Consider the following 230,686-nt stretch of genomic DNA (forward strand, 5'->3'; position numbering starts at 1 on the left):
TCACAGCTCAGACTGTTGATGGTGTGACCATGTACGATCTAAGTTCTTAAGTCCCCAAAAACTCCCCGAAGCTTTCGGGGAGTTTTTCTTTTGGCCACCTTGAGGGTTATTCCAAAGACACCTACACAGTCAGGCTACGTCGGCTTTGGGGACCAATGCCTTTGCCATAGCGATAAGCGCTGGGCGGAACTGGGCGTAGCGTTTTTCGGGGTCGTCGCTGGCGGCAATGTCTTCACTGGCAGCACCAAGAATTGCCAGGATGAGTGACGTCGCAACTTCGAGGTCAACCTGCAGTGTCGCGGCGTCGTCATGCAGCTCGGCGTGGAGTTGTATGACTAGTGGAATGATTGAATCGGCCTTAATCTGCTTACGTTCGTCGAGAGACAGTATCGCCGCAGCTTGTTGCCGCAGGACTGAGTACTCTCGGTCTTTGAGCGCGGTGGTGAGGGCGGCGTCAATAGCCATGCCCACCACATCATCTGGGGGACTGTTGCGCATGTGATCCATGGACTCCGCGACAGTCGCCACGGACCGACTAGTGGCTTCTGAAAACACGGCTTTAAACAAGGAGCGTTTATCAGGAAAGTGATGGTAGACGGCACCTTTTGAGACACGAACATCCGCAGCAATTTGAGCAATTGAGGTTGCCTCATATCCCTGTTCGACCATTCGTTGCGTGGCAGCCTCGATAAGGGCGTTTCGAGTCTGTTCAGCGTACTCCTGTCGGCGGGTAGCTGCGGGCTTTGCCATTATCCCTCCATGTTTTCACCGTTTGACCAACCGTAACACAGGTGCCCGCATATGCCTCGTGCGCAGCGCTTTTAAAAAACCGTGCACACTCAGATAATTTAACATACTATTGGTCGGTGAAAGCTTATTGGTATGTAGCCGGATCAAGGTATCTCAATGAATGGAGGCATCGTGAATACACCTTCACTTACACAGCAACACAGAGGCTGGACACTACTCGTCACATCACTGAGTGTGTTCATGCTGCTGCTCGACATCAACGTGGTTAATGTCGCACTTCCAGAAATTCGCAAAGAACTGGACGCGTCATTTACGCAGCTCCAATGGGTGCTTGATACCTATGCGCTCGGACTGGCAGCAATCCTCGTCGCCGCGGGATCACTAGCGGACCGTATCGGGCGACGCCGCATCTTCACCATCGGATTCGTCATTTTCACCCTCGCGTCCCTGGCCTGCGGACTCGCCTGGAATGTGAACGTGCTCATCGTTTCGCGCTTCATCCAAGGCATCGGTGGGGCAATCCTTTTTGCCGTCGGACCAGCTCTTTTAGGGTATGTCTACACGGGGGCTGACCGCACCCGGGCTTTCGGAATCTTTGGTGGTGTGGGCGGCCTGGCCATCGCAGCCGGACCACTCGTCGGAGGGGGCCTCACCGATGGCCTTGATTGGCGCTGGATCTTTTTGATCAACATACCGCTTGGAATCATCGCGCTGATTATCACACGCATCCGAGTTACGGAATCACGTTCCGCAGTCACCCCACCGCTGGACCTTATGGGAGCAGCGTTGTTTTCTACCTTCCTGACACTGCTTGTCCTCGGGCTCCTTCGGGGTGAAGACAATGGTTGGACCAGCACATTCATCCTAGGACTTTTTGCAGCCTCAGCAATCACTCTGATTGCATTCATTGTCCTACAGGTCCGCCGGGGCGACAAGGCAATGTTTGAGGCATCCCTATTTACCAACACCACCTTCAACGGCCTCAACATCGCGACTCTCTTTCTCAACATTGCGCTATTGGCGGCAATCTTCCTCCTGATCACCTACATTCAGGTGTTGATGGGCTACAGCGCCTGGGCCAGCGGACTCCGCGCCCTACCGCTGACCTTGACGCTCGTCGTCGGGGCTTTCATCTCAGGCACCATCTCGTCACGAACCGCACCCCGCATCTCAGCCGCACTCGCCCTGGGCTGTGTTGCTATCGGCCTGCTACTTATCCGGCTCGTTGATTCCGGCGATTCATGGACCGCCGCACTACCCATGATGTTTGTTCTAGGAATAGGCATGGGTCTGTTCAACCCAATCCGTACAGAACTATCCGTCTCCACCGTTTCCCCCGAACGCGCCGGAGTTGCATCAGGCATCAACGCAACATTCCAGCAGGTAGGTGCGGCGATCGGTGTGGCAGGGTTAGGTGCATTTTTTCAAAACCGCGTCCACCACTATTTCGAAAATGATCCTGCCACCAGCATCTTGGGCCCCATGCGTACCGATGCCGCGCGAGGCGCTGCCACAGGAGGTGGTAACGCGCTCAGGGAACTATTGCCCCCTGAAATCCCGGCCATGATGCAACAACAACTCTCATCAGCTGCCGACGCCGCATTCATCAATAGCCTGCACACCACCTTCACCGTCGCAGCACTATTCCCCCTGGCAGGAATGATCATCACTTTGTTCACCATCCGCAGAAAAGACTTCTGGCACGCCGGGCAGAGCAGTGGGGTCGATAAGATCGTAGGGGTCGACGACAACTAGCAGTGCAGTGTCATGAACATAAAAAATCCCCCTTGACAGTATCTGTCAGGGGGACTTTCACGTGCCTTTATTAGCGGCGCAGACCCAGGCGACCAATCAGGTCACGGTAGCGGTCAATGTTGCGCTCGGCCAGGTACTTCAACAGGCCCTTACGGCGACCAACCAGAAGAAGCAGGCCACGACGGGAGTGGTGATCATGCTTGTGGGTCTTCAGGTGCTCGGTCAGCTGACGAATGCGCTGCGTGAGCAGGGCGATCTGTGCTTCCGGGGAACCGGTGTCGGTCTCATGAAGACCGTACTCGGCCAGGATTTCCTTCTTCTGCTCAGTGGTAAGAGCCATGAAAATTTACCTCATCAGTATTTCAGTCCACATGAAAAAACCGCTTCTTAAGCTGCGGGGCATAACTGCTGTGGACCGCAGTCATTAAAGCCAGAGGACATAGTAGCAGCCGCCAGCTGCTCTGAACAACTTTAAGAGCTGAGGATTTCCCGAGTGCGGCGCACATCCTCAGACATGGCGGTCAGCAGTTCATCAACGCTGTCGAACTTTTCCATCCAGCGCACATGTTCTACAAACTCCACGGCGCAATAGCGCCCGTAGAGATCAGCATCCTGGTCTATCACAAACGCTTCAACGCTGCGGCGCTCATCCCCAAACGTCGGGTTCGTTCCGATGGACACGGCGGTCATGTAGCGCTTGCCGGGAACCATATCGCCGTTAATCGGGGCGTCGTCAAGCACCGTGAACCAGCCACAGTACACACCGTCCGCAGGCAGAGCCACCGAATCCGGGAAGTATAGATTTGCTGTGGGATAGCCGAGCTCGCGGCCACCGCGGCCCGCACCCCGAACCACCTCCCCAGCAACGCGGTACGGGCGCCCCAACGCCCACGCAGCATGAGCAACGTCGCCCTCACGCAGTAATTGACGAATCACCGAAGAGGAAATAGTGGTGCCGTCCTCCGTCAGCAACGTCACCACGTCTACCTCTACGCCATACTTCTCCCCCAGTTCACGCAGCGTATCCGTGTTGCCAGAGGCACGGTGCCCAAACGTAAAATTCTCCCCCACCATCACAGCGCGGGCATGCAGGCGCTGCATGATCACTGAAGTAAAAAACTCCTCTGGGGTTTGCGCGGCAAGTTCAGGAGTAAAACGAACAGCTAGCATGTAATCCACACCCAGGTCCTCGGCCAAATCAGCGCGCACTGCCACCGAACCCAGCATCGGCGGCATATGATCTGGGGCAACAACCGCCAGCGGATGCGGATCAAACGTCATGAGCACGCACGGGATGCCCAGCTCACGAGCCCTATCCTTCGCTGCGCCAATCAACTTACGATGCCCTCGATGAATCCCATCAAACACACCGATCGTCACAACAGAGGCATCAAGGTTTGCTGGTACCTGCTCAAGTCCATGCCAAATCTCCACGGCCTATAGACTACGGCATACACTAGGCGCATGACTGATCGCCTCCTCGGATCCGGGCTGATAATTGTAGACAAACCCGCCGGGATGACCTCACATGACGTCATTTCCCGACTGCGCCGCATCTTTCGAACCCGTCGTGTAGGCCACGCTGGCACCCTCGACCCCATGGCCACCGGGGTACTGGTTGTTGGTATCGAACGCGGCACCCGGTTCCTCGCCCATCTGGTGACAGAAACAAAAACCTACCGCACCACCATAAGGCTCGGAGCATCCACCACCACTGACGACGCCGAAGGCGACATCACCTCACGCACCGACACTACCGATGTCACTGACACGCTTATCGACGCCGCGATTGCCCAACTCACCGGCGACATCATGCAGAAACCTGCCGCCGTGAGCGCCATCAAAATCGACGGCAAACGCGCCCACGAGCGCGTACGTGACGGTGAAACTGTTGATATTCCCGCGCGGCCGGTGACAGTGCACCGTTTCGACGTTCTGGACCAACGGTCGGTAGACGGATACATAGACCTTGACGTCGACGTATTCTGCTCATCTGGAACCTACATCCGCTCTCTCGCTCGTGATCTTGGAAACGCATTAGGGGTTGGTGGACACCTCACAGCGCTCCGGCGAACCACCGTTGGCCCGTTCGACCTCACACACGCACGGACCCTTGAGGAACTAGAAGACAACCCGCAGCTATCTCTCACACTCGACCAAGCTCTCGCGGCGTCCTTCCCCGTCCTGCGGGTTAGTGGAGAAGAAGGGCACAAACTCGCCATGGGGCAATGGCTGGAACCACGCGGATTGAAAGAAATTCACGCAGCCGTGACGCCCGATGGGCGGGCCGTGGCGCTTGTCAAAGAAAAAGGAAAACGACTAGCAACCGTGTTTGTGGCGCGACCGTCAACGTTGTGAGGAGCTACAACCTCTACGCTTGATGCACTATTTTCTCATTCACTGCGTGCCACAGACATCACATCCCTATGAAACCAAGCGCAAGCATAGGCCCCACACCAAAAGCAACGTTAACAATCCAGTGTGCGATCACCATTGGTGCTAAACGCTTCTGCTTGTAAACAATGATGCCAGCAGTGATTCCCCACGCAAAAAACATAAACCCATAGACGACCATGCCTCGAACATCAACGGCGAACATCGTGTGCTGTAGGCCAAACAGAAGTCCCTGAACAGCAATAGCAATCATCGTACCGTGACGTTGCATTAGGCCATTTTGCAGCCATCCACGGTAAATAATTTCCTCAATCGGCGCATTGGCAAGGAATACGATCGCGCTAAATATGCTCGTCACCGCTATTACCCCGCCGGGCAGCTGTGGATGTGACTTGCTGAATACCTGCTCAAAATTGTTGAACATGTCAGCACCAAACATGAAATACATTGCCCCCATCAAGGCGATGATCATCGGTATATATGTGACAATCAGCCATAGAAATCCCCACGCTATGTCTTTTCCTATCCGGCTTTTCTTAAAACCAAGATAAGCCCAGATAGACGTGTCATACTGACGAAATGTACGCCAAATGACAATGCCGCAGATAATATTAACAAATGGAAAGTAGAGCATATCAAGCGGCGGGAAATCGCTGCTCATACCGGTAGCTGCAAGAATAGAATATGTTACAATCGCCAACGCTACCATGACGACCAGGCGGACAAGTACCAAATAAAATGGTTTAGCTTGTTGTCTGGCAAGTATATCCATCACAACCTCCGCGTTGCTATGCTCCCGTTTAATCCGTCAACAAGTATTTGCACACGCTTATTTTTATCAGTATACAGCCAGTTTGGTTTCCACAGGGGATCAATAACCTGGTTTACCCTAAGCTCGAATTGTCCCCCCAGTCGGACCGTGCGCAGTAATCTCGCTGTGAGGGTCTGCCTGGCTGCCGTCACAATGGAACGCCTCACTTCATCATCAGCTGGCTCATACTCCTTCCATACAGCACTAGCATCTACATCTGCCACATCCCCTAACTCCCACGCTTCCGAGGTCGCGATGCTGCCGGTGGCGCGGTCGGTGACGGTGTGGAAAACGCGACCGTCGATACGCGAGGCAGGTCCGCGGACAGCCTGCAGGATGAAAGACACGCCTGTGAGCGGATAGTAATGCAGCACAACGGGTCCGCCAGTAAGGCGCTCGGCGTCCGCGCGCGTGATGTTCACTGCGAGCACGCTAAGCATCGGGAAATTGGGCCGCGAGCTGCGGATTGTCGGTGACGGGAGCAACCCGGGCGGCTTCAGTCATAGCATCTACAATGTCAGCAGGAACGGGGTGGGTACGCTGGGTGGCAAGCGACCCCACCACCATGGCCACAGTGGAGCTGGCTATGCCCGCCACCATGGGGTCAATGGCATCACTACCGCATAGTTTCCACAAAACAGCCGCAACAGATCCCGCAATCATGGAACACACCGCGCCCACCGCGTTGGCTTTCTTCCACCACACAGCACACACGTAACTGGGCACAAAAGCGCTGCCCAGCACAGTCGTCGCAAAAATGACCAGGCTAAACACCGCTGGGGGCTGCCAGATCGCCAAACCAATTCCTGCGACGGCAATCAGAAGCACCATTGCCCTGGAGATCAACACCATCTGCCGTTCCGTCATGGCGGGAAGGAAAAAACGGGCCATAATATCCTTCGCTGCAATTGTTGATGCCTGCAGCAACAACGCATCAGCAGTGGACATAATCGCGGCCATCACCGCCGCCATGACAATCCCCACAACAAAACTGGGAAGCACAGTCTGCGCAACCTGAAAAATGGCTTGCTCTGGGTCGTTCAGCTCAGGCAGGATCACCAGCGCAAAAGTTCCGATGAGGTATGGTGCCGGGATAAACAAGTAATTAAAGATCATGGAGTACGCGCCCGCACCGCGCGCCACCGAGGGCTGTTTCATAGCCATATGCGATACCACCACATGCGGCCAGCCCAGATAGCCGATAGAAAATATCATAAGCGCCCCCAGAATAACGCCCCATTGCCCTTGATAGTGCAGGTCCGCACCCCACATGGTGAGCAGATTCTGGTTGATCTTCCCTACTTTGCGGTTACCTTCGGCGAAACCGCCGACCGCATGCAGGGTGGCAATGAGAATCCACAGCATGCCTACCAGCATCACAATGGCTTGCACAAAGTCGGTGTACGCCACGGCGAGGTAACCGCCAAGGAACGTGTACAGCACAATCACCCCAGTGGCAATGATCAAGGACAGTTCAAAGTTCCATCCCGTCACCGATGCCAGCCCCACGCCGCCCGCAACAAATTGGGACAGCACGTACAAAAACAGGCACCCCAGCGCGATCGGTGCTGCAATGATACGCACCCACGCAGATCGGTAGCGGTGTTCCAGGTACTCAATCGACGTGAGCGATCCCAGCCGCTGCGAGAGTTTACGCATGCGACGCCCCAGGATAGACAGGTTCATGATGCCGCCGCCCAAGTCGCCCAGCGCGTACCACATGCCGAAATACCCCTGTGTGTACCCAAGCGACCCCGCACCAAGGAACATGTACCCGGACATTGAGGAGGACTGCAGGCGCAGCGCCGTCACCGCAGGCCCCAAGGACCGTCCGGCCAGCAGGTAATCCTCTGTGCTTGTCGACGACCGCCTAGTCGTCCACACCCCGATGCCCGCCATCACCACGAAATAAAGGATGAGAAACAGCAACGCAACATTCATTGATGTTGCCCCTCACTGCCAGATTCGGCTGGAATGGGCAGTTCGTCCGCGAGGTGCCAGTTACGGCTAATCACCAGAAAGACCAGGGTGTAGATAATCCAGAACCCCGCGACTGCCAGTAGGACAGCCACAGTGAACAGCGGAAGACCGAACATACACGACTCTCCTTAACGCACTCGACTGTGATGATTATTCATGAAGGCATCTCCCCCACCGCCGTCGCTGCGACGAGGAAGCCGTCCCTGATGATCCATCGCCCCGAAATAAACGGGATGGGCGTGGGGCGTATCAACAGATAGGAGACAAAACTACCATCAGGCCTGATATCTATTTCCGCTTGATCGAACCCCAGCCAACGATGTGTAAGTGGGAACCATGCCTTGTAGGTGGCTTCCTTGGCGCAGAAAAGTAACCGATCGGCACAGTCCAACCCGCCGGATCGCAGCTGATCAAGCTGCGGGAGCTCGCTGTCGCGCGCGATAGACCCCAACACCCCCTCTGGGAGTGGTTCGGCGGGTTCCGCGTCTAGCCCCATGGAATGCACCAGCAGGCGAGGTGCGGCCACAGCTGCCCGGAACCCGTCAGTATGAGTGAGAGAACCGCTGACCGATGATGGCCACAGCGGCATGCCGCGTTCACCGCGCAGGATGGGTTTGCTGCTATCCCGTCCGAGGGCTTCCAATGCTTGGTGAGCGCACCATCGGGCATCACCGAATTCGGCTTTACGTTTGTCCACCGAGTGCGTGACCAGCGCTTGTTCCAGGGGGTGAAGGCTCAAGTAGCGGGTGAGATCGGTTGGAGCACCGTGGCGGGGGACGGCAGTACGCATCCAGCAGAATTTTGCGGACGGCGGGAACAGTGAGGCATCAAGCATCGTCGATCTCCATCACTTTGTAAGGCCATTCCCAGTTTTCCCCGTAGCGGCGCCACTCTCGCGGGTAGCCGAGGGATACTTCCACGTGGGGAATGTCGTCAACAATGATGGTTGTCGGAATGTGCAGGTGCCCATAAATGACGCGCTGTGCGTTGTAGCGTTTCGCCCAGTTCCTGGTGTGCCGAGTCCCGCACCACAGGCTAAGTTCTGGCCAGGCAAGGCGTCGTAACGGTTCGCTGACCAGCGGCCAGTGGTTCACCAAAATGGTAGGGCCAGTGACCCGGCTTAAGCGTTTGATGGAATACGCGAGCCTGTCCCAGCACCAGGCACGAATATCCACAAACGGAGCGATGGCGAACTGGTCAGTAAGAACCACTTGGCGGTCATCGGCAGCCTGCAGGGCCTGTTCCACGGTGAAACCGGGCTTACGAAAAGAATAATCGTACAGGGTAAACAACGGCACAATGGTCACGCCACCGAATACCGGAAACGGATCCTCGGGCGTCAGCACATCAATGCGCCTGCAACCTTCAACAAGCTCATCGTATTTCGCGCGGCCCTGGCACGTGTCTGTACTTCGGCTAAACAACTCGTGGTTGCCCGGTACCCAAATCACGCAGGCAAATCGTTTGCGCAGTTTGGTCAACACCTTGAGAACCTTCTCGGTGCGCTCCGCCACATCACCGGCAACAATGAGCCAGTCCCCTGGGTTGGTGGGGCGAATGGAGTCAATGGCCTTGGTATTAGCCTTCACTGCTGCGTGAAGGTCTGATACCGCCCACAGGGTGCGGGTCACTGAGGCATCCTCCTAAACCGGCACCGTATGTCACTTAAGGTACCAACCAGTCTTCGTGTCTTACCTGGAACAAATGTACCAGCAACGATTACGCGCTACCACGTGCCCATTTCATGGATTGGAACCGGGACACCACAAAAGCAAGCCGGATCAGCAGAAAAGCAGCCAAACCGCACCACACACCAGTGAGCTGGGTATCCATGATCAACGCAAGCCACACTCCAGGAAGAAAACCACAGATCACAGACACCAACGTCGCTGTACGGAGGAATGCCGCATCGGCGGCACCAAGCAGCACACCATCCAAGGCAAAGACAATACCACCCACCACGATCATGCCCACCAGAATCCACCACGGGGCGGCGATAGCATCCATCACCGAGTGATCGTTGGTGAACAATCCAGGGATGGCCTTGAATCCCACCGCGAACACACACGCCAGCACAGCGGCAAACCCCGCCGAGTACGCCACCACTTTCGTACCCACGGACCGCGCCACAGAGATAGCACCAGCACCCAGCGCAGAACCCACCAACGACTGTGCGGCGATGGCCAACGCGTCCAACACCAGCGACAAAAACGACCAGAGCTGCAGCAATATCTGGTGCGCCGCCAGTGACGACGCCCCGAAACGTGCAGCCACCGACGCTGCTGATACAAACGCTACCTGGAACGACAGGGAGCGCATGATCAGGTCTCTACCCAAGACAAGTTGCTTACGCATGATGTTAAAGTGTGGCGCATACCCACCCTGGTGTGCTTTTGCCAACGCCCAGAGAAACAACAGTGCCGTAATGGACTCCCCCACCAGGTTCGCCACCGCAGATCCAACAAGCCCATACCTATGCACTAGCAGTGGCACCAACGCAGCGCTGGGAACCACCCCTGCCAGCGTGAAATAAAACGGTGTTCGGGTGTTTTGTATGCCACGCATCCAGCCGTTTCCTGCCATAGTGGCAAGGATCAACGGCACACCTATGCCCGCTATGCGCAGCCACCGCGTGGCTAGGTTCGCGACCTCTGGAGAATGCGCTAGCCAGCTCGTGAAGGTCGGAGCGCCAAGCCACACGATCGCGGCAAGGACAGCCCCAACGATCAGTGCTAGCCACGTCGCCTGCACGCCTTCACTGACGGCTTTGTCCGTGTCACCGGCACCATAGTGCCTAGCCGCACGCGCGGTAGTGCCATAGGACAGGAATGTGAGCTGTGTGGTTACCTGCGCCTGAATGGTGGTAGCAGCCGCAAGCCCCGCCAAGTAAAGACCGCCGAGGTGTCCGACCACCGCAGTATCAATGAGCAGGTACAACGGCGTTGCCGCAAGAACTCCGAGGGCAGGAAACGCCAATGCAAAAATCGTCCGCGCAGACACGGCAGAGACGTCAGAGCCGGCGTCTGTCATGTTCATATGGTGTCCAGTGTTTCTGCCAAGCTGGCTTTCACCGAATGCCAGTCCCCTTGCGTGGTATACCCGGAGGCGCACACATGCCCACCGCCGCCAAAGCGGCTGGCCACTGCTGCCACGTCCACGGTGGACGATCGCAGCGACACCGACCACACCCCTGGGGCATATTCTTTGAAGAGCGCCCCAACCTGAGCATTTTTGGGTGAACACACGAAGGTCACCATGCTTTCCACCATTGATGGATCCTCGTCAGCGATCACATCGTAGTCGGCGAAAATCGCAACGATAGTGGTCTTTTCTCCGATGATACGCTCGACTCGCTGCAGGACTTTTCCGATCAGTGCGAGGTCCTCCACGCTGCGTTCGTCCATCAAGGCAGCGGTGGTGGCGCGGGTATCCACGCCCAACCCTATGAGTTCAGCAGCCATGGTGTGCATGGCCGGACTCCCCCAGCGAAAATTCCCTGTATCTGTGACCAACCCCGCGTACAGCGCCGTGGCCAGCGGAGTATCCATGTGAATACCCATGTGCTTGAACCAGGACAACAGCACAGTGGTTGTGGATTCAGCTCTGACATCAATGAGGTTCACCGCCCCAAAGCCTGGATTAGTAGCATGATGATCCACCACCACACAGGCATCACTAAGTGCCTCGACAAGCGGCGCGTGAGTCCCGGCGCGGGTTACAGAAGCGCAATCGACGACTACCACGGCGTCGACACGCGGCGCCTCCTGGGAAGTACGCACCTCGGAGGCACCTGGAATGCTGAGCAGGCAGGACGGAAGGGGTTCAGCCTGCCCGATCATGCCCACCGCAGCGATACCACGCTGCTGAAGCGCCCGCACAACCGCGCAAACACTACCCACTGCGTCTGCATCTGGGTGCACATGCCCTACTACAGCAACTGTTGTCGCAGCATCTATCAGCGCTGTCGCCTGCTCAAATGCCTGCGTGTCGACGCTTGCCGCATCCCAGGTTTCCGCCACAGTTACGTCCCTACTCTTCGCTGACGGTGGTGTCGTCTTCGGAGGTGTCAGTGGTGCGATACGGATTCGCATCACCAGCGGGTTGTGCATTCTTGGCGAGCTCAGCCAGCTCCTCATCGCGGGCGCGAGCGCGAGCCAGCAGTTCTTCCATATGCGCCGATGCTTCCGGGACCGTATCCAGGCTAAATGAGAGCGTCGGGGTGTAGCGAACGCCCAGCTGGTCACCCATAATCTTGCGAAGCTGTCCGCGTACGCGATTTAGTGCCTCCGCAGCGCCATCCACATCAGGCTCCTCGTCGAGGGTTACGCCCCGAACCGTGTAGTAAACGGTGGCATCATGCAGATCACCAGTGACCTTGCAGTCAGTGATGGTGACATATTGGAGACGCCAATCCTTAGTCTCATGCTCAATGGCCGAGGCGATAATCGTCATGATTCGTTTAGACATGCGCGCTGCACGTGCATGATCAACCATGTGAATTCCTTAGGTTTGTTACGTTTATAAAAAATAATGATGAGCTGGAGAAATCCCGCCGCAGCATAGTCTTTATAACAAGGCTATGCTGCGGCGGGATTATCCTGTGCATTAGTCGCGGGGAACCTCAACCTCTTCGTACACCTCGATGATGTCGCCCACCTGAATATCTGGGTAGGACAGCACCATACCGCACTCGTAACCGGCGGCAACCTCGGTGACGTCGTCTTTTTCACGACGCAGCGAATCAATATTGGCCTTATCGGTGACAACGCTACCGTCACGCACCAAGCGAACCGATGCGTTGCGTCGGACCTTGCCCGACTCGACCATACAACCGGCGATGAGGCCCACAGCAGAGGCTTTGAACAGGGCGCGGATTTCCGCGCGACCCACTTCGCGTTCCTCATAGATCGGCTTGAGCATACCGCGCAGGGCTTGCTCAATCTCCTCAATGACACGGTAGATGACCGAGTAGTAGCGGATCTCCACGCCTTCGGCGTTGGCTTCCTCGGTGGCCTTGCCTTCAGAGCGCACATTGAAACCAATGATGATCGCATCTGACGCAGCAGCCAAGGTGACGTTGGTCTGGGTGACGGCACCGACACCACGGTCGATGATATTCAACGCGACCTCGTCGTCCACCTCGATCTTCAGCAACGCTTCTTCCAGGGCTTCCACGGAACCAGCATTGTCGCCCTTCAGGATCAGGTTGAGTGTGCTGGTTTCCTTCAGCACTGCATCCAGGTCTTCCAGGGAGATGCGCTTACGGCTCTTAGCTGCCAACGCGTTGCGTTTACGTGCGTTGCGGCGGTCCGCAATCTGGCGGGCAACACGGTCGTCTTCCACCACCAGCAGGTTATCGCCAGCACCGCTGACACTGTTGAGGCCTTGCACCTGCACCGGACGGGACGGGCCGGCTTCGTCAACATCGTTACCAAACTCGTCCACCATGCGGCGCACACGGCCATGGGCATCGCCCACGACAATGGAATCGCCGATGCGCAGCGTACCGCGCTGCACAATTACGGTGGCCACCGGGCCGCGACCGCGGTCAAGGTGTGCTTCAATGGCAACACCCTGGGCAGCCATGTTCGGGTTGGCCATCAATTCCAGCGTGTTATCGGCTGTCAGAAGAACGGCCTCCAACAGGTCATTAATGTGCAAGCCCTGCTTGGCAGAAATATCCACGAACATGGTGTCGCCGCCGTATTCCTCAGGGATGAGGCCGTATTCGGTCAGCTGTCCACGAATCTTGTCGGGCTGTGCGCCCTCCTTGTCGATCTTGTTGACAGCAACCACAATAGGTACGTCGGCTGCCTTCGCGTGGTTAATAGCCTCAACCGTCTGCGGCATTACACCGTCATCAGCAGCCACCACCAAGATGGCAACGTCCGTGGATTGCGCACCACGTGCACGCATAGCGGTAAATGCCTCGTGTCCCGGGGTGTCTAGGAAAGTAACGTACCGGTCTTCATCCTCATAGGTGACCTTCACCTGGTAAGCACCAATGCCCTGCGTGATGCCACCGGCCTCACCGGAACCAACATTGGTTTTACGGATCGAATCCAGCAGTCGAGTTTTACCGTGGTCAACGTGGCCCATAACGGTCACCACCGGCGGACGCTGGACCAGGGCTTCCTCGCCGCCCTCGTCTTCACCGAACTGCAGATCAAAGCTTTCCAGAAGCTCGCGGTCCTCATCTTCGGGGGACACGACCTCGACCTTGTAGTTCATTTCGTCGCCGAGCAGCACCAGTGTCTCCTCAGACACGGAGGCTGTTGCGGTGACCATCTCGCCGAGGTTGAACAGTGCCTGCACCAATGCAGCGGCGTCGGCACCGATCTTGTCGGCAAAGTCAGACAGGGACGCGCCGCGAGCGAGACGCAGCGACGCACCGCCGCCGTCCGGCAACCGAACGCCACCGATGACGTTCGGTGCTTGCATTGCCTCGTACTCATTCCGCTTCTGCCGCTTCGACTTGCGTCCCTTACGCGGAGCGCCGCCAGGACGCCCGAAAGCGCCAGCTGTGCCACCACGGCGACCACCACGGCCACCGGGACCACCGCCACGGTTGAAACCGCCGCCAGGTCCACCACCGGGACCGCCAGAGCCGCCGCGACCACCACGGCCGCCAGCAGCTGCCTTGGTGGGCATTTGCCCAGGATTCGGGTGGTTTGTGGGCATCATAGCCGGGGTGGGACGACGCCCGCCGCCCTGACGCTCCGAACCTTGGGAGCGTCCAGCAGCCTTGGTGCCGCCCTGACCGCCCTGGTTCGAACGATTGCGCTGACCCTGGCGGCCACCGCCGCCTTGGCCTTGTTGTCCTCCCTGGTTCGAGCGATTTCCACCAGGTCGCGGACCGCCGCCTGGGCGCGGTGCCGGGCGGTCACCGCCACCAGTGGAGAACGGGTTGTTGGCTACCCGCGGCGCACGAGCGCCAGGCTTCGGTCCTGGCTTGGCCATGGGGCGCGGCATAGCGCGGCCTTCAGAAGAGGCTGCGGAGCCATCACCGGAACCAGTTCCACCAGCGCTGAATGTGGGCGCACCAGGCTTCGGGGCGCCACTAGAAGCGTTACGCGCACCGGGTTTCGGGGCGCTGGGTTTAGCAGAACCAGGCTTCGCGCCGGGCTTAGCCGCGCCTGGTTTCGGAGTGGAGGCAGCCGCAGGAGCGGAACTGCCTGCCGAGCCAGACTGGCCAGGCTTAGCGGAGCCGGGTTTTGCTGCAGAACCCGATGAAGTGGCCCCAGCACCAAGGCGCCCGGGTTTCGGGGCGCTGGGTTTAGCAGAACCAGGCTTCGCGCCGGGCTTTGGCGCACCAGACGCAGATGCGCCGGGGCCGGGCTTAGCAGCGGGAGCAGCAGGCTTCGGAGTGCCTGCTTGGGTGGCGGCACCTGTCGCCGCCGAGGTCTGTGGTGCGGAGGCATTCCCCGCAGGCGCAGCATTCTGCGCATCATCGGCGCCCTCGTTCTTGGGCGCGTAGTACTGTTCCATCTTCTTCACCACCGGGGGTTCGACGGTAGAAGATGCGGTCTTCACAAACTCGCCTTGTTCCTTCAACGTGGCGAGCAGTTCTTTGCTTGTTACACCAAGCTTTTTTGCAAGCTCATGTACACGTAGCTTTCCGGGCACTTTACTCCTATGTGTTTTCCTAGGAGTCGCGGCCGGAAGGCCCACGCTCCTAGAGGTGTGCTATGACGTTCATCGCTGATGCTTCATCGTGTGCTCATCAGTGTTCGGTCCTTCTTGGTTCTCTGGGTCCTCCACGCGAACCTTCACGCAGGTGTAGGTAATCGCGCACAAGACCTGTGTCTAGTTGCCCAGACACCTTAAACGCGCGGTGAAAGGCGCGCCTTTTCTCGGCAAGGTCCAGGGATTCCAGGTTTGGTGTCAGCCACGCTCCCCTGCCGGGTTTCCGCCGCTGTGGATCCGGTGTGGCAATGTAACCGTGGTCTAGTCCAGCAGGATGCGGCTCTGCGACAATCCGCAGCAAATCCACATCTGGTTTGCGGTGACGGTGTGCGATGCACGTGCGGATACGAATGTCGGAGTGTTCATGTCCGAGCACTGAATCCATACGCTTCCTTCGACTTTGTCGCTCACAACCCTACGTTTTCCACCAACCCGAACTGGGCCGGATTACATACTACGCCACGTGGGCGGAAAATAAGTAAAAATGTCACGTGTTCCACGTTGGTACTGGCTGGCATAACGCTGTTGCGAGGCCGTGATGAGGGTGCGGTCAGCATGCAGCCAACACGCAGCAGGTGGGCTAGTCCACGTCCGAGCGGATGTCGATCTTCCAGCCGGTTAGTCGAGCGGCTAGCCGGGCGTTTTGGCCTTCTTTACCAATGGCCAGGGAAAGCTGATAGTCCGGCACCACAACCCGTGCGCGCTGTTCATCTTCATCAACAACATCTACCTTAACAACCTTGGAGGGTGCCAAAGCATTCCCGACGTACTGCGCAGGATCTTCAGAATAGTCAATAATATCGATCTTCTCGCCACCAAGTTCACGCATGATGTTGGAGACACGCTGGCCACGCGGACCAATGCAGGCACCTTTGGCGTTGAGTCCTTTCACCGTGGGGCGCACGGCCACCTTGGAGCGGTGTCCCGCCTCCCGGGCGATGCTGACAATTTCCACCGCACCGTCGGCAACTTCTGGAACTTCCAGCTCAAAAAGCCTGCGCACAAGTTCCGGGTGGGTGCGTGACAGATTGATTTGTAGGTTACGGGGACCTCGGTTGACCCCCACGACGTAGCATTTCACGCGGTCACCGTGGTTGAGTTTTTCACCAGGGATCTGTTCGGCCGGCAAAATAATACCGTCCTGACCGTCCGCCTCCGTACCGAGGTGGACGACAATGATGCCACGTTCCTTAGCGCGGGCGTCGGCCTGCACAATGCCGGAGATGACGCGCCCCTCAAAGTCGGAGTAAGCATCAAACGCGCGGGAGGTTTCGGCTTCGCGGAGCCTTCGAACAATCGCATCTCGGACTGCATGTGCGCCGATACGCCCGAAGTTATTGGGTGTGTCGTCGAATTCGTTGATCACGTTGCCGTCATCGTCTACTTGGGTGATCATGACGTTGACAGTTCCTGTCTGGGCGTCGATATCCACGCGAGCTCGGGGTTCGTCCTCGACCTCGCCACGGTGCGCGTAGTAGGCGTGGAGCAGGGCTTCGGCGATGGTGGTGAGAAGGTCATCGACACCAATCCCCTTGTCTGCCTCAATCGCTTCTAGCGCCTTGATATCGATGTTCACTTGTGTTCCTCTCGCCTTTCCGCGGCAGTGTTAAAGTCTTCGTCTGCCACGGCCTTTTCATCCGCAGGAACCGTAGCGAATTCAATTTCTACCACTGCTTGGCCTATTTCCGCCACTTTACGCACATCAACACACATGTTTTTACCCTCACGGCTGATCAGCACAACCTCGGTTTCGGCATCGTTGAGGGCTCCAATACGACTTGTGCGCTTTGTCCCACTGTCGTCCCAGGTAACCAGCCGACCTCGGTTTCGACGCCAATGCCTCGGCAGAGTCAGCGGATGATCCACACCCGGGGTTGACACCTCAAGTGTATAACCTTGTCCCCCAAAAGCAATTACCCCCGCCTCCTCAGCACCGTCAAAAGCCTCGGATATTTCCCCAGAGACCACCTCAAGCGTGTCCAGGTCGGGCCGATTATCCGAATCAAGTGCGACGGCAACAACGGTTTTCGACCCCGCGCGATTGATCTTGATCTCCTCCACATCCATGTGGTGGGACGCCGCGATGGGGTCAACAATGGTGGTTAATGTTTCAACACTGGGAAAAGCCATGTGTGTGAGCTTAGCGCGCAGGGTAAACTCAACAGCCGTGAATCGCCGTACGTTCCTTGCCTTTACTGCTGTTGCTTTTGCCACCGCCGGGTTGAGTGCCTGTTCACGCCCAGCGCCGGAGCCTAATCAGACACTTGTATCACTGGCGGAGCAGGCGCGTACCGACGCCGCAGCTCTCGCCCCGGTCCGCTCCGACCTCGCGGCCATCCGAGAACGCCACGCCACCATGCTGTCCACCGAAGTGGCGCGGGACTGCGGACATTTCGAAAACGGCAGCGTCCCCGATTCTTGCGTATCGACGACCTCCCCTTCCGCCGCCACCACAACCAGCGTCGCCGCAGCCGCGCACACAGAACCCAACGCCGTCCTGAAAGCGGCATTGGACCAGGTCAATTCGCTACTTGCCGACATCCCAGCAGATTCCGCAGTAGTGGTTGCTCGCATTCACACTGAACTCGCCATTTTGACCATGGCTGCCCCGCCCGCGTTTGACCAGAACAACAACATCACTCCTACGGCAGCGGATAGTGATCAGGTGAAAAAGGCACTGGAATGGGAATACGCCACCATCTATGGGCTTGAAGTGCACGAAGCATTCGTAGCAAACGAACTTGCTAGTACCCTCAACGATGCTCTTGACGAGCACCGCAGAATCGCCACCGCATTACGCATGGGGTTGGAGTCAGCCAACGTCAGTGACATTCCCGTCGCCGAAGCCGGCTACACCATTAACGATGTCAAAAACTCAGGATTCTTCGCTGATTCCGCATCACAGTCAGTACTCGCGTGGCATGATTACGCGTCCCACGCATCTGATGCCAGCTGGCGGGCACTGTGCATACGCATCGCCTCCACAATTGCCGTGACGGCCGTACCCGCCCTGGAATTCGCTGGCATCGAACCCTGGCGTGCCGATTTCCTGCAGCTTAATTAGAAGCGCTGCCACTCCGGCTTGTGCTCGTAGGCAAAGCGGTAGTACTTACCGAATTTCAACTTGCTGGCGGCCTCCTCATCAACGATGACCGTGACATGCGGGTGCAGCTGCAGTGCGGACCCCGGAGAGAAGGCCGACACTGGCCCCTCAACGGCTGCAGCGATGGCCTCCGCCTTGCCTTCACCGGTGGCCAGCAGCACCACGTGGCGGGCCTCGGAAATTGTGCCCAACCCCTGCGTCAGCACGTGCACCGGCACATCGTCTGGGGAGTCAAAAAAGCGGGCATTATCTTCAATTGTTTGCGGGTGCAGCGTTTTGATACGCGTCCGCGATGCCAGCGAGGACCCTGGTTCATTGAAACCAATGTGTCCGTCGGTGCCAATGCCCAGCAATTGGACATCCACTCCCCCGGCCTGCTTGATCGACTCATCGTAGGCACGAGCTGCATCACCGGGATTGTCAGCGCGACCGTCGGGGCTGTGCACCTCGTCGTCGTTGAGATCTACATGCTCGGTAAACTCCCGGCGAATGGTTCGATAGTAGCTCTGCTCATGATCACGGGGCAGTCCCACGTACTCGTCAAGGAGGAACACCGTGATACCCGCAAAGCTCAGGTCTTCTTCCTTGTGACGACGAATCAGCTCGCGGTACAGCGCCACCGGTGTTGAACCGGTGGCTAAGCCAAAGGTTGTTGGACGTGGCCCACGCACATATTCTTCAAACACGTCAGCAGCAACGTGTGCTACCTCAGCCGCATCGCGACAAATAATTACTTCCATGGAAATCACTCTCCTACTACAGGGTCAGCGGGTACGGCTTCGCCGGCCCGCACGACATGGGTTGGTTCAAAGTTGTTGTTGCACAGCAGCAAGTCAGCGCGGTTGCCTACCGCGATGCTGCCCCGGTCTGCCAGTCCAAGCGCTCGCGCTGCTGTTGTAGATGCCATTGACACGGCGTCGTCTAGCTTTCGCCCGCGCTGCACGTGCCTGCGTAATTGATCGCACATGTGCGATGTGCCGCCGGCGATCGCCCCAGTACCGCCATCCTCAGCGCTCAGTCGGGCCACTCCGCCATCAACGCTGACGGCGAGATCGCCAAGAATGTAAGCGCCGTCGCTCATTCCTGTTGCTGCCATCGCGTCAGTAACAAAGAATGAATGGGACGTGCCCACGGTGTCCCACACCACATCGACAGTGCGATCGTCAAGATGCACGCCGTCGGCGACCAGTTCAACGAAGAGGCGTTCCAACGCGGCGGCATCGATAAGGGCAGCAGCCGCGCCGGGGTTACGGTGATGCAGCTGGGGCATGGCATTGAACAGGTGGGTGGCAGTAACCGTCACCCCCATTTTGGTGGCACGGTCAATGACGGACAGGGTGGTGTCAAAGTCTGCGTCGGTGTGCCCCAACGACGCCACCACGTCGTAGGTGGCGCAGACCCGAAGCAGCCCATCCACGTTTGCGGTTTCCGGCGCAAACGTGATGGTTTTGAGCCAGCCGCGACCGGCTTTAGCCACCCGCTCGAACAGCTCGGGATCACCCGGAATGATGGCAGCTGGGTCCTGCGCGCCGCAGCGCACGCTGTTCACGAAGGGCCCCTCCATGTGCACGCCGTCAATCTCACCTTCGTCGGCGAGGTCCGCAAGCAACGCTGTTTGTTCCACCAAATGGTCACCCGGCGCGGACACCAGTGATGCCAGCAAAGTGGTGGTGCCGTGTGCCCGGTGGTGTCGGGCGGCGCGCCGACAACCGTTGAGGGTTGAGGTGGGGAATCCTTCGCCTGCACCACCGTGGTTGTGCAGGTCAATGAGCCCGGGAAGTATGTACTCGGCGGTGGTGGCGGGTCCGTTGTAATCGCCTGCGGGGCGGATGTCGCTGATGCGGTCGCGCAGGGTGACCACCAGGGCGTCGTCAAGCAGCCCACTGTTGGTGAGTACTTTTCCCCTGTAGACGGCGCTACTCACTGCTTGTCCTCGGTCGTGGCTGCGGCAGTGACTGCGGTGACGAATTGCGCGGTGACAAAGGAGACGTCGGTGATGGCTGTGCCAATTATCACAGCGTCGGCGCCAAGAGTGAGGGCTTCAGCCGCCCATTCGGGGGTATGGTAGCGCCCTTCTGCGGTGAGGAAAACGTCGGAACCGAGTGCTTGGCGGATGTCTTTCACGAGTTCCAAGTCGGGGCCGTGGGTTTTCGCGCGATGTTCGGTGTATCCAGCGAGCGTGGTGGAGATGATGTCGGCACCGTCACTGTGTGCTGCGATGGCTTCGTCGAGAGTGGCGATATCGGCCATGATGAGTTTGCCTTCTTCATGGACGGCGGCGACTTGCTCGGCAAAGGTGGAGCCGTCTTGGCGGGGGCGTTGTGTTGCATCAACAGCCACAACGTCTGCACCCGCGTGGGCAACGGCCCTCGCAGAGGCAACGGTGGGGGTGATATAGACCCCGGTGGCGCCTTCTTTAGTCAGACCAATCACGGGTACGTTGACTTTTTCAGCAACAGCGCGAATGTCTTCTAGACCGCCGTACCCACCGCAACGGATTGCTGTTGCGCCACCGGCGACGGCTGCGGCTGCAAGGTGAGCGATGGTGTGGGTGTCACGCAGTGGGTGACCGTCAGGTGCTTGCGCAGAGACGATCAACGTGCCGGTGACATGCTGTCGAAATGTTGCAAGATCCATGGGATTACTGTTCTTTCATCAAGTGGGTAGATGCCAGTATGTCTGTGTGTGCCATGTGAGCGGCGCCGACAAGAGGCGCATTGGTGCCCAGCGCTGCTTGCACAATAGGGATGTTGCACAGTGGCGCTAACAACCCATTGCGGAGTCCCTGACGGAGCGGTTCGAGGATCGGTTCGCCAAGCGTACCGACGCCACCGCCGATCACCACCGCGCTCACATCAATGGCATTGATAAACGCGGCGAGTCCTTCGCCAACGCACCGCAGGGAATCGGTAATGACGCGTCGTGCCAGGTCTTCACCCTCATGGTATCGGCGCATCACCTCACGAAGGTCTTTCGCTGGGGTGCCACTGACTGCGGTGTTATAGGAGCGGGTCAGGGACGGTCCTGAGCCAATGTTCTCAATGGTGTCGCAGCCGTTACCTGCAGGAACGGGTGCAAGCAGGTACGCGATTTCGCCACGTATGTCGTGCGGGGATTGGGGAAGCTGCCCGCCAGTAACCAGCGCCCCACCGATTCCGGTACCGATGGACACGAACAACACGTCACCTGTGTTACCTGCAGCGGCTCCATGTACGGCTTCACCAAGACCCATGACGCGCACATCATTGTGCACGGACACAGGCAGGTCAAGGGCGGCCCTCAACGTGGATGCAATGTCAGTACCAGCCCAGCCCGGCATGGTGGGTCCGGCGTAGCTGATGCATCCGGTTCGCGTATCAACGACCCCGGGGGCACCGACTCCCACACATGTTGGCACATATCCGTCGGCATTGGCATTGGCGATGATGCTGGTCGCGGCGTCGATAATCTCGCGGACAACAACCCTGGGGCCATCTGCGGCGCGGGTCGGACGGGTGGCGCGCCCATGCACTGTGGTGGGTGCAGTGGGATCAACAAAACCGGTAGCGATTTTTGTGCCGCCAATGTCTATGGCAATGGTGCAGGTCTTATTCATGGCACTGGTCATGGCTTTAGTTCAGGTCGGCCTGATCAACAATGCTGTGGATGATAGCCAGTTCCTCATCGTTCAGCGCCACGTGCGGGGGTGCCATTCGCCCTGACGTAAACACTCCAAGGTGCTGTAGGGCTGCTTTGAACCCGCCCAGTCCGGCTGAGGATCCACCCATGCGGGCACCGTCGCCGACGAACACAATCTGGAAAAGTTTGTTCAATCTTTGCTGCTCAGCGCGGGCAGCATCCCAGTCTCCTGCTGTGCATGCTGCAGCTAGGCGGACATACCCTGCAGGGTCAACATTGCCCAAGCCAGGAACAACACCATCGGCGCCGAAGAAGTAGTTGAGGTCCACGGTTGTTTCGGAGCCGGTGAGGACTTTGAAGTTGGTGAGGTTTCGGGCATTACGCTTTTCGATCAGCGCACGGGTTGCCCCATCAAGGCCGGAGGAATCCTTCAAACCAGCAATGACACCTTCTTCTGCGAGCTGCAGAATCAGGTCATCAGAGACGGTGACATGCACTGACACGGGGATTTGGTACAGGTAGAGCGGCAGCTCAGGCGCCATCTCGTGGATCAGGCGGAAGTGGTTGAGAATCTCGTTTGGGTGGGTGCGCACATAGAACGGCGCGGTGGCCACCAGGCCGGATGCTCCCAGTTCCACCGCGTCTGCCACGTGTTCGGCGACACGCAATGTGGTGGTGTCAATCACGCCCACAAGGACTGGAACTTTACCGTCGGCAGCCTTGACGATGGTCTCGATCACTGCGCGACGGTTCTCGTGGGTCAAAAACGCCACCTCAGCAGAAGAACCGAGAGCGAATAGCCCGTCGACTCCGGCGTCAATCATGCGGCGAACCTGTGTGGCCAGGGACTCGCGATCAATACTGAAATCCTCGTTGAAAGGCGTGACAACCGGCGGGATGACACCGGTATAAGCGGAAACGGACATGAGAAATAGAACCTTTCCTAAAAAGTGAATTTAATTGGCGTGAATGGTGCTGTGCTCCGCGTAATGCGCGGTGCTACACGCCTACACGTGCCCCGTCGCGGCGTCGATACGCGCCACCATGCGGGCAATCATTGATCACCGCAATATGGGGGTATCCACCGCTACAGAGCTAGGTACCCAATGACCTGTGTTGGCGTTGGAGCGACACCGCATGGCGCAACGGGGCGTAGTGCTGACGCACCGCATCCTTGAACGCCTGGGAGCTCTTCTTTCGAAGCGCTTCCACCATCGCCCAGTGCGATTCGAGAGTGCGTTTCGTGTCTTCCGCCATAGAGAGATCGAGCAGCGGGACAACCTCGGAGTTGACCTGCCAAAGGGCGTCAGACAGCTCTCGGATCAGCTGGTTTCGTGTTTGGCGCAGCAAGGTGGCGTGAAATCGCCGATCCTCCTCAGCAAAGGACTCTCCCTGCTCGACCCGCCGATACATGGCGTTGACGAGTTCATGGAGTTCATGGATGGAGTCTTCATCGTGGACTTGCGCGAGCTCATCCGCGAGGGACACCTCCAATGCTTGGCGAGTATCAACCACTTGCAGTAGGTGTTCAAAGGACTGATCGACATCTAACGTGACTCGGAGAACCATCCCCCGAATGAGGGGAGCCAATGACATCTTCGAGACAAAAGTTCCCTGCCCTTGACGCACCTCCACAATGTCCAGTGAGACCAATGTTCGCATGGCTTCCCGGAGGGACGAGCGGGAGCATCCAAGCTCGTCGCAGAGTTCCATTTCCGACGGCAAAAGGTCACCAACGTGCAGGTTATGGCGGCGAATGTAGTCTTCAATCCCTTCAACTGCAGACTGTGCAGCATTTCGATTTCTAGGTACCACGTGCCCTCTCCTCACCGTTCGCGTTTCGACCTTAAACCGTGCTTTCATCCTGCATCGAATGTCCGCTTCGTGGCCATCTCACATTTTTTCTCACCTGAATTGTAGATCACATCAGACGTCTGATGTACATTTTAATCACAGGGAGTTCTCAGCAAATTCCGTATTCAACCCCCACCGAGGGAAAGGACCACGATGAGCAAGACCTTCACACGCCGCAGCTTCCTCCGCATTGCCGGAACCCTGAGCGCTGCCGCCGGTCTTACCGCAACCATCAGTGCTTGCGCGCCAAGCAGCTCCTCCAACGGTTCCGGTTCTGGTTCCTCCAGCGCCGGACCCATCAACAAAGATGGCACTATCGACGCCGCAATCTCCTACGAACTTGGAACCAACGGCTATGATCCGATGACCACAACTGCGGCCCTCACCGTGTCGGTGAACTGGCACGTCTTCGAGGGACTGACAGAACTAGACCCCGCGACAGGCGATGTCTATGCTGCTCTCGCCTCGGAACTTCCCAAAGGTGACAGCACCTCGGTGGACATCAAACTCCGTGACGGAGCGAAGTTCCACAACGGTGATCCCATCACTGCGGACGATGTTGTCTACTCCTTCGAACGCGTGCTCAACAAGGACAATAAATCCTTGTACGCCTCCTTCATCCCCTTCGTGAAAGGCGTAACCAAGAAAGACGACACCACCGTCACCGTGGAAACCGAGTACCCCACCGGCGTATTCGCCGAACGCCTCGCTGTGGTCAAGATCGTGCCTAAGTCCGTGGTGGAAGCCGATGCCAAGGGATTCGATTCCAAGCCTGTAGGCACCGGCCCGTACAAGCTCACCGACAATGGTGGTTCCTCCAAGGTGATCAAGTTTGAGCGTTTCGATGACTACAACGGCAGCCGCCCTGCTCTGGCCGCCAAGATGAACTGGCAGATCATTCCCGATGCCTCCACCCGCATCAACTCACTCCAGTCCAAGTCCACGCAGGCCATCGACTCGGTGCCCTACCTCAACATCGAACAGCTCAAGGCCACTGGCAACGTAGAATCAGAGCAGGGCTTCGGTCTGCTCTTCGCCATGTTCAACAACGACGCTGGTAACCCCTTCTCGAACGTGAAGAACCGCCAAGCATTCCTATACGCCATCAACATGGATCGCGTCATCGAAACAGGCATGAGTGGGCAGGCCAGCGCAGTCACCTCCTTCCTGCAGGAAAGCCACCCGAACTACAACAAGGCCAGCACGGTATACACACACGACGCCGACAAGGCCAAAGAACTCTTCGGTGAAACCGGCCTCACCAGCTTCCGACTCCTGTGCACCGACCACGACTGGGTTCGCCAGTGCACACCGCTCATCCAAGAATCGCTGTCAGACATTGGCATCAAGGTGGAGTTCTCCCAGGCCAAGTCCTCCGACGTGTACAACACCATCGACGGCAAACCGGAAGCCTACGACGTTGTCATCGCCCCCGGCGACCCATCCGTATTCGGCAAAGACCCCGACCTGCTGATGCGCTGGTGGTACTCCGGTGACACCTGGACCGACACCCGCATGCACTGGAAAGGAAGTGACTCCTACAAGCAGGTTCAAGAACTCCTTGACCAGGGCATCCAAGCCGCTTCTGACACCGAAGCGCAGGAAACATGGGACAAGCTATTCGACCTCATCTCAGAGACGGTTCCGCTGTACCCGCTCTTCCACCGCAAGACACCCACCGCATGGGACGGCAGCACGCTCGTTGATTTCAAGCCGATCAGCGTCACCGGCCTTCGGTTCCTGGACGTCGGATCCACCAAGTAACAACCACATCTAGCGGGTCCGCACCGCTACTTGCCCGGCGCGGCCACACACATTTCTTGTTTGTGACTGCGCCGGGTTCAATATTTCCCTATGAAAGAAAAGTTGTCATGTCTAATCTTCTTCGGCTTATTGGTAGGCGCCTCGTCGCGTTGCCGATCATGATTCTGGGTGTCACTTTCCTGGTGTTTTTTATCATGTCGTTCAGCCCAGCTGATCCGGCACGCTTGGCACTGGGTGAAACGGCGTCCCCGGAAGCATTGGAAGCCTACCGCGAAGCAAACGGTCTTAACGATCCACTCCTGATCCGTTACGGCAATTTCCTGTGGAACATGCTCCACGGTGATCTTGGCACCACCGCCGGTAACTCAGCTGTGACGGATGTAGTGCGGAAAGCTTTCCCGATCACGTTACAATTGACGTTTATTGGTTTGTTGATTGCTGTGACAGTCGCCTTGGTGTTGGGCGTGGTTGCGGCGTTGTATCGCGACCAGTGGCCCGACCAGGTTATTCGTATTTTTTCGATCGCGGCATTGGCTACCCCCTCATTCTGGTTGGCTATTTTGCTGATCCAGTGGCTGGGCACGATTCCAGGTGGCTGGGGTATCTTCCCTGCTGTTGTCCGGTGGACACCTTTCAGTGAGGACCCTGCGGTATATCTGAATAACGTTTTCTTGCCCGCCTTGGCGTTAGCTATTCCTGTTGCCGGTTCGCTAGCCCGCGTGGTGCGTACGTCAATGGTCGAAGAGTTGGATAAGGACTATGTGCGCACCGCCATTGGTGCTGGCATTCCGAAATCAGAGGTTGTTGCCCGAAATGTGCTGCGTAACGCGCTGATCACACCGATCACGGTGTTGGGTTTGCGCGTGGGTTACTTGATGGGTGGCGCCGTCATTATTGAGATCATCTTTAACATTCAGGCGATGGGCCAGCTTATTTTGGATGGCGTCACGCGTAACGACGTATACCTTGTGCAGGGTGTGACCCTGACGGTGGCCATTGCCTTCATCATCATTAACATTGCCGTGGACATGCTCTATGTCCTGGTCAATCCGAGGATCAGGAGCATTTGATGAGAAGCAACCTGACAACCAAGCTTGAAAACAAAGCTGGTGGCCGTTTCAGTAATCTGAAGAACCTTCCAACACCGTCCAAAATCGCGGTGACCTTCCTTCTATTGGTCGTAGCTGTGGCAGTGATGGCCCCGCTGCTGACCAACTATTCCCCCTTGGCTTCAGGTCCGCCGGTGAAACCTCCAAGTGGTGATCATTGGTTTGGTACCGATGCTATTGGGCGCGATATTTTCTCCCGTGTGGCCTACGGTGCACGGTCGTCGCTGGTGATCGGCTTGTGCGCCACGGCTGCAGCGCTGGTCGCAGCCTCAGTATTGGGGTCCATTGCCGCTACAGCTGGCAAGGCAGTGTCTGAGGTGCTGATGCGTGTGCTGGACATCATCATGTCCTTCCCAGGCATCGCCTTGGCCGCCGTATTTGTTGCTGTTTTTGGCAACTCCCTTCCCGTGCTGGTCTTCGCCATCGGCTTCCTCTACGTGCCGCAGCTATCCCGTGTAGTCCGCGCCAACGTCATTGCCGCCTTCGGTGAAGACTACGTCTCCGCCTCCCGCGTGCTGGGTGCCTCTACCGCACACATCCTGCTCAAACATGTGGCCCGCAACTGCATCGCCCCGATCGCCGTGTTCGCCACGGTTCTGGTTGCCGATGCCGTGGTATTCGAAGCCTCCCTGTCCTTCATCAACGCTGGTGTGAAACCCCCGAATCCCTCGTGGGGCAACATCCTCGCCGACGGCAAACAGCTCCTGCTCACCGGTGCATGGTGGCCCACGTTCTTCCCCGGCCTGATGATTCTGCTCACAGTGCTGGCGTTGAACATCCTTGCGGAGGGGCTTACCGACGCCCTCGCAGCACCAGCGGTGAAGCCTGCCGCGGCGTCGAAACCTGATAGCGAAGTGGTCGCCGAAGCCAACACCCTCGGCCAGACCAGTGCCGAAGAAGCAGCAGCATCACTCAACGAATCCCTGTCAGCACTGGCCGAAGCCGAGAAGAACAACGACCGACGCCTTGTGTTCGACGGTGCCGACGACAACCTCATTGAGGTCCGCAACTTCTCCATCCAATTCCCCAACTCCCACGGCGACGTGAAGATTGTTGATAACGTCAACTTCACCGTTCGCGCCGGGGAAACCATGGGCCTGGTGGGCGAATCCGGGTGTGGTAAGTCTATTACCGCCATGGCCATCATGGGCCTGCTCCCCAAGACCGCGAAACTCAGCGGCGAGATCATCTACAACGGCAAGAACCTGCTGGAGCTCAGCCCGCAAGAACACAACGCACTGCGCGGCCATGAGATTGCCATGATCTACCAAGATGCACTCAGCGCCCTCAACCCGTCCATGCTGATCCGCACCCAGATGAAGCAGCTGACCAAACGTGGCGGCAAACGAACCGCCGAGGAACTGCTGGAACTGGTGGGCTTGGATCCAGAACGTACCCTGCAGTCCTACCCGCATGAGCTATCCGGCGGCCAGCGTCAACGCGTGCTCATCGCCATGGCGCTGACCCGCAATCCGCGGCTGCTCATCGCCGACGAACCCACCACTGCTCTCGACGTGACCGTGCAGCACCAAGTTGTGCAGCTGCTCAACGACCTGCGCGAGAAACTCGGTTTTGCCATGATCTTTGTGTCCCACGACTTGGCACTCGTCGGCCGCCTGGCACACAAAATCACCGTCATGTACGCGGGTCAGGTGGTGGAGCAAGGTACCACGCGTGAAATACTCACCGACCCCCGACACGAATACACCCGGGGCCTTCTCGGCTCGGTGCTCTCCATCGAGGCTGGTGTGGATCGCCTCTACCAAGTCCCTGGAACCGTGCCTTCACCGCGCGAATTTGTGGACGGCGACCGCTTTGCACCGCGCTCCAGCTATCCCACTATTGGCCTGCACGAAAAGCCACACATGCGCGCCATCCCCGGAACAACCCACTCCTACGCTGTCACTGATGAACTGCTCAGCGTACTCGGAGAATCTGGAGAACAATCATGACTGAGACCACCCCGGTGACCACCCCGGTGACCACGCCGATCATCGAAGTTGTTGACGGAAACGTCGTCCACAAAACCCGTACAGGAAAACTTTTCCGACCCGATACTGTTCACGCCAACAAAAACATCAACTTTGTTGCCCGACGTGACGAGGTTGTGGGGCTGGTGGGCGAATCCGGCTGTGGTAAATCCACCTTGGCCCGCGTCATGGTTGGCCTGCAGCCGCTCACCTCAGGGAAGATCCTGTTCAAAGGTGTTCCCCTTAAACCGCGCGGGGCGCAACGCAAGCAACTCGGGCAATCCGTGTCCGTGGTGTTCCAGGATCCAGCAACCTCACTGAACCCCCGCATGTCTGTGCATGATCAGCTGCTTGACCCGTTGAAGGTCCACGGCGTTGGGGATCATGCATCCAGGGAAAAACGAGTCCGCGAGCTGGTCAGTCTTGTGGGTTTGCCGCAATCGGCTCTTGACGTACTCCCCCGGCAAATCTCCGGCGGTCAGCGCCAGCGCGTCGCCATCGCTCGCGCATTGGCGCTGGAACCGGACCTGATCATCGCGGACGAACCAACCTCCGCGCTAGACGTGTCAGTGCGCGCACAGGTACTGAACCTGCTGCTTGACCTGAAGAAAGAGTTCGGTTTGGGCTTGGTGTTCATCTCCCACGACATCAACACCGTGCGGTACGTCTCCGACCGCATCTGCGTGATGCTCAGCGGTGAGATAATCGAACAAAACACCACCGACAACATCTTCAACCATGCCGAGCAGGAGTACACCCGTACCCTGCTGGCGGCAACACCGTCGCTGCTGTAGAAGAACCACGGCAGTCAGATTCCCTTGCGGGCCGGAAGTCTCACACTGAGGCACTCCGGCCCGCAGTTGCATGAGGGGCACGGGATACGGGGCGTCAATACGCACCCAGCAACCGCACATCACATTTGCTATCTTTAGGGGATATGGACACCCACCCCCACGAAATCCGTTTCTACAGCACCAACGACGACTACGGCTACATGTCCAACTTCGCTGCCTACAGCTTCGAACTTGACGGCACCACGTGGCCAACATCTGAACACTATTTCCAGGCCATGAAGTTCAACGACGCAACAATCCAGAAGAACATCCGACGGCTCGCCTCCCCCATGCTCGCCGCCCGCGCGGGCTGGGACCGCAAGAAACCACTGTGCAAAGACTGGGAATCGGTGAAAGAACGCATCATGTACGATGCCGTGTTGGCAAAGTTCACCCAAAACCCTGACATTGCTGCGGAACTCATCGCTACCGGAAATGCAATCCTCATCGAACACACCACCAAAGATTCCTACTGGGCAGATGGCGGCGACGGTTCTGGGAAAAATCGCCTCGGCGTGATCCTCATGCGGGTGCGCGGCGAACTGACCCACGCAGACGGCACCCGGTAGCCTCGTAAGGTATGAGCAACCAACTGCCGGACCACCTGCGGCACTCGGGATGGCTCGCGCCGTCGGTAGCTAGCTCCCTCACATCCGCTGGAGTTCCACTCCCCACGGCCGACTATCTCACCAGCGCTTTTGATGCATCTGCATGGGAAGCAGCCGCAGCTGCAACGCAGGAACTAACAGCGCTGTTTAGGGATGCCCGCTTCGCCGACACCGCCACTTTCGGACCACTGCTGGTACCCAATCCGCAGCTTTTCGACGTCCGCCCGCCCCTGCCCCGCAACATTCGCCGCGACCAGCCCGAAGTCACGCAACCAGAATTCAGTGACGAACGCATCGGAATTACACGCAATCACTGCGCTGACGGTGCGTCATGGAGCTTGTTTGTCACCATCACATCCGAAGCCGGGCTGGCGTTGGGAAGCTATGATGCCATAGTTGCCGCCTCCGTCGAGCGATTCACCGTGTGTGGATATGACACCCGCAAACTCATGACCCTGCAACTCTGGAAAGCCCTCACCTTGCAATGCGGCACTACCATGCCCGACTGTGAACTCCGCGAATCCTGGACCTTTACCCTCTTCCCTGGCGAGGAGCTTATCGACGCTGCGGTCATCTCCGGCACGGTTCTGCACGGTCAAGTACGGCAACGCCTGGGTAAAACCACCCGAGGCATAAAATCCGCGCGTGTACGTCCGGCAGTCTTTATTGCAGGGGCTGCTGACGTGGCGACCACCGCCGCTCCACACGTTTAAGTTTGACACTGGGTTCGACCGCGTACGGCTGGAAATTCATCTCCGGTATGACAAAACCCAGCTTAGAGCTTAACGACGTAAACTCGTGGGTAATCGCATCGTGAATGCACGTGTTTGCCGGATCGACATAGACGGTGACCTTATCTGCAGCGACCTGCACAACTCGATAATCCGTCACGCCATCGCAATACAATAGACAACGCTCAATCATGTCAGAGAAGACGGTGACCTGACCACCGGTCACATTAGGGAAAAGGAAGATATCATCCTCGCGCCCCTCAATACGCTCAATTACCGTTGTTGCGTTGCCACAGGTACAGGGCTTATCAGCGAGCACTAGGACATCGTTGAGCCGGTAGCGAACAATCGGCTGTGTTCTGCGCCGAAAATCCGTGAGGATCGGAACAAAACGGCAATCATCAAGAAAGTCCTTCTCAAAATACACAATGTCTTCATTCAGGTGCAGTGACCCGCGAGAGCAGGTGTAGGCCAAAAAGCCTTCCGTACACTGATACGCCTGAAAAATAATGTCGTGCCCGAAAACTTCTTTGAAACGATGCTGATCAAACACCGTGAGCACTTCCGCCACCGCAACAATTTTATCCGGCTTAAGCACAAGCTCACCCGACTCCACAGCACTGGCAAGAACATTCAACACCGAGGGTGGTGCCACCAGCACGGTTGGCTGGTAATCACGCAGCGCATCAATATGCTCCGCCATGGGTCGGTAGGTGTCAAAATACTGGAAGGTAATAAACCTAGACTTCACAGTCTCATACAAGTTGTTGTTCGCCCGCAAGAAAAAGGCGATGCGATGTCCGCGCAGCCGGCCCTTAGGCAAAAAGCGGGCCAGCACGGCACCGGCCCAGGCGTAGCGTTCCTCGTCGCTGATAGCAAAAAGCCCACGATGTCCGCTTGTTCCTGACGATAACCCCACCGATACCCCGTTATACATCGGCTGGAAGTCACGAGTTTTCTCCGACTGGATGGCAATATCCAAGGCAGTGTCTCGATCCAGATTGCGGGTATTTAATGCGTTAAACTCCGCCATCATCATCGCCTTATCCATTAGTGGGTACTGCTCCAGGTCTTCCACACTGCGGATAAGCGGACGATCACGAAAATACGGGGAATGCTGACGCAGAAAAGCGCCGTGCTTTTTCACATGGCGCGCCTGAAAGCGCTCAACAGCAGCACGCGTATGGAGCCTGTGTAACCACCGATTCTGCGCAAAAGAAACGGCTACCAGCAGTTTCTGCCGAACTCCGCTCATTACAGAATGTCTTTCACTGAGTATCGCTCGTGGCTGAAGTAGACGTCAATATTCATCTCACGCAGATGCTTCACACGACCCACCGTTCGTTTGTATTCGCCATAGTCGGCCTGGATCAACCGCGCTGGAAAGCGCATCGAATCGGTGTAATCGATCAGATCAGTCCCCCACGATGCATCAGCAGCCAGCAGCAACTGCCCAGGAAGATAAGCACCAACCTGGCCGCGTGCATGTCCGTTTAGTCCTGTAAGCAGAAGGCTCCCGTCACCAAAGAAGTCATGTCCTTCGACCCCGGTATTCGTATCAAGCAGCATACGGTGGCTATCAACAACGTGGACTTTCTCTGCAAACCAGTTGGGCAAAAAAGAAGGAAACACGAGGTCGGCAAGCTTTGGCGTGCGGAATACATCGTAACTTTCCTGCGATAGCACGAACGTGCTCTGCGGAAAGAATTTCACCCCACCGATGTGATCGGGGTGTAAATGGGACAGAATAACGTAGTTGATGCTCTCCGGCGCGATGCCATCTTTTTCCAGCTGTGCAGGCAGCTCATCTTCAGCCGTCACCGTCGCTGGATTCAGTGCCTTGTAGAGCTTACTGCGCCAACCAGCTGTGAAAATATCGCGGGAATACCCTGTATCAAACAGGATTCTCCCCTCGGTAGCATGTTCCAAGAGAAACACCCCGGCCGGAAAAATTCGTTTTTCTTTCGGGTACCCCTTGTAGATGTGTGACATCTCATTCACACAATATCCGCACTGGTAATAGCGTATCTTTGTGATGCCGTGTGGTGTGGACGCGGCGTCGTTAATTGGTGAGTGAAGCGACATAGCGCGCTATCCCTTCGTCAAGGCTCATTATCGGCTCGTAGCCTAAATCGCGTGTGGCGGCACTCACATCAAGGGTTTGTGAACACCCCAGCGTGCATACCGTGTACCGCGTAATCATGGGTTCTTTATCAATGCGCAGCACTTTGTATAGGCATTCCACAGCGGCGGCAACAGCGTACACGATCCAGAAATATCGATTCCGATAGTGCGGTGTTGTGGATAGCCCGGAAAAAAGCTGTTCAAGAATGGAGATGAGACTGCGTGGAGTTTTATTTGTAATGTTGTAGACGCCGGTAGTAATGGCGCTGGCATCCGCCTCCACCGCCAACCGTATAGCCAAGGCAACGTTTTCAACGCAGGTGAGATCCACAACATTGTGCCCGCCCCGAAATAGCGGGATTCCCATTGTCCGGTTTGCCTCCAATAATCGCGGAACAATGCTGGTATCCCCCACTCCAACAATACCGCGTGGTCGCAAAATCACTGCGCTTATACCCGATTCACTTGCTTCCCGGACTACGGCTTCGGCCATAATTTTGCTGCGAATATAGTTGGTGAGCATGTTGCGTTCATCAACATCATCTTCGCGAATACCCAGCCGGTCTTTTGGCATTGTATAAATACTCGGAGATGAAATAAACACAAGACGCGGGATACTATTTGCCTGACAAAACTGAACTACATGACGAGTACCCTCAACATTGTTGCGATAAAACCGCTGCCACGGACCCCAGATGGTGGATAATGCGGCGGCATGTACCACGGCGTCGACACGTATCGTCAGATGCGACAGCTCTTGCAGATCACCCTGCAGCGTCTGTATCCCCTGGTCATGTAGCTGCATAAGCCGCGTGGCGTTCCTGCCGTGAGCAACAACTTGGTAGCCATGCCGCAGAAACTCATCCACAACATATTTACCCAGAAAACCAGTGGCTCCCGTGATCAGTATTGTTGCCATGTCCGCTTTCTATATCCTCGCACCTAACATCACACTTTCATTCACCCTAGCAAAACCACGACCCTCCCCACAGCCTTCACGGTATAGTGCTGATCATGCACATCGCGGTGTTTACTGACTACTATCTGCCTACCTTGGGTGGGGTTCAAACCTCCATCAAGGCGCAAAAAGACACCCTTGAAAAGGCTGGGCACAAAGTCACTATTTTCTGTCCACTGCACCAGACCAGCACCGATCCGAGCATTGTGCGCCTCCCCACGAGCACACGTTTCAAACCGGACAACTATCCTTTCGCCTGGTCACCAGACGCAGTTATTGACGCGTCCATTTCCCACATACGTGAGCTAGGCGACGTGGATATTATTCACATTCACAGTGAAATGGCAGCCGCAATCGGCGGCATCCACGCTGGGCAGTCACTAAGAATTCCAATCGTACAAACCATGCATGGTCGCGTTGATGTGTACACAAAAAACGTTTTACCCTTGCCTTCAGTCAGCACATTCATTCTGGCCTCACTCCATCGACGTTCTATTGCCCTCGCTGATATTCCCCTTACACCAGCGCATTACACACGCACCCGCCTCGCTCGGCGCATGTGGCGTCTGCTAGTCAACCAGGCGAATCAGGCGCAACATGTCATCGTTCCCTCGCACCACTTTGCCCGCAAACTCCACGACCAAGGTGTGATCAAACCACTCACGGTGCTGTCCAACGGGCTGGAACCAGCGGTTCTGGACCAACTTCCACCCTCTGCACCACGCACACGCTCAGCCGGAGAACCACTGCGCGTGATGTGGTGCGCGCGGGTATCCCAAGAGAAAAGGCCACTCGCGTTCTTAGAGGCAATCTGCCAGCTTCCCCCAACAGTGATCGCCGACATGTATGGCACGGGTCCAGCACTATCATCAGTGCGACGTTTTATTCGCCGCCACGGGCTGGAGCAGCGTGTCCACTTGCATGGCAGCGTCCCACAAAACGCGGTATTGGAGGCAATGCGCAACCACCATGTGTTTGTGTCCACCTCCTTCGATTTTGATAACCAACCCATGGTGTTTTTGGAAGCTATCGCAGCAGGCACACCTATCCTCTACTGCGATCCAGATCTCAGTGAAACCGTTCCTGACGGCGGCGGGATACTCACCACCAGCCCTGACGCGCATGACATCGCAGCCACTCTACGCAACATTCTCAACCATCCCGATTGCATTTCGGAGATGAGTGAACGCATGATCGCCGCGCGAGGCACCACCATGCAACACCAGTACACCGACCAGTTACTGACGGTGTACTCCGAAGCCATAAAAGCACTCCGTAACTAACTGGGACGTCGATATCCAAACACCACAGAACTTCGCTCTTTTTGTACGCGGCGGTTCCCTCATGCACGGTATAGTGCGGTTCATGCATATAGCCGTGTTCACTGATTACTACCTGCCAACACTGGGTGGTGTTCAAACCTCAATCAAGGCGCAGAAGGACACCCTGGAAGCAGCTGGACACACGGTTACGGTTTTCTGTCCGCTTCACGAACCCAGTGATGACCCCACCGTGGTTCGCCTACCCACCAGCAGCGTCATCAAACCAGACGGGTACCCTTTCTGTTGGCCACCTCGCAAGGTCATCAACGCAGGGGTATCCAGCATCGAAAAACTCGGTGACATCGACATAATCCACGTTCATAGCGAAATGGGTGCCGCCTTCGCCGGCGTACGGGCCAGCGAAATCTTCAACATTCCGCTGGTGCAATCCATGCACACGCGTATCGACGCCTATGTGCGCGACGTCCTACCAATGCCCCACGTCTCCAGCATATGGCTGGCGTGGATGCACAAACATTTTGTGCCACGCTCGTCCATCAGCCTTGAACAAGCATCCTACACTCGCACTCGCCTCGCCCGACGCATGTGGCGCGTGATGGTCAGCCAAGCAAACCATGCCCAACATGTCATCGTCCCTTCCCACCACTTTGCGCAAAAACTCCAGGATCAGGGCGTAACCAAACCCCTGACAGTCCTGTCCAACGGCTTGGATCCTTCGCTTGTGGACAAACTTCACACCTCCTCGCCCCGGCATTACAGCCCCAGTGAAGATTTACGCATCCTGTGGTGCTCACGCATGTCCAACGAGAAACGTCCACTGGTGTTTTTGAAAGCCATGAAACAACTTCCTGACTCGGTGACCGTGGACATGTACGGCGACGGCCCGAATCTTCCTTCTGTACGCCGATACATCAAGCACCACCGTCTAGGAGACCGCGTACATCTGCACGGAGGCGTACCGCAAAGCACCGTTGTGGAAGCCATGCGCGACCACCACATTTTTGTGCTCAGCTCCTATGACTTTGACAACCAGCCCATGACGCTCCTGGAAGCCACTGCAGCTGGTACGCCAGTGGTGTACTGCGATGCCGATCTTGGTGAAGTCATCCCAGACGACGGTGGACTGCTGACAAACAAACCATCTGCCAACAACATTGCGGAGGCGATACGCTACCTGCTTGAAAATCCCAGCCAAGTTTCTGCAATGAGCTCGCACATGCTGAGCTCCCAAGCCCAGACGGTGCAGTCCCCGTTCACCGAACAGTTGCTGAGGATTTACGAAAGTCTGCGGTGAAACTGGAAACCGCCATAGGTGCGAAGTGTGCTTATGCTCAAGCACGAAAATCGGGTGTTTTTCGACTTGGAGATAAGCACACTTTACGTGCTTGTCATGTAGGTCCACTGCCAGGTACGGAATTGGCGTGTTTCCGTACCTGGCGGTAGACCTTTTTCTACGCAAAACGTTTGCACTAACGGTGTTCAAGAGCTTACTCTGCACGCACCCCAGTATTTAGAATTACCGCCGCTGACGTGGTCGTCGACTGCTGGCCATTATTCCGATAAGTCAACCTCGGAGCCTTTTCAGCCTCACCAGTGGCAGCCACCGCAACACGGAACTTAATGGGCAATGACTGTGTATGCTCGTCCGCAATGCCGACAATCACGGCGAGTGTTCAGGTGGAATATCATCTCAATAAAGTGACCATAGTCTCACCTAACCAACCAGTTAGATGCGGTAACTACAATTATCCCCGCGCCAACTCACTCACTCTGGCGACAACCTCACCGTACGGCAGTTCTTCCGTCTCGCCACCGCGAACCCGAAGCTCGACCTTGCCGTCGGCGAAGGAGCGCCCAAGTACTACCACGTAGGGCATACCCAGGAGTTCGGAGTCCTTAAACTTGACGCCAGGGCTGACTTTGGGGCGGTCGTCGAAAAGCACATCCAACCCAGCATTGGAGAGTTCCTGCGCCACCTCTTCAGCGGCGGCGGCAGCGGCAGAGTCTTTGTTGGCCACCACCACATGCACCTGGTAGGGGGCGATTTCTACCGGCCAGTTGAGCCCCTTGTCGTCGTGGCGCTGCTCCACCACAACCGCGGCGAGGCGTGATACACCGATTCCATATGACCCCATAGTGGGGATGGATCGCTTGCCGTTTTCGTCGAGAATCTGCACGTCAAAGGCATCAGTGTATTTGCGACCAAGCTGGAAAATATGCCCGATCTCAATGCCTCGTTCGAGGGTAAGGGTGCCTTGTCCATCGGGGGCGGGGTCGCCTTCGTGCACCTCGGCGGCTTCAATGTACCCGTCAGGCTCAAAATCACGACCTACCACGAGCCCAACAACATGGCGTTGGGGGGCGTCGGCACCCGTGATCCAGGGGGTGCCACGAACGACGCGGGGATCGGCGAGCATACGCACGCCGTTGGCTGCCAGACCACGCGGACCCACATAGCCTTTCACCAGGAACGGGTTAGCGGCAAAATCAGCTTCAGAGGCGAGTTCAACCACGGTTGGTTCGAGTGATGCTTCCAGGCGTTTCATGTCCACTTCGCGGTCGCCTGGAACCAGCACGCCCAGCAGTTCGGGTTCCTCACCGGGGGCGGTGACTTTCACCATCAAGCACTTGAGGGTGTCGGATGCCTGGGCCTCGCGGCCGTCAACACGCACTCCAGCCGAGCGCGCCCAATCAACCAGTGCATCAATGGTTTCTGACTTCGGCGTTTCGTGCACCTGTGCCTCAGGCAAGCCCTCAATCTCGCGTTCCACACCCGGCTGTGTGACCACGGCTTCGACGTTTGCCGCATAGTCACCGTGAGTGGCACGCACAAAGGTGTCTTCGCCGTTGGGTGACACGGCCAGGAATTCCTCAGAGGCGGAACCGCCCATGGCACCTGATGTTGCTTTGCAGATTACGTAGTCAACACCCAAGCGGTCGAAAATCTGCTGGTAGGCACGACGATGGCGTTGGTAGGATTCCTCTAACCCCTCATCGGTCATGTCAAAGGAGTAGGAATCCTTCATCACGAACTCACGACCGCGCAGAATACCGGCGCGGGGACGTTCCTCGTCGCGGTACTTCGTCTGAATCTGGAACAACGTGACGGGGAAATCCTTGTAGGAGGAATACATATCCTTGACCATTAAGGTAAACATTTCCTCATGGGTGGGTCCCAGCAGCATATCGGCATCCTTGCGGTCCTTCAGCCGGAACAACCCATCACCGTATTCCGTCCAGCGGTTAGTCACCTCGTAGGGTTCGCGTGGCAGCAGCGCAGGAAGCTCAATTTCCTGGGCACCAATGGCCTGCATTTCCTCGCGAACAACACGCTCAATGTTGCGCAGAACTTTCAAGCCCAGCGGCAGCCACGAGTACACACCTGGTGACACGCGACGGATATATCCAGCGCGGACAAGGAGCTTGTGGCTGGGAACCTCAGCGTCGGCTGGGTCCTCACGCAGGGTACGCAGAAAGAGCGTGGACATACGGGTAATCATGGAAAGTAAATATACCCGGTTATTGTTGAGTGCATGCTCATTGTCCTCCCACCAAGCGAAACCAAATCTTTCGGCGGCGACCATCCACCCCTGGACTGGGACTTGCTGAGTTTCCCTGAATTGAATCCAGTGCGGGAACAGATCGCCGCCGACCTCGTGGCCTTGGATGACCCGTTCACTGTCCTGGGCATCAGCGACAAGCTCGCCGCCGAGGTGGAGGCAAACCAGGAGCTCCTCACCTCCCCCACCACCCCGGCGATCCTCCGTTATACGGGTGTGCTCTACGACGCCCTGTCCGCCGGCATCCTTCCCAACGAGGCATTGCAGCGCCTGGCCATAGGATCGGCCCTGTTTGGTGTGGTGCGTGCCGGGGACTTGATTCCGCATTATCGCTTGTCGGGCGACACAAAGCTACCCACTCGCAGCAGCAGCACAACCCCCACACTGAAGTCCCGGTGGGGAGGGCTGATTACTGAGGTGCTGTCGTCAGCCGATGACCTGGTGGTGGATCTACGCAGCGGCACTTACCAGCAGTTGGGCCGACTGAAAACCGCCATTACGGTTCGGGTGGAGTCCGTTCAGCCAGACGGTACCCGCAAAGTGGTCAGCCACTTTAATAAGCACTACAAAGGGGAACTCGCGCGCGTACTGGCGCTGAGCGAACAGGACCCCATCAGCATCGATGAGGTAGCAGCCATCGCCCGCGCAGCCGGAATGACCGTGGAAATAACCTCACCAACAGCATTAACCCTTGTGGTATAGCACTGCGTCAGTCTAGAGGGTGCCGCAAAAGTTCCTCAGTTGTGACCAACCCGTTCCGATACGCACACAGCACGGCCTGCACACGGTCACGCGAATTGGTTTTCATGAGGATGTGCCGCACATGTGTTTTTACCGTCGCCATGGACACATACTCCGCCACCGCTATTTCTTCATTGGATAACCCCAGCGCAATAAGCCTGAGAACCTCATGTTCCCGCGGGGTGAGCTCGTCCAGTACCCCCTGGTCGGGAGGCTCCACGTGCTTATCGACGCCCTGGTTCTTCAGCATACCCAGCACCCTCGCTGTCGCTTTTGGTGCCAGCACTGCTTGCCCGGCATATACCAGCCGGATAGCGTGAAGCAGCTCCTCGGGCTGCGCGTCTTTCAGCAAAAAGCCACTGGCCCCCGCCTCAATGGCACCGCTGACAAAATCCTGATCGTCAAAGGTTGTCAGCATGATCACTTTGGTGTCTGCATCTGAACGCAGCAGTGCGCGGGTGGCTTCGATGCCGTTGACCTTGGGCATCTGCACATCCATCAGCACAATATCCGCATGGGTTTGCGTCGGAACCTCCGCACCATCACTGGCTTCCCAGCTGGTTTCCATATCATCTTGGGAATTGATGAGCATGGCAAACCCAGTACGCACCAGGGGTTGATCGTCTACAAGCCCAACGGATATTTTTGTCATCGCGGCAACTCCACCGTCACAGTAAATTCTTCATCACGGGATACTTGCATTGTGCCACCTAACGCATGAACCCGCTCCCTCATTCCGATCAGACCGAAACCCGGATCCGATTCAGAATCCCCCTGCTTATTTGCTGAGATGATGCGAATCCTGCGATCGGTCACCTCTGCGGTAAGTGTGCCATGACGATCTGGGGAATACTTCAGCATGTTCGTGAGCAATTCCTGCACAACCCGATACAACGTCGATTGCGTCAGCTGCGGCAGCCCTTCTGGGAGCTCGTCAAAACCGGTGCTGGTGACGGTGAGGCCGGTGCGGTGGGCGTCGGCAAGCAAACCTTCAACTGCAGACACACCTACTGCATTTGGATCACGGACTGCATCATCCCGCAGCACGCTTAACAACCCACGCATCTGTTTCAACGCCTCGCGCGACGTCTCCGCGATGGTGCCTAGTGTATCTGAGGCTACCTGCGGGTCTTTTGCCGCCGCGTATCGCGCACCATCTGCCAGCGCGATCACCGCCGATAAGTTATGCGCCACAATATCGTGCATTTCCCGGGCAATCCTGGTGCGCTCCACCACAGCCGACAACTCGGCGCGATCCTTTAGCGCCTGACGGTCCGCATCCTGACGGCGCCTCTGCAAGCCCAAAAGCCAGAAAAAACCAAGCCCAATCAGGCTAAAGGCAGCCATCATGGGGTACAGCTGCAGGCGCGCCATATGCCTTGGAGAGTCAGCACTGAGAATAAGATTTTCATCGATAAACGTGCGGTTCATCACGATAGCGAGACCCACACCAACAATAATCACGGGTAGCCATACCCGCCGCCATTTCGGCGGTGAATATGCACTCACAAGATAGGTGACATAAAAAACGACTGCCGTCGGCGCAAAATGTGATTCCCACGGCATAAAAACGATGATGAAAAGACTGACCGCAATAATCCCTGTGCAGATTTCTCGACGCACTGGGTGAAACAACAGAGCACACGCAATGACAAAGTTAGTAGTCATATCAGGTATGCTGTGTACTGTATGAGCAGTAAGCTCTGCGAGGAAAAACCCCGAAAATACGACGATAAGTAGCACCCGCAGGGGCGAGCCCACCCACCTTGTAGGCCACGATAACGATCTCATGGCTCCAAAACTATCCCGAGTGCATTCGCATATTCTTCATCCCACGGGCTGATCTCCGGTAGGGTCGGAACAATGTCTACCATTGGTGCCGCCGAGATTCTTATTGGCCTTCTTATGCTTGGTGTGGTGCTTTTCATCCCGGCAGTCCTGATCGCCATCCTCATTGTGCTGATCAGAATGATGAGGAAGATGTAGGTTGCATTAGCCCCGCTGTGCTGCAGCTTCGGCGGCCTTGCCCTCGCGAATATCCTCTGGCGTGAATTTCACAAATGCCACCACCAGGATGACCACCACAACGGCCAATCCTGCGCAGATGAGCAGGGAGCCGGTGTAGCCGTCACCGAGGGCGGCCCGGGCGGCGTCGTCAAGTGCAGAGCGATTCAGGGTGTCAAACGCGGACCCCAGACGGCTGCGAGTACGCATCTCTGCGTAGGCCGTGACCGCAGCAAGCCCCAGCGGGCCGCCGAGGGTCTGGCACACCAGCGAGGTCGCAGTCAGCGGGCCAACCTCCGTGGGTTTCACCCCAGCCACCACTGACAACGTGAGTGGGATCAGGACAATGCCAAGGCCAACACCAATCACCAAGATCGGAATCAGGAGGTCCGGCAGATAAGAGGCGTGCTCATCAAGCATGGAGCTAAACACAAACCCCCCAATGAGAATCACGCCGCCACCAGCAACGATCCAACGCGGGGACACCACTTCAGCTAACCGTCCAGAAATGGCAGACCCGGTAGCCAGGGCAAAGGCAAACGGGATGAACGCCAGCCCAGCCGTCAGCGGTCCGTAACCCAAAACCTCCTGAACAAAAAGCGCAACCTGAACCGTCATAGCCATGAGTAGTGCCCCCACTAGCAGTAGCGACACGAACACAAACGTGCGGCTTCGGTGCGCAAACATCCCCAACGGAAGCACCGGGTTAGCGGCCGTACGCTGCGAGAGGAAGAATCCAATGAGCAGTACGACACCCAAAACCACGGATCCAATAACGGGAGCGGTGAAGCCAACGCCGCCTTCCGTCATACCGAACACCAGAAGTGTCGACGCCCCGGTTGCCAAGACGGCGCCGCGCACATCAAGGGCCATTTTTTCGGACTGCCCTGTACTAAACAAGTACTTCACACCCAGCCCAACAATGAACACGCCGATGGGCACGTTGATGAGGAAAATCCAGCGCCAGCTGGCTTCAGTCAAAGCCCCGCCGACAACCAGCCCCAACACTGACCCCAACCCTGTCATCATGGCAAACACGGAAAAAGCCTGGTTGCGGGGTTTCCCCGGCGCGAAGGTCACCACGATCAGTGCCATGGCTGTTGGTGATGCGACGGCCGCACCGATTCCTTGTATCACGCGCGCCACCAGCAGTACTCCCGCGCCGTTGGCCAGACCGCAGGCCAGCGAGGCAAGGGTAAACATGCTCACCCCAATGAGGAATGTGCGTTTCCGCCCGAACACGTCACCCAGTCGGCCACCAAGAAGTAGCAATCCGCCGTAGGCGAGGGCGTAGGAGGTGACAATCCAGCTGCGGAGAGAGTCGGTAAGACCCAGTTCCACCTGGATGCGGGCCAGGGCAAGGTTCACCACCGTGCCGTCCAGCACCACCATGAGCTGCAACGCGGAGATGATCAGGAGTGGCAGCCCAAAGGCATTGCCAGTGACGGGGTAGGTATGTGTTGTGGTGGCTGGTCGGGTCACAGGTCGGCCACCTCGCCGATCACGTAGACGGCTGGGGGTTTGATACTTTCGTGCTCAATCACATCTGCAAGCGTACTTAACGTGCAGCGAAAAGTTCGTTCTTCTGAGGTGGTTCCTTCTTGGATCACAGCTGCGGGTGTATCACCGGAACGCCCACCTACAAGGAGCGCATTCGCGATACTGCGCGAGTTTTTCACACCCATGATCACAACAAGGGTTCCGCCGGTCTGTGCCAAAGCCTCCCAGTTGTTCAGAGACTGCGGATGCCCAGGGGGTACGTGGCCAGAGATGACGGTAAAAGAATGCACAACTCCCCGCTGTGTCACAGGGACACCCACCGCGCCGGGCACGGAAATGGCGCTGGTCACGCCAGGTACAACTGTGCAGGGAATGCCAGCTTCCTGGCATGCCTGTACCTCCTCAAAGCCCCGGCCAAACACGTAGGGGTCACCGCCTTTAAGACGCACCACGTTGCTTCCCTGACGCGCGTGTTCAACCATGAGTTCGTTGATTTTTTCCTGCGCCATCTGGCGTCCGTACGGTAATTTCGCGGCGTCGATAAGCGTCTTACCGGAGAGGTCGCAGAGCTTTTCCAGCTCAGTGGAGGGACCGAGGTGGTCGGCGAGGATGACATCGGCGTTCTGCAAGACGCGCATGCCGCGCACAGTAATCAAGTCCCAGGCACCAGGGCCGCCGCCTACAAGGGTGACGCCCGGCAAGGCTTCGGGGGGTTGGTTCATGATCATTAAGTGTAGACCGACTGCGCACCGAGACCACAGCTGGGCTAGGTCGTACCAACTGTACAATCAGCGTTATGTTTCTGGCCCTTCGCGATATTCGCGCCGCCCGTGGGCGCTTCACGCTGATCACCTTGACGGTGGCCATGCTGGCGCTGCTGGTAAGTTTCCTCTTCGGCTTGACGGGTGGTTTGCGGTATCAAAACGTTGCCGCTTTTTCCACTCTGGGTGGCAGCTACGCCTACCTGTCAAATGACAATCTCGACCGCTCCGAGCTGACCCTTGACGACACAAAGTCGCTTGTCGACGCCTCCCCTACCGCCACCGCCGTTGGCATCACCCGCGTGGTGCTCAATGAGGAACCCCTGGCGGTGCTTGCCGTGCGTCCAGGTGCATCCGGTCCGGCGGATGATGCCACCCCGCTGCCGGAGTCTGGTCATGTGTACGCATCTTCAGGCGCTGCGGAAGCCCTGGGAGTCGGCGCAGGTGACACCATCACTATAAAGGGTGAAGAACTCATTGTGGACGGCATCACTGGTGATGACTGGTACAGCCACCAAAAAGTCTTATGGACGCGCCTTCCCGACGATCAACCCGCCAATGTCGTGTTCACCGGTTCTGCCATCACCCCGGACAATCCCAAGGTGGTGCAGATAGCCACGAAGGATATGCCCCAAGCGTTAACCGCTTTCAAAGCACAATCCATGAGCCTGATGCTCATTAACATCATGTTGTTTATTGTCACTGCCCTGGTCACTGGCGCGTTTTTCACCATATGGATGATGCAACGCAAACCAGACATTGCCACGCTGAAAGCACTCGGTGCCTCATCATCGGCGCTGATCGTGGACGCGCTAGGCCAGGCAGCGATGATTCTGGGCCTGGGCATTGTGCTGGGGATCAGCATCACGCTCATCGCCGCGCACAGTATTGGCGATTCACTCCCCTTCTCTATCTCTCCTGGGAGTATCCTTCTACCGGCGGTGGCTATTTTCCTTCTCGGGCTCGGCGGCGCGGCAGCGGCGCTAAGCTTCCTCCGCTCTGCCTCCGCACTATCCGCCCTAGGGGAAAACCGATGACCACAGAACTTTCCTTCACTGACGTCACCCTCACTTTCCCCGACGGCAAAGACCGCGTCACCGCTGTGAACAATGTGTCCTTTACCTTGAAACCTGGGGAACTCATCTCCATTACTGGGCCATCTGGCTCGGGAAAATCGTCCCTGTTGGCGCTCGCCGCAACACTCATCACGCCCGACAGTGGATCCATCATGCTGGGAGACACAGAGCTTGCTCGTTTGAGTGGAAAGCAAGCCGCGGAGTGTAGGCGAAACCGCATCGGCATTGTGTTCCAGCAGTCCAACCTCATCCCCTCTCTCACCGCCCTCGAACAGCTGGAAATGATGCGGCATCTCGGGCCGCCGTGGCATCAAAAAGTACAGCGAAAGGAAGTGCGTAGCCGGGGCATGGAGCTGCTGGAGCGGCTTGATCTCGGCGACTGTGCGGACCGCCGTGTAGGTGCACTCTCCGGCGGGCAACGCCAACGCGTCAACATTGCCCGTGCCCTGATGAACTCCCCGGAGTTGCTGGTTGTCGATGAACCCACTTCAGCCCTCGACTCCCAGCGTTCCCGGATTGTCATGGAACTGCTACTCGATCTGGTCCGCTCTGAAAACGTGGGCACGCTGCTGGTCACCCACGACCGCGATGCCGCCGACCACGCCGACCGCGAGCTGACCATGTCAGACGGAAAGCTAAGCTCCGTGGTGTAACGCGTGCGGGCTAAGATGCGCTGTTTCGGGCGTCAACGCACGCCCGCACGAAACGCTCCACAGCCTGTGGCAACGACGCCGGATGGTAATGCATGTAGGACGCGTGAACGTTTCCCCGCGAAAAACCCTCACGCACCGCGCGGCCATCCCACGCGTGCCAGCCCCACGCAGAGTCCCATCCTGCCACCTCCTGGGACGTCAAGGCTGTGTGGTGGAATTCGTGGCCGGTAATCCGCTCGCCGGCACGAAACAGCACTGAATCCGTCAGAGCCACTGCGTCACGATACCCCAGAGTCAAGCGGCGCCCCATGGCCGCGTGGGTGTCAATCACACCCAGCATGGGATAGGCATCCAGACTCTCCAGCAGCCATAACAGCCCCGCGCATTCCCCGTGAACGGGTTTGCCTGCCGCCACATGGGCGCGAACCGCATCCTGAAGGTCATGGCGTGACGATAAGTTCTCCACATGCTCCTCTGGGAAACCACCCGGAATAACCAATCCATCGCAGTGTGGAAGTGGATCTTTAAGAGGGTCAAAGTGCACAACCTTTGCGCCAGCCGCCTCCAGCAGCTCTGCATGCTCCGCATACGCAAATGTAAACGCCGGGCCACCCGCCACAGCAACCACTGGATCACCAGGCACACGCTGCACCACGGCGGCGGGGTCCCACGCCGGACCTGCATAAGAACACGATGCCAACCCCCTCACCACGTCAAGATCCACATGCTTTGCCACCAGATCCGCCATGCGTTCCACAGCCTGCATCGCAGCACTCCCGTGCTCAGCGGCGGTGACCAATCCCAGATGCCTTGAAGGCACCTCCACCTTGTCCACTCGGGGTAACGCTCCCAGAACCGGAATGCCCTGCGATTCCACCGCCGAACGACACACCGCCTCATGCCGGGACGTACCCACCTTATTGAGAATCACGCCAGCCACACGTACCCCATCCGCTGCAGTGGCGAAACCCTTCACGGCCGCACCGACCGACTGGCTCATCCCCCGCACATCTACCACCAGCACCACCGGTAGGCCCAGGGTTGCGGCCACCTCAGCAGTCGAACCCGGCGCGTAATCCGTGTACACCTGGTCGGTGATGCGGCCGTCGAAAAGCCCCATCACTCCCTCGACCACCCCGATATCCGCGCCCTGACTACCATGTACATACAGCGGGCCGAGTAACGACGTCCCACACATCACCGAATCCAGGTTTCGCCCCACCCTGCCAGCGGCCAAGGCATGATAGCCCGGATCGATGTAATCCGGGCCGACTTTAAAGGGCGCAACCGTATGCGTGCGCGCCAGCGCTGCCATTAGGCCAGTGGCGATGGTGGTTTTGCCCGTGCCAGACGCGGACGCGGCAATGCACACACCTGGAGTTACCACTCGATGCCCTTCTGCCCCTTACGTCCCACATCCATCGGGTGCTTGATCTTAGTCATTTCTGTAACAAGATCAGCCACCTCAATGAGCTTCGGATCTGCATCGCGGCCCGTCATCACCACATGTTGTGTACCTGGGCGGTTCCGCAGCGTCTCCACCACATCATCTACATCAATCCAGCCCCATTTAATCGGGTAGGTGAACTCGTCCAAGATGTAAATATCGTGAGTTTCCTCGGCGAGACGGCGTTTAATCTCCTGCCATCCCTCGGCTGCGTCACGTGCGTGATCTTCCTCGGAACCGGCCTTTTTCGACCATGACCAGCCCTCTCCCATCTTGTGCCACTCCACCGGACCGCCTTCACCAGTCTCCTCGTGCAGCTGACCCAAGCGTTTAAATACTGACTCCTCGCCAACCTTCCACTTTGGGGACTTCACAAACTGGAACACCCCCACGCGCATACCCTGGTTCCAAGCGCGCATGGCCATACCAAAAGCGGCCGTTGACTTGCCCTTACCCGGACCAGTATGAACAGCCGTGATAGGAAGCATACGGCGCTGGCGCGTGGTCAAGCCGTCGTCAGGAATATTCGCGGGATCAACTTTGCCTTGGGGCATAGCGTGGTGAGCTCCTTTAGGTAGAAGTGCGTCAGATGACACTCATGATAGTAGCCGCAGTGACAGAGTCCCTACACAGCCTGAATCACGGCCGCCACGGAGGCAGCGTTGATTTCCCCCAGCTGAACGCACACGCCGCCAAGGTTGCGGGCGAGTTCGCTGGCCAGGCCGAGGCGCACGCGACCCCCTGCTTCGCAATCGATGACAATGCTTCCAGCAAGCCCGCGCTGGGCTATCATTCCCGCGGCCTGTCGAACACCTCCCATGCCTGAGGTGCTGGTCGCGCGGCCGTCGGAAAGCACCACAAGGAGGGCGCGGCGGCCTGGTTCTTTGCGATGTTCCCGGGCTATCACCTCATGGGCCATGAGCAACCCCTCGCCGAGTGGGGTGCGCCCGCCGGTGGGCAGGCCTGCGAGACGGCGTATAGCCACGTCGATTGATCCTGTGGGCGGGAGAACCAGCTCGGGAGAAGTCCCGCGCACCGTAATCACGGCGACTTTGTCACGGCGCTGGTAGGCGTCACGAAGCATGGACGTCACGGCGCCTGTCACCGCAGAGAGTCGATCCCTACCCGCCATGGACCCAGATGAGTCCACAAGGAACACAATCAGGTTGGATTCCATACCGCGCCGCAGCGATCCGCGGAGGTCATCGGGCTGAAAATCGATGAGGTCACCCACAATGCGGGCCCCCCTGTCGGCAGCGGCGAGGACGGTTCCCACCATGTTGATGCCGCGACCACCACGAACAGCACGAACTGTTGCCCCCTGCGCGCTGTAGGCTTTGGAGCGCCGCCCTGGAACGCTCTCCTCTCCTATGCCTGCACGGCGCAGCACCCTAGGAACGAAAGGGGGCACCGTTGTCGGCGCTACCTGCCTCTCCATCGGAGGTGGGTTCATTGGACTCACCGGTCGATTCCGGTGGTTCTACCTGAGGGTTTTCTTCACTCTCGGGTTCCGGGTGCTGGTCGCGCGCCTCGTCCATCGCCTCATCTAGCTGCTCTTGATCCAAACCAGGTTCATCGAAGGGGTCACGGCGCCTGCGGTGCGGCAATGCAAGCTCAGCGGCAACTCGAATATCCTCACCCTCGACGGTCTCCCGACCGCTCCACGCCGCGTGCGCCACCGCAGTCCGCGCAATAACGAGGTCTGCGCGCATGCCATCCACGTCAAAGCTGGCACACAGGTGCGCAATGCGCGCAAGGTTGGTGGGAGTCAACACAGGCGACAATGCCCGTGCAGCCGTAATTTGCGTTGCGACGCCCGCGTCTTCCTCAGCCCACCGCTCAGCAAACGCGTGCGGATCGTTTTCATAGTCGAGGCGCCGTCGCATGATTTCCGCACGAACCTCCACATCACGCGAGGCTGCGACGTCAACGGCGAGGCCAAAGCGATCAAGCAGTTGCGGGCGGAGTTCCCCCTCCTCAGGGTTCATGGTGCCCACGAGCACAAAGTTGGCGGAGCTGGTGTGGGAAATGCCGTCGCGTTCGATGGTCACGGCACCGGTCGCGGCGGCGTCGAGAAGCGCATCTACAAGGTGGTCGGCCAGAAGGTTGACTTCGTCAACGTAGAGCACACCCCCGTCCGCTTGGGCAAGCAAACCGGGTTGATATTCGGCGTGGCCTGTGGTGAGGATTTTTTCAACGTTCAGGGAGCCGACCACACGATCCTCAGTAGCGCCGATGGGGAGGTTAACCAACGGGGCATCGCCAAGAAGCGCGGAAAATGCTCGGACTGTTGTGGTTTTTGCGGTGCCTTTTTCGCCGCGCACCACAACACCCCCGATGCGGGGCGCAATGGCGGTGAGGATCAGAGCCAGCCGGAGCTGGTCCTGCCCCACCACTGCCGAAAATGGATAGCCCGGCACGGGGGTGGTGTTCACTGTGGTTAATCCTCCAGTTTGAGCGTCCTTTGAGTGCGTTCCCACACCTGTTCAAAGAGTTTCTTGTTGGTGGACAGTTTAACACCGTAAGAGGGAACCATTTCTTTGATCTTGTCGCCCCACTCCACCATCTTGTGGCCGAAGCAGCGCTCCAGAAGTTCCAGCATGGCGGCGGGAGCAATGGAGGCACCCGGGGAAGCACCGAGCAGACCTGCAATAGTGCCCTCAGAGTTGTTAATCAGCGCAGTACCGAATTCGAGGGAGCCGAACCGGGGGCCAACAATCGGTTTAATCACCTGAACGCGCTGGCCCGCAACAACGATCTCCCAGTCTTCCTTCCGCGCGGATGGCATGTACTGGCGGAGCGCTTCAACTTTGGCTGCCTCATCTTTACGGAGTTCCTGAATAAGGTACTTAGTCAGCCCCAATTCCTGGAAACCCACGGCCAGCATGGACATGAGGTTGGTAGGTCGCAGGGTTTTCGGCAGGTCCGTCCACGAGCCTTGCTTCAGGAACTTCGGCGTCCACCCAGCGTAAGGACCAAACAGCAGGCCTTTCTTGCCATCAATCACGCGGGTATCCAGGTGCGGCACAGACATGGGCGGAGCACCCACGGATGCCTGGCCGTACACCTTAGCGTTGTGCTGCTCGATAAGCTCCTCGTTGGTGCAACGCAGCCACTGTCCAGAGACGGGGAAGCCACCGAAACCACGAACCTCGGGGATGGTGGATTTTTGGAGCAGCGGCAAGGCCATGCCACCTGCACCCACAAACACGAAGTTTGCCCGCACCACTGAGATGTCGCCGGTGTGGCGGTTTTTCACCGTGACTTTCCACCGCGAACCATCAGGCTTAATGTCTTTAACCTCGTGACCATAGCGAATATCCGTGCCGTCCTTCTCTGCTGTCGCAAGGAATTGTTTAGCCAGCCCACCATAGTTGATGTCGGTGCCTTCATTCGTCCAGGAAACAGCCACTTTTTCGGCATTAAAGTCGCGCCCCTTCGCCATGAGTGGAAGGAACTGGGCAAATTCGTCAGGGTCGTCCGTGAACTTCATGTTCGGAAACAGAGGGTGGCCATTCAATGCCTCGTAGCGTTTGCGCAGATAGGCGACCTGCGTATCACCCTGACCGAAGGACACGTGTGGCACAGGGTGGATGAAGCCCTCTGGGTGAGGCAGCACTCCCTTATCAACCTGGTGAGACCAGAACTGCCGAGAGATCTGGAATTTTTCATTCACCGCAATGGCTTTCGCCGTCTGAATTTTCCCCTTCACTTCCGGGGTGTAGTTCAGCTCACACAATGCCGAATGACCAGTACCTGCGTTGTTCCATGGGGAGGAGGATTCCTCCGCTGGCCCATCCAGACGCTCGAAAATGATCTGCGACCATCCAGGTTCCAATTCCCGAAGCATGGCCCCCAACGTGGCACTCATAATTCCGGCACCAACGAGAACAACATCAGCCTCGTCGGTGCCCTTCACTGCGGAGTTCATAGAATCTGACACTATTTTAACTTCCTTCACTACGACAATCAGCCATCGGCTACACACTTTACGCTTTATCCTTTGGGGGTAAGACATTCCTTGAAAACTAGGAAGAAAAATCCACCCAGGCATACCACTTTCACCCCCATTTTGGTAACCGGTGGTAGCACTTGTCGACGCCTTGTGCAACACCAGCACCGCCCAAACGCCTAAGGTGTGCACTATGCCCCTGTACCTTCCCCCAGAGTGGTCCCCCGAGTGGTCTCAGGACATTCTCGGGCCGGACTTTCACACCGCGACAATGCCGCTCGGCGACGACCCCGACGGCGAAACCGACATCTATGCCACCGTAGTGCGCTACAGCCCCACCGATGCTCACCGTCTGCACAACAGACCGGCCATGTTGTTTGTGCACGGCATGAGTGACTACTTTTTCCATCGTCATGTGGCCGAGTTCTTTTACCAATGTGGCTGGGCCGTCTACGCCATAGATCTACGCAAATGCGGGCGTTCCTGGCGCCCCGGCCAGCGCTGGCATCACACAACTGATGTGGCCCAGTATTTCGAGGAACTGACATCGGCGTTGGCATACCTTAGCGAGATGCACAACACAGTGGTAATACAAGGGCATTCCACAGGCGGACTTGTGGTAGCACTGTGGCTGGATCATCTGCGGAACTCTGCCCCTGAATTGCATGCCCATATCGCAGGGGCCGTATTGAACAGTCCGTGGCTAGACATGATGGTGCCTAAACCCGTGTCGGAAACACTGAAACCCGTGCTCAGGTGGGCAGGGGCCCGCTGGCCAGATGTTTCCATGCCTGCGGGCAACCTCACCGCCTACGGGAAATCCGTGAGTGCAGAACATTACGGTGAATGGGTGATTGACCCCGAGATGAAGCCCCTGTCCGGTCACCAGAAGAACATTGGATGGCTCCGCGCCATCATTCGTGGTCAGGATGTTATCCATTCTGGCACTACAGATTGCGGAGTCCCGCTGCTGGTGTTGTGTTCGACAGAATCCAGGTCGGGGCGCAAATACTCACCAAAGGTGGACACCGCTGACGTTATTTTGGACGTGCGGCAGATTCAGCATTGGGCCCCTACACTCAGCAGCGATGTCACCGTATCGCCCATTCCTGACGCACGACACGATGTGTACCTTTCGCAACCGGCAGTAAGGGATGCCGCGCTCAATCGGGTGGAACAATGGCTAGCCTCAATTGGTTACAGTAACTGAGGCCCTCGCGAACACAGGGCCGCGAACATAGGGCACAGTACTTTTCTAAGGAGCGCTTTTACATGGCACAGCAGTCGGACATACAGGTGGATAAGCACTACGACATCATCATCATTGGTGCCGGTTCCGGCAACATGATCCCTAACCACCGTTTTGACAATAAGTCCATCGCCATTGTTGAAAAAGGAAGATTTGGTGGCACCTGCTTGAATGTCGGCTGCATTCCCACAAAGATGTTCGTCTACGCCGCCGATGTTGCCGACACAGTTCGCTCCTCCAGCAAGTATGGGGTGGATTCAACACTGGACTCAGTGGACTGGCCAGGAATTGTGTCCCGCGTGTTTGACAAACGTATCGATCCCATTGCCCGGGGAGGCGAGGCATATCGCCGCGGCCCAGAGACACCCAACATTGATGTGTATGACCAGCATGCACGGTTTGTGGGTGAGCGCACAATTTCCACGGGCGACGGCGATCAGAAGAGGATTATTTCCGCTGATCAGATCATCATTGCTGCGGGCGCGCGCCCACACATTCTGCCGGTGATTGAGCAGTCGGGTGTCCCGTACTACACCAACGAGAATGTACTTCGGCTACCGCAGCTGCCCCAAACCATGATCATTCTTGGCGGCGGCTTCATCGCGGTAGAGTTCGCGCACATATTCTCCGCGCTGGGTGTCGACGTGACTGTGGTGAACCGCAGCCCACGCCTTCTCAAGCACCTGGATGAGCAGGTTTCGGACCGCTTCACGAAACTGGCATCCGAACGATGGAACACACGCCTCGGCCATGAAGTGGCTGCTGCGGAGGAAAACTCCAACGGCAGCGTGACCATCACACTGGACAATGGCGAGAAACTGACCGCCGATGTTTTGGTTTCCGCCACCGGGCGCACCCCCAACGGCGACCAGATGGACCTGGACAAGGGCGGTGTTGAGATGGACGGCCAGCGCATCAAGGTCGATGAGTATGGACGCACCACCGCTCCTGGAGTGTGGGCGTTCGGCGATGTCTCCTCCCCCTTCCAACTCAAGCACGTGGCCAACGCGGAAGCTCGCGCCATCGAGCACAACGTGCTGACCCCAGACGACCTGCGCGCATTCCCGCACAAACACGTACCAGCAGCTATCTTCACCAACCCCCAGATCGGGTACGTGGGCATGACTGAGCAGCAGGCTCGCGACGCTGGACACACAGTCACGGTCAAGGTACAGGACTACGGTGACGTTGCCTACGGCTGGGCCATGGAAAACACCACGGGCTTTGCCAAGCTCATCGCCGATAAAGACACCGGGAAACTTCTTGGTGCCTTCATCATTGGGCCGCAGGCATCCACCTTGATCCAGCAGCTGGTCACTATGATGGCGTTTGATATTGATGTTCGCGCCATGGCTGCCGATCAGTACTGGATCCATCCGGCGCTTCCCGAACTCATTGAAAACGCGCTGCTGGGGCTAGAATTCTAGGAGTGCCCATAGGTAACTCCTCTGATATTTTTTCAGCGCGCTACCGCATGTCCACATGCGGTCTACTCACCGCAATCTGCGTCTGTGCGTTTGACCAGACTGCGGTGACGGCCGTCATGCCAGAGATCGCGGATCACTTGGGCGACACCAGCGCCTACTCAGCAACTTTTGTCGCGGCGCTCGCAGCCTCCATTATTGGCATGGTGTTCTCAGGCATCCTCACTGATCGCAGTGGCGCACAATTCACCATCATCAGCAGCGCAAGCCTTCTCATGGTTGGACTGCTACTGTCCATGGTGTCTAGAACCATGCCCGTATTCCTCGCTTCCCGCGTGATACAAGGGCTTGGCACTGGCGGACTGATCGTAGCCATCTACGCCGCAATTGCCCTCATCTACCCAGAAAAACTCAGACCACAGGTATTCGCCGGTTTCGCAGGTGCCTGGGTAGTGCCTTCCCTCGTCGGCCCAGGTGTCGCCGGGCTACTTGCGGTCACATTATCGTGGCACGCAGTATTCGCATTGCCGATTGTCGCGGTCATCATCGCAGTAGCGCTGCTTTACCGTGTACTCGCCGCACTACCTCAGTCCACACCAGCGCCCCAACCTGGATACGTACGCACTCTCGGTGCGGCTGTAGTGCTGGCGGGCGCGGCGTCGATAATCAACTTATCCACACACCTTAAGGTGCCCACCAACATTCTTGTGTTTGTGGGTGCCTGCGGCGTTGCGCTGCTGTGCATGCATCCGCTGGTGCCTGCTGGGACATTTCTTGCACGTGCCGGGACGCCGCGTTTGGTCCTGACTCGTGGGATTATCGACATGCTCTCCGCTGCAGAAATGTACCTTCCGTTGTTGCTCGCAGAACGCTACCAACTCGGCCCCACCCTGACCGGTTTGGGGCTCACTGTCTCGGGATTTGCGTGGTTTATTGGCTCCCACTATCAAGCACAATTCGGTGACCGCCTATCGACGCCGCGCGTCTTTCTCATCTCAACCGTACTCATCGCCGCAGGATTCGTGGTTGTCACGGTCACGGTACTGACGGGATCGCACTGGTGGATCACCATCATCGGCTGGGGTGTTACAGGTATCGGGATGGGGTTCAGTTACCCCCGGCTGTCCGCAGAAGCCTTGAGCCTGTGCGCCGAAACCGAAACAGGATTTATCGGGTCCGCATTGCAGGTCAGCGGCAGCATCGGCATAACCACCATGCTCTCTGTAGCTGGAATGATCCAGCTGGTTGGTAATGCCCTGGCTGTTGAGCTGCGGTTTGGCATCATCTTTGGCGCCATCGGCCTCATGAGCATTCCACTACTACTGCTGTGGCTGCCGCGCGCCTCAAACCGCACCCCTCACAATGAGACATATGCATAAGAAATTTCTTACATTACTGATGTGACAACATTACATAAAGAAATAACTACGCTAAATTAGCCTATCTATTTTTCCCTTCGGAACGTTACATGCAACCAAAAATGTGATAACTTCTTTACAAAAATAGAACGGTAATGAGTGCCAGCAAAAGAGCCACTACCAGCATGATTACTCGATACAGATGCGTAATACAGGGCGAAAATAGCAAACAATAACCGATTCAGAACGGATTTATTGAGAATAATCTTACAAATCTCGAAGGCGAAATACTAGGGTGATTATCGAGCCGTAAAGGGCCCATCTACTACATCACCATTTTCAGGAGGAACCATGAAAATGAGGTCGAGGATCGCCACCGCATGCATCGCTGGCGTCCTGGCTACCGGTTTGGCCACCGCACCGGCACATGCTCAAGGGGTCGAGCCCAGCGGCTCCAGCCAAGCTATTGGCGACGCCCTGGTCGGCTCAGCAGAACTACCCTTCCGGGCTATACTTCCGTTAGTACAAGGCAGCTCCCTTGAGTCCCCTGCCAAGGCAGTCGCAACACTGTCCCTCATTCCTGTTTCACTGATCGCTTCCTTGTTCAGCAAACAGTGCCACCTCGGTGACACCCGCGGCTGCGTCGCCCAGGCCCAGCGATAGATGAGGAGAACACTGTGAAGAAGACATCGCGGTTCGCCGCCGCATGTGTTGCTGGTGCTCTCGCCACAGGACTAGCAGTTGCGCCAGCATCTGCCCAGGACTTCGCACCTAGCAGCTCCAGCCAAGCTATTGGCGATGCCCTAGTCAACTCGACGGAACCACTTTTCAGGCTGGTTCCACTTTTCAATGGCACCCCACTCCAGGCGCCCGCTGACGGGGTAGCCGTGGTTCAGTAAACAGTGTAAGTTTGTTACCACAAGCAACTGCACCCGTTGATAGGAGAACGTAGTGAAAAAGACGTCACGTATTGCCACTGCATGTGTTGCAGGAGCACTGGCTACCGGGATGCTGACCGTGCCAGCATCCGCACAGTCCGCCTACATGGAACCAACCGCGTCCAGCCAAGTTGTTGGCGATGCCGTTGTTGGATCCGCAACACTTCCTTGGCGAGTGCTCACACCGCTCACCAATGGAACCCCATTGGAATATCCTGTGGATACCGCCACCTTCTTTTCAGCTATGCCATTCATGATCGCCGCATCGTTGTTCAGCAAGCAATGCCACCTCAGTGACGTTCGCGGCTGCCACCCCTGATATATGGCATAACCTTCCACACTCTTGTCCCCTGTTGGTGCTGACCTTAAGCCAACAGGGGAGTTTTTAATGCTGATAGTGCGTATCGCGGAGTAGTTGGTCAACATCCCATGCAGTTTCAATCGCATCAGCGATCATGTCAAGCTGCTGTTCGCGCTGTACCGCAAACGAGGTATCGGTGCTCAGCACAAAACCATCCTTGTTGCAGTAATCAGCAACCCAGCGCAAAAACTCGCGCCGTGCGGCATCGTTTTCCATATGTCCATGGCGATGCGTGCCACGCAGATTGTCGCGCGCACTGCCTTCATCACCAATCCACGGATCCTCGGTGGTGCGGGTCACCCGACCATGATGCACCTCGTACGCCCCACCATCATGCCTGATCAGCGTCTTATCGGGGTGGAACGTGATATCTGCGTCGAAAAGCCCAAGACCAGCTACAGGCTCGGATGAACCAGATTCAACCGGATCAACAAGAGACGCGCACATCATCTGATATCCACCACAAATGCCCACAACAGGTCCGCGACGCGCACATATGGCGTCAGCCAAACCTTGGTCTCGCAGCCAGCGCAGATCAGAGATCGTCGCCTTGGAACCCGGAATAACAACCAGATCAGCCTCGGCAACAGCATCGGGATCCACCGTCCACGTCACTGTCACCCCTGGTTCGCACGCCAGCGCTTCCACATCAGTGGCGTTAGACACCCGAGGCAGCCGAATAGCAGCCACCCGCAGCCGCTGCGTCCCCAACGCGGCGGTGGACGGACCGACCGATGCCCCCACATGGGATTGCAACGAATCCTCCGCATCAATCCACAGGCCCTCAAGATACGGCAACACCGCCACTGTAGGCACCCCGGTCATCTCCTCCAAGGACACCAAACCCGGCTCAAGAATGGACTGATCCCCGCGGAATTTATTGATCACAAAGCCCTTAATCCTGGTGCGATCAGCCGACGACACAATCTGATGCGTGCCAAACAAATGAGCCAACACTCCCCCACGGTCAATATCGCCCACCACATACACCGGCATATCGCAGGCTTCCGCAAGACCGAAGTTAGCCACATCCGTGTCGCGGAGATTAATTTCTGCAGGTGAACCGGCACCTTCACACACCACGACGTCGAAACGCGACTCCAACTCACGCAAACATGATGCTGCTACGGTACGTAGATGAGTTCGGTGCTCAATATACGAACGGGCACTGACAGAACCGACCGCATGCCCGCGCACGACCAACTGTGATGTCCGATCCGATCCGGGTTTGAGCAAAATGGGGTTAAAATCCACACTGGGTTCCAGCCCGCAGGCCGCAGCTTGCAGAGCCTGCGCACGACCAATTTCACCACCATCAGGGCATACTGCCGAATTATTAGACATGTTCTGTGCCTTAAACGGTGCGACTTTTATGCCACGACGCGCCAGCGCACGACACAATCCAGCGACAATAACAGATTTACCGGCATCGGATGTGGTGCCCGCAATAAGAAAAGCCGGCACCTATACGTCCTCGTCTGGAATGGTGAGGATCTCATTACCGTCGTCAGTGATAACAATAGTGTGCTCAAATTGGGCAGTGAACTTTCCGTCTCTATTCACCACGGTCCAGCCGTCATCCCAAATATCGTAAGGAAGTTCACCGAGGTTGATCATCGGCTCAATGGTGAGCGTCATGCCAGGTTCAAGCAGGTCAGTATACATATCGCTATCATAATGCAGCACCACCAGACCATTATGGAAGGTCGGCCCCACACCGTGCCCAGTGAAATCACGCACAACGTTATAACCAAAACGCTTAGCGTAGGACTCAATCACCCGACCAATAACATTAATTTCTCGACCAGGTTTTGCCGCCTTAATCCCACGCATTGTTGCCTCACGAGTACGCTCAACCAACAAGCGATGTTCCTCCGATACATCACCCGCGAGAAATGTCGCATTCGTATCGCCATGCACGCCATTCTTATATGCGGTGACATCGATATTCACAATGTCTCCATCTTGAATCACAGTTGTGTCAGGAATACCGTGACACACCACCTCATTCAGTGACGTACAACAGCTTTTAGTAAAACCCCGATACCCCAGTGTCGACGGGTATGCACCATGATCACACATGTACTCATGGGCGAGCCGATCGAGCTCGTCCGTGGTTACACCAGGTTCCACCGCACGACCAGCCACAACCAACGCATTCGCCGCAATTTTCGACGCCTCGCGCATCGCCTCAATCACTTCTGGCGACTGCACCACTGGCTCGCCCATGGCCTCCTGTACCGTGTCCTTCCACACGTATTCAGGGCAGTCAATCTGTTCAGGAACAGTACGAATAGGAGTGGGTTTACCAGGGATAAGACGGGCGCGGGAGTTCGACATAGCTTCTATTGTATCCGCTTTGTATTCATGTGCTGCAGCCCAGGTGACGATTTCAGGTGACGCTCCAAGCCAGTAGCTGTAGCCCCAATATTTTCACCCCCGATACCCCTTATCCAACGACGCTACGGCGTATGGGAGCCTACGCTCGGGGGCATGCCTATTAGCGAAGAAGCAATCCAATACTTCAAAGAACTTTTCCACGAGCGCAAGTCCCGTTTCCATACTCTCGACCCTGAACTCGGGGAGATCTACGTCAATTTTGCCTACGGCGAAGTAATCACAAGCTCCACAAGGATTGACACCCACACGCGGCTCATGTTGCACCTCGCAGCACTGGTGTCCAGTGGCGGCGAAGAAATGTACAAAGTCATGCTGGAAGGCGCCCTGAACGTGGGGGTCAGCGCGGTAGAAATCAAGGAAATTCTGTACCAAGCGGTGGCCTACGTGGGCATGGGGCGCATTTATGACTTCCTCCGAATCACCAACAACGAACTGATGCGCCGCGACGAAAAGCTGCCCTTACCGGCACAATCAACCACCACTCGGGAAACCCGGATGGAGGAAGGCGATAAAATCCTTCGCACCATATTCGGCGACGAGGCTATTGACGCCACAGCGACCAACACCCCCGACGATCAACAGGTCATGCTCAACTTTCTGCGCGGAAACTGCTTTGGCGACATTTACACGCGCTCTGGTATTGACATCAAAACTCGGGAACTACTCACGCTGGTGATGCTGGTGTCCATGGGTGGGTGCGAAGCGCAACTGCGTGGTCATATCAACGGCAACCTCAACGTGGGGAATGACCGCGCGCTCCTCATCGAAACAATCATCCAACTTTTGCCACTGATCGGATATCCGCGCACACTCAACGGACTCCGTGTAGTCACAGAGAACACTAACTCCTAACTACGAATAATCGGCGAATACCCTTTGGGCACGCCCGTCCAGTGTGATGTAACCACCATGCGGCACAATCCACTGGGGTCGGGTGTGCCCAAAGGGAACACCAAAACAGACCACAGCGTCGTCTGTATACCTAGCTATCTGCTCCAGGACAATGTCACGATGCTTGTCCCGTAAGCGGCGACGTTCATCAACATCGGGGCGGAATGTGAAGTCACTGACCGGTGGTCGAGCGACCATGATGCCGCGCACAATGTTAAAAAGTCCGCGTTCACCCAGAGCCCGAATGGTCATGGTAAGGTCCAGTTCAGTAGGCATTTCCTCACTGGATTCCAAGAGCACAATCGTATCCTGCAGATCCTCTAGGGCAGGCAAGCGATCAGCGAGCGCCAACTGGGTAAGCACCTGGATACAGCCACCCCAGGTACGACCACGTACCGTTTTTTCTGGCCCTATCCATGTCCACGGTTCCGCCACTTCCCGCTCGCCAAAGTTCGTCAACGCGGCTGGGTCTGCCCAATCAACGCCAAAATCCTCAGACTCACCAGGGTTAGTCAGCTCTAACTCCCCACCGGTGATCAAGGCTGCACGAAGCGAATCAGCATGAATTGCATCAACAAAGGGCCCTGGACCAAGCTGCACCTGAGTAGAGCCGCCATAAAAGCTTGTAATTCCCTGCTGTCATAACCAATTGTGCAGGTTGGTGTTGTCACTATAGCCAATGAAAATCTTAGGATTGTCATGTATCAGTTGTGCGTCCAAATGTGGAATGACCGTAATCTGATCTGTCCCACCAATGGTGGCCAGCACAGCTTTTATATCAGGGTCCGCAAAGGCACTGTTGATATCCTGCGCACGGTGCTGTGGCGAGGCGTCAATAAGCCGGGTTGTAGGAAACTCGACAGGAATCAGTCCAGTGAGATCTTTAAGTCGAAGCATCGCTTGCTCATGCACGGCCGGTGCTACAGCAGGTGCCGCAAATGACGGCGACAACACTGCGACCCGATCACCTGGTGATGCCTTAACCGGAACCCGTAATGACATGCACAGAGTATAACACCCCCGAATGGTTAGCACTTTTTCATATATACTCGTGTGCATGCCCACCGTCGTGTCCGAATACCTGGCGATATTACGCAAAAACTTCAACGAAGATGACCGCGAAAGCTTTGCCCACGTAACTGGTGCCACTGACAATGACCTGGCACGCGTGCTCGCAGTCTATCCAGATACCCCTGAGGAGTTTCAACAGCTTCTCAAGCAGGTTGATGGCACATGGGGACGCGACTACGGTAACCATGAGGTGTTGGTATACATGTTCGCCTCAGATTTGGGCGCAGAGGAAACAGAAACCGGGGATTATAACTATCCTTATTTCATGAACTCATGCGAACAAATACTCGACGAAAGAGATGACAGTTCCATTGTTGATATGTACGGTGACGACGCCATAGAAGACGGTGATGTTGACGTGGATCCCCAAATTGATCCCACAATTCCCATGTCTCAGCGTTTGCAATTTGCCAACTGCATGAATAATGGTGGAACATCCCAACTCTACATTGATTTTAACCCCACTAGCAGGGGCGTTTCAGGTCAGATTATCTGCTACGTGCACGACCCCGACGCATGTATCGTGCTTACCCCTTGCTTTTCTGACTTTTTACAAAAACACATCGATTCATCCTGTTCGTTTCTTCCCTATAATTACGAACTTGATGAATCCGACTAACAACCAACGACCAACCGAGAGGAACAGCCATAATCGTGGGATGGCGATGAAGAAGTAATCACAAGGAAGCATCCCCAAGCAACCAGCCGACCCGACACCTACACAAAAGGATAATGGCAACACTGTGAACAACTTCGTCGAACAATATACTAGGCTCGCCACTGAAGAGCAGCGTGAGAACTTCCTGGTCGGATACAACAATGATAACGAAGAACCTTTTAACGACGATGAAGTCGACATCCTCCTTCGTGACCTTCACTCCACCAGCGAACCCTTCTTCAAAGTAGCTATTATTAACTGCCTTGCGCGAAACTCTAATTCTTTCTTTATTAAAAACGCCTTGATTGCCCTTATCAGCGATATGAGCGAGGACGAACTCGTCCTGTCCCACGCCGCCCAAGATTTACGCTGGTATAGGCTTGATGCAGATGACTACCAAGTAGTGTTTGATGCACTCGTTGAATACCACGGCAAAGAGCGGTATGAAAACTGCACCTCCAGCCTCATCCGCATCCTTTACCGCAATAGGAAAAAGGGCGCTCTACCGTACTTATTGGAACTACGGTCACGCGGCTTCTACCAGGGGGTTTATTGGGTAGATAACGCTGAGTTGGAGCAGCCCCTGCTCTGATCTCACCAAAAGAAAGCATAAGGCGGTGTGCCCTCTACTGCACACCGCCTTATGCTTATGTGCCCTTCACCGGGCACATAAGCATTCTACTTACCAAAACCATTCGGATAGGGGCGAGCGTTAAGAGCTGCATCACTATCAAGAACTTTTCGGTTAGCATTTCCGTTATCAACCGCTGCGGTTCGCTCTACGCTTTTCGCGCCGGCCGCGTTAACAACCTCAAGGCGCTGATACTCGCGCGGCAGCTTCAATTCACGTTGGGTATGGTGCACAAAGTGCTGAGCAACACCCCAGTTAATAACGGATTGCGCATCGTACTCAAGAGATTGCTGGTCACCTTTTCCTAGCTGATCACGAACACTCTTGAGGAAAGTAAGCGCCTCATCATTTTTCTGCAACCGTGCGCCTTTGTTGGTGCGCTGGCCTTCAACACCAACAGGGTTCAGGGTGTGTTCCCGCACATCCGCGTGCCCCTCATCCAGCACCTTGGCGGCCTTCTCTGTTTCGGCCTTATCAACGCCGACTTTGTTCAAGTCCAGTTCTCGTGCTGCCGAGTTTCCCTCAGCCCGCAGTAGCGAGAGCATGAAACGAGCCTTCGCCCAGGACGCGGCATCGTTACTTTTCGCCTCCGCAAGCTTCATCGGCTCCACATCTCCACCCTTGGCTGCACCATTAAGCTGCCCTGTTGCTGCAAGCGCAAAGCTTTCCCGAACTTTGTACACGGCATAGGTGATGTTGAGTTCCTTGTAATATTTCTGAACATCCGGCGCTGGTGTGATAAAAAACTCATCCGTCCACACCTTTGGTGCCTGCGCAGCAGCTGGTGCGGATGCCTCTGATACAGGCGCGGCTGGCGCGCTTGGTGCCACAGATGGAGCTGGCGCAGCCGCAGCGCTACCAACAATTCCTCCCCCAGTTAACCCCAGCGAGACAACTCCAGCACATCCGATAACCGCTGTTGAGACACCGCGGAGCATTGCCGATGTTGCAACAGCGACGACACTGCGTGTCACGGCGCTTTGCGTGTGGATCATGACCACCCTCCTTGGGGAAAACCTGAACGGAAGAACAATAAGGGCTGAAGCTACGACTCTAACATACCCGATTTCGGCAGCGTCCGGCACCCTACAAGGACGGTAGTGACGCCCATGACAAGCCGAGTACCGTACAGCACGCTTTAGGTAATCTCATTATTAGTTTCTACAATTCTTGTAGATATGTCAACAAGAATCATGCACCACACTACCCACGACTCCCTGTGGCATGCTTATCGACGCCCCGACCACGTCCCCCACATCGTTTGTGCTCACTGCACGCCACCAGTAGCGCTTGTCGTTGCGGCATCAGGCTGGTCTAGGGTTTTGAAAAACTGGTCGGTAATGGAAACTGCCGATTGCGAACCTCCACCCAGCACAATCAAGGTGGCAAAGGCAATGTCGTCCCGGTATCCGGTAAACCAGGCGTGTGAACCGTTGGAGATCTCCGCCTCACCGGTTTTGCCGTGGACCTCACCGCCTGTCTGCATGCCACGCGCCGTTCCAGAGGTAACCACAGAACGCATCATTTGTTGCAGGGCGGCAATCGCCTCAGGCGAGGGTGGATCAACCTGAGTATCAACCTTGGTTTCATGCCCGCTGATCAGTACAGGTGTTGGGGTTTTCCCGGCCGCCGCAGTCGCAGCAACCAACGCCATTCCGAACGGGCTGGCTAGATCGTGCCCCTGTCCGAAACCAGCGTCCACGCGGTCCATGATGTCGTCACCTCCCGACACAGACCCAGTCAGAGTATCTAAGCCTTCGATGGTGTAGTCCACTCCAAGGCCAAATTGTTTAGCGTAGTTTTTCAGTTCACCAGGCTTCAAGCGTGAGGAAATATCAGCAAAAGACGTGTTGCACGATGCCGCAAATGCCGTTTCAAGCGGAACATTCCCACGGGAGAACTGGTTGTAGTTTGTGACAATACGATTGCCGATATCCATGGTCCCTGGACAGGGAACAATGGTGTCAGGAGTCATCTTCTCACTTTGCATACCTGCGGCAGCTGTAATGATCTTGAAGGTCGAACCTGGAGGGTACTGCCCCATCAACGCAATATTGCCATCCTCGTCAGCCGTTTCTGTCTGGGCAATAGCCAAAATGTCTCCCGTTGAGGGGCGGATGGCCACCATCATCGCTTTCATTCCCTGCCGCGTATCCACGGCCTTTTGTGCCGCTTGCTGCACCTTGTGGTCCAGGCTGATCCGCACTGCCGGGGCTGGTTTGGGCGCGTGAGTTTCCAGGGCGTCGATAAGCGCGCCATGGGTGTTGACGGCACCAATCTGCCAACCGTTAGCACCTTCAAGGTCGTCATTAACAATCTTTTCCACTCGGGAGACGATATCTGGCGCAAACGACGGATCCGTGCGCACCATCGCGGCCTCCTGGTTGAAGGTCACAGCAGGCACATCTCCCAGCTGCTGCAAAGCCGCACGGCCCGCAGCGTCGCTCAACATAGTGACCGAGTACGGCGATGTGCGTCCCTGAAGATCTTCAGTAAGCTTCTGCGCCGAGACCTGCGGCACTGAATCATCCTCAGCCCGTACCGACGCCAATGTTTGGGTTATGCGTTGCACAGTGGTGTCTAGATCATCGGTTTTCCCCGGATCAATGAGCAGACGGTATACCGTGCCTGGTTGCAGTACAGATGCCCCGTCAGCGGTCACCACATTCGCCCGCTCAGCCGGGAGCGACCGCAATTCAAGATGCTGGTTAGCCCCCAATTTCGGGTGCAATACACTAGGCTGCCAACGAACCTTCCACTCCCCCTTACTCTTGGACAGATTCATCTCGGTGGAATAAGAAAACGAGCGATCTTTCGGCAAATCCCAGGTCAACGTATACTTTGCCGTCGCCTGCTGATCACTGGCATTCACCGAATCAACGCTGACTCCAACCCCTTCCGCCTGCAAACCCGAAAATGATCCTGACAAAATCTGTTCAGCCAACTCGCTGTTATCCGACATGCCAGCCGCAGCCGCCATGTCATTGCGACTGACTGCCTCGAAAAAGTCCTGCACCACTGGATCAACATCGTCGGGTTTCGGGGTGCAGCCAGCAACCATACCTGTAACAAACGCCACAACCGTCACCAACACTGATCCACGTCTCATACGGTCGAAGATAACACCCCCACGCTGGCGATGCTCGCGCAACACGTGAACGACATAGAAATGGTGCTTCATCTTAAAACTGCGACCATGTGTAGAACACATGGCTAAAATCTTCTTTTTCCACATCATGAGGATTAACGAAGAAGTTGACGATGCCACGATCACCATAGTTAAGCACCACACCGTTATCTTCATAGCAATCCAATTGCAAAAGAAGTTCTAAAGACTCATTTTCGGGACGGGGATCCCATTGACGAAAGGTAGCCCAACCGCCACCGCAGATAAGTGTTGGTTGATCATTGAGCACATTAACAAGCTCCTCAGCGTGGTCCTCATAGAAGAAATCTGGATCCATATCGCTGGGAAATGGCAAAAAATCAAAGTCTCTATCGTCCATAGTCGGCAGCTGCTGATATGGCTTAGTGGTTACCGTGAAAAATCCGCCATGAATAACGCTATCGTCTGGATCATCAGGAAGAATCCACTGGTGAGAACACTCAGAAAACTCACTGACTGGGATATACCGAACCAACGCTTCACTCCAGGAATCATCCGTTGAGATATAAAATTGGAGCACGCCACTAGTGGGATAAGGTTCTGGCATATCACAATCAGCAAGATTCAGCTGCGCAAGATGCATCATCGGAGTTTGACGAGAGTCTACTGGCCATGGATAACCAGCAGAGACAAGCGCTGGGCCACCCACACGGCTAGCTGCTGGATCCATTGCAAGCCCAGTTCCATCTACAGTTGACACACCACATAAAATCAGCTGCAGCGTTGAACGACGATACTGTTCCAATATACCTTTAATGGCAGAAATATTCATTATTTAGTGAAACCCATATTTTCCCACCCATGTTGCGTGAATTCTGGGCTCCCATCCAGCCACTGGTTAAATAGTTCCACGACCTCATCCTTTGAATCAACATCGAGGGCGAAATGCTGGTCATAGGAACCAGCCCGGTATTCCACATGCCAGGCATCAGGTTGCTTGGCATCTTCATCAACAATGGTTTGAATGTAGTTCTGATCAGCGTCTTTTCTTTGCAGAATCACAAAATGATTTTCATCCAGCATATCTCGCACATACTCCAACAGGCTGGGCAAACCCCGACGAGAAAAACCAGGAATACTCAAATAAGCCGTTATGGTCTCAAAACTAGGATCCTCATCGCCAAAAGTAATCACCAGGTTTGAGGACGCATCAATCAGGCCCAGCGAGTTATTCACCGCCAACTCGCTTAACCAGTTTTTCGCCACTTCTGCGCTTGGGTATGTTACGGGAATGGGAAGCATACGGCCCCCTTCCAAGGCGATGTCGCTGGATAATAAAACACCGTTTTCTTCCAACTCCTGCACTTGACTATTCATGGCTTCTGCAATATCTGCCAACGGTCCCGCAGCTGATGGGTCCGGAACATCCTCCATATTGTAGCGTTCCATGAGATGCTTATTTGCAGGCAGGTAGCGTGAACCAACCGCTATGCCGTCCACATCATAGTCGGGGATGAACAGCGCAAAATCGTAACTCATTGTAGATATCTCCTTATTGAACCCACTGGCATGCATCGAATAGGTTTCAGTATAAAAGATTCTTCAGACACGCAACGGCACATAACACGAAAATATGTTCCCATACACCACCAATGTGACACTCGTCGCGGAATGGCATAAGATCGTAAACCCCATTCACCTTCTTCTCATTACACTTCATATGATGCTTCCCCCTTTGCTTTTCGACGCCCACGATAACAACCAAGACCCCACCGCGTTACTGGCACTTTTCGCCCGACGCGGCAACGAAGAATCCTGGTTTTGGCATCCTGACGACGACCTCTGTCAGTGCTTTTTCAGCCTTACACAGCTAGATTCCGAATCATTACTACGGCTGCGTACAACGCTGACATCTCTAGACTCCAAATATCAAGAACGCTTTAGTGTAGACATTGAGCGCGGCATTCGAGACATCGACTGGGTGATCATGGAAAAGCAGTTGTACAGCAACCTCATGACGCTGGGTGATGCTCCAACCGTAGAATCAGACGCTATTGTGAGCGACGACAGTTCCGAGGACGCTACCAACAGTGATTATCTTCGCGTCCTTCTTGCAGACAGGAAGTGGACCGAACTGAGCAAAATGGAAGTAAGCGAGTTTCTCGCCTATGGCGACTGGCAATCACTCACCGCAGATGCCTACAACCTGGTGGTTCTCGCATGCCTACGCCACACCATCGAAGCAGCAGAGCATGACGATGGCGAACTTCTTGACCACATCCCACATCTGCTCAGTCTTCATGGCCATGATCGAGTATCCACCGCACCAGCCAGGGTCGCTGCGGTAGTTGCAACCTTTATACAGCTCTTTAGCACCATCCCCTGGAAGCACCGAATGGAGGTGACACCAGAGTTGTTACGCTGGCCTCTTCCACGGCCAACGTAACAGGTGTTAATCGTCCGATTCCTCCGCCTCCCACTCATCAATTTCAGCAAGAAGCTCCCGCGCCTGCCGAACAGACTTATGGCTTTCCCATACAGTCCCAACCAACAAGTCAAGAGAGCGCTGAATTATCTCCCGCGCACCGTCATAATCCTCATGAAGACCTTTAGCACGAGCCGCTGAGTTCAACGCCCGAGCAGCAAGATGCGGGCGACCAATTTCCACAAACTGTTGCGCTGCGTCATCCAATAACAGCAAACCATCAAGGTAACGACGACTACGTAGGGCAGCAAGCCCTCGATCCTCGGTGTTATCGGCTCGGTAAAACTCCGCTTCACGTTTATCCGTAATCAAATACTGTTGCTGCAATTCAAGGCGCCGCGCCAGTACCGATTCAATAAACTCGTAGCCAGCGTCATCTACCAAAGTTGACTGCGTGGATCGCGACCATGCCACATCAAGCAACACATCGACAACTCTGCTCACGACCTGGGAAAGGTTTTCCTCCGCGTCAGGGTCCACAACAGCACGCGCCTGAGCCTCCAGCAGCAGGGACTCCGCGGCGTCGACAAGCCGCGTACCAGCCGCAAAGGAACGCTCGTATTCATGGTCATAGCGGAAGCCCGCCATAGCCCGAGTCAGGGCTTCAACCTTGTCACCGTTATCCTGACACAGCTCAGCCATACGTAGGGCTTCTTCAGCCGCAGCAGTATCATGATCCAACGCGTCGAGCGCCGTGATCAGCAGACGGCGTAACGCCAAAGACTCCTCTAACAACAGCGGATCATAATCAGGAGCCTGCAGCGCGGCCGCAGTTGCAGACAACGTGGTATGAGCAACCTCTGCGGCCTCCGTAAACTGTTGCTGCTTATTCAGGCACGTCACCAACAGCACAGCAGCATTCACCTGCGTAAACGGGAGCCCACATGCGGCAGCGACGTTAAGACGGTGCCTTGATGCCTCAGCCGATTCGTCATAGTAGCCAGCATTCAACGCAGTCTCTGCAAGCACCTTCAAGGCCAGAAGCCGGACCCCAATAGGCTCCTCGGTGGCGGTTCGCATAGCTGTATCGGCTGCTTGTGCTGCCTCCAAGTACTGTCCATAGACCTGGAACCGCAGGGCGTCGATAAGCAAAGCGCGAGCCGGATCGGCTTCAGCAGCAGTTTCTAGGTCAATTTCTATGGCTTTACCTAGAATCCCCGAGTAAATCGACGGCAACGATGTGTTCAGTGCAGCATGCGCTGCTTCTAGCTGTTCTGGACTATAGCTACGCCAGGGACCATTAATGTCGATGGACACGATGAGAGGTTCGTCTTCGTCGGTGTCCACCGCAGAAGCCGCTGACAATGTTTCACCAACACCTTCCAGGCGGTAATCAAAGGTGACAGGCGAAAACCTACCTGAGGCATCCTGTATGGGACCTTCGTCTGGAAGCTGCGGCACCGGAGGCATGTGGTACAAGTTATGTTCTACGCGCGCAACCATGTGGGGCTTGACCAAGCCAGGACGCTGGTCAAACATGTGCGCAATGCGCAGCGCCAGATCGGCGTACCACGCGGCAGCCTCAGCGACAGTCGGATTCACAACATCGTCAGCTTTCACCCATGGCAACGACTGCCCAGGCAACGTTACCTCGAGGTGACGGTCTTGATCCGGCTGTGCGGCCATGACCCGCGCACTAGCTGTTGCCACATCCATCAGGACAACTGGTGTTTCTGCTTCCAGCCACCAGGGCATGAAACGCACCACCATGTCTAAAGCGCGCTCCAACCGCTGGGGTCGCCCAGCTGAACCGGATAATTCAAGGTAGACGAAATGTTTGGCAATGTACTCTAAAAACGCAGGACTGTGGCTATTGCGCTGCATAGAGTGAATATGCGCCGGCCATGCTTTATCGTCTTGTCCGGTGTACAACCACGGCAGCAGCATATTGCAATACAAGGTGGACGGCTGCGATGAACAGGAATCCTGGGAATTAGCCAGGGCCTCCTCCCCTACCTCAACAGCTTTGTCCCATTCCCCACGCTGTGAGTAGTATGCCACCTCATGCTGTGGGTCGCAGGCTACACAATCGGAATGCTCGGACACGTCGGCGATTTTCCATTTCCGGTAGGCTTCATCTGCCTCTTCATCACGGCCAAGCATGGAAAATATATAGTATTCGCGCAGATAATAGGCTTTCAGCGAATCGCCGAGGCTCTGATAAAACTCCCGCATTTCCCGCAAGGCGTTAAAGCACTCATCTGCCGACGCCTGGGGAACATCCCGCAAAACGAGTATCACGTACTTGTAGTACCACGCGAAGCTGTCCTGCATATCCGCATCAAACAGGTCAGGGCGTTCCTTCCTGCGCTTATCCACCCACATAAACGGGGCAACCATTCGGGTCACCTCGCCGCCCATGGTAAAAGCTTGGGCAAGACGTAGGTAGCACCATATTTCCTCGCGTTCCAACCCTTCTACACCAGCGCGACGCGCGGCCTCAGCCCACAATGCCGAACAGGTCTTCCCATAGGGGGTATCCATGGCTAGGTCCATGAGATCCTGCACGGACTCATTTTCAAACATTCACTATTCCTTTCACACCATATATGAACTTTTCGGCAGACCGTGACAGACCAACGGTGACCTGAGGAGTTCTGCAGGTCTGGGGCCACCGTTGGCCTCTAGTCCAGTAATCACGTACGACGTTAAAACGCCAATGAAATAAGCGAGGTGTACACCTCAGATGCCCAGCTTCTCGCTTGTGGATCCATCGGATGATGCCCAGCCAGCAAAGATTGCACATACAACCCACGTAGCGCTGCAACAATCCGTGGGGAATCCACCGCAGCAAGGAGTTGGTGCACCAGCGGTGAGCTGGCGTTCACCACCAACTGCGCAGAGTCAGGCACGATAAGTGCGCCAGACGCAGCGTTGCCTCCACCCTCAGCCGCGCTATCGAGCATGTCAAGGATCCCACTGAGACCGCTCTCGCCAGGAGCATGACGGGCAGCATCCTCCACCACGCCGTGTGCCGCAGCGGACTGCGGAAGGTACAGCACCGGGATTGTTGACGGCTTAAAGTCACGGAGAATCACCGCGACTCCCTGCCCTGTTAGTGCTTGATCACATGCATGGATGAGTGGCAGAAAGCGAGCTTCCTCGCTAGCGTCAGCAAGAGAAAAGGCACCAACAATGTCATTCATGCCAATCTCGACGATGGACCGGTCAGGCTGATCAAGTCGCACCTGTTCTAGGATTTCCTCATCGAAGGCGTAGCCCGCATTGAGGACAGTCAGGCCATTAGCCGCAGCAATGGGGAGCAATGCCTTGTACTGCTGAACCGTGCGGGCAAAACGCACTGGCCCTTCACGCATGAGCTCGTCCAGCGTGCGCATACCTGAGGTTGTTTCAAACGGCACTGAGTGCACCACCAAGTTTCGGGTTTCCGCATCAGAAACTGCCAGTGCTTTCAGTCCAGTAATGTGCAGGTTGATAAAACGCTGGAAGCGTTGTGGGTCACGGTTCGCCAATCCAGCCAACCAGTCACGTACCTCCCTGCCCAGAGCATCACGTGTTTCGTTGAGCAGTGAATCCTCAAACAAGGCGTCACGGGCCGCTGTGGGGCGTAAAAAGTCAGTGTTGCCAACAACTCGAACAAAGTATGCCCAGTCCGGCAGTAGGTCAGTGACTTTTTTGCTCAGCAACATCCTGCGCAGGTATAACTGATGCCGCGCCGACCGTCCCGGGTGCGCGCCCTCGGACAGCACAAACGCAACGCCTTTGAACCCCGCAACCGGCACTTCCAGTGGGATCACATCAAAAGGGTCAAAGCCAAAATTCTCACGGCACCAGCGACGCTGCGCGCTGCTGCTTGCATCCCACACCGGGGGTTTGCCTTGGCCGTGATTACCTACAAGCTCAAGGTCAGAACTAGGACGTTCCACTGTGACAGTGACGGGCAAGAACTCACCATAACGCTCAATAATGTCCCGAATGTTGCGGTAGTCAAACGGAGGTTCACCAGGCAACGTGTGAAGCACCACCGTGGTCCCATGAGGCAGCTGAGCAAGCTCACTTGGCACAGCATGGCCTTCCTTGGCGTCCTCTACTAGGCTCACAGTCCACGTGCCACTGGAATTTCCTTGCCAGCGCACCACACTGTCACCATTGTCGCGGGCAGTTTTGGAGTAAACAACAATGTTATCCGACACCATGAAGCAGGACAATAGACCTATGCCAAATTGTCCGAGGTAGTCGCTGCGTCCCAGTCCAAACTCATCACGCTTCGACGAACCACCGATGGTCGCCAGTAGGTTGCGTGCCTCATCAATATTCAACCCCACGCCATTGTCGGTAACCCTCAGGGTGTGCCCATCAACGACAAAACGGATACGTCCACTGGTATCACTACTGTATGTACCTTCATCATCCTTGCCGGACTGTGCGTTTGCTGTAATAGCATCAACGCCATTTTGTAGCAGCTCACGCAAATACACGTCTGAACCGGAGTACAGGTTCCGGGACAGCAACTCGACAATACCGCCAAGGTCAACGCGGAATTTTTCCTCTGAAGACACCAACTACCTCTTGCTTCTACACAGTTATTGTTTGAACCGCTTCTAGGACTCTGAGGGGGACGGAAGATCAAACGTTTCACGCAGCGACATCATGTGGGTCAGCTGCGCATCAATACATGCCTCAACCCAGACTTCAATCTGATTGTCCGTTGCCCCCTTGTTAATCAGCAGTGAATGGTCAGAGAGAACCATGAAGGAATCGTCGTCAGAATCCCACATCACCTGGACGGTTCCAATGCTGCCGTCGCGGTTGCGGCTTTCAGCCCACTGTTGGAGCTCTTCGCCACGATCAGCGGTCAAAGAGTCATGGGAAGCAGCAACTGAGATGGAGAGAAAAGTGTCATCTACGATGCGCAGACCTGTGAAAAACCCATCAAAGCCAGTGAGTATGCGCTCGTCTTTGAGCTCGTAGGTCCATTCTTTCCGGTCAAAAAGCGCACCAACGCGGTTGATGGTCACGGGCATGGGAATATCCGCAGAGGATTGTCCGTCATTCTTTTTAAACCAAGCCATGTCTAGTCTTCTCCTTCTTCGACATCCCAAGTGACCAGTTCCGGGAATGCCTGCTCTAGCTCTTCAAGCACGCTAAATGTGGTACCAAAAACCGCAATAATGGTGTTGTGCAACTGCTCATCAGTCAGTCCGCCGCCTACAGGAGCGGAGTATTCGTAGCCAACACGAAGCAAGCCATCATCAAGAAAGACCATTGTGAGTTTGGGCAGGTAAATATCCGAGTTCTTGTCTTTGATGAACTCCCGCAGACGGGCAACTAGATCAGAGTCGGCAGTCTCTGCCCTCCAGTAGCCGTAAATGAACAGCAGCTCAATGTCCTCAACGATGCGGTAAAAGAAGTTGGCGTTGACAAAGCTCGCAAACACTTCGTTGTCATCATCAACGCCGTACTCCAACTCTTCATCTTTGAGTACAGCTTCAATCCGTTGTGTGGTTACCGCAGGCAATGCCATGGTATCCCCTTTCATACATCCGTTTTAATGCATCGACACTAAGGTACACGCAAATTCGCTACATGTCGAAACTTAGTTCCATTGTCCCCCCTGGACAACCATCACACAACCCCCAAAACCTAGATCTACCAGCACAGCAGCGCAACAGGAGACACTACTCAAGATAGAAAATTCACTACGCTCGGGGGTGGTTGCACTGCCGAAACCACTCAATTACCCCAAAAGCACAGCACTCCCCCAAGCACCCCACGGAGCGCGGGCGATCTAGCACGCCATCAACGCCCCGTCGCCCACCCCACGCCAACATGACACCAGCTACCTGGTCACTTTCACCTCTGGCGAACCCGTCATGGTGGTATCTTCCATAGTCTCCGCGATCTTCATGGCTTCTTCAATAAGAGTTTCCACAATCTGAGACTCAGGAACCGTCTTAATCACTTCGCCTTTGACAAAGATCTGGCCCTTGCCATTGCCGGATGCCACCCCCAGGTCCGCGTCGCGGGCCTCGCCTGGACCATTAACCACACACCCCATCACGGCCACACGGAGAGGAACTTCCATCCCTTCCAACCCTGCTGTGACTTCCTCTGCCAAGGTGTACACATCCACCTGCGCGCGCCCACAAGATGGGCAGGATACGATCTCTAGCTTGCGGGGCCGTAGATTCAGGGACTGAAGAATCTGGTCTCCAACCTTGACTTCTTCTTTCGGATCCGCCGACAGAGACACTCGAATTGTGTCGCCGATCCCCTCGGAGAGCAACGCACCAAATGCCACGGATGATTTGATCGTTCCTTGGAACGCCGGTCCAGCCTCGGTCACGCCTAAGTGCAGCGGGTAATCAGACTGCGCTGCCAGCTGCCGGTATGCCTCAACCATGACCACGGGGTCATTGTGTTTGACGGAAATTTTGATGTCACCGAACCCGTGCTCTTCAAACAGGGATGCCTCCCACAGCGCGGATTCCACTAGCGCCTCTGGGGTGGCTTTGCCATATTTCTCCATGAGGCGTTTATCCAAGGAACCAGCATTCACACCAATACGGATGGGAATTCCCGCCTCAGCGGCTGCTTTGGCCACTTCTTTCACGCGGCCGTCGAACTCCTTAATGTTGCCGGGGTTGACGCGGACGGCGGCGCACCCGGCATCGATAGCCGCGAAAATGTACTTCGGCTGGAAGTGAATATCTGCAATGACGGGGATGGGTGATTTTTTGGCAATAATGGGCAGTGCTTCCGCGTCCACTGTCTTGGGACAGGCAACGCGGACAATGTCGCACCCTGACGCCGTGAGCTGCGCGATTTGCTGCAGCGTGGCGTTAATGTCGTGGGTCTTGGTGGTGGTCATAGATTGCACTGAGATCGGGTGTTCAGACCCAACGCCAACGCTGCCGACCTGCAGTTGGCGGGTCTTGCGCCGCGGCGCAAGAGTAGGCAGCGGGGCGTCAGGAATACCAAGCCCGATAGGGGTAGCCACAGTACAAACTCCTTGGTGTATTCAAAAATTACTATAAGAAAAGTCGAGCTAATTCTATCACCCGGGTCACACCATCATCCGGATCACACCAGGAAAACTCGCCACATTCACCCACACCATACTTACCCGAACAAGCGAACAGGATTAACCACGTCGGCAATGATCACAATTGCACCGATCCCTAGCAGCACCGCACTCATGACGTACGTAATTGGCATGAGTTTGGTGTAATCGGCGGGTTGACCTGGGGCGATGCCACGAAGTCCGCGAATAAAGTCTCGGATTTTTTCGTAGATCACCACGGCAATGTGTCCGCCGTCCAGTGGAGGGAGCGGCACAAGGTTAAACAGCGCGAGGAAGAAGTTCAGGCTGGCCAACATCATGAGGAACATGGTCCATTGCGAACGCTCCACCAGTTCACCGCCCACACGGCTGGCGCCAACCACGCTCATGGGGCCTTCCTGATCACGTTCGGCGCCAAAGATGGAGGCCACGACGCCTGGAATCTTCCCTGGGAAGCTCGCTAGCCCTTGCAGGGTTGCAGACAGCATTGAGCCAGAAAACCTCACGGTCGCGCCGATTCCGTCCAACGGACCGTAGCTGCGCATCACATCCACAGGCTCAGACGTCACGCCGATTGCCCCAACGGTGACGGTTTCACCTGCCTGGTTCAGACGTGTGACGCTGGTGACCGGGACGTCGATATGCAGAACCTCAGTCCCGCGTTCAACCGTAAGGTCAGCGGTTTGCCCAGGCATCTCGTACAGTTTGGCGCGCAAGTCGACAAAGGATGCCACGGCTTCACCGTTGACGGCGGTAATGCGGTCTCCCTCCCGAATCCCGGCTTCGGCAGCGGGGCCCGCGCCGGTGCAGTCGCTGAGCGTCTGAGCATCGATTTGCGACGCCGGGACACACGCCGTTTTCGCCACAGTTGGCGTGTAATCAGCGTCAGGATCCGGCAGCCCAGCTGTAACAGCCACCGCATACAGCACAACCAGACCAACCAGAATGTTCATCAGCACCCCACCGGACAACACAAAAATGCGCTGCCACCACGGCTTATACACCATGGCGTAGGGGCGCTCATCCTCATCTATTTCATCCATGGCCGTCATACCAGCAATGTCGCAGAAGCCACCAAGTGGAACAGCTTTAAAGCCATATTCAATGCCTTTACGGTTCCACTTCACCACGGTGGGACCAAAACCCACATAAAAACGACGCACTTTCATGCCGCACGCCAAAGCGGAGCGCATATGACCCCACTCATGCAGGGCGATAGTCACCATGATGCCCAGCGCAAACAGCGCGACACCACCGAAATAACCCACCACAATCAACCTTGCTTTCTTAATGCTCTGCTGTTGAGGACCGCTAGGACATCACGTCATGTGCCTTAGCGCGGGCAGCCGCCTCAGAAGCCAACACATCCTCGACCGTTGAGGGTACACCAGCAAACCCATCTGCATGCTCCAGCACCTCCTCCACAACATCCATGATCTGCGGAAAAGCAATCCGCCCAGATAGGAACTCGGCCGCCGCTTCCTCATTTGCAGCGTTGTATATCGCAGGCCACGTCCCACCACGCGTAACGACGTCCCGCGCACACTGCACCGCCGGAAACGTTGCGTCATCCACCGGCTCGAAGTCCCAGGAAAAACTCTGCGTAAAGTCCAACGCAGGCTGTGCTTCGGGAACACGATTCGGCCAATCCAGTGCCAAACTAATAGGCAACTTCATTGACGGTGGAGACGCCTGAGCGATGGTGGCACCATCAACAAACGTCACCATCGAATGAATAATGGACTGCTTATGCACAGTCACATCAATACGTTCAGCGGGAATACTGAACAGCAAACTCGCCTCAATCAACTCAAGCCCCTTATTCACCAGCGTCGCCGAATTGAGCGTATTCATCTGCCCCATCGACCAGGTAGGATGCGCTGCAGCTTGCTCTGGCGTAACAGTCCACATCTCTTCCCTCTTCCAACCCCGAAACGGTCCACCAGATGCCGTCAAAACCAGCCGCGCAACCTCTGGGCGAGTACCAGCGAGTAAACACTGCGCCATGGCGGAATGCTCCGAATCTACTGGTACAAGCTGACCAGGCTTTGCCATATCAAGAACCAGCTGACCGCCGGCGACCAGGGATTCCTTGTTAGCCAAGGCAAGCTGCGCACCCGATGCCAGTGCGGCAAGCGTGGCGGAAAGCCCCAGCGACCCCACCAAGGCATTCAGCACCGTATCGGCTTCCACATTCTCCACTAGGCTCTTCGCTGCGTCAGGTCCTGAAATGACGGTGCCCCCTAGCACCTCTTGAATAGCAGGCGCTACCTTTCGATCTGCCACCGCGACGCGCTCGGGCGGCAGGTTCAACGCCTGAGCTTGGCGGATCAGCAGATCAGGTTGTCCCCCGCCTGCGGCAATACCCACCACCTCAAACTTTTCGAGGTTATCAGCAATAACCTCCAACGCTTGAGTGCCAATGGAACCAGTACTGCCCAGAATCAGAATGCGCTTTCTCACGATCTCCATTTCTACACCCGATCGGGGCAAAAAACACTGTCTGCGCTCCATCAAAAGGGGTAACTTTCACCCTAAATTGGCATGATACGCACATACGCGGGGTAAGCATGTCGCCCTGACACGTCAGATATGCGAAAATGTCCCCAAAGGTATCTGTAAAGGAGAACACTGTGGCTGGAAAATCCACGATCGTGCCCGAAGTCCACAACGGCGTATCCACGCTCGACGAACCCTCGGCAGCATGGGGCTGGCACGACATTGGCCGTGGCCCTATCCAGATTGCAGGCTGGATTTCCGTCCTCTTTCTACTCGCCTACAACTTTGGCAACCACAAGGGACACGTTGAAACCATCTGGCTTTTCGCCATCGCCGCCTTGATTGTCGTTGGGCTGCTTATCCAGTTGTTCCAGCCGAAACTCAACCAGGTACGCACCGTCACCGCCCGTAACAAGCCTATTGGCCACGAGGAGCCTGATTGGGCTTACCTTCAGCACACCATGGCTGGCCCTTACGCTGAGTTGACTGACTCTCAGATCCGTTCTCTAAACATCGAGCCATCTACAGTGAAAAACCGCAAGGCAGTTGAGGGCTAAAGTCTTCAAGCAACACATAAAAGCCGCCGATACACCGTGGAGGGTGCGTCGGCGGCTTTTATGTTGTTCAGAACCGTAAGCCAATCATGAGAAACCAATGCCTGTGTAAAGTTTGCCCACCTCCAAGCACAAAAACGAGGCATTTTTGGGCTTGACGATAGGCAGGCTTCGCATGGCTAGTTGGCAAAGGAGCGTACCCGCTCAAAGATCTCTGGGTAGTGCACAGTTACACGCTTGGTGGCTGCTTTGATGGCAAAGAAATACAAAATAGCAGGAAGAGCAATCGCCACGATCATTCCTACAGCAGTCAGCCAGATCGTGCCTGTGGTGTGTCCTATCAACACAAGCGCAACACCCGGCGCGCTAGGGATCCAGCCGATCAGCAACGATGCAAAACTGGAGATAAGCGCTCCAGCTGAGAAACTGCTTTTGTCTTGCCATGGGTTGGTTCCTGGTTTGGCGACTGGGAAGGGGTTATAACTGCTGAGCATGACCCCCACTGCCCCACCGCTCATAGCAAGTCCAAGGAAACAGGGGGTGAGAATAAGCGCAAGCACATGATTGTTCGCCAGAATATTCATCGCGATGAGATAGGCGATAAGGAAAAGATACCCGATTGTCATGGAAGCGAAGTGCCTGGCCGGCACTAGTGTCCGCGCTGGGACGTTGGCACTGATGTGAAGCCAGTTTGCGGGGCCGTCGTATCCAAAGTCATTTGCGGCGAGCGCACTACCCAGTAAGGCGACGACAAAGGCACCAAGGTATTCCGTGCCAGGTTGTTGAACCGCACCCATATAGAGGAAGTAAATACTGAACACGGGCATGAGCAGGAAGGAGCCAAGTAGGCGCGAGTCCCGGCGCGAGTAGACAAGGGCTCTGGAGTAGATCATGGCTCCAAGTCCATAGCGCAGTCCCGGTAGCAATAGCGGCACACCAGTGGTGGCTGCTTTTTCTTTCTTCTTGTTGTTTTTCTGAACACTTTCGAGGGGCGCTTCAAGCTGGTTGGCCACTCCGCGCAACCAGAACCAGAGGGCAATGCCAAAGGTGAGGGCTGCGATAAGCGAGCAACCTAATGCCGTCACGGCGTTTCCATCAGCGGCACCAGAGATGGCACCGCCTGCCGCACCAAAGGGAGTCCACATGATGTATCGGCCAAGTTGCCCGAGGTTCATGTTCCCACTGCTGTCACTGTTTATCATGGCCATGAAGGCGAAGTAACCAATAAAAGCTAAGAACGTGCCAATGATGGTCATTCGCTCTTTAGACGTTCGGGTGGATGTTCCACCAAGCGCGGTGGTGAGGCACAGTCCCAACACGATGGTGATCAGGAATTGCAGAATCATTGCTGGGATAATGACAGCAATAAGCCAGCCCTTTCCATCTATAATCAAGGGCACAGAGACAAACAGCGTGGTGCCGATCGTGCACATCAGGGCAGCAACGCCACGGGACTGCGCAATAGCAGCAAGGGCAAAACCGCCAATAAGTTCCTTCGCTTTTATGGGATAGATCGCGAAGGATTCGGGGCTAAGCTGCGACTCTCCTGACGGCATCATCACACTGGCGAGTAGGTACGCCAGGGTTCCGACGCCCACCGCACCGGCCACCGCTGCGTAGGCACCATCATGCATCGCGAAAGCAGTCATAGCTCCGATGCCGAGCAGCCCCATGAGTGCATAGACAAATACCAGCACAGACATGACCATTGAACTGGGGTTTTTACGCAGGGAACGCCCCCACAGCACAAACTGGAGTTTTAGTAGTGTGCGGGTCATGATTGCCCACCGCCATTGCCCTGCTGCTCGCTATGCAACCATGCTAGGGAGCCTTCATCAAGGGTGCCGCCACCCACGTAGCTGACAAAGATGTCGCTGAGGGATTGTCCCTGCCGGACCTCATCAACGTGACCGGCAACAAGGACTTTGCCGTGATCAATGATGGCCACATGGTCGCAGAGTCCCTCTACCAATTCCATGACATGCGAGGACAGCACCACGGTTCCGCCCGATGCTGCGAACGAGCGAAGAATCTGTTGGATCACGCGCCCAGAAACTGGGTCCACGGCTTCAAGGGGTTCGTCCAGCACGAGCACATCAGGACTGTGAAGCAACGCTAAGGCGAGGAGCATTTTCTTGGTCATGCCTGCAGAAAAGTCAACAACCTGTTTGGTACCGGCATCGGCTAGGCCCAGGGCGTCGAGAAGTTCGGCGCTGCGTTGCTGTACCACCGCAGGGTCCATGCCGCGTAGGGCACCAACGTAGCTGAGAAGTTCGGTGGCGCTGAGGCGGTCGAAAACCGGCAAGTCGTCGACGAGCAAACCCATAGCCGATTTAGCGGCGATCGGGTCAGCCCACATGTTGTGGCCCCAAATGTATGCATCGCCTTCAGTGGGACGAATCAGTCCTGTTGCCATTCCCAGCATGGTAGTTTTACCTGCGCCGTTGGGTCCGACAATGCCGTAGATACTACCCCGGGGAACATCTAAGTTCAGGTGATCAACCACCGCCTTGTCACCGTAGACTTTTGTAAGTCCACGGACTGCAAAGGCTGAGGCCGTGGGATCTGGCTGCATCGGCTGCATGGATAGACTCTCCTCCAAAGAAAGAAATCGGATGGATCTACCTCTATTATACTAAAAATCTATAGATCGACAGCTATGTAGCAACTTCTTTCCTATCGTTCCTCAGCAGCCAATTGCCCACAAGCGGCCGCAATCTCCTGACCACGGGTATCTCGGACCGTGCAAGGAACACCCTGTTCAGCAACGCGACGCACGAACTCGTCCTGGCGATCTTTCGGCGAGGCGTCCCATTTCGACCCCGGTGTGGGGTTCAGCGGGATAAGGTTCACATGCACTCGCGACCCCAACGCCTTGTGAAGCTTCTTACCCAGCATGTCCGCGCGCCAACCCTGGTCATTCACGTCGCGGATCAGCGCATACTCAATGGACACACGGCGGCCAGTGTTGTCTGCATAATAGCGTGCAGCATCCAGCACTTCCTGCACGGACCAGCGATTATTCACCGGAACCAACGTATCTCGGAGCTCATCATCCGGGGTGTGCAGCGACACTGCCAGCGTAACCGACAACCCCTCATCGGCCAGTTTGCGAATCGCTGGAGCCAGGCCGACGGTGGACACCGTGACATTGCGCTGCGAGATGCCGAATCCCTCCGGCGATGGTTGGGTGATCTGACGAACCGCACTCACCACACGTTTATAGTTGGCTAGGGGCTCCCCCATACCCATGAACACAACATTGGACAAGCGACCACCCTCGGACTGCATCGCGGCTGCAGCAGCACGCACCTGATCCACAATCTCACCCGTGGACAAATTACGATCTAAGCCTCCCTGTCCTGTCGCGCAAAATGGGCAGGCCATACCGCACCCAGCTTGCGAGGAAATACAGAGCGTTGCCCGATCCGGGTACCGCATCAGCACGGATTCCAGCAAGGTACCGTCATGCAGCTTCCACAAGGTCTTTTGCGTCTGCCCATCATCGCAGGAAATCTCGCGTATAGATGCCATCAACTCAGGAAACAGCGCGTCTTTGACTTTTCCGCGCGCCGATTCCGGCAGGTCAGTCATCGATAGCGGATCAGCTTCAAAACGCGTGTAATAATGACGCGCAATCTGCTGGGCGCGGAACTTAGGCAAACCAAGTTTGGTCACGGCGTCGATACGCTCTTCAGCACTCAAATCGGCAAAATGCGTTGGCGGCATTCCGCGACGTGAAGCAGTAAAAACAAGGGGAAGTGCAGTGGGTGAGGTGGAAGGCATAGTTCCACCATCATCGCACGGACATACCGGAATAGTGGAATTGTTACAAGGTCAAACTTGTCACAAACGACATAGCCACGTTGAATAGAGCATATGAACAACACTGATGGCGTGAATAATTCCGCAGAATCTGGCATGTCGGACGCCCTAGACACAGCACACGACGTACCAGAAGTATCGACGCCCACCGGGGACCTCGTACCCGTCACAACACCAGGTGAAATCGCCACCACGGAAACCGCAGAAACACAGCACAGTGAGAGCGGCAAGCAACCAGCCAAGCAGCCGAAGCAACCCAAAAAGCCTCGTCCGACCGTGCAGGGTTCTTTCGCCGGAGGAACCTGGCTCGCGTTGATCGCTGGGTGCCTCTTGTTAATTCTGCTGCTGGTGTTCATCCTGCAAAATCAGCAATCCGCTGAATTGAACTTCTTCTCCTGGCACTTCCAATTCCCGTCTGGGGTTGGATTCCTGCTCTCCGCGATAGCGGGCGCGCTCATCATGGCCCTGGTCGGCGGAGTACGCATGTTGGAGCTACGTCGCCAAGTGAAAAAGGAAAAGAAACTACTCGCTTCCCGCGACCACTAGCCCGCGAGCACTAGGAAGTTTCCTAATTGGGGTTGGAGAAACCCTCTGAGCAGGCGTTTGTCACAGGATCCACGCTTTCTGGAAGGTGTCGATCCTGTGACACACACAGCTCAAGCCTCTATGCCCAACCAGCTAGATAGCCCTGCTCAATCACATGGGCATTGTCCAGCTGAGAATGAGCCATGTGACCATGGCGGAAGGCAGCATCCCATCCAGCCGGTCCATCACACCGCCGTGGCCAGGCAAAATATTGGACATATCCTTGATTCCGAGTTCGCGCTTGAACTGCGACTCCACAAGATCCCCCAACGTGGCGCACACCACCAAACACAGCCCAAGGATTACTCCACTCCACCAATACCCGTGGATCAGAAAATGTTCGCACAACGCACCAGTGACCGCGCCAAATAGCACGGAACCCGCAAAACCCTCCCAGGATTTCTTCGGACTCACCGCAGGTGCCATGGGATTTTTACCGAACAACACGCCAGTAATGTAGCCGCCGGTGTCCGACGCGATGACGCAGAGCATAAACGTCACAATGTAGTAGCGGCCTGATACCGCCTCTCCGCTGATCTGCGACAACATGGTAGCGAAGCTCGCGAACAGGGGAATCCACGTCAATACAAAAACACCGATGGCCGCATCCCGGAGATAATTCTGCGGCGCAGAATGTCTGCCATGGTAAAACAAGCGGCCAAACATGAGCGCCAGCACACTGGTGACAAAACCGGCAATCAGCCCCTCAACCCCAAAAAACAGTGACGACCACAGCATCACCTGGCCACCGACCAGCACAGTAGGCAAGGACACCACGTAACCGTGTTCCTTCAGCCTGCTGTGCACTTCCCACGTTGCTGCTGCGGCAGCTAAGGCGACCAGCGGATACCAACCGCCTGGAATAACAAAAATAGCCAGCAGCACCACTGCGCCAAGCCCCACACCCACGCCAATAGCGGACTTGAGGTCGCGTCCGGCAGAGTTGCGGGGTTTGATGCGATGTTCGTGCGCAGTTGAGCCTTGCGTGTCGGGGCGTCGAAAAGCGGTCACTGAATGCTCGTGAGTCCCCTGTGGCGCACTGTCGCCGGCGCCATGGCCACCCTCTGGGGCGCCATAGCTGTCATCATCATGGTGCCCTTGCGCAGGTACGCTCATCAGGTTCTCCTCGTCAACCAGGTCCAGGTATGCCTAAAGGCGCTGCTCACACGCAGCGCCGCAGGACAGAACGTATTACACGTCCATGAGTTCCTTTTCCTTCTTGGCCACAAGCTCATCAACCTGAGCCACGTACTTGTGGGTGACCTTATCCAGTTCTTTTTCTGCGGCCTGGACCTCATCCTCGCCGGCCTCGCCGTCCTTCTGGATGCGTTTCAGCTCCTCCATGCCCTTCCTACGGACATTGCGGATAGCGATCTTCGCGTCCTCTCCCTTGGAGCGCGCAAGTTTAACCATGTCGCGGCGACGCTCTTCGGTGAGTTGAGGAATGGTCACGCGCAGTACCTGGCCATCGTTGGTGGGATTCACTCCAAGGTCAGAGTTGCGAATAGCATTCTCAATATCGCCCATCGCCGACATTTCGTACGGCTTGATCAGCAACATCCGCGGCTCAGGAACAGAAATGGTAGCCATCTGAGTGATCGGTGTCATCGTGCCGTAGTATTCGGCCAGCACACCATTGAACATTGCCGGGTTGGCGCGCCCAGTGCGGATGGTGGTGAGCTCCTCGCGGGCGTGCTCCACCGAGTTGGTCATACGCTCTTCACAGTCGAGCAGAGTGTCATCGATCATGGTGAAAATTCCTTGACTGGTTTCCTAAGCTAGCGTCACAAGCCCGAGAGGCTTCACGATGCAGCGTGATGATTTCTTCTATCAGCTAATTTATCAGGAACGCACGAGCGTGCCGATGTGTTCCCCTGCAACCGCCCGGGCAATATTGCCATCCGTCAGCAGATTGAACACCAAAATTGGCATGTCATTGTCCATGCACAACGAAAATGCTGTCGCGTCCGCGACCTTGAGTCCCTTCTCGATCACCTCGCGGTGACTGATTTCCGAGAACATCTCCGCATCCGCATTGACGCGAGGATCGTCGGTGAACACGCCGTCCACGCCCTTCGCCATGAGCAGCACCTCACAGTCAATCTCCAAAGCGCGCTGCGCTGCGGTGGTATCCGTAGAGAAGTACGGCATACCCATACCCGCGCCGAAAATTACTACACGCCCCTTCTCTAGGTGACGTTTCGCACGCAACGGCAGGTACGGTTCCGACACCTGCGCCATGTTGATGGCGGTCTGCACACGGCAGTCGACGCCCTGCTGTTCCAGGAAATCCTGCAACGCCAGGCAGTTCATCACCGTGCCGAGCATGCCCATGTAGTCCGAACGCGCGCGATCCATCCCACGCTGCTGCAACTGCGCACCGCGGAAGAAGTTACCGCCGCCGATGACCACACACACTTCCGTGCCGCTCTTGGCCACCTCAGCAATCTGCCGAGCCACATTCTGAACTACATCAGGATCAACGCCAACTCCCCCGCCGCCGAACATCTCACCACCCAACTTCAGCATTACTCGCTTATAAGCTCGACGCCTCTTATTGTCAGGTGCGGTCACCGTCCGGTCTCCTTGCTCTTCTGCTGTGGTCTCGGCTCTACTGCGGTCACTGTTGAGCGACGCCGTGGGTGCTGCACACAGCAATCACGCTTATCGACGCCGCGCCAATGATCGCACCCAATCCTACCGCACCCCCACCTCGGCGCATGCTAAGCGTACTATCAGACACTGTCGGGGGTAATGATAGTGTGACCACTCACCTACCCCATATCCAATTTCCCGCCGCTTTTCTTTTATCTTAATATTTTTCAACGAAGGATATGTTCTACGCGTCACATCCTCACTATGTGCCATACACAAAGTCATGGTAGAAGAAAACGGCATACTTTGTAACTATAACGCACCGATATTTACGAGACTAAAAAATTTTGAAAATTGTATATGTACGCCCTATTCCCTCACGCCAACCAGGGGAATATTATACTTTTTCGCAGGGGGAATAGATAGCGCATTGCACACAAGCTCTCCGCGCTTAAAAACACCCCTGAGCTGCTACAATAAAGGAAAAATGCGATGACATGAACCGAAGGTGAACTCTATAGATTCTACACAGACAAGGACATCGTAACTACCTATGAGAAAATGATCAAATCAGTAGGATCACAGCTAGGATTTACTCATGGCTACATAGAATTTAACGACGAGAAGAACATTTTATTTTATCGCGATTCAGCCATGCTTGATTCACATCTCGAAAACGGGTATCACCTTGACCACAATGGCGAAGGCTGCTTTGGAATCGAGAGCAAAAATATCAGCATGAATCACATAGCAAATTTACACACATTTGACACGTTAAATGATGTTGCCCCTTACGACATAAATTTGATATTTAAAGACGCGTATTATTATCTCTTCGTACTACCCGAACCGGTTGAGACATCCCCGCTTTCCGCCAGGATATTAAGATTATCCTCTTGCGTTCTGAACAACACTTTTTAAAGTAGAGTGCAAATAAACTATATTAGCCATGTAGCGAAAATAATATTCCCGCACGACGCTACACTACTCCATAAGACTCGAATCACGCACGCAACCGCCACAGAGCAAAGACTCAACGATGTTTTTACCACACATGACACCGTGTAATAACATCGATATTCTATAACTCCTTTCATCATGGTCAGGCGTACCACTACCTGCATATTCGATATCGAGAGAGTGACCGCCTTCATAGAGCGTCCCACTGCAAACATTACGGCGACCACCACCCAGCAGTTCCATTAAAAGACCACGTCAGAGCACATTTTTCTATTAAAAAAGCAATCTCCGCAGTAAAAATATCTACTTCACCTGTCTCGATACACCCCGCCAAAGTGTTACATCGACTCCGCTGGTAGCAGTAGCAATGCAGGTCAACGCGATTTCGCTACCCCCGCTTTGGTGTGAAGGTTTTATTCCCCAACAGACTTGCATAGTATGACCATTGCAGACAGCAAGTTGCATTTGTTTAGCAACTCAAGTGTCTTGCACACATATACCCAAATACAAGCTCCTTTATTGAACAACGCAGAGTAAGCCACATCATAGGCTGCGGGGACAGCACAAAGTTAGTCTGCGACATTTGCGACATACCGATTCGTTGGCGCTACCATGCCAACATCATGTGGGGAACAACCTTATCCTTTCATTGCCATTTTCACATCGAAAAGTGGAGGATTCACTTTCAAATGAACACCAAACGATCGCTCAAAAGAGCGGTGCCCAGCGCAATCATTGCGGTACTTGCTACTGGCTTCATCCTTTCGCCACAAGCCATGGCTCAATCATCATCGTCAAGTGATCTAGGCTCACTCTCCTCAAACGGATCTGCAAGCAAGCATCAAACCGATAAGACCAAGACCGGGCAGGACTCACAGACCTCAGTCAGCAGCAAGAGCATTCTCAAGCAGAATGAAACGCTTCGTGTTGGCCAGTCACTCCGCTCAGAGAACGGCAAGTTTGAAGCTCAGATGCAGGAAGACGGTAACCTGGTCATCCAGGGAGAGAATAAGACCGTCACTTGGTCGACAAACGTCAAGAAGACTGGTGACTTCAAAGAGCTAGTCATGCAGCAAGATGGCAACCTAGTTCTCTACATTGACCATCAAGCTGTATGGGCATCGCACACCGAAACCTCCAACGCAAACTGCCTTACCTTGACCAATGAGGGTGCCCTCCAGGTCAAGAAAGATGAGAGCGTTGTATGGGATTCATCAAAGTCTGGTGATAAGGCCGACACCAAGAAAGACGACAAGGCACCAAGCCAAGACGCCAAGAAGGACGACAAGTCCAAGGACGCACAGAAAACTGATGCGCCTAAGAAGGACGACAAGCCAAAGGCCGACGCTCCGAAGGACGATAAACCGAAGGCTGACCCCCCGAAAAATGATCAGCCAAAGCCCGAGGCTAATCCAGCAGAAGGTAAGTTCAAGGAATTCACCGACCAGACCATGGGCAAGCCAATTTGTAACCATGGTGCCTGCGAGTGCGTTGCACTATTCAACCACTACAACGAGCAAATTCTTGGTCATGGATTCATCCAGGTGGGAGCCGCCAAAGATCTACATGCAGCTGCTCCCGATGCAAATTGGGAGAAGCTGCCAGCCAGCGCCACGCCCCGTAAAGGAGACGTAGCAATCTGGGGCCACACCTGGCAATACAGCCCTTACGGGCATGTAGCCGTTGTCGAAAGCGATGCCGGTGATCATCTCAACGTCATTTCGCAAAACCCAGGAGCAACTAGGCAGATGCCCCTTCCCAAGACCAGTTTGGTAGGATACCTGCGCCCCAAGCTGTAGCATCTTAGCAGTATTTATCAGAGCCAAAGCTATGGAGGCTTTCTGTCCGGTCAACTGACCAGGCAAGAAAGCCTCCATAGCTTTGTATATGCCATAAAAATCCCCCGCAGCCACTCACAGCTGCGGGGGATTCTGGCTTTAGCTCAAAAGCTTAGTTGTGCTGCCCAACTTCGAAGCGCACAAAGCCGGTGAGGGTGACGCCTGCGTCATCCATGACCTGCTTGACGGTCTTCTTGCTGTCAGCGACAGATGCCTGCTCGTTGAGCACGACATCTTTGTAGAAGCCGTTCATGCGGCCTTCCACGATCTTCGGCAGAGCTGCTTCCGGCTTGCCCTCTTCGCGGGTGATCTTTTCCTGGGTGGCACGTTCTTTTTCAACGACTTCCGCAGGAACATCTTCGCGGTTGAGGTAGGTGGCTTTCATAGCAGCAACCTGCATGGCGGCACCATGAGCAGCCTCAGCGGCTGCGTCACCTTCACCGGTGTAGGTGACCAGCACGCCCACTGCCGGGGGCAGGTCGGCGGCGCGGTGGTGCAGGTAGACGGCCAGCTTGTCGCCTTCGAGGGTAGCTGCGCGGCGCAGTTCCAGCTTCTCGCCAATCTTGGCGGAAAGTTCCTGGATGGCATCGACGGCTTTCTTGCCCTCTACTTCAGCGTTGTGGAGCTCTTCAACGGTGTTGGCTTTGACGGCTGCTGCGGCGGCGGCAATCTTGGCAGCGAACTCTTTGAATTCACTGTTCTTTGCCACGAAGTCGGTTTCAGAGTTGATTTCAACAATGGTGTTACCGGACACGGCAACAAGACCTTCGGCTGCGGTGCGCTCGGCACGCTTTCCGACGTCCTTGGCACCCTTGATGCGCAGGATCTCTACGGCCTTGTCAAAGTCACCGTCGGTTTCTGCGAGAGCTTTTTTGCAGTCGAGCATGCCAGCTCCGGTGATCTCGCGGAGCTTCTTTACGTCTGCAGCGGTGTAGTTCGCCATACTGGGGCGATCCTCCTTGAATATGGGGTGTTTAATGTCGCACAGGTGAAATTATTCGGCGGCCGTGTCGGTGGCGGCGTCAGCTTCTGCGCTTGCCTCAGCGTCAGCGGCGGCGTCGACAACCTCAGCAGCTGCCTCAACCTTGGCTGCTACCTCTACCTTTTCGGCGTCGCCAGCTGCTTCTTTAGCGGCTGCGAGTTCGCGCTCGGAACGTGCCTTCTTGCCTTCAGCCACGGCGGTGGAGATGAGGCGGGAGAGCAGACCGGTGGAGCGGATGGCGTCGTCGTTGCCTGGGATCGGGTAGTCAACAACATCGGGGTCACAGTTGGTGTCCAGGATAGCCACAACGGGGATGTTCAGCTTCTGAGCCTCGGACACGGCGATGTGCTCTTTGTTGGTGTCAATGATCCAGAGAGCGGAAGGAATCTTGGACATGTCTGCGATGCCGCCGAGGACGCGCTCCAGCTTGGTGCGCTCGCGGGTCAGCATGAGGATTTCCTTCTTGGTGCGGCCTTCGTAGCCGTTTTCAGCTGCGTCCATGGCCTGCAGTTCCTTCATGCGGCTGAGGCTCTTGGACACGGTCTGGAAGTTGGTGAGCATGCCGCCCAACCAGCGGTGGTTGACGTAGGGCATGCCAACGCGCTCAGCCTCGTTTTTAACTGCTTCCTGAGCTTGCTTTTTGGTACCAACGAAGAGGATGGTGCCACCGTGTGCAACGGTTTCCTTGACAAACTCGAATGCTTTGTCGATGTAGGTCAGGGTCTGCTGCAGGTCAATGATGTAGATGCCGTTGCGGTCAGTGAAGATGAAGCGCTTCATCTTCGGATTCCAGCGGCGGGTCTGGTGGCCAAAGTGGACACCGGCATCGAGAAGCTCGCGCATGGTTACAACTGCCATGGGAATGCTCCCTCTCTTTCAGTAGTTTCGGTTTTCCAACATGTGCGGGTTTTGCCCGCACCCTAGCGGCCATCAGTCACAGCAACACCCCCAACTACCGCGTAGTCAGGGGACCTTGTTGTGCGCTAGTGCGTGACCGCGCGTAGTCAACGCGCACGTGTGCGCATTGCTCGCAACACTTTACGCCTGTTTCCAGCGACTTTCAAACCTCACCCCCGGTTTTCCACAGCGCAGTCAGCAACCCCGACACCTGATGGCCACACAGGCCACACCCTTCCCATCTTCCACAAGGCCAAAGCACGCCAACCTAGCGAGCGGCAACACTGAAAACATGAGGAAAATAGTCATCGCCGCACTCACCGCCTTAACGCTCTTAGTTTTCCCGCCTCCCGCCATAGCCTATGTGGATCCGACCACGGGTGCCCCGGGTCCAGGACGGGTGTTGCGTGCTTTTGACAAGCCGGAACATAACTGGTTACCGGGTCACCGGGGCGTCGATATGCAGCTTGAGGTGGGCGACACAGTACGCGCCGCAGACGATGGCGTAGTGGCGTTTGTTGGCATGGTGGCGGGTACGCCAGTGGTGTCCATTGATCATGCGGATGGTATTCGCACCACCTACCAGCCGGTTCACGCCCGGGTTGCGCAGGGTGAGCGGGTTCATGCGGGTCAGGAGATCGGCACGCTGGCACCTCCGACGGACGGCTGGCCGGGTTTGCATTGGGGTGCGAAGCGCGGGAAGGATTACCTCAATCCCCTGAGCCTGCTTGCCGAACCGCACATCAGGCTCAAACCGGTCGCCGCCTGAAGCACCCTAAGCACGAGGATGGGCGTTTTTGTAAGCGTCGCGAAGCCGCTGCGCACTCACATGCGTGTAAATCTGCGTGGTCTGCAGTGAGGAATGCCCCAGCATTTCCTGAACAACACGCAGGTCAGCACCACCCTCCAGCATGTGCGTGGCAGCGCTATGCCGAAGCCCATGCGGACTCGTGTCCGCCAACCCCGCCTGCGCGGCGGCGCGCTTCACCACGCGCTGTACCTGCCGGGGATTAATGCGTGCGCCCCGTTTGCCCACAAAGAGCGCCTGCTCCCCCGGCGCGGCCAGCTGCCCACGGCCGTTATTTTCCCATGCCGCGATCGCCTCCAGCGCCACAGATCCCAGCGGCACCACCCGCTCTTTGTCACCTTTGCCGCGGACCTTGGCACTGCCGCGCGACCTATCCACGCTGTTGACGTCCAGTCCGCATAGCTCGGACACTCGCAACCCCGACGCGTAGAGCACTTCTAGCATGGCAACGTCGCGCAAGAACTCCGGTTCGCTTGTTAACGCCGCGTTATCCATCAGCGTCGCCGCATCTTTCTGTTTCAGTACGTGCGGCAAGTGTTTCCCAGCCTTCGGGGTGACCAGGCGCGCGGCGACATCGCTGGCCACGTATCCTTTTTTGGCCGCCCAAGTGGAAAATCCTTTGAGCGCCGCTGTACGACGTGCCAGGGTTGTCCGTGCTTTTCCTTCAGCTGCGGCCTGTGCCAGCCACTGCCGCATAGTGAGCAGCGTGAAGTCCTCCCACGAGGGATGCTGGGCGATAAACGTGGAGATGTCAGATGTGTAGCCTTTGATTGTTGCTGGCGACTTGCCGCGCAGGAGCGCTAGTTCCTCTGCGTAGTCTTCCAGCGCTAATTGAACAGCAGAAGGCGGCACCGTGGACTTCACGTGTGCCGCCTCTGCTTCTGACTCACCCATAGTGCATAACCCTAGCGCCTAGACTCCCTGCGCTGAGAAGGGCGCGCCCTTCACCCGCTTTGCGGGGTCTCTATGGCAGTGACATCAAAGGAACCAGCCCGAACCTCTCATGTCTAACTTAGGCTTGCCTCACCAACATTAGCGCACCCTCACCAACTTTGACAACCCCCTTTTCCAACTTTTTGATGATGCCGCTGCCATCAGGTCTATGATCTGCATTTTTGCGCGTCACACTAGCCCCGCCGCCACATCACGCCCTCCCGCACGACAAGTCCGCGTTTTGCCAAATCAACAAGCACATGCACAGTCAACGGCAATGGCAACCCGCTTTCCTGAGCAACGCTTTCCGCATCTAAACCCGTCTCATCAGCGGAACTCTCAGCAGGAAGCGCGTCAAAGACCCGCATCTCCGACCGCGATAACCCCTGGATCGGCGATGCCGCAAACTGCAGTTCATACTGCTCAGCCGAATCCAACGTACCCACCGCGCCCAGCAGTGCGCGCACGTCATCAGCCGACGCCACCAGCTGAGCACGGCCATCCTTAATGCGCTCATGACAGCCGAGGGAATTGATATGTGTAATCGGCCCGGGAACCGCCATGGCCACCCGTCCAAGCCCGCTAGCCCACGTCAACGTATTCAACGCGCCCGAACGCCATCCGGCCTCCATGACCACCACACCCTGTGACAAGGCTGCCACCAGGCGATTACGCGTGAGAAACCGATGCCGCGCAGGAGCCACCCCCGGAGGATACTCGCTGACCAACGCTCCACCTAACGCCAAAATCCGGTCAAACAACCCGGCATTCCGTGCGGGGTACACGCGATCAAGCCCACATGCAGACACCACCACCGTGGCACCACCCGAGGCAATGACCTGCTCATGCGCAACAGTATCCACACCCAACGCACCACCAGACACAATCACCCAGTGGTGTTCCACCAACCCCGAGACCAGAAGCCTGGTCGCCTCCATCCCATACCGCGAGATAGCACGAGTGCCCACCACACCAACGCTATGGGCACACAAACCCGCAAGCATTCCGCCCCGCACCCACAGCGCATGCGGCTGCACCGCATCCTCCTGATAGGTCCGGGCATGTTCGCTCTTCCCCGACTGTGCGAACCCAAACGCATGATCAAACTCCGCATGCGGCCATTCCCGATCATCCGGCGTGACCAAGCGACCACCCAGCGCGCTTACGGCAGCAAGGTCTTCGGCCGAGCGTTCCCAGTCCCACCGTGATCGTGTCTGACGCAACAGCCCCTCCCCGATCCACTCCTCACGGTGTTTAATCCCCCACACAATACGTTCCACATCATGCCCAGCATTCAGAAGCGCCTGTACATGAGCATTCGGCCCCTCAACCACGCGCGACAGGTACGCCCACGCCAGCCTACGGCGATCATTCTCATTCATGCCGCCACCTCCACTGGGGCACCGTGAAGCTCAAACGCCTGCGCCACATGATCCAACCCGGGACGCGACGCCCCCGCCAGATCGGCGATGGTCCAGGCAAGCTTCAGCATCCGATCGACACCCCGCTGGCTTACATCGCCATTGCCCAGGTAGGCAGCAAGAAGGGCCATTGCGGCATCATCAGCCGGGAACTCCCGCCGCAAGACCTGCGAATCCACATCTCTGTTGGAACGTGCACGCACCCCCGCGCGCGACCAGCGCGCAACCGACCGCTCACGAGCCGCCACCACGCGCTTCCTTATCGACGCCGTGGACTCCTCACCCGCATGTCCCAGCACAGCACCCACACCCCGGGTATGCACAAAAATATCCAGGCGATCCCGCAACGGTCCGGAAATATTGGACAAGTGGCGCATCCGAACCCGCGCCAAGCATCTGCACGAACTGGGATCCTCCGCACCACACGGACAGGGATTAGCCGCCAACACCAGTTGAAACCGCGCCGGGAAATGCACGTCATGACGGGCTCGCACCAACCGGACCTCGCCCTCCTCCAAGGGAGTACGCAGACTATCCAGCACCGATGCGGGGATCTCACTGGCCTCGTCAAGAAACAGCACACCATGATGCGCCAAACTCACCGCACCGGGCCTGGGCATTCCACTGCCACCGCCGAGTAGCGCCGACCGCGACACACTGTAATGAGGAGCGACAAACGGCGGCACAAGTACAGGACCGTGAAACACCCCACCCGCGACCGAATGCACCGCCGTAGCTTGCACACATTGCCCAGCATCAAGAGGCGGCAAAAGACCAGGCAACCGCGCCGCGATCATTGACTTACCCGTACCAGGCGGACCGACCATCATCATGTGATGCCCGCCAGCGGCAGCAACTTCCGCTGCCCACCGCGCCTCAGGCTGACCACACACATCCGCCATGTCCGGGACCGCAGCACTTTCCGACGCCCCTGTGCCTTGCGCCTCCGCGACACTTACAGCACTGGGCAATTCCACGAGATCATTCACCCAACCCATAATCTGTGCGAGGCTGCGGGCAGCCAGGACAGACATCCGCGGGGTGCCCAGTTTCTGGTCCACCGGGACGTCGATAAGCGCGGCCTCCGCAGCGTTCCCCTGAGGGACGATCACGCGCCGCAACCCGGCGCGGCGTGCCGCCATCAGCACGGGAAGTACCCCAGCCACAGGCCGCAGCGAACCGTCCAGCCCGACCTCACCCAACAGCACCGTCTCGCTGAGGCGCTGGCGAACCAGCGGATCAGTAGAGCTGGCGGTGAGAATGGCCAGGCACATGGCGACGTCGAAATGCGAACCGGCTTTGGGCATGGATGCTGGCGAGAGGCTGACCACAACCTTTGTTTTTGGCCAGTGCAGTTGAGAGTTGGCCACGGCGGTTTTCATGCGGTCGCGGGATTCCGAAATAGCAGTGTCAGCGAGCCCAACGATCTGGATGCGCGGCAGTCCCGGCCCTACATTGGCCTCCACATCGACGATGGTTGCGGTGACCCCTACGATCGCTGCCGATAGCGCTCTACCAAGCGCCATCGGTGACTCCTTCGTAATGCTCGTAGTTCACATCGTCGCCGTTCATGAGCACCACAAGAACATCAAAACGAACAGGCATGTACGGCTTGCCCTGCAGCCACATCGCCGCCGCCCGACGCAGCTTAGTCAATTTTTCTGGCGTCACCGCCTCCGCGCCACCATAGTCCAGGCTGCTGCGTGTTTTGACTTCCACGAACACTACTTCCCCATCAGGGAAGCGTGCCACGACATCAAGCTCGCCGCAATGGTACCGGACGTTGCGGCCCACGATCTCCGCACCTAGATTTTCAAAATACTGTGCCGCCAGCTCCTCGCCACGGCATCCCAACAACAAGTTATGTTTGGCATACGCCATAACAAACCCCCAGGTAGTGAACTATTATCTGCCCCGATGTTCACTACCTACTATGCGTATCGACGCCCACCCCGCGCAACCACCCCGTCGTCCACCTGTGGATAGCGGTTGATTATCCACAGTGTCCCTGGGGCGCGTTTGACAGACCGCAATCACCCCGCTACTTCGGAATGATCATCTCCGGTTTGTCTAATTCTTCAATATTGACGTCCTTATATGTAATCACTCGGACGTAACGCACAAAACGCGCCGAACGGTACATATCCCACACCCACGCGTCTGACATGCGAATTTCGTAATACACCTCGCCGTGCGCACTGTGCGGAATTAACTCCACCCCATTGGCCAAATAGAAGCGGCGCTCCGTTTCCACCACGTAAGAGAATTGGCTCACCACATCCCGGTATTCACGATACAGAGACAGCTCAACCTCGGCCTCGTAGTTGTCGAGTTCCTCAGCGCTCACGCCACAACCTCCCAGCTAAACGCAACTTTGCTCCCACTCCGAATGAGCAGCAGCCACATTTGAATAACTATAGCGATGTTCTGGGCACGCACCGTGACGGCGCACCGCATCCATATGAGAAACCGTGCCGTACCCCTTATGTGCAGCAAACCCATAGGCCGGGTAGCGTGAATCTAATTCCATCATCAGATTGTCACGGGTTTGTTTTGCCAACACGCTCGCCGCAGCAATGCAACGAGCACGCGAATCGCCGCCGATGATGGGCAGTGAAGGTACTGGAAAACCTGGGATGCGCAGGGCGTCAACAAGCACGAACCCGGGCCGGGTATCCAGCGCGGCCACCGCACGCCGCATGCCGGAAACGTTGGCGTCCTGGATGCCGTGGGCATCAATGTCCTGTGCGGAGACCAGCACCACGGCCCATGACAGCGCGTGGTTCTTCACCAGCGGGAAAAGGCGCTGGCGCTGGCGTGCTGTGAGTTTTTTAGAATCGGTGAGTTCCGCCAGATCTGTGATCGGGTGATCCGGCAAGATGCATGCGGCGATAGCAATAGGACCGGCGCAGGCACCCCGACCCGCCTCATCAACCCCCGCGACCGGGCCGAGACCACTCTTGGATAGGGTGACCTCGTACGTACGGAGCTGCTTTAACGTACGCACCGTGCGGATGTTAGTGCTGAATATCTGGGTCGTCCACTAGGCCCATTCGGCCAAGCGGAAGCGCAATGGCTACAACCTTGCCCACAATGTTCTTCTCGGGGATGGTGCCCTGGTACTGGTCGGCCATGTGATAGCGGGAATCCGCAGAATTAGTGCGGTTGTCGCCCATCACAAAGACATTCCCTTCAGGCACCTTCACGGGGCCGAAGTAGGGACCACCACATGCTTCCGACCCGGTGGACTGATCCACCGGGTAGGCGGGCGGCTGCAGCGTGTAGGAAGAATCAATCACTTTGCCATTGACTTTCACGCCCGTATCCCCAGCTTGGCATTCCACTGTCTGACCACCAGTCGCAATAACGCGCTTGACCAGGTCATTCTGATCCGGCGCGACAACCCCCACCATAGACCCGAGGTTCTGCAGACCACGAATCAGAGGGTTGGAGGAGCGGCGTGAATCGTAGTTAGCATTCCACGACTCGGTGCCTGCAAACACCACCACATCCCCCGGCTTCGGGCTGCCGAAACGATACGAAATTTTCTCCACATAAATGCGGTCGCCTGTGCAACCACTACACCCGTGCAGCGTAGGTTCCATCGACTCACTCGGAATAACATACAGGCGACCAACAAACGTGTGCAGCAACCCAATGATCAGGATGGTGGTGAACACCACGACGGGGATCTCGATGTACCACGGCAGCTGCCGACGGCCATCGTCCCCCCGCTTATTCTTCTTACGACCAGCATCGCGGTCATCGTCGTGGCGATCATCAGCCCGGCTGCTGTCTACGCGAAAGTTATCGTTCGAGTCAGTCACGAAAGAAAACTCTACCAGTTACATCGGAAACCCTAAACAGACTTTTATACGTCTCACATCTACTACCCTCGCCACGCTAGCGGTGGTACACACAAAAACGCCCCGCTTCATCTCCGAAACGGGGCGTCGTGTCCATCCTGTGGATCACATCAAGAAACCAAGCACTACTGCTCGCGGTATTCCTTGATCTTGGCTGCCTTACCACGCAGATTACGCAGGTAGTACAGCTTAGCGCGGCGAACCTTACCGCGGGAGACAACCTCAATCTTGTCAATGTTGGGTGAGTGCACCGGGAAAGTACGCTCCACACCAATACCGAAAGAAATCTTACGAACCGTAAAGGTCTCACGGATGCCACCGTTCTGACGGCGGATAACAACACCCTTGAAAACCTGAATACGGGACTTGTCACCCTCAATGACCTTCACGTGAACGTTCACAGTGTCGCCGGGGCGGAATTTCGGAATATCGTCGCGCAACTGTGCGGCATCGACCTTATCCAGAATGTTCATAGAAACAATCCTTAAGTTCTGTAATAGAAAGAGGAACCTGGCGGCGCCTCCCACCGCACCATCGCGCGGTGACTAATCGGGCGCTCGGCCGGCTCGTATCCGAGACATGACGTGCCACTGCCAGGCCAAGACCAAGCAGACAACTGCGCAATTTTCGCACATGAAGCGCTGTGGCGTCAAAAATCGATGCAACAAGACGCACATACAACGCCTCCTGTTGACAGCACAACAACTCATCACTACTTTGGTGAACATGTTCACTGAACATGTTCATCCTGGCGTGTTACGCAGATAGGATCACTCATGACCGCACGACAAGAACAACGCTTGGCCACAGAAAACACCATCCTTGCCACTGCAGAACAGCACTTTGTCACGCACGGATACCAGAACGCGACCATCCGCGCCATCGCCGCAGAAGCCAATGTGAGCACTGGCTCCGTCATGTCGGTTGGCGATAAGAAAACGCTGCTCATCAGGATTTTTGACACAAAGATTGCAGCCATCCACCAATCGCGCAACGGCCACACTGGCATTGCCGACACGCCCAACCCCACCGACGCAGTGCTGGCCACCGTCTCTCCATTCCTTACGATTTTCGCCAAGCACTTGGACCTATCCCGCGAGTACTTTGCCACGCTGGTCAGCGGCTCGCACTCCTCGATCATCTTCAACGAACTCGCCGAAGCGCTTGAACGAGAATTTGCAGAACTCATCACGCACTTCTTACCCCAGCACGCTGACACCGCCGCCAGCGCTGCCCACGCACTCTACCTGGGTTTCTTAGGGGTGCTGGTGGTATGGGCGGGCAGTGTCGATGCCACTGTGGGCGACGTCCAGCTTCCCACCACTGAGCTGCGCCGCTTCGTCGATTTCTTTTTCACCTCGCAAGGGGCACACTCATGAACATCCTTGTACTCGGGGCAACGGGGAACATTGGCACACCGCTGACACAACGTCTCCATGACGACGGGCACACTGTAACCGCCTGGTCACGACGTACACATGGTGACCTCTCCACACAGCTCATTCCGTTGGACATGGTGGAAGGGACAGAACTGATCATTGACGTCACCGACGCCAAACGCCGCAGCTCCATGCTCCCCACAATGGCCACCAATGTTGTCTCCAGCGTTCACCGCGCCGCTGTCACACCCCGCATCCTCTGCCTGGGCATCCTCAACCAGGACAAGAGCACATTCTCGTATTACAAACACAAGCAACAACAACATCAGGTCTACGCATCGTCCGGTCTCCCCTACACCACCGTACGATGCACACAATTCACCACATTTCTCACCTCGCTTTTCGACGCCGCAACGCCCACCGGCCTCATCACACTACCGACAGGGGCTCGGTGGCAGCTGATTGATCCACGAGACGTCGCTACGCAGCTGGCATCCCTGCCCCAATCAGATGTGTTGACCCTCGCTGGACCAGAAACCCTGACATCACGCGAGGCTGCCGAGCGGTATCGCACAGCACACGGAAGCAAGCGCATCCTTGTTAACCTGCGCGTTCCCGGTGCGTTCGGCAAGTTTCTGCGTGAAGGGCTGAATCTGACAACTGAACCGGACGCTATGGGCACCCTCACGTACCAAGGAAGGTAATCAATGACTCTTTTTCTCGCCGTCGTCCTACTCGCCGACGTCGCCATGTCCATACGTCCCATGGCGTTCATTCGCGCGTGCCTGAGCGGGGTGAACCTGCCGGAAAACTTCTGGTGGGTGCTGCTCGTGATCAAAACCCTGGCAGCTGCGGGCCTCATCGCCGACCACTGGCTTGCCGACGCCGGATACGCGGGCGTCGGGCTGGCAGCCACCGTGGGCGTGGTGGTGTACTTCCTGTGTGCCGTCGTGGCACACATTCGGGCGCATTTCCTGGGCAGGGAATTCTGGCTAAATTGCCTGGGAATGTTGGCACTCTCTCTGGTCACGCTGGGTTTTGTCGTGCTATGACCAGTCGTACTGTGACCAGTCGATGACCACAGCGCCTTAGTTACCAAAACCTGCTTTTCGCAGTGCATCAGCCATGCTGCCGCCCGCAGTGTCGTTGCGGTCATTGCGGCGCTGGCGTTGGCTGCGTCCATTCCCACGTTGTTGACGGGGCTTCTTACCAGCTTGCGCACCCTTCGACTTCTTCGGCCCCTTTGCTCCGGGTTCATCATTCAACCGCAGCGATAGGCCGATGCGCTGACGATCTACATCCACTTCCATGACCTTCACCTTGACGACCTGGCCGGAACGCACCACCGTGTGCGGGTCATCCACAAACGTGTCCGACATAGCGGACACGTGCACCAGCCCGTCCTGATGGACACCCACATCCACGAACGCGCCGAAAGCGGCCACGTTAGTCACGGTACCTTCCAAAATCATGCCGGGCTGCAGGTCAGAGACCTTCTCCACTCCTTCTTTGAAGGTGGCTGTGGTGAATTCGGGGCGGGGATCGCGGCCAGGCTTATCCAGCTCGGCGATGATGTCGGTGACGGTGGGGACTCCGAACTCGTCGGTGGCAAAATCCGCCGGGTTCAGCCCGTGAAGCACGCGGGTATTGCCGATCAGTTCCGCCACAGTCAAGCCCGTCGCAGTGGCAATCGCCCGCACCACCGGATACGCCTCCGGGTGCACCGCTGACGCATCCAGCGGATCCTTGCCACCCTGAATACGCAGGAAGCCCGCGCACTGCTGGTACGCCTTCGGCCCCAAGCGCGGCACCTTCTTCAGCGCCGCGCGGCTAGGAAATACCCCGTTTTCATCGCGGTACGCCACAATGTTGCCCGCCAGCGTTGACGTCACACCCGCCACCCGCGTGAGCAAAGGTATCGACGCCGTGTTCACGTCCACGCCCACCGCGTTCACCGCATCTTCCACCACCGCATCCAGCGTTTTTGCCAGTGCGCTTTGGTTCACATCGTGTTGGTACTGCCCCACGCCAATGGACTTCGGATCAATCTTCACCAACTCCGCAAGCGGATCCTGCAGCCGCCGTGCAATAGACACGGCACCCCGCAACGACACATCCATATCGGGGAATTCTTTCGCAGCAACCTCAGAAGCCGAATACACCGACGCGCCCGACTCCGACACCACCACCGGCGTAGGGCGGGTACCACCAGCGGTGGCGATCATATCCGCAACCTCAGATGCCAGCTTCTCCGTCTCCCGGGATGCCGTGCCATTGCCGATAGCCAGCAAATCCACGCCATGCGTGGCACATGCCGTGGACAACACCTTCACCGCGTCGGACCAACGATTTTGCGGCTGGTGCGGGTAGACGATCATGGTCTCCAACACCTTGCCAGTTGTATCCACCACGGCACACTTCACGCCATTGCGGTACCCCGGATCCAACCCCAAGGTGGCCCGCTGACCGGCCGGAGCGGCCAGCAACACATCACGCAGGTTCTTGGCAAACACCTCCAACGCGCCTGCCTCGGCCTTCTCCTTCAACCGCATCCGCACATCCAGCCCCGAGGACACATAGAGCTTGGTGCGCCAGCCCCAGCGCACGGCGTCGTCAAGCCAGGGGTTAGTAGTATCAATACCTGCACGATCCGCGATAAGCCCCTCATAGAATGCGTCATCCCCGGCATCGAGATGCAGGTTCAGCACGCCTTCCTTTTCTCCGCGCAGCAGAGCCAGAATGCGGTGCGACGGCAGCGACTCACAAGACTCCGAAAACTCGAAATAATCCTTGAACTTAGCGCCTTCCTGTTCCTTACCTTCCGCGACGGAGGCGGTCATGTGGCCGCGACTCAGCATTTCCTCGCGAACCTCCCCCACCAGGTCAGCGTTGGTGGCACAGCGATCCACCAAGATAGCGCGAGCTCCCTCCAGTACCTTCTTCTCATCCTCGAAACCCTCACACACGTACGCGGTGGCGGCGGAGGTGGCATCGGTTGACGGGACGTCGATAAGCGCATCCACCAGCGCCTCAATCCCGGCCTCACGGGCAACATCGGCCTTGGTTTTGCGGCGCTTTTTAAAGGGCAGATACAAGTCCTCTAGACGGGCCTTCGTCTCGCAGGCGAGAATCAAGGCACGCAGATCATCGGTGAGTTTCCCCTGCTCTTCAATCGCGGCGAGGATGCTCTGCTTACGTTCCTCCAACTCCCGGAGATATGCCAAACGCTCCTCCAACTGGCGAAGCTGCGAGTCGTCCAGGCCGCCCGTGATCTCCTTGCGATACCGCGCAATAAACGGGACCGTGTTCCCCTCATCCAACAATGCAACCGTGGCTGCAACTTGGCTCTCCGACACCCCAAGCTCGCGGGCAATAGTGGAATTAATCATTTGAACAAGCATAGTCGGCTGTCGGTTCGGGTCGGGGCAGGGACACAGATGTTGTCGTGGCGGTTGTGGATAACGTGGAACTGTCCACAGGCACAGGGTGCGCTGCGCTGCTAGGGCGAGATAGTCGGTTACAGAGGAAGTATGACACCTGAACGCACCCACACCCTACTGTGCCGGCATTCACGCAGGGAACTTGACCATTTGTTTACTGAAATTGTCCACGGGGTGAGAATGCTGCGGACTGAAGGTTCAACGCATGTGGACATCATTACCCGCGCCCGCGCCCACCACCTCACAGCGCCCGAGGCTGTGATCGACAGTTGGGCCGCCGCTTCCTATGCGGGGCTTTCATATTGGACTGACACCGCGCCGGTGACGCTGCTGGTGAGGAGTGGTTTCCACAAGACGACCACCCTACGCAGACCGAATCGTCGCCGACTTGGTGCTTCCCTTGAAACATGTACGCCAGACCCTGAGTTTCCGAATCTACGCACGACCATGCTGCCCTACGCCGCCGCGCAGTGCCTTCGTGACATTATGAATAATGCACATGGTTGGTGGACGTACAATGTGCCAGGACTATCCTATGGTGAAACTAGATCTGTACAGTTCATTGACGCAATTCGGCAGCTAGATCCCCATCTCAATCTTGGAGACATACAGGCTGAAGCGAAGGGTGTCGTAAAGAAAACAATCGTGGAAAAGGCTGTGGGCTTGTCAGATCCTGGTGCCCAATCCCCACCCGAGACAGCTCTTCGCCTCATTGCCGCGCAAGTGCACCCTGGCCTTACAACACAGATCCCGATATATTGTGGTGGCCGTCTAGTTACCAGGCTTGACTGCGGTTGGCGCAAAGAAAAAGTTGGCTTGTTCTACGATGGCGAGCATCACCTCACGCGCAAACAGCATGATTATGACGCGGAAGTAACTCTGATCCCTGCATGATCTTGGTTGGGAGTCCATGCGAGTCACGAATGCATTGCTACAAAATCCAACTGCACTTCAACGACATATTGCCCAGCGAGTCATTCCTCGGGCGTTGTGATAGAGCACCACGGCTTAGTTTGGTGTCTGACTCTATCAAACTGCCAATTTATCCTGCTTTTTTGGCATTTTGATAGAGCGTGATGTTTGAGCATTGCAGCGCTCTATCAAAGTGTCAATTTTAAGGCCAAAAACGGCAGTTTGATAGATCATGAGCTGCCTCCCCAACACCACGCTCTACCAAACTCACTCCGCTATGGCCGTCCCGTACCAGAGCGTACCTTCGGGGAACGCGGAGTCAACCACTGCGCGGGTAACGTCGCGGTCGGAAAGCGTGGTCGTGCCCGTTATCTCAATGCGGTGCACGACTTCCACAACGGGAGACCGCCCGTGAAGCTGCTGATATTGGGCGACCAGCATGTTCTCGGCTTCGCAAAAGCCGGACATTTCCTCAGCTTCCAGTGATTCCACAGTGAATCCCTCCACGTCGGAGAGTAGTGCCTGGCTGCGTACCCATTCTGCCGGAGTGAGCAGGACATTTAGGGACACGCGCACCGGTCGTGCCGCCGCAATCTTGTCAAGCACACTTTCGTCGGCTGAGTTGAGGCCACCCGAAGCACGGAGAGCATCAATGAGGTCGGGGCGTCGAGAAGCGGTGCGGAGAAGGGATTGGTCGCGGCGCCAGCGATCGACGAGTGCATGGTTGCCGGAAAACAGCACGTCGGGAACGGAATGCCCTCGCCAGGTGCGGGGCTTGGTGTAGCTGGGACCTTCCAGGAGGCCATCAGAGAAACTGTCCTCCTCGTGGCTTCGCGTGTTGCCGAGCACACCGGGAATGAGGCGGACGATAGCTTCAGCGATGACCAGCACCGCTACTTCCCCACCGATGAGCACATAGTCTCCGATCGAGACCTCTTCGACTCGGTAGTTGCGGGTGGCATCGTCGATGACGCGCTGGTCAATGCCCTCGTAGCGCCCACAAGCGAACACAATGTGGTTCTCCGCAGACCAGGACCGCGCCATGTCTTGAGTAAAGGGCTTACCGGCGGGCGTCGGCACGATGAGCAAAGGTTTCTTATCGACACCCTCTTGATCACCGCCACCGTGCACGTCGGCGTCACTCGACTTAATGAGGTGGGGCTGCACCGATTCCAGCAGGGGTGCATCAGCAACACCAACGGCAACATCGTCGAGTGCAGGTCCCCAGACCTCGGGTTTCATGACCATGCCAGGTCCTCCGCCGTAGGGCGTGTCGTCGACGGATTTATGCACGTCTGTCGCCCAGTCCCGAAGGTTGTGTACGCCGACCTGAAGAATATTTTTCTCAATCGCCTTGCCTAACAGTGCATGCCGAAATGGATCGAGGTACTCAGGAAAAATGGTGATCACATCAAGCCGCATGTCACAGCTCCAAGAGTCCATCAGGCGGGGTGATGGTACAAGTACCAGCATCAAGATCCACCTCTGGCACTATGGCATGCACGAATGGGACCAGCACGTCTTTGCCGCCGCTCAATCGCACCTCCAGAATTTCCCCAGCTGGACCATGCAGCACACCCGTCACCTCGCCGATATTGGCGTCATCGTGAATCACGCGCAGGCCCTCAAGCTCGTGGTCGTAGAAGCCTTCATCGTCGTCATCGCTGTCCAGTGGCGGGGCGTAAAACACGGTTCCGCGCAGCGAGTCAGCGGCGTTACGGTCCGTGATCTCTTCAAACTTGACCAGCAACCGACGTTGATGCGCACGCGCGGCCTCAACGGTCAAGGCATGTTCCTTGGAGCCCTGACGCCCGTGAAGAACCTCCCCCACGGCGAAACGAATATCCGGTTCATCGGTAGTGATCTCAACCGTCACTTCGCCTTTAATTCCATGGGATTTCACCACGCGACCAATCTTTAGCTCCATGTCAACACAGCATAGACCACCACATCCGGCAAAACAGCGTAATCTTATCCTAAGCAAATACCCATTCCGACGTTATGAGGTTCCCATGTCTGACAGCACTTCCTCGAAACCCCTCGCCGGCCACTGGCTCCTTGCAAAGGTAGGCAAGAAAGTGCTCCGGCCGGGAGGTTTGGAAACCACCCGGTGGCTCATTGAGCAACTGCCCATCCGCGATCAGCGTGTTGTTGAATTTGCACCCGGCCTGGGTGTCACCGCGCAGGAAATCCTACAGAAGAAGCCCTCCACGTACACCGGCGTTGACGCAGACCCTCATGCAGTCGATACCACTAAACAGACCCTCGCGGGCATTGTGGAAAAGTCTCCCACATCACCTGCCAACGTGGAGATCATCAACGGAAGTGCCGCCGAGACTGGGCTGCCCGATGATTCCGCCGACATCGTAGTCGGCGAGGCAATGCTGACCATGCAGACAGACAAGCACAAGTTGGAGATCATGCAGGAGGCCACCCGCATCCTGGCACCAGGCGGATACTATGCCATCCACGAACTCGGGCTCACCCCTGATGAACTGGACTCGGAAGTCAAAACGGAGATTCAACGGGCGCTGGCCCGGGCAATCAAAGTCAACGCTAGGCCCTTGACTACCGCCGAGTGGACTGAGATCGCCGAGCAGGCCGGTTTCACCGTGGTCGGTGTGTACCACGCCCCCATGGCACTGCTGGAACCACGCCGCATGATTGCCGACGAAGGCCCCCTCCGCACCGCGAAGATCGTTTTTAATATTCTCCGCCAGCCGGACATTCGTCGCCGCATTCTCACCATGCGGAGCACGTTCCGCGAACACGCCAATCACATGAACGCTATCGGCATGGTGCTGAAACGCACATAACACTTGATTCCATGGCGCACTCATCAAAAAAAGTGCATCATGGAAGGCATGAATATTCCTGTTAATTCTCCCGATACCTTCGGCCCGGCCGACAACGAATCCGCAGCCGGAATGTCCACAGTTCGCGTGCTTGCCGACGCCCCGGCCCCCAACCCCGACCGGAACGTCCCCGCCGTGTCACGCCTGTTCCAAGGCGATCATGCCAACATCATCGCCTTCAATTTCCTTCCCGGACAACAGCTTCAAGACCACAAGGCTGCGCACCCCATTATCGTGCAAGCCCTCCGTGGAACACTTGATTTCACCTGTGGCGACGAGACTGTCCGCTTGGAACCTGGTGTTGCGGTGCACCTGCCCGCCTACGTGATTCACCGCGTGGACTGCCCCGAAGACGCCTCCACTGACGGCAACGTACTTATGCTCACCATGCTCACAGCAGAAAAGGTCTAAACACGTAAAGCAAAACCGCCAGATGCACGCGTCTGGCGGTTTTGTTGTGTTGAGTACTTTTACTCGGAAGCTTCTTCAGCAGCGATCTCTGCGTCTGCTTCAGCCTCAGCTTCTTTCTCGGCCTCAGCCTTAGCAGCGGCCTCGGTGGCCTTCTTATCCTCGCGCTCCTTGCGCTTCTTCTCGGTGATCGCCTCGGCGGTGGGAGCCTCGTTGGCTTCTGCCAGAGCAGCGTTGAACAGGTCAAGCTTGGAGGGCTTTTCTGGGGCAACTTCCAGGGTGCCTTCAGCACCAGGCAGACCCTTGAATTTCTGCCAGTCACCTGTGATCTTCAGCAGAGCCAATACCGGATCGGTCGGCTGTGCACCAACACCCAGCCAGTACTGTGCACGCTCCGAGTCAATGCGGATCACAGAGGGGTTGGCCTTGGGCTCGTAGACGCCCAGGTTCTCAATAACCTTGCCGGAACGACGGGTGCGGGCATCAGCCACAACCACGCGGTAGTGCGGGGTACGGATTTTACCCATACGCTGCAGTTTAATTTTGACAGCCATGATGGCTCCTTACATGTAGTCACTGGGCAGTACAGTCACCATTTGCATTGTGCGAACAGCCGGTTCAGCCCTTGGATTGAGCCTGCGTGTGACTACCGGTCGACCGTGGTCGGGGACGGTGTTACGCAGGGTGAAGCATGAAAAAGCTCCCCACTAGGGTGGGCAACCCCTAGAACTATACCGGCTGGCAGGCGCATCCACAAACGTCGGCTAGCTGGCTACTTTTTCTTATCCTGTTCGATACCCAACTGACTGAAGTCAATGTTCTCCATGCCTTTGGGGAGTTTTCCACCCATCTGCTGTTGCAACTTCTGAAGCTCGGCCATATCAGGCATGCCACCACCAGGCATTCCTGGCATTCCGCCACCCATGCCAGGGAAACCACCCATGGGCATCCTTGGTTGCGAAGGCCCTCTGCGGCCGCCGCCTTTGCGTTTGCCGTTTTTGCCCTTACGACCCTTGGGTTTTTTCTTGGTGGCGGAGCGTTTGCCCATGCCACCCATGCCCATCTGCCCGGCCATGGCACCCATCATCTTCTTCGCCTCAAAAAAGCGCTCCACCAGCTGGTTCACATCAGTCACGGTGACACCGGAACCGTTGGCAATGCGCTTGCGGCGCGAAGCGTTCAAAATTTTCGGGTTAATGCGCTCCTCGGGGGTCATGCCGCGAATGATGGCTTGGATGCGGTCGAGGTGCTTCTCGTCCACCATGTCGGCCATCTCGGACATCTGCTTGCCACCCGGAAGCATTTTCAGGATATTGCCCAGGGGTCCCATGCGGCGGATCATGAGCATCTGGTCTAGGAAGTCCTCAAGAGTCAACTCGCCGCTGCCCAAGCGGCTGGCTGCTTCCAGGGCTTTTTCCTCATCCATAACGGCCTCGGCCTGCTCGATGAGGGTGAGCATATCGCCCATGCCCAAGATGCGGCTGGCCATGCGCTCGGGGTGGAAAACATCGAAATCATCCTGTTTTTCACCGGTGGAGGCGTACATGATGGGCTTGCCGGTGACTTCGCGGATGGACAGTGCGGCACCGCCGCGAGCATCACCATCGAGTTTGGTGAGCACGACACCGGTGAAGTCGACGCCGTCGCGGAAGGCTTCAGCGGTAGCCACGGCGTCCTGGCCAATCATGGCGTCAATAACAAAGAGCACTTCATCCGGGTTAACGGCATCGCGAATGTTGCGAGCCTGCGTCATCAGTGTCTCGTCAATGCCCAGACGACCAGCAGTATCCACGATCACCACATCGTGCTGGGTGCGTTTTGCTTCCTCAATGCCGCGGCGCGCCACATCAACGGGATCGCCGTGGGAGGTGCCCATGTCGTGGTCGTGGGAGTCAATCGCAGTGCCAGGGTCAGGCGCAAAGCAGGACACTCCGGCGCGTTCCGCCACGATCTGCAGCTGTTGGACAGCACCTGGTCGTTGCAGGTCACAGGCCACAAGCATGGGGGTGTGCCCCTGCCCGGCAAGGTGCTTGGCTAGTTTGCCGGCAAGTGTGGTTTTACCGGCACCCTGCAAACCTGCAAGCATAATGACGGTGGGTGGGGTTTTGGCTAGTTGTAGGCGACGAGTTTCGCCACCGAGGATGTCAATAAGTTCCTCGTTGACGATTTTGACAACCTGTTGTGCAGGGTTGAGCGCCTGTGAGACTTCGGCACCTGCTGCGCGTTCTTTGATGCGTTTAATAAAGGCGCGCACAACGGGCAGGGAGACGTCGGCTTCTAGTAATGCCAGGCGAATTTCACGCGCGGTGGCGTTGATGTCTGCCTCGCTGAGTTTGCCTTTACCCCGGAGTCCCTGAAGGGCACCGGTAAGGCGGTCGGACAAAGACTCGAACACGATGTACTTCCTCAATATATTAGCTAGCTAGCCTCACCATGTTAGCCCGTTGGGTTACCCGGTTGCCAGAACTCGGGTAATGCTTCGTTCCACAGCTGCCCTATCAAATGCGCCGCAAAGGTGGAAGCGGGCGATCATGGTGGATCCAGGCAGTTCGACGGTGCACCAGGTGTAGTCGGGTATGACGTTGAGGAGCGCGCCGAGTGCGCCACGGCGGTCCACCGTCCGGACTTCGAGTACGGAACCGAACCAGTGGGTAGCGGTTGCTGCGGGTTCAAGGGTGGGGAGGGTGGAAAACACGCCGGATTTGTAACCTTGGATGAATTCTTCCTGGTTGAATCCGCCGACGTGCATGGCACGGACGTCGAATTCGGCGCGTACCATGGTGCGTTCCGCAACAATGCGGGCGGTAACAATGTTCCACCCTTTGGCCGCAATGAGAGCAAGGATGGGGATAATGTCGCTGCCGCGCCAATGCACGTGGGCAAGTTCGCCGGAGCTGGTGAGGCCGAGGTCAGTGGGCGTCGATACGTGTGGCTTATGAGGGTGGACGGCGGTGAGAGCGTTGCGCGCACAGTTGGCAAGCGTTGTTACAGCGTGGTTGAGATGCGCAGTCCATACGGCAGGGCCAGTTGCGCGAGCGTCGGCCTCCGTGAGTTCCTGAAGAAGTTCCACGGTGAGGAGGTCGTAGTGCAGCGCATCCAGCAGCGTATCGACGGCCGCGTCATCCCATGGGTCGTGGGTGGCGGCGAGGCGGGCCAGCAGGGTGTGCTCTGCAACGAGGGTTTGCACACACATGCGGTCGCGCGGGTTAAGCCCCATTCTTGCGGCCATACGCGTTATCATTTCCGCCCCTACCTGGGAATGTGGGCGATTATATCCTTTGCCAATGTCATGAAACAGGGCCGCAAGCAACAGCAGATCGGGCCGGGACACATTGACGCTGACGTGAGCGCAGTTGGCCACCGTGTTCAGGCAATGCACGTCAATAGTGTTGATGTGGCTAGGTTCGCGGGGCATGAGACCTCGAATATGCACCCATTCTGGAACAATGCGCTCCCACAGCCCGTGGGTATCCATGTCCCCCACGACACGGGCCGTGTGCTCGGAGGATCCGAGAAGGGCAAAGAAATCACCGGTCGCAGTCGCTGGCCAGGGCGTGGGAAGCGGCGGGGTGCTGGCAAGCCTGCGCCACGTAGCTGCAGAGACGGGAAGCCCTGTGCGGGCCGATGCCGCCCCAACGCGCAACACTAGGCCCGGATCATCCAGGGATTGGTTACGGCTGAGCCGCAATTCATCGCCTGCATCCACCACCCCCAAGTCCACGGGCCTGCGTCGGTAGTTACGGGGACGACGCAGAACATGCCGCGCGGTTGTGAGCGCCTGAGTGAGGGTGGCGTCAATGGTGCGGGCGGCATCGGCAAGCGCGCGCGAGAGGTCCAGGCGGTCGTCGAAACCAAGGTGAGTTGCAATATCGGTGGCACATTCGGGGTCGAGAACATCGCGTGAACGGCGCGTTTCCACATGCAGCAGAGTGCGAATATCCAGCAGCAGACGGTGCTGCTCTTCTAAAGGTGGCGCGTCGCACACATTTCCCAGTGCCAGGGCTTTGAGTAGCTCAATATCACGCAGTCCCCCGCGCCCGTGCTTCACATCAGGACGGGTCATGGCGACTACGGAACCAGACCGATTCCAGCGCGCAATGGCTGTATCCACCACAGTGTTGAACGTCTTTGGCACGCTCCGGCGCCACCGCGTGCGCACCCGCTGAATGGTCTCTTCCACAAGCTGGGCATCGCCTGCGATGGGACGCAGCTCCAAGAGCGCGAGCGCGGCCGTGGTGTCAGTGGCCACCATCTCTTCGCACTCGCGCGGGGTGCGAACCGCATAGTCGAGACGCTTTTTGGCGTCCCAAATCGGATACCACACCCCATCCGCCTGCGGGTGTTGCGTGCCATCTGGGTGAATAAGCAGTAGGTCTATATCTGAATACGGGGTCATCTCTCCGCGTGCAAAAGACCCGGTGGCGGCCAGCGCAGTGCCAGGCGGCAGCTTTAGGCTGCGCAATAGTGTACCGACCTCAGCCATGGTGGCGGCGCGGATGGCGGGGGCGTCGAGAAGCGACACGGGCTAGTTCGCGAGTGAGTTAGAGCGCGTCGTTTCCGCGCTCGCCGGTGCGTACGCGGACGAGTTCTTCCACATCCATCACCCACACCTTGCCGTCGCCGATTTTCCCGGTGCGGGCGGTGTCTACGATGGCGGCAACAACCTCGTCGAGCTGCTCGTTGCTCACCACGATTTCCACCTTCACCTTCGGCACAAAATCCACGGCGTATTCCGCGCCGCGGTACACCTCGGTGTGGCCTTTTTGCTGGCCAAAGCCCTGAATTTCCGTGACAGTCATGCCGTAGACCCCCACCTGTTCGAGGGACTGTTTGACGTCTTCGAGCGTGAAAGGCTTAATCACGGCTGTAATCAGTTTCATTACTGTTCTCCCTTATTGATCTTCCCAATCCTATAACTTTTACCCCGCGATCAGCTTCGCGCCACAAGAACACCTACGCGGCGTAGTGGCGCTGTAGTGGCGTTACGCTTGATCAATCAGGAAGGAATCTATCATGCGATAGAAATATACTCAATAAGTTCTACAGAATGTTGCGGTAATGACAAACTTTCGCCGCTTAACGACGCCCCGCATCCCCCAGCGTCCCGGCACCGTTACTGCCGCTGCGGCGGGGTGCCGCCATTGGGAGGAGTGCCGTTGGGCGGGGTACCACCGTTCCCACCTGGTCCTTCCCCACCGCCCGGCATGCCACCGCCCGGCATGCCACCGCCCATTGTCGGCGCGGATGCCTTCTGTTGGGTGGCGCTACCTGCGTAATCGTTGGTTGGGTCGCGGTAGATGGTGTGGATATGACCCCACCCTGAGGTGGACACTCCATCAATCTCTGCGCCAGCGGTATTGTCCTGGCTGGATAGCTCGATATACGCCTTCGGGCCGGAAATCTGGAAGTAGATACCTTTGCCCTGTGAGGTGTCGTAGGTGGTGGCACCGGACCAATTGATGTAGGTCTCGTCAAGAGTCGCTGAGATCGCGTCGAGTTCCTTCTGCGTGGTCTCACCGTCGGCCAGGTCTACCCAGTTGGCGATCACCTTGAGCAGAAGTTGCTTTTGCTCGTCAGTGAGGTCGGAGCCTTTGATGCCGGTACCGGTGGGATAGTCGCAGGCGTCGCCCGGCGCGCAGGTCAAGTTTTTCACCTCTTCACCCTGGTAGAGCTTGGATTTTTGCTCCTCGGTCAGGGAATTGTAGAAGGCAAAAGCGGTCTCGTACATGCCGCCCAGCGCGGATTTGGTCTGGCCGTTGTCATCAACATAGGTGGTGGGCTGGGTGCCCAGGTGGGTGGGTGCGAAGGTGATGGCACCGTTGTCGAAGGTGGCATTGATACCGACGTGGTGGCCGCCAAACTGCACCGCCCATGCGGAGGTGTTGGAGGGGTTGCCAAAGAATGCAATGTTGTATTGGGCGTTGCCGAGGTCCGTGGAACCTGCTTTGTCGTAGAGGTACTGGTCGCCCTCCATGATGCCGGTAACCTTGGCGTAGGCGTCATCGTTGAGCAGGGCTTTCAGCACTTTGAGCGCGGCTTTTTGTTGTTCTTCGTTGAGGTCGCCGAGCTTCAGACCGGAGCGCTCGACGAAGGTGACGGGGAAGTTCGACCACGACGTGGTTTTAGTGTCGTCGTTGTAGTCGTAGAGGACGTTTTCTCATGCTCGCTACTGTGCAGGGCGACGCTGGCCGTTCCCGGAAAGTCGCCTGCACGTTTCCTGCGAGTCTCGCCGGGGTTAGCCGAGGAGGGCGTCGATAAAGCTTTCGACCTCGAAGGGAGCCAAATCATCCGCGCCTTCGCCCAAGCCGACGAGCTTCACCGGAACCCCCAGTTCCTCCTGCACCTGGAAGACGATGCCGCCTTTCGCGGTGCCATCAAGCTTGGTGAGCACCACGCCGGTGATGTCTACCACGTCGCGGAAAGTGCGGGCCTGCATCAAACCGTTCTGTCCGATGGTGGCATCCAGCACCAGCAGCACCTCATCCACTTGGGCTTTCTTTTCCACCACACGCTTCACTTTGCCCAGCTGGTCCATCAGCCCCACCGAGGTGTGCAGACGGCCTGCGGTATCTACAAGCACAACATCAACCTGCGTATCGACGCCCTGCGCCACAGCGTCAAACGCCACCGATGCGGGGTCTGCGCCTTCCGCACCACGCACCGTGTCCGCACCAACGCGACGTCCCCACGTCTCCAGCTGGTCGGCCGCAGCAGCGCGGAACGTATCGGCTGCGCCCAACAGCACCTTGTGCCCCATGGACACCAAGACTCGGGCAAGCTTGCCGGTGGTGGTGGTTTTGCCCGTGCCATTCACGCCGACCAGCATAATCACAGCCGGTTTGCCTTCGTAAGGCATCGCCTTAATCGAACGATCCAACTCTGGTTTGCATGCTTCAATGAGGGTTTCACGCAACATGGCACGCGCTTCCTCCTCACTACTCACACCACGCTCGGCGATTTTCTCCCGCAGTTTTTCCACCACGTCCATGGTGATGGTGGTTCCCAGGTCCGCCATGAGCAGGGTGTCTTCGATTTCTTCCCAGGCGTCATCATCCAGGTCACCAGCGCTCAGCATGCCCAGGACACTCTGACCAAACACGTTCTGAGACTTAGACAACCGTCCACGCAGCCGGCCCAGGCGACCTGCAGCTGGAGCAATGTCTTCTTTCGGTGCCTGCTGCTGAGCCGTGGATTCTGGCTTCTGGGACTCTGCCTTCTGCGCAGGGGCCTCTGGCACCGGGGTTTCTTCCAGCGCTTGCTCCGCAGCGGCTACCTGTGTTTGAGCAGAGTCTGCAGCTTCTTTAGCCTCTTCAGCATCGTCCTTATGTTCGTCGCCAGGTTCGGATGCGTCATCCTCGGTCTCATCCTCATCCTTGGCGGCGTCCGTGGTGCCTTCGTCTGAGGTGTTTTCCTTTGAGGGTGCTTCCTCGGGTGTTTCTGCTGGGGGTGTTTCGGCGATCACCTCGCTGGCGGTGACTTCCTCAAGTTCCAGCTCATCGTCTAGTTCTTCCACCACCACAGCGTTGGCGGTGGAAACCTCAGCGGCTTCCTCGGGGGCTTCCTCTTCCTGGGAATCAGCCACATCAGTGTTGTCTTCGGCGGATTCTTTGGTGGTTTCTTCAGCAGCCTCATCCTCTACCTGGGAGGCATCCGTCTTCTCAGATGCCGGTGGCACCGTCACGGCGGACTCTGTCGCAACTGGTTCTGCCACAACTGGCTTGGAAGCAACCTGCTCAGCTGCAGCCTGTTCGGTCTCCGCTGTTGGTTCCTCTGGTTCCTTGACGGGTTCCTGCACAGCCTGTTGCTGCGCTTCTTGTTCTAGGGGTACAGGATCGAAGTGCGAAGGCTCCGCTTTGAGCTCCTGACCAGGAAGCACCGCAGGTTCTTTGTCGTCGGCTTTGGCGGGCGCAAAGTTAAACCCGCCGTGGGCTTGATAGTTGCCGGACTTTTCCTGCTGGGTGAGTTCTTTAGGTTCTTCGGTTGTGGTGAAGGATACCTTCTTGGCATCGCTGCGCCGCAACCCAACCAGGATCAACACACCAAGCATAAACAGCAGAAAAACTGCGATGAGAATAATGGCCGTCAAAGTCATAACCTCCATAGTGGCAGGTTCGCCCCAGAATCTCACCTAAGTAGACAGTCCGATAGCCATTACGGCACACCCGCAACTGCCAAAAAATGCTAGTCAACCACGCAAATGTATCGCAACGGCACCGTTAACGAAAAAATGAAAACGAACCCACTTATCCGCCAATGCCGGGGTATTTCACCGCCAAGACCATAGCCTCCGCTGAAATCAGGTCACTGGTGACAAGATCGGGCACGACATCGGCAAGAGCACTCCAGCCGGTGCGCGCCTCAGTGAGCAACTTGGACTTACCAATCAGTTCGTGCGCCCGCATACGCGCGGTCAACGCAAACACCAGGGAAATAACCGGGGCCAACGTCCAGATGTTGCTGCGGTCATCGGTGTCCACGCCGTCCAGCTTGTCAAAACGAATACGTGCCGAAGCATACAGTTGGCGGTTTGCACCACGCAAGGCGCGGAGCAGCGATACCGCCGTGGCAATCAGCGCCTGGTCGGAGAGCAGTTCATTGAGTGCCGCACGCTGTTTGAAGGTCTCAAACACTGCAAGCAGACGGGCGCTATCGTCCATGATCGGACCAGGCACGATCTCCGCCTGCGAGAACAGCATCTCAATCAGCGTGTCCTGTTGCGCGGGTTCCATGTGCGCAATGTGCACAATGGACTGGTCCACACAGGCTGTGTCCAAGGTGGCATCGCGCCCGGTGGCAAGGGCCTCCACCAGGCGTTTACCCGCCACTTGTTCCAGCTTGGACACGGTGTCGCGCAGCGCGGCGCGTCCCTCGCCGACTTCGGCCGCGGCGTACTGCGCGGGCAGCTGTCCCAACAACTGCAGAGTGCCAATCCAGGCCGTGCGGTGTATCTCTGTGACGTCTTTCGCGTCGTTGAACACGCCGTGTACCAATCCCGATGCAATGACCCGCCCGGGCTGCTTTTCCACGGGCACCAGCGATACCGACAGTCCCTTCAAGGCCGCACTGGGATACGCAGCCATGGCTTCCATGACTGCCTTCCGAGACTCCAGCGACGATGCCTCCACACTCCCCCAGCCATCAAGATAATCCCAGAGTATGGGCATGATGTCCGGGTTGGACGGCGCATCTTCGCGCTCGCCGGCAAGGAACGCGGACAGTTCCGCCAGAGCGGGGTTAGGGTCGTGATAGAAGCCCGGCTGCTCTGCGATAAAAGCATCAGCGCTGGGCACCAACGGTGGCCACAGCATGTTGAAGCTATCAGCGGAATGAAGTTGAACGATGAGCGGACCGGCGTCGAGAAGCGTCTCGGGAAGCTGGCCACGGACAGTGCGTCCGCCCACCCACGGCGCGGTTGCGGGCCACACCCAGGCGGCAATATTACGACCTGCGGCAGGTTGTTCGTACACCAGCGCGCCATCCTCGATACGGCAGCCGGTAGCGTGTGGGGCAGCCTCTACATCCGCCACGTTCACCGACACGCGCTTATCACTGCGGTGGTCCGTCCATTCAAGCTCTAGCCGCCCACTGTTGATCACGTTAATCGACGCCGCGAGCGCTGCCATGGGTGCCGTATATGTCACCCCATCCACGGTGGTCAGCTTCACTGTTCGCAGCGGTGCACCGTGGTGGTTACGTACCGTCATGGTCGGAGTGCCCAGCTCACCCGTGGCACGGATACGCACCACCCCATCTGCATCACACTGGCGGGGCGTACACACCAGGCGCGTGGTGCGCCACATCGCAGGTTCGGTGACCAACGGAACCTCGAACCGCAGACGCGGCGGAATGAACCGCAAAGGCATCTGGTCGCCCTCATCGGTAGACACCACAACGCTCGCACCGGCCTCATCTGCGGGAACCAACACCTCCTTCGGTGACACATCAAACGGCTTAACACCACTGCGCACCAGCAACGCCGCCTCGCTCAGACCGCCGCGCGCTGGAATGCGGAAGGATCGGCACGGCCCGGCGATCTCCGTGACCGCGTGCATCCCCTCCACGATGGCGAACTCATGGCGGAAGGACTCGTTACGCGGGCCGCGCAGGCGAATCAGATACTCCCCAACCCAGGGCGCGTCATAAGCATCAGGGTCGAACACATCAAACACGCCGCCCTCGGCGGGAATCTCCAGCGGCTCAGCCGGGGCAACCTCCTCCCCCGCCTGCCCGATCCCGCCAAATGAGGAGATAGACAAGTACCACGTTTCCGGTTGGCCCGAAACCGTGGGCGAAAACTCCGCCAACAGCGACTGCGCGTACACAGGCAACCCAGCGTAGGAAAACAGGTTCGGTACTGGGGCATCCGGGTCACGGAAAGTCACCCGGCGACGAGGGTCAATACACCGCACCGGCTGCACAATAGAGGGCTTCTGATCAGGTCGAACAACCTGGAGAGATGCGGCTGCGTGAGCGTCAATACGCCTGCACACCCAACCGGCCCATCCCTCAATATCGAAGGTGTCAGTGACGGGAATATCCGCACCAGCCACTACGTCCACCAGCGTCGCATCCGAGGGGCAAAGCACCAGCAGCTCTGCGTAATGCAAGGACACCTTGTCAGTGAGGTTTTGGCCTTTGGCGCTGAACACCAGCACCGGATCATCCGAATCCACCACAGGAATCACCCAGGTAGTGCCTGTGGTGGAATCCGTGACGGTCAACTCACGAACTTGGCGTTCAATCGCCACATCCAGGGACTCCGCAAACGGTCCGGTCTCGCCCCACGGTCGGCCAGTACGGTAAATCTTGGTGGTGCCGTCCAGGTTCACCCGCCAATGAATCTCTTCTGCCCCCTCTGGGAGGATCTGCTCCGGTAGGCGCAGGCACACCTTGCGGCGCGCGGCATCGATAATCAACCGTGGACGGGCCTCCCTGGTGGCGATACCCACAGCCGTTGTGCGATCTTGCGTGCCCACGGGACGTTCCCGCAACTCAGCAGCCACGGCCTCCCGAACCAAGGCCGGAAGCTCAGGTGGGTCAAGCTCCTGCCAGTTATGGGGGTGGGCGTGGGTAAAGGCTCGGAAAGCCGCAACCTTATCAACCACGGGCTTCAGCGTATCGACGCCCCATTGCGCTACCGCAGCCGTCACTGGCATGGTCTCTGCCGGGAGAGCCTCCAACGGTACTTCCACGTCGTCGCTATCCAGGCTATCCATGAGTTCCAACAGCGCCGCAACCTCAGAGCCAGTTACCCCGGCATGCAGCGCCAACACCTCAACCGTGGGCTGGGTATCCTCGGGAACCCACAGGCCAACCTGCACCAACAAATCGAGGGTTTTCTGCTGCACCGTATCCACCCACTCTGGGGTTGGGTGAAGTTCCAGACCGCCGATGTACTCGGCGAAGAAGCTTTCAGGGTCCACCATCCGCGCGGCGCGAGACACCAACGTAGTCACCGCTAAGTACGGGGTGTTATCCAGCAGTGTGTCCAGTTGAGCGCCCGCCGCCAACTGCCGGGACAAAAACGTGCCGTAGAAGCGGTCGATAAGCTCAAGCTCATCGGCGGACATATCCGACTGGGCAAACATCGTGATGTCTTTAAAGCGCTGGTTCAGCGACAGCTCCGTCTGAAGCGTCCACCCCAGTAAAGAATCGTTGGGATCGGCAATGGGAGTCGCAGCCAGTGCGTCACCACTCATAGAAAAAATACCCCTTAGTTCGTGAAAACTGTGAACATGACCTGATAGTCACACCAGTCTAGCCTGTGCGTTCACAAAGGGAAGCACGATAGCATGAATGAGTTCTAGCCCACTATGAAGGCGCGCGCCTAGCTTACGCATAGGCACTGTCGTGCTGATATGTCGTTGCCACATCCCCAAAACCCAGGTAGCGGCAACACTACTGCCCGGGTTATACAGCTCCGGCCAGGGCGAGGAATGTAGCGCCGCCGCAGCCCCATTCACCGGTTTCCCCTATTTTATTCAGTAGCGACAGCTATAATGCCTATAAATCATGCAATTCTGAGCTTTTCCCATTAGTTTTCTTACTGGAATTTATTAGTGGATATGAAAACATCATGAATGTCACGGAAAATACCATGGTGTTATCCATCACATACCCCACGTTCGTGGGCAGCAATAGTCACATGGAGCAACTAGCCGAAAGATTAACAAAAAGCCCCTGATCTGCGTCAATAAAGGGATTTGCGACAGCAACATGCGGCAAGCGATGGCCACCATCTACACGATAGCATAATAGCTATTTCCCCCGCTCAACCCGCCATGGAGAGCCGATAACAAAAAACGATTTTCATATCCATGTTTTGCGTGACGCGAGCATAGCGTACCAACTAACGGCGCTACCAATATTGTGAGAAATTCATTAAAATAGACCCTCTACCTTTTTGATGTGACTTTTTTTGTGCGTGCCAGTACAATAAAAACAAAGCAGGTGTCTGGCTTTTTACCAACCCTAGCTACGCACCGAAAAAACTTCAGAACAAAATTCCAGGACGAACTTCCAGGACACACCCTTCCCAACCTCCAGAAATTTTTTGATTGCGAGCGCTAACGAAACATCTAAAAACGGTTAAACAATCCCCTAGAGAATTGTTGACATAACTGCTTTTACCTACTTCACCCATCCTGTCGTTTAATTTCTTCGCCACACCACCATGTGGCCAGATGCTTTGAGAAACGTAGTGAGAAGACATCATGGAAACTACCCCTGTCCGCGTCCTGCTCTATAGCCATGATTCCCAAGGTCTTGGGCATGTTCGACGCAACTTGACCATCGCCCACCACATCGCTGCCGCAATCCCCGCAGCAACGGGACACCCCGTCTCCGGCCTGCTCGTCTCAGGACTCGCCCCCGCCAGCGTGTTCCCGCTGCCACAAGGATTCGACTGGCTCACCATCCCTGGGATATCCAAAGGAAAAGACGGCTACCAGCCACGCAGCCTTGGCGAGCCAACCCACAACCTCATTCGGTTGCGTTCTGAACTGCTTAAATCCACACTGCTTTCCTTCGCCCCAGACCTGGTGATCATCGACCGGCACATCTACGGCGTGTGGAAGGAACTGTTCACCCCGCTCGAACAACTACGCACGGCACACCCCCACACCTCTGTAGTGTTGGGCCTACGCGAGGTGTTGGACGAACCCGCCGTTGCAGCCGCTGAATGGGAGGCACTGGGCAACCCCGAACAACTTTGCGACATTGTTGATGAAGTCTGGGTCTACGGCGACCCTGCCGTGCATAACCCCCTCAAAACCGGCGAAATCCCCGACTTTTTCACCGACCGCCTCCGCTTCACCGGCTACCTCGCCAACGGTCGGCGCGTCGCAGATCACGACACAGCCCTGGCACCCGAACCCTTCATCCTCACCACTGCGGGCGGCGGATCTGACGGCTACCACCTCCTTAAATCGGCCACGCGTATCAACTTCCCCGCTGGCCACCGCCACATCATTGTCACCGGGCCGCAACTTGAGGAACGAGCATTCAAACACATCGCCTCGCTGGCCGGGCCGAACACCGAGGTACACCACTCCTGGCCTGGACTGAGTACCCAAATTGCGCGAGCGTCGGCAGTGATCGCCATGGGTGGTTACAACACTGTGTGCGAAATCCTCTGCACTGACACCCCAGGGCTGCTGATTCCCCGTGAACACCCCAGACGTGAACAACTCATTCGCGCCGAATCTTTGCATGAGGCCCGAGCTATTGATTACCTGCGCGTGGGCGCGGTGAGCACCGACGCCCTGAGCGCCTGGGTTGCCGATGCCGTGCACCGCACTGTTGATCGGTCAAGTTTAGCCCGGGACGGGTTGAATGTTGCAGCGCACTACGCCACAGAACTGATAAATCACACTGATCTTGTTTCCACGGAAGGCAGCACCCTCAAATGACCCGCATCGGCTATGTACTCAAAGTGTATCCCCGGTTTTCGGAAACGTTTATTGTGACCGAAATACTGGCCAGAGAGGCACACGGCGATGACTTAAGCATTTACGCCCTTCGCCCCACGACTGATGCGCGCTTCCACCCGGAACTGGCCCGAGTACAGGCGGAAGTCACATGGATACCACGCCCTGCTCTTGCTATTGGATTGTGGGCGGAATTAGTGAACATCATTAAGCATCCCACCCTGCGCGACAATTTCCTGCGTATCCTCCCGGAACTGGTGGAACTACCCGCCGACGAGGTCGCCCAAGGCGTGGCGCTGGCACAATCCGTGCACAATGACGGCATCACCCATCTGCACGCGCATTTCGCCTCCCTGCCTGGCCGAATGGCCTGGATGGCCTCTAAAATCACTGGTATCCCCTACACCCTGACCACGCATGCCAAGGATATTTTCCACAAAAGCGTGGACTCCACCTGGCTACGGCGTATCTGCCGCGACGCAGACCGGGTGATCGCCATCAGCCAGTTCAACAAAACCTACCTGGATGAAGCACTAGCCGGGACGGGTGCCACCATTTCCCTGCGCTACAACGCCCTGGAGCTGGCTCGCTTCCCCTTCCACGAGCCCCTGCCCGTTTCCAATCCGCTGAAAATTGTCGCCATAGGCCGACTTGTTCCGAAAAAAGGATTCTCCGATTTAATTAACGCCGTGGCAAAAATGCGCGACAAAGGCTATCAAATTGATTTATCCATTGGCGGCGCAGGTGAATTGTATTCTGAACTTCAAGCACAAATTCTTGAGGAAAGACTTGAAGAATCCGCACGCCTTCTCGGGCCACTGAATCAACAGGAAGTTCGGAACCTGATTAAAAATTCCCACGTGTTTGTCGCCCCCTGTGTGCCTGCCGCCGACGGCAACATTGACGGACTCCCCACCGTGGTGCTGGAAGCAATGGCCTCCGGCATTCCCGTCATCGCCACCTCCGTGACCGGTTTGCCGGAGGTGATTCGCACAGGTGAGACGGGAATTTTGCTGGAGCCCAACGACGTCGATGGACTCGCCGCCGCCCTGGAAGACGTGATCAAAGGCAACGTGGACATCACGGCATTGACCCACAACGCCCGACAGCTCATTGAGGAGCATTTTGATAGCCGCCAGCAGGCTGCGCAGCTGTCCGAGTGGCAGCAATCCACTAAGGCGGAGGGGTAGGACTCAGCCATGCATATCGCCTATGTCTGCCTCGACCCCGGCATCCCCGTCTTTGGAACGAAAGGTGCCAGCGTACACATTCAGGAAGTGGTGCGCGAGTATCGACGCCGCGGGCACGACGTCACCGTCTATGCCACCCGTCGTGGGAGCGACGTCCCTGACGACCTCGCGGAACTGCGGGTCGTGGACGTTCCCATCACCACCCGCGACGAAGAGGAGCGGGAACGCGCCCAGCAGGCAGCATCTGCATCGGTATCCGACATGGTTCGCGCTGGGGGCTACGACCTTGTGTACGAGCGGTATTCCCTGTTCAGCACCGTCATCGCCGAGTGCGGAGTGCCGGGAATCCTGGAGGTCAACGCACCGTTGATTGACGAACAGCGGACACACCGCGTGCTCGTGGATGAGCAGGCCGCTGACGCGGCATTGCAGGAGCAGGTTCAGGCGGCGCTGGCCACAATCTGCGTCTCCGACCCCGTGCGCGACTGGGTGATCGCCCGCACGGAGGGGACGCGGGTGTTTACCGTGCCGAACGGCGTGAATGTGCACCGTATTACCCCACAGCCCGAATCACCCGGCGCGCCCGTGGTGACGTTCGTGGGCACACTCAAACCGTGGCACGGGGTGGATGTTCTGCTGCGTGCGCGCGCTCAGGCGCACAAAGATTGGCAACTACGCATTATTGGCGATGGCCCCATGCGTGCCGAACTCGATGATCTAGCCCGCTCTCTGGGCATTGATGTGGATTTCCGGGGCGCCGTGGCCCCCGACGTGATTCCGCAGCACATGGCGGGGACCGCCATCGGCGTGGCTCCTTACCCCGCCATGGATACCGATTCCGATCAATATTTTTCCCCGTTGAAAGTGTATGAGTACATGGCGGCGGGCCTGCCGGTGGTGGCGTCCCGGGTGGGACAGCTACCTGAGATTATGGGCGAGTCAGCGTATTTGGTGCCGCCGTCTGACCCGGAAGCGCTGGCAGAAGCACTAGATGCCCTGGTAGCCAACCCCGCCGAGCGAGCACAGGTGGGGTCGGATAATCGCAGGCAGGCGGAGCGTGAGCACAGCTGGGCCGGTACGGTGGACCACATTCTGGCCCACGCTGGTGTGAAGGAGGATGTTCCCCATGGTTAATGCTGCCCGGCACAGGGCTGTGCCGGATACCTCGCGTGCTGAACACCCTGACAACACAAAACACGCTGAGCAAACAACGTCAATGAGACGTACCCTCCGGCTGATTCGCCAGGATGTGGCACCAGAAAAGAAACTGATCGGTGCCGGCGTGGTGGCACTGTTGTGTGAGGTGTGCTTCCGGGTGTTGGAGCCTTGGCCGCTCAAGATCGTAGTGGATGCGTTGTCCGTATCCCTGGGCGCCAAAGTAGATGAACTATCTGCCACTCCTGCACTGCTGCTGACCTGTGGGGGCGCGCTGCTGGCCATTGTGGGTGCGCGCGCCCTGTCGAATTACCTGGCAACAGTGGCCTTTTCGCTGGTGGGTTCGCGTGCCGCGACGTCGTTACGCAGCCGGGTATTTAGCCACGTGCAGCGCCTTTCCCAGCAGTTCCACTCCCGCAACCGCAGTGCCGACACGGTGCAGCGTGTGGTCAGTGACGTGGCCAGGATGCAGGAAGTGGCGGTGACAGCGGGACTTCCACTGCTGGCCAACATGATTACCCTGCTGGTGATGCTGGTGGTGATGATCGTGCTGGATCCGCTGTTGTCGACGGTGGTGGTGATCGCCATGGTGCTGTTTTTTGTCACCTCCTCGGGGACGTCAAAGAAGATTGCGGATGCCTCACGTCGCACCCGCAAAGCCGAAGGCCGCCTGGCCAACACCGCGCAGGAATCCCTGTCCTCCATCAAGGTGGTGCAGTCCTACGGGCTGGAAGACCACATTGGGGAGCGTTTCGTGGACGCCAACCGCATCTCCCTCGACACCGGCGTGACGTCCCGACGACTGGCGGCGCGGTTGGAACGCACCACCGATGTGATCGTGGGCCTGGCCTCTGCAGCCGTGATGATCGGCGGCGCCTTTCGCGTGTTGGATGGTGCCATGACCTTGGGTGATTTGGTGCTGTTTACCACCTACCTGCGCACCACCATGAAGCCCCTGCGCGACATGGCCAAATACACCGGCCGCATCGCCCGCGCTAGTGCGTCTGGGGAACGCGTGGCAGACCTCATGGACATCCAATCTGACATTGTGAGTCCGCGACGTCCCGCCCGCCTGCATAAAGTCTTAGGTGAAGTCCGATTCATTGACGTCAACACCGCGTACGACGGCCACCCGGTGCTGCGTAACTTCAATCTGGACGTTGACCCGGGTGAGAACATCGCCATTGTGGGGCCGTCCGGTGCTGGTAAATCCACGCTGGTGTCCCTACTGGTGCGCGCCATTGACCCCACCTCCGGCACCGTCACCCTTGATGGACGGGCGCTGCCCACGCTGAATTTGGAGAAACTACGCTCCAACGTGTCCATCCTGCACCAGGAAGCCGTGTTGTTCGCGGGCACGATCCGGGAGAATATCCGCTTCGGGCGTTTCGACGCCACTGACGAGGAGATCGAGCAAGCAGCCCGAGCGGCGCACGCCCACAACTTCATCATGGAACTACCCGACGGGTACGACACCATCGTCGGCGAACGCGGCGGCACCGTCTCTGGCGGACAGCGCCAGCGCATCGCCATTGCTCGCGCACTCCTGCGTAACTCACCCGTTGTGGTGCTGGATGAGGCCACTACCGGCCTCGACCCCGAATCCGCCTCGCTGGTCATGGACGCCATCGAACAACTCGTTGCCGGCCGAACCACCCTTGCCGTCACCCACGACGCCGACGTGGCACTCCGCGCCGACCGCGTTGTGTGGGTGCAAGACGGCCAGGTGCTTCTCGACGGCTCGCCCGCCGAACTGCTTGCCACCAGCCAGGAATTCCGCGACTGGGTGGATGCCAGCAACCGCGCCACCATGGACATCAGGATTGAGGACTGACCATGCAGCAGTCCCCATCCCTTACCCGCGTCGCATTAGACACTGTGCTTGATCGCACCCGGCTGAGCGCTATGTGTGGCATGCCCGTTCGCGCCAGCCGCCTGCGTATCAAACCCGACACCTCCATTGTCATGGCATTGGTCAGTGTGGACGCAGGCACTCCCGTCGGGTGGGCGCGTCTCCTCTGGCCAGATAGCCGAGGCAAAGCCGACAAAGCAGAACACTGGGCTGGCCGACACGCACTGCGCCTTAGCTCAACGGAGACCGACAACGGGCTGATATTCCAACACGGAGAACTACTCACCGACGCCAAACTCGGGGCGTACCTCGTTGGCGACAGCGCCGCTATCACCAAGGCCCAACACGACGATGCCATCCTTCGCTACAATCCAGCCCGCAGGCTGGTCTACCGCAGCGACGAAGACACAACTGTGACCCGCATCGCTACTCAGGCAGACCCGATGGACATGAGCATTCACAAAGCCATCGCTGATATTGTTGCCACCCCCACCCGACTGGACGACGGCCGCAACCTGCACCGCAGCGTCCACACCCTTGTTGGCGATGGGGACCTCACCGTGTTCGGTGACATCAGCTCCACCTACGACGCGGGTGAGATGCTGGCGGAGCTGCACCGGGGCGTCGATACGCTGCCGCCACTTGTAGCCGCAGAGCTGCAGCAGCGCGGGAATGTTTTTGCGCAGACCGAACCAGGTGCCACACATGCACGTGTTCTCGACTACCTGTCACCCGATCTGGCTGCGGGCGTTCGGGACGTTGCGGGGAAAATCACGGACGATCGTGCTGCGCACTGCAGCACACCCCGACACACCGCACTTCTCCACGGCGACGCCTCGCCCGACCAGGTACTATTCCGACACAACGATGGTGCCCTCTGGCTCACCGACTTCGACCGGACGCACCTCGGCGACCCCGTAACCGACCTGGGCACCTACCTGTCTGTGGTAGACCAGCCCATCGGGGAAGCGTTTCTTGCGGGCTATGCGGCCGCAGGCGGCGCACTCCCCTCAGAGACCGACATCCGCCGCGCCACAGCACACGCCATGCTCATGCGCCTCGCCGAACCACTCCGCGCAGCCGAACCAGACTGGGAACAACGTATCAACGAGGAACTGGATCGCATAAAGGAGGTTCTACCATGACCGCACTCAGCGCACTTGCCACGGTGCCACGCATCCGCCGAGGCTGGCCGCACGTCGATGGCACGCTCACTTTTGAACAGCACGACGACAGTGGCCGCATCCGCGCCGGACGCATCAACCCCGATGGGAGCATCCACCACGCGGACTTTGCAGTCGACCCAGCACTGCCGTCCCTCGAACCGCCTGCCTCTGGGGATCTCGTTGTCCACCGCCTGGGCCGCCGCGCTGTGATCATCAACGACACATACGTGCGTAAATGCGTCCGCGATGGCAAGGCCACTGCACTGGCACGTGTCACCACCAAAGTCGGGCGACTCTGCGCTATCGCTGGGCTGGCATCGGCGCATGTAAAGAACGTGGACAATGCCCATGTTGACTTCTCCCGCGTCAATGGATCGACCCTACACAGCCTCGGGGAAGCAGGCGCGTCCGGCTGGTTGCATTTTGCAACAACATGGCCTGAGCTGGTCACTCAAGACGCAAATGACCTGCCCGAGCACGACGCCCACGCCGAAGCCACCGTGCTCACCCGCTGGTTAGAACTCGCCGAGCTTTTCGACGCCTTGCCAGAACTGCCTCGTTTCCGCGCAGTGGTGGAAAAAACCGCGCATGACTTGGTCGCAGGGCCAGCAGACCGCCCGCTGGTGCTGCACCGCGACCTCCACGACAAGCAACTCCTGTGGGACGGCTCCACACTCGGCGTGCTCGACGTGGACACTGCAGCACGCGGCGAAGTAGCCCTAGACCTGGGAAACCTGCTCGCGCACGCCGACCTACGACTAACCCAAAACATCTTCACCCCCAGCACCAGCGACACCATCGCAGGCCATGTGAATACTGTTGCCGCAGCGCTCAACGTCAACCCGGCGCGGCTTGAGACCTACCGCCGCGCCGCGCTCCTGCGGCTGGCCTGCGTATATGCTTTCCGCCCCACCTCGAAGGACTGGCTGCCCGGTTGGGTAGACACCTGCGTAACGTTGTGACCCTGAAAGGAACCATCATGAAAATTTCCGTCATTGGATGTGGCTATCTCGGAGCCGTCCACGCCGCGTGCATGGCCTCGCTGGGGCATGACGTTGTGGGTGTGGACACCGACGCTACGAAAATCGCTGCGCTGTCTGCCGGGCATTCACCGTTCTACGAACCCGGTTTTGAAGACGTATTGCGGGACTCCCTGGCCAGCGGACGGTTGCGTTTTGTCGCAGCACCAGCAACGGATGAACTTGCTGATGTGGATGTGCATTTCATTGCGGTGGGCACCCCACAATCCGCTGACAGCGGTGCCGCTGATTTGAGCTACGTGGATTCCGCCGCGGAGGCCGTCATCGCAGCCACGGGCACTGCCGACCATAACCCCGTGGTGGTGGGCAAATCCACCGTTCCGGTGGGCACCGCGCAGAACCTTGCCGACCGGCTTGAAGCGCACGGCATCACCCTGGTGTGGAACCCCGAGTTCCTGCGGGAAGGCTTCGCCGTGGCTGACACTTTGCACCCTGACCGGATTGTCTACGGCTTGTCCAATGACCCCGATCGCGCCCAGCTGGGCGAGAATGCACTGGACCAGGTGTACGCCACGATCCTTGCGGAAGACGTGCCGAAAATAGCCACCAACTACCCCACCGCCGAACTAGTGAAAGTGGCCGCTAACTCCTTCCTGGCCACCAAGATCAGCTTTATCAACGCCATGGCTGAACTATGCGAAGCCACCGGCGGGAATGTGACCAAGCTGGCGGAAGCCTTGGGGTATGACGCACGCATTGGGCATCGTTTCCTGCGCGCTGGCGTCGGATTCGGTGGTGGCTGCCTGCCCAAAGACATTCGCGCTTTTGTCGCCCGCGCCGAAGAGCTGGGTGTGCAGGAAGCTGTGTCGTTTTTGAAGGAAGTCGACTCCATCAACCAGCGCCGCCGAGATCGCGTGGTCTCGGAAGTACTGCGCAGCCTGAGCGGCAACGTGGACGGCGCACACGTCACGGTGCTGGGCGCCGCGTTCAAACCCAACAGCGACGACATCCGCGATTCACCCGCCCTGGAGGTTGCCCAGCGCCTGCATGACCTGGGCGCGGTAGTCACGGTGACCGACCCGAAAGCCCTGGACGCGGTGGCGAAAGTTCGCCCCGACCTGCCCACCGAAGCCGACCCGATCCGCGCGCTCACCGGCGCCGATGTGGTGGTGCTAGTCACCGAATGGGAGGATTTTGTGCAGCTTGACCCCGCGGAAGTTGCTGCAGTGGTGAACCGCCCCGCCATCATCGATGGCCGCAACGCCCTCAACCCGCAGCGCTGGCGCGACGCTGGGTGGGACTACTCCGGGCTCGGACGATACAACCACCACTAGTTAGGTCTCGGCGGAGGTGGGTGCGGCCGCCACCGGACTCATGCGCTGGCTGATCACACGCGTCACACCATCGCCGCGCATGGTCACACCATAAAGCACATTGGCCACATCCATGGTGGGCTTCTGGTGCGTGATCACAATCAACTGGCTGGTCTCCCGCAGATTCTCAAACAACGCGATCAGCCGACGCAGATTCGTGTCATCCAAGGCGGCCTCTACCTCATCCATCACATAAAACGGGCTGGGCCGTGCCTTGAAAATAGCCACCAGCATGGCCAACGCCGTCAGCGACTTTTCCCCACCAGACAGCAATGACAGGCGCTTGACCTTCTTACCCGGCGGCCGCGCCTCCACTTCAATACCAGTGGTGAGCATGTCCTCCGGCTCGGTCAACACCAACCGTCCTTGCCCGCCCGGGAACAAAGTGGAAAACACCTCCGGGAACGCAGCCTCCACATCGTGCCAGGCATCGGTGAACAACTGCAGGATCTTCGCATCCACATCCTCAATCACATCGTTGAGGTCGCGCCGGGCCTGCTCCACGTCGTTGAGTTGGTTGGCCAAGAACTCGTAGCGTTCCTCCAGTGCCTTGTATTCTTCCAATGCCAAGGGATTGACTTTGCCCAGCGCTGCCAAGTCTTTTTCCGCCTGTTTCAGGCGTGCCCGCTCGGCGTCCCGATCGAAATCCTCACCAGGGGCATAGTCAGCCATCAGGTCTTCGGCGGGCATGCCCAGCTGCTGTACCACCCGTTCTTGGGCTTCCTCGATGCGCACCTGCGCCTGGCTGCGCGCAATATCGGAGGCATGAGCGCTGTCGGTAAGCTTATTCAGCTGCATCTGCGCCGCATGCACGGCGTCTTTGGCCTGCGCAAGGCGCGAGGCAATGTCGTTTTTCTGGGCGTTCACCTCGTCACGATGCCGCGCTGCCTGCTCCGTCGCCTGCTCCACCCGCGTTGCGACGTCCCGCGCTCCCAGCTCTACGGTTCGCGCCAGCTCTGCCTGCGCCCGACGCTTGGCCATGGCCTGCTCGTGCCGCGCTCTAGCCTGCCGCTCATACTCAGCCTGCCTGCGCAAACTATCACCGCGCCCGCGCCGCTGCCCGGCGCGCTCCTCGGCGGTGCGCAGTGCTAGGCGCGCCTCCACGTCCATGGCTTTCGCCTGTGCGAGTGCCGCAGCGGTGGTATCGCGGGCTTCGGTGGAGGGCTCATCATCTTGAGCGTCGTCATCAACCCGGGCAAGGCGGTCAAGAGTATCCTCAAGCTGGGTTGACGTCTCTTCCACGCGGGCTTCCGCAGTGGCGACACGCCCCATCATCTTTTGTTGGTTCGTCTCTGCGTAGCGCACTTCCCTGTCGAGCCGTGACGCTTCGGCGTCAAGGGTGCGCGATAGTCCGTCGTGGTCGCGGAGAGCGGCGGTGGTGGCTGCGGCATGGACGCGGGCGTCGTCAGCCGCCTGACGTGCACCTTCGAGGGTGCCGGACAATTCGGACAGTTTAGTTGTCAGCTCGTCAAGTTCGGTGCGGGAGGCTGCGATCTGTGCGGCGTTCTCCACGGGGCTGGGCGCACCAGTGCCCAGGCTGATCCACCCGGCCCCCACGAGGATGCCGTCGAGTGTGACGGCTCGCAGTCGGGGGTCGGTGTCCACCAGGGCACGCGCGGTTGTGAGGTTGGGTGTGAGCGCGACGTCGACAAGCAGCCGGGTGAGCGGTGCCTGCACTGAGGCATCGAGTATGAGGTGGTCGAGCAGCCAAGTGCAGCCGGTGGGGAGGGTGGCGTCGAGACGCCACGGGTCGGCGGTGGTGCCCTGGTGGATGAGTGTGGTGCGGCTGATGGTGTCCGCCGTCAGCGCTGCGGTGAGGTCGTCGGTGATGTGCCCGGCGAGTGCGGTGGCGGCCTCCTCCAACGCCGCCGTGACGGCTTGTTCCGTGCCGGATTCCACCTGCATGAGGTCGGCGATGCCGGTGAACGTCCCGAATTTTTCCACCACCTCAGCCGCATCGGCAACGGGTGCTGTGTTCTGCAGGGTGTCGATGCGGGATTCCACCCGGGAGATGGCACGCTCCAGGTCTCGCTCCTCAGCCCGCAGCTGCTCGAAACGCTGCTCAGCGGCCTGCGCTTCCTGGTCTGCGCGGTCCGATGCCTCGGCAAGCGGCTCGCGCTCATCCTTCAGCGACTGCTGCTTCGCCGCAACCTCCGCAGACTCCCCCTTCACGCGGGCCAGCGTTTCCGCCGTCTCCTCCAGTTGCTCCGATAGCTGCTCAACCTCCGTCTGCGCGGCGCTCAACTGTGCACGCAGGGATTCCTCGGCGGCCAGCAGGCGAACCACTCCCTCACGGCGGTCCGCAATGGCCCGGACCTGGGCCAAATGCTCACGGTCGGCCTCGCGGGCAGCGGCTTCCCGCTCTTCCACTTCCTCCCTGATGGCATCGAGGCGTTCGCGAGCCACCTCAACGGCCTCATCCAATTCCCGCTGCTCCTCGTCGGCGGCATCGGCCTGGCGTTCCAGGTCATCCGGGTCAGGGCCCTGGTAGGCGGGCTCGGTCCCCTGACTCGACGCGCGATCAGCAGCAATACGAATGGTGGCGCTGACGCGCTCCGCCAACGCCGACAATTCAAACCACAGCTTCTGCGCCGCCTCTGACTCAGCAGTAATGGCGGTCAACGCAGCATCTAATTCCAGCTGTGTCTCCGTGGATTCTTCCAACACCTGCGTCACCGATGTGACCTGCTCGGCCAGCATCTCGGCTTTCGACGTCGCGGAGCTCAGCGATTCCGACAAGCGCACCAACTCATCCGCCGCCAGCTTCAGGCGCGCATCCCGCAGCTCGGCCTGCACTGTCTGTGCCCGGCGCGCCGCCTCAGCCTGGCGTGCCAGTGGCTTCAACTGGCGGCCAAGTTCCGTGGTGAGGTCCGTCAGACGATCCAGGTTCGCCTGCATGCCCACCAGTTTGCGCTGCGCCTTTTCCTTACGACGGCGGTGTTTGAGCACGCCAGCCGCCTCTTCGATAAAAGCGCGGCGTTCCTCAGGGCGGGATTCCAGGATTTGCGACAGCCGCCCCTGCCCCACAATCACATGCATTTCGCGGCCAATACCGGAATCGCTCAGCAATTCCTGAATGTCCATCAGGCGAGCACGGGCGCCGTTAATTTCGTATTCGCTGGCTCCATCGCGGAACATGCGGCGCGTCACCGAAACTTCGGAATAATCAATGGGCAGAGCACCATCGGAGTTATCGATGGTCAACGTCACTTCCGCTCGTCCCAGAGGTTTGCGATCCCCCGCACCGGCGAAAATAACATCCTCCATTTTGCCGCCGCGCAGTGTTTTCGCGCCCTGCTCCCCCATCACCCACGCCAAGGCATCCACCACATTGGATTTGCCAGACCCATTCGGCCCCACCACGGCGCAAATGCCCGGCTCGAATTTCAGAGTCGTTGACGACGCAAAAGACTTAAATCCCCGCAGCGTCAAAGATTTCAAATGCACCGGTAAATACTAACATTGATGTGACTTGACACCGGGGAGGCGTGAAGAGGCTTTCACGGCTGATTGTGATCCGTCAACGAACCTCAAACCCTGACACACCGCGCGCCGTCGACCACTGGTCAATCACCGAGGTCACGTGCCCCGGCCGCCCGGTTGATGACGGGTTTTCCATCAATAATCCCAACATGGCCACACATTGCGGGCGGTCTCCCTCCACCACCACGCATACCCGGCCATCTGGGTAATTTGTGGCCGAACCGGAAAGTCCGAGTTCCAGTGCCTCGCTGCGCACCCACCAGCGGAAACCCACATGTTGCACGGTGCCGTGCACCCAGGCTGTCATTCGAAGTGTCTCCATAGTCCCAGTGTAAGCAACCTCAGCGTAGGCAAGCACCACATGAGCAACTGCAAGCCTATGATCGAAAGTGAACCCCCACGTTCCTTTTGTTGGGCACACACCAGAAAGGCCCACCCCTCATGTCACGCACTCATCTCCTTGCCACCGGCCGCGCCTTCCTCTTTGATATGGACGGCACCATCCTCGATTCCAACGCCATTGTGGAAAAACTATGGCGGGTATTTGCCAAGCGCCACAACCTCGACGCCGACGACATTCTCAGTTTTTCCCACGGGCGCCCCTCCATCACCACCATCGCACATTTCCTGCCGGACCTATCGGCGGATGAGCACCAACACCTCAGTGACGAACGCACAGCTGAGGAAATCCGCATCACCAGCGGCATCGTGGCAATTCCTGGTGCCGTGGCGTTCTTTCAACAGCTAGACCAGCTGGGCGTGCCGTACGCGGTGGTCACCAGCGCCACCGCCGACCTGGCGCGAACCCGCATCGTGGCGGCGGGGCTTCCCATCCCCGACGTGTTGGTCACCCCCGAGACGATCACCCAAGGTAAACCCAACCCCGAGGGTTACCTCACCGCAGCATCGCAGCTAGGGGTTGCCCCTAGCCAGACTGTTGTTTTCGAAGACGCCGACGCGGGCATTACCGCAGGCATTGCCGCCGGGGCTCAGGTGGTGGTTGTGGGGTCTGCCACGCGGCATGACGACCGCATGCAGGCGCATCCGCATATCCCCGACTTCCGTGGTGTTACTGTCGACGCCCTCGGCGACGGTACGTTCACCGTCGCCACCCCGTAGCGCATCTAGGCGCTGGTATCGGCCGATGTTTCCTTATCACGCCAGGTGATGGGGTCCGTGCCGTCCCAGCATTCCATGCCGTCCCAGCCCTTCAGCCCCGGAACATCATCACGATGGAATACCGGGTTGATACCCTGGGCGCGCTGCTTGGAGAAATTCCGCAGCACGGCAATGGCCACCCCGCCCAGCGGGATCAACGCGATCAAATTCACCGTTGCCATGAACCCGGAGAAGGTATCCGCCAGCGACCACACCAAAGGCACTGACCCGATGGCACCACCGAACACGCACAGCGCCACAACTGCGCGGAAAATGTTTAGGTACATGCGGTTCCTGGTCAGGAACTCAATATTCGCCTCGCCGTAGTAGTAGTTGCCGATCACGGAGGAAAACGCCAGGAACAAAATCATCACCGTGAGGAAGTGCACGCCCCAGCCGCCGACGCTGTCCGCCAGTGCGTTCTGGGTCAGTGCAATGCCGCCTTCAGAATCCGACCCGACCCGATCCGACAGCAGAATAATAAATGCTGTGACCGAGCACACCACGATCGTGTCAAAATACACGCCCAGCGTTTGGATCAGGCCCTGCTTCGCCGGGTGTGACACCGATGCCGTTGCAGCAGCATTGGGTACTGAACCCATACCGGCCTCGTTAGAGAACAGTCCGCGCTGCGCCCCCTTCAATACCACTTGGCCCAGCGCCGCGCCCGCGAATTGTTCAATGCCAAATGCATGCTCCACAATGGTCCCGATCATGCCAGGAACGTGTTGAATGTTCAGCACCACCACGATCAGCCCCACCGCAATATAACCCACGGCCATGATCGGCACGATCACCTGGGTCACGGTGGCGATGCGCTGTACACCACCGAAAATGATCAGCGCCGTGAACAGGGCCAACACCACGCCCACGATAATCTTGATGCGCATGGCGTTGGTGCCCTCAGGGTCGAAGGAATTAGCAATCGATCCCGCAATAGAGTTGGATTGCACCGCATTAAACACAAAGCCGTAGGTAACAGTGATCAGCACTGCAAACAGCACCGCCAACCAGCGCCATCCCAGCGCCTTGGTAATGTAGTAGGCCGGTCCACCTCGATAGGAATCCTTATCCCGCACCTTGTACACCTGCGCCAAGGTGGATTCCACAAAGGAGGTAGCACCACCAATGATCGCTAACGTCCACATCCAGAACACAGCACCTGGACCACCCGTCGCGATGGCCAACGCCACCCCCGCAACATTGCCAGTACCCACACGAGATGCAGCTGAAATGGTAAACGCCTTGAACGCGGAAATGCCCTTCTGGCCAGATTCCAGTTCAGACGGCGGTTCTGCGACCGCCTTGAACATGTCTGGAATATAGCGCAGCTGTACCACCACGGTGCGGACACAGAAGTACAGGCCAGCCCCCACCAGCAAGAACAGGACAAAAATCCAGTATTTTTCGTTGAACAAATCAATCTTGTCTGTCAGCGCATCCATAAAAACATACCTTAGCTGCCCCCAGTGATGAATATGCAAGATATCAATATTCTTTTTGACATGTCGGGCAGAAATGGCTGCCCCTATTCATGAACTCCTCTCGCACAATTGCGTCGCCGCACCGCGGGCATGGCTTGCCCTGCTGCCCATACGCGTTCAACGACACGTCAAAATACCCCGACTCACCATTGACGTTGACATATAAGTCATCAAAGCTTGTACCGCCTTGCAGCAACGCATGCTCCATCACCGATTGCCCTGCCTCTAACAGCGACACCAACCGCGAAGTTGCTATTTTCGACGCCCGCTGCCTTCCATGCAGCCCCGCCTGCCACAGCATCTCATCAGCATAAATATTGCCGATCCCGCTAACCACGCGTTGATCCAACAACACGCGCTTAACCTCTGTGTCCTTCTGCTTTACCGCGCGCGCCAGGTCGCTCAGGTCCAACGTCGGGTCCAGCAAATCCGGCGCAATGTGCGCAATCGACGCTGGAATGCGCTGATGAGCTGAGGGAACCGGGGCGTCGATAAGCGGCACTACCGACCAATAACCAAACGTACGCTGATCCACAAACCACAGTTGGTTGCCGTCATCAAGATGAACCCGCGCACGCAGGTGACGGTGCGTTGCCTCCTCCGGCCCCTTCATCAGCATCTGCCCGCTCATACCCAGGTGCACCAGCAGCGCCTCATCCCCCAAGACCAGCCACAGGAACTTCCCACGACGCTCCACGGCCTGCACCACCGCGCCGTCGAGACGCTTCTCGACGTCCCTCGGGGTGGTGTTATGCCGCGCGGCACGGGGATGCAAAACCTCAGGCCCCACCAACGTCCTGCCCTGAACATGCTGCTCAAGGCCGCGACGGACAACCTCAACTTCGGGAAGCTCAGGCATCCGGCAGCGTGGTCACATTATCCCGCAGGGCATGAAACGCCACACGCGCCGCCTGCTGCTCCGCCTGCTTCTTACTAGGCCCCTTCCCCGTACCCAGCTCAGCTTCATCCACGCGGGCGATCGCCGTGAACACCAAATCATGGTCCGGCCCAACCGAGGATGTCTCATATTCAGGCTGCGGCAGCCTCCGCTCTGACACCAAATTCTGCAACGCCGTCTTCCAGTCCGCATGCAATCCCTGCGCAGAGGCGTGATCAATCTTGTACTTGAACAAGCGCAAAATCACCTCGCGGGCCGTATCAAACCCATGCTCCAGGTACACCGCGCCGAAAATCGCCTCGGTGGTGTCCGCCAAAATGGAGTCTTTATCCTGACCATTCGTGGCGCGCTCCCCCTTACCCAACAAAATATGCTGACCAAGGCCAATCTCTCGGGCAATATCCGCGAGGCCATAACGGCTGACCATGCTAGCGCGCATCTTGGAAATATCGCTCTCTGGGCGATCTGGGTACTGGCGGTACAACTGGTCCGCCACCGACAAGCCCAAAATGGAATCGCCCAAAAACTCGAGGCGTTCATTGTGCGGCAGCATGCCATTCTCGTAGGCGAAAGAACGATGCGTCAGCGACAGCATGAACAAATCCTCGCGGATGCGCACGCCTAGACGCTCAAAAAGTGGCTCATGGTCAACCGACTCAAATGCCTCGCGCAGCACCTGCTGGCCATCAACGCGCCTCTTGCTGCCCTTACTCCGGCTCACTTGAACTTCTCCAAACCAGCCCAGCGGGGATCTACACGATCCTGATTTTCCTCGCCCGAAATGCCATCCGGCGACGGGACATCATTATCCTCGCACTCCTCGCCGAGAATATCCTCACACGTGGGGTTAAACGGCAACTCCAAGACCGCGGCATCAATGAAGGTCTGCAGAGTATCCAGGCGATCATTGACGATGGCGGGAACCTCGTCATCCTCAGGGTCAACAGCATCGCCCTGGATAAACGACTCCGATGCGGAAAACACCTCATTGAACTTGAAGGAACGCTCCGCACTCAAATCCCTCAAGCACCGCGAACATTGCCCCGTCAGCGGGGCGGTCACCGTCGCATCGACCATGACGCCCTCGCCCAACGGGGTTAACGTGGCATCCACCGTGACCTCGGCACCCTCATCCACGGCGATCATGGGCACGCCAACACGCACCGGCGACTGGCCCGTGTTGGACTCTTGAACAGGCAAACCAGGGCCGCGCAACAACCCGGCCACATCAAAAACAAAAGGTGAAGTCATGATTCTATGAATCGTACCCGTAATCCTCAGTCTCGTACTCATCGCGCTTGTAGTCGCTGGAGGAATACTCTTTAGACGAGTACTCGCCGGCGCCACTGTACTCACCAGAGCTGTACTCGCCCTCCTGCATGCCCCGGCCCGACACACCAGCGCCCCTGCGCAGTGCCGCGCGGTCCTTGGACACAGTGCGAAGTGCCGACGACAACAAATCCTCAAACTCGGAAAGCTTCTGGTCCACGAACGTATCGCACTCCCCGCGCAGGCGATTCGAGTCCGCATGGGCGGACGACACAATACGGTGAGCCTCCTCGTTTGCGCGGCGCACCACCTCAGCCTCGCTGACCAGGCGATGCTGCTCCGCAAGGCCCTCATCCACGCTGCGCTGATACGACTCATTACCACTGGACACCAAGCGCTCGGCCTCCGCGCTCGCGCGGTTAACCATATCCTGGGCGTCACGCTGAGCATTGTGCATCACGCGATCAGCCTCTTCCTTCGCCTTGGCCACCATCGCATGCGCGCGATTCTCCGCGTCCCCCAACATCACGTCCGCATCGTGGCGGGCACGCTCTAGCAGCTCCTGCGCATCCCCCTCGGCGCGTTCAACCAGGCCATTTGCGTGATCATGTGCTTCTTCGATGATCTGGTCCTTGTTATCCAAGACGTCCTGTGCATCGTCGATTTCGACGGGGAGGGCGTCGCGGAGGTCGTCGAGAAGCGCGAGGAATTCATTACGCGGCACCATACAGTTAGCCGTCATAGGCACGCCATACGCCTGCTGGACAGTTTGCTGAAGTTCATCGAGATTCTCAAAAACACGATACATGCTCACCAGGCTACCCCCGAAAAGGCACTCAACTGCGGAAGACACCCTGGTAGGCGTTTCGCGCAGACAAGAACATGCAAAGTTTGCTTACGTTCAGGCCCAGGAATGCCTTGTTTTCGAGCTTGAGGATAAGCATACTTTCATGCTTGTTTACACACCTGATGGTAGATCTTCTTCTACGCAAACGTGTCGAGGGCGCCGTGATCTATGAGCCGCGATCTATGAAATGTACGCTCGGTCCGCCCAACGCGTACATTTCATAGACCACACCGTTGTTCAAAGCATAAAAGAAAACCTGCCGTCCAGCGCACCGGAAGGCAGGTAATGCGAATGTCTTCTAAAGGCTAGATGACACCCTGGGCAAGCATGGCGTCGGCAACCTTCTTGAAGCCAGCGATGTTGGCACCGATCACGTAGTCACCGTCATGGCCGTATTCCTTGGCGGTTGCGGCACAGGTTTTGAAGATGTTGCTCATAATGTCGTGGAGGCGCTTGTCGGTGTAGTCGAAGCTCCAGGAGTCACGGCAGGCGTTTTGCTGCATTTCCAACGCGGAGGTAGCCACTCCACCAGCGTTGGCTGCCTTGCCGGGGCCGAAGTGGATGCCACGTTCGCGGTACACCTCAATGGCATCGGCGGTGGAAGGCATGTTGGCGCCCTCAGCAACGAACTTGCAGCCATTGTCAGCAAGGGTGCGAGCTGCGGCGCCATCGAGCTCGTTTTGGGTGGCGCAAGGCAGTGCGATGTCGCAGGGAAGCTCCCAGATGGAGCCTTCGGGGTGGTAGGTCGCGCTTTCCACCTCGTCAGCATAGGTGGAGACGCGCTCACGGCGAACTTCTTTAACGTCCTTGAGTTTTGCAACGTCAACACCGTTGGGGGTGTGCACCCAGCCGGAGGAGTCAGAGAAGGCGATAACGGTTGCGCCGAGTTCCTGGGCTTTTTCGATGGCGTAGATGGCCACGTTGCCGGAGCCGGACACAATAACCTTTGAGCCTGTGAATTCAGCGCCGTGAGCCTTCAACATTTCGTTGGTGAAGTAGGCCAAGCCGTAACCGGTGGCTTCGGTGCGCACGAGGGAGCCACCCCAGGTCAGGCCCTTACCGGTGAGCACACCGGATTCGTGCTTGTTGGCGAGGCGTCGGTACTGGCCAAACAGGTAGCCGATTTCGCGGCCACCAACGCCGATGTCACCGGCGGGCACGTCGCGGTATTCGCCGATGTGACGGTGCAGTTCAGTCATAAAGGACTGGCAGAAGCGCATGATTTCGGCATCGGACTTGCCCTTCGGGTCGAAGTCGGAGCCGCCCTTGCCGCCACCGATGGGCAGGCCGGTGAGGGAGTTTTTGAAGATCTGCTCGAAGCCCAGGAACTTGATGATGCCCAGGTTGACGCTGGGGTGGAAGCGCAGGCCGCCCTTGTAGGGGCCGAGCGCGGAGTTGAACTGGACGCGGAAGCCGCGGTTGACCTGGACATCGCCGTTGTCGTCAACCCACGGAACGCGGAAGATCAACTGGCGTTCCGGTTCGCACAGACGCTGGATGAGACCGTAGTCGGCGTAGTGCGGGTCTTTGTTCAAGACAATTTTGAGGGAGTCGAGTACTTCTGCGACGGCCTGGTGAAATTCGGGTTCGCCAGCGTTGCGCTTCAGCAGCATGTCGTAGTAGCTGGACACCTGTTCATCAACGGACATGTTATTTTTCCAATCTCCTCGCACACCCACCGGGATGTTCCTGCGTGCGGCTAGGTTTAAAAAGCTTGGTTTAAAAAGCTCGGTTCAACAGTTTGGGGCCGATTTATATTTTTCGTTTCCTTCTTGCCTCATGCAAGTCAAGCGGGCCTGCGGGAACGCACGCACCGACACGAGTTTTCTGTCATTCACTAGTTTTTCGCTGGTGGGGCGCGCGTCATGTCACCCCAGTAGCAACGCTGTTATATCTATCACATAGTAGAAATATCCACCGGAGTGGGTCTGTCCGTGCCACCCAGTAGCTTGCGCGGAGCGTCGAAAAGCATGACGTCCGGCATGGAATACCCCAGCGGGACGGGGGCACAGCGCACGCGGTCGCGGGAAACCGCACCAAGTTCTGAAAGCACCAGGTCAATCACCGTCGGGTTGTAGGTCATGAACATGTGTCCACCGTGGTTGTCAGGGCACACATCCTGCACCACAATGTTATCTACATCCGCGTTCTGACCAGCGTGAATAGCGGCGTTGTGACCCTCCGGCATCATCTCATCAAACCGCGTGGAAATGGTCACGTGCCGAACACCAGGAACCGTTTCTGCTGGGGTGTTCAAGCGCTGGTTGAATTCCGAATCCGTCATCAGCTCGTTCAACGCGGGCGAGAGCAAACCAAAGCTCCCCACCACGTCGTGCAGCCACGGAAACGTCTGGGCAAGGTGCGCCAACCCATAGAAATTCCCTCCCCGCGTGGGCGACGCCAACCCAATCCACTTGTGGGTTGCCGCAGCATGGGCGGGGTCGCTGTGCATCCAGTAGCGCGTCACCGTCGCACCTTGGGAAAACCCCACAAACACCACCGACTCCGCCCCGGAAGAACGCCGTGCCGCCGCAACGGTCTGGTCAAGCTGCTCCGCGGACTGCTCAATCGGCGCCCAGCCAAAACCCTTATCGGGTGCCGGACCAGCACCGTAATCAAACCCGTACGTACACCATCCCGCCTGAGCAATAGCGGCTCCCAACTGCGAATAATCCGCGTACATGGTGGTGTCCGTGCCATGCACCAACACGACCGCTTGCTTATGCTGTGGCGTGACCCGGCAATCCGGGTCATTCACCCCCTGCGGTACCACCGGCTGATCCTTATGCTCCACGCGATACTTATACGCCTCAGCCAGCGTGTGGAACATCGGCCCCTCCACCTGACCCTGAACGTGATGCGGCTGGGCGCGCACCAAAGGTGGCATGACCACCGCCGCCACGATCAGCACTGTCACCAGAATCCTTGCAGTCGTCGTGCGCATGAGCATTGCGGTACCCCACTTAATTCATTGCAGGAAACTAACTACACACCGTCCAGCGTATCGTCACGTATCCTGAACACAACTTTCCCCCACCCCCACGCCCGAGGACCTCCTCCATGACCACAATTGTTATCGCACCGGACGCTTTCAAAGGAACCGCTACCACCCACGACGCCGCCGCTTACCTCGCCGAAGGCATCGCCGAGGCATTGCCTGATGCCGAGCTGGTGCTGGTGCCCATGGCCGACGGTGGCGAGGGCACTGCGAGCTGTTTCGACGGTACCCCCGTCACGCTTCCTACCACCGACGCGGCGGGCCGACTCACTGAAGCCACCTACATGTTCAACGACGGCGACGTGGCGGAAGCCTACATTGACGTCGCCGCAGCCAGTGGCCTGCCCGCCGTTGCCGACCATCCCGTACCCCTCACCGGCGACACCTACGGAACCGGCGTGCTTATTGCCGACGCCGTGACACGCGGCGCACAACGCATCATTCTGGGCCTCGGAGGCACTGCCACCGTCGACGGCGGCACCGGGATACTTGTTGCACTAGGCGCAACTCCGCAGGATAAGGCCGGTCATCCGCTGCGACCAGGCGGAGGTTCACTCACCGAACTCGCGGGTTTTGACACTGCTCAACTCAACATTCCCGCCGCGGCCGTCGAATGGGTGCTACTCACCGACGTCACCAACCCCGCCACCGGCCCCGATGGCGCAGCAGCCGTGTTCGGGCCGCAAAAAGGCGCAACGCCGGAGGACATCACACTTCTCGACGCCGCGCTCACCCAGCTCTGCGACATCTGCGAAGTGGACCCCACCACCCCAGGCTTCGGTGCCGCTGGTGGGCTGCCCATCGGAATAACGTGGCTGTCCACACTTATGCATGGCAATCATTCCCACATTCATGTGCTGCCCGGCGCACGCATGGTCGCCGAATCGGTGGGCCTCCCCGAGCTGATCCACTCCGCCGACCTGGTGGTCACGGGTGAGGGAAGGTTTGATAAGCAATCCACGCGCGGCAAGGTGGTGGGTACGGTGCTCGATATGGCCGTCGCCGCCGATGTCCCAGTGGTCGTTGTGGCCGGGTCATTCCAGGAAAAAATTGCTGGTCAGGGGGTAAGTATGGTGGAACTCTCCGATAATCCAGATGCGAAAGCGCAGCTTGTTGAGGCCGGACGCCGGATCGCTGCGGCGTTGCCTCAGCAATAGACGCGGTATGGTGCGTGGGATCGGGGGCTGTCGGGGCGTCGAGAAGCGATAAGGTAGTGGGTATGTCTGACCATCTCCACGCCCGCCCCACTCCGCTTGTGACCATGGCGGACGGCACTATCAAGCAGATCAACCCGTTCAGCGGAACCGAAGTGTGGACCGTGCCTGGTCGTGGCAACCGTCCGCTCTCGGTGCCTGCGGCAACCCCCCAGCCGCTGGGGCCTGATGCGCACACCGCGACCTGCGCGTTCTGTTCGGCAAACAAGCTGTCCACCCCGCCGGAGAAATCCCGCATGGTGCAGGACGCGCGCGGGACGTGGAGTATTCAACGCGGGCTGCTACCGGCTGAGTTAGACAACAGCGTCGCGGAATTTCGGCGCGTACCCAACCTGTTTGAAATCGTCTCCTACGACTACTGGCAGGCCAACTATGGTTTTGAGATGCACCCCGATGTGGCGGAGTTCATGGAGAAATACCTGAGCGATCCACAAGGCCGCGAACATGTGCTCACCATTGTGCGCACCAAACTCGCTGCTGCCGGTAAAGACAGTAGTGAACTCAGCGACAAGGAACTGCTGGACCAGGCGGGTGGTTTTTTCGCGGGTGGACACGATGTGATCATCGGTCGTAGGCACTACGTGGACGGCGCGGAATACGACAACCAACTGGCTTCCTCCGGGACACTCACCCCCGAGGAACATGAACAGTTCATCCGCTTTACCCTCGACTCGTTGGAAGACCTCTACGCCAAAAACCGCTATGTTCCGTACGTGGCGGTGTTCCAAAACTGGCTGAAACCCGCCGGCGCATCCTTCGACCACCTGCACAAACAACTCGTCTCTATTGACGAACGCAGTGTCCAAGCCGACTTTGAAATCGAACGCCTTCGCGCTAACCCCAACATGTTCAACGAATGGGCCGTAGATTACGCCGGGTATCACAACCTCATCATCGCCGAAAACGACCATGCTGTTTGCTTCGCCGGGTTCGGGCACCGCTACCCCACCCTGGAGGTCTACTCCAAGTCCGCCGCAGCCGAACCGTGGCTGCACACGGCCGAGGAAATTCGCGCCATGAGCGATCTCATCCACGCCTGCCACGCCGCCGCTGGACCCGACGTACCCTGCAATGAGGAATGGCACCACAAGCCCATCGACCTGGACATTCCCATGCCCTGGCGCGTCATGATTAAATGGCGCGTTTCGACGCTCGCTGGATTTGAGGGAGGTACGAAAATCTACCTGAACACCGTCTCCCCCTTTGACATTCGCGACCGCATGGTCAGCCAGTTCTACGCGCTGCGTGACGAAGGAGCCATCTCCCCCAACATTCGCATAGCCACCGAATGCCGCGTTGACCGCAACAGCCTGAAATACAATCCCGTGCTGAGGTGAGTGGCATGGTTAAGGACGCAGCCGACAACACGGTGGATGGTCGTCGGTCCCGGCGAGCTAAAACCGACGACAAACTCGCAGCGACCGTGCGGGAACAGCTCAACGACATCGGCTTTTCCGCCATGACCATCGAAGGCGTGTGTGCGGCCAGCGGCGTGGCCAAAACAACCGTGTACCGCCGGTGGAAATCCAAGGCAGAAATGGTTTTTGAGCTAGTTCTTCATGGAGCTGAGGATGAGTTTCCTGACACAGGATCTTTGGCTGGCGACGTTCGCGCACTGGCCGAGATGACCGTGAATTTCACCGCCAGCGACATGTCCCAGAAAGTCCTTCCTGGGTTTTTGGATGCCGTCGCGGCTGACCCCGAGATGCGTCAACGACTCCGCGATGCCTTTGTCACTCCCACCACCGAGCACATCGCGGCAATAATTGACCGCGCCAGCGCGCGAGCCGAACTCACACCGGACACCGTGGTGGATGTTGCTGTGCTCCACGCCGCGTTGTTGGGTATCCCCTACGCATCCGTGCACATGCTGGGAGAGACTGACACTGAGGTGCTAACTAACCAGTTGGCTGAGCACATGCTGCGCTCGCTGGGAGTCGGCTAAGAGGGCTGCTTATAGGGGTCAGGCAGGCACAGGGGCTTGCACGCCCGAGCAGATATAGCTACGCTACGTAGCGTAACTATTTATGGCCTATGAAAGGACACTCTCAAGCCATGCGCGCAGCACAATTCACCTCCTACAACGGACCGCAGGCACTCCACCTCGGCGACATCACCACACCGAACATCACCCCACGACAAGTCCTCGTCAGGGTTGCCGGGTCAAGCGTCAACCAGATGGACGTTCTGGAACAGGAAGGAAAAATGAAGCTCTTCACCGGACGCTCCTTCCCCATCGGCACCGGCGTGGACTTTGCTGGAACCATCAGCGCTGTCGGGGCGCACGTCAGCGGATATAAGGTTGGCGACCGCGTGTGGGGCTACGTCGGGTTCCGACGCCCCGGCACCAGCCTCGCCGCCGCCGACTACATCGCCGTCTCCCCACATTGCCTCTCCCCAGCGCCCACCACCATTCCCCTGGTCGAAGCAGCCGCCCTCCCTTTGGCTGGACTCGCCGCACTCAAAGGGTTCGCTGGGCTAAAAGCTGGTGAAAAAGTACTGGTAATCGGCGGCAACGGCGGCGTGGGATCAACCGCCATCCAGGTTGCCCTGGCATTGGGTGCCGAGGTTGATGCAGTGACAGGGGCTGAAGAGGGCATCGCAAAGCACGTAGGTGCAGGGCAAACCTTCAGCTATCACATCACCCCACCCAGCTCGATCCCTGGCAGGTACAGCTTCATCTTGGACACCGCAGGCATCAACCTTCTGCCCTACCGTGCGCTTCTGGCACCCGGCGGGCGCTTTACGACGGTCGCGCCCGCCGTGATGGATGTGCTCCGGTCGCTGGTGAGGCGCGGGCCGCGCATTCGGATCGTCTCTGCTGGTGCCAACCCCACAGGGCTAGCGTGGCTGGCGCAGAAAGTTGATTCAGGTGAGATTCGGCCCGTGATCGGCGGCATCTATCCTGCGGAACAAGTACGGGACGCCTACCGTGCCTACAGTGCCGCAGAATCCGCGCACGGAAAACTGGTTATATCGTGGGAGGATTAAGCGGCTGCCGTGGCTGCTTTGCGGGTAATAAATCGCCGATTTTGAATGTGCGGCCAAGTGCCAGGGCACATAAGGCACTCACAATAGTCGCCGCCAGCATTACGACATACGGGTACATCTGCGTCAAATCTGTGCCGGTGGCTTCTATAGAAATATTCACCACAGCATGAATAGCCGTAGCAATCAGGACTCTGTGCGTCCACGAACCTGTCCACAGTGCGGCCATAATGACGTCCAACAACACTGCGGAGGCCACAAACAAAATCACCGGAAGAACGCCTACGTCGAAATACTGAAGGTGGCACAAACCAAAGAACACACCGTTAATAACCACACTTGGCCACGGACCCAACTTCGCCGCCAACGCTCGATACATGATGCCACGGAAACCTACCTCCTCACACCACGAGCCAAATATAAAACCAATACACACGGCCACAACTGCTATAGGTTTAGGCCAGTCATGGACAACAAACGGGGTATAGCCAGGTGTGGCGAGGAGTACTAGCGTGAGGACATACACAAGGGACGATAACGCGGTGGCGATCCAGGCCTTTTTGGTTAAAGCTGTGGTGGCTCGGGGCGCATCTGGTGGAAACCACGACGGCACACTGAGTTTACATAAGGCTGCTGCAGCAAACGGGCCAACCATGACCAGCGGCAAGACCTGAAATGGAATGTTGGTGAACGGCTGAACAGCCCCCAGCAACAAGGTAATCGGAGCCATAATCACAGCCCACAAAAGTGCGAGTGCGTAGGGTTTGGGGTTACGAGGTTCCTTCTGATCGTACGTTTCTTGCCAATCGCGCCCTGATGCCATAATGATCTACCTTTGATTGTCCTTTTCGAGATTCTCCGGCAGCCAAGCTTAAGGAAGAACAGAGAATCTAAAACCAAAGGTAGAATGGGGTCTACCCCGTTGGGGTAGACCTAGCTTTCCCAGAAAGAATAGAAAACCTTTCTACAGGATCCGACCATCACCCTATCGTCCTAGCAACTCAACGCAATCTACGCTGCTAGCTTTAGCGACCGCAAAAGCGTAGCTATTTTCAGAACGTTGCACCTTCCCCAAACATTATCCCGGCAAGGAGGACCATGTTCGATAAGCGAATCAAGTTTAAGAAATAAATCTATATAGTCATCGCCTGGCATCAGCCACCATTTCCGTTTCCCCCAAAGATCGAAGCCCCCTTGAACTTCCACGTCTATGCGTGGCTAGGCATCACATGCACACTCACACTGCGGGGAACAGGAAAACCAGGGGCACCCTCAACAAACCCATCAGGTGCTACGAACTTTAATGCACCTTCCCCTCGCCACGGCAGTAAATAGCATGTCCCCATTACCCCCTCGGAACCAGGCTCGCTTGATGCCTCGACATAAGCGACTTCCAGTCCATTCATCCCTATAGCGATCATGGACTCATAGAAAACATCTGCGACCTCTTCATACTCGTCATAGATGTGAAGAGACACAGAACATGTCTCAACATCAGGCATCCCAAGAAACGTGGCCGCAGCGCTAGAAACAGCAACCCCTTCATCTCCCCATTCGGGATACTCGTCTCCCTCCCCGAAAAACTGAACTTGCCCATACATAGGCACAACGTGAAGATTGATGTCTTTCACTTTAGCCATGTGAGATCACCTCTATCCTCAATAGCTGGAATACAATTGATTAACTTTCGCCTTCTACCAGGAAAAATCAGATCTCTTTCGTTCCTCTATATCTACTGGCCAATCTTTGCAGGCACACCTGTACCCTATCAACAAAAGCAATATTTCTACAATCAAAAGTAAGCATACCCACCCAGGATGATCAGTTATAGCTAGTTCAGGATCCACCAGTTCAACTACCCCCAAAAGGAGCCTTAGTTGATGAAAAATTTTTCATGATAGTGGCATCTATTTTGCTAACCATATCAAACGTTCCTCCCAGATGATTATTATCAAATTATCGGAAGCGCTCACATGTTTTACCGCTTCTACCAGTCAAAATGACACTTCAGCCAACAGCAACTGCGGAGGTCACACATGACACGCGTACGCATAATAGTCACCATCACTCTTATTCTCTTAGGAATACTGACAGCGCCTACTACTTCCCTATTCACTCACCCTGCCCAAGCACAGCAGGCACGAGATGTACCAGCAAACCAATGGGACGATCGACTTTCCGTCTCATCTACAACAAAGTGCGCCGTCAACTCTGATAATTCTGTGTGGTGTTGGAGCGACCCTCCAGAAAGGGATGACATCCACTATGTGCCAACCCCCCTTTACTCTAAAGTCCCAGAAAAGATTGAGGGCGTAGAAGCTAAAGCAGTGTCAGCTTCCATAGATTCAGTATGCATCATAGCCTTAGATAACGAGTTGTGGTGCTGGGGAACTAAAAATGGAACAGAAAATGACGACAAGCCAACTATCACTGCGCCAAAAAAGATCGGTATGCAAGCCAAAAAGGTTCAACTTATTAATGGGAAAGTCCAGGTGATAGATACTAACGACAATCTATGGGAATGGGGACTGGAACACACCGATCAAGCAATGCAATATCGAAAGAAGATTCCCAGCATCAAGGTGAAGGATATTCACACGTCAGGTTCTACCAGCTGCGCTGTTGACCTTGGAAACAAAGTATGGTGTTGGGGAAATAATCAAGATGGAATTCTTGGCTCCTACGAACCAGAGTATTCTGACAGCCCCATTCTCATTCATGGGATCACTGCCCAGAAGGTTGCTGTCGGTCGTTCCGCATGTGCCCTGGATACCGCGGGTGAAGTTTTTTGCTGGGGAGACAATTACTTTGGCCAACTTGGATCAGACACTCCAGGATCAACAGCAATCCCAACTAAGGTGGAAAAACTACCGGCCGACGTTACTGATATAACGACTGATGACAATACAAACTGTGTTCTTAATGCTTCTGGGAACAGTTGGTGCTGGGGAAAATTCCGTGACGATCTTGGCGAAACTACAGATATTAATCATCCCGAAATTCCAAGAAAATCCACTCTTCCATCCGCCCAACTGCTTCGGATAGAAGATAAGGCATGTATTGCAGACAAAGCTGGTTATACGTGGTGCACAAAGGATTATCATCGGCTTATTTCTCCAGGCGATCCACATGATTTTTCGATGAAGAAGATCGAGAATATTCGCCTTACCAGTTCGTTTAGCGATTAAAAACCGACCGCATTGTCAAGAAAGGGAACACCGTGCGCACTATTGTCACGAGGATCGTGCGAATCCTCGCTGCGCTGTTTGTCATAGCTAGCTTTAGCGCAGCTCTCCCCATCTCTACCGCAGCCCCTAAGGCACAAACCGACATAACGGAATCAGTACCGCCTACTGCTCCTGTTCATGAGACACCTATGATGGTAATTGACGATATTCCTTCCCAACGTATCGCCGTGAGTGATACCTATACTTGCGCCATTGATGATAATAACAAGGTATGGTGTTGGGGATCCAATGCTTCCGGCAATCTCGGACTTGGCTATGCCTCCGATGAAATTTTCCCGGAGAGAAAGGTGATACTTGGTTTGAAGGCAACCTCGATTTCCATTACCTCAGATGGACGCACATGTGTGACGGATGATGCAGGCGGTGTTCAGTGCTGGGGCATAACACGAAGTAATCGAGACGATGCCGACAAAGATAATGTTCCGGTAGAAAAACATGCCGGGCTGCCTACAGATAAGAAGTTCAAACGCGCTGGCTATGGCTGTTTTGTGGACTCAGACGACCTGCTTTGGTGCGAGGAACAGGAAGGCATAGCTAAGCGAATGGGGGACATTAAATTCCAGTCTGGTGGTGGGTCCTCAAGCAACGGCTGTGCAGTATCTTTGGATCATTCTCTCTATTGTTGGGAAACTGGTAACAACTCCAGTATTCCCCTTGATCATCCCAGTGACACCCCCACAAAGGTTGAAGGTATTACTGCTGCCCTGCTCACTACCGGTAGGGGAACTAACTGTGTTGTAGAAACCAATGGGACACCTCATTGCTGGGGAATCAATAACCTCGGCCAGACCGGCGAAGATGCTAAAACTGGTAAATCAGTCGATCTGTCAAAGCTAAAAGTGACCAGTATGGATACAACGTCGCGTCACACGTGTGTGGTGGATGATAGGCAAGTTCCCTGGTGTTGGGGTGGATACTACGGCGGCATTGTCGATGGAAATAAACCCCTGCGCGGCTTTGGGATTCCCGCCAATTACAGAAACATTGAGAATTTCAAGGCAGTTACCGTGGCAACCGCCCCTGGCAGAACCTGCTTCGTGGATACTGAAGGCGCTTTCTGGTGCTGGGGTAGGAACGAAAACGGCGAGCTGGGCAACGGAACCACCACGGATTCGGCTGTCCCCGTCAAGGTGGAAGGTTTGACGGTAGCCTTAACTCCATGAGCACACACGACGCAGGCACCCACGCTGCACACGGCGACGCACACAGTACCCTAGCGGACTTTATTAACCACCACGGCGTCGATACGCAGTGGCAGCGAAGGTTCTACGAACACATGCATGCGTACCCGGAGTTGTCTGGTGAGGAAAAGGAAACCGCGGGTTTTATTCAGGACAAGCTGCGGGAGTTTGACTGCGAGGTCATCACCAACATCGGCGGGCACGGGATTGTTGCTCTTTTCCACAACGGCGAAGGCCCGACGGTGTTGTTCCGTGCGGATTTTGATGGCCTACCGGTTCAGGAGGCCACGGGTGTGCCGTTTGCGTCGAAAAATGAGGGCCGGATGCACGCCTGCGGGCATGACATGCATACCACTGCCCTACTGGGCTTGTGCCAGATCCTCAACGAGTCCCGCGACCGCTGGCAGGGCACGTTCATAGCCCTGTTCCAGCCTGCAGAGGAAACAGCAAGTGGCGCGGCCGCAATGGTTGCGGATGGCCTGACCTCCCGCATTCCCACACCGGATGTGTGTTTCGGCCAGCACATTGTGGCAGGCCAAGCGGGGAAAATTATGAGCATGCCGGGGCCCGCCCTGGCTGCCTGCGACACGATTACCATTGAGCTTTTTGGGCGGTCGGCACACGGCTCAATGCCGCACGACTCTATCGATCCAACATTTCTTGCGGCGATGATTGTGGTGCGTTTGCAGGGCATTGTGGGCCGCGAAGTCTCACCCGAACATTTCGCGGTGGTGACGGTGGGCACACTAACCTCGGGCCATACGAACAACACCATTCCTGGCAGCGCCACCCTGGTGCTCAATTGCCGTTTCTACGATGATGATGTGAAGGCCCGCACCTACGCCGCCATCGAGCGGGTGGTGCGCGGCGAGTGTATCGCCTCCGGATGCGAGAAGGAACCCACGTTCACGTACTCCAACCACGGCGAACTCACCGACAACTCCCCCGAGGTGTTCGGCAAGGTTCGCCCGCTTTTCGACGCCGTGTTTGACGACGCCTCCGTGGATGCCCAACGCTGGACCGCGTCGGAGGATTTTTCCGAGGTGCCACGCGCGTTCGGAGTGCCCTACTTTTTCTGGTTGATCGGCGCAAACTCCGATGATGCTGATGCACCGGGCAACCACATGCCCGATTTCCTTCCTGACTATGAGCCGGTGGTGTCCGCATCTAATCGCGCGGCGCTGGCTGCGGTGTTGGCCTACCTAGCCGTGTAAACAACGTTAGGCTTGAAAGCCCCGCCACACAGACCGTTGGTCTTTATGTAGAAAGGTAAAGTATGCAGACCGTAACCCTGAATAACGGCGTCGAGATGCCCATCCTTGGTCTTGGCGTGTATCAACTCACCGAACCCGGCGAATGCGAACGCGTGGTGTCGGAAGCTCTGGAGCTTGGGTACCGCTCCATTGACACTGCGGCCTCGTACCGAAATGAAGAAGCCGTTGGCCGTGCCATTGCAGCCAGCGGCATTCCCCGCGACGAACTGTTCATCACTAGCAAGGTGTGGATTCAAGACGCCGGCGAGAAACCCGCCCGCGCTGCTTTTGAGCGTTCCCTGGAACGCTTGGGCCTGGATTACCTGGACCTTTACTTGATCCACCAACCCATGGGTGACGTCTATGGTTCCTGGCGCGCTCTGGAGAACATCAACAAGGAGGGCCTGTCCCGCGCGGTGGGTGTGTCTAATTTCTACCCAGACCGCCTCGTGGATTTGATCCTGCACAATGAGATCACCCCAGCCGTGAACCAGGTGGAAACTCATCCCTTCCACCAGCAGGTGGAGGCCCAGAAGGTTATGCAGGAGTACAACGTTCAGATCGAATCCTGGGGGCCGTTTGCTGAGGGAAAGAACGATTTGTTCACCAATCCCACACTCGCCGCCATCGCTGAGGAGCACGGTAAAAGCGTGGGACAGGTAGTACTTCGTTGGCTGATCCAGCGTGGGGTTGTGGTAATTCCGAAGTCCGCGCGCCGCGAACGCCTTGAGGAGAACATCAACGTGTTCGACTTCACGCTTTCCGACGCCCAAATGAACACCATCTCCACCCTGGATACCGGCAGCAGCCTGTTTATCGACCACAATGACGTATCTGCTGTGACGCTTCTTAGCGGAGTGAAGTTCGACACTTAAGGTGAGGACAATTCCTCTCGCACGCGCATGAGGATGCCACCAAGCCGGTTCACACCGGAACCATCACCGCCGTCTCCCCAATAGGCATCTTTGCCGGTGTGCTCAACCAGCATGGCATCTCCAGTAGCCAGCAATAGTTCTGCTAGGTCCTTGTTGTGCTGGAACTTTGCCAGGACGGCGGTATACATGACGTCGTCCTTAACCTCCTCCCAGTCAGCCCGCAAGGGGTTGCTTCTATCGCGACCGATACCAGCGGCTTTCAACGGCGATGGGGTGCGCCTGATTTTTTCGCGGAGTTTTTCATCCTCAAATTTCTGCGCCTGGAAGTAATGTTCTGCGGTGCGCCAGTAAACGTCATCTTTGTAAAACCCGTAGCGGGCGAAGTTGGATAGCTCACCGTACGGGTCATTTGCTGTGTAGAAGTAAATTGTATCCATACCACCGACGGTAGCAGATAAGCTTTTACTCCCTGGCTCTACTTTCCGATGAATCCTTTCTCCACCATCCAGTCGTAGGCGACTTGACCTGGGTCGGCGCCTTCCACATCAACTTTGAGGTTGAGGGAACGCATGGTGTCATCGTCAAGCAACGGAGTGACCTGGGCGAAGCGTTCCGCGAGTTCGGGGTGTTTGTTCAGGAACTCGGTATTAAACACAGGTGCCGCGTTGTAGGCGGGGAAGAAATGCTGGTCGTCCTCCAGGATCACCAGGTTCAGGGATTGGATGCGTCCATCGGTGGTGAATACTTCACCAAAGTTGCAGGATGCGTCTGCTGTTGCCTGGTAGACGGTGCCGGTGTCCATAAGGGAGATGTTTCCCTCCGGGACACCGTCGGGGGTTCCGCGTGGGATTCCGTAGAGTTTCAACATGGGATTCAGGCCATCAACGCGGGAGTTAAATTCCGATTCCACGCACATAGTGCGCTCCTCCACGGGAACAGAGGCAATGTCAGAAAGCTTAGAGATGTTGTGCTGTTTTGCGAATTCCGGCCGGACGGCAAAGGCGTAGGTGTTATTGAGCGGCGCGGGCTGTCCCCAGGTCAGGCCGTTGGCCAGGTCCGCGTCGTGCACAGCCTGCCATTGCTTCTGCTTGTCGGGGATGCCGCCTTCGTGTCCCAGGTATGCGAGCCAGGCAGTGCCGGTGTATTCGAAAGCCAGGTCAGCCTGCCCTGACACCATGAGGTTGCGTGAGGGTTGAGAGCCCGGCACGTTGGTCATGTCGGTGACATCAAAACCGGATGCTTTGGCTATGAGCACAGCGATTTTTCCCAGAACAATCTGTTCGGTGAAGTTTTTTGAGGTGATGGTGATAGATTCGTCATGAGCATTGGCGACTGGCTTGATGGACCCTTCCGTCATGGCGGGCACTGTTGACGTGGAGGGCTGCAGGCCGCAGGCGGACAGCCCCAGGCCAAAGAGCATGACGCAGCAGAGGGAGATCTTTTTTAGCATTCTCATTGTCCTTTCGGCCGCAGGGTGTGCTCGCAGACGCGGGCCACCCAATCCACAAGCAACGCCAAGAGCGCCACGAGCAGCGATCCAGTGATCAGTACACGGTCTAACGCCAGGTTCACTCCCGTGGTGATAAGGATGCCCAGCCCGCCACCATCGACGAAGGTCGCCAGGGTGGCGGTGCCCACAAGCAGCACCAATGCGGTGCGGATGCCCGCCAGCATGATCGGCACGGCGAGGGGCAGTTCGATGCGAAACAGCACTGACAAAGCGCTCATGCCCATGCCTCGCCCGGCTTCAATCAGCGCTGGATCGACGGAATCCAGGCCCACCATCGTGTTTTTCAGCACCGGCAGGAACGCGTACAGGATCAGGGCGACCACGGCGGCGTCGAAACCGAAGCCCAGCCAGAAGGCAAACAACACCACTAGTCCGATGGCGGGCGCTGCCTGGCCAAGGTTAGCCAGCATCATCACTGGGTTAGCCAACCACCGCAGCGGTTTGCGCGTAAGCACAATGCCCAGTGGAATAGCAATGACGAGGACGACGGCCGCCGCCACCACCGTCAGCTTCAGGTGCTGCACGGTCAGATCCCATAGGTAAGGAATGGTGAGCGTCACCCGCTCGGTCTCGGTGAGATCGGCACGGGTAATCCAAACCAGCACGGCACCTATCGCCAACAGCACCAACGTGGGTTGGGCAAGCAGACCCAACCAGCGTCTGGAATCGGGCCGGTCAGAGGTTGTTGTCGTGGTCATCGCTCTCCCCTGCTTCCTCTACCGCGTCCGCGTTCACACCCACCGGAGCATCCTCTTTCGGCTGGGTTTCCCGCAGCTCAGTGATGGCCTGCATCACTGTTTCCACATTGATGACGCCCTGAAAGTACTGCCGTGGACCCACAACCAGCGCGGCACCGGTGCTGGCCACCAACATGGTGTCCAGGGCGTCATTAAGCGTGGAGTGGGTGGATACCACCGGCAGATCGGGGTCGACGTGGCTGGGAATGGACCGTATGGTGTTCAGCTGTTCGCGGGGAATCCACGACAGCGGCCGATGCTTGTCATCCAGGATCACTACGTGTCCATGCCCCGCCTGGTCGGCGAGGTGCGCAAGTTCCTTCGGGTCCTGGCCCGGGTGCCCGGTGACGGCGGGAAGCAATTCGACGTCCCGAATATGCGTCAGGTTCAACTGCTTCAGGCCAGCGCCGGAGCCGATGAACTCCTCCACGAACTCGTCAGCGGGTTCCGCCAGGATACGCTCAGGGGTGTCGTACTGCACAATGCGTGCACCATCGTCGAAAATGGCGATCCAGTCCCCTAGCTTCACCGCCTCATCGAAATCGTGGGTGACGCACACGATGGTTTTGTGCAGCTCGGACTGGATGCTGATCAGCTCGTCCTGGAGTTTCTGGCGAGTGATCGGGTCAACCGCACCGAAAGGCTCGTCCATGAGCAGCACCGGCGGATCCGCAGCCAAGGCGCGCGCCACCCCCACGCGCTGCTGCTGTCCGCCCGACAGTTCCTTCGGGTAACGGTCTCGGTACAGATCTGGGTCCAGGGAAATAAGTTCCAGCAGCTCATCGACACGTTCGGCGATACGCTGCTTGTCCCAGCCCAGCATCTTGGGCACCATGGCGATATTCGCGCCGACGGTCAGGTGCGGCAGCAAACCACCCGCCTGGATCACATACCCGATGCCACGGCGAAGTTTATCCCCATTCATGTGGGTCACGTCCTCGCCGTTGATCACAATTTTGCCCTCGGTGGGTTCGATCAGGCGGTTGATCATTTTCAGCGTGGTGGTTTTGCCGCACCCAGAGCGGCCAACAAACATCACCACCGCGCCTGCTGGGATTTCCAGGGTCAGCTGGTTCACTGCGGCCTTCTTAGCAGCGCCTTTCTTACCGCCGTAACGCTTGGTTACGTTGTCAATCAAAATTGCGGCGCCGCCTTCCTCGGCACCTGTTATTTCGGTTACTGCGTTGTCTGTTGTTTGGGAGACAGTTGGGTTAGACACGGATACCCCTTGAGGTAGTCAGGCGACCCATAACAATCAAGGCCGCGTCGAGAAGAAGAGCCAGGATGACAACGGCAATGACACCGGTGGCTACTGACTCGAAGGAATTGGCTCCGCCTAGGCGGGAGAGGCCAGAGAAAATGTAGCCGCCAAGGCCGGGCCCCAGAGCGTAGGCTGCAACAGCGGCAATACCCATGGTCATCTGGGCGGAAATGCGCATACCGGCGATGACCACCGGCCAGGCCAGTGGAAGCTCCACCCGAAAAAACGTGGCTACGCGGCTCATGCCGACGCCGCGGGCAGCCTCCACCAGCGCCGGATCCACTTCCGTGAGGCCGACGACGGCGTTGCGCAAAATGGGTAGCACGGCGAAGAAGGTCACCACGGCCACCGCCGGAGCAACACCGAAGCCCAATGGGATGATGAGCAAACCAATCAGTGCAAAAGACGGAATGGTTAATCCCACGGCCGAGACATTATTGGCAACAGACGTTAAAAAAGTACTTCGATAACACACTGCAGCAACAACAAGTGCAATAACAGTGGCCAAAACAAGACATTGAACAACGAGACTCAGATGCTGCCAACTATTCAGCATTATCTGATTCCACCGTTGCGAAACAAACTGAATCATGGCATAAGTTCCTGAATGATCAGGGAGTATTTCTCACTGATGAAAACGTCGAATGAAAACGTTGGGGGAACAGAAACCAAGGAGGATGAGTCCCCGTCACCCCATACCCGATGTTAAACCCCACTCCGCCACACCCCTGCTGCACAATTACTACTTTCGAGTGACAAACTTAACAATTCGCACAATGCCTACATTGTTGAGCAATGAAAAATACGGCGATTCCAATAAGATTAATTGCAGGTTATCGCAACATTGATAGGCAAGTCTTGTATGACAGCAACTACCTGTCAACCTACCATAAAATCCCAAAATAGAGAGATGTGTCACATTTGTAGCCTGCTGGTGATTTTTAGGTAACGCTGGTTCCTTTTTCTACGACATAGCATCCCGCGCTCCCCCGCAACACAACCACGCAAAACCCCGCCTGATTGTTCATAAATCAGACGGGGTGCAGCAGCACGCTCACAGAGCGTAAGAAACTACTCGCTGTAGTATTTCACCAGACCCAGCTCGGCCGGGGAAACCAACAATTCATGGTTCGGAACGACGCGAATGGTGTACCCAAACTCGCCGGGTACATCGCTGCCGATTTCCACTTCATAGCGGCCTTTGCCGGAACTGTCTTTCATATCGAAAATCAGCGACGGCTGCACTAATTCCTCAGGATTCTCCGGATCTGAAATACCAATGATGGCCTGCACCAGCACATCCTTGCCCGCGAGGTCACCCAGGCTCACATCAACGGACAGTCGGATCGGGTCACCCGCAAGTGTCTCACCGGCGTTCGGCGCAGCTTCGCCGTTACACATCAGGTTGGACAGCTGAATGCTGTCCCACCCTTCTTGAACGCGCTTGGTCCACTGGACGTACTCCTGAGCAACCTTAGGACTTGCGGTTACCCGGCGGGCACCCTCATCGGCGGGACGGTAGTACCCTTCCACGTAATCGCGCAGCATGCGGGTGGAAGTGACCATTGGTGAAAGGTCCACCAGGGAACGACGCACCCACTGCAGCCATTCACGAGGCAGGCCATCGGCATCGCGGTCGTAGAACTTCGGCGCGATCTCGTGCTCAATCAGGTCGTACAGGGCCTGCGCTTCCAGGTGGTCGCGGTAGTCCGTGTCGTGGGATTCCACGGTGGGGATAGTCCAGCCGTGGTCTTCTTGCGGCATTTCGTCCCACCAGCCGTCGGAAATGGAGAGGGTGAGACAGCCGTTCATCACAGCCTTCATACCAGAGGTGCCGGAGGCTTCTTGCGGGCGGATGGGGTTGTTCAACCAAATATCCGCGCCGGAGATGAGGTAGCCAGCCAGTTCGATGTCGTAATCGGGCAGGAACAGGAAGCGGTCGCGCAGACCCGCGTCGTCGGCAAAGCGCACGATCTCCTGCATGAGTTTCTTGCCGCCCATGTCGTGGGGGTGGGCTTTACCTGCAATAATGAACTGCACGGGGCGCTCTTCGTTGAGCAGGATGCTGCGCAGACGCTGCGGGTCACGCAGCATCAGGGTCAGGCGCTTGTAGGTGGACACGCGACGTGCGAAACCAATGGTCAGGGTGTTCGGATCGAGTACGCGCTTGGTCCAGTGCAGCTGCGCATCGGGCAGGCCACGGTGTGCCCAGGAATCATGCACAGACTCGCGGGCCACGTTCACCAGGTCGGCGCGTAGCTTGTTGCGAGCCTCCCACAAGGTTTCATCGTTCACGGCATCCGGGAAGTCCCAGCTGTCTGCCACGGCAAGGTCAGCATTGCCGGAGACCTTCTCAATAATGCTCATCATCTCTGGCTTCACCCAGGTGGGTAGGTGCACACCGTTAGTGACGGACCCAATCGGCACTTCCTCGTCGACGTAGCCGGGGTACAGGCTGGCGAACATCTCACGCGATACTTCACCGTGCAGCTTAGCGACGCCGTTCGCATGCTGTGACAGCCGCAGGCCCATGTGGGCCATGTTGAAGCGATTCGGGTCTGACTCCACACCCAGTTTGATGGCTTCTTCGATGGGGACGTTCGGACACAGGTGGCGAGATTCCTCATTACCTGCACCCAGGTAGCGGCGGACCAGCTCAATATCAAAGCGGTCAATACCAGCGGGAACGGGGGTGTGGGTGGTGAAGATGTTGGTGGCGCGGACCTGAGCCAACGCGGCGTCGTAATCCAAGCCCTCGTTCATGCGTTCGCGGATACGCTCCAGGCCCAGGAAACCAGCGTGTCCCTCATTCAAGTGGGCAACGCGCGGACGTGCCAGGCCACGGGCATCGCAGAAAGCGTTGACGGCGCGCACGCCGCCAACACCTAGCACCAGTTCCTGCTTGATGCGGTGTTCCGAGTCGCCGCCGTACAGACGGTCGGTCACATCCCGCAGGTCAACGGGGTTTTCTTCAATGTTGGTATCCAGAAGCAGCAGCGGCACGCGGCCAACCTCAGCCACCCACAACGCAATCACAATGTCACGGTGGTCAGGGAAGGCAACGGTGACGGTGATCTGCTTGCCGTCTTTACCCAGGACTGGCGACACGGGAAGATCGCGAGGATCGTGATACTCGTAGTTTTCTTCCTGCCAGCCATCGCCGGACAGAGACTGCGAGAAATAGCCGTAGGAGTACAAAAGACCCACACCGATCAGCGGAATACCTAGGTCAGAGGCGGATTTCATGTGATCACCCGCGAGCACGCCCAGGCCGCCCGAGTAAATCGGCAGGGTGGGGTCAATGCCAAACTCCATTGAGAAGTACGCGGCGATGGGGTCGGTGGAGCTGCGGCCTGTGCCGCTGTTCTGTTTGCTGTAGGTCTTTTGGAACCACAAGGGTTCCTGCAGGTAGTGGTCGAGATTGTCGGCTTCCTTGCGGACATTACCGAGGAAGCCGTCATCGGCGGCGAGTTCACGGAGGCGGTCCACATGCACGCGCTGGAGCAGTTCCTTGGGGTTATCCCCCAACGCATCCCACAACTCAGGGTCGATGCTACGGAACAGTTCGCGAGTCTCGGGGCGCCATGACCACCGCAAGTTGAGCGCCAGACGCCACAACGGACGCAGCGCTGATGGAATATTATGTGCTACTTTTACAGTGCCGGAAGATTTCACCCCTCTAATTTATCCAATTCAGTCCCCCGATGCCACTTAATAAAAACCTCTCGACGTGAGAAATATCAAATCGGCCCATCTTCACTGTTGTGGTGGTTATTACCACAAAGATGGACCGATTCTACTTTGTGCAGTGATCAACGAAGATCACGTGAATACCAGCGGAATTTTTACCTCTTCTTTACCGCAGGCTTAGCCTTTTTGGACTCTTTCTTCGCCGTTTCTTTAGTGGTCTTATTTAAATCCTCTTTCACATTCCTGTGAAGATCTTCACCCAGTGGGTGAACGTGAATCATGTTGGTATTACCGGTCACTCCGGGAGGAGTACCGGCAACAACAACCATCATGTCGTCGCGGTTGTACTCATCCATGGCCAGCAATGCCTCATCAATTTCGCGCATCATCGAGTCGGTGCTATCCACCACCGGGCACAGGAACGTCTGCGCACCCCACGTCAGGGCGAGCTGCGAACGCACCTCCTGGTTTGGGGTGAACACCAGCAGCGGAAGATGAGTGTGCAGGCGGGCCACTCGCCGGGCGGTATCGCCAGAGGTGGTGAACGCAACAAGGGCTTTGGCGTTCAGGCGCTCCGCAATATCGCGGGCGGAGTAGGAGATCACGCCGCGCTTGGTGCGCGGCATGTGGGACAGCTGCGGGACTTCACCGTCGGCCTCTGCGGACTTGACGATGCGGGACATGGTGGACACCACGTTCTGCGGGTCGCGGCCCACGGAGGTTTCGCCGGAGAGCATCACGGCGTCGGCACCGTCGAGCACGGCGTTAGCCACGTCGGAGGCTTCGGCGCGAGTCGGGCGGGAGTTTTCAATCATGGAGTCCAGCATCTGGGTGGCCACGATCACCGGCTTGGCGTTTTCACGCGCGATCTGGATGGCGCGCTTTTGAACCAGCGGAACTTCCTCCAGCGGAACTTCCACACCGAGGTCGCCACGGGCGACCATGATGCCGTCGAAGGCCAGGATGATGGATTCCAGCGCATCCACGGCTTCCGGCTTCTCCAGCTTGGCGATCACAGGGACGCGACGCTTCTCTTCATCCATGACCTGGTGCACTAGTTCCACGTCCGCCGGGGAGCGAACGAAGGACAGCGCCACCATGTCCACGCCGAGTTTCAGCGCGAAGCGGAGGTCTTCAATGTCTTTTTCACTGAGGGCCGGGACGGAAACATCCATCCCCGGCAGGGACACGCCCTTGTTGTTGGAGACGGGGCCGCCTTCCACAACCTTGCAGACCACATCGTTGCCGTCTACTTCAACGCAGACGAGGCCAACTTTGCCATCGTCCACGAGCAGGCGGTCGCCGGGCTTGGCGTCTTTGGCCAGCCCTTTGTAGGTGGTGGACACGCGGTCATGGGTACCGGGGACGTCATCAACGGTGATGCGAACAATCTCACCATCGTTCCAGTAGGCTTCCCCATCGACGAAGCGCCCCAGGCGGATCTTTGGCCCCTGCAAGTCTGCAAGGATGCCTACGGCGCGACCGGTCTCGTCGGTTGCTTCACGAACCCATTCGTAGTTTTGCTCATGATCTTTATGGTCGCCATGAGAGAAGTTCATCCGGGCGACGTCCATGCCGGCTTCCACAAGACCGAGGATTCCCTCTTTGCTTGCGACGGCTGGACCCAGCGTACACACAATTTTTGTTCGTCTATCCACGCCTCCCACCCTAACCACCTTTGGCCCCACAAGCCACACAGAAACGCCCGCTGAGGGGGATAATAATCATGTTTGCCCACCAAACCCATGACCGAAAAACCACATCTTGGCGAAAATAAGCAGGGATAATCAAAAATAAACGGGCATAAAGATGGGATGCGCAGTGAGAATTCCGCCACACGCGATACTGGTCACACTGTGCTTGTATCGCCTGTAACGCCCGTATTCTTCTCCCCTCGTCGCCGGGTAATCACCAGATACGCCACCCCCGCCAGCAGCACCACGGCCGACACGATGGTGTTCACACGTAACCCCAGGATGAGTGTTGCGGCGTCGGAACGCATCAGCTCAATCCAGAACCGACCGAGGGTGTACCCCACCACATACAGGGCAAACAGCCGCCCGCGATCCATGCGGAAGCGGCGATCCACCCACAACAACACCGCGCAAATCAACAGGTTCCACAACATCTCATAGAGGAAGGTGGGGTGCACCACCGCCAGCACCTCGCCGGTGGAATGCCCGGTCATGGGCGCAACCTTGCCCGCATCATCCACGCGGTTGTAAATCTCCAGGCCCCACGGCACGCTCGTGGGCCGACCATACAGCTCCTGGTTAAACCAGTTGCCCAGCCTGCCGATGGCCTGCGCGAGAATGATTCCGGGAGCTGCGGCGTCGGCAAGCGGGGCGAACGGCAGCTTTTTCACCCGCATCATCACCGCCACGGCCAGGGTGCCCAGCGTCACCGCGCCCCAAATGCCCAAACCACCGCTGGCGATGTTGAACACCTGCATGGGGTTGCAGTCGGAGCAAAAATACTGGTCACTGTCGGTGATCACGTGGTAGAGCCGCCCGCCGATAATGCCAGCCGGAACCAGCACCAGCGTCGCATCCATCACCACTTCAGGGTCGCCGCCCCGCGCCACGTATCGACGCCGCGACAACCACACCGCCGCGATAATGCCAGTGATGATGCACAGCGCGTAGGCGCGGATCGGAATCGGGCCGAGGTACCACACACCTTGCGGGGGTGACGGAATGAGGCTCAGATTTTCCACAATCACAGCAGATATGCCTTTTCTGGAACTAGTTCATAGAAGGGCAAGCCGGATGCTGCCCAGCGGCCACAAGTTTACGGCACGCCTCCCTGGGGTTCGCAGCCGTAACAAGCTCCTCCCCCACAATCACCGCATCTGCCCCCGCCCCCGCGTACCTCATCAAATCTGCCACCGTACGCACCCCCGACATAGCAACCCGAACAGTCCCCGACGGCAACCCGGGGGCAATCTCTGAAAACGTGTCACGATCTACCGTCATTGTGTGCGCATTGCGGGCGTTAATCCCCACCACGCGAGCCCCGGCACTGATCGCGCGGGTGGCGTCCTCAGTGGTGTGTACCTCCACCAGCGCCGTCATGCCCAACGACTCCACACGGTCCAACAACGATTCCAACCGAGACTGGTCCAGCACCGAAGCCACCAACGCCACCATGTCCGCCCCGAAATATCGGGCCTCGTGCACCTGGTACGGGTCAATAATCAAGTCCTTACACATCACCGGCACCCCCACCGCCGATTTGACCACATCCAAATCCTGGAACGATCCGCCATAACCATGACGCCCCGTATGGCAACTGATGACCTGCGCGCCCCCCGCCTCGAACTGCACAGCCACATCCTTAGGTGAATCAAACCATGCAATAGTGCCCTTCGCGGGTGTAGCACGCTTAATCTCCGCGATCACCCCACAACCACGTTGCAGCAGCGCACCCAAGGCGTCACGCGGCGGCGGCACAGATGCGGACAACGCCTTTATGTCCTGGAAGGACAGCCGCGCCTCACGGGCGTTGATGTCTGCCCGCACTCCGGCCAGGAACTGGTCAAAAACTGTGGTCATGGAACATCTCACCCCTTTACGCATTGGGCTTAGGCGACCTTGGCCGCATTTAACAACGTCGTGCTAATACGTTCCAGGCTATAGGCCACACCCGCCATTCATAAAATCAGGCCGCTGAAATCACAGATTATTATCTAATTTGCTATCAGCTTGTGGGGGCGTCCTCGGAGGCGCTACCCGCCCCACCCGTCATGTCCGTCGGATCAATCCCCTCATCCAACGCATCCCACATCACCCGCCCCGATTCGGGGGCATCCGCCAAGTCCTCCTCCAGTTTCTCCCGGCGCGCGGCCTTCGTCTCATACTGGTTGCGCTTGGGCGTATCTTCACCTGGGCGCATGGCCACCACAATGCCGCCCACCAGCGCCACAGCGCAGCCCAGCAACGCCAACGACGGCCCAAGGGCGTTCACGTGCAGGTCAGTCACCTGCGCCCAGTCCGACAGGGTGGTGGGCGCGGAGGAATTCTGGGTGGCCACGCCCGACGTGAGCAGACTTTTCGCCCGCGCCGGGTCGGGTTCGCCGGCAAGCAACCCCAGTGGTGCCCAGCTGGCGGCTGCCGCAGCCACCGCGCACACGATTCCCACCACGCGACGCCCCGTTTTCCGCAGCACCAGTGATGCCACGAACCCCGCCAGCAACAGGAGGCTGAGCGCCATGATCTCGGTGGACCATGTGGCTCCCACGAGGGGTTGGGTGCTTTCCCCGGATTTATCATCACTGGCTGTGACGTTGATCCAGGTCAGTCGGGACGACACCCACAGCACCCCCGCCCCTACGGCAACAAAAGCTTTTGCCATGAATGAAATTCGTTTTTTGGTCATAACATCACCCCAACAGGTCCGCGTCGAAGCACGTGCGCGTCCCAGTGTGGCAGGCCGCGCCGGTTTGGTGCACCTCCATCAGCAGGGTATCCCCATCGCAATCCGCGCGAATACCTACCACTTCCTGCACATGACCGCTGGTCAGGCCCTTAATCCAGTATTCGTTGCGGGAGCGGGAAAAATAGGTGCCGCGTCTCGTTGCCAGACTGTAGGCCAGGGCATGCTGGTCCATCCATGCCATCATGAGCACTTCTTTGGTGCCCGCAGCTTGGACAATGACTGGTATGAGGCCAGCGTCGTTGAAGCGCAGGCGCTGCGCGATCGTGGGGTCCAGTTCGTAGGTACTGGGATCATCGGGCGTCTGTGAGCTCATAGTCGGACCTCGTATCCTGCGTTGGCGATGGCGTGTTTGCAGTCGGTGATGGCTACTTCCCCGAAGTGGAAGATGGTGGCCGCGAGGGCGGCGTCGGCACCCGCAGCCACGGCGGGCGGGAAATGCTCCACTGCGCCCGCGCCCCCGGAGGCAATGATGGGCAGGTGCACGGCTTCCCGGACTTTGCGAATCAGTTCCAGGTCGAAGCCTTCTTTCGTGCCGTCGCCGTCCATGGAGTTCAGAAGGATCTCCCCCACGCCCAGTTCCTGGCCGGTGCGGGCCCACTCGATGGCGTCGATGCCTGCGGAGCGGGAACCACCGTGGGTGGTCACCTCGAAGCCGCTGGGCATGTCATCAGCGTCGGGTCCGGTGGCGCGGCGGGCGTCGACGCTCAGTACAATGCACTGCGCGCCGAAGCGTTCGCTGAGTTCCCGCAGCAGTTCTGGGCGGGCAATGGCGGAGGTGTTCACGCTCACTTTATCCGCCCCGGCGCGCAGCAGCTGGTCCACGTCTTCCACGCTGCGCACCCCGCCGCCGACGGTGAGTGGAATGAACACCTGCTCGGCTGTGCGGCGCACCACGTCCAGCATGGTGCCGCGCCCCGCCTTGGAAGCCGAGACGTCGAGGAAAGTGAGTTCGTCGGCCCCCTCGGCGTCGTAACGCGCGGCGAGTTCCACCGGATCGCCCGCGTCGCGCAGGTTTTGGAAATTGACTCCCTTGACCACGCGGCCATTGTCCACGTCCAGGCAGGGGATGATGCGCACCGCAACGCTCACGAGACAGCGCTCCTTACATAGAAAGGCTTAACCAGACTGTTCAATCGTACTCATCAGGGCGTGGTGCACCAGCGGGGTGCCCGCGATCACGCCGTGCGAGCGCGGGCCCCAGGTGTTGCCGTCCAGGTCGGTGACCACGCCACCCGCTGAACGCACCAACAGCACCCCGGCGGCGTTGTCCCACACGTGTGGGCTGAAGCTAATCGATCCACCAAACGTGCCTAGGGCGGTAAAGGCCAAGTCCACACCCACCGACCCCGTCACCCGCAGCCGCGGATACAGGTCCGCCAGCATGCGCATGAGCGCCTGCCTACGCATCGTGGGGAACCGGGAATCCACCGCCGACACAATCGAACCGAACCCCACCTGAGCCACCAGCGGCGACGACTCCTCCAGAGTTTTTTGCGCCACGCCATTGACATACAGCGGCGAACCATGCACCGCCGTGAGCCGTTTGCCCAGCATGGGAAGGGAAATCACTCCCACCACCGGCGTGCCGTAGTGCAGCAGGCTCACAATGGTGGAACACATGGGGTTACCCGCCGAAAAGTTCGATGTCCCATCCACCGGGTCCACCACCCACACCGTGTCTTCGTCCAGGCTGCCGCCGCCTTCCTCCCCGAAGACCGGCAGGCCCGTCCTTTCTGCCAGGGTCTCACGGACGCGCTGCTCAATCTTCATGTCGGTTTCCGTGGCGAAATCCCCCACGCCCTTAGTAATCATCGGCTCCGCGCCAATGCTTGACCGGAACACCCGCTCCGCGTCACCCACCACCGCCTCGGCGACGGCCAGCAGCTCCCTGGTCCACATGTCGGTCACCGAGGCTTCATCACTTCTACAGAATCCACAGCCTTCAATGCCTCAGCCAGGGTGAACCTGCCCTCGTACAGAGCCTTACCGATAATCACCGAATCAATCCCCTCCTCCACAAACTGCGCAATATCCACCACATCCTGCAGCTTAGCGACGCCGCCCGATGCCACAATCGGCGCATCCGTCGCCGCCGCCACCTCCCGCAGCAAGTCAATATTAGGGCCATCCAACGTGCCGTCCTTAGACACATCCGTGACCACGAAACGTGAACATCCCTGCGCATCCAAGCGCTCTAGGATTTCCCACAAATCCCCGCCGTCGGACACCCAGCCGTTGCCTTTAGCGCGCCACTCCCCGTTTTCTTCACGCACATCCAAACCAACCGCGATGCGGTCGCCGAAGCGTTCAATTGCGCGCCTGCACCAGTCGGGATTCTCCAACGCTGCGGTGCCGATATTCACGCGCCGCGCGCCCGTGGCAAGTGCGCGCTCCAGGGAAGCATCATCACGAATGCCGCCGGTGAGCTCCACGTTAATATCCAGTGCGCCCACCACCTCGGCCATGAGCTGATAATTAGAACCCCGGTTAAACGCCGCATCCAGATCCACGAAATGCAGCCACTGTGCCCCCTGCTCCTGCCAATTCAACGCGGCTTCAAGGGGAGTTCCGTACACTTTCTCACTCCCCGCCGCGCCTTGGTGCAATCGCACAGCCTTACCATCAACGACATCAACAGCGGGAAGAAGTGTGAGACTCATAGGGGCAAGTCTAGCTGGTCGGTGAACCGCAGCGCTGAGGGTCACCCAATAGTGTGGTTCACATTGTGATCGATAAAAACGCTGTTCAAGTGGGGGCTGGGTGGGGCTTTGGGTTTTTAGAGGGCAGCTGTAACTGAGACTGTTTAAGGGCTACAGCGACCCCACCCAGTTCTCCAGCAGCTTCAACCCCATCTCCCCCGACTTTTCCGGGTGGAACTGCGTGGCCCACAACGGGCCGTTCTCCACGGCCGCCACGAACCGGTCCCCATAGTGCTGCGCCCACGTGACCAGCGGTGGCGTGGTCAGATCGTCCCCCTCAAACACCCAATCCCGCACGCCGTAGGAATGCACAAAATAGAAGCGATCAGTACTGCTGAATCCCGCGAACATCTGCGAATTTTCCGGGGCATCCACCGTATTCCACCCCATGTGCGGCAGCACCGAAGCGTGCAGACGCTCCACCACGCCCGGCCACTCCCCACAGCCCTGCGCATCAATGCCGTGCTCCACGCCATGCTCAAACAGCACCTGCATGCCCACGCAAATCCCCATGACGGGCCGACCACCAGCCAAACGCTCCCCGATCAGGCGCGGACCATTCACAGCACGCAGCCCATCCATACACGCCGCAAACGCCCCCACGCCGGGAACAAGCAGGCCATCGGCGGCGAGAACCGTCTGAGGATCACTGGCCACCGTGACCTCAGCCCCCACGCGTTCCACCGCGCGCTGCGCTGAACGAAGGTTGCCAGATCCGTAATCAAGAAGCGCCACTGTTTTAGCCATAGTGCGAAGTCTAGCGCCTGCGTAACGACGCCCCGGCACTCGCCGTTGGCGGTAGGTTTAGGGCTCGATTCTGGGCGGGGTGAGTGTGAGCATGCACGAAGGCTGCCGTTACAGCAATCCCTCTCAAACAATCTCAGTATAGAGCTATCCACTTGTTGTGAGATTTATCGGATTCTCCCCACCCCATAAAAGGTAGAAGCATGGTGCTACAGCACTGCAAAGTTATCCTAGACCCCCTTTGTAAAGACCCTCAAAGAAAGCAGCCCATTCTTCATCACTCTTTTCAGGAACTTTCGCGAAATACAGGTCTGGATTCAATTTTTTCATGCCCCCAAATAAGATAGGAATGCCCTCCATCTCTATAAAGTTTTCCAGACCCTCATAATTGAGCATTGACTCAGAAATTGGAAGTTGGGAACTGTCCGAACTTTTACTCCATTCCCACTCATCTATAGAAAGCCCTTTTTGCATAAATTCAAGCTTCCCATCAGCCGGATTATAGACCCCGAAATAACAACCTATATAAGCAGCGCCGCTCCGAAACTTTATATCATTTTCTTTCCTTACATAAAAAACATAGGCAACGCTATCGAGAAAATCCCTAGACACACTAAGCAAATCATAAAGTATGAAGCTGTCCGCCGAAAGCTCTTCAATCACACACCAACCATTCTGCTCTTGTACTATCCACGAGCGTTGACCATTATTGAACACAACATCCAATGAGTCAGTTTTGACCAGGTCAACAACAAGCCCTTCATACATTTTTTCCAACATCTGGGCAGCAGTCCGCTTCGCTCCTTTAAAAACGATAGCCTGGTTACCTACTGTAACATTCATTTCCACTATCCCATCCACATAATCACAACAACTAAACTTGGATCATTAGACCGTGCACGACTTTCATGATTCAACCCACGGCTAGATGACATTCTATCAAACTCAACAGCATAGCGTTGACTATCAAAAAAGTATACTGACTATCTGGACGATTTACATCAACAAGTTTACCATCATTATTGATTTACCATCGATCAGCACAAATAACTTTAACACCAAGTTTCTCAACATATTCACTATGCGCTTTAAGTGACTTGTGATACATCGATGTTTCATCGATGAGGGTTATTCAGCTGCTAGGGAAAGATCCCAGCCCGCTTTTCGTCGCCGGTAATAGCACCCCCAATAAGACCATATGCACTCTCATCAACGCCCTCAACCACGCACTCGCAACGCCACCGGTACCGGCAGACCTTCATCCTTCATCCTCGACTCCACGGCGTGATCAACGGGACGTTCGTACCGTGCTGTTTTGGGCTGACAGGCTAGAACTCAGCATAAGAAAACACAAAGCCACCGGGCACAACGTATGGATTATCACCGATCGAAGCGGCAACATTGTCGTCATCTTTAAGCCGTATATCGGCCGTGTCTACGATCTGACGGCTTTACACGAAGCGGGGCGGGTGCTGGATGCCTTGGATCCAAAGCATCTGACTGCCAATAAAGACTCGTGGGGGGCAGGGTGTGGCATGCCAGGCAAAAATAATCTGGCAAAAAGCAGTTGGAGTACTGGCAGATATGGTGTAACCGTAGGATTAGCCAGGTTCGTTGTGTGGTGGAACAAGCAATCGCGAGCGTGAAGACATAGCGTATTGTACATACCGATTACAGAATGCCAAAAGAGAAAGTTGCCATTCTTCAATAAACCCTGAAAAACCCTCAGTGATGCTAATATTTGACAATATGCTTACCTATAATTTCTCCCCAATCAATAAAAGACTCATCTAAATCACTGCCAGAATAGAAAAGTAAATATTCAGAGCGTTCTGGCGGAGCCATCTCACCTTCATTATCGTTATCAAAATCCACCAAAGCCCAACCATTAAATAATTCTCTGCGGAAGACTTTGTGCTTTTCCAGTTTTAGATCAGATTTAAAAGTCTCTTCATAGAGTTCAATGGCTTTTTTCGGAAGATCAGAGTTTCGCGCAATCATCAGATTTCCAGATGGACGTCCATCTGCGAGAGTGTACAGGGAATGCAGCTCTTCAGGGGATATAGACGACGATACCTCAAGTATCCCTCCGAAATTAGGTTTTACCGGATCAATAGCCTGAACAAATATGGAGAGTGGGTCTGTTCCTGGTGTCGGTGTCGTATCCTTCCACCAATGCACCGTGACATGCTCATTATCAAACCATGTATCAACATCCTCTTCAGTGCAACGCTTTGCAAAAATAAAGAACTGGGTTTCTGGATGATCATTCACATACTGAACAAGACGTTCAAACGGCACAACCTCGGGCTCCCCCATCGCATCCACCTCATAAAAATAGTATATGAACCTACCATCAGATTCTTGCAAGACCATCGAATACCCTCTCTTATTTCAAGCCTCGAGTGATAAATTTAACTGCTTTCTGAATAAGGTTTTTATCACCAGCGACCATTTTTATCTCGTCAGTCACTCATTCATGACACGATCACATAGCTGGTAAGCATGCACCATTCCGTCCTCCACAATATCTTTTACTGCATCAGACACGTTTGAAGGGCAAGCATCAATATTGTTCACTTTCGCATAATCTAACAACTTCTGCCCAGCATGAAGATACAAGCGCCCACGCCAATCGAGCCCCTTTAACTCTATCGAGTCACCCAAAGTAACGATATCCAGGCCAGGGTAATCCGCTGGATTCAAGGTTATGTGCAGCGCCTGAAGCGAAGTACAGATTGTCATATCCATCATACCCACAACGTTAAAAATATCCCGTAGGCTTTTCATCAGAGTTCCTAATGGAATGCGCCTCGCCGATCATTTCTGAAATAAGAATGGAGTAACTAGGGTACACGTTGATTGCATATGGTTCTATCAAGGAGGCGTGTACAGAAGACGCTGCAATTACTGTTCAAAATAATCTGTAACCTAACGACATTGAAGATAGACAAACCTCCCAACAGCAAAACATGGAAAGCAGATCACAGCAACCCCTGGCAGGCCTGTGGAAGGAGCTCAGGTATCAGGGTGACGGCAGGCATCACGATTAAAATGCCGTACGACTTGAACTCAGCAGGACTCCCCAGTCAATAAAATAACCATCCACATTACTATACGTTGGTATTAGAACAGTTTCCCATCTCTCGTCAGCATTCAAGCCACTTTCAAGACTTACTGCGTATGTAAATTTTGCCCAACCACTAAATACATCTTCCAGATATTTAGAAATAGCTTCCGATCGCCTATCAATATCATGCGCATTACCATCAACCGCGGCTTTAAAATTTTCAATAAATCCTGGATTGGGGTCTTGATCGCATGTCACCAGCAGCTCACCCGTGGGGTGACTGCTTGTTGGGTAGTATAATGAGCATAACTTTTCAGCATCGACAGGAGGAAAAACTTCTAGCAGTGCAGCAAAGTTAAGTCTCTTTGGAGAAGCAGCGAGAGACAACAATTCAATTACATCATAAGAATCTAGAGTCTCAGGGTCTATATCTTCAATGGCAGGTAATTTGGCTAGATTTTCCCACCAGTATACGTTTACTTTATCGTCATTCAACCACATGTCGATGTCTTCTTTCGTGCAGTGGTTTGCGGCGATAAAACATCTAGTTCCAGGATTATTTTTCAAATATTTTACGATTCGATCAAACGGAATCAGACTTTGTTCAAAAGGTACACGCACCTCGTAGCCATAATATTCTATTTTTTTCACACCCACACCTCTCTAATTGAAATTTTATCGTATTGTCAACTTTATAACTTCAAATAATTTCTTCTTTATATCTTTGCTTTCTTTCAAGAATTTTACTACTTCTTCCGATATGTATAATTTATTATCAAAATAGACCACTGTTAAATAAGGAAAGTTCGCACGTTTTAAAAACTTTATAGATGCCATTTACCGCCTCCTTCACCTTGCTCAATTGCCGTCCGTTTGGGCATCCTTCAATTTAGGTGCAGGTAGGTGTATATCGCTTCTACATCAATGTTGCGTGCGTTCACATAGTCCAGCAGCCTCTGTTCAGAATGAAACGGCAAACACTCATGCGGAGCAAGATTTTAACCATGTGAAGGTCACCTAAGCTATCAGTATTCAGTCCAGAATAACGCGACGGATCCAGGTTATGCATAGCCCCTGATGCAAAATAGATATTGCCATTCATGTCCACCATACTCGCAACATTGAAAACACGTCATAATGAACTCTCTTTCACCTATAAGAATATCGTCACTATGACAAATCATCGCGAGGGTTGCGCGCGCCCCCCTCTAACGCCCAGTCATACCTCGAGTGCATCAGGACCAAACGACCAGATCGAGTTGCCGACATACCTACACAGGGTCGCCAGATTCAGCACCGTCTCTCGCGGATCCTGTGAGCCGTACGCCCAGAGCCAGGTGGCATATAAAACCCGAGCCAGTTAAATACACACCCAGTTCCAGGTTCTGCACGCTTCCAGGGCACGAGTCAACGGAAACCAGCGACCCTGATGAAGCCAAGCTTTTCAACATCATCATCAACGACACAAGCGACGAGGTAAAGGTGTGTCGCAACACAGCAACAGCACTGATCACGGTACTTACCCGCCCGTTACGTCTCATCGCTGAGCTTCCCGACCGCAGGACACTTCCCCTCTTGCCACAGCGAAGCAGTAAACAAAGCCAATTTACCAGCGCACGACTGCTCGAAGCCGTTGAACCGCTGGCTAATGCCCTCAACCCGATCAGGAACAACCTAGATAGCGATACCACAGTCACCACCATCGCACCCGAAGGCTACGACACTGACATATACGTGCGTACTCTGCGCTGGCTCCTCAACGACGACGAGCATCTACTAGCTATCGCATTCCCATACCAGATGGACTCAAACAACCCTCTGACCATGGTTTCTGCTGCTTTCGATCTAAGAATGGACACATCATGGAACTTACTGAGACTGGAAAAGAAAATCGGTACCGTCTCTAAAACAGCAAGTGCATCGTTCATCGCGGTTGCCGACGCCCGCATCATCACCACCAATCCGCACGACTTCCGCAATCACGACACAACCAAAGGCGAAATCCCCCGTTCAGAAGTTCGTCACATTCAGTTTACTCCAACCGACAACGATAACTCGCGAACAAAAATCGACGTAACAACGGAGAAAATCGACCTTCACTGGACTTTTCCCGCAGCCGCCAACAATGACGACAATCAATGCCCTAGCCAAAATTCTTGAAAAAACCCCAGAAGTTGACGCACATCAACATCCCGAAATGGAAAAATGACAGCAAACAACAGCAACGCGCCATTCCACCCGCAACGAAAGAGGGCGTTGCTCCCCATTTACACCGTTTAATCATGTTACGGTGATAGTAACCATGATGAGACGTCCCCTATCTTCCCTGTTCAAGCCCACTTTTGAACGGAGTTAACGTGTGGGGGTACAAAACCGGCTTGAGAAAACTCGATACCGGCGTTTGGTGTGTAGTGGGTTGACCTGGTGTTTTTATCGTGATTTAAGGAAGCAAATGTGGGAATGTGATCTATTCGACGGGGGGTGTGTAAACCGTTTCCTCCGCCGCTGGTCAGAGGGGGTGTTTTTCTGGTAGGGTCAGATACCAAGTACCGCGATATAGCGGATGGAAACATGTGCTCATGTTTGGGTTGTCGTCATCATGATCGTCAGATACCAAGTACCGCGATATAGCGGATGGAAACAGCACACAAAAGCCGGAGTTCAAACACTAGATTCACCAGTCAGATACCAAGTACCGCGATATAGCGGCTACAAATCAATTGCCGAGAGAGAAACTCCTTCATGTAAGGCAATTTTCTCGCACGATGACTGATTAAATAAAAAGAGGGTCCGCGTAATCGTGGACCCCACTTTTCTGGTTAAATTTCGTTAGATAAATTCACACGAAGCGTCATTACCCGCAATGCACGATGACACCGATGGGCCAAACAGCCTAAAAAGGAATAACGTAGCGATGGAATTCTTGATGCCATCCACAATGCCTTCGCTGGATCTTGTCACTTGATTGTTTGTTTGCGGCTTTTGGTCAGCCGCGTGAACTGCGGGAACAGCGAGACCACTCGCAAGCATGCTGGTCGCCACAACCACTGCAAGACGGCGTTGAAGCTTCATAATTCCTCCTCTGGTCGGCTTCTAACCTTCTGATAGAAGTCAACTTATCACTAGATTGATGACGTGTCATTAATTAAATTCAAAATCGTCTGGCCAGTTAAAACAACGAATCACCAGAGAAATAACATACAAGATTGCATTCGGCCTCTATCCAGAAATGTTATCCCCTCAAACGACCACTGTCACACAAAAGCATTACAACATTCATCAGTTTGATGTAGAAAAGCCCTCACTGCGGACACCAAGCAACAGCTTGTTGAAGTCGGCGAAATCCACAAAGAAGGTTTTCAATCCCACACACCTCCCCACTTTCCAGCGCTGATACTGGTACGGACGATGCAACACCAATGACGGCACCCCACCTTAAGGCCGCAATCCGTATCGTTCCTGCAGCCTATAGGTGTTAAAATTAAAGTAACACCATACAGCAACCGGACTTGCAGCAGGAAGGCAGGAAAAAGGAGGGTTGCCACATGTCTGACATGGTTAAATGGCGGGACCGTTGGAAAACAATCACCGCCTGGGTTCTCATAGTCGTGGTGTGGGTGTGTACGCCATTCATAGGCGATAGGATCCCCACATGGGTTGCATGGGCATATTGCTTGTTCTCCCCCGCAGCGGTGATATTCGGACTTTATGTCGCGTGGACGAAGCGCAGCGTCTTCCTAGGGATTGCCTCTATCCTCACCATTTTCTCCTGGTTGATTATCCTGGTGGTTGGTTTAGCGCTGTTTGGTATTTAGACTGTACCCGCAGCCTGCTCATCGTAGTGGGCGCGGGCTGCAAGTATGTCATCAAAGTGTGTTTCGGTCCATCGAATGAGCACAGTGAGAGGTTTCAGAAGCGTACGCCCAAGCGGGGTGAGTTCGTAGTCCACACGTCGGGGCATGGTGCTCATCTCATGGCGGGCAACAATGCCGTCGCGTTCCAAGTGTCGGAGTGTATCGCTGAGTGTTTTCCTGCTGATCCCGCCAACAGCAGCCTGAAGGTCGCTGAACCGCTGGCGCTTCTCCCCTAGCGCAAGCAGAGTCAACGCGGTCCACGTACTGGTGATTTTGGTGAGTGCCGTGCGTGATGGGCAGGTTTGTTTGAGTACGTCCCAGTTGCGTGCCACTGCTTCCTCCAAGCACAATTCGGTCAAGCACAATTCGGTGATTTCAGTTACCTTTTCCCAGTTGTTACGTTGACGTAACCGCAGGTGGGGTTGTGAAGATGATACCTATGACTATTCATGATCCCATTGCGGTTGCGCAACACTATTTCGCTGCAGTCTCACAAGGCGATATGGAGACGGTAGCAGCACTCCTCGACCCGAACGTGGTCTGGCACCAGCCTGGCAATAACCGTTTCTCCGGCGCACACGAAGGCATCGCCGCCATCGCCCAATTGATTGGCGGCATGATGGAGGTGAGCGAGGGTACGTTCACTCTCACCGTGACTGGCCCGATGATGCGCAACGGCGACGATGTTGCAGTTCCCGTGCGTTTCCAGGGCCAACGTCAAAGCACCCCACAAGGCACACTAACAATGGACATGACGGGCATCGACCTCCTGACCGTCACGAACGGAAAAATCACCGCCGTCAGGCTTTTCTCGGAGGATCAACCTGGCGAAGATCAATTCTGGGGAACACCCTAGCCCACACGATGGCAAGCCCCACCCCCACCAAAAAAGTGGCAACAACAAAAGTCTCTGGATAGGCCACCCTCACAGCTACCACGCCCAGAATAAGAGACCCCACCCCGGTGCCACCATCAAAGGCCATGTTCCAGATCGCGCTGCCGTCGGAGAGCCTGGTACGTGGCAGTGAACCAAACAGGAGCAGCAGGGTTTCGTTTTGAATGGCCCCGAATCCGCTGCCAAATACCAGCGCGCCCACCAGTAGCACCCAGGCTGGCCACCCGAGCAGCAGTGCCAACGACACAATCACAAGCCCGGCAACGCCGCAGGCCAGCGACGGGATGAGAAGCAGCCCGGGGCCACCCACGCGGTCGGCAGTCACGCCCGCCAGGTAGCGCGCGATCATTTGCGCACCACCCACCACGGCAAGAATCAGCCCGGCAACCACGCCGGAAGAAGAAGCTGCGGGCAAGAAGGACGAGACTGCGCCGAATCCCATGGCCACGGTGGTGATTCCTACGCAGGGCACCACCACGGCACGCCACGGAATAGAGTCGCCACTGCCGCTACTTCCGCCTTCGGCCACGGTCCAGGGAATGAAAATGCACGCGACCGCGGCGAGCAGCCCCACCACGGCACCGAGGATGTACGCAGAAGCGAAAGAGTATTCCGTGGCCAGCCACACCCCCAGCGGCAAGCCAACAAGTTGCGCTAACCCGATAGCCAACCCCAACAGCCCAGACGCCCGGCCCAAAAAGCGCTTGGGCACCAGTTCGGCTACCAGCGCGGATTCAGCGACGGTCAAAGCACCGAATCCAATGCCCCGGAAGGCGGAGAGGGCGAGCACAAACGGGGCGTCGTCAAGCATGATGTGCCCCAGTGCGGGAACGCCCAGCATGATGGCGGCGAAGACCATCACGGGTGTGTAGCCGAAGCGGCGCAGGGCGCGGGGCGTGTTCCATTGGGTGAGCACGGAGCAGCCCATGAAGATGGCGGTGGTGGAACCGGCGAGGGCGTCGGAACCCCCGTTGGTGAGTACGCCCAGCGGTACCACCGGCAGGAGCACAGCCCAGCTCAGAAACGCCGCAGCCACCGCCACCAGGGTGGCTATAAAACCTGGGGTTTTCAGGACATTTCACCTATCATCCACAGCACCGCGGCGGTGAAGGCAACGGCCGCGCCGATGGCGGCGATGTAGGTCATGGCGCGGTTTTCCGCCTGATACGCCGACCACGCGCCACCTACCAGCAGCCCCGCGACGGCAAACAGCAGGTACACCAGCCACGTCATCTACAGGCTGCCTTTCGTGGAGGGCACACCCTGGACTCGGGGGTCGGACTCGGTGGCTTCCCGCAGCGCACGGGCCACGGCCTTATATTCCGCCTCGGTGATGTGGTGTGGGTCGCGCCCGTAGTGGCAGCGCAGGTGCAGGGCGATGCGGGCGTTCAGCGCCAGGGTTTCAAAGAAGTGTTCGTTGATCACGGTGGCGTAGTGCCCGCCGATGACGGTGGTGAGCATCTGCTCGGGTTCGCCGGTGATCACAAAGTAGGGGCGGCCGGAGACGTCCACAATGGCCTCGCATAGTGTTTCGTCCATGGGCAGCTGGCAAGACCCGAAACGGCGAATGCCGGACTTATCCCCCAGCGCCTGGTCCAGCGCCTGCCCCAGCACAATGCCCGTGTCCTCCACGGTGTGGTGCGCATCAATATTGATGTCACCATTGGCGTGCACAGACAAGTCGAAGCTGCCGTGCGCGCCGAAGGCGGTGAGCATGTGGTCGAAGAACGGCAGCCCCGTGTTGATGTCCGTGCGCCCCGTGCCGTCCAGGTTGATGCCCACGGTGATGCTGGATTCCCGGGTGGTGCGCTCCACGCGTCCGACGCGGGCGTTGCGTTCTATCTCAGGCACGGGTGGCCTACCTTTCTACTTTTTCATGTGGATGGGCGCTACCTTAGCAGCTGCTGCTAACAACGCGTCATTTTCCTCCGGCAGCCCGACGGTGGCACGCAGGTATCCCGGCACGCCCACATCGCGGATGAGCACCCCCTCCCCCAAAAACGCCTGCCATGCTGCGGCGGAGTCGGAGAAATCACCGAAGAACACAAAGTTCGCCTCGGTGGGCACAATGCTGTAGCCCAGCTTCTCAAGGCCAGCCACCACACGGTCGCGTTCCGACGCCAGCTTGGCCACCGTTGCCAACGTATCGTCACTGTGCCTCAACGCCACAATGGCCGCCGCCTGGGAAAGCTTGGACAAATGATACGGCAGGCGCACCAGCATCACTGCCTGCACAAACGCGGGGGCAGCCACAAAGTACCCGAGGCGCCCACCCGCAAAGTCGAAGGCTTTGCTCATGGTGCGGGACACCACCAGGGTGGCGGGGTACTCCTCCAGCAGCGTCACCGCCGAGGGGGAATCGGAAAACTCGGCGTAGGCTTCATCGACGATCACGATGCCCGGCGCGGCGTCAAGAATGGTACGAATGTCATCGAGGCTGGTCACGCCGCCAGTGGGGTTGTTGGGGGTGGTGATGAAAATAACGTGGGGTTGTTCCTCAGCGATGGTGCGCAGCGCTGCGTCCAGGTCGATGTCAAAGTTTTCCCCGACGCGGGGGCAGTTGAGAAATTTCGTGTGGGTGCCCGTGGAGAGAATGGGGTGCATGGAATAGCTGGGTTGGAATCCTAGGGCAGTGCGCCCCGGCCCGCCGAATGCCTGCAGGAGCTGTTGAAGCACTTCGTTGGAACCGTTGGCGGCCCAGAGGTTGTCGCGTGTGACAGCCACGCCGGTCTGCGAGGTGATGTACTCGGCCAGGGCAGTGCGTAGTTCCACATTGTCGCGTTCTGGGTAGCGGTTGAGGGTGCGGGCCTGCGTGCCGATTTCCTCCACCAGATCCGCCACCAGCGCCTCGGAGGGCGCGTAGGGGTTTTCGTTGGTGTTCAGGCGCACGTCCACTTCGAGTTGGGGCGCTCCGTAGGCCTCTTCGCTGCGGAGCTCTTCGCGCAACGGCAGATCGGCCAGGGTGGTGGAGGCGGCTAAAGGCTGGGCGGTCGGTTCAGAAGCAGTGGATTTAGTCATGGGCGGTTTTCCATTCAGAGGTTTTCAAAGCGGGCGCGGATGGCTTCGCCATGGGCGGGAAGCTGCTCGGCGTCGGCAAGTGTCACCACGGTGTCGGCGATGTCTTTCAGTGCGGCCTCGTCGTAGTCAATGAGGTGCACTGATTTCAGGAAGGTGTGGGTGGATAGCCCCGAGCTGTGGCGCGCCGTCCCGGAGGTGGGCAGCACGTGGTTGGACCCGGCGGAGTAGTCCCCCAGCGGCACGGGTGAATGCTCACCCACAAAGATCGCCCCGGCGTTGGTGATGCGTTCGGCCACCTCGCGGGCGTTTTCGGTGTGGATTTCCAGATGTTCGGCGGCGTAGGCATCGGCGACGCGGATGGCGGCGTCGAGGTCGTCTACCAGCACAATCCCGGATTGTTCGCCCCGCAGCGCCTGGGCCACACGCTCGGCGTTGAGGGTGACGCCATAACGGGCCTCCACTTCGCGGTCCACGTCAGCGGCGAGCTGCGCGGAGGGGGTGATCAGTACGCTGGCGGCCATGACGTCGTGCTCGGCCTGGCTGATCAGGTCGTAGGCAACGCTGACGGGATTGGCCGTGTCATCAGCCACAATGGCGATTTCCGTGGGCCCTGCCTCGGAATCAATGCCCACGACGCTGCGGCACAGGCGCTTGGCGGCGGTGACGTAAATGTTGCCGGGTCCGGTGATCATGTCCACGGGTTCGAGCTGGTGGGGCTCGTCACCGTAGGCCAGCAGCGCCACGGCCTGCGCGCCGCCCACGGCCCACACCTCCTGCACTCCCAGCAGCTGGCAGGCCGCCAGGATGGTGGGGTGCGGCCAACCGCCAAACTGGGCCTGCGGCGGGGAGGCCACCACCAGCGAGGACACGCCCGCTTCCTGCGCGGGCACCACGTTCATAATCACGCTGGAGGGATACACGGCGTTGCCACCCGGCACGTACAGTCCCACACGTTCCACGGGGATGAACTTCTCCGTCACCGTCCCGCCGGCCGCGAGTTCCACCGTGTGACCTGCGGGTTTCTGCGCTGCATGCACGGCACGCACACGGGCGATGGATTCCCGCAGCGCCTCGGTGACCTTGGGGTCCAGCTCGCACGCGGCCTGTTCGATGACGTCAGCGGGCACGCGTATCGACGCCGGTTGTACCCCATCAAACTTCTCCCCGTACTCCAGCGCTGCCTCCGCGCCGCGCCCCCGCACCTCCCGCACCAGCGGCTCCACCACGGGAAGCACCGAATCAACGTCCGTGCCGCCGCGCGGCAGGGTTCGCCGCAGTTCGCTTATCGACGCCGTGCGCCCCCGCAGGTCAACAACATTCAGCATGAGAAAAACCACATCCCAACATTTGTGTTTCGATTCGTCCATTCTAATGCAGGAACGTACCAGTGCTGAGATGTGGTTCTGGGGGTTGTAGCGGTCTCCGGTTTAGTATCCAGCGTGTCCGCCGCCACCGCCGGGCAGTTCAGGGGCGGGAGCCGCCGGAGCGGGTGCTTCAGCTGGTGCCGGGGCAGCCGGGGCGGGCGCTTGTGCCGGAGCCTGCTGAGCTGGTGCTTGCTGTGCAGGAGCCTGCTGGGCTGGTGCCTGTCCTCCAGGAGCAGCTGGGGCTGCGGGTGCCTGCTCTGGGGCCTGTGCCGGAGCGGAGGCATCAGACGGTGCTCCCATTGGTGCGGAGCTCTCCATGGCGGGTGCAGAGGTCGTGGGGGCAGCGCTGGAGGAGGTGGTGGCCTTGGTGCTCGCGGTGGAACTTTCTCCGGATTTCCCGTCGTTGTTGCAGGCGGTCAGAGTGCCAGCGACAGCGACAGAGGCCAGGGCCATAGCAACAAACTTACGATCAAACATGATTATGTCTCTCTTTCTCCGTATCAACATACGGTCAATGTGCGGTCACCGCGTGCGTGTGGCCGCATGGGCTGGTCGGCGTGCCGGTTTGCGGGCTGTTGCGCGCATCAGGGGATCATCAACAAAGGTGAACAGCACCCACGCCAGTGCGACGGAAAGTACGAAACTCCCCACGGCGGCTAGCAGCCACCCAAAGAATCCGTATTCTCCACCGGCGACGAAATAGCGCTGTACAAACACCATCACCGGGAATTGCACCATATAAAACGCGAACGAAATGTTGCCCAGCAGTACCGAGCGAGGGCTTGCAATAAACCTCGACACTCCTTCGATGTCCCGCACAGCCAACGTAGCAATCACATACGTCATGGGCAATGACATCAATACCGACATTTTGAACGCTATCGGTACAAACCACGTTGTGCCGTAGGACATGCCCAACAGAATCAACGGCAGTGTGAGGTCAGTGTTGTGGAACTGTTTTTCCCACACAAGCTTCGCCGCAAACACGCCCAAATAGAACTCCACCAGGCGAGTCAGCGGGAAATAATAGGACAGCCAATAGGATTGCAACACCGGAATGTGGTCTTGGGAAAACCACACTGGGTCTGCATGCACATCCGCTACGGGCGATACATCCTGGGGCCAGAGACGCGGAACGAAGAAGTTCTCGGTGGTTTTCGGGCCGTCGGCAAGCAAGTGCACAACGGTGATGATGCCCAGCGACACCGCAAACATCGCACCCAATGCCCACCAGTTTCCCCGCCCACGGACGCGGCGAACCAGCGGCACAAACAGGGGAAACGTGAGGTAGAACAGCATTTCCGCGCACAGCGACCACGACGGCACGTTCATCCCGCCCAGCACTGCCCAATCCGGGTTCCAGGTGTGAATCAGCAGGGCGTTGGGGAGCCACACCTTCAAACGATCAAAGGACAACGCCCAGGTGATGCTGCTGGCCGTGACCGTGGCCGAGGCCAGGACGAACATCACCAGCGTGATCAGGTGCATGGGGAAAATTTTGGTCAGGCGGCGTCGGCAATAGTAGAGGGCGTCGCTGACGCCGCTGACCTCGCTGTTGGACCAGTAGATGAGAAAACCCGACAGGATGAAAAAGAACGTCACCCCGGCCGAACCCAACTGCATGGGAACCACAGTGTGGATCTGGCGAAACAGCTCCGACTTCTGAAACGGATACACCGGCAAAAACACCAGCGCATGCAGCACATACACCAGCATGGCCGCCCACCACCGAGCCCCCGTCAACGATGGGAGGTTCGGTCGGCGCGACGGCGACGGAGTGGACGACGGTGGAGATGACTTCAGCTGACCAACAGCCATGTCACGCCCCACCACTACTGGCGGACATACTGGGCGATGATGTCACCCGTGATCTCTTCAGCATGTACTGATGGGTGCCACACGCCGCCCATCATGGTGGCGCGGGCATCGCCAACGCCGTTCACCCATGGATCCGCAGAGCAGGAGCTGTGTCCTGCACTGGCTGTTTTCAGGTCAATGAAGCCCAGTTTCAGCTGTTCAGCGGCCTCACGCTGGGCACGGTCAATGTTATTGACTGCCTGTACCAATGCCGGGGCATCGGCCTTACGTGCCTGTTGTCCCGCGACGTTGGTGCACACCTCGCCGCCTGACGGGGGTACCATCTCCTGGTACCCCACCAATGTGATCTTGGCCTTTGGTGCGTAGTACTTCAGGTAGTCCACAACCTGGCGAACTCGGTCCGCATAGTGCGTGCCCGTGATGGCAGCCGGATCCTGCATAGCACCAGCGCGAACGGCCTCATCACCACAACCGTGTGCAACGTCAAAGAGGCAGTGCTTCACTGAGTCCTTCATGGTCACTTGAGTGCCCCATGCATCATTGAAACCCAGCTGAATAAAAATGTGCTCGGTGCGCTGTCCCAAAGCCCCACGGGCAGAGGCGCTTCGAACCTGATCGGAGAAGTGAAGATTCGGACCAGAGTTGATAGTGCTGCCCCAGCAGGAGGAATCAATCAGATCGCCGGGTGCCAGCCCCAGCTTACGTTGCAGTTGCATGGGCCAGGCAGTGTTGCTGCGGAAACAGCCACGGTCATCGGCCCACAGAGGTGCGTTGGTACCTGCTGTGTGGGAATCACCAAACACCACCACCTTGGCACCGCCTTCAGGGGCGCGGGTATCCGTACCCTGGCTGGAGGTCAGTGCCTTAGCAACATCAGGACTACTCTGCGCTTCCGCCTGAGGTGCTTGGGGGGACATACCTGCGCAGAGGGCCACGGCGAACACGGCACTTGCGGTCGCGGTCGCAATTTTCACGGCTTTCCTGGTGGCTCCTGTTGGGAGCGTGCGCGAGGGATTGGTCAGGGCAGCCTGTGGTGCCCTGCGCTGTGATCGAGCATGAAACATCATCAAATAACTTCCGGGGTGTGTGAACGTAGTAGGTACGTAATAGGTATCGGCATGCATACACAATGCGTTTCATCAGGGTTCATCAACTAACCCCAACTAACACATCAGCTATTACCTATGTTGATACTTAAATGCTCATGCTAAAAAAATAAATTTTTTCAGTCAAGCACAAGGGGCTGGTTTTCTGATCGAAATATTTTGCTGACCTGTACGCAAACTGCCTACAATGTAGCATCTAAAGGGCGCTTTTACAGCAAAGTCCACGGTAAAGCGTCGGATTGTTACATATCCCACAAACAAATATAAATGCATATACACATTTATCTGAATTGATAAACCCGGCTTCACATTATCTACATTGTTACACATGCATTACCCAGACTCAGGTGCCCTCATTCAGGGTGAATATTATACGTAACTCAAAAAAGTTCCGTACACTCAAAGTGGTATCAGCGTTGCGCTACCGGCACGTGCCATATCAGCAATGCCGGGTGGTCATGACAGCGCAGCGCTCTCTGCCCCAATTCCCCGCCAGAGGCAGAGGTAAGGAGGATCAGCAATGGCCGCCGTGGAGCCGCACCTCATCACCCACATCACCATCAACCAAGTCAAATACGCCATTGGTCGGCTTGGCTTCCTACCTATCAGCCCGCCGGTCAACTCTCCCCACGACGCCCAAGACCGCATCATCATTCCTTGGCAGCATCACCGCACCATGGTGCATTTCGCCGAGGAAGAAGGCAAGCATCTTGTCGCGCTGTCCACGGTGCGCGGCCAGCTGGATCTTTCCCAATTCAACGATGCCGCACATTTGCTGTCCGAGTGGAATCGGCGCCGCCTCGGCCCCACCTCGCTTGTGTACATGTCCAACGAGGGCGACTTGGGCTTGGAAATGCGTTCTTCTCTCCTCATCGAAGATGGTGCCTCCCCCGCTCAAATCGTGGCTTTCCTCCACGCCGCCCACGAAACCGATATCCTCGCCGTCAATCACTTCCTGGCGGCCTTTCCCGAAATGCGTTCCTCCCTCCCCTTGGATGAGGCAACCACACGGGACCAGCTGGCCTTTGCTCTGCCGCTGCCTCACATTGCTGAACGCCCCATCATCCCGCCGCCATCAGCGCAGCGCATCATCCCTGCCCACGACAACACGCTGTCCACCAACATCACCATTGACCGCATCGCAGCCACACTCAAAGACTTGGGGATTCAGCAGTATGACGACGATGATCCCCACCACATCACCACCGGATTCAACGGCGTACCAATCGCATTTTTCATCGAATCCGGCCCCACACTCCTTATCCGCGCGTTCTGGTTCCCCGACCTAGACCCAGACAGCGACTTCATACGCACATTCCTCATCTGCAACGACTGGAACGAAACCTCCACCTGCACCAAAGCCTTCCCCACCACTGACGACTACGGACTCCAAGTCCACGTCGATTATGTCGCCCCCATGAGTCTCGGCCTCACCCACCACCAACTCAGCCACAGCATCATCAGTGCCGTCCAACTCCTCCTCGAAGGACTCCACAGCATCAGCGTAGACACCTGCGGAACTAGCGCCGTGCACTGGCCACCGCCACCCCCCTGACGCTTGTAGGGTTGATGCTTAGCTGACGACGCCCGCCTCTTCTTCCTGGCCTTCTTCCTCTTCTTGGCCTTCCTCGGCCAACGCTTCCTCCTCGACCGGGCTATACACCAGCCAAACAAGACGCAGCCAGCACAACACGGTGGTAACAAGACCCGCCACAATCAAACCATGCAGGCCAGAGACCTCCACCACCACATCAAACGAATCCCCCGGGTGCAAGCTCTCCGCATCAGGAATAGGCCACCGCCATCGCGACACCAGCTCCACGCACTGACTAAACATCACCACCCCCAGCAGGCCATTAGCCAGCAGCAACACAGGCACTACCCCACGGAACCATCGCACCGCACGCGCCCACGACATGTCGGGGTAAAACCGCCCAAAGATCCATAGGCACAGCACCACCACCACTGCGGCAAAGACGGCCACCGTACCCAAATACGAACAAAACGCCCCAAACTCCCGTGACGACGCCGACTGCTCAGCCACCTCCACAGTGCCCCCCTCCAGCACGTTCAGCGTATATCGCGGACGCAACAACCCCCACACAGCGCCCACCACGCCAAACACGAGCACACTCACGCTCAGCCACACAGCCTCTAGGCGCATGAGTGTCACAGGTTTAGCCTGACGACGCTCGCCCCCATCACTCGCATCAACAGAGGCATCAGGGGCATCAACAAAAGCACTCACAGTATGGCAACACTACACTAGCGCTGCCCCAGGTACGCCGAATCTACCCGACCATGACGCGAACACGACGCATCCCAGCCATCCGGTCGGACCTGCACCACCATTCTTCTCCCACACAACTGGCAAAACCGTGGGGCCTCCAACCCGGCGCGCGCCGACGGCGACAGCTTAATCACCGTGCCCTCCTCAATGCGCTGACCAGTATTCGGATGAAACACTGGGGAGTCACCGCACAGCAGCGCCGTCAGCAGCTCATCACTTGTGACTTCGCGCATGCTACACCGTGGCATTCAAGGCTTTGATCGGCAGACGCAGCTTGCCCATCATGTCCAAATCCTGCTCCTGCGGGCGGCCTAACGTGGTCAAGTAGTTGCCGACGATAATGGCGTTGATGCCACCCTGCAGCCCCTGCTCCGCACCAAGATCGCCCAAGGTCAACTCGCGTCCACCAGCGAATCGCAGAATCGTTTTCGGCAGCGCCAAACGGAACGCGCCGATGGCACGCAGGGCGTCGGAAGCCTCCATCACCTCATAGTCCGCAAACGGGGTGCCCGGGCGCGGATCCAGGAAGTTCATGGGTACCTCTTCGGGTTGCAGTTCCTGCAGGTCAGCGGCAAACTCGGCACGCTGCTCCAGGCTCTCCCCCATGCCGAGAATGCCACCGGAGCACACCTCAATCCCGGCTTCCTTGATCATACGGAGGGTTTCGCGCCGGGACTCCCAGGTGTGGGTGGTTACCACGCTGGGGAAGAATGACTTGGCTGTTTCCAGGTTGTGGTTGTAGCGGTGAATGCCAGCGGCCGCGAGACGGTCAACCTGTTCCTGGGTGAGAATGCCCACTGAGGCGGCGACGTGAATGTCCACTTCTGCTTGGATGGCGGCGATGGCTTTTTCCATCTGGGACATGAGGTTTTCGTCTGGCCCTTTGACGGCGGCGACGATGCAGAATTCCGTGGCCCCGGTTTTTGCGGTTTGTTTGGCTGCTTCCACCAGACCAGGGATGTCCAGCCAGGCGGCGCGCACGGGGGATTCAAACAGGCCGGATTGCGAGCAGAAGTGACAATCTTCGGGGCAGCCGCCGGTTTTGAGGGAGACGATTCCTTCTACTTCCACTTCTTCACCGCACCAGGCCAGGCGCACTTCGTGTGCCAGGGCGAGGAGGTCTTGGAGGTTGTCGTCGGGTAACTGGAGGACCTGAAGAATTTCTTCTTTGGATAAACCGATGCCCTGTTTCAGAACTTTTTCGCGGGCAAGCTCAAGGATGGCAGGTAGTTGGGTGGTGGTCATGGTTGCGGTGTGCTCCTTTGTGGGTTGGGTCAGATCGCAGGTTGGGCTGGAAACCTTGCATTAAAAACCCAAAATACCCCGCACCTAGAACAGTGTTCAAGTGCGGGGCTAGCCTGCGGGGTGTTCCCGCAGCAAACGCGCTATTCTATCTGCACATCTTCCAAGCGCCGTTTTCCCTCTGGAAACGCATCACGCCAGTTTCAGTCTTGCCGTTTGATGTGTGAGTCACAGACGCAGAAGCGGATTCACCATTCACGCGGACATCTTCCACGGAATCCACCGTCGGCTTGGCCTTCTGGTAATCCGGGATGGACTCCAGCGGCAGGTCCGGAACTTCGTTCAAATCCGGTGCGCCGCCGCCCTCTTCAATCAAGCGGGCGCACGTGTTATTGACCGTGGTAGCCATGAACTGACGCAAGGTTCCGGTGGGCACCATGCTGCGCACCACGTTAGTGATCGCATCCTTATCACCTGCACTTGCGGGCTGCCCCTCAATCGGAGCAAGTTGCTGCGCCTGGATGGGGTTGTCCAGATTAACCTCAGGCGGCACTGCTGGCTCACTTGCCGGCGCCGGGGCCTCCGACGTGGGAGCCGCCGACGACGTAGCTGCGGAAGTGGACGCATCGGATGACGACGTAGCCTGCTTGGCCACAGCACTCACACTGCTGGCGCTACTCGTGGAACCCTCAGCCTTGTTTTCTTCTTTATTAGAACCACAGGCACCAAGGACCAAAGGGGTCACACAAACACCCACGATCATGGCCTTTTTCAACACTGACATGGTCTGCACTACGAAATGCTCCTACCTCAAACATTTGCGACTCTTTGACGCCAACGGCACTCAAACTTACACCACCCTACCAAGGACACCACGCTTTGTGAGAACCCTTCACGCAAAATAGGCGGTTTTTTCGGCGCACCTCACAATTGCCGCATTTTTCTTCGCAGCACACAACAACCCGCACTCGTGCTACCAGCAGGCTGCATGCGTCTACCAAGGTCACATCAAATCAGCAGTTCAGGTACATTCTTTTTAGCACGTATGCAACCTAGCCCCATTCCCCACCTCACACGCAGAGGTAGCACGTCAGACATGCCAGCATTGTGTGAATTAAAACCCACCGGCGCCACCCCCATAATGAACCAGTTTGTAACGATCTAGCGGGAAACCGTGGGGAACACCGTCAAATAGCGCGTACACTAACAAAGTGTGCAGTTGACTCAACACAGTATCACCGTTGCAGGCGTCCACATCCTGGACGAGTATGGCCTTGCCGACATGACCATGCGCCGACTGGCCAAACGTCTTCACGTCGCACCCGGCGCGTTGTACTGGCATTTCCCCAACAAGCAGGCACTCATTTCTGCGATTAGTCAATTCATCCTCTCGGAAGTTGTCGGACCACCAACCCCACTGGACAAAGATGCGGAGCCTACCAAGGCGGATGCGGACGAGGCGACGTCGACACGTGAGGATGCTGTGCCACCAGCGGAACTGTGCGCCACTATCCGTACGTTGATGCTCGCGCACCGCGACGGTGCTGAATTGGTTAACGCCGCACTGTCAGACAACGGACTGCGCGAAACCCTTGAGGGTCACATCACCCGGGCGTTGGTGCACTCCTTCAGTAAGGATACGGAGGCGACATCGCACCCATCACAACCTTTACTGGAAACCGGTGCGACGACATTGCTTCATTTTGTCATGGGCGCAACTATGAACGAACAGTCCGCATTACAGCTCATGCGGGACACCAATCCGGGTGGGGCGGATGTTGATGAAAAGCTCACTACCGCTAGCAATGCGTTTCAAATAACTTTCGAAAACGGAATTGAGATAATTCTCAACGGTTTGGCTACAACAATGGGGACAGCCAGCCTATAAAATACTCCAGTATGAGTAGCACCTACGAACATAGCTTTCAGGTTTGGCCCGGTGAGGCGTACCCCCTCGGCTCTACTTATGACGGCGCGGGAACAAACTTTGCGCTTTTCTCCGATGTGGCAGAACGCGTGGAACTGTGCCTTCTAGATCGTGAAGACAACGAAACCCGCATCAACATCGAAGAAGTCGATGCCCACATCTGGCACTGCTATATTCCCGGGATTCAACCAGGCCAACGCTATGGCTACCGTGTCTACGGCCCCTACGACCCCGCAAATGGCCACCGTTGTGACCCCAACAAACTGCTCGTAGACCCCTACGCAAAAGCCTTCGACGGTGAGTTCGACGGGCACCCTTCCCTTTTTAGCTACGACATCACTGACCCCGGCAACCCCGAGGGCCGCAACACCGAAGACAGCTTGGGGCACACCATGAAGTCCGTGGTGATTAACCCCTTCTTCGACTGGGCCAATGACCGAGCGCCCCGGACCCCTTACCACGAAACCGTAATCTATGAGGCGCACGTCAAGGGCATGACCATGACCCATCCGGACGTACCCGACAACCTCCGCGGAACCTACGCAGGGCTTGCACACCCTGCGATTATTAGCTATTTGAAGGATTTAGGTATAACGGCGATTGAGCTAATGCCGGTGCACCAATTCCTTCAGGACGACCGGCTCCGCGAATTGGGGTTACGCAATTACTGGGGCTACAACTCCTTCGGATTCTTTGCCCCCCACCAGGAATACGCCGCCGCCCGCAAACCCGGCGGGGCCGTCGCCGAATTCAAAAACATGGTCCGTGCCTTCCACGAAGCAGGCATCGAAGTCATCTTGGACGTGGTGTACAACCACACCGCCGAAGGCAACCACATGGGCCCCACCATTGCTTTCCGCGGCATTGACAACGCCGCCTACTACCGGCTGGTGGACGGCGATAAATACCACTACATGGACTACACGGGCACCGGAAACTCCCTCAACGTCCGTGACCCGCACACCCTGCAGCTGATCATGGATTCCCTGCGGTACTGGGTGCAGGAAATGCACGTCGACGGCTTCCGTTTCGACCTGGCCTCCACACTCGCCCGCGAACTCCACGACGTGGATCGTCTCGCCGCCTTCTTCGACCTGGTGCAGCAAGACCCGGTGGTTTCCCAAGTCAAACTCATCGCTGAGCCTTGGGACGTCGGCGAGGGTGGCTATCAGGTGGGTAACTTCCCACCCCTCTGGACCGAATGGAACGGCAAATACCGCGACACCGTGCGCGACTTCTGGCGCGGCGAACCTGCCACCCTCGGCGAATTTGCCTCCCGCCTCACCGGCTCCTCCGACCTTTACGCCAATAACGGACGACGCCCCACCGCCTCCATCAACTTTGTCATCGCCCACGACGGCTTCACCCTCAACGACCTGGTCAGCTACAACGAAAAGCACAACATGGCCAATGGTGAAGGCAACCGCGACGGCGAAAGCCACAACCGATCCTGGAACTGTGGTGTGGAAGGCCCCACCACCGACCCGAGCATCCTGAAACTCCGCGCCCAGCAGCGACGAAACTTCCTCACCACACTGCTGCTCTCCCAGGGCACACCCATGATCGCCCACGGCGACGAAATGGCCCGCACCCAAAGCGGCAACAACAACGTCTACTGCCAAGACTCGCCACTCAGCTGGATCAACTGGAACCAACTCGAAGAATTCGACCCCCTAGTCAAATTCACCCGGCGTTTGCTGCGCATCCGCGCCAACCACCCCGTTTTCCGACGCCGCCGCTTCCTTGCCGGCGGTCCCCTCGGCGAAGACATGAAGCAACGCGACATCGCGTGGCTGGTCCCCTCCGGCAAACTCATGACCCAAGCCGACTGGGACTTCTTCTTTGGCAAATCCCTCATGGTGTACCTCAACGGCGACGCCATCGCCGAGCCCGACAGCCGCGGCCAACGCATCGTCGACGACTCCTTCATCCTCTGCTTCAACGCCCACCACGAAAGCATCGAATTCACCCTGCCCGACAAACGTTTCGGCCAGCGGTGGAAACTCATCGTGGACACCACTGAAGACACCGGATACCCCCTCACCGCCGAAATTATCGACGCCGACGGCACCATCGAAGTCCCCGCACGCTCCACCATGCTGCTCAAGCAAATCGAGCCGCCCGTCTACGACGATGCCGACTCAGGGGAAAGCTCCGCTGAGGTTGCCGAAAGCACCACGACTGATGCGTCAGCTGAGGAGACTGAGGCCAGTGCTCCCACGCCGCGCACACCCGCCGTGATGAATCCACCCAAGCACGTGGATGCCACCCCGCCACCCACGAAGGCGGACATGCAGCAAGCTGCGGAACCCTATGTTGACGAGTACTCTGATGACTACTCCAATGACGCCAGCGGCGCCGTTGACGATTACAGCTAAGCCCAAGCTCAGCCCGCGAAAGGACACCCTTGTGATCTCCGCCCACGGCGCGACCATTGACGTCACCTCCCGGACCGTCACAATCACCTACAGCCCACTCCTCGCGGCGCTGCAATCAACCCACGGAGCTGCGGAAGGCGGGGCGTCGACAAGCACCCGCCTCAGCATCAGCGACATTACTGATATTGACACGCGGCACCCCACCGCCGTTGACCTCGGGTGGGCGCGGCTCGGCGGGGTGAACCACACCATCCGATTCGCCCCCAACCAAGAAAACGAACTCGACACGCTGCTCGCCATGATCGACAGCGCTCGCAACGGCGAACTCCCTGACGAACCCGCCGCCTTCATTCCCGGGTTCAACTTCGTGGCCATTGACGTGGAAACCGCCAACGATGACTGGGGGTCCATCTGCCAAATCGGTGTCGTCCGCTACACCAACGGCCAGGCCGGTGCTAGTGACTCCTGGCTCTGCACGCCCCCTCCCGGGCTCGAACGTTTCGACGCCCTGAATATCGGCATTCACGGCATCACACCCGACGACGTAGCCGACGCGCCCGCCTTCGGAGACGTTCTCGGGGACGTTGTCGCAGCCGTCGGGGAACTTCCCGTGGTCGCCCACAACGCCCAATTCGACATGACTGCCTTTTCCCGCGCCTGCGCCGCCGCCGGGCAACCCGTTCCCCACTGGACATTCGGCTGCTCGCTGGCCCTCGCGCGGGCCGCCAAACTCGGCATCAGCAACCACCGGCTCCCCACCGTCGCTGCACATTTTGGCGTTGAACTGACGAAACACCACGATGCGCTTTCCGACGCCCGCGCGTGCGGCGACATCATCGTCGGGTTGGCGTCGACTGGAGTTTCTGGTGGTTCGGGCGCATCAGGTGACGAAGGTTTTGCCGGGTTCTTCTGGGCCTCCGGCTTCACTCTTGGTGAACTCACCCCTGATAAAGTGCTTCCCGTACTGCGCGCTGATGCGCGCGGACTCAACATCGCGGCGCAACGTAACCGTCTTTTCCCTGGGACTATGGTTGAAGCTGCTGCTGAGGTACCGGAAGAAAAGCCACGACGCAGGCAACGGCCGGCCTGGGAAAAAGCCGCCACACCCAGCGTCATTCCCGAGACCAACACCGAGGCCGACCCGGAAGGCGCGCTCTACGGCCACAATGTCACACTCACCGGCGACTTCGAGCCATACGATAAATCCATGCTCTGGTCCGGCATCGCGGAGCGCGGCGGCGTGATCGGCAAAAACGTCACCAAAAAGACCACCCTGCTTGTGTGCGGGCCGTGGCACACCGTCACGTCCAAGCAGAAACGCGCCGAAGAACTCATCGAAAAAGGCCAGGACATCACGCTCTGGACCGCCGACCAGCTTTACCGCGAACTGGGGCTGGACGAGGACCCACCGTTTTAGGGGACCTCTCCCCCGTGTTCCCTTGTTCGTTAGTCTGGCGCCTCAGCCATCAAGATGATTCAACAGCGTTGGAACAAATTCCTGGTAGTACTGGAACACCCCTCCGTGACCAGAGTTGGGGTAAATCACCAAGGTACTGTTGGGAATACGCTGATGCATGTCTTCAGACAGTGGGGTGGGAACCATACGGTCATAATCACCATTGGCAATTAACGTAGGGGCAGTGATCGTGCTCAAGTCCTGTGGCTCCTGGCTACCCCACGCCTTGATTGCGGCAAGTTGCCTACGAAAAGCGCCGAGCGTAATAGGTTTATCTCGATCCATGACACGTTCATGAATTCGCGCAAGATAGTCACGAGCTGCGGTTTTGCCGGTAGGTGTACGCGGGAAAAAGAGGAATTCCTTGGCATCAGTGCGAGCGAGCACGCCACGCAACATATCGACATAAACATAGGCCGCTCCGGTGGGACGATTGATGCCGTGACCTCCGGCTGGGCCCGTACCGGCAAGAACAAGCCGTCGAACCAAACTGGGGTTGTCCAGGGTAACTTGCTGGGCGATGAATCCCCCCAGTGAGAACCCCATAAGATCAATGTGCGTGAGTCCAAGGGCTGCAATGAAAGCGCGCGCTACATCAGCCATACCCTTAATTGTTGATGGCACTTTCCCAGTGGAGCCACCAACACCGGGGAGTTCAATGGCAATAACGCGGCGACCAGCCGCAAGGGCGTCTACAACACGGGGATCCCACTCATCCAGCGTGGCACCAAGGTGAGTAAGCAGCACAATGGGAGTACCACCATCAACCCCAAGATCCCGGTACGCAAGGGTTTCACCGTTAACTGGCAGGTACCTCGTGAGCGCTTCGTTCCATTGGGTAGCGCGGTCAGCTGTGGCATGAGTATCAGACATCGGCAGTAACCTCCTCCGGGTTGGTTGTGACGAGAACTTTGCCGCGAGTTTTGCCAGAAAGAAGCTGATTGAGTGCGATGAGTGTGTCATTGAAGGGTAGGACCCGATCGATGACGGGTTTGAGGATGCCTTCATCAACAAGTTCGGCAACAGTGCGCAATGCTGCACCATCAGGCTTGATAAACAAAAAACGATAACGTACGCCGAGCTTACGGGCCTGGCGGCGTAGTCGAAAACTGAGGACCGATAGGGCAAATTTGACCACTGGGCCAGCACCAGCCTGGTCAGCGAGCGTCGGTTCGGGGCTACCTGCAATACCGACAACAACTCCACCACGGCGCAGCACCTGCAGTGATCGCGACGTTATGTCTCCTCCTTGGGTGTCTACGACTATGTCGACAGGGGTATTGGCCAAACGCTCAACGAAGTCTTCGTTGCGATAGTCGATGATGATGTCTGCACCGAGTGCCCGCACATCATCAGCGCTGGCAGCGGAGGCGGTAGTAGCTACAGTGGCACCAAGGTGCTTGGCAAGCTGAATGACAGCAGATCCGACACCACCAGCGCCACCATGCACCAATACCGTTTGACCCGCTTGAAGGTGACCGATACTCACCAATGCCTGCCATGCGGTCAAAGCGACGACTGGCAGAGCAGCCGCGTGAGTCAGCGATACGTTGCGGGGTGCATGGGCGAGAGCATCAACGTCAACCGCGACGGTCTCGGCCCATGTTCCCATACCGACAACGCCGGTATAGCCGTAGACCTTGTCGCCGACGGCAAACTCTGTGACCTGACTACCAAGAGCGATCACTTCACCAGACAGTTCTCCACCCATTACCTTTGGCAAGTCCAGCCGAAAGACAGCCTTGAACTCGCCAACGCGTGTGCGTTCATCAGCATGATTGACCCCAGAAGCTGCCATGCGTACAAGCACCTGACGCGGGCCAGGTTCGGGGATGGGCATGTTGACGGCACGCAGAGGCTGGCCGTACTTCTCCAAAACAAATGCCTTCATGAGGTCCTTTCTGTGCCGCACAGTCGGCAACTAGTTACAAAATGTTACTGGATTCAACCATAGGCGATGCAGTAACATAATGCAACCACTATTGAGGAGACATGATGTTATCCGAGCCCCGCTCAAACTGCCCAATCAACCGAAGCCTTGAAATGTTGGGAGATCGATGGAGCATGCTGATCTTGCGAGACATTATTCTCCATGACCGGCGCTCCTTCCGTGACCTGCTCACCGGCAGTGCAGAAGGCATCAGCGCCCCGGTACTATCCCGCCGATTAGGCGACCTGGTTAAGGCAGGCTTCCTGACCAAAAGCGATGTCACCCGCGGCAAACAGGGCAAATACTCACTCACCGACACAGGACTAGCAACTGTGCCACTACTCATTGAGCTTGGCCGCCTCGGTGTCTGCATCGACCCGTCAACAAGGAATAACGCCCCTGATTTCGGCACAGACCCCACCGAACTTGCCACCCGCATCGCCGCCCTCCGCGATGCTCATGGCGCGTCTCCACAACAGTGATTTTTCATCACGTAGGGAACCACACTGGCGTGCATCGCAGTCTAAGTGGGTATGACAACGTCCATACGAACATCGCTTGACCTGGGCACAGTACTTCCTCGTCTGGAAAGAAATGACCATAACGCAGCGGGAATGCTGCTGCAGCAACCACCGTCAATATCCCTGTCGCCACAGTTGGTGGCTCGCTTCTACAGCAACGGGACACAAGTGACCCACGAACAGCTGGATGAGGTGGGCGTTGGGGTTCTTCACCTGTGGGATCATGCCGCAGAAAACCTGGTGGAACAGTGTGGGGATGGCACTACGATCAAACTGAAGATGAGAAACGCCGGCGTGCTGGTCGGGCTAGATGTCGTGGGATGCCAGGTGTCGCTGGGCGTCGATAAGCGCGGCGAACAAGTGGAACCCACAACGCTGGTGACGCACCCCCATACCTTTGATGCGCTGGACCGTCACATGCGTGCGCTGCTGAGGGCCGAGCCGACATACTACGCGCCAACCCCGCAGGTACTTCTGGCTGTGCACCCGCGTACCGACGTCGCGACGCTGCAGGTGTGGCTCGCGGCAACCGAGGTGACGCTGACCGCCACGCCGTTTACCTGCCTGTACGGCTATCCCCGACCAGTCAGGTTGCAGTAGTTACACTGTTAGGCGTTATGACAGCAACACTTGAACGCATCTACACCGAGTGGACAGCCGCGCACCCGCACGCAGCGGAGGATTTTCACTCCACCATCGAAGATCTGCTGGTGGACGCGGGTGTGGCCTTTGATCGCGTGACCGTGCGGGTGAAAGACCTGCGCTCCCTCAACGCAAAAGCCGCAAAACGTGACAGTGACGGCAACCCCATCTACCCCGACCCGTGGGCAGACATTCACGACGTGGTAGGCGTGCGCGTAACCACCTATCACTCCACCGAGATTCCCACGGTACTATCCGTGCTACAGGATTCGTTTATCCTGGAGAAATCCGTGGACAAGGCGGAGGAAACAAAAATCTCCGGCGGCTTCGGCTACGGGTCTCACCACCTCACCCTCACGGTTCCTCAAGGCATGCAGGACCTCGAAGACTACGCTGATTTCACCTTTGAAGTGCAGGTTCGCACCGTCCTGCAACACGCGTGGGCGGAATTTGAACACGACATCCGCTACAAACGCCCCGCCGACGCCCTGGACCCCCGCATTGACCGTGCCTTCACGCTGGCGGCGGGGCTGATCGAACTCGCAGACCAGCAATTCGACCAGATCGCCGCGATCAAAGAAGTGGAAGCAGCCGAAACACGTGAACAGGACCAGGACGAGCACACCCGCGACGTGGCCATCACCGCCGACATGCTACCCGGCATGCTGGCCACCATCCTGGGCAACCGCTTCTCCAGCTCGCGGACCAGCACCTACCCGTGGCTGGAGGAGATTCTGGAAGCAAACGGGATCACCACCCTGGGGGAACTGCGCGATCTCCTTAAACCCGCCGCCATCGACCATGTGGAACGCGCTATCCGATACCGCTTCTCCCCCGGACAGGCACGCATTGTTGATGATCTTCTGCTGCACCGCTTCGGCACGCAACACATCGAACGCACCGCCAAAATCGGGAAAAATCCCAGGTCGCGGCTGGCAAAATTAAAAAATAGGATAAAAATGTTGCAAAGTGAACAAAATTAGCTGTGAAGGAGTACGGTATGTAGATGATAAAACTTTGCATACCTACATAAGCAAGGAGATAGAACCATGGGTTCCACAGCAATGCTTCTCGACTTTCTACACGTCTGGGCACTCACCAGCGCAGACTTCTTCCGCGGGTTCGGCGTTGATTTCCCGCCGCCCTCATGGGGAGTCAACGTCTAGAGCAACCGGACGTTAGCCTCGCCCACGTAATCGGTCAATCTCGCGGCGCTCCCGCTTAGTGGGGCGCCCGGCACCGCGATCACGCTTGGGCATGGACGCAATGAGTTCCTTCGGAGGGGGCGGGGGCGAATGGTCGACGTAGCAATCGCGTGCTACGGATGCACCGACGCGGCGTCGAATATCATCGACCACCTCCACATCAAACTGACGGTGATCCACCCACACGCGCACCCGGTCACCTGGGGAGACGGCGTGCGAGGGCTTCACTGACACACCATTGACCTTCACGTGCCCGGCCTTGCACGCCTCGGCGGCCTGCGGGCGGGTTTTTACCAGGCGAACGGCCCAAATCCAGGCATCTACACGCGTCATGGAAACTTCCCCTCGTTCCGCTAATCCCGGTGGTTAATAATGCGGCGGACCCGGCGGTAATTCACAAAGCCGCCGACCACGGCGATAATCAGCCCAAGAAACAGAAAAAACGACGCCCCGGTAATAGTGCTTAGCAAGATACCACCGGCGGCACCCCCGACCACGCTGACAACACCATTGCGGGAGTAGGTACGTACCGCGCGTTTACGCTGCTCGATGGGGTTACGTGGGTACTGTTGCATGCTCATGATCACCCAGTGTAGTCGCTAACCTCAATCCAGCTAGCGCCAATGCGCTCAGGCTGCACAGAACCTTTTGTCAGAGAAGCCACAGTATGCAACAAGGTGTCGTCGTCCGCCGCAGCAACTCGTAACGTCGCCTCCGCACCATAATCCACACCCACAATCTCTATGTGGGTTCTCGCGGTCGTGGCCCGCAGCTCCGCCTCCAACCTGCCCGCCTGCGCATGCGGAACCGCCAACGCCCACACCGTCAGCTGTTGGCGACGCACGCGGGGTACCTCTGGCAGCACCAGCGACACCGCGTCCGAATACGCGCGCACCAGTCCGCCCGTCCCCAACTTCACCCCGCCGAAATACCGCACCACCACGGCCGCGATGTCGAGCATCCCACTCCCCCGCAGCACATCCAGCATCGGCTGGCCCGCCGTGCCCGAGGGTTCGCCATCGTCGCTGGACCGCTCCACCGGGTTCGCACCCTCCACCGCATAAATGAAGGCGCTGCAATGATGCCGCGCATCCGGGTACTCCGCACGGGTGGCCTGAATAAAGGCCCGAGCCTCATCCTCGCTGCTCACCCGCCGAATCAGCGTGATAAACTGCGAGCGCTTCACCTCCAGCTCGCCTGTGGTGGTGATGCCCGCCGTCGGTGCCGCATACGAATCCATGCCGTTTCCTCGCTTTAGGTATGTTTGGGCACAAACCGCGCCACCAGAAGGGCTACTCCCAGCGCCGCCGCCGCTGCCACGATTGAGGATGCCACGACCCCCAGCCGAAACGCATCATCCGCCGCCGCAATCACCTGCGCATCCCCCGCCGCCAGCTCATGCGCCCTGGTCAGGGACTCCCGCGCCGCCTCCGGAACATGAGTGGTGAGGCTGAGCCGGTACCCGTAGACGGCCAGCAGCACCGAGCCCAGCACCGCCGTACCAAACGCACCGCCCAGCTCATAGCCCGTTTCGCTTAACGACGCCGCGGCTCCCGCACGGTCCGGCGGTGCTGCGGACAAAATAAAGTCATTACTCACCGGGTCGATCATTCCCACGCCGACACCGAGCACCGCAAAACCAATGCCCAGCCACACACCAGAGCCACCAATATGCTCAAACACAGCGAGCGCATCCGCCCCGAGAATAAGGCTGGCCACTGCGGTAATCAGAAACGCGCGAATGAGAATTTTACGTGAGGACAAGCCCGTCATGATACGGCCCGTAATCAGCGTGGCCACCAGCGAACTCAGCAGCCCCGGAATCATCATCAATGCTGTCTGCACGGGGCTATAACCCAGCACCAATTGCAAATACTGGCTCAAATAAAACAGCATGCCAATATACAAAAACATGGACACGCCATTGACCACCACAACGGTGGTATACACGGGGTCCTTAAGTAACGCGACGTCGATAAGCGGGTGGGGTGTGGAACGCACATGGCGTGTGAGGAGAAAGCCCGTCACTGCTGTTGTGACGGCAGCGAGGGCGACCAAGAGCGATGGGCCCTCGACCGGCAGAACCTTGATCACATACACTAGCGAAAACAGCGCAATAATGCTGAGTACCGCGCCTTTGACATCAAAAAGATCGGTGTTTGTGGGGGCGCTTTTCGGAAGAACACACAGGCCACCGAGAATAATCGCCGCGACCAGCGGAACATTAATCAGAAACACCGAGCCCCAGTGAAAATTCTCCAGCAAAAAGCCGCCCAGCAACGGGCCGACCGCGGCACCCACCGAATACACCGCCACCCACAACGACACCGCGCGGGCACGCTCTGCTGCGTTGTTAAACATGGACCTGATCAGCGACAACGTGGACGGCATCAGCGTGGCACCTGCGGCGCCCTGCACCGCGCGAGCCGCGATCAGCATTTCTGGTGTGCGTGAAAACGCCGCCGCGACCGAGGCGAGACCAAAGAAAAACGCGCCCCACAACAACAAACGGCGACGGCCAATACGATCCCCCACCGTGCCCATGGTAACCAGCAACGCCGCCACCACAAATGCATACACATCCACCACCCACAGCATTTGGGTGGCGGAGGGGTAAAGATCCGTGGTAATCGCGGGAATGGCGAAATTCAACACCGTTGTGTCAATAGCCAAAATGGCAATAGCGCAACACAATACCGCGAGGCCCCACCAGCGGAGAGGGTAAGGTGCGGCGGGGTCTGAAGCGGTGTCTGGGGCGGGGACTGAAGCGGTGTCTGGGGCGGGGTCGGTCATACCAAGAAACCGTACTCCGGCGTGTCTGGTTTCAACTGCTGACAATGCAGATGCGATTCCTCCATGCGCTGCAACAACGGTTCCATATCTGCGGCGTCACCCAATTGCAGACCAACCAACGCCACGCCCGTTTCGCGGTTGTTCCGCTTCAAATATTCAAAACGCGTAATGTCATCATTCGGGCCCAAAATGTCCGTGAGAAACAGGCGAAGCTGGCCCGGTTCCTGCGGGAAATCCACCAAGAAATAATGCTTCAAACCGCGGTGAACAAGCGAACGCTCCACAATCTCGTTATAGCGCAGCACATCATTATTACCGCCCGAAATAATGCAGACAATCACCTCGCCCTTACGCGCGCGATACTCCCCCAAACCCGTCACCGACAACGCGCCCGCAGGCTCCGCGACAATGCCCTCATTCTGGTACAAATCCAGCATCTCCGTGCAGACTGCACCCTCGCTCACATCCATCAGATGCACCCGCGAACGGTGCTCATCCATCACCTGGTAATTATTGTCACCAATACGCTTTACCGCCGCGCCGTCGACAAACGGATCGATGTCCTGGAGAGTCACCGGGCCGTCGTTTTCTAGGGCCGCCTTCATCGATGCTGCTGAGGAGGGCTCCACACCGACGATCGCCGTGCGTGGGGCCATATCCGCCAGGTAGCTCGCCACGCCCGAAATCAAGCCGCCGCCGCCAACAGGCACAATAATCGTATCCGCCTGCTTGCCCAGCGCCGTCAACTGCGCAAGAATCTCCGCCGCAACCGTGCCCTGACCAACGATGGTCTCGCGAGCATCGAAAGGCTCCACCAGCGTCGCGCCCGTCTCCGCCGCATATTCCTTTGCCGCCTGCGACGCCTCATCAAAGGTGGTACCAGTGAGCATCAGCTCAACATTGCCATTACCGTGCACGCGAATGCGATCCAGCTTCTGCTTCGGTGTCTGCTTCGGCACATAAATACGGCCCTTGATCTGCAGTTTCTTACAGGCATAAGCCACGCCCTGCGCATGATTGCCTGCCGACGCCGCGACAATCCCCGCCTCACGCTCCTCCGGCGTCAACTGCGCAATATTGTTGTAGGCACCGCGAATCTTATAGGAACGCACATCCTGCAGATCCTCACGCTTCAAATACACCTCCGCGCCCGTCTGCTCGGACAAACGCGGGCAATACTGTAGAGGCGTCGGGGCGATCACGCTGGAAATGCGGGCCTGGGCCAGCTGGATATCGGCAGCGTGAATGGGAAGCATGGGGAGTGTGGTGGGCCTGCTGGTTTTGCTGGGGGTGGGGGTCCCGGCGGTGGTTGTTGGCTTGGCGGCGGCTCCGGCGTCGGCGCTATCGGTGCGAACGGTCATGGGGAGGATTCTAGTCCCGATGCTGGTGGGAATCGAACCAGGGTGCGGGAGGGTGGGAGACTTGATCTAAGAAAATGACTTGGATGCTGGTGCAAATGTCCCTAGGTAACTAAACTAAGCTCCAAACCCATATTCCCACATATAATTATTTCGATAATTTAGGCGATACCCACACTAAGTCCGCCCAGTCACCAGTTGAGTTTGTCGAGGCAAGAAACTCTATATCATTCACCTTAGAAACATCAAGTGAAATCTCTTTCATGCCTTCACCCTTCTTGACTTCTTCATTAAAAACTTCCTTGCCATTAATCCGCACAATAAATACAGCAGACTGATCATAGTTTGGCGTTTTATTCGAAAAACCAACATGCAAGTCCAGCCGTTTCCATTCTCCGCTTATATTATATTGTAGTTGCGCTTGATTTGCACATTCTTTACATCGATAATAAATTGAATTGGGTCTTAACTTATTATCAACTTCGATTGATTCATTGAAATGCAAATCCGAAAATGGAGAATATTTTATCGCCTTGAGGTCAGTCAAGTTCTTATCCTGATGCAGCGACATAGGCTCTATATCGGTAGACGTAGGACCAGCAGGTTTGTCCACTTCAGTCGTTACTGCAGTTACTGTATCAGATGAAGAAACTATGCTAGTAGATTTCCCACCAGCATCCACAATTTCCCCATCAGGCTCACCAATCCCCAACATATGCAAAATAGGTCTTGAAAATAAAAATATTACGACAACCAATATAGATAGCACCGTATACCCTATGCGGAAAAATTTCTTTTTGCGATGCGTCATATTTTGCTCAAATTGGTCAATTAGCAAACCAATCGCAAGAACTAAAAGACCGCTAATTATACTACCTGTTATATTAAAAATATCATTAACCATACATATCTCCTAATGCTATCCATAGACACACCAGACATCACATATCAACGATTACTGCGACGCTTTGACATGAAACACCATTATCACTATCCCCTATCACAGAATCAGGTCATACCTCCTGCTCCACATTCCAATCTTGCGACACTTTCCAACCTTATTATAGATTTCCAGACTCAACCTAAGGGAAAATTCAGAGAGAACCCCCTTATCGGCTCAGTCATTTTTCAATAACAGGTTTGCTAAAATTTTACAACACCCACTCTCCCGAATACTCCCAGCTAAATCCGACAGAATGTATATCATATAGTTTCTCAATTGAACTTATTTTCAATAAAGTTCCAGTGTCTGTGTTGGCTATCACATCGCCAATCACACGTCGTTTGCCCCATATCAGGTGGAAAAGAAGAATTCAGGAGGGTACTACATGCTAAGTCAGAGCATGTAGTCAACAAGAGCCAATTCTGATATCAGCTTTGCGTCTCCTCGTTACGTAACCTGACAATAACTAAACCCATCTGACCACATAACTGTCGACAGACATCCATTTGAGATACATTTTATTACCCTAAAAAGGGTGGAAAACCGTCCCGTTCGTGGGAATAACCACATATACTTTTTCGATAAGTTTTGTTAGCCAGATTTCCCCAAGGACAATACTCTACCGTCACAGTGGTGGATTTCCCTTAACTCCGTGCAGTTACCCGTGCATATGGAATATATTCGCGCAGCAACCATCCACTGGTTCGATGTTAGGGATGCCCGCTGGACCTAACCAAGTACATGATATCCAAGTACATTATGCGAAAAATGTTGTTAATGGTTCATCTTTTCATCTAGACCATTCGATGAGAAAACTTTTTGTACAAATGTCAACAATTCGCACATTTTCTTTGGCTTACCATCTATTAGGTTAATGATTGCAACATTGAATACCAGATAAATATGACTTTTAATTACCTAGATCACACTTTTTACCCCCGTTATAAGTTATCCGCCCCCAGTTTCGGGGGCAGGTAAGCACTTTCTGACCGCAAAAATTGCCCCTGCTTTTTGCATTAGCCTATATCATTCTGCCCGCATGCAGCTGTACAACCCCATCCAATAGCTCCCCACCCAGCACCCCAAAAACCGCAGCACCTAACCGCGCACCCCAAACCCCGTGCCGTCGTCAAGCACTTTCTTCCACACACCAAAACCGCCCCCCCCACCTAAAGAGGCACACAGCAACAACCACAGCCCCTACCCCAATATCCCCGGCCCCATGGCGGCTTTGAGGTCGCCCATAAGGCTTGCGGATCGGGTGACGCGAAGGTGGTCACCGAGGATCATAAGTGTGCTTTCGTCGCCGTCAACGAGTTTGAGGTACACGTCTGAGTCGCCGGAATTGGCCACGAGTACTTGTTTCAGTTTCGCGATGGTGGGCATGGTGCATTGGTCGGTGCGCATAGTCAGGCGGAGTGGTAGTCCGGCTCCGTTTCCTGGTCCAAGATCGGGGGTTTTCAAATCGTCGCAGAAGAGACTCATGCGGTCGTCGCGGATGGATATGTGTGCTTTGGCCAGAATGATATTGTCTTCGACAATTTGCGGGCTGACCAGGGCGTAGAGTTTGTTGAATACCAGGAGTTCCACGGATGCGCCGTTGTGGTCTTCAACGGTGACAATCGCCCAGGGTGAGCCGTCTTTTTTGCTGAATCGCCGGTCAACGGAGGAGATGATTCCACCGATGACTACTTCGGTGCCGTGTTTAAGTTCGCCGCCGAGAATGGTGGTGAGTTCGGTGTCGGTTTGCGCAGCAATGGCTTCTTCGTATCCGTCAAGCGGGTGCCCGGATACGTAGAGTCCGAGCATTTCGCGTTCGAGTGCGAGTTCGTGTTTGCGTTCCCATTCTTCATCGGGGACCTGCACTGCAAAGAAGTTATCTACTCCCCCGCTATCCCCGCCGCTGTCGCCAAATCCGGCAAAGAGGTCAAATTGCCCTTTATCGGCGGCTTTTTTGGTGGAGATTACGGCATCCACGGCGTCTTCGTGGATGAGCGCTAAGCCTTTTCGTGGGTGCCCAAGTGAATCGAAGGCACCGGCTTTGATCAGGGATTCGGTGACACGTTTGCTGCAGGCTACCGTGTCAATGGATTCCAAATAGTGGGAGAAGTCTTTGAATTTCCCGATTTTCCCACGGCTGTTCACAATCGAGGCCACAACATCTTCACCAACATTGCGAACTGCGCCGAGTCCGAAGCGAATATCTTCACCCACGGATTGGTACGTGTAGGCAGATTCATTTACGTCAGGTGACAATACTCGGATACCCAAGTGTCTACAGTCAGCGAGGTATATAGCGGACTTATCTTTGCGGTCTGCCACGGAGGTGAGCAACGCGGCCATGTATTCGGAGGTGTAGTTGGCTTTGAGGTACCCCGTCCAGAAAGACACCAGCCCGTAGCCCGCGGCGTGCGATTTGTTGAACGCGTAGGCGGCGAACGGTTCGATGGTGTCCCACAAAGCTTTGATGGCCTCGGACGAGAAGCCGTTTTCTTTCATCCCGGCTTCAAAGGTGACAAATTCCTTGGCCAGCACTTCGGGCTTTTTCTTACCCATGGCTTTGCGGAATCCGTCTGCTTGTCCGGCGGTGTAGTTGGCCACTTTTTGGGAAATACGCATGATCTGCTCTTGGTACACGATCAGACCATACGTTTCGTCGAGAATTTCCCGCAGTGGTTCTTCAAGTTCGGGGTGGATGGGCGTGATTTCTTCGCGGCCGTTTTTGCGGTCAGCGTACGCCCAGTGCGCGCCCACACCCATGGGCCCGGGGCGGTACAGCGCTAGAGCGGCGACGATGTCGTCAAAGCAGGTGGGTTCCATACGTTTCAACAGCTCACGCATGCCACCGGAGTCCAGCTGGAACACGCCCAGGGTGTCGCCGCGCGAAAGAAGTTCGTAGGTGGGCACGTCCTCGGTTTCCAGGGCTTCCAGGTCCAGGTCAATGCCGCGGTTGGTTTTGATGTTTTCAATGCAGTCGCCGATAACGGTGAGGTTGCGCAGCCCCAGGAAGTCCATTTTCAGCAGGCCAATGGCCTCGCAAGAGGGATACGGCCAGCCGGTGATCAGCGCGCCGTCGGCAGGCCGCTTCCACATGGGGATGCAGTCGAGCAGCGGCACGCTCGCCATAATCACGGCACAGGCGTGCACGCCGGCCTGCCTAACGACGCCCTCCAACCCCCGCGCGGTTTCGTAAATGTTGCGCACATCGGGATCATTCTCAATGAGCCCGCGCACCTCACCGGCTTCGCCATAGCGTTCGTGTTCTGGGTCCATGATGCCGTACAGCGGAATATCTTTGGCCATAATCGCGGGCGGCAATGCCTTGGTAATGCGATCGGCGATTTGGTAGCCAGGCTGCCCAAAGAGTGCGCGCGCGGAGTCTTTCAACGCTTGTTTTGTTTTCACCGTGCCAAAGGTGATCACCTGCGCGACTTTATCCTCGCCCCAGTTGTCGGCAGCGTAGCGAATCATTTCGCCGCGCCGACGGTCGTCAAAGTCAATATCAATATCGGGTGCAGAGGGTCGTTCCGGGTTGAGGAACCTCTCAAACAGCAGGCCGTGTTTAATCGGGTCGATGTTCGTGATGGTCAGCGCATACGCCACCAAAGCACCGGCAGCGGAACCACGGCCCGGCCCCACGCGAATACCAATGGAGCGCGCGTGTTTAATCAAATCCGCCACGATGAGGAAGTATGAAGGATAGCCCTTCATATCAATAACCTCAATTTCGTAGTTCGCGCGGTCAATATAGACCTGCGGAACTATCCCGCCGTCGAAACGCTCTTTCAGCCCTTCCATCACTTCATGCGTCAACCATGATGTGGGCGTGTGCCCGTCAGGAACACTGGCAATGGGCATGCGATCGTGCGGATGCGCTTCCCAGAGTTTGCTGTAATCCTGTACGCGTTCGGCAATCAGCAGCGTATTATCGCAGGCACCGGGCACAAGGTTATCCCAGGTCGCGCGCATTTCCGCGGCGGATTTAATAAAGTACCCATCGCCGTCGAATTTGAAGCGATCCGGGTCTTGCATTGTTTTGCCGGTTTGCACACAAAGCATCACTTCGTGCGCGTGGGCCTGGTCTTGCAGAACATAGTGGCAGTCGTTGGTCACCAGCGGCGGCAAATCGAGTTTCCTACCAATTTCCAGCAGCTCAGAACGCACACGATTTTCAATATCCAAGCCGTGGTCCATCAGCTCCAGGAAGTAATTTTCCTTGCCGTAAATGTCCTGCCACATGGCGGCGGCTTCCAGCGCCTCATCAAACTGCCCCAGGCGTAAACGGGTTTGTACATCCCCCGACGGACACCCCGTAGTAGCGATAATCCCGGTGGCGTTCTCCGCAATAAGATCAGCATCCATGCGGGGCCATTTACCCAACTGCCCCTCATATGACGCCATAGAGGAAAGGTAAAACAGATTTTGCAATCCGGTTGCGGTCTCCGCGATCATGGTTTGGTGCAAATAAGCACCCGATGCCGAAACGTCATCCGATTTCTGATGCGGCTCGCCCCACCGAATACGATTCTTATTGAACCGCGATTCCGGCGCCAAGTACGCCTCAATACCGATAATCGGTTTAATCCCCTCCGCCACCATCTTCTGGTAAAACGCGTCCGACCCGAACATGTTGCCGTGGTCGGTGATCCCTACCGCAGGCATACCCTGCCGCTTCACCTCAGCAGCCAGCATGTCCACCTTCGCCATCCCGTCCAGCATCGAGTACTCAGTGTGGTTATGTAGGTGCACGAAGGAAGAGTTGCTCATACCGCTGAATGATAACCGCCTTCAGACCGCCTGGCGACCCTGCAGGTTACAGCCCTGTCATTCGGGTGGAGTGCTTCTCGACGCCCGCCCCTACCGCAGCCTTACACGCATTACACTGTCACAGCATGGACATCTACGCGGACATCCTGCCTGGCCGCTCTCTGGGTGGATTTGCACTGCTGGAATGCTATGACCAGCGGCTCGGGCTGGAATATGCGCCTATCTCCACACACGCAATCAGATATTCCTTTCCCAACGACACAGTTGAGCTGAACGTGGACGTACAAACAGGCATTATCTACAAAATCTCTGCGCTGACAAACTACAAGGGCACACTGCTTGGCAGCATCCACGTCGGCGACTCTATACCCGATGTTCTGCAGAATGACCCTAGTTTTATCTACGACGACTTCGAAATGGCCTACTTTTCTGAAGGCTCACCCGGAGTCGCATTGGAACCCGACGTGTACGACCCCTGGCCAGAAGATTTCCCATACCTGCGAATAGGCGCCATCACGATATTTGATGCGGAGTACATCAGGAATGCACGAAAGTTAACTTTGGATTACACATGCTAAGTTCCACCAAAAGCTCATGAGTGCGCACCATCAATTTAAGTTCACACGAGATCTGATATCTGCCGGGATGATGTTCACTATTATAGCGGGCGCTACAGATCACTCTCCCATGTTATCATTCGAGCTAAAAATATTCCCCTTGATTGACACGCTAAAATCCCGATAAATTAGCAACTTTACAGATAAGTATTGACATGATTCTAGATAGACAATACACTTATTAAATAATGACTTCTCATCAAGCATGATAAATACTATGGCGAAAGAGGTTATTTTGCATGTTCATGCGATCGCAAGATGGTTGAATCAGGAATAATCGCAGGAAGTTTAGAGGTTTCGGAGAAAATACCATGGCACTAGCTGCCGCAACACATTTCAAAAACACTCTATGCAATCCACTTAAGCGAGGATGATGATTATGCGAAAATTGCCGAGCCCCAGAAATAAGTATGAGGCCGCGTCATTGTGGTGTTCGGCCGCAATTGTAATTTTCCCATTCGTCGGCGATTCGCTGTTTCATCTTTTTCCTAAAGGTAGTCTTTCGGCAATTACTTGGACCATTCCTCTTGGGATCATTCCAGGAATGCTGGCATGGTTAGGGCGTAGTCTGCGCTGTGGGATACTGGCTTTCTTTGCGGCCTTTTCCCCGGTTTTTCTTCTCTGGGTATCGTATTACGTCTTTATGATTCTCTACATTGTTTCTGGAGGTAAGATAAAGTCGGTGTAGCCCATCCCCACCGCCGCTCCCCTTCCCCGCCACGAGTATCCTATCCTCATGCTTTACACTGTGCTGGCCTACTTGATCTGGGGTTCGTTCCCCGCGTTCTTCCCGTTGTTGAAGCCAGCAGCCCCGCTGGAGATCTTGGCGCATCGTGTGGTGTGGACTGCCGTGTTCATGCTCATCTTGATTGTCGCGACGAAGGCGATTCGGGAGCTGCGGGCGGCGGATCGTCGTACGTGGTTGAGTATTGGCGCGGCGTCGATAATTATTGCGGTGAATTGGCTGTTGTATGTGATTGCGGTGAACTCGGGGCACGTGTCGGACGCGGCGTTCGGCTATTTTATTAACCCTCTGGTGAATGTGCTGCTGGGCATGGTGTTTCTTGGCGAGCGGCTGCGTAACCTGCAGAAGATCAGCGTGACCATTGCCGCCTGTGCGGTTATCATGCTCACCATCGCTAGTGGTCAGCCGCCGTTGTTGGGGTTGGGGCTGGCGTTTAGTTTCGGCTTTTACGGCCTGATCAAAAAACGCGTGAATGTCTCGGCGGCGGCGAGTCTCGCGGCGGAAACGATGGTGCTTTTCCCTATCGCGCTGCTGTACCTGGTGTTTTTGACGACCCAACACCAAAGCACGTTCACGGGTTTCGGCGCGGGGCACACGGCACTGCTGATCAGTGCCGGCCTTGTGACCGCGGTTCCGCTGCTGTTGTTCGGCTTGGGTGCCAAGATGATTCCCCTGTCCACGGTCGGAATGTTGCAGTATATGACACCGACGATGCAGATGTTGTGGGCGGTGTTCGTGGTGGATGAGCAGCTGACGCCGATCCGCTGGGTGGGCTTCGTGATCATTTGGATCTCGGTCGCCATTTACCTCACCGACATTGTTGTGGCACGCCGTTCCACCGCTTAAACACGCTTAACCACGCTTAACGACGCCGCGGCAACCTCACCGCCTCACTGCGTGACGTTGGGATTGTCAGGGATTGAGGTACTTTCCTTGTCAAGTACCTCAATCCCTGACAAATAACACCTTTTGAACTGGGCTTTTGTGAGGGGTGATGTCAGAAAATGATGAGGTTTATGAAAACCCCCTACAACACCGGCTTAATCCCAAACTTCCCCCACGCGGCATCTGCGGGCAAAGATTCAACACACATAACCCTCTGGTCAGAACGTATTTTTTCCTTAGCTGACCCGTTGGTGTACACGATCAGCCCGGCGATGGGCGCGTCACCGGCCCAGCGTCGGAACACGTCTTCGCGCGTCGCCCCCGCAACGGGTTCCGGCAGGGCAACGGGCGCGTTTTCATAGGGCACCACGGCACTCACACGCCCAACTCCAGACCCACCAGAGCCAGCAAAACCCACAATCTCGGCCGCCTCCCTAGCCCCCAATGGTTGCGTGAAGGTAACCAGGGCGAAGGAGTCCGCGGCGTCGATACGCGTGTTGCGGCAGCGGGCGATGTAGGCTTCTATGCTTTCGCCATTGTTGCGGCCCACGCTGTCGCCGTTGAAGTGCGTGGGTGCAGAGGAAGTAGGGTCACTGGATTGCCACGCCATGATCCCGACGAGTCCAAGAAGCCCCGCCCCTGCGAGTACAGCAACCCCGGCGCGAAACCTGTCAACCTTGTCTAAGGACATCCAGGGCGCCTTGCAGGTCGTCGGGATAGGGGGCGTGGAATTCAACGTAGCGGCCGTCGGCGGGGTGCGTGAATCCGAGGCTGACGGCGTGCAGCCATTGCCGGTCGAGCCCGAGGCGTGCGGACAGCGCCGGGTCGGAGCCGTACATGGGATCGCCGCAGCAGGGGTGGTGCAGGGCGGAGAAGTGGACGCGGATTTGGTGGGTGCGGCCGGTTTCCAGGTGTATTTCCAGCAGCGTTGCCTCGCGGAAGGCTTCGAGGGTGTTGTAGTGGGTGACGGAGTGCTTGCCGTCGGTGGTCACGGCGAATCGCCAGCCTGCTGAGGGGTGCCGCCCGATGGGTGCTTCGATGGTTCCTTGCAGCGGATCGGGGTGCCCTTGCACGAGTGCGTGGTAGGTTTTGGTGACGCTGCGGTCCCGGAAGGCGCGTTTGAGCACGGTGTAGGCGCGTTCGGAGGCTGCGACCACCATCACCCCGGACGTACCCACGTCGAGCCGTTGTACTATGCCTTTGCGTTCGGGCGGCCCCGAGGTGGAGATGCGGTAACCAGCGGCGGCGAGCCCGCCGATCACGGACGGTCCTTCCCAGCCGACGGTGGGGTGCGCAGCCACGCCGACGGGTTTGTTCACCACGATGATGTCGTCGTCGGAGTGGAGGATGTCCATGCCTTCGACGGGTTCGGCTTTGGGCAGCAGCGGCTCGGGGGCTGCGGGCAGGGTGACGTCGAGCCAGGTATCGGCGGCGAGCCGGTCAGACTTGCCGACGGCCGCGCCGTCGACAAGCACATCACCAGCTTGCGCGAGTTCGGCGGCGACGGTTCGGGAAATACCCAGGAGTTTCGCCAGCGCGGCATCGACCCGCATGCCGTCGAGCCCTTCAGGAACCATGAGGTGCCGACTCTCACGGTTACTCATCGCGCCACCTCACTTTCCGTAGCAGCCCCCTGTCGCCGCGCATCCAGGAAGGCGGACACAACGAACAGCGCGACGCCGACGGTGATGGCGCTGTCGGCGACGTTGAAAATGGCGAAGGACCCAACAGAGATGAAGTCCACCACGTGCCCCACAAAAAACGCTGGCGCCCGGAAGAGCCGGTCAATGAGGTTCCCCAAAGCCCCACCGGCAACCAGCGCGAGGCTCACGGCGGTGGTCAGGGTGCGTATGCGCGGCGCATAGAAGGCGATGGCAATGATGTAGCCAAGCTGTATCAGGGTAAAAATCCAAGTCATGCCCTGCCCGAAGGAGAAGGCGGCACCAGAGTTGAAGATGAGAAAGAAGCGGAACCAGTCACCAATGATGGGGTACGCCACGCCCGGTTCTAGCCGTGCGAGGACGATTATTTTTGTTATCTGATCGATGATGCCCACGGTGATGGCGATGGCCAGCATCGCGAGCCTAAAGCTCCGTTTCGGTCGTGTCACGTAGTCCATCTTCCCCTAAAATGGCCGCTATTCCTATTTGAAACTGTACCTGGGAGGGTAGTCTGATCGTCGTGCGAAGAACCATGTCAGTTGTATGCTGCGTCGTTGCTGCGTCGTTGCTGGTGGCGTCGTGTGGATCGAATTCCTCATCGGAGGATCCGGCAGCGGCCCAGCAGACCATTTCGCTGCCTGTCGACGCCCCCCGCATCACCCTCACCAACCCCGGTTCGGGCGAACAGCAGGTGCTGGCGTTTTCCGGCGCGCCCGAGCAGTCCGTCCCCGTGACGGTGACCAGCGGGTTTAGGCAGCAGACGCTGTCGGGTGACGACGCCGCGACACTCTCCGAGTCACCCGAGTCGCCGTCAGGTGCTGTGGATTCGACGTTTTCCTCCACAGTGTCAGTAGCAGCTGGACAGGGCGAAGAGGAAGATGTGGTGCTCACCTTCAACGACCTCAACGCGGGCAAAGAGGACATGTCCTCAGCATCGGGATTCACCATGGCGTGGGATCGCGCTAAATCCGGCCAGGTGAGTATGGTGCGTTTCGGCGCACCGACGGGAGCCACGGATGAGGCGCGCGCTGTGGTGGAACGCCAGGCCATGCGCATGCTGTCCCTACCGGTGGTGTTTCCCACCGATGCCGTGGGTGTGGGCGCCCAGTGGACAGTGGATAGCCGGGTGGCTGGGGAATCCGCTATGCTGCAAACGCTGACGTACACGCTAACTTCTGTGAAGGATTCGACCGTTGAGCTGGATGTTTCGGTGGAACAGCGCCCCACCGTGGGCGCTATTCCCATTGATGGCGGCGGCGAGCTGAAAGTGCTGAGTTCCCGCACTGCCTCGGCGGGTCACTTGCGTCTTGATCTCTCCCAGGCGTTGCCTCCGGCGGGGAACGTGGAGTTCACCACACGCGTGATACACGGTCAGGATGACTCCCCGACCCGAGTGACCCAGGACTCCTCCACTGCTCTCACGTTCGGCAATCCTTAACAATTCCCTTGCGTTATCTAACTATCTACTATAGGTAGTCTGGCAATTTCGGTGAGGTTTTGGTGAGGTATCCTCATCTTACAAAAAGTATTGATACGCTGGCCATTTACAGAGTAGCCTATCCACTAACTGTTGGGTTGAGAGTTAAAGGATGAGGTTGTGAACCAACACCGGATTCGAGTGAGCACTGTGTGCGCAATGGCTGCATTGACCCTGGCGATGGGCCAAAACGCGGCGGCTGTAGAAAGGGTGGAGAGGACAGAAAGGACGTCGGAAAGAAGCACCGAACGGACAACAGAACGCACCACGGAGCGGAGTCCAGAGCAGAAAACGCAACAGCACAATACGCAGCAGCAAAAACAGCAGAGCGCGGGCCTGACCCCCTTGTCTGCCGATGCCATTGAGTCAGTGGATAAACCTCAGCCCGGTGGCGAGTTCACCGACCCCGCCTACGGAACCCACGTTCACCGCGCCACGGCCGCGTCCGATGGCGAAGGCGGCCGCATGCGCCACGAATACTCCCGTAGGCAGGCGTTCAACGCTGACAACTCCCGTTATCTCACGCAAGACGGTCGCGGAGCCTGGTACCTCTACGACGGGAAAACCTTCCGCAACCTGGGTGCTATTGAAACGCTCGCAGGCGATTGTGAACCCATCTGGCACCCCACCGATCCGAGCCTCATCTACTTCACCGACCGCAACGGCGGCACCACCTGGTGGACCTACAACACCACCACCAAGAAAAAAGACGTGGTGTTCGACTTCACAGGTAAAACCCCGTGGCCGGATGCGACCTCCTACTGGACCAAGGGAGAAGGCACCACCAGTGCCGACGGCCGCTACCTCTCCCTCATGGCCACCAGCTACAACGAATCCACGAAGGAAAAGAAAATCTACGGCCTGCTGACCCTGGATATTCGTGAAAAGAAAATCGTAGGCACACTGGATGCTAAAGACTTCCCCGTCCCCGGCGCGTTCCCCGACCACATCAGCACCTCCGCCAGCGGAAAATACGCCGTGCCCTCGTGGCTGAACGGCCAAGGCGGCACTCGCGCCTACACCTTGGATTTTAAAAAGTCCGTGGAACTCGCCACCGGTTCCGAGCACTCCGACCTGGCATTCGGCCCCAACAAGCAGGACTACTTTGTCTACGCTGACTACGGCAGCGGACAGCTCGTCGCTGTGGATATTGACTCCAAAGAACGCATCGACTTGCACTCCCTCTACCCCGCCTCGGGCGAGGCATACGCCCTGCACGTTAGCGGACAGGCTTTTGACAAGCCCGGCTGGGTAGTGATCTCCACCTACGCCGACTCCGCCAACTACAACACCACCTCCCCCGCCCCGACGCTGCGGCCCGAATACCGAAAAGTGTGGCTCCAGGAACTCAAGCCGAATGGCCGCTCCCTGAACGTCGCTCACATCCGAGCCAACGATAGCAAAGCCACCGGTGACACCGCCTACTTCCTCGAGCCCCAAGCGACCGCCTCCCGCGATCTCAGCCGCATCATTTTCGCCAGCAACCTCGGCGGCACTGACGTGGAAAGCTACGTCGCGGACGTGCCGGAAGTGAAGTAACTTATCGCTTATCGGCACCAGCCTTAAGAACCTCCACATCCCTGAACTCGGCATTCCGCGAGAGCGAGAGAAATGAGGAGCCCCTTATGCTGGTGTCAATCTTTGCCTTAACCCAAACAACAAAAACCCGCGCCATCAAGGCGCGGGTAGAAACTCACACACTCACATTTGCATATGTTATCGCGCAGCAGGCGCGGGGGCTGCCGGGGCCGGGGCGGCACCAGGGGCGGGTGCGGGAGCTGCCGGAGCGGGAGCAGCACCAGGGGCGGGTGCGGGAGCTGCTGGTGCCGGAGCGGCGCCAGGCGCAGGCGCAGGTGCAGCGCCGGAAGGCTGCGGCACAGCCGTGTCGTTGGCACACATGGGCGGTACTTGCTCAGGGGCAACAGTGTTGGTGATCAGGGTGCAGGCCCAGGTTTGGGAGAGTTTCCATACGTTGTCTTCAAAGATGAATTCAACGTTGTCTGCTTTGCGGTTTTCGTTGCCTGGCACGCTGAAGCTCACGGTGGCGAGGACGGAGTTGGGGGTGTATCCGGGGAGGATGGGGTCAACAACCTGGAAGTTTGCGCCGGATTCCTGCTTGGAGCGGGTCATGGTTTCAAAGAGTTCCGGCGCGGACTGGCCACCTTGGACGGTGCGGATTTTGGCTTCGACGGGAGCAGCCGGGTCTGTTGCGGTGGTCAGCACCGTGTTGAGGTCTGCTGCGGTGGGAAGCGTGGCAGCTGCGGCGGTGGTCCGTGCCGCAGAGGTGGTTTCTTTGGAGCCGCTGCTGTCTTTGTCATCGTTGGAGCAGGCGCTGAGGGTGAGCGCTGCTGCAGCTGCGGTGACGATGGCCATGGTTTTTGTGGTGAAAGACTTCAACAGTTCTCCTTGGTTGTTGTGGTGCGTTCGCCTAGCGTCACGCCTAGCATCACGGTCTGCTTTTCATGGTACACGGGGTAGTTCTCTTATGAGATCTTTAAGTAAATCAGATGTATTTCACTGTAACCCTGCTGAACACTTGCCGCTGAGCCATCCCCCTGTTTGTTCGCTGGCCTGGGTGTTGTGGCACGCTTGGGTGCATGACTAAGAAGATTGTTGTGTTCACCACAGGCGGCACGATTGCGTGTACAGCGGGCCCAGATGGTGCTCTCATTCCGACGGTGAGCGGCGAGGATTTGGTGCGCCCGGTGGCGGAGCGTTTCGCGGATTCGTCGATTGTGTGTGAGGTTCGGGAGCTTACTCGCCTTGATTCGTCGAGCATGACGTTTGCTGACGTGGATGAGATTGTGGCGGCGGTGCAGGAAGCGTTCGATGATCCGGAGACCACGGGGGTCGTCGTCACGCATGGTACGGATTCGATGGAGGAGACGGCGATTGCTGTGGATACGTTCCATAGCGATTCTCGCCCGGTGGTGTTCACGGGTGCGCAGAAGCCGTCGAATCACCCGGAGGCGGATGGTCCAGAGAATTTATTTGATGCGATTGTGATTGCTGCGGATGATTCCGCGCGCGATATTGGCTGTCTCATTGTGTTTAATCATGCGGTGATTCCGGCCCGGGGCGCGGTGAAGTGGCATACGTCGGATAATTTGGCGTTTGCGACCAATGGTCCGGAAGAGCCAACTCGCCCGGATCCGATTCTTCCGCACCCGCTCGCGGGTATTCAGGTGGATATTATTCCCGCGTATGCTGGCGCGCCGCGCACGCTTATCGACGCCGCGGTTGCTGCAGGTTCGCAGGGGCTGGTGATTGAGGCGATGGGCGCAGGCAATGTAGGCCGCGAGATGGCCCTGGGCGTGGCGGATGCACTGGACCAGGGTATTCCTGTGATTATTACGACCCGCGTCCCCCGTGGTGAGGTGCATGGATCATATGGTGGCGCTGGTGGCGGCGCAACGCTGGCAGCGAAAGGCGCGCTGGGGTCAACGTATTTCCGTGCGGCTCAGGCGCGGGTGCTGTTGGCTATTGCACTTGCGACGGGCCACCATCCCGCAACCCTTTTTTAAAGAGAGAAGCGCTCACACTCCATTGTTTGCCAGATCTCGGCGGTAAGTCCGGTGCGCTTTTCCACGTAGTCTTCGATGTACTGCCACATGTCGTCACCTGCGTCAGCGAAGGCGTCGCCGGTTTCTTCGATGTAACCTTCCATGTCGATGCGTTCGTCGGTTTTTTCGCCGTCTACAAAGCGTTCAATAATGTAAACTCCTGCGGTGCTGCCGATGGTGAACCTAATGAATTCACCGGAGTTCAGGGTGGCCGTGCCGATGTCTTCCAACACGCCGAGTCCAAGGGTGTAGGTGTCGGTGCGGATCACGTCGACAACACCGGCGGTGACTCCTTCAAATTTTGTGATGCCTTCTGCTTCTACCCCATCAAACATCTGATCAATATCGTCGTTGGTGAGGCGCTGGTCTGCAATAAATCCTGAAATGTCATATCCCATAGGAATTACTATATTTGTTTTTCAAACCAATCGGCCCATTCGAGGCTATTCAGGGGGTCTGCGGCAATGAGATCGGGGTCATCGTCGGGAAAAGTGCGGGTGATTCCGCGTTCGGTGGTGCGGGTTTCAAAACGCACGGACACAATACCGTGCCCTGCACCTTGAACCCAGCCGTGCCCATACTCGGGGTGCCATACGTCTTGGGTGTTAAACCACTGCGCCGCCACGGAAGGTTCTGTTATTTCTACGACCTCATCGTGGTTGTGTGCACGTACTCCAGTTTCGTAGTCAGAATCCACCTCAGGTGTGCTGACCTGTTGGTCAAGTTCGGGAAACAGCACGTTTTGGCGGGCGGCTTCGAGGTTGCTGAATCCCACGCCGACAAGCCGCACTGGTCCGGTTTCGTCAGGGTAGCGCGCGAGTTTGTGAGCCATGGCCCGCAGGGTTGCTTCGTCGTCGGTGGCGTAGAGCAGGGATTGTGAGCGGGATTCGATGCGAAAGTCCGCCATCTTGAGTTTAAGGGTGACGGTACGCGCGCCACGGCCGTCGGTAAGCAGGCGCCGGTAGGCACCGCTAGCGGCGCGGTCGATCGCGGCGTCGATATCCGCGACGGTAGTGAGGTCCTTCGAGTATGTGTGCTCGGCGGAGATTTGCTTGGCAATCGCGCGGGGTTCCACAGGCCGATCGTCGTGGCCTTTCGCGAGCTGCCAGAGCGCCCGCCCCACGGTCGAACCAAGCGTCATGTCCACTTCCACGCCGCTGAGCTTGGCAAAGTCCCCGATGGTAGCCACGCCGATGCGCTGCAGTTTTGTCTCCGCGACAGGGCCGATGCCCCAGAGTTTGCGCACGGGCAGAGGGTCGAGCAGCTCGTGTTCCCGCGCGCGGGGCACCACAAACACCCCGTCGGGTTTTGCCTGCCCGGAGGCAATTTTGGCGTATTGTTTACCGGACCCTGCCCCGATGGAGGAGGTCAGTCCGGTTTCTTCCCGAATCAGCCGCCGCAACCCTTCTCCCCACTCCCGCACCTCATTTTCGGTGGCACCGATGAGCGCAGTGGGCTCCATGAACGCCTCGTCCACGGATAGCTGTTCAATCACGCCTGCATGCCGCGCCACCAGCTCAAACACGCGTTTCGACGCCGCCTTGTACACAACCATCCGCGGCCGCACCACCACCGCCGACAACCCAATCAGCGCCTTTGCCTGGTGCATGGGTGTTGCTGAACGTACCCCAAACGTACGCGCCTCGTAGGACGCCCCAGCGACCACTCCTCGCCCGTCTACTCCCCCAACCACCACAGGTCGCCCTCGCAAGGTTGGTCGGGTCAGCTGCTCCACGGAGGCGAAAAACGCATCCATATCGATGTGCAGGACCCAGCGTTGCATAGGCACCAGAATACTTGTGTGGGTTATGCGTCCGGGTGGAGGCTGCCGTCTTCGGCCACCATGATCACAGGTATACCTGCGGCGCGCCAGACAGCGGCGACATGCTCGCGGTCGTCGACAGCCAGGACGGGTTGGTAGCTGCGCTGAATCTCAACCAGAAGGTCGGCTTTGACCTCGGCGTCGGGGCGCTGGTCACGCCGCTCCCGCATATACATCTCGTCGCAGTGAAGGCCCTGTTCGCGCAGCCACAGGTTCGTGAGCATGGAGTAGTCCGAGGTGCGCGCGGTCACCACGAGCATCGCTAGCCCCTGCTGCTGGAGCTTGAGAAAAAGTTCTTTCACCTCTGGATATGTGGGGCAATTGATGGACTCGCCGTGGAACTTATGAAAGTTGCGGTGATTCGGTTTGTATTGGACATAGTGCCGGATAGAGCGCACGTCGCACAGTGTTCCGTCCATGTCAAAGATCGCAGCTTCTTGCATACAGTCATGGTAGCACATGTGCATATAGTTGATTTGTTTTACAAAGATTTTTGTTACGTTATGCGATAACGATATCTCCGCAGCTTATGCGTTTGATGAAAACTCTTTAATCCAAAGCGTTTTAATTACATGTAAAATGATGATGTATCTACATCTTCGATATTGCTATCGTGGGCAAATTTTATTCACCGCTATTGCCAGGTCGTTCATGGTTTTATAATCAGATCCTGTGAAGAGGATTAAATTACGATTTATATAACGATTAAGTTATCTGCGTGACTTGACCTTCGGTCAACACTAGTCTTTACTGTTCTTAATTCTCGTTATCTACACGCAATCTATCCGCAACTTTCTTGTTACACATCAACAAAAACGACTTCACATTTGCGAAAAACTATGATCATCACTGAATCGATCCCAACTCGGAAGATCATCACCCAGCCGCCGGTGCAGCCTCGGAAGAAGTGGCGTGCCCGCTACGTTGTGTACTTTTTGGACTTTCTCTCCATAACAGCAGCACTGACATTCGGTGCTTTCGCCAGCACGCGGTACAGCACCTACCGCATTGACACGCAGTCCACCGCCCAAGAACTGGCAACCCTCGCCGTTATTACGGCATTGTGGATGGGCATCATCTGGCTCAATCAGGGCTACGCATTCCACTCACGTGTTCATAGCACAATTGGTATCAAGAGTGTTGTGAAATCCAGCCTGTACCTCGCTGGAATTCTGGCTCTCTTCGACACTATTTTCACCACCCCCTTCATTCATCCCTACCTCCTGGTGAGCATTCCGGTAGGCATTGTTCTTATCAGTATCATGCGCGCTGTATCCGCTCTTGCTGTTCGCAGGATCAAGCGACACCGCCCTTCCCGACTACTGTTTGTTGGTAAATCCAGCGACATTTTGGATGTGCTAGGAAACAATTTCAATCTCCGTTTCCCCTACCACCAAATTGCCGCATTTCTGCTTACTGATCCAGAAAATAAGGATGCCCTTCCCCAGCTTGAGGATTGTCACTTCGTTTCCTATCTGCCGGATCACGACGTCGCGCAAACCGCTAAACAGCTCAATTGCGACGCCGTCTGGGTCGCCTCCGTCACTGACTTTGGCAACAAGAACCTGCGCCGCCTCGCATGGAACCTGCGTAGCGTGAAGGCCCGCCTGTACCTGGAGCCCATGATTGAAGGTGTCGCGGAGACCCGCCTGCACCCCATGCCCATCGGCCCCCGCACGGTCTTGTCCGTGGATCGCCCCCGTATTCGCGCGGCCAATGGCTGGATCAAGCGCGCCTTCGACATTGTGTTCTCCGCCGCCATTTTGGCGCTAATCTCCCCGATCATGCTGGCCACAGCCTTGGCCATCAAGCTGGAGGACGGCGGCCCGGTGTTCTACAAGAGCGAACGCATTGGCAAGAAGGGCAAACCCTACAAAGTATGGAAGTTCCGCAGCATGTGCATTGATGCGGAAGAGAAAATCCAGGCGCTGATCAAGGAAACCGGCGGACAGTCCCTGCTGTTCAAGATGAAGGACGATCCGCGCGTCACCCGCGTGGGCAAGTTCATCAGGAAATACAGCATTGACGAACTCCCGCAGTTCTTCAACTCCCTGAACGGCACCATGAGTGTGGTCGGCCCCCGCCCGCAGGTGCAGCGCGAGGTGGACGAGTACGACGCCGACATGTACATGCGTTTGGAGGTTCCACCAGGAATCACGGGCTTGTGGCAGGTCAGTGGCCGCTCAAACCTCAGCCCGCAGCTGGCCCAAGCCCTGGACCTGTATTACGTGGACAACTGGACATTTACCCTTGACATGCGCATCATCTTTGCCACACTGAAGGCAGTCCTGAAGTCCGAGGGTGCTTACTAATCTTTTTATTGCCGGGTAGCACAGTAATAGTTCTACCCAGGGGGGGGCAGTTCAACCCGGCTAAAACGTCCTTCCCAGTAAGCCTTCCAGTCGGCCGAGGAACACATGTAGGTTCAATCTCCGCTGCCCTTTCACCGCACGCACCAGCGGCCCCACCAGGGCGCGCAGTTGCTGTGTCAGCGGTGCGCGGCGTCGTAAGACGTAACCGGTTCCGCGCGCATAACGGCGATGCTTACTAATGGGAAACGCCTCCTGCCCATCATCCAGCCCTTTCACGCGATAGCCGGGGTCGTACATGATGGGCCCTTCCTGCATGAACCTGTACAACAAATCGGTGCCTTCGCCCGACTGCCAGGGTGTCGCACCACCGGTACCCAGGTTTTCGTCGAAAAGCACTCCCCTGCGCAGGATGGAGGCGCGCAGGAACGTGGCGGATTCGATGGCGTGGGTCCAGATGGTTCGCCCGTCCAGGGCAAACGGTTCGCTGGAGGTGCTGGCCACGCGCCCTTCGTATTCTCCCACTATCGCCGACGCGCCAGAGACAATCTCGGGGAGCTGGAGGATTACGGAGTCGTCGTCAAGGATGCACACCCATTCCACGTCATCAACAATGGCGGCGATGGCTTCGTTGCGTGCGGACGCGGCACCGGGCGGGTCTGTGCGGGTGGTACGCACCAGCGTCGGAAAGCGCTCGGTGTATTCCTCGCAGATGCCTGCAACGTCCGTTCCGCAGGATTGATCGTTAATGGCAACGGCCTGCGGCGGCGTCGGTAACCCCGCCAGCGATTCCAGCACCTCACGTAAATACTCGCCGTTGCCGTTTGTGGGGATAGCCACCCCATAGGTGTATGTCATGATGCGTTGTCCTGTTTGTTTGCGGTGTACATAACAAGGGCGCTCAGCCCCACAAATAACGTTAAATAGGTGATCATATCGCCGATCAGCGCGCCGTGTGCCCCACCAAGGTACGCACCAAACGGCCCAACAATAATGCCGATGGCCACCACCACGAAGCGGAACCGGGTCGCCTGCCAGGTGATTCCCTGAGCCCTGAGGAAAATGGTGGGAATGGTGGAGCAGCTGGCACACACGCGATGAATGATCGCCGGCAGCAACACGGGCACAATGGCCACGAAGTTTGCCCCAAAGATCGCTGCGGTGAGGCTGTTGGGTGCTAGCCAGATGCACAGCCCAAACACCACGATCACCAGTGCCACCACCGCGGTCATGCCAAAGAACACACGAATCACATAGGTCTTATTGCGCAGTAGATCCGGTGAGAGTTCCCGCAGCACGGTACTGCGCATGAAGTTGTTGATCAGGCTGGTCACACCCATGATGGTCAAAGCGGTGCGGAAAATAGAGACCTGCTCACTATCCGTCACAATCGCCATCACAGCCAGGATCGCCACGCCCGCCGTCGCCCCCAGGGCCGCCTCCGCGAAGAACGCCGAGCTGCGCGGGAAATTGATTGCCAGCCAGTCCAGCGTCGCGCGGAACGACACCGGCCGAATGTCCAACTGCCACACCAGCAATATGCTGACCAGCAGGCAACTCACCCCCCACACGGCCAGGAAGGCGCTTGGCGACGCCGCGACCTGCCCCACCACCAACAACCCCACCGTGGTACCAACAAATACAAGAAAATCGGAAAACAGCAGCAACTCGCTGCGCTTCTCAGCAATAGCGCAATAACGCAGCACATCCATCGCGCACACCGGAATCCCCACAAACGCGGTAGCAATCAGCGCCGAGCGGTACTCCGCCCAGAATATCGCGGTGAGCAGACACACCACTCCCCCAACCGCCGAAGCAACAATCGCCGAGCTGAAGGCGGCATCGTCGGTGGTATCGTCGCCACGCGTGGACAGCACCACCACCGTCTCCCCGCACAGCGCCCGCACCAGGCTCAGCACAATCTGGCACAGTGCCACCCCGAACACAAAATGCCCATGCACACCTAATTCCAGGAACCTGGCGCTAATAATGATGATCAGAAAGCTATTCAGACTACTGAACACCTGCGCGCCGAGCCCCGCCACTGCGTTAGCCAGCCGAGACGGTGGTTTTCTGTGCGTCATTGTTCCCGAAGAATCTCAGACATACGGGCATACTTCTGCTCCAGCGCCTCACGCTGCTCGGCGAGTCTACGGCGGTACTCCGCCCGCACGGATTCGTCATGCAGCAGCGCCTCCACCTGGGCACGCACCTCCGTGGGCGTGAACGTATTTACGTTATGCACCCACTCCGGCAAGCCCACGTCCTCAAAGGCAGAGAAGCCTTTGCGCTCATAGGCCAGGTGAATCACATAATGCCCGGCCTTCAGGGCCATGAGTGCAGCGTGCAGGCGCACAGCCACCACCACGCGCCGGGGATAATCGCCCTGGCGTAGATATTCCTCAGAGCTAATCGGGTTGTCGCCGGTGAGTTCGCGCTGCACCTCCGTATCGTTGTTGCCGCCGATGGCGCTTTGCACGTACCCCACCACGGGAATATTCGCAGCGCGCAGCAGCCGTCCCAATTCCTTGACCCGTGGGGGCAGCTCGCCGCCCACAGCACGGGTAGTGAAAATCACCGTGTCATCCACGCTGCTATCACTAGAACTCAAAGAGTCGGTAAACTCCGGGGAACTGATCGCCAGGTCCGGCAGGCGGACACAGTTAGCCAAGGCGATTTCCTGCATGGAGCGGTCGTCGCGAAGCATGTAGACACCAATGCGTTTCACCAAAGCCCGAAACAGGTGAACCGAGCCGAAACGGAATGGGCCGATGCTCTGCGGAAGGTAGACGCTCCGGGTCGAGCTGCGCCCAGCAGCGAAAATCTGCGGACCCATCACCAGCAGGCATTTCAGCATCTCCACGGGCTTCCCGGCGCGCAGGTAACCGCCGCCGACACCGACGAGCAAGTCGTAGCTGTCCAGGTTGCGCAGCACCCGCAGGTATTCCCGCGACCAGCCACGACGCCCGGGTTTGGCGTTGTAGACGGGCACACCCACATAGCTAAAGCTATCCGGGTCGGAGGCCACAACCTCCAGTTCGACGTCGTCGAAGACACTGCGGATCAGTGCCACGGATTCGTCGACAAGTAGCCCGTCGCCACGGTTGTGGGCGCTGTAGGCGTGGAGAAGCAGGATCCTCATGCCACCAACTCCTCGTACAGGCGGTGGTGGGCGGCCACGCTGTTGGCCCAGGAGAATTCGTTGGCCCAGGCGCGGCCTTCGTCCTTGACCTGCTCAAGCCAGGTGTTGTCGTTGAGGTAGGTGTTCAGGGCCTCCTCAATGGCATCGGCAGTCACATCCTGGATGTGGCCTGCGGGTCCTGCAACGTCGCGAAGGGAGCCGCGCCGGGTTGCCAGCACGGGTGCGCCTGCGGCCATGGCTTCGAGCACGGGGAAGCCGAAGCCTTCGTACAGGCTGGGGAACAGGAAGGCCCGGCAGTGTTGGAGCAGGTACACGCGGTCGGCGTTGGAGACGAATCCGACGCGCACAGTGTTGGGGCTTTCTGCAATGCGGCGTTCGATGTCTTCGGAGTTCCAGGCTGCCCGCCCGGCCACAACCAAGGGCAGGGCAAGGCGATCAACGGCATTGACCAGTTCGATGATGTTTTTGCGGGGTTCGATGTTGCCTAGGTAAAGCAGATAATCCTCGGGCAGACGATCAAGCACTTCGGGCGAGGCGACGGCGGGGGTGGAAAACAGATCAACGTCGATGCCGTGGGGGATGACGTTGATTTTCGCGGCGTCGATACCAAACACATCCTGGAGTGTTTCGCTGCTGGATTCGGAGACGGTAATCAGGGCATCGGTAAAGCGCATGGCGGCCCGTACGCGGCTGCGCCAGGTGAATTCCTGGACAGGGTTGCGCACGCCTTCGGCTACGGCGCTGGCCACACCGTGAACGGTCACCACGGAGGGGCGTCGCACGGGGATGAGCGGGCCGGTGTCGGCGCTGTAGTGCACCAGCTCTCCAGAAGTGGGTTTCTGCAGTGCCGAGTATTGTTCCATGAGCGCGGTGACGGGTGCTTTGGAGTGGTACGGAAGCGTGTCCACTTCCCACCCATATTCCTTAATGCCTTCCGCAATAGCGCGGGTGTACGTGGTGTTGCCACCAACATTTCGTTCTAAAATCCGGCCCGGATAGTAGACTTTTTTCATTGCTGCTGCTCTTTCAGGGTGTATCGTTCGGTGGTTTTCCATAAGTCAAAGACGAACCACATGATCAGAATGCCCAGGAATATGGGGACACTGCGGCCCAACGTTAGGTAGGAAATGCGCGGCAATTCCACGAATGCGTAGCACAAAATCGGAACAGCCATCATGGAAATGAGGTGACCGTTTTTTGCTTGACGGAATAGCACAGTAGATATGTATCCAACGGCGAAAAAGAGGATGAGCACGGTGGCTAGGGAGAGTTCGCCGATCAGTGGAAATATCGTGCCAGTATTGGTGAGGCTGGGGTTGGCAAACAGTTCCAATTGCATGCCCCACCATTGGTCAAAGTTGGTGCCGGATACGGCGTCGGTGCCGAAGAAACTCCCCGGCAGGTTATAGAAGGCATAAAACGCTGTGTGGTCGAGGTTATTGGCGTCGGCAAGTCTGCCGTACAGCACGCCATTGTTGGTGGCAGTGGCGTAGTAGGACAAGAAGCGGCTGATAATAAACTCGGTGTAGGTTTGCGATGTTTGGGTGCGCAGCACCGCCCACGAGCGGGAATATTCCCCCACCGCAAACAGTATGAACACAAACAGCCCCAGCACAATCGGAAGGATATTGGTGATCCACTTCCGCGCCGATGGCCAGCGCACCTTCGTTGGCCACAGTGATGCCGCGAGGATTACCGCCGGTACGGCCACTTCCAGGAAGGCGATGCGCTCGGCGTAGAACACAAAACGTAAGACAGACAAAAACAGCACAAACCACACGATGAGCTTGGAGTTTTTCTCCGCAAGCCGGTCTCGCAGAATGCCCAGCACTACCACCAGCGACCCGAATTGCGTCAGGGTAGTCAGCCCGGCTGTGGGTTGCGCGGTACCTTTCAGTTGCGACACGGCCCCGGGGTCGCCCTTGATGGTGGCCAGCACTTCCGCACCAGTTAGCCCACTGTGGAACGCCTTGATGATCCAGATGCTGTATCCGATGATGGTGAGCACGGTGAAAATGTAAAACAGCGTGTTTAGCTGGCGGCTTTTGAGGAACTTCGCTGTGTCTGCCACGTAGTTTTCGTTGTTGCGTTGGCTTATCGACGCCGCAACAACAATGCCCAGCAGCACCGCGACGATCACACTTCCCACCTCAACCGCTTCAACGTGGGTGACATAGCGCGGTGTTTTCCAAATGTTGTACTGCTCGTCGTCCACGAAGACAATGGCGTAGAACACCACCAGGAGGCTGATCACCAGAAGCGTGCTGGGACTTGCCCACCAGGGAAAACGTATGTTTTTCATTCGTCTTCCCTTCTCTCCATGGTCCACCGTGAACTGATGGCAACCAGGGTGATGCCCAGCAGCATACCCAGCACCAGGCCAGAGAGCCGCCAGTCAGCGCCTGCACCTGACTTGAAGGCGGCGATGCTTTCGGAGTTGATGAACAACAAACCGGTATCCAGGTACAGAGCACCTCGATGGTCCTGCAGGTATTGCTCCAGGGTGTCAAACGCGGCACTGGAGACGGCAGAGCTGACCTCGGGCTGTTTCGAGGACACACGTATCGTAACCACACGTGTGGTTCGGGTCGCGGTACCGGTGATCTCAAACAGGGCTGCGTTCACGCCGGAGCGTTGGGATAGCCGCTGGTGAAATTCCTCCGAGTTGGTGGCCTCACCCAGCAGCACCGTGTCATCACGGGTGCGACCGAGAGCAGTGAGCCGAGAGTTTTCGTTATCGTCTTCGATGTGGGGGTTGGTCACCAAAATTTTGGAGTCCACCACGTATTCGTTGTCAAGAGTTTGACTGTACGCGTGGCCCAACTGCCACCCAATGGCCGCAAGGATCGGCACCAGTGCCCACATGAGCAGCCGGAACGCGATGTTCTTCTGGAGGGGAGTTATGTTCTCGGTGATTGTGTGTTCTTCTTTATCGTTCATGACACTGTCGCAAGTTCGTAGGCGCGGATCAATGCTTGTTTCTGGCTGTCAAAGCTGTGGGCCGCAAGCAGCGGGTCCCAGTGCTGCGAGAGGGGCTGGTTCTGTTCAAGTTGCTTTAAGACAAGGCTGCTGGCTTGTTCTGCGGTGTCAAAGCGCGCCGATTCCGGGCATTCCTTCAGTGGCGCAATATTGGACACAAAGGTTGGCACATGGGAGTTGATGGCCTCAAGAATCACCATGGGGAATCCATCCCACCGTGAGGTGTACACCAGCATGGATAGCTCCGTGAGTTTCTTCTGCAGGTCCACTCCCCCAAGCCAACCGGTCACATGCACCCCGGCAGCCTTCAGGGCGTCCCGCTGAGCGTCATCACCGTCGCCGATCCACACGAACTCCACGTCGCTGTTGTGCCTCCTCACCGATTCAACAATGTCAATGAAACGTTGCGGGTCGCGGTACTCGTTAATCCTGCCGACCATACCCACCACCGGGCTTGACGACGCCCCCCACCGCAGCTCCTGCGCAGGATGATCCGGCGGCAGCGCGTTAGGGATAGTCACCACTGGAACACGGGCATTCAAATCCGACAACAATTCACTTTCATGCACGGAACACCCGGCAAACACTTTCGTCTTCCACGACAGTAGCTTTTCCACACCCTTATATGCGGCGCGCTTCACGGAAGAAAAATCGGGCCGACCATAGGCAATCGCGTGGGGCGTATACACCACCGGAACATTCACACACAAAGTAGCAATTCGACTATACGCACCTGCGAAACTCGAATGCGCATGAATAACATCAGGTCTGACCTCTCGGGCAACCTTCGCGACCTTCTTTACCGCGGCTAGGTGGTTTGTTGGTAGAACATAAAACGCGGAGCTTCCTTCAACCTCACGCATAGTGATGTTGTGCCCGCGCCGGGAATTGGCGAGTACAACATGATCCAGCTCGGGAGTCGCCTTAACATAGCCCGCTAGCGCCGTTTGAACGCCTCCCGCCAGGCATTCCGTAACGTGTAATACCCGCATTGCTTCCTTCCATAAATACAACCTTTGGAAGACATTACACTAGGAAATTAACACTTTCCCGATAACGGATCTAAATATTCCTTAAAAATCAATCCCCATTTTGTTGTACTATCACCTAATTCAATTTCACTGGAATTCAATCTCAATTCATGCATTACCTATGATCACGCGCAACCACAGCCCCCACCACCGCGACGATCCCCACCATTTCGGCGATAGAAAGGCTTTGCCCCAGCGCCACGGCCCCCAGCAGCGCAGCCGTCAAAGGAAGTAGCGCCAACAGAATGGCAAAGTATGACGGCCCTGCCATCCTAAGCACAACCTGATCCAAGCTGTACGGAATCGCTGCGCCGAGAATCCCCAGACCAACCACCGTAGGTAGCGGAACACCTGCTCCATGCGGCCACAGCACTGCAACCAGCGGCAATCCAACGACAGTGGCATAGCAAAAACCAACGGTCAGGCGCCCATTCGAACTCCCTGCCGTAGCAATACGTGCGCCCAGCACAATATAGATCGCCCATAACGTCGCAGCTAACAGGGCAAAAATGACTCCACGTGGACTCGCTGACCAACGCGCCCCTGACATCAGCAACACCCCACCCCCAGCCAACAGCAAGGCAAGCCAATCCCGTATTGACCTGCTTCCCCATGCTGCAACCACGATCGGCCCCATAAACTCAATAGCCACCGCAGTGCCTAATGGAAGTTCCGCGATGGCCTCATAAAAGACCATGTTCATACCCATGGTCACGCAACCAAATACGCCAGCGACAAGCCCAACACGTCTCGTAAACTCCCAGCGTGCAGGCCGCACAACAACAAGGAGCACCACGCCTGCAGCAGCAACGCGAAACCACGCAACAATCGTTGGCGGGAAGCGTTCAAATAGCCCCACCGCAAGGGCTGCTCCGGCGTATAGCGACAGCCCTGAGGCAATCATCACGGCAGGCGCGGTGAGGCGTTGTCTCATGGGCGGTGATTATATCGAACAGCCACGAGGACTATTCATCGTAGAAGCCACGTGAAGGCGCCCTCAATGAGGACTTCCAGGACGAATTCTGCGATTTTGCGCCCCAGAGTTCTAAGTTTCAAGGCTGGCCCCGTTGGTGGCTATGACGTTTTTGTACCAGTCAAAAGACTTCTTCTTGTAGCGCGCCAGGGTCCCCTCGCCGTTGTCGTCGCGGTCGACGTAGATGAAGCCGTAGCGTTTGCTGAGTTGTGCGGTGGAGGCGGACACTAGGTCGATGCAGCCCCAGGTGGTGTAGCCAAGGGTATCAACACCGTCCGCAATGGCTTCCCCTACCTGCACAAGATGGTCATTGAGGTAGGAAATTCGATAATCATCATCAACAAACCCGTCAATGAGTTCGTCACGCGCACCGAGCCCGTTTTCCACAATGAACAGGGGTTTTTGCCAGCGATCCCAGTAGTCGTTCATGATGATGCGCAGACCAACAGGGTCGATTTGCCAACCCCATTCGGAAGCGTTGAGGGTGGGATTGGGCACACCGCCGATGAGATTACCCTCGCCCGCAACGCGCTTGTTAGGGTCGGCGGTTTCACAGGCGGACATGTAGTAGCTGAAAGACACAAAGTCGACAACATACATAAGGTCGTTGCGGTCTTGCTCCGTGATGTCTAGGTCCACGCCACGTTCTTTCAAGTGCCGCAGCAGGTACCCGGGATAGTAGCCGCGGCAGTGGATATCGCCGAAGGCATAGTCGGATTGCGCGGCGCGTTGGGCTGCGCGGGCGTCGTCAGGCGTGGGGCTTAGTGGGTAGCGCGGGACAGCGAGGATCATGCACCCGATCTTGTTATCGGGATCAATCTCGTGCCCACACCGAACAACCCGCGCGGAGGCGACAAGTTCGTGGTGTACCGCCTGGTAGAGCTCTTGTGTGCTGGGGTTTCCTGGAATGCCGCCGGACATGAACGGGAAGTGCAGCACTGAGTTGATTTCGTTGAAGGTGAGCCAGTATTTCACGCGTCCCGCGAAGCGTTCAAACAGGACGCGGGCGTAGCGTTCGTAGAATCCAATGAGAGCGCGGTTGGTCCAGCCACCGTATTCCCTAGCCAGGTGGAGTGGGGTTTCGTAGTGGCTGATCGTCACCAGCGGTTCGATGCCGTGTTTTTCCAGTTCATCGAGGATGCGTTCGTAGAAGCGCAGTCCTTCCTCATTGGGTTGCTCCTCGTCGCCACGAGGAAAAATGCGTGACCACGCCACAGAAAACCGAAATACTTTAAAGCCCATCTCGGCAAAGAGGGCAATATCCTCAGCGTAGCGGTGATAAAAGTCGATAGCGTCGAGCTTGAGGTTGTCCGGCGTGGGGGCGTCGGTGGGCGGCGTCGTCACGCCGTGGGGCATGACGTCCTGAATGCTGAGTCCTTTGCCGCCTTCGTTGTAGGCACCTTCGATTTGGTTGGCGGCAGTCGCACCGCCCCAAAGAAAACCGTCGGGAAACATTCGAGTCCTTTAGTTGCGTATAACCAGGTCAATGAGTCCCGGGAAGCGTTGGTCCATGTCGTCGCGGCGGAGAGTAACCCAGCGTTCCCGCCCGCGAATGGTGGTGGTGGTCACTCCTGCTTCGCGGAGCACTTTCCAGTGGTGGGACAGGGTTGATTTGTGCAGGGGCAATTTCTTTAGCACAAAACCACAGCTCACGGAACCTTCCTCATCGAGGATTGCAATGAGCTGCAAACGCACCGGATCTGCCAGTGCCTGCAGAACAGGGAGTAGTTCTATGTCGCTGAGCGCTGGCTGCGGAAGTGGAGCGTGATCCATGGCTTCATCATACGTTATTGAAACAGTTTGATGATTTTCATATTGTTGGAAGTATGTCAAACAAACTATGGCCCCTCACGCTCATGACCTTCGCCGTGGGCACCGACACCTTCATCCTCGCCGGACTCCTCAAAGAAATCGGCTCTGACCTGCACGTATCGACGACCACCGCCGCACAGCTGGTCACCATCTTCAGCATCACCTTTGCCTGCTGCGCCCCCATCCTCAGCACACTCATCCGCCCCAGCCACGCGCTCCGGGCGGGCCTTGTCATCTTCATCCTCGGCAACGCATTCACCGCCCTCGCCCCAACATTCGGCGTAGCACTGGGTGCCCGCGTCCTTACTGCAGTCGGCGCGAGTATGCTCACCCCCTCCGCGTCGGCCATCACCGCCGCCATCACACCACCTGAACAGCGCGGACGCGCCCTCGCCTTTGTCATGAACGGACTCATGACGGCCACCGCCCTCGGCGTCCCCGCCGGACTCATCCTCGGCAACGCCAACTGGCGGCACACCGTCTGGATCCTCGCCATCCTGGGATTGATTGCGCTCATTGCGAACCTCCTTGTCGTCCCCGCCGTTGACATGCCACCCACCACCCGCGCCCGCCGCGTTCCCCTTCACGCGCTCATTGTCATTGCCACCACCATCCTCGTTGTGGGTGCCAACATGCAGGTATTCACTTACGCGCAGGTCATTACAGGACTGACGGGAAAGTGGCTGATCGCGTGCCTTACGGCATTTGGCGTGTTCACCGTGATCGGCAACATTGCCGCCGGACGACTCACTGACAGTCGCGGGCCACTGTTTACTGTGGTCACCAGCATCGTCGGACTAATGATCATTCTCCTGGCCGCTCCCCTCCTTCCCCCGCTGCTCCTGCTCAGCATCAATGGTTTCTTCGGCGGCATGTTCACCGTCCCCCAGCAGGCCCGCATTGTCGCCATCAACCCGACGCTCCTCGGCCTACTCTCATCTGCCGTATATATCGGCTTTGCGACATCCAGCGCACTCGGCAAAGTCGTAATCGACAACATTGGCCCGTACGCCATCACCTGGACCGCCGCCGCACTGCTTATCATCCCCCTCACCCTCTGCTACCCCCGCTGGAATTTTGGGTATAATAGAAAACATCAGCGATAATTTTTCGGAGGGGTATCATGGCCACGGCTTTCTACAATGTTGCTGACCCCAACAATGCCTTCGCCGTGCACAGCACCACCATAACCAAGCAGGAACTTGGCTTTTGGTTGAGTGTCTTCACCCCGGACAGCGTTGACGACGACATCGATGAGTTCATCTCCTCCATCGTCGCCACCACCCATTATACTCGAACGGACGTTTCCCAAGCCTGCGACGTAGCCTTGATGTTGCACGCCATGCCGCACCTGAAGGACTACGCCCTCAACACTGGTGTGCTCTGCCTGCGCCGCCTGCACCTTATCTACCGACACACCCTCGCCATCGAACCAGAACTCATCGAACCGCACCTCATCAACCTGGTCACCCCAACCAGCCCCCACCAGCAATTACCGACGCCCCGAACGCTCGCCGCCCAGGTCCGCAAACTGGTGCTCTCCCTCGATCCCCCAGCGGCGCACAAGACTATCGACGCCGCGGAGGAGGAACTGCGCTTCCGCGCCCACCCGAACGGTCTCACCACCGTCTTCGGGGCGTTGCGGAGCGACAAAGCCGTAGTCATCTCGCAGGTACTCAAGGCGATTTCCACTGATCAGCACTGTGACCTCAACGAAGCCTTGTACAAACTCGCTGCTGAGCACGTCGATTCGTGCAGCATTGTACTTAATCTCTGGGATCACGATTACCTCCAGGGCGCGGGTTGGCTGTCTGATGATTGCGTCATCCGCGACATGCAAGCCGCATCCACGAAAACCAGCTCTTCCTACATCACCCCCATCGACATTCGCGCATTTGTCATCGGGCGCGACGGCACCTGCCGCTTCCCAGGTTGTGACCGCCCCGCCTGGGAATGCGACACGGACCATGTGATTTCCGACGCCGATGGCGGCCCCACCACCGCAGCAAACCTACAAGCGCTGTGCCGCCACTGTCATAACATTAAAACCGACAAACTCGCCATACCCACCATGCACAAAGACGGCACCGTGGAATGGCGATTCAAAGACGGGACCGTGGCCATCACCCATCCAACAGGCCCGTTAGCCGGGGTGGAGATGCCCAATCCCCCACCTCCACCGGCAGAACCCCAGCGCACCACACCGAAGTTTCGCCAGACGTTCAGTCAGCGACACATCAAGCGAATCAGGAGGCAAGCGTCATAGACGCGGTGACACCCTCAACGATGTTGTGGGTGCCGTCGCCATGCCCAACAACAAACGACGTGGCCAAAACCTCACGAGCCATGTCATCTTTGTGGCGCTCTGCCCACTCAACTTTGTCCTCGGACACAAACAGCTCGACCTCAATGCGATCCGACACCGCAAAACCAGACGACTTTCGGGCATCCTGCAGACCACGGATCACGTCAGCGGCCCAGCCTTCTGCCTCAAGGGCTTCCGTGACTTCGCGGTCAACCAGCACCAAGCCATCCACACCCTCGATCTGCGCGGTGCACTCGGGGTCGGCCGCAACGAGTCGTTCGGTGAACTCATCCGCCGTGAGAGTGATGCCATCAGCAACAACGGAGTCGTCGTTGCGTGTATAGTTGCCCGCTTTGACGGCCTTGATCACGCGTTGAACATCCTTGCCCAGACGCGGCCCGGCGACACGGGGATTGACTACAACCTCAAAGCGGCCAATGCTGTCCACATCATCAGTCAGCACAAGCTCCTTGACGTTCACCTCGTCCTTGATGATGTCACTGAACTCACTGAGACGCTGCGATTCTGGCAGCGCCACCGTCAGTTTCGGCAACGGCAAGCGGTTGCGCAACTTGTTGGCCTTACGCACTGACGACGCCGCCGAACACACGCCGCGCACTTCGTCCATGGTGCGCACCAGGGCGTCGTCACGCGGGAAGTCATCGGGATTCGGGAACTTCATGAGGTGCACAGAGCGTTCGCCGGTGAGCCCACGCCAGATGACCTCAGTGATCATCGGCAGCAGCGGGGCGGCCACACGTGTCAAGGTTTCCAGCACCGTGTACAGCGTGTTGAAGGCTTCCGGGGTTTCATTCCAGAAACGCTCACGGGAACGACGCACATACCAATTAGTCAGCACATCACAGAAGGAGCGAACTTCATCACACGCACGGGCAACGTCCGTGTTGTCCAGCGCGTCCTGCGTGTTGGCGATCAGGTTATGCAACTTCGCCAGAATGTAGCGATCCAGCACATTCGTCGAGCTGACATCCCACGTAGCCGGCTCAACCGCGTACAGCTGCAGGAAGGTGTAGGCATTCCACATGGGCAGCAGCGCCTGACGCACACCCTCGCGGATGCCCTGCTCCGTCACAATGAGGTTGCCGCCACGCAGGATCGGGGAACTCATCAGGAACCAACGCATGGCATCCGAGCCGTCGCGCTCAAACACCTCGTTGACGTTTGGATAGTTGCCCTTTGACTTGGACATCTTCAGCCCGTCATCGCCCAAGACAATGCCGTGCGCAACCACCTTCTTGTAGGAGGGGCAGTCAAACAGCGCCGTAGACAGCACGTGCATGGTGTAGAACCAGCCGCGGGTCTGACCGGAATACTCGACGATAAAGTCCGCCTGGTTGTGCGTATCAAACCACTCGCGGTTCTCAAACGGATAGTGCTTCTGAGCAAACGGCATGGAACCAGACTCGAACCAGCAATCCAGCACCTCCGGCACGCGGCGCATTGTGGACTTTCCTGTGGGATCATCCGGGTTCGGGCGGGTCAGCTGGTCAATGTGAGGGCGGTGCAAGGATGTTGGTCGCACACCAAAGTCGCGTTCCAATTCGTCCAAGGAGCCGTACACATCAACGCGCGGATACTCTTCAGAATCCGACACCCAGACCGGGATAGGCGAACCCCAGTAGCGGTTCCTGGAGATGTTCCAGTCGCGCGCACCTTCCAACCACTTGCCGAACTGCCCGTCACGGATATGCGCGGGCATCCATTCGATCTCTTGGTTCAACTCCACCATGCGGTCGCGGAACTTGGTCACCGCAACAAACCACGACGGCAG

At 57.1% G+C, this 230,686-nt stretch carries 215 protein-coding genes and 3 pseudogenes (2 of these 218 running past the window's edge); 70 read left to right on the plus strand and 148 right to left on the minus strand.

Going from position 1 to position 230,686, the window contains the following annotated elements; genetic code table 11:
* A protein-coding gene (locus tag CDUR_RS07765; protein WP_179417762.1) for an ArnT family glycosyltransferase crosses the window boundary here: on the plus strand, positions 1-50 show its 3' portion. Its footprint begins 2,104 nt before the window's first position; only the last 50 of its 2,154 coding nucleotides appear in the window; the start codon falls outside the window, past its left edge; the stop codon is at positions 48-50.
* A 79-nt stretch (positions 51-129) separates the two neighbouring features.
* On the opposite strand, the gene CDUR_RS07770 is transcribed toward CDUR_RS07765, so the two are convergent.
* Positions 130-750 carry a TetR family transcriptional regulator gene (locus CDUR_RS07770; protein ID WP_179417763.1) on the minus strand — a complete coding sequence of 207 codons (621 nt, stop codon included), beginning with the start codon at positions 748-750 and terminating at the stop codon, positions 130-132.
* 171 nt (positions 751-921) lie between these two features.
* On the opposite strand from CDUR_RS07770, the gene CDUR_RS07775 reads away from it, so the two are divergent.
* Positions 922-2,505, plus strand: coding sequence for an MFS transporter (locus CDUR_RS07775; protein ID WP_290207100.1), 1,584 nt, complete (start codon positions 922-924; stop codon positions 2,503-2,505).
* A gap of 70 nt (positions 2,506-2,575) precedes the next feature.
* On the opposite strand, the gene rpsO is transcribed toward CDUR_RS07775, so the two are convergent.
* Positions 2,576-2,845, minus strand: a complete 270-nt coding sequence (gene rpsO, locus CDUR_RS07780; RefSeq protein WP_006063645.1) for a 30S ribosomal protein S15 — start codon at positions 2,843-2,845, stop codon at positions 2,576-2,578.
* Positions 2,846-2,976: 131 nt separating this feature from the next.
* A complete protein-coding gene (locus CDUR_RS07785) occupies positions 2,977-3,939 on the minus strand; it encodes a bifunctional riboflavin kinase/FAD synthetase (RefSeq protein WP_179417764.1) in 963 nt (320 codons plus the stop codon).
* Positions 3,940-3,969: 30 nt separating this feature from the next.
* Between CDUR_RS07785 and truB the strand changes: the two genes are divergently transcribed.
* Positions 3,970-4,863, plus strand: coding sequence for a tRNA pseudouridine(55) synthase TruB (truB, locus tag CDUR_RS07790; RefSeq protein WP_179417765.1), 894 nt, complete (start codon positions 3,970-3,972; stop codon positions 4,861-4,863).
* 58 nt (positions 4,864-4,921) lie between these two features.
* Here truB and CDUR_RS07795 read toward each other — a convergent pair whose 3' ends face one another.
* The 14 genes and pseudogenes from CDUR_RS07795 to rimP all read right to left on the minus strand — a co-directional run bounded on the left by CDUR_RS07795 (position 4,922) and on the right by rimP (position 17,506).
* Complete coding sequence (locus tag CDUR_RS07795) at positions 4,922-5,671, minus strand: CPBP family intramembrane glutamic endopeptidase (RefSeq protein WP_179417766.1); 750 nt, start codon at positions 5,669-5,671, stop codon at positions 4,922-4,924.
* Positions 5,671-6,132 (minus strand): hypothetical protein, encoded by a 462-nt coding sequence (locus tag CDUR_RS07800; RefSeq protein ID WP_179417767.1) that lies wholly within the window; start codon positions 6,130-6,132, stop codon positions 5,671-5,673. The genes CDUR_RS07795 and CDUR_RS07800 overlap by 1 nt, the downstream gene beginning before the upstream one ends.
* Before the next feature lie 10 nt (positions 6,133-6,142).
* A complete protein-coding gene (locus CDUR_RS07805; protein ID WP_179417768.1) occupies positions 6,143-7,651 on the minus strand; it encodes a sodium/proline symporter in 1,509 nt (502 codons plus the stop codon).
* A complete protein-coding gene (locus CDUR_RS07810) occupies positions 7,648-7,806 on the minus strand; it encodes a hypothetical protein (RefSeq protein ID WP_006063651.1) in 159 nt (52 codons plus the stop codon). The genes CDUR_RS07805 and CDUR_RS07810 overlap by 4 nt, the downstream gene beginning before the upstream one ends.
* Positions 7,807-7,844: 38 nt before the next feature.
* Positions 7,845-8,525 carry a 4'-phosphopantetheinyl transferase family protein gene (locus CDUR_RS07815; RefSeq protein ID WP_179417769.1) on the minus strand — a complete coding sequence of 227 codons (681 nt, stop codon included), beginning with the start codon at positions 8,523-8,525 and terminating at the stop codon, positions 7,845-7,847.
* Complete coding sequence (locus CDUR_RS07820) at positions 8,518-9,321, minus strand: metallophosphoesterase family protein (protein ID WP_179417770.1); 804 nt, start codon at positions 9,319-9,321, stop codon at positions 8,518-8,520. Before CDUR_RS07820 ends, CDUR_RS07815 begins: the two co-directional genes overlap by 8 nt.
* An 88-nt stretch (positions 9,322-9,409) precedes the next feature.
* Positions 9,410-10,726: an MATE family efflux transporter gene (locus CDUR_RS07825; protein ID WP_006063654.1), complete on the minus strand. Its 1,317-nt coding sequence runs from the start codon at positions 10,724-10,726 to the stop codon at positions 9,410-9,412.
* A complete protein-coding gene (locus CDUR_RS07830) occupies positions 10,723-11,709 on the minus strand; it encodes a DHH family phosphoesterase (protein ID WP_179417771.1) in 987 nt (328 codons plus the stop codon). Before CDUR_RS07830 ends, CDUR_RS07825 begins: the two co-directional genes overlap by 4 nt.
* 10 nt (positions 11,710-11,719) lie before the next feature.
* Positions 11,720-12,184, minus strand: coding sequence for a 30S ribosome-binding factor RbfA (gene rbfA / locus CDUR_RS07835; RefSeq protein WP_179417772.1), 465 nt, complete (start codon positions 12,182-12,184; stop codon positions 11,720-11,722).
* A 111-nt stretch (positions 12,185-12,295) separates the two neighbouring features.
* Positions 12,296-14,848: pseudogene (infB, locus tag CDUR_RS07840) on the minus strand (translation initiation factor IF-2); the annotation flags it as partial.
* Between the two features lie 375 nt (positions 14,849-15,223).
* Positions 15,224-15,361 (minus strand): annotated as a pseudogene (locus CDUR_RS12970) (translation initiation factor IF-2 N-terminal domain-containing protein); the annotation flags it as partial.
* Positions 15,362-15,413: 52 nt separating this feature from the next.
* Positions 15,414-15,761: a YlxR family protein gene (locus CDUR_RS07845; protein WP_060996265.1), complete on the minus strand. Its 348-nt coding sequence runs from the start codon at positions 15,759-15,761 to the stop codon at positions 15,414-15,416.
* A gap of 195 nt (positions 15,762-15,956) precedes the next feature.
* Positions 15,957-16,952 (minus strand): transcription termination factor NusA, encoded by a 996-nt coding sequence (gene nusA, locus CDUR_RS07850; RefSeq protein ID WP_179417774.1) that lies wholly within the window; start codon positions 16,950-16,952, stop codon positions 15,957-15,959.
* The gene (rimP, locus tag CDUR_RS07855; protein WP_179417775.1) at positions 16,949-17,506 is read right to left on the minus strand and encodes a ribosome maturation factor RimP; all 558 of its coding nucleotides are present in this window, start codon (positions 17,504-17,506) and stop codon (positions 16,949-16,951) included. The genes nusA and rimP overlap by 4 nt, the downstream gene beginning before the upstream one ends.
* Positions 17,507-17,543: 37 nt before the next feature.
* On the opposite strand from rimP, the gene CDUR_RS07860 reads away from it, so the two are divergent.
* Positions 17,544-18,440: a DUF4439 domain-containing protein gene (locus CDUR_RS07860; RefSeq protein ID WP_179417776.1), complete on the plus strand. Its 897-nt coding sequence runs from the start codon at positions 17,544-17,546 to the stop codon at positions 18,438-18,440.
* Here CDUR_RS07860 and nagB read toward each other — a convergent pair.
* The 6 genes from nagB to CDUR_RS07890 form a co-directional block, all read right to left on the minus strand.
* A complete protein-coding gene (nagB, locus tag CDUR_RS07865) occupies positions 18,437-19,219 on the minus strand; it encodes a glucosamine-6-phosphate deaminase (protein WP_006063663.1) in 783 nt (260 codons plus the stop codon). The two genes, CDUR_RS07860 and nagB, sit on opposite strands and share 4 nt — an antisense overlap.
* 5 nt (positions 19,220-19,224) lie before the next feature.
* Positions 19,225-20,403 (minus strand): N-acetylglucosamine-6-phosphate deacetylase, encoded by a 1,179-nt coding sequence (locus CDUR_RS07870; RefSeq protein WP_179417777.1) that lies wholly within the window; start codon positions 20,401-20,403, stop codon positions 19,225-19,227.
* On the minus strand, positions 20,400-21,116 hold the full coding sequence (locus CDUR_RS07875) for an N-acetylmannosamine-6-phosphate 2-epimerase (RefSeq protein WP_179417778.1): 717 nt from the start codon (positions 21,114-21,116) through the stop codon (positions 20,400-20,402). The genes CDUR_RS07870 and CDUR_RS07875 overlap by 4 nt, the downstream gene beginning before the upstream one ends.
* A 4-nt stretch (positions 21,117-21,120) precedes the next feature.
* Positions 21,121-22,086 (minus strand): ROK family protein, encoded by a 966-nt coding sequence (locus CDUR_RS07880; RefSeq protein ID WP_179417779.1) that lies wholly within the window; start codon positions 22,084-22,086, stop codon positions 21,121-21,123.
* 4 nt (positions 22,087-22,090) lie between these two features.
* A complete protein-coding gene (locus tag CDUR_RS07885) occupies positions 22,091-23,023 on the minus strand; it encodes a dihydrodipicolinate synthase family protein (RefSeq protein WP_179417780.1) in 933 nt (310 codons plus the stop codon).
* 169 nt (positions 23,024-23,192) lie between these two features.
* Positions 23,193-23,912 carry a FadR/GntR family transcriptional regulator gene (locus CDUR_RS07890; RefSeq protein ID WP_290207120.1) on the minus strand — a complete coding sequence of 240 codons (720 nt, stop codon included), beginning with the start codon at positions 23,910-23,912 and terminating at the stop codon, positions 23,193-23,195.
* 192 nt (positions 23,913-24,104) lie between these two features.
* On the opposite strand from CDUR_RS07890, the gene CDUR_RS07895 reads away from it, so the two are divergent.
* From CDUR_RS07895 to CDUR_RS07920, 6 genes are all read left to right on the plus strand, one after another.
* Positions 24,105-25,715 (plus strand): ABC transporter substrate-binding protein, encoded by a 1,611-nt coding sequence (locus tag CDUR_RS07895; protein WP_179417782.1) that lies wholly within the window; start codon positions 24,105-24,107, stop codon positions 25,713-25,715.
* Between the two features lie 107 nt (positions 25,716-25,822).
* Entirely contained in the window at positions 25,823-26,785 is a 963-nt protein-coding gene (locus CDUR_RS07900) for an ABC transporter permease (protein WP_179417783.1), read from the plus strand.
* The gene (locus tag CDUR_RS07905) at positions 26,785-28,776 is read left to right on the plus strand and encodes a dipeptide/oligopeptide/nickel ABC transporter permease/ATP-binding protein (protein WP_179417784.1); all 1,992 of its coding nucleotides are present in this window, start codon (positions 26,785-26,787) and stop codon (positions 28,774-28,776) included. Before CDUR_RS07900 ends, CDUR_RS07905 begins: the two co-directional genes overlap by 1 nt.
* The gene (locus tag CDUR_RS07910; protein WP_179417785.1) at positions 28,773-29,588 is read left to right on the plus strand and encodes an ABC transporter ATP-binding protein; all 816 of its coding nucleotides are present in this window, start codon (positions 28,773-28,775) and stop codon (positions 29,586-29,588) included. The genes CDUR_RS07905 and CDUR_RS07910 overlap by 4 nt, the downstream gene beginning before the upstream one ends.
* Before the next feature lie 143 nt (positions 29,589-29,731).
* Positions 29,732-30,196, plus strand: a complete 465-nt coding sequence (gene ybiA / locus CDUR_RS07915) for a riboflavin biosynthesis intermediates N-glycosidase (protein WP_179417786.1) — start codon at positions 29,732-29,734, stop codon at positions 30,194-30,196.
* Positions 30,197-30,207: 11 nt separating this feature from the next.
* A complete protein-coding gene (locus tag CDUR_RS07920) occupies positions 30,208-30,948 on the plus strand; it encodes a hypothetical protein (RefSeq protein ID WP_179417787.1) in 741 nt (246 codons plus the stop codon).
* Here the strand turns inward: CDUR_RS07920 and CDUR_RS07925 are convergent.
* From CDUR_RS07925 to CDUR_RS07935, 3 genes are all read right to left on the minus strand, one after another.
* Positions 30,899-32,221 carry a F390 synthetase-related protein gene (locus tag CDUR_RS07925; RefSeq protein ID WP_179417788.1) on the minus strand — a complete coding sequence of 441 codons (1,323 nt, stop codon included), beginning with the start codon at positions 32,219-32,221 and terminating at the stop codon, positions 30,899-30,901. The two genes, CDUR_RS07920 and CDUR_RS07925, sit on opposite strands and share 50 nt — an antisense overlap.
* Entirely contained in the window at positions 32,221-32,958 is a 738-nt protein-coding gene (locus CDUR_RS07930; protein WP_179419077.1) for an MBL fold metallo-hydrolase, read from the minus strand. The genes CDUR_RS07925 and CDUR_RS07930 overlap by 1 nt, the downstream gene beginning before the upstream one ends.
* Before the next feature lie 70 nt (positions 32,959-33,028).
* Positions 33,029-34,009, minus strand: coding sequence for an NAD-dependent epimerase/dehydratase family protein (locus CDUR_RS07935; RefSeq protein WP_179417789.1), 981 nt, complete (start codon positions 34,007-34,009; stop codon positions 33,029-33,031).
* A 95-nt stretch (positions 34,010-34,104) separates the two neighbouring features.
* Between CDUR_RS07935 and CDUR_RS07940 the strand changes: the two genes are divergently transcribed.
* Both CDUR_RS07940 and CDUR_RS07945 read left to right on the plus strand, forming a co-directional pair.
* Positions 34,105-35,331, plus strand: coding sequence for a glycosyltransferase (locus CDUR_RS07940; RefSeq protein WP_179417790.1), 1,227 nt, complete (start codon positions 34,105-34,107; stop codon positions 35,329-35,331).
* 82 nt (positions 35,332-35,413) lie between these two features.
* On the plus strand, positions 35,414-36,625 hold the full coding sequence (locus tag CDUR_RS07945; protein ID WP_233452921.1) for a glycosyltransferase: 1,212 nt from the start codon (positions 35,414-35,416) through the stop codon (positions 36,623-36,625).
* Positions 36,626-37,076: 451 nt separating this feature from the next.
* Here the strand turns inward: CDUR_RS07945 and CDUR_RS07950 are convergent, their stop codons facing one another.
* Positions 37,077-38,831, minus strand: coding sequence for a proline--tRNA ligase (locus CDUR_RS07950; RefSeq protein WP_179417792.1), 1,755 nt, complete (start codon positions 38,829-38,831; stop codon positions 37,077-37,079).
* 33 nt (positions 38,832-38,864) lie between these two features.
* Between CDUR_RS07950 and yaaA the strand changes: the two genes are divergently transcribed.
* Positions 38,865-39,593, plus strand: coding sequence for a peroxide stress protein YaaA (yaaA, locus tag CDUR_RS07955; RefSeq protein WP_179417793.1), 729 nt, complete (start codon positions 38,865-38,867; stop codon positions 39,591-39,593).
* A 7-nt stretch (positions 39,594-39,600) separates the two neighbouring features.
* On the opposite strand, the gene CDUR_RS07960 is transcribed toward yaaA, so the two are convergent.
* Positions 39,601-40,284, minus strand: a complete 684-nt coding sequence (locus CDUR_RS07960; RefSeq protein ID WP_179417794.1) for a response regulator — start codon at positions 40,282-40,284, stop codon at positions 39,601-39,603.
* Positions 40,281-41,300, minus strand: coding sequence for a sensor histidine kinase (locus tag CDUR_RS07965; protein WP_179417795.1), 1,020 nt, complete (start codon positions 41,298-41,300; stop codon positions 40,281-40,283). Before CDUR_RS07965 ends, CDUR_RS07960 begins: the two co-directional genes overlap by 4 nt.
* A gap of 195 nt (positions 41,301-41,495) precedes the next feature.
* Here CDUR_RS07965 and CDUR_RS07970 point away from each other — a divergent pair, with 195 nt between their 5' ends.
* On the plus strand, positions 41,496-41,618 hold the full coding sequence (locus CDUR_RS07970; RefSeq protein ID WP_267903393.1) for a hypothetical protein: 123 nt from the start codon (positions 41,496-41,498) through the stop codon (positions 41,616-41,618).
* A gap of 6 nt (positions 41,619-41,624) precedes the next feature.
* On the opposite strand, the gene CDUR_RS07975 is transcribed toward CDUR_RS07970, so the two are convergent.
* Both CDUR_RS07975 and cobA read right to left on the minus strand, forming a co-directional pair.
* Entirely contained in the window at positions 41,625-43,118 is a 1,494-nt protein-coding gene (locus tag CDUR_RS07975; protein ID WP_179417796.1) for an MFS transporter, read from the minus strand.
* On the minus strand, positions 43,115-43,864 hold the full coding sequence (cobA, locus tag CDUR_RS07980) for a uroporphyrinogen-III C-methyltransferase (RefSeq protein WP_179417797.1): 750 nt from the start codon (positions 43,862-43,864) through the stop codon (positions 43,115-43,117). The genes CDUR_RS07975 and cobA overlap by 4 nt, the downstream gene beginning before the upstream one ends.
* A 68-nt stretch (positions 43,865-43,932) precedes the next feature.
* On the opposite strand from cobA, the gene CDUR_RS07985 reads away from it, so the two are divergent.
* Together CDUR_RS07985 and CDUR_RS07990 are read left to right on the plus strand one after the other, a co-directional pair.
* Positions 43,933-44,934, plus strand: a complete 1,002-nt coding sequence (locus CDUR_RS07985; RefSeq protein WP_179417798.1) for an ABC transporter permease — start codon at positions 43,933-43,935, stop codon at positions 44,932-44,934.
* Positions 44,931-45,626 (plus strand): ABC transporter ATP-binding protein, encoded by a 696-nt coding sequence (locus tag CDUR_RS07990; RefSeq protein WP_179417799.1) that lies wholly within the window; start codon positions 44,931-44,933, stop codon positions 45,624-45,626. Before CDUR_RS07985 ends, CDUR_RS07990 begins: the two co-directional genes overlap by 4 nt.
* Positions 45,627-45,636: 10 nt before the next feature.
* Here CDUR_RS07990 and CDUR_RS07995 read toward each other — a convergent pair whose 3' ends face one another.
* The 5 genes from CDUR_RS07995 to mqo form a co-directional block, all read right to left on the minus strand.
* Complete coding sequence (locus CDUR_RS07995; protein WP_179417800.1) at positions 45,637-47,013, minus strand: cobyrinic acid a,c-diamide synthase CobB; 1,377 nt, start codon at positions 47,011-47,013, stop codon at positions 45,637-45,639.
* A complete protein-coding gene (gene cobO, locus CDUR_RS08000) occupies positions 47,007-47,627 on the minus strand; it encodes a cob(I)yrinic acid a,c-diamide adenosyltransferase (protein ID WP_179417801.1) in 621 nt (206 codons plus the stop codon). Before cobO ends, CDUR_RS07995 begins: the two co-directional genes overlap by 7 nt.
* Before the next feature lie 71 nt (positions 47,628-47,698).
* Positions 47,699-48,511, minus strand: coding sequence for a vWA domain-containing protein (locus CDUR_RS08005; protein WP_218865423.1), 813 nt, complete (start codon positions 48,509-48,511; stop codon positions 47,699-47,701).
* Positions 48,465-49,508, minus strand: a complete 1,044-nt coding sequence (locus CDUR_RS08010) for a magnesium chelatase ATPase subunit I (RefSeq protein WP_179417803.1) — start codon at positions 49,506-49,508, stop codon at positions 48,465-48,467. The genes CDUR_RS08005 and CDUR_RS08010 overlap by 47 nt, the downstream gene beginning before the upstream one ends.
* Positions 49,509-49,513: 5 nt before the next feature.
* The gene (gene mqo / locus CDUR_RS08015) at positions 49,514-51,016 is read right to left on the minus strand and encodes a malate dehydrogenase (quinone) (protein WP_179417804.1); all 1,503 of its coding nucleotides are present in this window, start codon (positions 51,014-51,016) and stop codon (positions 49,514-49,516) included.
* A 202-nt stretch (positions 51,017-51,218) separates the two neighbouring features.
* On the opposite strand from mqo, the gene CDUR_RS08020 reads away from it, so the two are divergent.
* From CDUR_RS08020 to CDUR_RS08045, 6 genes are all read left to right on the plus strand, one after another.
* Positions 51,219-52,235 (plus strand): alpha/beta hydrolase, encoded by a 1,017-nt coding sequence (locus CDUR_RS08020; RefSeq protein ID WP_179417805.1) that lies wholly within the window; start codon positions 51,219-51,221, stop codon positions 52,233-52,235.
* A gap of 62 nt (positions 52,236-52,297) precedes the next feature.
* Positions 52,298-53,701, plus strand: a complete 1,404-nt coding sequence (gene mtr / locus CDUR_RS08025; protein ID WP_179417806.1) for a mycothione reductase — start codon at positions 52,298-52,300, stop codon at positions 53,699-53,701.
* Positions 53,702-53,703: 2 nt separating this feature from the next.
* Positions 53,704-55,077, plus strand: coding sequence for an MFS transporter (locus tag CDUR_RS08030; RefSeq protein WP_179417807.1), 1,374 nt, complete (start codon positions 53,704-53,706; stop codon positions 55,075-55,077).
* A 330-nt stretch (positions 55,078-55,407) separates the two neighbouring features.
* A complete protein-coding gene (locus tag CDUR_RS08035; RefSeq protein WP_179417808.1) occupies positions 55,408-55,719 on the plus strand; it encodes a hypothetical protein in 312 nt (103 codons plus the stop codon).
* A gap of 14 nt (positions 55,720-55,733) precedes the next feature.
* A complete protein-coding gene (locus tag CDUR_RS08040; RefSeq protein WP_179417809.1) occupies positions 55,734-55,955 on the plus strand; it encodes a hypothetical protein in 222 nt (73 codons plus the stop codon).
* A gap of 52 nt (positions 55,956-56,007) precedes the next feature.
* The gene (locus CDUR_RS08045; protein ID WP_006063701.1) at positions 56,008-56,313 is read left to right on the plus strand and encodes a hypothetical protein; all 306 of its coding nucleotides are present in this window, start codon (positions 56,008-56,010) and stop codon (positions 56,311-56,313) included.
* Between the two features lie 66 nt (positions 56,314-56,379).
* Here the strand turns inward: CDUR_RS08045 and CDUR_RS08050 are convergent, their stop codons facing one another.
* Positions 56,380-57,819, minus strand: a complete 1,440-nt coding sequence (locus tag CDUR_RS08050) for a cobyric acid synthase (RefSeq protein WP_179417810.1) — start codon at positions 57,817-57,819, stop codon at positions 56,380-56,382.
* Positions 57,820-58,695 carry a type I methionyl aminopeptidase gene (gene map / locus CDUR_RS08055; protein ID WP_179417811.1) on the minus strand — a complete coding sequence of 292 codons (876 nt, stop codon included), beginning with the start codon at positions 58,693-58,695 and terminating at the stop codon, positions 57,820-57,822.
* Between the two features lie 153 nt (positions 58,696-58,848).
* Between map and CDUR_RS08060 the strand changes: the two genes are divergently transcribed.
* Entirely contained in the window at positions 58,849-59,607 is a 759-nt protein-coding gene (locus CDUR_RS08060; protein ID WP_179417812.1) for a carboxymuconolactone decarboxylase family protein, read from the plus strand.
* On the opposite strand, the gene CDUR_RS08065 is transcribed toward CDUR_RS08060, so the two are convergent.
* Positions 59,608-60,246 carry a hypothetical protein gene (locus tag CDUR_RS08065; RefSeq protein WP_290207150.1) on the minus strand — a complete coding sequence of 213 codons (639 nt, stop codon included), beginning with the start codon at positions 60,244-60,246 and terminating at the stop codon, positions 59,608-59,610.
* Positions 60,247-60,285: 39 nt separating this feature from the next.
* The gene (locus CDUR_RS08070; RefSeq protein WP_233452922.1) at positions 60,286-60,648 is read right to left on the minus strand and encodes an LD-carboxypeptidase; all 363 of its coding nucleotides are present in this window, start codon (positions 60,646-60,648) and stop codon (positions 60,286-60,288) included.
* Positions 60,649-60,703: 55 nt separating this feature from the next.
* On the opposite strand from CDUR_RS08070, the gene CDUR_RS08075 reads away from it, so the two are divergent.
* Positions 60,704-61,336: an SMI1/KNR4 family protein gene (locus tag CDUR_RS08075; protein WP_179417813.1), complete on the plus strand. Its 633-nt coding sequence runs from the start codon at positions 60,704-60,706 to the stop codon at positions 61,334-61,336.
* A gap of 124 nt (positions 61,337-61,460) precedes the next feature.
* Positions 61,461-61,967 carry a hypothetical protein gene (locus CDUR_RS08080; protein WP_179417814.1) on the plus strand — a complete coding sequence of 169 codons (507 nt, stop codon included), beginning with the start codon at positions 61,461-61,463 and terminating at the stop codon, positions 61,965-61,967.
* Between the two features lie 86 nt (positions 61,968-62,053).
* Here CDUR_RS08080 and CDUR_RS08085 read toward each other — a convergent pair whose 3' ends face one another.
* The 4 genes from CDUR_RS08085 to CDUR_RS08100 all read right to left on the minus strand — a co-directional run bounded on the left by CDUR_RS08085 (position 62,054) and on the right by CDUR_RS08100 (position 66,651).
* On the minus strand, positions 62,054-63,001 hold the full coding sequence (locus CDUR_RS08085; protein ID WP_179417815.1) for a hypothetical protein: 948 nt from the start codon (positions 62,999-63,001) through the stop codon (positions 62,054-62,056).
* A 272-nt stretch (positions 63,002-63,273) separates the two neighbouring features.
* Positions 63,274-65,115, minus strand: coding sequence for a penicillin-binding transpeptidase domain-containing protein (locus tag CDUR_RS08090; RefSeq protein ID WP_179417816.1), 1,842 nt, complete (start codon positions 65,113-65,115; stop codon positions 63,274-63,276).
* Positions 65,116-65,188: 73 nt separating this feature from the next.
* Positions 65,189-65,944, minus strand: a complete 756-nt coding sequence (locus tag CDUR_RS08095; protein WP_179417817.1) for a DUF1963 domain-containing protein — start codon at positions 65,942-65,944, stop codon at positions 65,189-65,191.
* Positions 65,944-66,651: a hypothetical protein gene (locus tag CDUR_RS08100; protein WP_179417818.1), complete on the minus strand. Its 708-nt coding sequence runs from the start codon at positions 66,649-66,651 to the stop codon at positions 65,944-65,946. The genes CDUR_RS08095 and CDUR_RS08100 overlap by 1 nt, the downstream gene beginning before the upstream one ends.
* Before the next feature lie 181 nt (positions 66,652-66,832).
* Here CDUR_RS08100 and CDUR_RS08105 point away from each other — a divergent pair, with 181 nt between their 5' ends.
* Positions 66,833-67,558, plus strand: a complete 726-nt coding sequence (locus CDUR_RS08105; protein ID WP_290207161.1) for a hypothetical protein — start codon at positions 66,833-66,835, stop codon at positions 67,556-67,558.
* Positions 67,559-67,564: 6 nt separating this feature from the next.
* Here the strand turns inward: CDUR_RS08105 and CDUR_RS08110 are convergent, their stop codons facing one another.
* The 7 genes from CDUR_RS08110 to dxr form a co-directional block, all read right to left on the minus strand.
* A complete protein-coding gene (locus CDUR_RS08110; RefSeq protein WP_179417820.1) occupies positions 67,565-70,123 on the minus strand; it encodes a hypothetical protein in 2,559 nt (852 codons plus the stop codon).
* A 122-nt stretch (positions 70,124-70,245) separates the two neighbouring features.
* Entirely contained in the window at positions 70,246-72,117 is a 1,872-nt protein-coding gene (locus CDUR_RS08115; protein ID WP_006063716.1) for an HSP90 family protein, read from the minus strand.
* 42 nt (positions 72,118-72,159) lie between these two features.
* Entirely contained in the window at positions 72,160-72,630 is a 471-nt protein-coding gene (locus tag CDUR_RS08120; RefSeq protein ID WP_179417821.1) for a hypothetical protein, read from the minus strand.
* A gap of 2 nt (positions 72,631-72,632) precedes the next feature.
* Positions 72,633-73,082 carry a YbjN domain-containing protein gene (locus tag CDUR_RS08125; RefSeq protein WP_040360068.1) on the minus strand — a complete coding sequence of 150 codons (450 nt, stop codon included), beginning with the start codon at positions 73,080-73,082 and terminating at the stop codon, positions 72,633-72,635.
* 315 nt (positions 73,083-73,397) lie between these two features.
* The gene (gene ispG, locus CDUR_RS08130) at positions 73,398-74,558 is read right to left on the minus strand and encodes a flavodoxin-dependent (E)-4-hydroxy-3-methylbut-2-enyl-diphosphate synthase (protein WP_040360070.1); all 1,161 of its coding nucleotides are present in this window, start codon (positions 74,556-74,558) and stop codon (positions 73,398-73,400) included.
* Between the two features lie 122 nt (positions 74,559-74,680).
* On the minus strand, positions 74,681-75,892 hold the full coding sequence (locus tag CDUR_RS08135) for a M50 family metallopeptidase (protein ID WP_179417822.1): 1,212 nt from the start codon (positions 75,890-75,892) through the stop codon (positions 74,681-74,683).
* A 40-nt stretch (positions 75,893-75,932) separates the two neighbouring features.
* On the minus strand, positions 75,933-77,093 hold the full coding sequence (gene dxr / locus CDUR_RS08140) for a 1-deoxy-D-xylulose-5-phosphate reductoisomerase (protein WP_179417823.1): 1,161 nt from the start codon (positions 77,091-77,093) through the stop codon (positions 75,933-75,935).
* Between the two features lie 161 nt (positions 77,094-77,254).
* Between dxr and CDUR_RS08145 the strand changes: the two genes are divergently transcribed.
* Positions 77,255-77,677 carry a DUF2631 domain-containing protein gene (locus CDUR_RS08145; RefSeq protein WP_040360071.1) on the plus strand — a complete coding sequence of 141 codons (423 nt, stop codon included), beginning with the start codon at positions 77,255-77,257 and terminating at the stop codon, positions 77,675-77,677.
* Between the two features lie 176 nt (positions 77,678-77,853).
* Here CDUR_RS08145 and CDUR_RS08150 read toward each other — a convergent pair whose 3' ends face one another.
* The 3 genes from CDUR_RS08150 to rlmN form a co-directional block, all read right to left on the minus strand.
* Complete coding sequence (locus tag CDUR_RS08150) at positions 77,854-79,452, minus strand: hypothetical protein (protein WP_179417824.1); 1,599 nt, start codon at positions 79,450-79,452, stop codon at positions 77,854-77,856.
* Positions 79,449-80,258: an ABC transporter ATP-binding protein gene (locus CDUR_RS08155; RefSeq protein WP_179417825.1), complete on the minus strand. Its 810-nt coding sequence runs from the start codon at positions 80,256-80,258 to the stop codon at positions 79,449-79,451. The genes CDUR_RS08150 and CDUR_RS08155 overlap by 4 nt, the downstream gene beginning before the upstream one ends.
* Before the next feature lie 92 nt (positions 80,259-80,350).
* Positions 80,351-81,460: a dual-specificity RNA methyltransferase RlmN gene (rlmN, locus tag CDUR_RS08160; protein ID WP_179417826.1), complete on the minus strand. Its 1,110-nt coding sequence runs from the start codon at positions 81,458-81,460 to the stop codon at positions 80,351-80,353.
* A 93-nt stretch (positions 81,461-81,553) separates the two neighbouring features.
* Here rlmN and CDUR_RS08165 point away from each other — a divergent pair, with 93 nt between their 5' ends.
* Entirely contained in the window at positions 81,554-82,045 is a 492-nt protein-coding gene (locus CDUR_RS08165; RefSeq protein ID WP_179417827.1) for a LapA family protein, read from the plus strand.
* 150 nt (positions 82,046-82,195) lie between these two features.
* Here CDUR_RS08165 and CDUR_RS08170 read toward each other — a convergent pair whose 3' ends face one another.
* The 3 genes from CDUR_RS08170 to pyrH all read right to left on the minus strand — a co-directional run bounded on the left by CDUR_RS08170 (position 82,196) and on the right by pyrH (position 84,613).
* Positions 82,196-83,200, minus strand: a complete 1,005-nt coding sequence (locus CDUR_RS08170) for a phosphatidate cytidylyltransferase (RefSeq protein WP_218865426.1) — start codon at positions 83,198-83,200, stop codon at positions 82,196-82,198.
* Between the two features lie 75 nt (positions 83,201-83,275).
* Positions 83,276-83,833, minus strand: a complete 558-nt coding sequence (gene frr / locus CDUR_RS08175) for a ribosome recycling factor (protein WP_006063729.1) — start codon at positions 83,831-83,833, stop codon at positions 83,276-83,278.
* A gap of 93 nt (positions 83,834-83,926) precedes the next feature.
* A complete protein-coding gene (gene pyrH, locus CDUR_RS08180) occupies positions 83,927-84,613 on the minus strand; it encodes a UMP kinase (protein WP_006063730.1) in 687 nt (228 codons plus the stop codon).
* A gap of 1,802 nt (positions 84,614-86,415) precedes the next feature.
* On the opposite strand from pyrH, the gene CDUR_RS08185 reads away from it, so the two are divergent.
* Complete coding sequence (locus tag CDUR_RS08185) at positions 86,416-87,438, plus strand: CHAP domain-containing protein (RefSeq protein WP_290207175.1); 1,023 nt, start codon at positions 86,416-86,418, stop codon at positions 87,436-87,438.
* Positions 87,439-87,589: 151 nt separating this feature from the next.
* On the opposite strand, the gene tsf is transcribed toward CDUR_RS08185, so the two are convergent.
* Both tsf and rpsB read right to left on the minus strand, forming a co-directional pair.
* Positions 87,590-88,420: a translation elongation factor Ts gene (tsf, locus tag CDUR_RS08190; RefSeq protein WP_006063734.1), complete on the minus strand. Its 831-nt coding sequence runs from the start codon at positions 88,418-88,420 to the stop codon at positions 87,590-87,592.
* Positions 88,421-88,471: 51 nt separating this feature from the next.
* Positions 88,472-89,317, minus strand: coding sequence for a 30S ribosomal protein S2 (rpsB, locus tag CDUR_RS08195; protein ID WP_006063735.1), 846 nt, complete (start codon positions 89,315-89,317; stop codon positions 88,472-88,474).
* A gap of 331 nt (positions 89,318-89,648) precedes the next feature.
* Between rpsB and CDUR_RS08200 the strand changes: the two genes are divergently transcribed.
* Positions 89,649-90,125 (plus strand): murein hydrolase activator EnvC family protein, encoded by a 477-nt coding sequence (locus tag CDUR_RS08200; RefSeq protein ID WP_179417829.1) that lies wholly within the window; start codon positions 89,649-89,651, stop codon positions 90,123-90,125.
* A gap of 6 nt (positions 90,126-90,131) precedes the next feature.
* Here CDUR_RS08200 and CDUR_RS08205 read toward each other — a convergent pair whose 3' ends face one another.
* The 8 genes from CDUR_RS08205 to rplS form a co-directional block, all read right to left on the minus strand.
* Complete coding sequence (locus tag CDUR_RS08205) at positions 90,132-91,058, minus strand: tyrosine recombinase XerC (RefSeq protein ID WP_179417830.1); 927 nt, start codon at positions 91,056-91,058, stop codon at positions 90,132-90,134.
* 233 nt (positions 91,059-91,291) lie between these two features.
* Entirely contained in the window at positions 91,292-92,479 is a 1,188-nt protein-coding gene (gene dprA / locus CDUR_RS08210; protein WP_179417831.1) for a DNA-processing protein DprA, read from the minus strand.
* On the minus strand, positions 92,476-94,044 hold the full coding sequence (locus tag CDUR_RS08215; RefSeq protein WP_179417832.1) for a YifB family Mg chelatase-like AAA ATPase: 1,569 nt from the start codon (positions 94,042-94,044) through the stop codon (positions 92,476-92,478). The genes dprA and CDUR_RS08215 overlap by 4 nt, the downstream gene beginning before the upstream one ends.
* The gene (locus CDUR_RS08220; protein WP_179417833.1) at positions 94,031-94,399 is read right to left on the minus strand and encodes a YraN family protein; all 369 of its coding nucleotides are present in this window, start codon (positions 94,397-94,399) and stop codon (positions 94,031-94,033) included. Before CDUR_RS08220 ends, CDUR_RS08215 begins: the two co-directional genes overlap by 14 nt.
* Positions 94,400-94,559: 160 nt before the next feature.
* Entirely contained in the window at positions 94,560-94,865 is a 306-nt protein-coding gene (locus CDUR_RS08225; protein ID WP_006063742.1) for a DUF2469 domain-containing protein, read from the minus strand.
* Between the two features lie 15 nt (positions 94,866-94,880).
* Entirely contained in the window at positions 94,881-95,534 is a 654-nt protein-coding gene (locus CDUR_RS08230) for a ribonuclease HII (RefSeq protein ID WP_179419079.1), read from the minus strand.
* A 1-nt stretch (position 95,535) separates the two neighbouring features.
* A complete protein-coding gene (gene lepB / locus CDUR_RS08235; RefSeq protein ID WP_006063744.1) occupies positions 95,536-96,345 on the minus strand; it encodes a signal peptidase I in 810 nt (269 codons plus the stop codon).
* 164 nt (positions 96,346-96,509) lie between these two features.
* Positions 96,510-96,857, minus strand: coding sequence for a 50S ribosomal protein L19 (gene rplS, locus CDUR_RS08240; RefSeq protein ID WP_040360079.1), 348 nt, complete (start codon positions 96,855-96,857; stop codon positions 96,510-96,512).
* Between the two features lie 303 nt (positions 96,858-97,160).
* Here rplS and CDUR_RS08245 point away from each other — a divergent pair, with 303 nt between their 5' ends.
* The 3 genes from CDUR_RS08245 to CDUR_RS08255 are packed head-to-tail and all read left to right on the plus strand — an operon-like array spanning position 97,161 to position 98,815.
* Positions 97,161-97,763, plus strand: coding sequence for a TetR/AcrR family transcriptional regulator (locus tag CDUR_RS08245; RefSeq protein ID WP_006063747.1), 603 nt, complete (start codon positions 97,161-97,163; stop codon positions 97,761-97,763).
* The gene (locus CDUR_RS08250) at positions 97,760-98,467 is read left to right on the plus strand and encodes an SDR family oxidoreductase (protein ID WP_179417834.1); all 708 of its coding nucleotides are present in this window, start codon (positions 97,760-97,762) and stop codon (positions 98,465-98,467) included. Before CDUR_RS08245 ends, CDUR_RS08250 begins: the two co-directional genes overlap by 4 nt.
* 3 nt (positions 98,468-98,470) lie before the next feature.
* Positions 98,471-98,815, plus strand: coding sequence for a DoxX family protein (locus tag CDUR_RS08255; RefSeq protein ID WP_006063749.1), 345 nt, complete (start codon positions 98,471-98,473; stop codon positions 98,813-98,815).
* Positions 98,816-98,851: 36 nt separating this feature from the next.
* On the opposite strand, the gene CDUR_RS08260 is transcribed toward CDUR_RS08255, so the two are convergent.
* Positions 98,852-101,152: a Tex family protein gene (locus tag CDUR_RS08260; protein WP_179417835.1), complete on the minus strand. Its 2,301-nt coding sequence runs from the start codon at positions 101,150-101,152 to the stop codon at positions 98,852-98,854.
* Positions 101,153-101,293: 141 nt separating this feature from the next.
* Between CDUR_RS08260 and CDUR_RS08265 the strand changes: the two genes are divergently transcribed.
* Complete coding sequence (locus tag CDUR_RS08265) at positions 101,294-102,097, plus strand: putative endonuclease domain-containing protein (RefSeq protein WP_179417836.1); 804 nt, start codon at positions 101,294-101,296, stop codon at positions 102,095-102,097.
* 285 nt (positions 102,098-102,382) lie between these two features.
* Here the strand turns inward: CDUR_RS08265 and trmD are convergent, their stop codons facing one another.
* Together trmD and rimM are read right to left on the minus strand one after the other, a co-directional pair.
* A complete protein-coding gene (trmD, locus tag CDUR_RS08270; protein WP_179417837.1) occupies positions 102,383-103,537 on the minus strand; it encodes a tRNA (guanosine(37)-N1)-methyltransferase TrmD in 1,155 nt (384 codons plus the stop codon).
* A gap of 1 nt (position 103,538) precedes the next feature.
* Positions 103,539-104,042 (minus strand): ribosome maturation factor RimM, encoded by a 504-nt coding sequence (rimM, locus tag CDUR_RS08275; RefSeq protein ID WP_179417838.1) that lies wholly within the window; start codon positions 104,040-104,042, stop codon positions 103,539-103,541.
* A gap of 85 nt (positions 104,043-104,127) precedes the next feature.
* Between rimM and CDUR_RS08280 the strand changes: the two genes are divergently transcribed.
* Positions 104,128-104,931, plus strand: coding sequence for a class I SAM-dependent methyltransferase (locus CDUR_RS08280; protein ID WP_179417839.1), 804 nt, complete (start codon positions 104,128-104,130; stop codon positions 104,929-104,931).
* A gap of 48 nt (positions 104,932-104,979) precedes the next feature.
* Entirely contained in the window at positions 104,980-105,381 is a 402-nt protein-coding gene (locus CDUR_RS08285; RefSeq protein ID WP_390886859.1) for a cupin domain-containing protein, read from the plus strand.
* A 59-nt stretch (positions 105,382-105,440) separates the two neighbouring features.
* On the opposite strand, the gene rpsP is transcribed toward CDUR_RS08285, so the two are convergent.
* The 7 genes and pseudogenes from rpsP to CDUR_RS08320 all read right to left on the minus strand — a co-directional run bounded on the left by rpsP (position 105,441) and on the right by CDUR_RS08320 (position 117,077).
* The gene (rpsP, locus tag CDUR_RS08290) at positions 105,441-105,932 is read right to left on the minus strand and encodes a 30S ribosomal protein S16 (RefSeq protein ID WP_179417840.1); all 492 of its coding nucleotides are present in this window, start codon (positions 105,930-105,932) and stop codon (positions 105,441-105,443) included.
* 218 nt (positions 105,933-106,150) lie between these two features.
* Entirely contained in the window at positions 106,151-107,773 is a 1,623-nt protein-coding gene (ffh, locus tag CDUR_RS08295) for a signal recognition particle protein (RefSeq protein ID WP_040360082.1), read from the minus strand.
* A 54-nt stretch (positions 107,774-107,827) separates the two neighbouring features.
* On the minus strand, positions 107,828-109,900 hold the full coding sequence (locus CDUR_RS08300; RefSeq protein ID WP_179417841.1) for a [protein-PII] uridylyltransferase: 2,073 nt from the start codon (positions 109,898-109,900) through the stop codon (positions 107,828-107,830).
* Positions 109,901-109,919: 19 nt separating this feature from the next.
* A complete protein-coding gene (locus tag CDUR_RS08305) occupies positions 109,920-110,258 on the minus strand; it encodes a P-II family nitrogen regulator (protein ID WP_006063759.1) in 339 nt (112 codons plus the stop codon).
* 233 nt (positions 110,259-110,491) lie between these two features.
* Positions 110,492-111,529 (minus strand): annotated as a pseudogene (locus CDUR_RS08310) (DUF3500 domain-containing protein); the annotation flags it as partial.
* Between the two features lie 84 nt (positions 111,530-111,613).
* Positions 111,614-113,479, minus strand: coding sequence for a signal recognition particle-docking protein FtsY (gene ftsY, locus CDUR_RS08315; RefSeq protein ID WP_179417842.1), 1,866 nt, complete (start codon positions 113,477-113,479; stop codon positions 111,614-111,616).
* Between the two features lie 142 nt (positions 113,480-113,621).
* Positions 113,622-117,077 (minus strand): hypothetical protein, encoded by a 3,456-nt coding sequence (locus CDUR_RS08320; protein ID WP_179417843.1) that lies wholly within the window; start codon positions 117,075-117,077, stop codon positions 113,622-113,624.
* Between the two features lie 1,014 nt (positions 117,078-118,091).
* On the opposite strand from CDUR_RS08320, the gene CDUR_RS08325 reads away from it, so the two are divergent.
* The 7 genes from CDUR_RS08325 to CDUR_RS08355 are packed head-to-tail and all read left to right on the plus strand — an operon-like array spanning position 118,092 to position 126,983.
* On the plus strand, positions 118,092-119,288 hold the full coding sequence (locus tag CDUR_RS08325; protein WP_179417844.1) for a glycosyltransferase family protein: 1,197 nt from the start codon (positions 118,092-118,094) through the stop codon (positions 119,286-119,288).
* The gene (locus CDUR_RS08330; protein WP_179417845.1) at positions 119,285-120,496 is read left to right on the plus strand and encodes a glycosyltransferase family 4 protein; all 1,212 of its coding nucleotides are present in this window, start codon (positions 119,285-119,287) and stop codon (positions 120,494-120,496) included. Before CDUR_RS08325 ends, CDUR_RS08330 begins: the two co-directional genes overlap by 4 nt.
* 9 nt (positions 120,497-120,505) lie before the next feature.
* Positions 120,506-121,630 (plus strand): glycosyltransferase family 4 protein, encoded by a 1,125-nt coding sequence (locus CDUR_RS08335; protein ID WP_179417846.1) that lies wholly within the window; start codon positions 120,506-120,508, stop codon positions 121,628-121,630.
* On the plus strand, positions 121,623-123,485 hold the full coding sequence (locus CDUR_RS08340) for an ABC transporter ATP-binding protein (protein WP_233452923.1): 1,863 nt from the start codon (positions 121,623-121,625) through the stop codon (positions 123,483-123,485). Before CDUR_RS08335 ends, CDUR_RS08340 begins: the two co-directional genes overlap by 8 nt.
* A 2-nt stretch (positions 123,486-123,487) precedes the next feature.
* The gene (locus CDUR_RS08345; RefSeq protein ID WP_179417847.1) at positions 123,488-124,648 is read left to right on the plus strand and encodes a phosphotransferase; all 1,161 of its coding nucleotides are present in this window, start codon (positions 123,488-123,490) and stop codon (positions 124,646-124,648) included.
* Positions 124,645-125,631: a phosphotransferase gene (locus CDUR_RS08350; RefSeq protein ID WP_179417848.1), complete on the plus strand. Its 987-nt coding sequence runs from the start codon at positions 124,645-124,647 to the stop codon at positions 125,629-125,631. Before CDUR_RS08345 ends, CDUR_RS08350 begins: the two co-directional genes overlap by 4 nt.
* Before the next feature lie 17 nt (positions 125,632-125,648).
* Positions 125,649-126,983, plus strand: coding sequence for a UDP-glucose dehydrogenase family protein (locus CDUR_RS08355; protein ID WP_179417849.1), 1,335 nt, complete (start codon positions 125,649-125,651; stop codon positions 126,981-126,983).
* Here the strand turns inward: CDUR_RS08355 and smc are convergent, their stop codons facing one another.
* A complete protein-coding gene (gene smc, locus CDUR_RS08360; RefSeq protein WP_179417850.1) occupies positions 126,984-130,469 on the minus strand; it encodes a chromosome segregation protein SMC in 3,486 nt (1,161 codons plus the stop codon). It abuts the gene before it with no gap.
* A 73-nt stretch (positions 130,470-130,542) separates the two neighbouring features.
* Positions 130,543-130,827 (minus strand): acylphosphatase, encoded by a 285-nt coding sequence (locus CDUR_RS08365; RefSeq protein ID WP_040360366.1) that lies wholly within the window; start codon positions 130,825-130,827, stop codon positions 130,543-130,545.
* Positions 130,828-130,946: 119 nt separating this feature from the next.
* Here CDUR_RS08365 and CDUR_RS08370 point away from each other — a divergent pair, with 119 nt between their 5' ends.
* The gene (locus tag CDUR_RS08370; RefSeq protein ID WP_179417851.1) at positions 130,947-131,624 is read left to right on the plus strand and encodes an HAD-IA family hydrolase; all 678 of its coding nucleotides are present in this window, start codon (positions 130,947-130,949) and stop codon (positions 131,622-131,624) included.
* A 5-nt stretch (positions 131,625-131,629) separates the two neighbouring features.
* On the opposite strand, the gene CDUR_RS08375 is transcribed toward CDUR_RS08370, so the two are convergent.
* The 7 genes from CDUR_RS08375 to CDUR_RS08405 form a co-directional block, all read right to left on the minus strand.
* Complete coding sequence (locus CDUR_RS08375) at positions 131,630-133,108, minus strand: alanine/glycine:cation symporter family protein (RefSeq protein ID WP_179417852.1); 1,479 nt, start codon at positions 133,106-133,108, stop codon at positions 131,630-131,632.
* A 43-nt stretch (positions 133,109-133,151) separates the two neighbouring features.
* Positions 133,152-134,006 (minus strand): bifunctional DNA-formamidopyrimidine glycosylase/DNA-(apurinic or apyrimidinic site) lyase, encoded by an 855-nt coding sequence (mutM, locus tag CDUR_RS08380; protein WP_179417853.1) that lies wholly within the window; start codon positions 134,004-134,006, stop codon positions 133,152-133,154.
* Positions 133,999-134,766, minus strand: a complete 768-nt coding sequence (gene rnc, locus CDUR_RS08385; RefSeq protein WP_179417854.1) for a ribonuclease III — start codon at positions 134,764-134,766, stop codon at positions 133,999-134,001. Before rnc ends, mutM begins: the two co-directional genes overlap by 8 nt.
* Positions 134,763-135,296 (minus strand): YceD family protein, encoded by a 534-nt coding sequence (locus CDUR_RS08390; protein WP_179417855.1) that lies wholly within the window; start codon positions 135,294-135,296, stop codon positions 134,763-134,765. The genes rnc and CDUR_RS08390 overlap by 4 nt, the downstream gene beginning before the upstream one ends.
* A gap of 4 nt (positions 135,297-135,300) precedes the next feature.
* Positions 135,301-136,122, minus strand: coding sequence for a DivIVA domain-containing protein (locus tag CDUR_RS08395; RefSeq protein ID WP_179417856.1), 822 nt, complete (start codon positions 136,120-136,122; stop codon positions 135,301-135,303).
* A gap of 344 nt (positions 136,123-136,466) precedes the next feature.
* Positions 136,467-137,810, minus strand: coding sequence for an NADP-specific glutamate dehydrogenase (gdhA, locus tag CDUR_RS08400; RefSeq protein WP_006063781.1), 1,344 nt, complete (start codon positions 137,808-137,810; stop codon positions 136,467-136,469).
* Positions 137,811-138,058: 248 nt separating this feature from the next.
* Positions 138,059-139,105: an esterase/lipase family protein gene (locus tag CDUR_RS08405; protein WP_179417857.1), complete on the minus strand. Its 1,047-nt coding sequence runs from the start codon at positions 139,103-139,105 to the stop codon at positions 138,059-138,061.
* A 116-nt stretch (positions 139,106-139,221) separates the two neighbouring features.
* On the opposite strand from CDUR_RS08405, the gene CDUR_RS08410 reads away from it, so the two are divergent.
* The 4 genes from CDUR_RS08410 (at position 139,222) to CDUR_RS08425 (ending at position 143,364) form a co-directional block, all read left to right on the plus strand.
* Positions 139,222-140,316, plus strand: a complete 1,095-nt coding sequence (locus CDUR_RS08410) for a glycerate kinase (RefSeq protein WP_179417858.1) — start codon at positions 139,222-139,224, stop codon at positions 140,314-140,316.
* A gap of 62 nt (positions 140,317-140,378) precedes the next feature.
* Positions 140,379-141,710, plus strand: coding sequence for a DUF4921 family protein (locus CDUR_RS08415; RefSeq protein WP_179417859.1), 1,332 nt, complete (start codon positions 140,379-140,381; stop codon positions 141,708-141,710).
* A gap of 5 nt (positions 141,711-141,715) precedes the next feature.
* Positions 141,716-142,318, plus strand: a complete 603-nt coding sequence (locus tag CDUR_RS08420) for a TetR/AcrR family transcriptional regulator (protein ID WP_179417860.1) — start codon at positions 141,716-141,718, stop codon at positions 142,316-142,318.
* A 110-nt stretch (positions 142,319-142,428) separates the two neighbouring features.
* The gene (locus CDUR_RS08425; RefSeq protein WP_179417861.1) at positions 142,429-143,364 is read left to right on the plus strand and encodes an NAD(P)-dependent alcohol dehydrogenase; all 936 of its coding nucleotides are present in this window, start codon (positions 142,429-142,431) and stop codon (positions 143,362-143,364) included.
* On the opposite strand, the gene CDUR_RS08430 is transcribed toward CDUR_RS08425, so the two are convergent.
* The gene (locus CDUR_RS08430; protein WP_179417862.1) at positions 143,345-144,184 is read right to left on the minus strand and encodes a CPBP family intramembrane glutamic endopeptidase; all 840 of its coding nucleotides are present in this window, start codon (positions 144,182-144,184) and stop codon (positions 143,345-143,347) included. The two genes, CDUR_RS08425 and CDUR_RS08430, sit on opposite strands and share 20 nt — an antisense overlap.
* Before the next feature lie 385 nt (positions 144,185-144,569).
* On the minus strand, positions 144,570-145,001 hold the full coding sequence (locus tag CDUR_RS08435) for a hypothetical protein (RefSeq protein WP_179417863.1): 432 nt from the start codon (positions 144,999-145,001) through the stop codon (positions 144,570-144,572).
* Positions 145,002-145,397: 396 nt separating this feature from the next.
* On the opposite strand from CDUR_RS08435, the gene CDUR_RS08440 reads away from it, so the two are divergent.
* From CDUR_RS08440 to CDUR_RS08455, 4 genes are all read left to right on the plus strand, one after another.
* Positions 145,398-146,549, plus strand: a complete 1,152-nt coding sequence (locus tag CDUR_RS08440; protein ID WP_179417864.1) for an RCC1 domain-containing protein — start codon at positions 145,398-145,400, stop codon at positions 146,547-146,549.
* Between the two features lie 188 nt (positions 146,550-146,737).
* Positions 146,738-147,772, plus strand: coding sequence for an RCC1 domain-containing protein (locus CDUR_RS08445; protein WP_179419082.1), 1,035 nt, complete (start codon positions 146,738-146,740; stop codon positions 147,770-147,772).
* A complete protein-coding gene (locus tag CDUR_RS08450; protein ID WP_179417865.1) occupies positions 147,769-149,004 on the plus strand; it encodes an amidohydrolase in 1,236 nt (411 codons plus the stop codon). The genes CDUR_RS08445 and CDUR_RS08450 overlap by 4 nt, the downstream gene beginning before the upstream one ends.
* A gap of 62 nt (positions 149,005-149,066) precedes the next feature.
* The gene (locus CDUR_RS08455; RefSeq protein WP_179417866.1) at positions 149,067-149,918 is read left to right on the plus strand and encodes an aldo/keto reductase; all 852 of its coding nucleotides are present in this window, start codon (positions 149,067-149,069) and stop codon (positions 149,916-149,918) included.
* On the opposite strand, the gene ybiA (CDUR_RS08460) is transcribed toward CDUR_RS08455, so the two are convergent.
* The 19 genes from ybiA (CDUR_RS08460) to CDUR_RS08550 form a co-directional block, all read right to left on the minus strand.
* Positions 149,915-150,355 (minus strand): riboflavin biosynthesis intermediates N-glycosidase, encoded by a 441-nt coding sequence (ybiA, locus tag CDUR_RS08460; protein WP_179417867.1) that lies wholly within the window; start codon positions 150,353-150,355, stop codon positions 149,915-149,917. The genes CDUR_RS08455 and ybiA (CDUR_RS08460) overlap by 4 nt on opposite strands.
* Positions 150,356-150,393: 38 nt before the next feature.
* A complete protein-coding gene (locus CDUR_RS08465; protein WP_233452924.1) occupies positions 150,394-151,368 on the minus strand; it encodes a glycine betaine ABC transporter substrate-binding protein in 975 nt (324 codons plus the stop codon).
* A 2-nt stretch (positions 151,369-151,370) separates the two neighbouring features.
* Positions 151,371-152,126, minus strand: a complete 756-nt coding sequence (locus CDUR_RS08470) for an ABC transporter permease (protein WP_179417869.1) — start codon at positions 152,124-152,126, stop codon at positions 151,371-151,373.
* On the minus strand, positions 152,104-153,384 hold the full coding sequence (locus tag CDUR_RS08475; protein ID WP_411763060.1) for an ABC transporter ATP-binding protein: 1,281 nt from the start codon (positions 153,382-153,384) through the stop codon (positions 152,104-152,106). Before CDUR_RS08475 ends, CDUR_RS08470 begins: the two co-directional genes overlap by 23 nt.
* Positions 153,377-154,018: an ABC transporter permease gene (locus tag CDUR_RS08480; protein WP_179417870.1), complete on the minus strand. Its 642-nt coding sequence runs from the start codon at positions 154,016-154,018 to the stop codon at positions 153,377-153,379. The genes CDUR_RS08475 and CDUR_RS08480 overlap by 8 nt, the downstream gene beginning before the upstream one ends.
* Before the next feature lie 479 nt (positions 154,019-154,497).
* Entirely contained in the window at positions 154,498-157,101 is a 2,604-nt protein-coding gene (gene glgP, locus CDUR_RS08485) for an alpha-glucan family phosphorylase (RefSeq protein WP_179417871.1), read from the minus strand.
* Positions 157,102-157,271: 170 nt separating this feature from the next.
* Positions 157,272-158,774 carry a pyruvate kinase gene (gene pyk / locus CDUR_RS08490; protein WP_179417872.1) on the minus strand — a complete coding sequence of 501 codons (1,503 nt, stop codon included), beginning with the start codon at positions 158,772-158,774 and terminating at the stop codon, positions 157,272-157,274.
* Positions 158,775-158,965: 191 nt separating this feature from the next.
* Entirely contained in the window at positions 158,966-159,838 is an 873-nt protein-coding gene (gene lgt, locus CDUR_RS08495; protein ID WP_179417873.1) for a prolipoprotein diacylglyceryl transferase, read from the minus strand.
* A gap of 22 nt (positions 159,839-159,860) precedes the next feature.
* A complete protein-coding gene (gene trpC / locus CDUR_RS08500) occupies positions 159,861-160,670 on the minus strand; it encodes an indole-3-glycerol phosphate synthase TrpC (protein ID WP_179417874.1) in 810 nt (269 codons plus the stop codon).
* 145 nt (positions 160,671-160,815) lie between these two features.
* Positions 160,816-161,469: a TIGR02234 family membrane protein gene (locus CDUR_RS08505; RefSeq protein ID WP_290207227.1), complete on the minus strand. Its 654-nt coding sequence runs from the start codon at positions 161,467-161,469 to the stop codon at positions 160,816-160,818.
* Positions 161,470-161,497: 28 nt separating this feature from the next.
* Positions 161,498-161,866, minus strand: a complete 369-nt coding sequence (gene hisI / locus CDUR_RS08510) for a phosphoribosyl-AMP cyclohydrolase (protein ID WP_179417876.1) — start codon at positions 161,864-161,866, stop codon at positions 161,498-161,500.
* The gene (hisF, locus tag CDUR_RS08515) at positions 161,863-162,642 is read right to left on the minus strand and encodes an imidazole glycerol phosphate synthase subunit HisF (RefSeq protein ID WP_179417877.1); all 780 of its coding nucleotides are present in this window, start codon (positions 162,640-162,642) and stop codon (positions 161,863-161,865) included. Before hisF ends, hisI begins: the two co-directional genes overlap by 4 nt.
* 27 nt (positions 162,643-162,669) lie before the next feature.
* Positions 162,670-163,452, minus strand: coding sequence for an inositol monophosphatase family protein (locus tag CDUR_RS08520; protein ID WP_218865646.1), 783 nt, complete (start codon positions 163,450-163,452; stop codon positions 162,670-162,672).
* A gap of 5 nt (positions 163,453-163,457) precedes the next feature.
* On the minus strand, positions 163,458-164,213 hold the full coding sequence (gene priA / locus CDUR_RS08525; RefSeq protein ID WP_179417879.1) for a bifunctional 1-(5-phosphoribosyl)-5-((5-phosphoribosylamino)methylideneamino)imidazole-4-carboxamide isomerase/phosphoribosylanthranilate isomerase PriA: 756 nt from the start codon (positions 164,211-164,213) through the stop codon (positions 163,458-163,460).
* Between the two features lie 150 nt (positions 164,214-164,363).
* A complete protein-coding gene (gene hisH / locus CDUR_RS08530; RefSeq protein WP_179417880.1) occupies positions 164,364-164,999 on the minus strand; it encodes an imidazole glycerol phosphate synthase subunit HisH in 636 nt (211 codons plus the stop codon).
* A 222-nt stretch (positions 165,000-165,221) separates the two neighbouring features.
* Positions 165,222-165,845: a hypothetical protein gene (locus CDUR_RS08535; RefSeq protein WP_179417881.1), complete on the minus strand. Its 624-nt coding sequence runs from the start codon at positions 165,843-165,845 to the stop codon at positions 165,222-165,224.
* An 885-nt stretch (positions 165,846-166,730) separates the two neighbouring features.
* Positions 166,731-167,372: a hypothetical protein gene (locus CDUR_RS08540; RefSeq protein ID WP_179417882.1), complete on the minus strand. Its 642-nt coding sequence runs from the start codon at positions 167,370-167,372 to the stop codon at positions 166,731-166,733.
* A 93-nt stretch (positions 167,373-167,465) separates the two neighbouring features.
* Complete coding sequence (locus tag CDUR_RS08545; protein ID WP_290207233.1) at positions 167,466-167,786, minus strand: hypothetical protein; 321 nt, start codon at positions 167,784-167,786, stop codon at positions 167,466-167,468.
* A gap of 259 nt (positions 167,787-168,045) precedes the next feature.
* The gene (locus CDUR_RS08550; RefSeq protein WP_179417884.1) at positions 168,046-168,717 is read right to left on the minus strand and encodes a hypothetical protein; all 672 of its coding nucleotides are present in this window, start codon (positions 168,715-168,717) and stop codon (positions 168,046-168,048) included.
* 663 nt (positions 168,718-169,380) lie between these two features.
* Between CDUR_RS08550 and CDUR_RS08555 the strand changes: the two genes are divergently transcribed.
* On the plus strand, positions 169,381-170,226 hold the full coding sequence (locus CDUR_RS08555) for a hypothetical protein (protein WP_179417885.1): 846 nt from the start codon (positions 169,381-169,383) through the stop codon (positions 170,224-170,226).
* 669 nt (positions 170,227-170,895) lie between these two features.
* Here CDUR_RS08555 and CDUR_RS08560 read toward each other — a convergent pair.
* A complete protein-coding gene (locus CDUR_RS08560) occupies positions 170,896-171,138 on the minus strand; it encodes a hypothetical protein (protein ID WP_179417886.1) in 243 nt (80 codons plus the stop codon).
* A 473-nt stretch (positions 171,139-171,611) separates the two neighbouring features.
* Between CDUR_RS08560 and CDUR_RS08565 the strand changes: the two genes are divergently transcribed.
* Positions 171,612-171,881, plus strand: a complete 270-nt coding sequence (locus tag CDUR_RS08565; RefSeq protein ID WP_179417887.1) for a hypothetical protein — start codon at positions 171,612-171,614, stop codon at positions 171,879-171,881.
* Here the strand turns inward: CDUR_RS08565 and CDUR_RS08570 are convergent.
* Positions 171,878-172,279 (minus strand): winged helix-turn-helix transcriptional regulator, encoded by a 402-nt coding sequence (locus CDUR_RS08570; protein ID WP_179417888.1) that lies wholly within the window; start codon positions 172,277-172,279, stop codon positions 171,878-171,880. The two genes, CDUR_RS08565 and CDUR_RS08570, sit on opposite strands and share 4 nt — an antisense overlap.
* 80 nt (positions 172,280-172,359) lie before the next feature.
* Between CDUR_RS08570 and CDUR_RS08575 the strand changes: the two genes are divergently transcribed.
* Positions 172,360-172,776, plus strand: coding sequence for a nuclear transport factor 2 family protein (locus CDUR_RS08575; RefSeq protein ID WP_179417889.1), 417 nt, complete (start codon positions 172,360-172,362; stop codon positions 172,774-172,776).
* Here the strand turns inward: CDUR_RS08575 and CDUR_RS08580 are convergent.
* The 8 genes from CDUR_RS08580 to CDUR_RS08615 form a co-directional block, all read right to left on the minus strand.
* Positions 172,721-173,851, minus strand: coding sequence for an MFS transporter (locus CDUR_RS08580; RefSeq protein WP_290207240.1), 1,131 nt, complete (start codon positions 173,849-173,851; stop codon positions 172,721-172,723). The two genes, CDUR_RS08575 and CDUR_RS08580, sit on opposite strands and share 56 nt — an antisense overlap.
* 32 nt (positions 173,852-173,883) lie before the next feature.
* Positions 173,884-174,048 (minus strand): hypothetical protein, encoded by a 165-nt coding sequence (locus tag CDUR_RS08585; RefSeq protein WP_179417891.1) that lies wholly within the window; start codon positions 174,046-174,048, stop codon positions 173,884-173,886.
* Positions 174,049-174,657: an imidazoleglycerol-phosphate dehydratase HisB gene (hisB, locus tag CDUR_RS08590; protein WP_179419083.1), complete on the minus strand. Its 609-nt coding sequence runs from the start codon at positions 174,655-174,657 to the stop codon at positions 174,049-174,051.
* Positions 174,658-174,681: 24 nt separating this feature from the next.
* On the minus strand, positions 174,682-175,833 hold the full coding sequence (locus tag CDUR_RS08595) for a histidinol-phosphate transaminase (RefSeq protein ID WP_179417892.1): 1,152 nt from the start codon (positions 175,831-175,833) through the stop codon (positions 174,682-174,684).
* Positions 175,834-175,847: 14 nt separating this feature from the next.
* The gene (hisD, locus tag CDUR_RS08600) at positions 175,848-177,158 is read right to left on the minus strand and encodes a histidinol dehydrogenase (RefSeq protein ID WP_179417893.1); all 1,311 of its coding nucleotides are present in this window, start codon (positions 177,156-177,158) and stop codon (positions 175,848-175,850) included.
* 102 nt (positions 177,159-177,260) lie between these two features.
* The gene (locus CDUR_RS08605) at positions 177,261-177,674 is read right to left on the minus strand and encodes a hypothetical protein (RefSeq protein WP_040360102.1); all 414 of its coding nucleotides are present in this window, start codon (positions 177,672-177,674) and stop codon (positions 177,261-177,263) included.
* A 45-nt stretch (positions 177,675-177,719) separates the two neighbouring features.
* Positions 177,720-179,015, minus strand: a complete 1,296-nt coding sequence (locus CDUR_RS08610; RefSeq protein ID WP_179417894.1) for an acyltransferase family protein — start codon at positions 179,013-179,015, stop codon at positions 177,720-177,722.
* 14 nt (positions 179,016-179,029) lie between these two features.
* Complete coding sequence (locus CDUR_RS08615) at positions 179,030-179,932, minus strand: SGNH/GDSL hydrolase family protein (protein ID WP_233453043.1); 903 nt, start codon at positions 179,930-179,932, stop codon at positions 179,030-179,032.
* Between the two features lie 709 nt (positions 179,933-180,641).
* Between CDUR_RS08615 and CDUR_RS08620 the strand changes: the two genes are divergently transcribed.
* Entirely contained in the window at positions 180,642-181,676 is a 1,035-nt protein-coding gene (locus CDUR_RS08620; protein ID WP_179417895.1) for a type III secretion system chaperone family protein, read from the plus strand.
* 18 nt (positions 181,677-181,694) lie between these two features.
* Here CDUR_RS08620 and CDUR_RS08625 read toward each other — a convergent pair whose 3' ends face one another.
* The 4 genes from CDUR_RS08625 to CDUR_RS08640 all read right to left on the minus strand — a co-directional run bounded on the left by CDUR_RS08625 (position 181,695) and on the right by CDUR_RS08640 (position 184,398).
* A complete protein-coding gene (locus CDUR_RS08625; RefSeq protein WP_179417896.1) occupies positions 181,695-182,369 on the minus strand; it encodes a hypothetical protein in 675 nt (224 codons plus the stop codon).
* Positions 182,370-182,386: 17 nt separating this feature from the next.
* On the minus strand, positions 182,387-182,644 hold the full coding sequence (bsaP, locus tag CDUR_RS08630; RefSeq protein WP_179417897.1) for a biotin synthase auxiliary protein BsaP: 258 nt from the start codon (positions 182,642-182,644) through the stop codon (positions 182,387-182,389).
* Between the two features lies 1 nt (position 182,645).
* Positions 182,646-183,656: a biotin synthase BioB gene (bioB, locus tag CDUR_RS08635; protein WP_179417898.1), complete on the minus strand. Its 1,011-nt coding sequence runs from the start codon at positions 183,654-183,656 to the stop codon at positions 182,646-182,648.
* A 145-nt stretch (positions 183,657-183,801) separates the two neighbouring features.
* Entirely contained in the window at positions 183,802-184,398 is a 597-nt protein-coding gene (locus CDUR_RS08640; protein WP_179417899.1) for a hypothetical protein, read from the minus strand.
* A 468-nt stretch (positions 184,399-184,866) separates the two neighbouring features.
* Between CDUR_RS08640 and CDUR_RS08645 the strand changes: the two genes are divergently transcribed.
* From CDUR_RS08645 to CDUR_RS08655, 3 genes are read left to right on the plus strand one after another with little or no spacing between them, the layout of a single operon-like run.
* Positions 184,867-185,541: a TetR/AcrR family transcriptional regulator gene (locus tag CDUR_RS08645; protein WP_179417900.1), complete on the plus strand. Its 675-nt coding sequence runs from the start codon at positions 184,867-184,869 to the stop codon at positions 185,539-185,541.
* Positions 185,542-185,552: 11 nt separating this feature from the next.
* On the plus strand, positions 185,553-187,958 hold the full coding sequence (gene glgX, locus CDUR_RS08650) for a glycogen debranching protein GlgX (RefSeq protein WP_179417901.1): 2,406 nt from the start codon (positions 185,553-185,555) through the stop codon (positions 187,956-187,958).
* A 31-nt stretch (positions 187,959-187,989) separates the two neighbouring features.
* Positions 187,990-189,375 carry a 3'-5' exonuclease gene (locus CDUR_RS08655; RefSeq protein WP_179419085.1) on the plus strand — a complete coding sequence of 462 codons (1,386 nt, stop codon included), beginning with the start codon at positions 187,990-187,992 and terminating at the stop codon, positions 189,373-189,375.
* A gap of 42 nt (positions 189,376-189,417) precedes the next feature.
* Here CDUR_RS08655 and CDUR_RS08660 read toward each other — a convergent pair whose 3' ends face one another.
* Positions 189,418-190,287 (minus strand): alpha/beta fold hydrolase, encoded by an 870-nt coding sequence (locus CDUR_RS08660; RefSeq protein ID WP_179417902.1) that lies wholly within the window; start codon positions 190,285-190,287, stop codon positions 189,418-189,420.
* On the minus strand, positions 190,280-191,305 hold the full coding sequence (locus CDUR_RS08665; protein WP_179417903.1) for an NADP-dependent oxidoreductase: 1,026 nt from the start codon (positions 191,303-191,305) through the stop codon (positions 190,280-190,282). The genes CDUR_RS08660 and CDUR_RS08665 overlap by 8 nt, the downstream gene beginning before the upstream one ends.
* 152 nt (positions 191,306-191,457) lie before the next feature.
* Between CDUR_RS08665 and CDUR_RS08670 the strand changes: the two genes are divergently transcribed.
* The 3 genes from CDUR_RS08670 to CDUR_RS08680 are packed head-to-tail and all read left to right on the plus strand — an operon-like array spanning position 191,458 to position 193,490.
* Positions 191,458-191,826: a winged helix-turn-helix transcriptional regulator gene (locus CDUR_RS08670; protein WP_218865655.1), complete on the plus strand. Its 369-nt coding sequence runs from the start codon at positions 191,458-191,460 to the stop codon at positions 191,824-191,826.
* A gap of 51 nt (positions 191,827-191,877) precedes the next feature.
* Entirely contained in the window at positions 191,878-192,465 is a 588-nt protein-coding gene (locus CDUR_RS08675; protein WP_179417904.1) for a hypothetical protein, read from the plus strand.
* 17 nt (positions 192,466-192,482) lie between these two features.
* Positions 192,483-193,490: a GTP pyrophosphokinase gene (locus tag CDUR_RS08680; RefSeq protein ID WP_179417905.1), complete on the plus strand. Its 1,008-nt coding sequence runs from the start codon at positions 192,483-192,485 to the stop codon at positions 193,488-193,490.
* Positions 193,491-193,685: 195 nt separating this feature from the next.
* On the opposite strand, the gene CDUR_RS08685 is transcribed toward CDUR_RS08680, so the two are convergent.
* The 7 genes from CDUR_RS08685 to dnaE form a co-directional block, all read right to left on the minus strand.
* The gene (locus tag CDUR_RS08685; RefSeq protein WP_179417906.1) at positions 193,686-194,045 is read right to left on the minus strand and encodes an RNA-binding S4 domain-containing protein; all 360 of its coding nucleotides are present in this window, start codon (positions 194,043-194,045) and stop codon (positions 193,686-193,688) included.
* A gap of 20 nt (positions 194,046-194,065) precedes the next feature.
* Complete coding sequence (locus CDUR_RS08690) at positions 194,066-194,293, minus strand: hypothetical protein (protein WP_179417907.1); 228 nt, start codon at positions 194,291-194,293, stop codon at positions 194,066-194,068.
* A 2-nt stretch (positions 194,294-194,295) separates the two neighbouring features.
* Entirely contained in the window at positions 194,296-194,952 is a 657-nt protein-coding gene (locus tag CDUR_RS08695; RefSeq protein WP_179417908.1) for an IMPACT family protein, read from the minus strand.
* Positions 194,953-194,966: 14 nt separating this feature from the next.
* Entirely contained in the window at positions 194,967-196,505 is a 1,539-nt protein-coding gene (locus tag CDUR_RS08700; RefSeq protein ID WP_179417909.1) for an MFS transporter, read from the minus strand.
* Positions 196,502-197,761, minus strand: a complete 1,260-nt coding sequence (gene ilvA / locus CDUR_RS08705; protein ID WP_006063843.1) for a threonine ammonia-lyase IlvA — start codon at positions 197,759-197,761, stop codon at positions 196,502-196,504. The genes CDUR_RS08700 and ilvA overlap by 4 nt, the downstream gene beginning before the upstream one ends.
* Before the next feature lie 250 nt (positions 197,762-198,011).
* Positions 198,012-198,767 (minus strand): NPCBM/NEW2 domain-containing protein, encoded by a 756-nt coding sequence (locus tag CDUR_RS08710; protein ID WP_179417910.1) that lies wholly within the window; start codon positions 198,765-198,767, stop codon positions 198,012-198,014.
* A 1,239-nt stretch (positions 198,768-200,006) separates the two neighbouring features.
* Complete coding sequence (gene dnaE, locus CDUR_RS08715) at positions 200,007-203,573, minus strand: DNA polymerase III subunit alpha (protein ID WP_179417911.1); 3,567 nt, start codon at positions 203,571-203,573, stop codon at positions 200,007-200,009.
* Positions 203,574-203,698: 125 nt separating this feature from the next.
* Here dnaE and CDUR_RS08720 point away from each other — a divergent pair, with 125 nt between their 5' ends.
* Complete coding sequence (locus tag CDUR_RS08720) at positions 203,699-204,151, plus strand: hypothetical protein (protein WP_179417912.1); 453 nt, start codon at positions 203,699-203,701, stop codon at positions 204,149-204,151.
* 775 nt (positions 204,152-204,926) lie between these two features.
* Positions 204,927-205,781 (plus strand): EamA family transporter RarD, encoded by an 855-nt coding sequence (gene rarD / locus CDUR_RS08725; protein WP_179417913.1) that lies wholly within the window; start codon positions 204,927-204,929, stop codon positions 205,779-205,781.
* 181 nt (positions 205,782-205,962) lie between these two features.
* Here rarD and CDUR_RS08730 read toward each other — a convergent pair whose 3' ends face one another.
* The 3 genes from CDUR_RS08730 to lspA are packed head-to-tail and all read right to left on the minus strand — an operon-like array spanning position 205,963 to position 207,897.
* Positions 205,963-206,511: a hypothetical protein gene (locus tag CDUR_RS08730; RefSeq protein WP_179417914.1), complete on the minus strand. Its 549-nt coding sequence runs from the start codon at positions 206,509-206,511 to the stop codon at positions 205,963-205,965.
* Positions 206,492-207,424: an RluA family pseudouridine synthase gene (locus tag CDUR_RS08735; protein WP_179417915.1), complete on the minus strand. Its 933-nt coding sequence runs from the start codon at positions 207,422-207,424 to the stop codon at positions 206,492-206,494. Before CDUR_RS08735 ends, CDUR_RS08730 begins: the two co-directional genes overlap by 20 nt.
* On the minus strand, positions 207,421-207,897 hold the full coding sequence (lspA, locus tag CDUR_RS08740; RefSeq protein ID WP_179419087.1) for a signal peptidase II: 477 nt from the start codon (positions 207,895-207,897) through the stop codon (positions 207,421-207,423). Before lspA ends, CDUR_RS08735 begins: the two co-directional genes overlap by 4 nt.
* A 116-nt stretch (positions 207,898-208,013) precedes the next feature.
* Here lspA and CDUR_RS08745 point away from each other — a divergent pair, with 116 nt between their 5' ends.
* Positions 208,014-208,919: a DUF6263 family protein gene (locus CDUR_RS08745; protein WP_179417916.1), complete on the plus strand. Its 906-nt coding sequence runs from the start codon at positions 208,014-208,016 to the stop codon at positions 208,917-208,919.
* Between the two features lie 198 nt (positions 208,920-209,117).
* The gene (locus CDUR_RS08750) at positions 209,118-210,497 is read left to right on the plus strand and encodes a hypothetical protein (RefSeq protein ID WP_179417917.1); all 1,380 of its coding nucleotides are present in this window, start codon (positions 209,118-209,120) and stop codon (positions 210,495-210,497) included.
* Positions 210,498-210,674: 177 nt separating this feature from the next.
* Here the strand turns inward: CDUR_RS08750 and CDUR_RS08755 are convergent, their stop codons facing one another.
* A complete protein-coding gene (locus CDUR_RS08755) occupies positions 210,675-211,331 on the minus strand; it encodes a WKL family lipoprotein (protein WP_179419088.1) in 657 nt (218 codons plus the stop codon).
* A gap of 224 nt (positions 211,332-211,555) precedes the next feature.
* Between CDUR_RS08755 and CDUR_RS08760 the strand changes: the two genes are divergently transcribed.
* A complete protein-coding gene (locus CDUR_RS08760) occupies positions 211,556-212,482 on the plus strand; it encodes an asparaginase (protein WP_179417918.1) in 927 nt (308 codons plus the stop codon).
* On the opposite strand, the gene CDUR_RS08765 is transcribed toward CDUR_RS08760, so the two are convergent.
* The 3 genes from CDUR_RS08765 to CDUR_RS08775 are packed head-to-tail and all read right to left on the minus strand — an operon-like array spanning position 212,479 to position 214,786.
* A complete protein-coding gene (locus CDUR_RS08765) occupies positions 212,479-212,919 on the minus strand; it encodes a hypothetical protein (RefSeq protein ID WP_006063872.1) in 441 nt (146 codons plus the stop codon). The genes CDUR_RS08760 and CDUR_RS08765 overlap by 4 nt on opposite strands.
* Positions 212,920-212,927: 8 nt before the next feature.
* On the minus strand, positions 212,928-214,304 hold the full coding sequence (locus CDUR_RS08770; protein ID WP_179417919.1) for a DNA polymerase IV: 1,377 nt from the start codon (positions 214,302-214,304) through the stop codon (positions 212,928-212,930).
* Positions 214,305-214,327: 23 nt separating this feature from the next.
* Positions 214,328-214,786: a phosphatase domain-containing protein gene (locus CDUR_RS08775; protein ID WP_179417920.1), complete on the minus strand. Its 459-nt coding sequence runs from the start codon at positions 214,784-214,786 to the stop codon at positions 214,328-214,330.
* Between the two features lie 396 nt (positions 214,787-215,182).
* Between CDUR_RS08775 and CDUR_RS08780 the strand changes: the two genes are divergently transcribed.
* The gene (locus CDUR_RS08780) at positions 215,183-216,655 is read left to right on the plus strand and encodes a sugar transferase (RefSeq protein WP_179417921.1); all 1,473 of its coding nucleotides are present in this window, start codon (positions 215,183-215,185) and stop codon (positions 216,653-216,655) included.
* A gap of 60 nt (positions 216,656-216,715) precedes the next feature.
* Here the strand turns inward: CDUR_RS08780 and CDUR_RS08785 are convergent, their stop codons facing one another.
* From CDUR_RS08785 to CDUR_RS08830, 10 genes are all read right to left on the minus strand, one after another.
* Positions 216,716-217,510, minus strand: coding sequence for a glycosyltransferase family 2 protein (locus tag CDUR_RS08785; RefSeq protein ID WP_179417922.1), 795 nt, complete (start codon positions 217,508-217,510; stop codon positions 216,716-216,718).
* Entirely contained in the window at positions 217,507-218,736 is a 1,230-nt protein-coding gene (locus CDUR_RS08790) for an MATE family efflux transporter (RefSeq protein ID WP_006063877.1), read from the minus strand. The genes CDUR_RS08785 and CDUR_RS08790 overlap by 4 nt, the downstream gene beginning before the upstream one ends.
* Complete coding sequence (locus CDUR_RS08795) at positions 218,733-219,794, minus strand: polysaccharide pyruvyl transferase family protein (protein WP_179417923.1); 1,062 nt, start codon at positions 219,792-219,794, stop codon at positions 218,733-218,735. Before CDUR_RS08795 ends, CDUR_RS08790 begins: the two co-directional genes overlap by 4 nt.
* Entirely contained in the window at positions 219,791-220,807 is a 1,017-nt protein-coding gene (locus CDUR_RS08800) for a glycosyltransferase family 4 protein (protein WP_179417924.1), read from the minus strand. Before CDUR_RS08800 ends, CDUR_RS08795 begins: the two co-directional genes overlap by 4 nt.
* Positions 220,804-222,096 (minus strand): O-antigen polymerase, encoded by a 1,293-nt coding sequence (locus CDUR_RS08805; protein WP_179417925.1) that lies wholly within the window; start codon positions 222,094-222,096, stop codon positions 220,804-220,806. Before CDUR_RS08805 ends, CDUR_RS08800 begins: the two co-directional genes overlap by 4 nt.
* Positions 222,093-222,734 carry a hypothetical protein gene (locus CDUR_RS08810; protein ID WP_179417926.1) on the minus strand — a complete coding sequence of 214 codons (642 nt, stop codon included), beginning with the start codon at positions 222,732-222,734 and terminating at the stop codon, positions 222,093-222,095. Before CDUR_RS08810 ends, CDUR_RS08805 begins: the two co-directional genes overlap by 4 nt.
* Entirely contained in the window at positions 222,731-223,765 is a 1,035-nt protein-coding gene (locus CDUR_RS08815) for a glycosyltransferase (protein WP_179417927.1), read from the minus strand. The genes CDUR_RS08810 and CDUR_RS08815 overlap by 4 nt, the downstream gene beginning before the upstream one ends.
* Positions 223,766-223,919: 154 nt before the next feature.
* Positions 223,920-224,738: an EamA family transporter gene (locus CDUR_RS08820; RefSeq protein WP_233452928.1), complete on the minus strand. Its 819-nt coding sequence runs from the start codon at positions 224,736-224,738 to the stop codon at positions 223,920-223,922.
* A gap of 111 nt (positions 224,739-224,849) precedes the next feature.
* Entirely contained in the window at positions 224,850-226,232 is a 1,383-nt protein-coding gene (locus tag CDUR_RS08825; protein ID WP_179417928.1) for a glycoside hydrolase family 1 protein, read from the minus strand.
* Positions 226,233-226,241: 9 nt separating this feature from the next.
* Complete coding sequence (locus tag CDUR_RS08830) at positions 226,242-226,550, minus strand: ArsR/SmtB family transcription factor (RefSeq protein WP_006063885.1); 309 nt, start codon at positions 226,548-226,550, stop codon at positions 226,242-226,244.
* Between the two features lie 53 nt (positions 226,551-226,603).
* Between CDUR_RS08830 and CDUR_RS08835 the strand changes: the two genes are divergently transcribed.
* Together CDUR_RS08835 and CDUR_RS08840 are read left to right on the plus strand one after the other, a co-directional pair.
* A complete protein-coding gene (locus tag CDUR_RS08835) occupies positions 226,604-227,695 on the plus strand; it encodes an MFS transporter (protein WP_179417929.1) in 1,092 nt (363 codons plus the stop codon).
* Positions 227,696-227,712: 17 nt separating this feature from the next.
* Positions 227,713-228,855, plus strand: coding sequence for an HNH endonuclease signature motif containing protein (locus CDUR_RS08840; RefSeq protein ID WP_179417930.1), 1,143 nt, complete (start codon positions 227,713-227,715; stop codon positions 228,853-228,855).
* Here the strand turns inward: CDUR_RS08840 and ileS are convergent.
* On the minus strand, positions 228,836-230,686 hold the 3' portion of the coding sequence (gene ileS / locus CDUR_RS08845) for an isoleucine--tRNA ligase (RefSeq protein WP_179417931.1). Its footprint extends 1,215 nt past the window's final position; the window shows 1,851 of its 3,066 coding nt (coding positions 1,216-3,066); its start codon lies off the right edge, out of view; the stop codon is at positions 228,836-228,838. The genes CDUR_RS08840 and ileS overlap by 20 nt on opposite strands.

The sequence above is a fragment of the Corynebacterium durum genome (assembly GCF_030408675.1).
Taxonomy (GTDB): domain Bacteria; phylum Actinomycetota; class Actinomycetes; order Mycobacteriales; family Mycobacteriaceae; genus Corynebacterium; species Corynebacterium durum.

Excerpts from the sequence above, each read along its gene's own strand:
- dprA (WP_179417831.1), bottom strand. The coding sequence starts at position 92,479 with ATGAATGAGAATGATCGCCGTAGGCTGGCGTGGGCGTACCTGTCGCGC.
- CDUR_RS08690 (WP_179417907.1), bottom strand. The coding sequence starts at position 194,293 with ATGAGCATGCAACAGTACCCACGTAACCCCATCGAGCAGCGTAAACGC.
- CDUR_RS08670 (WP_218865655.1), top strand. The coding sequence starts at position 191,458 with ATGTTGGGAGATCGATGGAGCATGCTGATCTTGCGAGACATTATTCTC.
- CDUR_RS07935 (WP_179417789.1), bottom strand. The coding sequence starts at position 34,009 with ATGGCAACAATACTGATCACGGGAGCCACTGGTTTTCTGGGTAAATAT.
- CDUR_RS07945 (WP_233452921.1), top strand. The coding sequence starts at position 35,414 with ATGCATATAGCCGTGTTCACTGATTACTACCTGCCAACACTGGGTGGT.
- CDUR_RS08450 (WP_179417865.1), top strand. The coding sequence starts at position 147,769 with ATGAGCACACACGACGCAGGCACCCACGCTGCACACGGCGACGCACAC.
- rarD (WP_179417913.1), top strand. The coding sequence starts at position 204,927 with ATGCTTTACACTGTGCTGGCCTACTTGATCTGGGGTTCGTTCCCCGCG.
- CDUR_RS07795 (WP_179417766.1), bottom strand. The coding sequence starts at position 5,671 with ATGGATATACTTGCCAGACAACAAGCTAAACCATTTTATTTGGTACTT.
- rpsO (WP_006063645.1), bottom strand. The coding sequence starts at position 2,845 with ATGGCTCTTACCACTGAGCAGAAGAAGGAAATCCTGGCCGAGTACGGT.
- CDUR_RS07880 (WP_179417779.1), bottom strand. The coding sequence starts at position 22,086 with ATGACCAGTGCCATGAATAAGACCTGCACCATTGCCATAGACATTGGC.
- CDUR_RS08260 (WP_179417835.1), bottom strand. The coding sequence starts at position 101,152 with ATGATTAATTCCACTATTGCCCGCGAGCTTGGGGTGTCGGAGAGCCAA.
- CDUR_RS08455 (WP_179417866.1), top strand. The coding sequence starts at position 149,067 with ATGCAGACCGTAACCCTGAATAACGGCGTCGAGATGCCCATCCTTGGT.
- CDUR_RS08305 (WP_006063759.1), bottom strand. The coding sequence starts at position 110,258 with ATGAAACTGATTACAGCCGTGATTAAGCCTTTCACGCTCGAAGACGTC.
- CDUR_RS08205 (WP_179417830.1), bottom strand. The coding sequence starts at position 91,058 with ATGGGTGAGTCAGAAGCAGAGGCGGCACACGTGAAGTCCACGGTGCCG.
- CDUR_RS08565 (WP_179417887.1), top strand. The coding sequence starts at position 171,612 with ATGTCTGACATGGTTAAATGGCGGGACCGTTGGAAAACAATCACCGCC.
- CDUR_RS08735 (WP_179417915.1), bottom strand. The coding sequence starts at position 207,424 with ATGAGTAACCGTGAGAGTCGGCACCTCATGGTTCCTGAAGGGCTCGAC.
- CDUR_RS08465 (WP_233452924.1), bottom strand. The coding sequence starts at position 151,368 with ATGCTAAAAAAGATCTCCCTCTGCTGCGTCATGCTCTTTGGCCTGGGG.
- CDUR_RS08430 (WP_179417862.1), bottom strand. The coding sequence starts at position 144,184 with ATGGCATCAGGGCGCGATTGGCAAGAAACGTACGATCAGAAGGAACCT.
- CDUR_RS08605 (WP_040360102.1), bottom strand. The coding sequence starts at position 177,674 with ATGTTTGATCGTAAGTTTGTTGCTATGGCCCTGGCCTCTGTCGCTGTC.
- CDUR_RS07965 (WP_179417795.1), bottom strand. The coding sequence starts at position 41,300 with ATGACTACTAACTTTGTCATTGCGTGTGCTCTGTTGTTTCACCCAGTG.
- CDUR_RS08105 (WP_290207161.1), top strand. The coding sequence starts at position 66,833 with ATGATGCTTCCCCCTTTGCTTTTCGACGCCCACGATAACAACCAAGAC.
- CDUR_RS07810 (WP_006063651.1), bottom strand. The coding sequence starts at position 7,806 with ATGTTCGGTCTTCCGCTGTTCACTGTGGCTGTCCTACTGGCAGTCGCG.
- CDUR_RS07770 (WP_179417763.1), bottom strand. The coding sequence starts at position 750 with ATGGCAAAGCCCGCAGCTACCCGCCGACAGGAGTACGCTGAACAGACT.
- rplS (WP_040360079.1), bottom strand. The coding sequence starts at position 96,857 with ATGAACATTCTGGATAAGGTCGATGCCGCACAGTTGCGCGACGATATT.
- frr (WP_006063729.1), bottom strand. The coding sequence starts at position 83,833 with ATGATCGATGACACTCTGCTCGACTGTGAAGAGCGTATGACCAACTCG.
- CDUR_RS08760 (WP_179417918.1), top strand. The coding sequence starts at position 211,556 with ATGACTAAGAAGATTGTTGTGTTCACCACAGGCGGCACGATTGCGTGT.
- CDUR_RS08170 (WP_218865426.1), bottom strand. The coding sequence starts at position 83,200 with ATGAGCGTACCTGCGCAAGGGCACCATGATGATGACAGCTATGGCGCC.
- CDUR_RS08675 (WP_179417904.1), top strand. The coding sequence starts at position 191,878 with ATGACAACGTCCATACGAACATCGCTTGACCTGGGCACAGTACTTCCT.
- CDUR_RS08595 (WP_179417892.1), bottom strand. The coding sequence starts at position 175,833 with ATGACTAAATCCACTGCTTCTGAACCGACCGCCCAGCCTTTAGCCGCC.
- CDUR_RS07910 (WP_179417785.1), top strand. The coding sequence starts at position 28,773 with ATGACTGAGACCACCCCGGTGACCACCCCGGTGACCACGCCGATCATC.
- CDUR_RS07900 (WP_179417783.1), top strand. The coding sequence starts at position 25,823 with ATGTCTAATCTTCTTCGGCTTATTGGTAGGCGCCTCGTCGCGTTGCCG.
- CDUR_RS08005 (WP_218865423.1), bottom strand. The coding sequence starts at position 48,511 with ATGGAGAGGCAGGTAGCGCCGACAACGGTGCCCCCTTTCGTTCCTAGG.
- CDUR_RS08090 (WP_179417816.1), bottom strand. The coding sequence starts at position 65,115 with ATGAGACGTGGATCAGTGTTGGTGACGGTTGTGGCGTTTGTTACAGGT.
- CDUR_RS08120 (WP_179417821.1), bottom strand. The coding sequence starts at position 72,630 with ATGGCTTGGTTTAAAAAGAATGACGGACAATCCTCTGCGGATATTCCC.
- CDUR_RS08365 (WP_040360366.1), bottom strand. The coding sequence starts at position 130,827 with ATGGAGACACTTCGAATGACAGCCTGGGTGCACGGCACCGTGCAACAT.
- priA (WP_179417879.1), bottom strand. The coding sequence starts at position 164,213 with ATGAGTCTCACACTTCTTCCCGCTGTTGATGTCGTTGATGGTAAGGCT.
- bsaP (WP_179417897.1), bottom strand. The coding sequence starts at position 182,644 with ATGCGCGAAGTCACAAGTGATGAGCTGCTGACGGCGCTGCTGTGCGGT.
- CDUR_RS08285 (WP_390886859.1), top strand. The coding sequence starts at position 104,980 with ATGAATATTCCTGTTAATTCTCCCGATACCTTCGGCCCGGCCGACAAC.
- hisD (WP_179417893.1), bottom strand. The coding sequence starts at position 177,158 with ATGCTGAATGTTGTTGACCTGCGGGGGCGCACGGCGTCGATAAGCGAA.
- CDUR_RS08325 (WP_179417844.1), top strand. The coding sequence starts at position 118,092 with ATGGAAACTACCCCTGTCCGCGTCCTGCTCTATAGCCATGATTCCCAA.
- cobA (WP_179417797.1), bottom strand. The coding sequence starts at position 43,864 with ATGATCATGAACCAACCCCCCGAAGCCTTGCCGGGCGTCACCCTTGTA.
- pyrH (WP_006063730.1), bottom strand. The coding sequence starts at position 84,613 with ATGCTGAAGTTGGGTGGTGAGATGTTCGGCGGCGGGGGAGTTGGCGTT.
- CDUR_RS08775 (WP_179417920.1), bottom strand. The coding sequence starts at position 214,786 with ATGCAAGAAGCTGCGATCTTTGACATGGACGGAACACTGTGCGACGTG.
- CDUR_RS07905 (WP_179417784.1), top strand. The coding sequence starts at position 26,785 with ATGAGAAGCAACCTGACAACCAAGCTTGAAAACAAAGCTGGTGGCCGT.
- CDUR_RS08785 (WP_179417922.1), bottom strand. The coding sequence starts at position 217,510 with ATGACATACACCTATGGGGTGGCTATCCCCACAAACGGCAACGGCGAG.
- CDUR_RS08575 (WP_179417889.1), top strand. The coding sequence starts at position 172,360 with ATGACTATTCATGATCCCATTGCGGTTGCGCAACACTATTTCGCTGCA.
- lspA (WP_179419087.1), bottom strand. The coding sequence starts at position 207,897 with ATGCTGGCCATCGCCATCACCGTGGGCATCATCGATCAGATAACAAAA.
- CDUR_RS08375 (WP_179417852.1), bottom strand. The coding sequence starts at position 133,108 with ATGGATGCGCTGACAGACAAGATTGATTTGTTCAACGAAAAATACTGG.
- CDUR_RS08070 (WP_233452922.1), bottom strand. The coding sequence starts at position 60,648 with ATGTCATTACGGGTTCCGGTTAAGGCATCACCAGGTGATCGGGTCGCA.
- CDUR_RS08435 (WP_179417863.1), bottom strand. The coding sequence starts at position 145,001 with ATGGCTAAAGTGAAAGACATCAATCTTCACGTTGTGCCTATGTATGGG.
- dnaE (WP_179417911.1), bottom strand. The coding sequence starts at position 203,573 with ATGAGCAACTCTTCCTTCGTGCACCTACATAACCACACTGAGTACTCG.
- CDUR_RS08840 (WP_179417930.1), top strand. The coding sequence starts at position 227,713 with ATGGCCACGGCTTTCTACAATGTTGCTGACCCCAACAATGCCTTCGCC.
- CDUR_RS08440 (WP_179417864.1), top strand. The coding sequence starts at position 145,398 with ATGACACGCGTACGCATAATAGTCACCATCACTCTTATTCTCTTAGGA.
- CDUR_RS08425 (WP_179417861.1), top strand. The coding sequence starts at position 142,429 with ATGCGCGCAGCACAATTCACCTCCTACAACGGACCGCAGGCACTCCAC.
- CDUR_RS07875 (WP_179417778.1), bottom strand. The coding sequence starts at position 21,116 with ATGGATCTTGCAACATTTCGACAGCATGTCACCGGCACGTTGATCGTC.
- CDUR_RS08420 (WP_179417860.1), top strand. The coding sequence starts at position 141,716 with ATGGTTAAGGACGCAGCCGACAACACGGTGGATGGTCGTCGGTCCCGG.
- rbfA (WP_179417772.1), bottom strand. The coding sequence starts at position 12,184 with ATGGTTGATCATGCACGTGCAGCGCGCATGTCTAAACGAATCATGACG.
- CDUR_RS08395 (WP_179417856.1), bottom strand. The coding sequence starts at position 136,122 with ATGTATCGTGTTTTTGAGAATCTCGATGAACTTCAGCAAACTGTCCAG.
- trpC (WP_179417874.1), bottom strand. The coding sequence starts at position 160,670 with ATGACCACAGTTTTTGACCAGTTCCTGGCCGGAGTGCGGGCAGACATC.
- CDUR_RS08355 (WP_179417849.1), top strand. The coding sequence starts at position 125,649 with ATGAAAATTTCCGTCATTGGATGTGGCTATCTCGGAGCCGTCCACGCC.
- CDUR_RS08695 (WP_179417908.1), bottom strand. The coding sequence starts at position 194,952 with ATGGATTCGTATGCGGCACCGACGGCGGGCATCACCACCACAGGCGAG.
- cobO (WP_179417801.1), bottom strand. The coding sequence starts at position 47,627 with ATGCCCCAAGGCAAAGTTGATCCCGCGAATATTCCTGACGACGGCTTG.
- CDUR_RS08830 (WP_006063885.1), bottom strand. The coding sequence starts at position 226,550 with ATGGATCACGCTCCACTTCCGCAGCCAGCGCTCAGCGACATAGAACTA.
- CDUR_RS08505 (WP_290207227.1), bottom strand. The coding sequence starts at position 161,469 with ATGGCAAAAGCTTTTGTTGCCGTAGGGGCGGGGGTGCTGTGGGTGTCG.
- CDUR_RS08265 (WP_179417836.1), top strand. The coding sequence starts at position 101,294 with ATGACACCTGAACGCACCCACACCCTACTGTGCCGGCATTCACGCAGG.
- gdhA (WP_006063781.1), bottom strand. The coding sequence starts at position 137,810 with ATGTCCGTTGATGAACAGGTGTCCAGCTACTACGACATGCTGCTGAAG.
- hisI (WP_179417876.1), bottom strand. The coding sequence starts at position 161,866 with ATGAGCTCACAGACGCCCGATGATCCCAGTACCTACGAACTGGACCCC.
- CDUR_RS08020 (WP_179417805.1), top strand. The coding sequence starts at position 51,219 with ATGCCCCTGTACCTTCCCCCAGAGTGGTCCCCCGAGTGGTCTCAGGAC.
- CDUR_RS08470 (WP_179417869.1), bottom strand. The coding sequence starts at position 152,126 with ATGACCACGACAACAACCTCTGACCGGCCCGATTCCAGACGCTGGTTG.
- CDUR_RS08560 (WP_179417886.1), bottom strand. The coding sequence starts at position 171,138 with ATGAAGCTTCAACGCCGTCTTGCAGTGGTTGTGGCGACCAGCATGCTT.
- CDUR_RS08200 (WP_179417829.1), top strand. The coding sequence starts at position 89,649 with ATGAGGAAAATAGTCATCGCCGCACTCACCGCCTTAACGCTCTTAGTT.
- rpsP (WP_179417840.1), bottom strand. The coding sequence starts at position 105,932 with ATGGCTGTCAAAATTAAACTGCAGCGTATGGGTAAAATCCGTACCCCG.
- ybiA (WP_179417786.1), top strand. The coding sequence starts at position 29,732 with ATGGACACCCACCCCCACGAAATCCGTTTCTACAGCACCAACGACGAC.
- CDUR_RS08060 (WP_179417812.1), top strand. The coding sequence starts at position 58,849 with ATGCCTATTAGCGAAGAAGCAATCCAATACTTCAAAGAACTTTTCCAC.
- CDUR_RS08680 (WP_179417905.1), top strand. The coding sequence starts at position 192,483 with ATGACAGCAACACTTGAACGCATCTACACCGAGTGGACAGCCGCGCAC.
- rimP (WP_179417775.1), bottom strand. The coding sequence starts at position 17,506 with ATGGCTTTTCCCAGTGTTGAAACATTAACCACCATTGTTGACCCCATC.
- CDUR_RS07825 (WP_006063654.1), bottom strand. The coding sequence starts at position 10,726 with ATGAACATGACAGACGCCGGCTCTGACGTCTCTGCCGTGTCTGCGCGG.
- CDUR_RS08585 (WP_179417891.1), bottom strand. The coding sequence starts at position 174,048 with ATGACGTGGCTGGTGTACCTGCTGTTTGCCGTCGCGGGGCTGCTGGTA.
- CDUR_RS08700 (WP_179417909.1), bottom strand. The coding sequence starts at position 196,505 with ATGACCGACCCCGCCCCAGACACCGCTTCAGTCCCCGCCCCAGACACC.
- bioB (WP_179417898.1), bottom strand. The coding sequence starts at position 183,656 with ATGACCACCACCCAACTACCTGCCATCCTTGAGCTTGCCCGCGAAAAA.
- CDUR_RS08750 (WP_179417917.1), top strand. The coding sequence starts at position 209,118 with ATGGCTGCATTGACCCTGGCGATGGGCCAAAACGCGGCGGCTGTAGAA.
- CDUR_RS07895 (WP_179417782.1), top strand. The coding sequence starts at position 24,105 with ATGAGCAAGACCTTCACACGCCGCAGCTTCCTCCGCATTGCCGGAACC.
- CDUR_RS07940 (WP_179417790.1), top strand. The coding sequence starts at position 34,105 with ATGCACATCGCGGTGTTTACTGACTACTATCTGCCTACCTTGGGTGGG.
- CDUR_RS08350 (WP_179417848.1), top strand. The coding sequence starts at position 124,645 with ATGACCGCACTCAGCGCACTTGCCACGGTGCCACGCATCCGCCGAGGC.
- CDUR_RS08795 (WP_179417923.1), bottom strand. The coding sequence starts at position 219,794 with ATGAGGATCCTGCTTCTCCACGCCTACAGCGCCCACAACCGTGGCGAC.
- mutM (WP_179417853.1), bottom strand. The coding sequence starts at position 134,006 with ATGCCTGAGCTTCCCGAAGTTGAGGTTGTCCGTCGCGGCCTTGAGCAG.
- CDUR_RS08155 (WP_179417825.1), bottom strand. The coding sequence starts at position 80,258 with ATGCAGCCGATGCAGCCAGATCCCACGGCCTCAGCCTTTGCAGTCCGT.
- CDUR_RS08730 (WP_179417914.1), bottom strand. The coding sequence starts at position 206,511 with ATGTCCTTAGACAAGGTTGACAGGTTTCGCGCCGGGGTTGCTGTACTC.
- CDUR_RS08095 (WP_179417817.1), bottom strand. The coding sequence starts at position 65,944 with ATGAATATTTCTGCCATTAAAGGTATATTGGAACAGTATCGTCGTTCA.
- rpsB (WP_006063735.1), bottom strand. The coding sequence starts at position 89,317 with ATGGCAGTTGTAACCATGCGCGAGCTTCTCGATGCCGGTGTCCACTTT.
- CDUR_RS08835 (WP_179417929.1), top strand. The coding sequence starts at position 226,604 with ATGTCAAACAAACTATGGCCCCTCACGCTCATGACCTTCGCCGTGGGC.
- CDUR_RS08320 (WP_179417843.1), bottom strand. The coding sequence starts at position 117,077 with ATGAGTGGTGACGCACTGGCTGCGACTCCCATTGCCGATCCCAACGAT.
- ilvA (WP_006063843.1), bottom strand. The coding sequence starts at position 197,761 with ATGCTTCCCATTCACGCTGCCGATATCCAGCTGGCCCAGGCCCGCATT.
- CDUR_RS08480 (WP_179417870.1), bottom strand. The coding sequence starts at position 154,018 with ATGATTCAGTTTGTTTCGCAACGGTGGAATCAGATAATGCTGAATAGT.
- CDUR_RS08415 (WP_179417859.1), top strand. The coding sequence starts at position 140,379 with ATGTCTGACCATCTCCACGCCCGCCCCACTCCGCTTGTGACCATGGCG.
- CDUR_RS08790 (WP_006063877.1), bottom strand. The coding sequence starts at position 218,736 with ATGACGCACAGAAAACCACCGTCTCGGCTGGCTAACGCAGTGGCGGGG.
- CDUR_RS08745 (WP_179417916.1), top strand. The coding sequence starts at position 208,014 with ATGTCAGTTGTATGCTGCGTCGTTGCTGCGTCGTTGCTGGTGGCGTCG.
- yaaA (WP_179417793.1), top strand. The coding sequence starts at position 38,865 with ATGCTCATTGTCCTCCCACCAAGCGAAACCAAATCTTTCGGCGGCGAC.
- rlmN (WP_179417826.1), bottom strand. The coding sequence starts at position 81,460 with ATGCCTTCCACCTCACCCACTGCACTTCCCCTTGTTTTTACTGCTTCA.
- truB (WP_179417765.1), top strand. The coding sequence starts at position 3,970 with ATGACTGATCGCCTCCTCGGATCCGGGCTGATAATTGTAGACAAACCC.
- CDUR_RS08720 (WP_179417912.1), top strand. The coding sequence starts at position 203,699 with ATGGACATCTACGCGGACATCCTGCCTGGCCGCTCTCTGGGTGGATTT.
- CDUR_RS08540 (WP_179417882.1), bottom strand. The coding sequence starts at position 167,372 with ATGGTCTTGCAAGAATCTGATGGTAGGTTCATATACTATTTTTATGAG.
- CDUR_RS07970 (WP_267903393.1), top strand. The coding sequence starts at position 41,496 with ATGTCTACCATTGGTGCCGCCGAGATTCTTATTGGCCTTCTTATGCTT.
- CDUR_RS07960 (WP_179417794.1), bottom strand. The coding sequence starts at position 40,284 with ATGACAAAAATATCCGTTGGGCTTGTAGACGATCAACCCCTGGTGCGT.
- CDUR_RS07845 (WP_060996265.1), bottom strand. The coding sequence starts at position 15,761 with ATGGATTCAGTGCTCGGACATGAACACTCCGACATTCGTATCCGCACG.
- ybiA (WP_179417867.1), bottom strand. The coding sequence starts at position 150,355 with ATGGATACAATTTACTTCTACACAGCAAATGACCCGTACGGTGAGCTA.
- CDUR_RS07950 (WP_179417792.1), bottom strand. The coding sequence starts at position 38,831 with ATGATTACCCGTATGTCCACGCTCTTTCTGCGTACCCTGCGTGAGGAC.
- rimM (WP_179417838.1), bottom strand. The coding sequence starts at position 104,042 with ATGGAGCTAAAGATTGGTCGCGTGGTGAAATCCCATGGAATTAAAGGC.
- tsf (WP_006063734.1), bottom strand. The coding sequence starts at position 88,420 with ATGGCGAACTACACCGCTGCAGACGTAAAGAAGCTCCGCGAGATCACC.
- CDUR_RS08620 (WP_179417895.1), top strand. The coding sequence starts at position 180,642 with ATGGCCGCCGTGGAGCCGCACCTCATCACCCACATCACCATCAACCAA.
- CDUR_RS07920 (WP_179417787.1), top strand. The coding sequence starts at position 30,208 with ATGAGCAACCAACTGCCGGACCACCTGCGGCACTCGGGATGGCTCGCG.
- CDUR_RS08520 (WP_218865646.1), bottom strand. The coding sequence starts at position 163,452 with ATGTGGACCAGGGAGCTGCTGGCCGTCGCCGAGGCGGTGGTGGGTGAC.
- CDUR_RS07805 (WP_179417768.1), bottom strand. The coding sequence starts at position 7,651 with ATGAATGTTGCGTTGCTGTTTCTCATCCTTTATTTCGTGGTGATGGCG.
- CDUR_RS08545 (WP_290207233.1), bottom strand. The coding sequence starts at position 167,786 with ATGAAAAGCCTACGGGATATTTTTAACGTTGTGGGTATGATGGATATG.
- CDUR_RS08610 (WP_179417894.1), bottom strand. The coding sequence starts at position 179,015 with ATGGCTGTTGGTCAGCTGAAGTCATCTCCACCGTCGTCCACTCCGTCG.
- CDUR_RS08410 (WP_179417858.1), top strand. The coding sequence starts at position 139,222 with ATGACCACAATTGTTATCGCACCGGACGCTTTCAAAGGAACCGCTACC.
- CDUR_RS08075 (WP_179417813.1), top strand. The coding sequence starts at position 60,704 with ATGCCCACCGTCGTGTCCGAATACCTGGCGATATTACGCAAAAACTTC.
- CDUR_RS08825 (WP_179417928.1), bottom strand. The coding sequence starts at position 226,232 with ATGTTTCCCGACGGTTTTCTTTGGGGCGGTGCGACTGCCGCCAACCAA.
- CDUR_RS08165 (WP_179417827.1), top strand. The coding sequence starts at position 81,554 with ATGAACAACACTGATGGCGTGAATAATTCCGCAGAATCTGGCATGTCG.
- CDUR_RS08445 (WP_179419082.1), top strand. The coding sequence starts at position 146,738 with ATGATGGTAATTGACGATATTCCTTCCCAACGTATCGCCGTGAGTGAT.
- CDUR_RS08215 (WP_179417832.1), bottom strand. The coding sequence starts at position 94,044 with ATGGCGCTTGGTAGAGCGCTATCGGCAGCGATCGTAGGGGTCACCGCA.
- CDUR_RS08125 (WP_040360068.1), bottom strand. The coding sequence starts at position 73,082 with ATGGCATTGCCTGCGGTAACCACACAACGGATTGAAGCTGTACTCAAA.
- CDUR_RS08685 (WP_179417906.1), bottom strand. The coding sequence starts at position 194,045 with ATGACGCGTGTAGATGCCTGGATTTGGGCCGTTCGCCTGGTAAAAACC.
- CDUR_RS08100 (WP_179417818.1), bottom strand. The coding sequence starts at position 66,651 with ATGAGTTACGATTTTGCGCTGTTCATCCCCGACTATGATGTGGACGGC.
- CDUR_RS08110 (WP_179417820.1), bottom strand. The coding sequence starts at position 70,123 with ATGTTTGAAAATGAGTCCGTGCAGGATCTCATGGACCTAGCCATGGAT.
- CDUR_RS08185 (WP_290207175.1), top strand. The coding sequence starts at position 86,416 with ATGGCTCAATCATCATCGTCAAGTGATCTAGGCTCACTCTCCTCAAAC.
- CDUR_RS07925 (WP_179417788.1), bottom strand. The coding sequence starts at position 32,221 with ATGAGCGGAGTTCGGCAGAAACTGCTGGTAGCCGTTTCTTTTGCGCAG.
- CDUR_RS08345 (WP_179417847.1), top strand. The coding sequence starts at position 123,488 with ATGCAGCAGTCCCCATCCCTTACCCGCGTCGCATTAGACACTGTGCTT.
- CDUR_RS08280 (WP_179417839.1), top strand. The coding sequence starts at position 104,128 with ATGTCTGACAGCACTTCCTCGAAACCCCTCGCCGGCCACTGGCTCCTT.
- CDUR_RS08805 (WP_179417925.1), bottom strand. The coding sequence starts at position 222,096 with ATGAAAAACATACGTTTTCCCTGGTGGGCAAGTCCCAGCACGCTTCTG.
- CDUR_RS08255 (WP_006063749.1), top strand. The coding sequence starts at position 98,471 with ATGACTCTTTTTCTCGCCGTCGTCCTACTCGCCGACGTCGCCATGTCC.
- CDUR_RS08330 (WP_179417845.1), top strand. The coding sequence starts at position 119,285 with ATGACCCGCATCGGCTATGTACTCAAAGTGTATCCCCGGTTTTCGGAA.
- CDUR_RS08245 (WP_006063747.1), top strand. The coding sequence starts at position 97,161 with ATGACCGCACGACAAGAACAACGCTTGGCCACAGAAAACACCATCCTT.
- CDUR_RS08035 (WP_179417808.1), top strand. The coding sequence starts at position 55,408 with ATGAAAATGAGGTCGAGGATCGCCACCGCATGCATCGCTGGCGTCCTG.
- CDUR_RS07990 (WP_179417799.1), top strand. The coding sequence starts at position 44,931 with ATGACCACAGAACTTTCCTTCACTGACGTCACCCTCACTTTCCCCGAC.
- CDUR_RS07885 (WP_179417780.1), bottom strand. The coding sequence starts at position 23,023 with ATGTCCGTTTCCGCTTATACCGGTGTCATCCCGCCGGTTGTCACGCCT.
- CDUR_RS07985 (WP_179417798.1), top strand. The coding sequence starts at position 43,933 with ATGTTTCTGGCCCTTCGCGATATTCGCGCCGCCCGTGGGCGCTTCACG.
- CDUR_RS08765 (WP_006063872.1), bottom strand. The coding sequence starts at position 212,919 with ATGGGATATGACATTTCAGGATTTATTGCAGACCAGCGCCTCACCAAC.
- CDUR_RS08810 (WP_179417926.1), bottom strand. The coding sequence starts at position 222,734 with ATGAACGATAAAGAAGAACACACAATCACCGAGAACATAACTCCCCTC.
- CDUR_RS08710 (WP_179417910.1), bottom strand. The coding sequence starts at position 198,767 with ATGGTTAATGATATTTTTAATATAACAGGTAGTATAATTAGCGGTCTT.
- CDUR_RS08780 (WP_179417921.1), top strand. The coding sequence starts at position 215,183 with ATGATCATCACTGAATCGATCCCAACTCGGAAGATCATCACCCAGCCG.
- CDUR_RS08755 (WP_179419088.1), bottom strand. The coding sequence starts at position 211,331 with ATGGCCATCGTCACCGCAGCTGCAGCAGCGCTCACCCTCAGCGCCTGC.
- CDUR_RS08390 (WP_179417855.1), bottom strand. The coding sequence starts at position 135,296 with ATGACTTCACCTTTTGTTTTTGATGTGGCCGGGTTGTTGCGCGGCCCT.
- CDUR_RS08800 (WP_179417924.1), bottom strand. The coding sequence starts at position 220,807 with ATGAAAAAAGTCTACTATCCGGGCCGGATTTTAGAACGAAATGTTGGT.
- CDUR_RS08250 (WP_179417834.1), top strand. The coding sequence starts at position 97,760 with ATGAACATCCTTGTACTCGGGGCAACGGGGAACATTGGCACACCGCTG.
- map (WP_179417811.1), bottom strand. The coding sequence starts at position 58,695 with ATGTCGAACTCCCGCGCCCGTCTTATCCCTGGTAAACCCACTCCTATT.
- CDUR_RS08660 (WP_179417902.1), bottom strand. The coding sequence starts at position 190,287 with ATGTCTGATACTCATGCCACAGCTGACCGCGCTACCCAATGGAACGAA.
- CDUR_RS08150 (WP_179417824.1), bottom strand. The coding sequence starts at position 79,452 with ATGACCCGCACACTACTAAAACTCCAGTTTGTGCTGTGGGGGCGTTCC.
- CDUR_RS08370 (WP_179417851.1), top strand. The coding sequence starts at position 130,947 with ATGTCACGCACTCATCTCCTTGCCACCGGCCGCGCCTTCCTCTTTGAT.
- trmD (WP_179417837.1), bottom strand. The coding sequence starts at position 103,537 with ATGCGGCTTGATGTGATCACCATTTTTCCTGAGTACCTCGATCCATTT.
- CDUR_RS07815 (WP_179417769.1), bottom strand. The coding sequence starts at position 8,525 with ATGCTTGATGCCTCACTGTTCCCGCCGTCCGCAAAATTCTGCTGGATG.
- dxr (WP_179417823.1), bottom strand. The coding sequence starts at position 77,093 with ATGGAGATCGTGAGAAAGCGCATTCTGATTCTGGGCAGTACTGGTTCC.
- CDUR_RS08340 (WP_233452923.1), top strand. The coding sequence starts at position 121,623 with ATGGTTAATGCTGCCCGGCACAGGGCTGTGCCGGATACCTCGCGTGCT.
- hisH (WP_179417880.1), bottom strand. The coding sequence starts at position 164,999 with ATGGCTAAAACAGTGGCGCTTCTTGATTACGGATCTGGCAACCTTCGT.
- CDUR_RS08405 (WP_179417857.1), bottom strand. The coding sequence starts at position 139,105 with ATGCGCACGACGACTGCAAGGATTCTGGTGACAGTGCTGATCGTGGCG.
- CDUR_RS08770 (WP_179417919.1), bottom strand. The coding sequence starts at position 214,304 with ATGCAACGCTGGGTCCTGCACATCGATATGGATGCGTTTTTCGCCTCC.
- CDUR_RS08085 (WP_179417815.1), bottom strand. The coding sequence starts at position 63,001 with ATGATCCACACGCAAAGCGCCGTGACACGCAGTGTCGTCGCTGTTGCA.
- CDUR_RS07930 (WP_179419077.1), bottom strand. The coding sequence starts at position 32,958 with ATGTCACACATCTACAAGGGGTACCCGAAAGAAAAACGAATTTTTCCG.
- CDUR_RS08335 (WP_179417846.1), top strand. The coding sequence starts at position 120,506 with ATGCATATCGCCTATGTCTGCCTCGACCCCGGCATCCCCGTCTTTGGA.
- ftsY (WP_179417842.1), bottom strand. The coding sequence starts at position 113,479 with ATGGAGGTTATGACTTTGACGGCCATTATTCTCATCGCAGTTTTTCTG.
- CDUR_RS08665 (WP_179417903.1), bottom strand. The coding sequence starts at position 191,305 with ATGAAGGCATTTGTTTTGGAGAAGTACGGCCAGCCTCTGCGTGCCGTC.
- nagB (WP_006063663.1), bottom strand. The coding sequence starts at position 19,219 with ATGGAAGTAATTATTTGTCGCGATGCGGCTGAGGTAGCACACGTTGCT.
- CDUR_RS08220 (WP_179417833.1), bottom strand. The coding sequence starts at position 94,399 with ATGGCGTATGCCAAACATAACTTGTTGTTGGGATGCCGTGGCGAGGAG.
- CDUR_RS08815 (WP_179417927.1), bottom strand. The coding sequence starts at position 223,765 with ATGCGGGTATTACACGTTACGGAATGCCTGGCGGGAGGCGTTCAAACG.
- CDUR_RS08820 (WP_233452928.1), bottom strand. The coding sequence starts at position 224,738 with ATGAGACAACGCCTCACCGCGCCTGCCGTGATGATTGCCTCAGGGCTG.
- CDUR_RS08615 (WP_233453043.1), bottom strand. The coding sequence starts at position 179,932 with ATGTCCCCCCAAGCACCTCAGGCGGAAGCGCAGAGTAGTCCTGATGTT.
- mtr (WP_179417806.1), top strand. The coding sequence starts at position 52,298 with ATGGCACAGCAGTCGGACATACAGGTGGATAAGCACTACGACATCATC.
- glgX (WP_179417901.1), top strand. The coding sequence starts at position 185,553 with ATGAGTAGCACCTACGAACATAGCTTTCAGGTTTGGCCCGGTGAGGCG.